At 63.8% G+C, this 227859-nt stretch carries 217 protein-coding genes, 5 tRNA genes and 1 riboswitch (2 of these 223 only partly in view); of the genes, 123 read left to right on the forward strand and 99 right to left on the reverse strand.

The annotated features are described in order from the left end of the window. On the reverse strand, positions 1-465 hold the 5' end (the start) of the coding sequence (locus NCS67_RS04120; protein ID WP_250434335.1) for an FUSC family protein. Its footprint begins 2079 nt before the window's first position; the window shows 465 of its 2544 coding nt (coding positions 1-465); its start codon is at positions 463-465; its stop codon lies off the left edge, out of view. Positions 466-668: 203 nt separating this feature from the next. Between NCS67_RS04120 and recC the strand changes: the two genes are divergently transcribed. From recC to arfB, 4 genes are read left to right on the forward strand one after another with little or no spacing between them, the layout of a single operon-like run. Continuing rightward, positions 669-4058: an exodeoxyribonuclease V subunit gamma gene (gene recC / locus NCS67_RS04125; protein WP_250434337.1), complete on the forward strand. Its 3390-nt coding sequence runs from the start codon at positions 669-671 to the stop codon at positions 4056-4058. Next, entirely contained in the window at positions 4055-7759 is a 3705-nt protein-coding gene (recB, locus tag NCS67_RS04130; protein WP_250434339.1) for an exodeoxyribonuclease V subunit beta, read from the forward strand. Before recC ends, recB begins: the two co-directional genes overlap by 4 nt. Next, a complete protein-coding gene (gene recD / locus NCS67_RS04135; RefSeq protein ID WP_250434341.1) occupies positions 7756-9708 on the forward strand; it encodes an exodeoxyribonuclease V subunit alpha in 1953 nt (650 codons plus the stop codon). The genes recB and recD overlap by 4 nt, the downstream gene beginning before the upstream one ends. Continuing rightward, positions 9705-10118, forward strand: coding sequence for an alternative ribosome rescue aminoacyl-tRNA hydrolase ArfB (arfB, locus tag NCS67_RS04140; protein WP_034474228.1), 414 nt, complete (start codon positions 9705-9707; stop codon positions 10116-10118). Before recD ends, arfB begins: the two co-directional genes overlap by 4 nt. 1 nt (position 10119) lies before the next feature. On the opposite strand, the gene NCS67_RS04145 is transcribed toward arfB, so the two are convergent. From NCS67_RS04145 to thiC, 7 genes are all read right to left on the reverse strand, one after another. After that, positions 10120-10644 carry a hypothetical protein gene (locus NCS67_RS04145; RefSeq protein ID WP_008350584.1) on the reverse strand — a complete coding sequence of 175 codons (525 nt, stop codon included), beginning with the start codon at positions 10642-10644 and terminating at the stop codon, positions 10120-10122. Between the two features lie 124 nt (positions 10645-10768). Continuing rightward, entirely contained in the window at positions 10769-11701 is a 933-nt protein-coding gene (locus NCS67_RS04150) for a DMT family transporter (RefSeq protein ID WP_175979897.1), read from the reverse strand. Between the two features lie 119 nt (positions 11702-11820). Continuing rightward, complete coding sequence (locus tag NCS67_RS04155) at positions 11821-13422, reverse strand: L-lactate permease (RefSeq protein ID WP_034474233.1); 1602 nt, start codon at positions 13420-13422, stop codon at positions 11821-11823. Positions 13423-13669: 247 nt separating this feature from the next. Next, on the reverse strand, positions 13670-13798 hold the full coding sequence (locus NCS67_RS31880; protein ID WP_268811669.1) for a hypothetical protein: 129 nt from the start codon (positions 13796-13798) through the stop codon (positions 13670-13672). A gap of 260 nt (positions 13799-14058) precedes the next feature. Continuing rightward, the gene (locus NCS67_RS04160) at positions 14059-14583 is read right to left on the reverse strand and encodes a hypothetical protein (RefSeq protein WP_250434350.1); all 525 of its coding nucleotides are present in this window, start codon (positions 14581-14583) and stop codon (positions 14059-14061) included. 205 nt (positions 14584-14788) lie between these two features. After that, positions 14789-14968, reverse strand: coding sequence for a YMGG-like glycine zipper-containing protein (locus NCS67_RS04165; protein ID WP_372492622.1), 180 nt, complete (start codon positions 14966-14968; stop codon positions 14789-14791). 240 nt (positions 14969-15208) lie between these two features. Then, the gene (thiC, locus tag NCS67_RS04170; protein WP_250434352.1) at positions 15209-17140 is read right to left on the reverse strand and encodes a phosphomethylpyrimidine synthase ThiC; all 1932 of its coding nucleotides are present in this window, start codon (positions 17138-17140) and stop codon (positions 15209-15211) included. 129 nt (positions 17141-17269) lie between these two features. Then, positions 17270-17410: riboswitch (TPP riboswitch) on the reverse strand. Positions 17411-17630: 220 nt separating this feature from the next. Here thiC and NCS67_RS04175 point away from each other — a divergent pair. After that, on the forward strand, positions 17631-18572 hold the full coding sequence (locus tag NCS67_RS04175) for an EamA family transporter (protein ID WP_250434361.1): 942 nt from the start codon (positions 17631-17633) through the stop codon (positions 18570-18572). A 350-nt stretch (positions 18573-18922) separates the two neighbouring features. Further along, entirely contained in the window at positions 18923-19705 is a 783-nt protein-coding gene (locus NCS67_RS04180) for a DUF4397 domain-containing protein (RefSeq protein WP_250434372.1), read from the forward strand. A 59-nt stretch (positions 19706-19764) separates the two neighbouring features. Here NCS67_RS04180 and NCS67_RS04185 read toward each other — a convergent pair whose 3' ends face one another. From NCS67_RS04185 to NCS67_RS04195, 3 genes are all read right to left on the reverse strand, one after another. Continuing rightward, on the reverse strand, positions 19765-20406 hold the full coding sequence (locus NCS67_RS04185) for a dihydrofolate reductase family protein (protein WP_250434586.1): 642 nt from the start codon (positions 20404-20406) through the stop codon (positions 19765-19767). 292 nt (positions 20407-20698) lie between these two features. Further along, positions 20699-20833, reverse strand: coding sequence for an entericidin A/B family lipoprotein (locus tag NCS67_RS04190; protein WP_008350566.1), 135 nt, complete (start codon positions 20831-20833; stop codon positions 20699-20701). A 188-nt stretch (positions 20834-21021) separates the two neighbouring features. Then, entirely contained in the window at positions 21022-22491 is a 1470-nt protein-coding gene (locus NCS67_RS04195; RefSeq protein WP_008350563.1) for a sensor histidine kinase, read from the reverse strand. A gap of 149 nt (positions 22492-22640) precedes the next feature. On the opposite strand from NCS67_RS04195, the gene NCS67_RS04200 reads away from it, so the two are divergent. The 5 genes from NCS67_RS04200 (at position 22641) to NCS67_RS04220 (ending at position 25021) form a co-directional block, all read left to right on the forward strand. Beyond that, a complete protein-coding gene (locus tag NCS67_RS04200) occupies positions 22641-22817 on the forward strand; it encodes a DUF1328 domain-containing protein (protein WP_008350561.1) in 177 nt (58 codons plus the stop codon). A 54-nt stretch (positions 22818-22871) separates the two neighbouring features. After that, the gene (locus tag NCS67_RS04205; protein WP_008350559.1) at positions 22872-23033 is read left to right on the forward strand and encodes a DUF1328 family protein; all 162 of its coding nucleotides are present in this window, start codon (positions 22872-22874) and stop codon (positions 23031-23033) included. A gap of 195 nt (positions 23034-23228) precedes the next feature. Continuing rightward, the gene (locus NCS67_RS04210; RefSeq protein ID WP_008350558.1) at positions 23229-23804 is read left to right on the forward strand and encodes a ferritin-like domain-containing protein; all 576 of its coding nucleotides are present in this window, start codon (positions 23229-23231) and stop codon (positions 23802-23804) included. 94 nt (positions 23805-23898) lie between these two features. Next, the gene (locus NCS67_RS04215; protein ID WP_008350556.1) at positions 23899-24531 is read left to right on the forward strand and encodes a response regulator; all 633 of its coding nucleotides are present in this window, start codon (positions 23899-23901) and stop codon (positions 24529-24531) included. 49 nt (positions 24532-24580) lie between these two features. After that, entirely contained in the window at positions 24581-25021 is a 441-nt protein-coding gene (locus NCS67_RS04220) for a response regulator (RefSeq protein WP_239295414.1), read from the forward strand. Positions 25022-25030: 9 nt separating this feature from the next. Here NCS67_RS04220 and NCS67_RS04225 read toward each other — a convergent pair whose 3' ends face one another. After that, positions 25031-25831, reverse strand: a complete 801-nt coding sequence (locus NCS67_RS04225) for a phosphodiesterase (RefSeq protein ID WP_250434374.1) — start codon at positions 25829-25831, stop codon at positions 25031-25033. A 59-nt stretch (positions 25832-25890) separates the two neighbouring features. After that, positions 25891-26247, reverse strand: coding sequence for a hypothetical protein (locus NCS67_RS04230; RefSeq protein ID WP_008350549.1), 357 nt, complete (start codon positions 26245-26247; stop codon positions 25891-25893). 199 nt (positions 26248-26446) lie between these two features. On the opposite strand from NCS67_RS04230, the gene NCS67_RS04235 reads away from it, so the two are divergent. Then, positions 26447-26731 (forward strand): hypothetical protein, encoded by a 285-nt coding sequence (locus tag NCS67_RS04235; protein WP_008350548.1) that lies wholly within the window; start codon positions 26447-26449, stop codon positions 26729-26731. Between the two features lie 111 nt (positions 26732-26842). Continuing rightward, positions 26843-27055 carry a hypothetical protein gene (locus NCS67_RS04240; protein ID WP_008350546.1) on the forward strand — a complete coding sequence of 71 codons (213 nt, stop codon included), beginning with the start codon at positions 26843-26845 and terminating at the stop codon, positions 27053-27055. A 29-nt stretch (positions 27056-27084) separates the two neighbouring features. Here NCS67_RS04240 and NCS67_RS04245 read toward each other — a convergent pair. After that, positions 27085-27169: transfer RNA gene (locus tag NCS67_RS04245), tRNA-Leu, on the reverse strand. A 203-nt stretch (positions 27170-27372) separates the two neighbouring features. Between NCS67_RS04245 and NCS67_RS04250 the strand changes: the two genes are divergently transcribed. Further along, complete coding sequence (locus tag NCS67_RS04250; protein WP_175979903.1) at positions 27373-27825, forward strand: metallophosphoesterase family protein; 453 nt, start codon at positions 27373-27375, stop codon at positions 27823-27825. A gap of 54 nt (positions 27826-27879) precedes the next feature. Here NCS67_RS04250 and proP read toward each other — a convergent pair whose 3' ends face one another. From proP to argA, 3 genes are all read right to left on the reverse strand, one after another. Continuing rightward, positions 27880-29355 carry a glycine betaine/L-proline transporter ProP gene (gene proP, locus NCS67_RS04255; protein ID WP_033536864.1) on the reverse strand — a complete coding sequence of 492 codons (1476 nt, stop codon included), beginning with the start codon at positions 29353-29355 and terminating at the stop codon, positions 27880-27882. 667 nt (positions 29356-30022) lie between these two features. Next, on the reverse strand, positions 30023-30295 hold the full coding sequence (locus NCS67_RS04260; protein ID WP_008350541.1) for an oxidative damage protection protein: 273 nt from the start codon (positions 30293-30295) through the stop codon (positions 30023-30025). Positions 30296-30353: 58 nt separating this feature from the next. Continuing rightward, positions 30354-31724 (reverse strand): amino-acid N-acetyltransferase, encoded by a 1371-nt coding sequence (gene argA / locus NCS67_RS04265; protein ID WP_033536863.1) that lies wholly within the window; start codon positions 31722-31724, stop codon positions 30354-30356. Positions 31725-31746: 22 nt separating this feature from the next. Between argA and hrpA the strand changes: the two genes are divergently transcribed. The 6 genes from hrpA to NCS67_RS04295 all read left to right on the forward strand — a co-directional run bounded on the left by hrpA (position 31747) and on the right by NCS67_RS04295 (position 40893). Next, a complete protein-coding gene (gene hrpA, locus NCS67_RS04270; RefSeq protein WP_250434377.1) occupies positions 31747-36198 on the forward strand; it encodes an ATP-dependent RNA helicase HrpA in 4452 nt (1483 codons plus the stop codon). 116 nt (positions 36199-36314) lie between these two features. Continuing rightward, positions 36315-37328 carry a YVTN family beta-propeller repeat protein gene (locus NCS67_RS04275; protein ID WP_250434379.1) on the forward strand — a complete coding sequence of 338 codons (1014 nt, stop codon included), beginning with the start codon at positions 36315-36317 and terminating at the stop codon, positions 37326-37328. Between the two features lie 81 nt (positions 37329-37409). Then, positions 37410-38429, forward strand: a complete 1020-nt coding sequence (locus NCS67_RS04280) for a sterol desaturase family protein (protein ID WP_250434382.1) — start codon at positions 37410-37412, stop codon at positions 38427-38429. A gap of 76 nt (positions 38430-38505) precedes the next feature. Continuing rightward, positions 38506-39357, forward strand: a complete 852-nt coding sequence (locus tag NCS67_RS04285; protein WP_008350531.1) for an EI24 domain-containing protein — start codon at positions 38506-38508, stop codon at positions 39355-39357. Between the two features lie 25 nt (positions 39358-39382). Further along, a complete protein-coding gene (locus tag NCS67_RS04290; RefSeq protein WP_250434384.1) occupies positions 39383-40201 on the forward strand; it encodes a competence/damage-inducible protein A in 819 nt (272 codons plus the stop codon). Beyond that, positions 40198-40893, forward strand: a complete 696-nt coding sequence (locus tag NCS67_RS04295) for a copper homeostasis protein CutC (RefSeq protein WP_250434386.1) — start codon at positions 40198-40200, stop codon at positions 40891-40893. The genes NCS67_RS04290 and NCS67_RS04295 overlap by 4 nt, the downstream gene beginning before the upstream one ends. Before the next feature lie 9 nt (positions 40894-40902). On the opposite strand, the gene NCS67_RS04300 is transcribed toward NCS67_RS04295, so the two are convergent. Next, entirely contained in the window at positions 40903-41367 is a 465-nt protein-coding gene (locus NCS67_RS04300; RefSeq protein ID WP_008350527.1) for a rhodanese-like domain-containing protein, read from the reverse strand. 346 nt (positions 41368-41713) lie between these two features. Here NCS67_RS04300 and glnA point away from each other — a divergent pair, with 346 nt between their 5' ends. The 3 genes from glnA (at position 41714) to ntrC (ending at position 46028) form a co-directional block, all read left to right on the forward strand. Then, positions 41714-43129 (forward strand): type I glutamate--ammonia ligase, encoded by a 1416-nt coding sequence (gene glnA, locus NCS67_RS04305; protein ID WP_008350526.1) that lies wholly within the window; start codon positions 41714-41716, stop codon positions 43127-43129. 165 nt (positions 43130-43294) lie between these two features. Next, positions 43295-44437 (forward strand): nitrogen regulation protein NR(II), encoded by a 1143-nt coding sequence (glnL, locus tag NCS67_RS04310; protein ID WP_008350525.1) that lies wholly within the window; start codon positions 43295-43297, stop codon positions 44435-44437. A 100-nt stretch (positions 44438-44537) separates the two neighbouring features. Further along, positions 44538-46028, forward strand: a complete 1491-nt coding sequence (gene ntrC / locus NCS67_RS04315; RefSeq protein ID WP_008350524.1) for a nitrogen regulation protein NR(I) — start codon at positions 44538-44540, stop codon at positions 46026-46028. Positions 46029-46045: 17 nt separating this feature from the next. On the opposite strand, the gene xth is transcribed toward ntrC, so the two are convergent. The 3 genes from xth to NCS67_RS04330 form a co-directional block, all read right to left on the reverse strand. Then, complete coding sequence (gene xth / locus NCS67_RS04320) at positions 46046-46828, reverse strand: exodeoxyribonuclease III (protein ID WP_008350523.1); 783 nt, start codon at positions 46826-46828, stop codon at positions 46046-46048. 87 nt (positions 46829-46915) lie between these two features. Beyond that, on the reverse strand, positions 46916-47845 hold the full coding sequence (locus NCS67_RS04325; RefSeq protein WP_008350522.1) for a phosphatidate cytidylyltransferase: 930 nt from the start codon (positions 47843-47845) through the stop codon (positions 46916-46918). A gap of 32 nt (positions 47846-47877) precedes the next feature. After that, on the reverse strand, positions 47878-48507 hold the full coding sequence (locus tag NCS67_RS04330; protein WP_250434388.1) for a lysophospholipid acyltransferase family protein: 630 nt from the start codon (positions 48505-48507) through the stop codon (positions 47878-47880). Positions 48508-48737: 230 nt separating this feature from the next. Between NCS67_RS04330 and NCS67_RS04335 the strand changes: the two genes are divergently transcribed. From NCS67_RS04335 to NCS67_RS04350, 4 genes are read left to right on the forward strand one after another with little or no spacing between them, the layout of a single operon-like run. Further along, positions 48738-49352, forward strand: coding sequence for a CDP-alcohol phosphatidyltransferase family protein (locus tag NCS67_RS04335; protein ID WP_008350520.1), 615 nt, complete (start codon positions 48738-48740; stop codon positions 49350-49352). 40 nt (positions 49353-49392) lie between these two features. Further along, the gene (locus tag NCS67_RS04340) at positions 49393-51168 is read left to right on the forward strand and encodes a bifunctional alpha/beta hydrolase/class I SAM-dependent methyltransferase (protein WP_250434390.1); all 1776 of its coding nucleotides are present in this window, start codon (positions 49393-49395) and stop codon (positions 51166-51168) included. Between the two features lie 56 nt (positions 51169-51224). Continuing rightward, a complete protein-coding gene (locus NCS67_RS04345; RefSeq protein ID WP_502801847.1) occupies positions 51225-52547 on the forward strand; it encodes a phosphatase PAP2/dual specificity phosphatase family protein in 1323 nt (440 codons plus the stop codon). Further along, positions 52544-52963: a hypothetical protein gene (locus NCS67_RS04350; protein ID WP_250434403.1), complete on the forward strand. Its 420-nt coding sequence runs from the start codon at positions 52544-52546 to the stop codon at positions 52961-52963. The genes NCS67_RS04345 and NCS67_RS04350 overlap by 4 nt, the downstream gene beginning before the upstream one ends. Before the next feature lie 52 nt (positions 52964-53015). Here NCS67_RS04350 and NCS67_RS04355 read toward each other — a convergent pair whose 3' ends face one another. Beyond that, positions 53016-53726, reverse strand: coding sequence for a DUF2628 domain-containing protein (locus NCS67_RS04355; protein ID WP_250434405.1), 711 nt, complete (start codon positions 53724-53726; stop codon positions 53016-53018). A gap of 338 nt (positions 53727-54064) precedes the next feature. Between NCS67_RS04355 and NCS67_RS04360 the strand changes: the two genes are divergently transcribed. From NCS67_RS04360 to NCS67_RS04400, 9 genes are all read left to right on the forward strand, one after another. Continuing rightward, positions 54065-54928, forward strand: a complete 864-nt coding sequence (locus NCS67_RS04360; RefSeq protein WP_250434407.1) for a YfaP family protein — start codon at positions 54065-54067, stop codon at positions 54926-54928. Between the two features lie 52 nt (positions 54929-54980). Further along, positions 54981-56126: a polysaccharide deacetylase family protein gene (locus NCS67_RS04365; protein ID WP_250434416.1), complete on the forward strand. Its 1146-nt coding sequence runs from the start codon at positions 54981-54983 to the stop codon at positions 56124-56126. Between the two features lie 55 nt (positions 56127-56181). Next, positions 56182-56826, forward strand: a complete 645-nt coding sequence (locus NCS67_RS04370) for a hypothetical protein (protein ID WP_250434418.1) — start codon at positions 56182-56184, stop codon at positions 56824-56826. A 298-nt stretch (positions 56827-57124) separates the two neighbouring features. Next, the gene (gene kdpF / locus NCS67_RS04375) at positions 57125-57220 is read left to right on the forward strand and encodes a K(+)-transporting ATPase subunit F (RefSeq protein ID WP_008350504.1); all 96 of its coding nucleotides are present in this window, start codon (positions 57125-57127) and stop codon (positions 57218-57220) included. After that, positions 57217-59001 carry a potassium-transporting ATPase subunit KdpA gene (gene kdpA / locus NCS67_RS04380; protein ID WP_250434421.1) on the forward strand — a complete coding sequence of 595 codons (1785 nt, stop codon included), beginning with the start codon at positions 57217-57219 and terminating at the stop codon, positions 58999-59001. Before kdpF ends, kdpA begins: the two co-directional genes overlap by 4 nt. A gap of 14 nt (positions 59002-59015) precedes the next feature. Further along, positions 59016-61145 carry a potassium-transporting ATPase subunit KdpB gene (kdpB, locus tag NCS67_RS04385; RefSeq protein ID WP_284504042.1) on the forward strand — a complete coding sequence of 710 codons (2130 nt, stop codon included), beginning with the start codon at positions 59016-59018 and terminating at the stop codon, positions 61143-61145. Positions 61146-61150: 5 nt separating this feature from the next. Beyond that, the gene (gene kdpC, locus NCS67_RS04390) at positions 61151-61720 is read left to right on the forward strand and encodes a potassium-transporting ATPase subunit KdpC (protein WP_250434423.1); all 570 of its coding nucleotides are present in this window, start codon (positions 61151-61153) and stop codon (positions 61718-61720) included. A 710-nt stretch (positions 61721-62430) separates the two neighbouring features. Further along, complete coding sequence (locus NCS67_RS04395) at positions 62431-65220, forward strand: DUF4118 domain-containing protein (RefSeq protein ID WP_250434425.1); 2790 nt, start codon at positions 62431-62433, stop codon at positions 65218-65220. A gap of 46 nt (positions 65221-65266) precedes the next feature. Next, positions 65267-65851 carry a GNAT family N-acetyltransferase gene (locus tag NCS67_RS04400; protein ID WP_250434427.1) on the forward strand — a complete coding sequence of 195 codons (585 nt, stop codon included), beginning with the start codon at positions 65267-65269 and terminating at the stop codon, positions 65849-65851. Here the strand turns inward: NCS67_RS04400 and NCS67_RS04405 are convergent. After that, complete coding sequence (locus NCS67_RS04405) at positions 65835-66734, reverse strand: LysR family transcriptional regulator (protein ID WP_250434429.1); 900 nt, start codon at positions 66732-66734, stop codon at positions 65835-65837. The genes NCS67_RS04400 and NCS67_RS04405 overlap by 17 nt on opposite strands. Positions 66735-66825: 91 nt before the next feature. Here NCS67_RS04405 and NCS67_RS04410 point away from each other — a divergent pair, with 91 nt between their 5' ends. Beyond that, positions 66826-67308 carry a carbon-nitrogen hydrolase family protein gene (locus NCS67_RS04410; protein WP_244807881.1) on the forward strand — a complete coding sequence of 161 codons (483 nt, stop codon included), beginning with the start codon at positions 66826-66828 and terminating at the stop codon, positions 67306-67308. Between the two features lie 69 nt (positions 67309-67377). Further along, entirely contained in the window at positions 67378-68655 is a 1278-nt protein-coding gene (locus NCS67_RS04415; RefSeq protein ID WP_008350489.1) for an amidohydrolase family protein, read from the forward strand. Between the two features lie 50 nt (positions 68656-68705). Here the strand turns inward: NCS67_RS04415 and NCS67_RS04420 are convergent, their stop codons facing one another. The 3 genes from NCS67_RS04420 to NCS67_RS04430 form a co-directional block, all read right to left on the reverse strand. Continuing rightward, entirely contained in the window at positions 68706-70829 is a 2124-nt protein-coding gene (locus NCS67_RS04420) for a M3 family metallopeptidase (protein WP_250434431.1), read from the reverse strand. Between the two features lie 167 nt (positions 70830-70996). Next, positions 70997-71851 carry a bifunctional methylenetetrahydrofolate dehydrogenase/methenyltetrahydrofolate cyclohydrolase FolD gene (folD, locus tag NCS67_RS04425; protein WP_008350485.1) on the reverse strand — a complete coding sequence of 285 codons (855 nt, stop codon included), beginning with the start codon at positions 71849-71851 and terminating at the stop codon, positions 70997-70999. A gap of 444 nt (positions 71852-72295) precedes the next feature. Continuing rightward, positions 72296-72523: a hypothetical protein gene (locus NCS67_RS04430; RefSeq protein WP_235366345.1), complete on the reverse strand. Its 228-nt coding sequence runs from the start codon at positions 72521-72523 to the stop codon at positions 72296-72298. Between the two features lie 55 nt (positions 72524-72578). Here NCS67_RS04430 and NCS67_RS04435 point away from each other — a divergent pair, with 55 nt between their 5' ends. Continuing rightward, entirely contained in the window at positions 72579-73124 is a 546-nt protein-coding gene (locus NCS67_RS04435) for a hypothetical protein (protein ID WP_239294958.1), read from the forward strand. A gap of 37 nt (positions 73125-73161) precedes the next feature. On the opposite strand, the gene NCS67_RS04440 is transcribed toward NCS67_RS04435, so the two are convergent. The 4 genes from NCS67_RS04440 to fixL form a co-directional block, all read right to left on the reverse strand. Beyond that, positions 73162-74064 carry a DUF2950 domain-containing protein gene (locus NCS67_RS04440; RefSeq protein WP_250434439.1) on the reverse strand — a complete coding sequence of 301 codons (903 nt, stop codon included), beginning with the start codon at positions 74062-74064 and terminating at the stop codon, positions 73162-73164. Positions 74065-74123: 59 nt separating this feature from the next. Then, positions 74124-75527: a DUF3300 domain-containing protein gene (locus NCS67_RS04445; RefSeq protein ID WP_250456458.1), complete on the reverse strand. Its 1404-nt coding sequence runs from the start codon at positions 75525-75527 to the stop codon at positions 74124-74126. Between the two features lie 233 nt (positions 75528-75760). Further along, on the reverse strand, positions 75761-76396 hold the full coding sequence (gene fixJ, locus NCS67_RS04450; protein ID WP_008350478.1) for an oxygen response regulator transcription factor FixJ: 636 nt from the start codon (positions 76394-76396) through the stop codon (positions 75761-75763). After that, entirely contained in the window at positions 76393-78927 is a 2535-nt protein-coding gene (gene fixL, locus NCS67_RS04455; RefSeq protein WP_034472179.1) for an oxygen sensor histidine kinase FixL, read from the reverse strand. Before fixL ends, fixJ begins: the two co-directional genes overlap by 4 nt. Before the next feature lie 292 nt (positions 78928-79219). On the opposite strand from fixL, the gene aceE reads away from it, so the two are divergent. The 3 genes from aceE (at position 79220) to lpdA (ending at position 85433) form a co-directional block, all read left to right on the forward strand. Then, the gene (gene aceE, locus NCS67_RS04460; RefSeq protein ID WP_034472145.1) at positions 79220-81913 is read left to right on the forward strand and encodes a pyruvate dehydrogenase (acetyl-transferring), homodimeric type; all 2694 of its coding nucleotides are present in this window, start codon (positions 79220-79222) and stop codon (positions 81911-81913) included. A gap of 80 nt (positions 81914-81993) precedes the next feature. Next, positions 81994-83310 (forward strand): dihydrolipoyllysine-residue acetyltransferase, encoded by a 1317-nt coding sequence (aceF, locus tag NCS67_RS04465; protein WP_250434441.1) that lies wholly within the window; start codon positions 81994-81996, stop codon positions 83308-83310. Between the two features lie 74 nt (positions 83311-83384). Then, positions 83385-85433: a dihydrolipoyl dehydrogenase gene (gene lpdA / locus NCS67_RS04470; RefSeq protein ID WP_008350470.1), complete on the forward strand. Its 2049-nt coding sequence runs from the start codon at positions 83385-83387 to the stop codon at positions 85431-85433. A gap of 155 nt (positions 85434-85588) precedes the next feature. Here the strand turns inward: lpdA and NCS67_RS04475 are convergent, their stop codons facing one another. Next, entirely contained in the window at positions 85589-86164 is a 576-nt protein-coding gene (locus NCS67_RS04475) for a phasin family protein (RefSeq protein WP_008350468.1), read from the reverse strand. A 773-nt stretch (positions 86165-86937) separates the two neighbouring features. Between NCS67_RS04475 and pbpG the strand changes: the two genes are divergently transcribed. Next, positions 86938-88122 carry a D-alanyl-D-alanine endopeptidase gene (gene pbpG, locus NCS67_RS04480; RefSeq protein WP_250434443.1) on the forward strand — a complete coding sequence of 395 codons (1185 nt, stop codon included), beginning with the start codon at positions 86938-86940 and terminating at the stop codon, positions 88120-88122. Positions 88123-88199: 77 nt separating this feature from the next. Here pbpG and NCS67_RS04485 read toward each other — a convergent pair whose 3' ends face one another. Then, entirely contained in the window at positions 88200-89009 is an 810-nt protein-coding gene (locus tag NCS67_RS04485; protein ID WP_008350464.1) for an IclR family transcriptional regulator, read from the reverse strand. Between the two features lie 190 nt (positions 89010-89199). Between NCS67_RS04485 and NCS67_RS04490 the strand changes: the two genes are divergently transcribed. Further along, positions 89200-89934 carry a (Fe-S)-binding protein gene (locus NCS67_RS04490; protein WP_250434445.1) on the forward strand — a complete coding sequence of 245 codons (735 nt, stop codon included), beginning with the start codon at positions 89200-89202 and terminating at the stop codon, positions 89932-89934. 13 nt (positions 89935-89947) lie between these two features. Continuing rightward, entirely contained in the window at positions 89948-91360 is a 1413-nt protein-coding gene (locus NCS67_RS04495; protein WP_250434447.1) for a lactate utilization protein B, read from the forward strand. Between the two features lie 55 nt (positions 91361-91415). Here NCS67_RS04495 and NCS67_RS04500 read toward each other — a convergent pair whose 3' ends face one another. Continuing rightward, on the reverse strand, positions 91416-91946 hold the full coding sequence (locus tag NCS67_RS04500; protein ID WP_008350459.1) for a hypothetical protein: 531 nt from the start codon (positions 91944-91946) through the stop codon (positions 91416-91418). Between the two features lie 272 nt (positions 91947-92218). Here NCS67_RS04500 and NCS67_RS04505 point away from each other — a divergent pair, with 272 nt between their 5' ends. Beyond that, complete coding sequence (locus NCS67_RS04505; RefSeq protein ID WP_175979928.1) at positions 92219-92437, forward strand: hypothetical protein; 219 nt, start codon at positions 92219-92221, stop codon at positions 92435-92437. Between the two features lie 75 nt (positions 92438-92512). Here the strand turns inward: NCS67_RS04505 and NCS67_RS04510 are convergent, their stop codons facing one another. Beyond that, complete coding sequence (locus NCS67_RS04510; RefSeq protein ID WP_008350454.1) at positions 92513-93712, reverse strand: amino acid aminotransferase; 1200 nt, start codon at positions 93710-93712, stop codon at positions 92513-92515. A 332-nt stretch (positions 93713-94044) separates the two neighbouring features. Between NCS67_RS04510 and uvrB the strand changes: the two genes are divergently transcribed. The 6 genes from uvrB to NCS67_RS04540 all read left to right on the forward strand — a co-directional run bounded on the left by uvrB (position 94045) and on the right by NCS67_RS04540 (position 100156). Then, positions 94045-96141, forward strand: a complete 2097-nt coding sequence (gene uvrB, locus NCS67_RS04515; RefSeq protein ID WP_008350451.1) for an excinuclease ABC subunit UvrB — start codon at positions 94045-94047, stop codon at positions 96139-96141. A gap of 302 nt (positions 96142-96443) precedes the next feature. Further along, positions 96444-96989, forward strand: a complete 546-nt coding sequence (locus NCS67_RS04520) for an iron transporter (RefSeq protein ID WP_008350449.1) — start codon at positions 96444-96446, stop codon at positions 96987-96989. An 88-nt stretch (positions 96990-97077) separates the two neighbouring features. After that, entirely contained in the window at positions 97078-97386 is a 309-nt protein-coding gene (locus NCS67_RS04525; protein ID WP_372492535.1) for a cupredoxin domain-containing protein, read from the forward strand. Between the two features lie 66 nt (positions 97387-97452). Continuing rightward, positions 97453-98304, forward strand: coding sequence for an FTR1 family iron permease (locus tag NCS67_RS04530; RefSeq protein WP_250434450.1), 852 nt, complete (start codon positions 97453-97455; stop codon positions 98302-98304). After that, positions 98301-99704 carry a 4Fe-4S binding protein gene (locus tag NCS67_RS04535; protein WP_250434461.1) on the forward strand — a complete coding sequence of 468 codons (1404 nt, stop codon included), beginning with the start codon at positions 98301-98303 and terminating at the stop codon, positions 99702-99704. The genes NCS67_RS04530 and NCS67_RS04535 overlap by 4 nt, the downstream gene beginning before the upstream one ends. A gap of 38 nt (positions 99705-99742) precedes the next feature. Further along, entirely contained in the window at positions 99743-100156 is a 414-nt protein-coding gene (locus NCS67_RS04540; RefSeq protein ID WP_008350442.1) for a GlcG/HbpS family heme-binding protein, read from the forward strand. 260 nt (positions 100157-100416) lie between these two features. Here NCS67_RS04540 and hemP read toward each other — a convergent pair whose 3' ends face one another. The 4 genes from hemP to NCS67_RS04560 form a co-directional block, all read right to left on the reverse strand. Beyond that, positions 100417-100665: a hemin uptake protein HemP gene (gene hemP / locus NCS67_RS04545; RefSeq protein WP_008350441.1), complete on the reverse strand. Its 249-nt coding sequence runs from the start codon at positions 100663-100665 to the stop codon at positions 100417-100419. Between the two features lie 148 nt (positions 100666-100813). After that, on the reverse strand, positions 100814-101302 hold the full coding sequence (locus NCS67_RS04550; RefSeq protein ID WP_008350440.1) for an SRPBCC family protein: 489 nt from the start codon (positions 101300-101302) through the stop codon (positions 100814-100816). Between the two features lie 40 nt (positions 101303-101342). Continuing rightward, the gene (locus NCS67_RS04555) at positions 101343-101741 is read right to left on the reverse strand and encodes an OsmC family protein (protein ID WP_250434463.1); all 399 of its coding nucleotides are present in this window, start codon (positions 101739-101741) and stop codon (positions 101343-101345) included. 128 nt (positions 101742-101869) lie between these two features. Further along, entirely contained in the window at positions 101870-102742 is an 873-nt protein-coding gene (locus tag NCS67_RS04560) for a pirin family protein (RefSeq protein WP_250434464.1), read from the reverse strand. Between the two features lie 172 nt (positions 102743-102914). On the opposite strand from NCS67_RS04560, the gene NCS67_RS04565 reads away from it, so the two are divergent. Then, a complete protein-coding gene (locus NCS67_RS04565; protein WP_008350437.1) occupies positions 102915-103877 on the forward strand; it encodes a LysR family transcriptional regulator in 963 nt (320 codons plus the stop codon). 338 nt (positions 103878-104215) lie between these two features. Here NCS67_RS04565 and NCS67_RS04570 read toward each other — a convergent pair whose 3' ends face one another. From NCS67_RS04570 to NCS67_RS04610, 9 genes are all read right to left on the reverse strand, one after another. Then, positions 104216-104638, reverse strand: coding sequence for an ExbD/TolR family protein (locus tag NCS67_RS04570; protein WP_008350436.1), 423 nt, complete (start codon positions 104636-104638; stop codon positions 104216-104218). A gap of 18 nt (positions 104639-104656) precedes the next feature. Continuing rightward, positions 104657-105403, reverse strand: coding sequence for a MotA/TolQ/ExbB proton channel family protein (locus NCS67_RS04575; protein ID WP_008350435.1), 747 nt, complete (start codon positions 105401-105403; stop codon positions 104657-104659). Between the two features lie 34 nt (positions 105404-105437). Further along, positions 105438-106169, reverse strand: a complete 732-nt coding sequence (locus NCS67_RS04580; RefSeq protein WP_034472124.1) for an energy transducer TonB — start codon at positions 106167-106169, stop codon at positions 105438-105440. A 319-nt stretch (positions 106170-106488) separates the two neighbouring features. Then, positions 106489-106725 (reverse strand): (2Fe-2S)-binding protein, encoded by a 237-nt coding sequence (locus NCS67_RS04585; RefSeq protein WP_008350432.1) that lies wholly within the window; start codon positions 106723-106725, stop codon positions 106489-106491. Between the two features lie 175 nt (positions 106726-106900). Then, complete coding sequence (gene murI, locus NCS67_RS04590; RefSeq protein WP_250434466.1) at positions 106901-107782, reverse strand: glutamate racemase; 882 nt, start codon at positions 107780-107782, stop codon at positions 106901-106903. A gap of 4 nt (positions 107783-107786) precedes the next feature. Beyond that, positions 107787-108263 (reverse strand): bacterioferritin, encoded by a 477-nt coding sequence (gene bfr / locus NCS67_RS04595; protein WP_008350427.1) that lies wholly within the window; start codon positions 108261-108263, stop codon positions 107787-107789. Positions 108264-108468: 205 nt separating this feature from the next. Continuing rightward, positions 108469-109992 (reverse strand): fumarate hydratase, encoded by a 1524-nt coding sequence (locus tag NCS67_RS04600; RefSeq protein WP_008350426.1) that lies wholly within the window; start codon positions 109990-109992, stop codon positions 108469-108471. A 54-nt stretch (positions 109993-110046) separates the two neighbouring features. Continuing rightward, positions 110047-110637 carry a TIGR00645 family protein gene (locus NCS67_RS04605; protein WP_033537207.1) on the reverse strand — a complete coding sequence of 197 codons (591 nt, stop codon included), beginning with the start codon at positions 110635-110637 and terminating at the stop codon, positions 110047-110049. A 203-nt stretch (positions 110638-110840) separates the two neighbouring features. After that, the gene (locus NCS67_RS04610; RefSeq protein ID WP_033537208.1) at positions 110841-111740 is read right to left on the reverse strand and encodes a DMT family transporter; all 900 of its coding nucleotides are present in this window, start codon (positions 111738-111740) and stop codon (positions 110841-110843) included. A gap of 333 nt (positions 111741-112073) precedes the next feature. Between NCS67_RS04610 and acs the strand changes: the two genes are divergently transcribed. From acs to NCS67_RS04630, 4 genes are all read left to right on the forward strand, one after another. Beyond that, complete coding sequence (acs, locus tag NCS67_RS04615; protein WP_008350420.1) at positions 112074-114056, forward strand: acetate--CoA ligase; 1983 nt, start codon at positions 112074-112076, stop codon at positions 114054-114056. A gap of 76 nt (positions 114057-114132) precedes the next feature. After that, positions 114133-114459, forward strand: coding sequence for a DUF4212 domain-containing protein (locus NCS67_RS04620; protein ID WP_008350418.1), 327 nt, complete (start codon positions 114133-114135; stop codon positions 114457-114459). Beyond that, positions 114456-116480, forward strand: coding sequence for a sodium:solute symporter family protein (locus NCS67_RS04625; protein WP_250434468.1), 2025 nt, complete (start codon positions 114456-114458; stop codon positions 116478-116480). The genes NCS67_RS04620 and NCS67_RS04625 overlap by 4 nt, the downstream gene beginning before the upstream one ends. 43 nt (positions 116481-116523) lie before the next feature. Beyond that, positions 116524-116613: transfer RNA gene (locus NCS67_RS04630), tRNA-Ser, on the forward strand. 635 nt (positions 116614-117248) lie between these two features. Here the strand turns inward: NCS67_RS04630 and NCS67_RS04635 are convergent. After that, a complete protein-coding gene (locus NCS67_RS04635; protein ID WP_144403848.1) occupies positions 117249-117623 on the reverse strand; it encodes a hypothetical protein in 375 nt (124 codons plus the stop codon). A gap of 121 nt (positions 117624-117744) precedes the next feature. Beyond that, positions 117745-117885, reverse strand: coding sequence for a hypothetical protein (locus NCS67_RS04640; RefSeq protein WP_160172896.1), 141 nt, complete (start codon positions 117883-117885; stop codon positions 117745-117747). Between the two features lie 262 nt (positions 117886-118147). On the opposite strand from NCS67_RS04640, the gene NCS67_RS04645 reads away from it, so the two are divergent. Next, positions 118148-119734 carry an inorganic phosphate transporter gene (locus NCS67_RS04645; RefSeq protein WP_250434478.1) on the forward strand — a complete coding sequence of 529 codons (1587 nt, stop codon included), beginning with the start codon at positions 118148-118150 and terminating at the stop codon, positions 119732-119734. A gap of 11 nt (positions 119735-119745) precedes the next feature. Here NCS67_RS04645 and NCS67_RS04650 read toward each other — a convergent pair whose 3' ends face one another. The 3 genes from NCS67_RS04650 to NCS67_RS04660 form a co-directional block, all read right to left on the reverse strand. Continuing rightward, positions 119746-120264: a hypothetical protein gene (locus tag NCS67_RS04650; protein ID WP_008350407.1), complete on the reverse strand. Its 519-nt coding sequence runs from the start codon at positions 120262-120264 to the stop codon at positions 119746-119748. A 172-nt stretch (positions 120265-120436) separates the two neighbouring features. Beyond that, positions 120437-121894: an esterase-like activity of phytase family protein gene (locus NCS67_RS04655; protein ID WP_250434480.1), complete on the reverse strand. Its 1458-nt coding sequence runs from the start codon at positions 121892-121894 to the stop codon at positions 120437-120439. Positions 121895-122063: 169 nt separating this feature from the next. Next, positions 122064-122339, reverse strand: a complete 276-nt coding sequence (locus NCS67_RS04660; protein WP_008350405.1) for a hypothetical protein — start codon at positions 122337-122339, stop codon at positions 122064-122066. Between the two features lie 237 nt (positions 122340-122576). On the opposite strand from NCS67_RS04660, the gene NCS67_RS04665 reads away from it, so the two are divergent. Both NCS67_RS04665 and NCS67_RS04670 read left to right on the forward strand, forming a co-directional pair. Next, on the forward strand, positions 122577-123152 hold the full coding sequence (locus NCS67_RS04665) for a hypothetical protein (RefSeq protein ID WP_175979936.1): 576 nt from the start codon (positions 122577-122579) through the stop codon (positions 123150-123152). Between the two features lie 298 nt (positions 123153-123450). After that, the gene (locus NCS67_RS04670) at positions 123451-124188 is read left to right on the forward strand and encodes a DUF2968 domain-containing protein (protein WP_034472174.1); all 738 of its coding nucleotides are present in this window, start codon (positions 123451-123453) and stop codon (positions 124186-124188) included. A 62-nt stretch (positions 124189-124250) separates the two neighbouring features. Here NCS67_RS04670 and NCS67_RS04675 read toward each other — a convergent pair whose 3' ends face one another. Beyond that, on the reverse strand, positions 124251-124562 hold the full coding sequence (locus NCS67_RS04675; RefSeq protein ID WP_372492530.1) for a hypothetical protein: 312 nt from the start codon (positions 124560-124562) through the stop codon (positions 124251-124253). Here NCS67_RS04675 and NCS67_RS04680 point away from each other — a divergent pair. Continuing rightward, positions 124561-124803 (forward strand): hypothetical protein, encoded by a 243-nt coding sequence (locus NCS67_RS04680; RefSeq protein WP_008350396.1) that lies wholly within the window; start codon positions 124561-124563, stop codon positions 124801-124803. The genes NCS67_RS04675 and NCS67_RS04680 overlap by 2 nt on opposite strands. A gap of 51 nt (positions 124804-124854) precedes the next feature. On the opposite strand, the gene NCS67_RS04685 is transcribed toward NCS67_RS04680, so the two are convergent. Continuing rightward, positions 124855-125361, reverse strand: a complete 507-nt coding sequence (locus tag NCS67_RS04685) for a PRC-barrel domain-containing protein (protein WP_008350394.1) — start codon at positions 125359-125361, stop codon at positions 124855-124857. A 110-nt stretch (positions 125362-125471) separates the two neighbouring features. Between NCS67_RS04685 and NCS67_RS04690 the strand changes: the two genes are divergently transcribed. Further along, positions 125472-126143 (forward strand): ribonuclease HI family protein, encoded by a 672-nt coding sequence (locus NCS67_RS04690; protein WP_250434483.1) that lies wholly within the window; start codon positions 125472-125474, stop codon positions 126141-126143. A 12-nt stretch (positions 126144-126155) separates the two neighbouring features. Here the strand turns inward: NCS67_RS04690 and NCS67_RS04695 are convergent, their stop codons facing one another. Then, positions 126156-126896 (reverse strand): SDR family oxidoreductase, encoded by a 741-nt coding sequence (locus NCS67_RS04695; protein WP_244807918.1) that lies wholly within the window; start codon positions 126894-126896, stop codon positions 126156-126158. Between the two features lie 217 nt (positions 126897-127113). Here NCS67_RS04695 and NCS67_RS04700 point away from each other — a divergent pair, with 217 nt between their 5' ends. The 4 genes from NCS67_RS04700 (at position 127114) to NCS67_RS04715 (ending at position 131062) form a co-directional block, all read left to right on the forward strand. Next, positions 127114-128283 carry a porin gene (locus tag NCS67_RS04700; protein ID WP_250434485.1) on the forward strand — a complete coding sequence of 390 codons (1170 nt, stop codon included), beginning with the start codon at positions 127114-127116 and terminating at the stop codon, positions 128281-128283. A 66-nt stretch (positions 128284-128349) separates the two neighbouring features. Next, positions 128350-128982, forward strand: coding sequence for a LysE family translocator (locus NCS67_RS04705; protein ID WP_008350388.1), 633 nt, complete (start codon positions 128350-128352; stop codon positions 128980-128982). A 419-nt stretch (positions 128983-129401) separates the two neighbouring features. Then, positions 129402-130946, forward strand: a complete 1545-nt coding sequence (locus tag NCS67_RS04710; RefSeq protein ID WP_008350387.1) for a peptide MFS transporter — start codon at positions 129402-129404, stop codon at positions 130944-130946. 39 nt (positions 130947-130985) lie between these two features. Continuing rightward, positions 130986-131062 (forward strand) — tRNA-Met (locus tag NCS67_RS04715). 329 nt (positions 131063-131391) lie between these two features. Here NCS67_RS04715 and rpsU read toward each other — a convergent pair. From rpsU to NCS67_RS04735, 4 genes are all read right to left on the reverse strand, one after another. Next, positions 131392-131604 (reverse strand): 30S ribosomal protein S21, encoded by a 213-nt coding sequence (gene rpsU / locus NCS67_RS04720; RefSeq protein ID WP_006999077.1) that lies wholly within the window; start codon positions 131602-131604, stop codon positions 131392-131394. Between the two features lie 164 nt (positions 131605-131768). Continuing rightward, positions 131769-132077 (reverse strand): 2Fe-2S iron-sulfur cluster-binding protein, encoded by a 309-nt coding sequence (locus NCS67_RS04725; RefSeq protein WP_033537218.1) that lies wholly within the window; start codon positions 132075-132077, stop codon positions 131769-131771. A gap of 26 nt (positions 132078-132103) precedes the next feature. After that, positions 132104-132697 (reverse strand): IMPACT family protein, encoded by a 594-nt coding sequence (locus tag NCS67_RS04730; protein ID WP_051996529.1) that lies wholly within the window; start codon positions 132695-132697, stop codon positions 132104-132106. Positions 132698-132751: 54 nt separating this feature from the next. Further along, positions 132752-133291, reverse strand: a complete 540-nt coding sequence (locus NCS67_RS04735; RefSeq protein WP_034472093.1) for a GNAT family N-acetyltransferase — start codon at positions 133289-133291, stop codon at positions 132752-132754. 270 nt (positions 133292-133561) lie between these two features. Here NCS67_RS04735 and NCS67_RS04740 point away from each other — a divergent pair, with 270 nt between their 5' ends. From NCS67_RS04740 to NCS67_RS04800, 13 genes are all read left to right on the forward strand, one after another. Beyond that, entirely contained in the window at positions 133562-135148 is a 1587-nt protein-coding gene (locus NCS67_RS04740; RefSeq protein ID WP_008350376.1) for an EAL domain-containing protein, read from the forward strand. A 61-nt stretch (positions 135149-135209) separates the two neighbouring features. Then, complete coding sequence (locus NCS67_RS04745; RefSeq protein WP_250434589.1) at positions 135210-135608, forward strand: hypothetical protein; 399 nt, start codon at positions 135210-135212, stop codon at positions 135606-135608. Between the two features lie 281 nt (positions 135609-135889). Continuing rightward, entirely contained in the window at positions 135890-136579 is a 690-nt protein-coding gene (locus NCS67_RS04750) for an ABC transporter permease (RefSeq protein WP_008350371.1), read from the forward strand. 23 nt (positions 136580-136602) lie between these two features. Beyond that, positions 136603-137334 carry an ABC transporter permease gene (locus NCS67_RS04755; protein WP_008350370.1) on the forward strand — a complete coding sequence of 244 codons (732 nt, stop codon included), beginning with the start codon at positions 136603-136605 and terminating at the stop codon, positions 137332-137334. A gap of 21 nt (positions 137335-137355) precedes the next feature. Next, positions 137356-138183, forward strand: a complete 828-nt coding sequence (locus NCS67_RS04760; RefSeq protein WP_051996525.1) for an ABC transporter ATP-binding protein — start codon at positions 137356-137358, stop codon at positions 138181-138183. A 43-nt stretch (positions 138184-138226) separates the two neighbouring features. Then, positions 138227-139198, forward strand: a complete 972-nt coding sequence (locus tag NCS67_RS04765) for a GlxA family transcriptional regulator (protein ID WP_250434590.1) — start codon at positions 138227-138229, stop codon at positions 139196-139198. A 110-nt stretch (positions 139199-139308) separates the two neighbouring features. Beyond that, entirely contained in the window at positions 139309-140535 is a 1227-nt protein-coding gene (locus NCS67_RS04770) for an aspartate aminotransferase family protein (RefSeq protein ID WP_250434487.1), read from the forward strand. A gap of 16 nt (positions 140536-140551) precedes the next feature. Continuing rightward, on the forward strand, positions 140552-141598 hold the full coding sequence (gene aruF / locus NCS67_RS04775; protein WP_033537219.1) for an arginine/ornithine succinyltransferase subunit alpha: 1047 nt from the start codon (positions 140552-140554) through the stop codon (positions 141596-141598). Further along, a complete protein-coding gene (gene astA, locus NCS67_RS04780; RefSeq protein WP_008350363.1) occupies positions 141595-142626 on the forward strand; it encodes an arginine N-succinyltransferase in 1032 nt (343 codons plus the stop codon). Before aruF ends, astA begins: the two co-directional genes overlap by 4 nt. A gap of 12 nt (positions 142627-142638) precedes the next feature. Further along, positions 142639-144111, forward strand: a complete 1473-nt coding sequence (gene astD / locus NCS67_RS04785; protein WP_008350362.1) for a succinylglutamate-semialdehyde dehydrogenase — start codon at positions 142639-142641, stop codon at positions 144109-144111. 15 nt (positions 144112-144126) lie between these two features. After that, on the forward strand, positions 144127-145467 hold the full coding sequence (gene astB / locus NCS67_RS04790; protein ID WP_008350361.1) for an N-succinylarginine dihydrolase: 1341 nt from the start codon (positions 144127-144129) through the stop codon (positions 145465-145467). Next, positions 145451-146467, forward strand: a complete 1017-nt coding sequence (gene astE / locus NCS67_RS04795) for a succinylglutamate desuccinylase (protein WP_250434498.1) — start codon at positions 145451-145453, stop codon at positions 146465-146467. The genes astB and astE overlap by 17 nt, the downstream gene beginning before the upstream one ends. 122 nt (positions 146468-146589) lie before the next feature. Beyond that, complete coding sequence (locus NCS67_RS04800; protein ID WP_008350359.1) at positions 146590-147393, forward strand: ABC transporter substrate-binding protein; 804 nt, start codon at positions 146590-146592, stop codon at positions 147391-147393. A 66-nt stretch (positions 147394-147459) separates the two neighbouring features. On the opposite strand, the gene NCS67_RS04805 is transcribed toward NCS67_RS04800, so the two are convergent. The 4 genes from NCS67_RS04805 to NCS67_RS04820 are packed head-to-tail and all read right to left on the reverse strand — an operon-like array spanning position 147460 to position 152270. After that, positions 147460-148323, reverse strand: a complete 864-nt coding sequence (locus NCS67_RS04805) for an efflux RND transporter periplasmic adaptor subunit (RefSeq protein WP_008350358.1) — start codon at positions 148321-148323, stop codon at positions 147460-147462. A 41-nt stretch (positions 148324-148364) separates the two neighbouring features. Next, positions 148365-148568 carry a DUF1656 domain-containing protein gene (locus NCS67_RS04810; protein ID WP_250434500.1) on the reverse strand — a complete coding sequence of 68 codons (204 nt, stop codon included), beginning with the start codon at positions 148566-148568 and terminating at the stop codon, positions 148365-148367. Beyond that, a complete protein-coding gene (locus tag NCS67_RS04815) occupies positions 148555-150756 on the reverse strand; it encodes an FUSC family protein (RefSeq protein ID WP_250434503.1) in 2202 nt (733 codons plus the stop codon). The genes NCS67_RS04810 and NCS67_RS04815 overlap by 14 nt, the downstream gene beginning before the upstream one ends. Positions 150757-150758: 2 nt before the next feature. Next, on the reverse strand, positions 150759-152270 hold the full coding sequence (locus tag NCS67_RS04820; protein WP_034472078.1) for an efflux transporter outer membrane subunit: 1512 nt from the start codon (positions 152268-152270) through the stop codon (positions 150759-150761). A gap of 167 nt (positions 152271-152437) precedes the next feature. Here NCS67_RS04820 and NCS67_RS04825 point away from each other — a divergent pair, with 167 nt between their 5' ends. Both NCS67_RS04825 and NCS67_RS04830 read left to right on the forward strand, forming a co-directional pair. Further along, positions 152438-153376 carry a LysR family transcriptional regulator gene (locus NCS67_RS04825; RefSeq protein WP_008350353.1) on the forward strand — a complete coding sequence of 313 codons (939 nt, stop codon included), beginning with the start codon at positions 152438-152440 and terminating at the stop codon, positions 153374-153376. 125 nt (positions 153377-153501) lie between these two features. Further along, positions 153502-153660 (forward strand): hypothetical protein, encoded by a 159-nt coding sequence (locus tag NCS67_RS04830; RefSeq protein WP_244807928.1) that lies wholly within the window; start codon positions 153502-153504, stop codon positions 153658-153660. A gap of 18 nt (positions 153661-153678) precedes the next feature. Here the strand turns inward: NCS67_RS04830 and NCS67_RS04835 are convergent, their stop codons facing one another. The 5 genes from NCS67_RS04835 to wrbA form a co-directional block, all read right to left on the reverse strand. Then, positions 153679-154389: an SOS response-associated peptidase gene (locus tag NCS67_RS04835; RefSeq protein ID WP_034472073.1), complete on the reverse strand. Its 711-nt coding sequence runs from the start codon at positions 154387-154389 to the stop codon at positions 153679-153681. Positions 154390-154417: 28 nt separating this feature from the next. Then, positions 154418-155221: a metallophosphoesterase gene (locus NCS67_RS04840; protein ID WP_008350349.1), complete on the reverse strand. Its 804-nt coding sequence runs from the start codon at positions 155219-155221 to the stop codon at positions 154418-154420. After that, positions 155218-156672 carry an FAD-binding oxidoreductase gene (locus tag NCS67_RS04845; protein ID WP_250434505.1) on the reverse strand — a complete coding sequence of 485 codons (1455 nt, stop codon included), beginning with the start codon at positions 156670-156672 and terminating at the stop codon, positions 155218-155220. The genes NCS67_RS04840 and NCS67_RS04845 overlap by 4 nt, the downstream gene beginning before the upstream one ends. A gap of 160 nt (positions 156673-156832) precedes the next feature. Next, positions 156833-157228, reverse strand: coding sequence for a DUF2069 domain-containing protein (locus tag NCS67_RS04850; protein ID WP_175979949.1), 396 nt, complete (start codon positions 157226-157228; stop codon positions 156833-156835). Beyond that, on the reverse strand, positions 157225-157845 hold the full coding sequence (gene wrbA / locus NCS67_RS04855) for an NAD(P)H:quinone oxidoreductase (RefSeq protein WP_250434507.1): 621 nt from the start codon (positions 157843-157845) through the stop codon (positions 157225-157227). The genes NCS67_RS04850 and wrbA overlap by 4 nt, the downstream gene beginning before the upstream one ends. Before the next feature lie 94 nt (positions 157846-157939). Between wrbA and NCS67_RS04860 the strand changes: the two genes are divergently transcribed. Beyond that, positions 157940-159247, forward strand: a complete 1308-nt coding sequence (locus NCS67_RS04860; RefSeq protein ID WP_175979951.1) for a YihY family inner membrane protein — start codon at positions 157940-157942, stop codon at positions 159245-159247. 18 nt (positions 159248-159265) lie between these two features. On the opposite strand, the gene NCS67_RS04865 is transcribed toward NCS67_RS04860, so the two are convergent. The 3 genes from NCS67_RS04865 to NCS67_RS04875 all read right to left on the reverse strand — a co-directional run bounded on the left by NCS67_RS04865 (position 159266) and on the right by NCS67_RS04875 (position 161886). Next, the gene (locus NCS67_RS04865; protein WP_008350338.1) at positions 159266-159586 is read right to left on the reverse strand and encodes an Mpo1-like protein; all 321 of its coding nucleotides are present in this window, start codon (positions 159584-159586) and stop codon (positions 159266-159268) included. 123 nt (positions 159587-159709) lie between these two features. Continuing rightward, positions 159710-160552, reverse strand: coding sequence for an alpha/beta fold hydrolase (locus NCS67_RS04870; RefSeq protein ID WP_175979952.1), 843 nt, complete (start codon positions 160550-160552; stop codon positions 159710-159712). After that, on the reverse strand, positions 160549-161886 hold the full coding sequence (locus tag NCS67_RS04875) for an O-acetylhomoserine aminocarboxypropyltransferase (protein WP_033537221.1): 1338 nt from the start codon (positions 161884-161886) through the stop codon (positions 160549-160551). The genes NCS67_RS04870 and NCS67_RS04875 overlap by 4 nt, the downstream gene beginning before the upstream one ends. A gap of 249 nt (positions 161887-162135) precedes the next feature. Here NCS67_RS04875 and NCS67_RS04880 point away from each other — a divergent pair, with 249 nt between their 5' ends. The 3 genes from NCS67_RS04880 to aroC all read left to right on the forward strand — a co-directional run bounded on the left by NCS67_RS04880 (position 162136) and on the right by aroC (position 165871). After that, complete coding sequence (locus NCS67_RS04880) at positions 162136-162588, forward strand: CBS domain-containing protein (protein WP_008350333.1); 453 nt, start codon at positions 162136-162138, stop codon at positions 162586-162588. Positions 162589-162771: 183 nt separating this feature from the next. After that, positions 162772-164712: an MFS transporter gene (locus NCS67_RS04885; RefSeq protein ID WP_250434510.1), complete on the forward strand. Its 1941-nt coding sequence runs from the start codon at positions 162772-162774 to the stop codon at positions 164710-164712. A gap of 52 nt (positions 164713-164764) precedes the next feature. Then, complete coding sequence (aroC, locus tag NCS67_RS04890) at positions 164765-165871, forward strand: chorismate synthase (RefSeq protein ID WP_034472056.1); 1107 nt, start codon at positions 164765-164767, stop codon at positions 165869-165871. A gap of 42 nt (positions 165872-165913) precedes the next feature. On the opposite strand, the gene NCS67_RS04895 is transcribed toward aroC, so the two are convergent. Next, positions 165914-167587 (reverse strand): electron transfer flavoprotein-ubiquinone oxidoreductase, encoded by a 1674-nt coding sequence (locus tag NCS67_RS04895; RefSeq protein WP_008350326.1) that lies wholly within the window; start codon positions 167585-167587, stop codon positions 165914-165916. Positions 167588-167790: 203 nt separating this feature from the next. On the opposite strand from NCS67_RS04895, the gene NCS67_RS04900 reads away from it, so the two are divergent. Together NCS67_RS04900 and NCS67_RS04905 are read left to right on the forward strand one after the other, a co-directional pair. Next, complete coding sequence (locus NCS67_RS04900; protein WP_008350325.1) at positions 167791-168570, forward strand: SDR family oxidoreductase; 780 nt, start codon at positions 167791-167793, stop codon at positions 168568-168570. 17 nt (positions 168571-168587) lie between these two features. Then, positions 168588-169025 (forward strand): acyl-CoA thioesterase, encoded by a 438-nt coding sequence (locus NCS67_RS04905; protein WP_008350323.1) that lies wholly within the window; start codon positions 168588-168590, stop codon positions 169023-169025. Positions 169026-169035: 10 nt separating this feature from the next. Here NCS67_RS04905 and NCS67_RS04910 read toward each other — a convergent pair whose 3' ends face one another. Then, positions 169036-169581: a LuxR C-terminal-related transcriptional regulator gene (locus NCS67_RS04910; RefSeq protein WP_008350321.1), complete on the reverse strand. Its 546-nt coding sequence runs from the start codon at positions 169579-169581 to the stop codon at positions 169036-169038. A 217-nt stretch (positions 169582-169798) separates the two neighbouring features. Here NCS67_RS04910 and NCS67_RS04915 point away from each other — a divergent pair, with 217 nt between their 5' ends. The 14 genes from NCS67_RS04915 to NCS67_RS04980 all read left to right on the forward strand — a co-directional run bounded on the left by NCS67_RS04915 (position 169799) and on the right by NCS67_RS04980 (position 183388). Continuing rightward, positions 169799-170503, forward strand: coding sequence for a CoA transferase subunit A (locus tag NCS67_RS04915; RefSeq protein ID WP_008350318.1), 705 nt, complete (start codon positions 169799-169801; stop codon positions 170501-170503). A gap of 2 nt (positions 170504-170505) precedes the next feature. After that, positions 170506-171147: a CoA transferase subunit B gene (locus NCS67_RS04920; protein WP_008350316.1), complete on the forward strand. Its 642-nt coding sequence runs from the start codon at positions 170506-170508 to the stop codon at positions 171145-171147. 202 nt (positions 171148-171349) lie between these two features. Next, positions 171350-172270: an alpha/beta fold hydrolase gene (locus tag NCS67_RS04925; protein WP_250434512.1), complete on the forward strand. Its 921-nt coding sequence runs from the start codon at positions 171350-171352 to the stop codon at positions 172268-172270. A 73-nt stretch (positions 172271-172343) separates the two neighbouring features. Further along, positions 172344-172697: a RidA family protein gene (locus NCS67_RS04930; RefSeq protein WP_008350311.1), complete on the forward strand. Its 354-nt coding sequence runs from the start codon at positions 172344-172346 to the stop codon at positions 172695-172697. Between the two features lie 32 nt (positions 172698-172729). Beyond that, on the forward strand, positions 172730-174952 hold the full coding sequence (locus NCS67_RS04935) for a RelA/SpoT family protein (protein WP_034472050.1): 2223 nt from the start codon (positions 172730-172732) through the stop codon (positions 174950-174952). 99 nt (positions 174953-175051) lie between these two features. Beyond that, positions 175052-175128 (forward strand) — tRNA-Val (locus NCS67_RS04940). 293 nt (positions 175129-175421) lie between these two features. Then, on the forward strand, positions 175422-177329 hold the full coding sequence (gene thrS, locus NCS67_RS04945; protein WP_250434515.1) for a threonine--tRNA ligase: 1908 nt from the start codon (positions 175422-175424) through the stop codon (positions 177327-177329). 47 nt (positions 177330-177376) lie between these two features. Then, a complete protein-coding gene (gene infC / locus NCS67_RS04950; protein ID WP_075583511.1) occupies positions 177377-177904 on the forward strand; it encodes a translation initiation factor IF-3 in 528 nt (175 codons plus the stop codon). Between the two features lie 234 nt (positions 177905-178138). Next, the gene (gene rpmI / locus NCS67_RS04955) at positions 178139-178336 is read left to right on the forward strand and encodes a 50S ribosomal protein L35 (protein WP_004191477.1); all 198 of its coding nucleotides are present in this window, start codon (positions 178139-178141) and stop codon (positions 178334-178336) included. A gap of 25 nt (positions 178337-178361) precedes the next feature. Continuing rightward, entirely contained in the window at positions 178362-178721 is a 360-nt protein-coding gene (gene rplT, locus NCS67_RS04960) for a 50S ribosomal protein L20 (RefSeq protein ID WP_008350196.1), read from the forward strand. A gap of 203 nt (positions 178722-178924) precedes the next feature. Continuing rightward, the gene (pheS, locus tag NCS67_RS04965) at positions 178925-179938 is read left to right on the forward strand and encodes a phenylalanine--tRNA ligase subunit alpha (RefSeq protein WP_033537244.1); all 1014 of its coding nucleotides are present in this window, start codon (positions 178925-178927) and stop codon (positions 179936-179938) included. A gap of 77 nt (positions 179939-180015) precedes the next feature. After that, the gene (pheT, locus tag NCS67_RS04970; protein WP_244807940.1) at positions 180016-182448 is read left to right on the forward strand and encodes a phenylalanine--tRNA ligase subunit beta; all 2433 of its coding nucleotides are present in this window, start codon (positions 180016-180018) and stop codon (positions 182446-182448) included. A 65-nt stretch (positions 182449-182513) separates the two neighbouring features. Then, positions 182514-182918, forward strand: a complete 405-nt coding sequence (locus NCS67_RS04975) for an integration host factor subunit alpha (RefSeq protein ID WP_008350190.1) — start codon at positions 182514-182516, stop codon at positions 182916-182918. A gap of 89 nt (positions 182919-183007) precedes the next feature. Then, positions 183008-183388 carry a MerR family transcriptional regulator gene (locus NCS67_RS04980; protein ID WP_250434517.1) on the forward strand — a complete coding sequence of 127 codons (381 nt, stop codon included), beginning with the start codon at positions 183008-183010 and terminating at the stop codon, positions 183386-183388. A 166-nt stretch (positions 183389-183554) separates the two neighbouring features. Here NCS67_RS04980 and NCS67_RS04985 read toward each other — a convergent pair whose 3' ends face one another. From NCS67_RS04985 to NCS67_RS05000, 4 genes are all read right to left on the reverse strand, one after another. Next, entirely contained in the window at positions 183555-183902 is a 348-nt protein-coding gene (locus NCS67_RS04985) for a hypothetical protein (protein WP_244807941.1), read from the reverse strand. A gap of 330 nt (positions 183903-184232) precedes the next feature. Continuing rightward, positions 184233-184309 (reverse strand) — tRNA-Pro (locus NCS67_RS04990). Positions 184310-184398: 89 nt separating this feature from the next. Beyond that, positions 184399-184809 (reverse strand): hypothetical protein, encoded by a 411-nt coding sequence (locus NCS67_RS04995; RefSeq protein ID WP_250434519.1) that lies wholly within the window; start codon positions 184807-184809, stop codon positions 184399-184401. 141 nt (positions 184810-184950) lie between these two features. Next, positions 184951-185841 (reverse strand): LysR family transcriptional regulator, encoded by an 891-nt coding sequence (locus NCS67_RS05000; RefSeq protein ID WP_250434526.1) that lies wholly within the window; start codon positions 185839-185841, stop codon positions 184951-184953. Between the two features lie 103 nt (positions 185842-185944). Here NCS67_RS05000 and NCS67_RS05005 point away from each other — a divergent pair, with 103 nt between their 5' ends. Then, positions 185945-186385, forward strand: coding sequence for a DoxX family protein (locus NCS67_RS05005; protein WP_034472040.1), 441 nt, complete (start codon positions 185945-185947; stop codon positions 186383-186385). Here NCS67_RS05005 and NCS67_RS05010 read toward each other — a convergent pair. Then, a complete protein-coding gene (locus tag NCS67_RS05010; RefSeq protein WP_008350178.1) occupies positions 186365-187288 on the reverse strand; it encodes a LysR family transcriptional regulator in 924 nt (307 codons plus the stop codon). The two genes, NCS67_RS05005 and NCS67_RS05010, sit on opposite strands and share 21 nt — an antisense overlap. Before the next feature lie 34 nt (positions 187289-187322). After that, complete coding sequence (locus tag NCS67_RS05015) at positions 187323-188141, reverse strand: IclR family transcriptional regulator (RefSeq protein WP_250434534.1); 819 nt, start codon at positions 188139-188141, stop codon at positions 187323-187325. 211 nt (positions 188142-188352) lie between these two features. Here NCS67_RS05015 and NCS67_RS05020 point away from each other — a divergent pair, with 211 nt between their 5' ends. From NCS67_RS05020 to pcaC, 6 genes are read left to right on the forward strand one after another with little or no spacing between them, the layout of a single operon-like run. Further along, positions 188353-189045 carry a 3-oxoacid CoA-transferase subunit A gene (locus tag NCS67_RS05020; protein ID WP_061134631.1) on the forward strand — a complete coding sequence of 231 codons (693 nt, stop codon included), beginning with the start codon at positions 188353-188355 and terminating at the stop codon, positions 189043-189045. A gap of 16 nt (positions 189046-189061) precedes the next feature. Then, entirely contained in the window at positions 189062-189718 is a 657-nt protein-coding gene (locus tag NCS67_RS05025; RefSeq protein WP_008350173.1) for a 3-oxoacid CoA-transferase subunit B, read from the forward strand. A 22-nt stretch (positions 189719-189740) separates the two neighbouring features. Beyond that, a complete protein-coding gene (gene pcaF / locus NCS67_RS05030) occupies positions 189741-190943 on the forward strand; it encodes a 3-oxoadipyl-CoA thiolase (protein ID WP_250434536.1) in 1203 nt (400 codons plus the stop codon). 4 nt (positions 190944-190947) lie between these two features. Continuing rightward, positions 190948-192303: a 3-carboxy-cis,cis-muconate cycloisomerase gene (locus tag NCS67_RS05035; RefSeq protein ID WP_244808010.1), complete on the forward strand. Its 1356-nt coding sequence runs from the start codon at positions 190948-190950 to the stop codon at positions 192301-192303. A 27-nt stretch (positions 192304-192330) separates the two neighbouring features. Next, on the forward strand, positions 192331-193119 hold the full coding sequence (pcaD, locus tag NCS67_RS05040) for a 3-oxoadipate enol-lactonase (RefSeq protein WP_175979964.1): 789 nt from the start codon (positions 192331-192333) through the stop codon (positions 193117-193119). Positions 193120-193121: 2 nt separating this feature from the next. Continuing rightward, the gene (pcaC, locus tag NCS67_RS05045) at positions 193122-193505 is read left to right on the forward strand and encodes a 4-carboxymuconolactone decarboxylase (RefSeq protein WP_008350165.1); all 384 of its coding nucleotides are present in this window, start codon (positions 193122-193124) and stop codon (positions 193503-193505) included. A 64-nt stretch (positions 193506-193569) separates the two neighbouring features. On the opposite strand, the gene NCS67_RS05050 is transcribed toward pcaC, so the two are convergent. Further along, positions 193570-194592: a DUF3443 domain-containing protein gene (locus NCS67_RS05050; RefSeq protein ID WP_250434545.1), complete on the reverse strand. Its 1023-nt coding sequence runs from the start codon at positions 194590-194592 to the stop codon at positions 193570-193572. On the opposite strand from NCS67_RS05050, the gene NCS67_RS05055 reads away from it, so the two are divergent. After that, positions 194591-194740 (forward strand): hypothetical protein, encoded by a 150-nt coding sequence (locus NCS67_RS05055; RefSeq protein WP_250434547.1) that lies wholly within the window; start codon positions 194591-194593, stop codon positions 194738-194740. The genes NCS67_RS05050 and NCS67_RS05055 overlap by 2 nt on opposite strands. Positions 194741-194866: 126 nt before the next feature. On the opposite strand, the gene NCS67_RS05060 is transcribed toward NCS67_RS05055, so the two are convergent. Beyond that, positions 194867-195328, reverse strand: coding sequence for a DUF2844 domain-containing protein (locus tag NCS67_RS05060; protein ID WP_008350161.1), 462 nt, complete (start codon positions 195326-195328; stop codon positions 194867-194869). A 416-nt stretch (positions 195329-195744) separates the two neighbouring features. Between NCS67_RS05060 and bamC the strand changes: the two genes are divergently transcribed. Then, entirely contained in the window at positions 195745-196953 is a 1209-nt protein-coding gene (gene bamC / locus NCS67_RS05065; RefSeq protein WP_034472024.1) for an NlpB/DapX family lipoprotein, read from the forward strand. A 460-nt stretch (positions 196954-197413) separates the two neighbouring features. Continuing rightward, on the forward strand, positions 197414-197704 hold the full coding sequence (locus NCS67_RS05070; RefSeq protein WP_008350158.1) for a putative quinol monooxygenase: 291 nt from the start codon (positions 197414-197416) through the stop codon (positions 197702-197704). A 17-nt stretch (positions 197705-197721) separates the two neighbouring features. Here the strand turns inward: NCS67_RS05070 and NCS67_RS05075 are convergent, their stop codons facing one another. From NCS67_RS05075 to NCS67_RS05085, 3 genes are all read right to left on the reverse strand, one after another. Then, positions 197722-197982 (reverse strand): hypothetical protein, encoded by a 261-nt coding sequence (locus NCS67_RS05075; RefSeq protein WP_008350156.1) that lies wholly within the window; start codon positions 197980-197982, stop codon positions 197722-197724. Positions 197983-198135: 153 nt separating this feature from the next. Continuing rightward, complete coding sequence (gene aceB, locus NCS67_RS05080) at positions 198136-199746, reverse strand: malate synthase A (RefSeq protein ID WP_175979967.1); 1611 nt, start codon at positions 199744-199746, stop codon at positions 198136-198138. 18 nt (positions 199747-199764) lie between these two features. Continuing rightward, positions 199765-200604, reverse strand: a complete 840-nt coding sequence (locus NCS67_RS05085) for a haloacid dehalogenase type II (RefSeq protein WP_250434549.1) — start codon at positions 200602-200604, stop codon at positions 199765-199767. A gap of 137 nt (positions 200605-200741) precedes the next feature. Here NCS67_RS05085 and NCS67_RS05090 point away from each other — a divergent pair, with 137 nt between their 5' ends. Together NCS67_RS05090 and NCS67_RS05095 are read left to right on the forward strand one after the other, a co-directional pair. Beyond that, positions 200742-201644 carry a LysR family transcriptional regulator gene (locus NCS67_RS05090; protein WP_034472020.1) on the forward strand — a complete coding sequence of 301 codons (903 nt, stop codon included), beginning with the start codon at positions 200742-200744 and terminating at the stop codon, positions 201642-201644. Positions 201645-201776: 132 nt separating this feature from the next. Beyond that, the gene (locus tag NCS67_RS05095; RefSeq protein WP_008350148.1) at positions 201777-202211 is read left to right on the forward strand and encodes a universal stress protein; all 435 of its coding nucleotides are present in this window, start codon (positions 201777-201779) and stop codon (positions 202209-202211) included. Positions 202212-202297: 86 nt separating this feature from the next. Here NCS67_RS05095 and aceA read toward each other — a convergent pair whose 3' ends face one another. From aceA to NCS67_RS05110, 3 genes are all read right to left on the reverse strand, one after another. Then, positions 202298-203605, reverse strand: a complete 1308-nt coding sequence (gene aceA, locus NCS67_RS05100; protein WP_034472017.1) for an isocitrate lyase — start codon at positions 203603-203605, stop codon at positions 202298-202300. A 373-nt stretch (positions 203606-203978) separates the two neighbouring features. Beyond that, on the reverse strand, positions 203979-205625 hold the full coding sequence (locus NCS67_RS05105; protein WP_008350144.1) for a DEAD/DEAH box helicase: 1647 nt from the start codon (positions 205623-205625) through the stop codon (positions 203979-203981). 474 nt (positions 205626-206099) lie between these two features. After that, positions 206100-206369, reverse strand: coding sequence for an acyl-CoA-binding protein (locus NCS67_RS05110; protein ID WP_008350142.1), 270 nt, complete (start codon positions 206367-206369; stop codon positions 206100-206102). Positions 206370-206547: 178 nt separating this feature from the next. On the opposite strand from NCS67_RS05110, the gene tsaB reads away from it, so the two are divergent. From tsaB to NCS67_RS05130, 4 genes are read left to right on the forward strand one after another with little or no spacing between them, the layout of a single operon-like run. After that, a complete protein-coding gene (gene tsaB, locus NCS67_RS05115; RefSeq protein WP_244808014.1) occupies positions 206548-207327 on the forward strand; it encodes a tRNA (adenosine(37)-N6)-threonylcarbamoyltransferase complex dimerization subunit type 1 TsaB in 780 nt (259 codons plus the stop codon). Next, positions 207324-207818 carry a ribosomal protein S18-alanine N-acetyltransferase gene (gene rimI, locus NCS67_RS05120; RefSeq protein ID WP_008350138.1) on the forward strand — a complete coding sequence of 165 codons (495 nt, stop codon included), beginning with the start codon at positions 207324-207326 and terminating at the stop codon, positions 207816-207818. The genes tsaB and rimI overlap by 4 nt, the downstream gene beginning before the upstream one ends. Then, entirely contained in the window at positions 207805-208698 is an 894-nt protein-coding gene (locus NCS67_RS05125) for a uracil-DNA glycosylase (protein WP_250434551.1), read from the forward strand. The genes rimI and NCS67_RS05125 overlap by 14 nt, the downstream gene beginning before the upstream one ends. Continuing rightward, positions 208698-209681, forward strand: a complete 984-nt coding sequence (locus NCS67_RS05130; RefSeq protein WP_250434554.1) for a DUF1853 family protein — start codon at positions 208698-208700, stop codon at positions 209679-209681. Before NCS67_RS05125 ends, NCS67_RS05130 begins: the two co-directional genes overlap by 1 nt. A gap of 11 nt (positions 209682-209692) precedes the next feature. Here the strand turns inward: NCS67_RS05130 and thiD are convergent, their stop codons facing one another. The 4 genes from thiD to lplT are packed head-to-tail and all read right to left on the reverse strand — an operon-like array spanning position 209693 to position 213295. Beyond that, on the reverse strand, positions 209693-210499 hold the full coding sequence (thiD, locus tag NCS67_RS05135; protein WP_350029127.1) for a bifunctional hydroxymethylpyrimidine kinase/phosphomethylpyrimidine kinase: 807 nt from the start codon (positions 210497-210499) through the stop codon (positions 209693-209695). 10 nt (positions 210500-210509) lie between these two features. Further along, positions 210510-211157 carry a thiamine phosphate synthase gene (gene thiE / locus NCS67_RS05140; RefSeq protein ID WP_008350131.1) on the reverse strand — a complete coding sequence of 216 codons (648 nt, stop codon included), beginning with the start codon at positions 211155-211157 and terminating at the stop codon, positions 210510-210512. A gap of 1 nt (position 211158) precedes the next feature. Continuing rightward, positions 211159-211974 carry a hydroxyethylthiazole kinase gene (thiM, locus tag NCS67_RS05145; protein WP_250434559.1) on the reverse strand — a complete coding sequence of 272 codons (816 nt, stop codon included), beginning with the start codon at positions 211972-211974 and terminating at the stop codon, positions 211159-211161. Positions 211975-211987: 13 nt separating this feature from the next. Continuing rightward, positions 211988-213295 (reverse strand): lysophospholipid transporter LplT, encoded by a 1308-nt coding sequence (gene lplT, locus NCS67_RS05150; RefSeq protein WP_008350127.1) that lies wholly within the window; start codon positions 213293-213295, stop codon positions 211988-211990. Between the two features lie 281 nt (positions 213296-213576). On the opposite strand from lplT, the gene alr reads away from it, so the two are divergent. From alr to NCS67_RS05165, 3 genes are all read left to right on the forward strand, one after another. After that, positions 213577-214647: an alanine racemase gene (gene alr, locus NCS67_RS05155; protein ID WP_250434561.1), complete on the forward strand. Its 1071-nt coding sequence runs from the start codon at positions 213577-213579 to the stop codon at positions 214645-214647. 40 nt (positions 214648-214687) lie between these two features. Next, positions 214688-216073 (forward strand): DNA repair protein RadA, encoded by a 1386-nt coding sequence (gene radA / locus NCS67_RS05160; RefSeq protein WP_175979974.1) that lies wholly within the window; start codon positions 214688-214690, stop codon positions 216071-216073. Positions 216074-216235: 162 nt separating this feature from the next. Then, positions 216236-216499, forward strand: coding sequence for a DUF2866 domain-containing protein (locus NCS67_RS05165; RefSeq protein WP_008350121.1), 264 nt, complete (start codon positions 216236-216238; stop codon positions 216497-216499). Here the strand turns inward: NCS67_RS05165 and NCS67_RS05170 are convergent. After that, positions 216496-217518 (reverse strand): CaiB/BaiF CoA transferase family protein, encoded by a 1023-nt coding sequence (locus NCS67_RS05170; protein ID WP_034471999.1) that lies wholly within the window; start codon positions 217516-217518, stop codon positions 216496-216498. The genes NCS67_RS05165 and NCS67_RS05170 overlap by 4 nt on opposite strands. A gap of 15 nt (positions 217519-217533) precedes the next feature. After that, positions 217534-219474, reverse strand: coding sequence for an ATP-binding cassette domain-containing protein (locus NCS67_RS05175; protein WP_250434562.1), 1941 nt, complete (start codon positions 219472-219474; stop codon positions 217534-217536). A gap of 155 nt (positions 219475-219629) precedes the next feature. Here NCS67_RS05175 and NCS67_RS05180 point away from each other — a divergent pair, with 155 nt between their 5' ends. Then, a complete protein-coding gene (locus NCS67_RS05180; protein WP_250434565.1) occupies positions 219630-220121 on the forward strand; it encodes a glutathione peroxidase in 492 nt (163 codons plus the stop codon). A 6-nt stretch (positions 220122-220127) separates the two neighbouring features. On the opposite strand, the gene cls is transcribed toward NCS67_RS05180, so the two are convergent. The 6 genes from cls to dapC form a co-directional block, all read right to left on the reverse strand. Further along, the gene (cls, locus tag NCS67_RS05185) at positions 220128-221618 is read right to left on the reverse strand and encodes a cardiolipin synthase (RefSeq protein WP_033537247.1); all 1491 of its coding nucleotides are present in this window, start codon (positions 221616-221618) and stop codon (positions 220128-220130) included. A 129-nt stretch (positions 221619-221747) separates the two neighbouring features. Further along, entirely contained in the window at positions 221748-222632 is an 885-nt protein-coding gene (gene prmB, locus NCS67_RS05190) for a 50S ribosomal protein L3 N(5)-glutamine methyltransferase (protein WP_008350110.1), read from the reverse strand. Between the two features lie 30 nt (positions 222633-222662). Beyond that, the gene (dapE, locus tag NCS67_RS05195) at positions 222663-223799 is read right to left on the reverse strand and encodes a succinyl-diaminopimelate desuccinylase (RefSeq protein ID WP_250434567.1); all 1137 of its coding nucleotides are present in this window, start codon (positions 223797-223799) and stop codon (positions 222663-222665) included. Between the two features lie 95 nt (positions 223800-223894). After that, positions 223895-224266 carry an ArsC family reductase gene (locus NCS67_RS05200; protein WP_008350107.1) on the reverse strand — a complete coding sequence of 124 codons (372 nt, stop codon included), beginning with the start codon at positions 224264-224266 and terminating at the stop codon, positions 223895-223897. 2 nt (positions 224267-224268) lie between these two features. After that, on the reverse strand, positions 224269-225108 hold the full coding sequence (gene dapD, locus NCS67_RS05205) for a 2,3,4,5-tetrahydropyridine-2,6-dicarboxylate N-succinyltransferase (RefSeq protein WP_175979978.1): 840 nt from the start codon (positions 225106-225108) through the stop codon (positions 224269-224271). 51 nt (positions 225109-225159) lie between these two features. Further along, on the reverse strand, positions 225160-226377 hold the full coding sequence (gene dapC / locus NCS67_RS05210; protein ID WP_250434570.1) for a succinyldiaminopimelate transaminase: 1218 nt from the start codon (positions 226375-226377) through the stop codon (positions 225160-225162). Positions 226378-226570: 193 nt separating this feature from the next. Here dapC and NCS67_RS05215 point away from each other — a divergent pair, with 193 nt between their 5' ends. Both NCS67_RS05215 and smc read left to right on the forward strand, forming a co-directional pair. Next, positions 226571-227545, forward strand: coding sequence for a DMT family transporter (locus NCS67_RS05215; protein WP_034472151.1), 975 nt, complete (start codon positions 226571-226573; stop codon positions 227543-227545). 124 nt (positions 227546-227669) lie between these two features. Beyond that, a protein-coding gene (gene smc, locus NCS67_RS05220; protein ID WP_250434573.1) for a chromosome segregation protein SMC crosses the window boundary here: on the forward strand, positions 227670-227859 show its beginning. Its footprint extends 3326 nt past the window's final position; the window shows 190 of its 3516 coding nt (coding positions 1-190); the start codon lies at positions 227670-227672; the stop codon falls past the right edge of the window.

The following is a 227859-nucleotide window of genomic DNA, read 5'->3' on the forward strand; positions in this document are numbered from 1 at the left end:
CCAATACGTGTACCAGAGGCCGCCCAGCAAAATCCACGATGCGTTGATGAGCGCCTGCATCGGCGTGAAATGCTCTTCCAGCGTGACGACCATCATGAAGAGCGTCGCGAAGCTGATCTGCGGCCAGCGATTGCCGTACACGACGATCAGCGACAGCACGAAGGTCAGCGGCACGATGGTCAGCCAGAGCGTGATCGGATTCGCGGTCGCGATGCCCGTTGCGAGCGCCGCAAGAAAGCCGATCACCGTGCACGCGAGCATCTCGTTGTGCTTGTGCCTGAGCGGGCCGGGCATGTCGACGACGCACGCACCGAGCGCGCCGGTCGCGATCGTGAAACCAAGCTCGCGATTGTGAAAGACGGTGAGCATCAGGACGGCGGGCAGCGATACGCCGAGCGCGATGCGCAACCCGCCAAAGAAATACTGGCTGTAAATGAACTTCCTGATTTCGAACGAATAGCGCATCGACTTCCTGTTTTACGCTCGTTGACGTCATGGAGACGAAGCGAGAATCGAGTCTAACCCAACTCACCCGGGCTTCGACCCTCGGCCATTCGGCCAGGTTCTCGGCGGCACGTCCGCTTTGTTATGCTGGCGCATTAGCTGACGAAGCTTTTCAAATCGCGCGCCGGTGAAGCTTTCACAGACCGCATAGCAAGCCGCTTTCCATGCTCGAACTCTTCTATTCGAATCGTCACGAGACGCTCGCCGCAGCGCTCTTCGAAGACCTCGACGCGTTTGCGATGCGCGAGGGCGATCCCTTCGCGCGCGAGTCCGTCATTGTGCCGAGCGCGGCGTTGCGGCGCCGGCTCGAACTGGATATGGCGGAGCGCTTCGGCATCTGCGCGAACGTCGACTTCTGTTATCTCGCGCAATGGCTGTGGGCGCAGATCGGGCGCGTGCTGCCGGTGCCCGCGCATTCGCCGTTTTCGCCGGACCGGCTCGCGTGGCGTTGCTATCGGCTCTTCGAAGATCCATCGTTCGGCGATTCGGCGCGGCTATCGACGTATCTGAACGCCGCCGACGATTCCATGCGCTACGAACTCGCGCGGCGCATCGCGACAGTCTTCGATCACTATCTGACGTATCGGCCCGAGTGGCTCACGCATTGGCAGGCGGGCGGCTCGATTCTCACGGGAAGCAATGCCGAAATCGACGCGCGCGGCCCGCGTCTTTCTGGCGCGAACGACATCCAGCGCGAGGACGAGCGCTGGCAACGAGCGCTCTGGCGCGCACTGCTCGAAGACCTGTGCCGCGATGAGAACGGCGACGAGAAAGACCCGACGCCGCCCGCATACCGCTTCCTCGCCGGTTCCCCCGGCTTCGATCTCGATACGGTGATGCGCGCGCAATGGCCGAGCCGCATCAGCGTGTTCGCCTTGCCGACGATGCCGCCGCTGCACATCGCGCTCTTGCGCGAGCTGTCGCGCTGGATCGACGTGCGCGTCTACGCGCAGAATCCTTGCCGCGAGTTCTGGTTCGACATCGTGAGCGAGGCGCGCGTCGAACAACTCGAATTGAAGGGCGAGGCGGACTATCAGGAAGTCGGCCATCCGCTGCTCGCGGAGTGGGGCCGGCAGACGCAGGCGCAACTGCACATGCTGCACGAATTGACCGAGAGCGCGGCGTCGAGCGAGCGGCAACTGTTCGAGAACAATCCCGCGCCTACGTGGCTCGCGCGTCTGCAAAACGGCATCCTCGCGCTCGATGAAGACAGCGCCGAGCCGCAGCTCGAGGACATCGTCGAGAACGGCATCGAAGTGCATGTTTGTCACAGCCTGTCGCGCCAGCTCGAAGTGCTGCACGACCGCTTGCTCGACTGGTTCGACGATATCGAAGGGCTGGAGCCTTCGGACGTGCTCGTCGCGTTTCCGGATCTCGCAGTCGCTGGGCCGCTCATCGACGGCATCTTCGGCACCGCGCCCGCGGGCGCGAGCAACGAGCGCCGGCGCATTCCGTATCGGATTACCGGCCTGCCGCCGTCGCAGGCGAATCCCGTCGCGCGCGCGCTCATCGACTGGCTCGCGCTCACCGAACGCAGCGTCGGCGCGCCCGAGCTCGTCGAATGGCTGCGCGTGGATGCGATCGCGGCGCGCTACGGCATCGACGCCGCCGCGCTCGAAACGGCGCAGGCGTGGCTCGCGGCGGCAGGCGCGCGGCGCGGCCTGCGTCCCGACGACGTGACGGCGGACGACGTGCCCGCCGCGCGTCACACATTCGCCGATGCGCTCACGCGGCTCTATCTCGGCTATGCGCTGCCGGGCGGCGGCGCGCCGGTCGCGGATTGGCTGCCGATCGAAGGGGCGAACGGGTCGGAGGCCGAATTGCTCGGCCGTCTCACGCGCTTCGTCGACGACATCGACGCGTTCGCCGAACGCATCGCGAGAGCGCGCACCGCGCGCGCCTGGGGCGATCTGCTGCTCGACGCGCTGGAGCGTTTTTTCGATGCGGGCGTCGCGTTCGCCGACGCCGTCGGCGACGTGCGCCGCGCGATCGATTCGCTGATCGCCGCAATGGACGAGGGCGCGGGCGTGACCGAAGTATCGGCCGCCGTGATCCGCACCGCGCTCACCGATACGCTCGACGATCCAGCGCGCGGCGGCGTGCCCTGGGGCGGCGTCACGTTCTCGTCGCTGACGAGCTTGCGCGGGCTGTCGTATCGCGTCGTGTGTCTGCTCGGCATGGACGACGGCATGCTGCCGAGCCTCGCGCGCGCCGACGAGTTCGATCTGATGGCGCGCTTCGGCAAGCTCGGCGACCGTCAGCGCCGCGACGACGAGCGCAATCTGTTTCTCGATCTCACGCTCGCGGCGCGCGACCGGCTGATGATCGCGTACACGGGCCGCAGCATCCGCGACAACGCCGTGCTGCCGCCCGCCGCGCTCATCGACGAACTGCTCGACTACCTCGCGCAGTCCGTCGCGGGCAAGCACGCGGCGCCGGACGAACTCGCGAACGCGCGCGCGCGCTTCGTGTTCGAGCATCCGCTGCAGCCGTATGCGCCCGAGTATTTTCGCGACGATGGCAGGCTCTTCACTTACGAACCCGAGCGCGCCGAACTCGCTCGCGCTTTGGAGTCGGGCAAGTCGCAGCCCGTCGCGCGATTCTTCAGCGCGCCGTTGCCGCCGGAAGACGACGCGCAGACCGTCGCGTTCGACGACTTCGTGCGCTTCTGGCGGCATCCGGCGCGCTCGCTGTTGCGCGACCGCCTGGGCATTGCGCTCGTCGATGCCGAGTCCGAACTCGACGACACCGAGCCGTTCGAGCTCGGCTTCGCGGGCCGCGATGCGCTCGCCGCGCGCGTGCTGCCGGCGCTGCTCGACGATGGCGAGCGCGCCGCGCGGGAACTCGCAAGACGCGTCGCGCGCGCGAGTCCCGAAATGCCGGGTGGCGCGACGGGCGGCGTGTGGCAGGCGCGCGAACTGCACGCGCTCGGGCAACTGGCGGAGCGCGTGCGGGCATCGACGTCGGCGGGCGTCGAACGTCTGCCGTTCTTGCTGGACGTGAGGCCACGCTGGCCCGACACCGCGGGCATCGCGCTATTCGGCGCGCACGACGATTCGCTCGTCGACGTCCGTCCGATGGCGCTCGTCGGCACGTTGAACGCGCTGACGCCGCAAGGCCAGGTGATCTATCGCTACGACGCACCGCGCGCACGCGATTATCTGTCCGCGTGGCTCGCGCATCTCGCGTACTGCGCGGCGCTGCCCGACGGACCGCGCCGCACGATCTGGCACGGGCGCGGCGCACAATCGGCGGATTTCGAACTGATGCCCGTCGCCGATCCGCTCGCGCATCTCGCCGCGCTCGCGTCGCTCTATCGCGCGGGACGCCGCATGCCGCTGCGCTTCTTTCCGAAGAGCGCGTGGCTCAAGGTGAAGGAGGGCGATTCGAAAGCGCAGGCCGCGTGGGAATCCGAGCGCACGCACGCCGAATCCGACGATCCGGTGTTTCGCATCGCCTTTCGCGGCGCGGACCTCGCACTCGACGACGCCTTCGCCGCGCTCGCGCGCATCGTGTTCGAACCGCTCGTGCAACATCTGCGGAGCGGCGCATGACCAACCTGACTTCATCTCTGGACAACATCGGCGTGCAGGAACTCGACGTCTTCTCTTGCGCGCTCGACGGCGTCAATCAGATCGAGGCTTCCGCCGGCACCGGCAAGACCTGGAACATCTGCGCGCTCTACGTGCGGCTGCTGCTCGAAAAGCGCCTGTCCGTCGAGCAGATTCTCGTCGTCACGTTCACGAAGGCGGCGACCGCCGAGCTGCACGAGCGCATCCGCTCGCGGCTCGCGGGCGTTGCCCATGCGATCGAAAACGGCGATGCGGCGGGCGATCCGTTCATCGAGCAACTGTTCGACACGACGCTCGCCGGCATCGACGCAGACGAAGCCGCGAAGCGCCTGCGCATCGCGGTGTCGACCTTCGATCAGGCCGCGATCCACACGATTCACGCGTTCTGCCAGCGCGCGCTGCAGGAAGCGCCGTTCGCCGCGGCGATGCCGTTCGCGTTCGAAATGGAAGCCGACGACAGCGCGTTGCGCTTCGAGCTCGCCGCCGACTTCTGGCGCGAGCGCGTCGAGCCGGTGGCGGCGCGCGTGCCGTCGTTCGCGTCGTGGCTCGTCGCGAAGGGCGCGGGTCCGGCATCGCTCGATGCGCAACTCGCGCGGCGTCTGAAGAAGCCGCTCGCGGCGCTGCGTTTCGGTGACTTCGGCGCCGCGCAAACCGCCGACATGCAGGCGCTCTTCGACCAAGCCTGCGCGTTGTGGCACGCCGAGCGCGACGGCATCGTGAAGCTGCTCTCCGACGCGAAGGATGCGCTGAAAGCGAACAGCTACAGCACGAAGATCGTCGGCGAGGCCATCGAGGCATGGAGCGCCTACTTCGCGGAAGGCGATTGCCACGCGCCGCCGCCCGAGCGGGCGCTCAAGCTCACGGCGACCGCGCTCGCCAAGGGCACCAAGGTCAAGAACACGCCGCCCGCGCACGCCTTCTTCGATCAGGCCGATGCGCTCGCCGCGTCCGCCGCCGCCGCCGAGGCATCGCAGCGCGCGATGTGGCTCGACATCGTGCGTGAATGGCTCGATCACGCGCCTTCGGAACTCGCCGCGCGCAAGCGCGCGCGCCGCGTCGTGTCGTTCGACGATCTGCTGTCGAACCTGCATCACGCGCTCGTGAAGCACGCGTGGCTCGCCGAGGCGTTGCGCGCGCGTTATCCAGCCGCGCTCATCGACGAATTTCAGGACACGGACCCGCTGCAGTTCGCGATCTTCGATCGCGTATTCGCGCCGCACGGGCCGCTCTTTCTCGTCGGCGACCCGAAGCAGGCGATCTACAGCTTCCGCGCCGCCGACCTGCACACGTATCTCGCCGCGCGCGACGGCGCGAGCGCGCGCTACACGCTCGCGGTCAACCAGCGCTCGACGCCGCCGATCATCGAGGCGTGCAACCGTTTGTTCGAGGCGAATCCGTCGGCGTTCATCCTAGATGGGCTCGACTATCAGCCGGTGCGCGCGGGCACGCGTCAGCGCGGACCGTTCGTCGACAACACGCCGGCCGCCGCGTATTCGGACATCGCGGATTTCTGCGTGTGGATGCTGCCGCACGGCGAATCGGTGCTTGTGAAAGCGAATGCGCAGCGCGATGCCGCAGAGGCCTGCGCCGCCGAGATCGCGCGGCTGTTGCGCGGTGCGCAGCGCGGCGAAGTGACCATCGGGAAAGCGCCGCTGTCGGCGGGCGATATCGCCGTGCTCGTGCGGACGCATCGGCAGGGCAGTCTCGTGAAGCGCGTGCTCGCGGCATGGGGCATCGGCAGCGTGGAGCTCGCGCAGGCGTCCGTGTTCGGCTCGCTCGATGCCGAGCAGATCGAGCGCGTGCTCGCCGCCATCGACACGCCGGGCGATCCGCGCCGCCTGCGCGCCGCGCTCGCTACCGACTGGTTCGGGCTCGACGCCGCCGCGCTCTGGCGGCTCGAACACGCGGACGCCGCCGATCCGCACGGCGAGCCGATCGATTCGACGAGCTGGGTCGAGCGCTTCTCGCGCTATCGCACGATCTGGCACGAGCGCGGCTTTGCGGTGATGTGGCGCACGCTCGCGCGCGAGCTGTCGATCGCGACGCGTCTCGTCGCACGGCCCGACGGCGAGCGCCGGCTCACGAACGTCAATCATCTGGCGGAGCTGCTGCAGGCGCGCTCGGCCGAACAGCCCGGCATCGCGCCGACGCTGCGCTGGCTCGCGGCGCAACGCGAGCAGCAGGGCGGCGGCGAGGAAGCGCAACTGCGTCTCGAATCGGACCGCAATCTCGTGCAGATCGTGACCGTGCACAAGTCGAAAGGGCTTGAGTATGCGGTCGTGTTCTGTCCGTTCCTGAACGACGGCGCGTCGCGCGAGGCGTCGAAATCCGGTTTGCCCGATGCGCGCGAGTATCACGACGACGCGGGCGTGGCGGTGCTGCATTACGGCATGGAAGGCGACGAAGACGATCTCGCGAGTGCGGCCATTGCGCGCGAGCAGGCGGCCGAGAGCGCGCGTCTCGTGTATGTCGCGCTGACGCGCGCGGTGTTCCGCTGCTATGTCGTCGCGGGTTCTTATCTGTCGAGCCGGTCGACGAAGGAGTCGCGCCGAAGCGTCCTCAACTGGCTCGTCGCGGGTGGCGGAAAAGACTTCGATGCGTTCTGCGATGCGCCGCCCGAGGAAGCGGAAATCGTCGCGGCGTGGCATGCGGTCGGGGCGCGGTCGCAGGGCGCGATCGGCGTCGCGCCGCTGCCGGTGATCGACACGCGCGAGCCGCTCGAAGCCGACGCGTCCCACGAACACGAGATCGCCGCGCGCACGAACCGGCGCATCCTGCGCGATCGCTGGCGCATGGCGAGCTTCAGTTCGCTGATCGCGGCGGGCGCGCGCGACGAGGCGAATCAGGCGCAGCCGGTGGAAGCGCGTCCGGATCACGACGAACTCGCCGCGCTCGATGACACCGCGCGCACGGACGCCGCTTCGAACGACGAATCGCCGCTCGATCCCGACGACATTCTCGCGTTTCCGCGCGGCGCGGCGGCGGGCGAATGCCTGCATCGCATGTTCGAGCTGGCGGATTTCACCGATGAGTCGAGCTGGCCGGCCGCCGTCGAGCGCGCGCTGCACGAGCATCCGACGCCCGCGCCGGAAGCGCTCGCGCCGCGTCTGCGTCCGATGATGCTGCGTCTCATCGGCGACACCGTGAGGAGCGAAATCGCGCCCGGCATGCGGCTCGCGACCATCCCGACGACGCGCCGCATGAACGAACTGGAGTTCCTGTTCCCGGCGGATTCGCTCGATTTCAGCGCGTTGCGGCGTCTGCTCGCGGCGCACGGTTTTCCCGACGTCGCGCTGGAGGCGGGCGCGTTGCGCGGATTCATCAAGGGTTTCATCGACATGATCGTCGAGCACGAAGGCCGTTTCTGGATCATCGACTGGAAGTCGAATCATCTGGGCGATGCCGCTTCCAACTACGCCGCCGCGCCGCTCGCCACGGCAATGGCGGAGCACGCGTATCACCTTCAGGCGCTCATTTACGTGGTCGCGCTGCATCGATATTTGCGCGCGCGGCTCGCGGGCTATGCGTACGACACGCATGTCGGCGGCTATCTGTATCTGTTCGTGCGCGGCGTGCGCCCGGACTGGCGCGACGGTGAAGAAGCGTGCGGCGTGCATCGCGGACGGCCGTCGCTGGAACTGGTCGAGGCGCTCGATCGTTTGATGTCGGGAGGCGCGGCATGAGCACGCTCGATGCAATGCAGGCGACGCGCCCCGTGCCCGCACCCGCCGATGAAAGCGCGGCGCTCGCCGAAGGTTTCGCGCGGCGCATGAGCGCGCTCGCGGCGCGCCTGAACGCAGACGAACGCAGCGTGCTGTGGGCCGAACGCGCCGCGCTCGCGATGAGCCGCGCGACCGCGCAAGGCCACGTGTGCCTGCCGCTCGCCGCGCTCGCGCGCCGTCACGACGCGCGTTTCGACGAGGCGCGCGACGCGCTGCTTGCAAGCGGTGTCGCGTGCCTCGTGCGCGGCGGCGCGCGCGCGGACGCGGCCGACCTGCTGCCGCTCGTCATCGACGAGGACGGGCGGCTTTATCTCGCGCGCTACTTCGACTACGAGCGCAGGCTCGCGTGCTCGCTCGTCGAACGTTCGCGCGATACGCGCATGACCGCTTCGCGAGAGGACATCGCGCGACAGGCCGAACGCATCGCGCGCTATTTCGGCCCGCGCGCGGATGACGACATCGACTGGCAGCGGGTCGCGGCGTTCGTCGCGCTGGCGGGACGGCTGACGATCGTGAGCGGCGGGCCGGGCACCGGCAAGACGACGACCGTCGTCGGCGTGCTCGCGTGTCTGCTCGACGCCGATCCGGACTTGCGGATCGCGCTCGCCGCGCCGACCGGCAAGGCGGCGCAGCGCATGCAGGAGGCGCTCATCGAACGCGCGGACAAGCTGCCGCCCGAACTCGCCGAACGCCTGCCGCGCACGTCGTTCACGTTGCAGCGATTGCTCGGCGTGCAGTCGGACGGGCGCTTCCGGCATCATCGCGACAATCCGTTGCCGTATGACGTGATCGTCGTCGACGAAGCCTCGATGATCGACGTCGCGCTCGCCGCCCATCTGCTCGAAGCCGTCGCGCCGGCGAGCCGTCTCGTGATGCTCGGCGACAAGGATCAACTGTCGGCGGTGGAAGCGGGCGCGGTGTTCGCGGAACTGAGCGCGGAGCCGTCGTTCAGCCATGCGGGCGTGGCGCGCATCGCGGCGGCGCTTTCGGTCGATGCGAAGCGCCTCGAAGCCGCATTGCCGAACGCCGCGCCCATCGACGATTCCGAGGGCTACGGCGATCTCTTCGACGCGAAGGCCGAGCCCGCGCTCACCGATTGCGTCGTGTGGCTGCAGAAGAACTATCGCTTCGGGCTCGATTCGGACATCGGGCGTCTGTCGATCGCAATCCGCAATGGCGACGAACGGGCCGCGCTCGATGCGCTCGATCCATCGGGCGAGCGCGCGGCCGTGCTCTTCGACGATGGCGACGCGACGCTGTCCGAGCGCACCCTCGCGCGTCTCGCGAAAGGCTTCGCGCCGTACGCGGACGCGCTCTCGGCCGTGCTCGACGGCGAGCAAGCGGATCACGCCCGACTCTTCGATGCGCTGAATCGCTTCCGCGTGCTGTGCGCGACGCGCAAGGGGCCGCGCGGCGTCGACGAAGTGAACGCGCGCATCGCGGCGAAAGTGCGCGAGCAAGCGGGCATTGCGCTTGCACTCGGTGCACAGTGGTTCGCCGGACGGCCGGTGATCGTCACGCGCAACGACTATGCGCTCGGGCTTTTCAACGGCGATATCGGCATCGCGCTGCCTGGCGCCGACGGCCTGTTGCGCGTCGCGTTCCGCCTGGCCGATGGCGCGCTGCGCTACGTGTCGCCCGCTGCGCTGCCGCCGCACGACACCGCGTTCGCGCTCACCGTGCACAAGTCGCAAGGCTCGGAGTTCGAGCACGCGGCGCTCGTGTTGCCCGGCGCGTTCGTGCGCGTGTTGTCGCGCGAGCTGGTGTACACGGCGATCACGCGGGCGAAGCGCAGAGTCGAAGTGATCGGCTCGGCGGCGATCTTCGCGCAAGCCGTCCGGGAGCCGACGCGCCGCGACTCCGGGCTGGCCGCGAGAATGCGGCGCCTATCCAGGGAATTCGACCGATGACCATCACCGACAGCCTCGCCGTGCCGCCCAACGAAATCGAGCTGACGGCCGTGCGCGCGCAAGGCGCGGGCGGTCAGAACGTCAACAAGGTGTCGAGCGCGATCCATCTGCGCTTCGACATCCGCGGGTCTTCGTTGCCGGAGCACATCAAGGCGCGTCTGCTCGCGCTTTCCGACAGCCGCGTCACGCGCGAGGGCGTGATCGTCATCAAGGCGCAGGAGCATCGCACGCAGGACATGAATCGCGCGGCGGCGCTCGCGCGTCTCGACGAACTCATCCGCAGCGTGTCAATCACGCGCCGCAAGCGAATCGCGACGAAGCCGACGCGCGCATCGCAGTTGCGGCGCGTCGAAGGCAAGGTGAAACGCGGCGCGATCAAGGCGGGGCGCGGGCCGGTGCGCGGCGAATGACTCAGCTTTGCCACTTCGGCGGCATGTCGACGCGCGGCCCGAAGAACCACGACTTGAGCACGTCGCGTCCGATCACGCGGCCCAGTTCGGCGAACGCACAGTAGTTGCCGATCATCAGCACGAGAAGGATCTGGACGGCCCAGAACTGCGGCCAGTTGATATGCGCGATGAGCGCCTGATTCGCGGCAGCAAGGCCGTGGGTCTCCTTCCAGAAGTCCAGCAGCCGCTCGAGATAGTGCAGGATGCCAGCGATGGCCGTGTAGATCAGCGTTTTCCAGGCGGCGTTCCAGACCAGCGGACGGTCCGGATAGCGGTTGATGAACGGCAGCATGTTGGCGATCAGCACGGACTTGCCGAGAATCAGCGAAGCGACGAGCACCGACATCGACGAGGTCAGCGAAATGCCGGTGCCCATTACCATCAACGCGCGCACGATGGCGACGGCATGCAGGAGGATGAAAAAGAAAACGGTCGGCGGGACCATTTTCATCATTTCATGTTTGAGCTTGGCGAACAGATCGTGCATGACGGCTCCCGGCAAAAGCGCGAAGGATGACGCGGCGCCGCACGGCGTGCAACGGCATCCAAACAATTTCACCCTTGCGGACGATGCCGCCCGCACACCGCCGCTTTTCCCGAAAGCAGTATAGTCAGCGCGCGAATTTTCGCCGTCCGACGAACGGCACGCGTTTCACCACGCCCGTCGCGAGCGCGGTGCCCGCGAGCACGATCGCGCAGCCCGCCATCATGACGAGCGAGACGTGCTCGCCGAGAAAGAGCGCGCCCCACAGAATGCCGAACAGCGGAATCACGAACGTGACGGTCATCGCGCGCGCCGGGCCCGCGACCGCGACCAGATGGAAGTAGATGAAATACGCGATCCCCGTGCAGCCGATGCCGAGCGCGAGCACCGCGCCCCATGCGTGCGCGGAAACCGGCGCGGCGGGCCAGGTAAAGAGCGCGATCGGTGCGAGCGTGAGCGTTGCGCCGATCATGCTGCCGGCCGCGTTGGTCATCGCGTCGACGTCCATCAGATACTTTTTCGCGAAGTTGCCCGCGACGCCGTAAAGCGCCGACGCCGCCAGCGCCGCCGCCGCCGCGAGCATGCCTTGCACCGGCAGCGCGGCGGCTTGCCCGGCATGCTCCGGCGCGATCTGGTTCCACACCAGCACGAGCACGCCCGCGAAGCCGATCGCCATGCCGATCGTGCGCGCGGTCGTCAGGCGATCCTTGAGCCACAGGAAAGCGACGAGCGCGCCGAACAGCGGCGTCGTCGCGTTGATGACGGACGTGGCCCCGGCCGAAAGCGTCAATTCGGCATACGCGAAGAGACAAAACGGCGCGGCCGAGTTGAGAATGCCGACGGCGAGCAATTGAAGCCAGCGTTTCTTCAGCGTCGCGGCGGTTTGGGCGAGCGGCCGCCGCGAAAGCAGCATCGCGATCAGGAACACGGCGCCGATGCCCACGCGCACGGCCATCAGCGGCGCGACGCCGAACTCGGCGACGCCCACGCGGATGAAGAGAAACGACGCGCCCCACAGGGCGGCGAGGACGATCAGTTGCAGCAGATTGGCGGGTGACATGGCGGGCGGACTTCGCAAGGCTCATCGAAAGTCCGCGCATGTTAGCACCGCGTTCGTCTCAGAAATGGTCCGCCGGACGAAAGCGCAAGAAGCGGGAGAAACAGGGGAAGCGCGAAAGCTCAATGCGGCGGGATCATCCACGTCAGCACGTTTTGCTGCAGCCACACGAGCACGCCGAGCAGGATCGTCAGCAAGATCGAATGCTTGAACGTGCGCGCGAACACGAGGCCTTCCTTGCCTTTGAGCTCGGTGGTCGCGACGCCGGTCGAGATGTTTTGCGGCGAGATCATCTTGCCCATCACGCCGCCCGACGAATTGGTCGCCGCCATCAGCACCGGATTGAGGTTGAGCTGGTTCGCCGCGACGACCTGCAGATTGCCGAAGAGCGCGTTGCCCGACGTGTCGCTGCCGGAGAGGAACACCGCGACCCACCCGAGGAACGCGGACACGAGCGGGAAGAACGGCCCGACCGACGCCACGCCCAGACCGAGCGTGTAGTTCATGCCCGAGTAGTTCATCAGATACGCGAGGCCGACGATCGTCGCGACCGTCAGAATGGCGATGCGCGTCTGCACCCACGTATCGCCGATCGCCGCGACGTATTCGCGCGCGGGCAGCTTCACCATCAACGCGGTGATGATCGACGCGACCAGGATCGCCGTGCCCGTCGCGAGTGGCTGGAAGTCCCAGATCGCGCCGTAAGGCTGCTTGTAGAGCGTGATGTAGACCGCCTTGTCGAGGCCCGGCCACGCGATTTTCACGTCGCCGATCATGAAGATCTTGAGCACCGTCCACACGATCACGACCACCGAGACCACGATCCACGGCACCCAGCCCTGGCCGCCCGGAATCGCCGAACGCGTCGCGCCGGCGCGCTCGACGTTCACCGCGAAGCGCTCGTCCGCGACGGGCTTCCACACGCGCAGGAACGCGATCGTCACGATCAGCGAGACGAGCGACGAAAGCACGTCGGTGAGCGCATAGCTGATGTAGTTCGACGTCACGAACTGCGTCAATGCGAACACGCCGCCCGAGACGAGCAGCACGGGCCAGATACGCATCATGTTGCGAAAGCCCGCGTAGATACCGATCACATAGAAGGGCAGAAAGAGCGCGAAGAACGGCAACTGGCGACCGACCATTTTGGCGAGCGCATCGGTGGGCAGGTGCGTGACTGCGCCGAGCACGGTGATCGGCACGCCGAGCGCGCCGAACGCGACCGGCGCCGTGTTGAAGATCAACGTGAAGGTCAGCGCTTCGAGCGTCGGGAAGCCGAGCAGGATCAAGAGCGAACTCGTGATTGCGATCGGCGTGCCGAAGCCCGAAATCCCTTCGAGCAGCGCGCCGAACGAGAAGCCGATCACGACGAGCACGATGCGCCGGTCGTTCGGCAGGTTATCGACCATCCACATGCGAAATGCTTCGAAGCGCCCCGAGCGTTGCGCGACGTTGTAGAGCAGGATCGCGGCGAAGACGATCCACATGACGGGCCACAGCGCGAACACGGCGCCGGCCGCGACCGAATCGAGCGCGAGCCCGACCGGAAAATGCCAGCCCGCGATGGCGATGACGAGCGCAAGGACCAGCCCCGCGAGCGACGCCTGCCACGCGGGACGGCGCGCCCAGCCGAGCAGCACGAGCACGAGGATGATCGGCAGCGCGGCGACGATGAAGGATGCGAACAGGGAATTGGCGATCGGGGTGAGTAGCTGGTGGAACATCGGGTCTCCTTCGTTCTGTCATGAACCGAAGCGGCGCCAACGCGAAGCCGCGATGCGCGTGGAGTTCGATGTCCGGCCGCCGGCTTAAGCAACCGCATAACGCGCACACTAAGAATAGGGCGCGAAGGGCATGCGTCAAGGCGTGAATGCCCGTCCATTCCGGCCACGGCGTGGCGCGCAGAGGTGAATGGACGTGAAGGGACGCGCCGCTTGCGGGCGCGTCATCGATGCGGACGGACGAGCGCGATCAGCCCTCGGCGACGGCGCTCGGCGCGCTCTCGTCGCGACCGGCCGATGGCGTCTGGCGGAAGACCCACACGGTCAGAAGGCCGAGCGAGGCGAAAATCCACAGCAGGAAAAACACGAAGGCCATCATGTCCGATCCCCCGATACGGAAAAGTGCGCGGAACAACGGTTATCGCCGTTGCGACTCGATGCAGGGAAGCTATGTAGCCAAAACCGTGCCAATCATCTGGCGAATAGTGGCGAAGCCTTGTCGGATAAGGAAAGTGCGCCGGCGCACGATGAAGCGCGTCGTGCGCGCGAGCCCGTGTCGAAAGGAAAATGTTGCAGCAGTGTTACGCGGCAAGGCGACAAACGGCTTTTTGTCTCACCTGGCGTATCGCGGCGCGTCGATCAGTGTCCGCGGCCGCCGCCTCCGCCGCCATGCCAACTGCCGCCGCCGCCGTGCCAGCCGCCGCCCCCATGCCACCCGCCGCCGCCGTGCCATCCGCCACCGTGGTAGCCGCCGCGATAGCCATGTCCCCAGCAGCATCCGCTGCCGCCCCAGTAGCCGAAGCTGAACGAAACCGCCGGATAACCGTAGCCGTAGCCGTAGTACGCCGGATAGCCGTAGTACGGGTAAGCCGCATACGGCGGGTAATACGGATAGGGATACGTCCGGTAGTAGTCGGAGTACGACGAGCCGACGGCGTATTCGTACTGTGGCGGCAAGGTCGCGGATGACGTCGGCGTGGCCGCCGTGCCGGACGCGGGCAACGCGAATTCCCGCTGCGTGTAGGTCGCGCCGACGACAGGCGCGGGCGGATAAGCTGGATAAGCCGGATAACCGTAAGGGTAATAACATCCGCCGAGAAGAAGCCCGGCGGCGAGCGCTGCGGCGGCCGTCCTGGGTCTGGACATGCTGCGGGCGGAAATCATGGCACTGCTCCTTGCGTTACGGCTTGCGGGACGTGGGATCGAATGAAATTGGCCCCTTAAGAAGCAGCTTAGTCGAACGACAACCGGGAGGCGCGCCGCGTGATGTGAAAAAGCATTGCGGCGCGCCTTTATGTAACAGAAATGAAACAGCGGGTCGTTGATGGCGGCGAAACGCTTCCGTTGCGTCGTTCAGACGATGTTCGCGCTACTTCCCGACCTGATTGCCGATAATCCCGCCGACCGCCGCGCCGCCGAGCGTCGAAAGCGCGCTGCCGCCGATCACCGCGCCGCCCGCCGCACCGACGCCGGCGCCGATAGCCGTATCCCGTTGACGCGTGGTCATGTCGCCGCAAGCGGTCAGTCCTCCCAGAAACCCAACGATCATTGCAGCGGCGCCGATCTGTTTGATGATTTTCATGTCGACTCTCCAATTCGAAGATGAGATGAATCGGCTGCGGCTCGGCCGCATTTGCGCCGGTTCACGCACTCGACCAGCAGAAAAGATGCCCGAATCGTCGGATGAACCGCTCATTCAGGCCCGACAAGGCTTTGCGCCCGGCGCACACATAAAAAACGGCCTGCCGCACGCGCTGTGCGACAGGCCGTTGTCAGCGAGTCAGAAGCTTCAGGTCGGCTGATAGATTTCCGAGCCCTTTTTCACGAACTCGATCGCCTTCGTCTCCATGCCCTTGGCGAGCGCCTCGCTTTCGCTGACACCTTGCTTCGCCGCGAAATCGCGCACGTCCTGCGTGATCTTCATCGAGCAGAAGTGCGGGCCGCACATCGAGCAGAAATGCGCGACCTTCGCGGAATCCTTCGGCAGCGTTTCGTCGTGGAATTCGCGCGCCTTGTCCGGATCGAGACCGAGATTGAACTGGTCTTCCCAGCGGAATTCGAAGCGTGCCTTCGACAGCGCGTTGTCCCGCACCTGCGCGCCCGGATGACCCTTCGCGAGATCGGCCGCGTGCGCCGCGAGCTTGTACGTGATGATGCCTTCCTTCACGTCGTCCTTGTTCGGCAGCCCCAGGTGTTCCTTGGGCGTGACGTAGCAGAGCATCGCGGTGCCGAACCAGCCGATCATCGCAGCGCCGATGCCCGACGTGATGTGGTCGTAACCCGGCGCGATGTCGGTCGTCAGCGGCCCGAGCGTGTAGAAGGGCGCTTCGTCGCACCATTCCAGTTGCAGGTCCACGTTTTCCTTGATGAGCTGCATCGGAACGTGGCCGGGGCCTTCGATCATCACCTGCACGTCGTGCTTCCACGCGATCTGCGTCAGTTCGCCGAGCGTCTTCAGTTCGCCGAGCTGGGCTTCGTCATTGGCGTCGTAGATCGAGCCGGGGCGCAGGCCGTCGCCGAGGGAGAACGAGACATCGTATTGCTTCATGATTTCGCAGATGTCTTCGAAGTGCTCGTAAATGAAGCTTTCCTTGTGATGCGCGAGGCACCACTTCGCCATGATCGAGCCGCCGCGCGACACGATGCCCGTCATGCGGTTCGCGGTCAGCGGCACGTATTGCAGGCGCACGCCGGCGTGAATCGTGAAGTAATCGACGCCTTGCTCCGCCTGCTCGATGAGCGTGTCGCGGAAGATTTCCCACGTCAGGTCTTCGGCCTTGCCGTTCACCTTTTCGAGCGCCTGATAGATCGGCACCGTGCCGATCGGCACCGGCGAATTGCGGATGATCCACTCGCGCGTTTCGTGGATGTGCTTGCCGGTCGACAGATCCATGACCGTGTCGCCGCCCCAGCGAATTGCCCACGTCATCTTGTCGACTTCCTCGCCGATCGACGACGTGACCGCCGAATTGCCGATGTTCGCGTTGATCTTCACGAGGAAGTTGCGGCCGATAATCATCGGCTCGCTTTCCGGGTGATTGATGTTCGCGGGGATGATCGCGCGGCCGCGCGCCACTTCCTCGCGCACGAATTCAGGCGTGATTTCCTTCGCCGCGTCCTTGCCGAACGCCGCCGCGCCGAAGGCTTGTCCGGCGTGCTGGCGGCCCATCATCTTCGCGAGCTTTTCGCCGTTGGGGCCGCTCGTGCGCAGGCTTTCGAGATACTCCGCGCGACGCTGGTTCTCGCGAATCGCGATGTACTCCATCTCCGGCGTGATGATGCCTTGGCGCGCGTAGTGCATCTGCGAGACGTTCTTGCCGGCGAGCGCGCGGCGCGGATGACGGTGCAAACCCGGAAAGCGCAGTTCGGCCGTTTTCGGATCGGCGGCGCGCTCGCGGCCGAACTCGCTCGACAGGCCGCTCAGTTCCTCGGTGTCGCCGCGCTTTTCGATCCACGCGCCGCGCAGCGCGGGCAGACCGCTGCGAATGTCGATCTGCGCGTCGGGATCGGTGTACGGGCCCGACGTGTCGTACACGTAGACGGGCGGATTCTTCTCGCCGCCGAAGCCGTCGGGCGTGTCGGATTGCGTGATCTCGCGCATCGGCACGCGGATGTCGGGCGTCGAACCTTCGACATAGACCTTGCGCGAGTTCGGCAGCGGCGCGATGGCGGCGGCATCGACGACGGCGTTTTCCGAGAGGAACTTCGGGTTGGCATTCATGTGCTTGATCTCCTAAGGGACGATTTTTTTCAGCACGAGCGATGTCGTAGCTCGTGGTGACTCAGGAGCTAAACAGGGAGGAACGAGATGGAAAGGTACGGGTTCGGTTGAAGTGGCGTGGACTGCGGCCTATGGAACCCGAACGCTTCCCTGCGCTGGCATTATCCAGATCAGGTTCAAAGGGTATTTCTCACCCACGCCACACGAAGCGCTTCGTCGATGAAACCGCACGAAACCGCGATGTGCAACGCAGGACCCCCGCGTTAGCAGCCGACACGTTACACCGCGGCGTGGCGTCTTGGCAACCATCCCGAAAATGAGCCGATGGATGCGAGCGCTTACTGCATAATGTCGGGCGCCGCGGATTTCCGGGTTTTCCCGAAGGTCGCGCGGTCCTTCCTCGCGCCATTCCCCTTTGCTTTACGCCATGTCGTTCTGTCTGGTTTTGCCCGTTTTTCTCCGGCGCGCAGCCGTCGCCGCGGAGTGATGCATGTCCGCTCTGCCTCCGCCGCGCCTGCCGTTCAGCTTCCCTGACCGTTTTCCGTTTCGCGCGCCGCGCTCTTTCAAGGGGCAGGTCGCGCTTGCGCTGACGGTCGTCTATCTCGTTTGGGGATCGACGTATCTCTGCATCCATCTCGCGCTCGAATCTTTTCCGCCGTTGATGCTCGGCGGGCTGCGCAATCTGTTCGCGGGCATCGGGCTATTCTTGATCGCGGTGCATCGCAAGTCGGTGTGGCCCAGCGCGCGGGAAGTGCGCAACGCGGCGATCGTCGGCACGTTGCTGGAAGGTCTGTCGAGCGGGATGATGGCTTACGGCATGCGGACCGTGGGGACCGGCACGGCCGCCGTGATGGTCGCGACGGTGCCGCTTTTCGCGACGATCTTCACCGCGCTCAGCGGACGCGGCGTCGCGAAAGGCGAGTGGTTCGCGGTGGCGCTGGGTCTGCTCGGGATCGTGCTGCTGAATCACGGCGATCCCTCGCCGAGTTCGACGGTCGGCACGCTGGCGATTCTGTGCGCCGCGATCTTCTGGGCGGGCGGCGCGCATCTGGCGACGCGCCTGCCGCAGCCTTCCGATCTGCTGATGTCGACGGCGCTGCAGATCGGTTTGGGCGGATTGATCGCGACGGCGATCGCGTTCGCATCGGGCGAGCGGTTGGCGAGCGTCGGCGTCGGCGCGGGGTTCTCGTTTTTGTATCTCGTCGTGATCGGTTCGATGGCCGCTTATGTCGCGTATAACTTTCTGATACGCAATACGAGCACGATCGTCGCGACGAGTTGTCTTTATGTGAATCCGGTGGTGGCGGTTGGTTTGGGCGCGCTGCTGCTCGGGGAAATCGTCACGCAATGGACCTTGATTGCGACCGTTGTGATTCTGCTTTCCGTTGGGCTTTCGTTCTGGTTTGATCAGCGGCGGCGGGGACTTCTCTGAACGCACCATCCTTGTAAAAACCGCTTCTCGTCACGCGGCGACGCTGCATTGATCGATGCAGCGCCGCGCGGGGTCTTCGCGCATCCCGAGCAATTCCTCTAATGAATCCGAAACCCTTTCCAGACGGGCCTCAGCGGCCGATACACGCCATCGTCGCACCGTCTCGGGGCATGCTCATTGCTCAACGCATGCGCCACTTCGACGGCAAATCTGATCGATCGAAATGGCAAGAGGGAAACCCGAATCGGGCCCGGCGAGCGAGCGCGCAAAGTCCTGCGGATGCCTAATCGTCCGGACCCGGATGACGATGTGGCCGATCAAATCAAATCAAAACAAAGGAAGGTGAAACCATGAAGCTCATCCGTACCGCTGCCGCGCTTGCCGCCGTCGCCGCTTTGCTCTCCGCTTGCGGCGGAAGCTCCGATGACGTCGGCAAGGAAATCGGCGTCACTCAGCCGCAAGTCCATTTCATCCACGCGATCCCGAGCGGCCCGAACGTCGACTTCTACGACAACGGCAAGATCCTGCAGCCGAATCTCGCGTACAAGGCGGTGACGAACTTCGCGAACATCGACACGGGCCAGCACAACTTTTCCTACGCCGCCGTCAACACGACGACGCAACTCGCCACCGACACGACCATCTCGAACGCGGCGAAAGGGCACGAATACACGGTGATCGCGCTGCCGGACGCGGGCTTCGTGCCGTCGATCGCGGTGATCGACGATCCGTTCGACAAGGGCCTGCTATCGAGCAGCGCACGCGTGCGCGCGTTCAACGCATCGACGAACGCGCCGAACCTCGACATCTATCTCGTCGCGCCGGGCACGAACATCTCGACCGTCAGCCCGACGATGGCGGGCGTGGCCTACAAGAACGCCGTACCGGCGACGACGCAAGACTCGATCTACGTCTCCGGCGGCACGTATCAACTGATCGCGACGCTGCCGGGCTCGAAGACGCCGGTCTATAAATCGGCGTCGTTCGATCTCGTCAACAACGCGGACTGGCTCGTGACGACGCTGCCTTCGGGAAATGCAGCCACGCAACTCGTGCCCGAGAAGATTCGCGTGCTCGTCGCGCAGGGCGGCAACACGCAGCAGCCGGCGCTCGAACTGCCCGACACGCAATAAGGCATGAACCGCACAGCCCGGCCGGAAGAATCGGCCGGGCTTTTTCGTATCGCGCGCAGCTACTTCGCAAGGACGATGTGCGTGGCCCGCTCCGTCGGAACGTGCTCGACCGTCCGATATCCCAAAGCGCGCAAATCCAGACCGTCGAAGAGCGATTCCCCTTGCCCGAGCGCCACCGGCGCGAAAGCGAGGTGGATTTCATCCACATGGCCGGCCTGAATGTATTGCTTGACCGTGGCCGCTCCGCCGCCGATCTTGATGTCCTTCGCGCCGGCCGCTTCGCGTGCCTTTTGCAGCGCGACCTCGATGCCGTCCGAGACGAAGTGAAACGTCGTCCCGCCTTGCATCCGAATCGGCGGACGCGGGTAATGGGTCAGCACGAAAGTCGGCGCATGATAGGGCGGATCCTCACCCCACCATCCTTTCCATTGTTCATCCGGCCATTCGCCGCGAATCGGCCCGAACATGTTGCGCCCGAGGATGAACGCGCCGAATCCGTCCATCGCGCGCCGGGCGAAGTCGTCATCGACACCGGTTTCGCCGTCGTCTTTTCCCTGCATCCGCCGAAACGTCTGCGTCGGGAAAAACCACTGAAAGAGCTCCGGGCCCCGCACCCCGAGCGGATGTTCCAGACTCTGACCGGTTCCCGCGGCGAAGCCATCGAGCGAAACGCCGAACCCGGCTACTTTTACTCTGGCCATTCGTGTCTCCGTTTGCGCTGTGAATCCCGATGTCTGAAGCCAGGCATCATCGCTCAGGAAGGCATCGAGATGAGCGAACTCTATCGCAGCGAAGGGGATCTGGGTCATCGGCGTCATTGTGCAGAGAATGACGCGTGACCCGTGGGACGCCGCGAGCGGCCTGGACGACACACGAACGGCTCCAAGACAAAAAAAATCCCGCCACGCGAAGGTGGCGGGAAGAGAGAGAACTACGTCAACGCTATGGAACGCCTGAGCGGGAACGCCGCAGCGAAGCGGCGCGCCTCGTGAATTACTTGTGCTGCTCCGCGGAGTTCGAGATGGCCTGGCCGCCCTTCGAGATGTCCTGACCGGCTCCCGAAACGGTGTTGCAGCCTGCGAGAGCCGCGCTGCCGGCGATGAGGAGTAGAGCGATGAGTCGAGTCATGTGTATTCCCCTTGGAGTTGAAATGCGTGACAGGAAAAACGGTTCGCGCATCGTGTGTGGTCGACGGGCGCCTGGCTGACGTCCTGTCTTACCGGTGTGAACAATCATAAAAAAGCGCATCGTTCGCGGATGTAGGCACGCATGCGATTCTGGTGTCGGCGTCGTCCGCATTTCGTGTCGGCGCCGTCCTACGTGGATGCCGCGACGACCGGCGCATCGGCGCTGCGCTCGCGCGGCATCGACACGCTGATCGCCGTGCCGCGCGGCGTCGCGCGCTCGATCTCGAAGCGTCCGCCGCGCGCCGACACGCGCTGCCGCATGCCGACGAGCCCATGCGTCTGCGTGCGCTTTAAATCCTGCGGCCGAATGCCGATGCCGTCGTCGGTGATCGAGAGCGACACGTTCGCTTCATCGACCGTCAGCGCCACGCGGATACGGCTCGCGTGCGCGTACTTCGCCGCGTTCGTGAGCGTCTCCTGCGCGACGCGGAAAAGCGCGATTTCGATCGCCTCGCCGAGCTTCACGTCCTCGCCCGGCAGATCGAATTCGACGTTCCAGCCGTTGCGCTGCGCGGCTTCATCGGCGAGCGAGCGCAGCGCCGTGACGAGACCGAAGTTGGCGAGCACCGTCGGGCGCATGTCCTCGATGATGCGGCGCTTCAACGCGATGCCCTGATCCAGATTGCCGAGCGCGCGCGCGAGTTTTTCGGCCATCGCGGGCTCGCTGTCCTTCAGCTTGCCGCGCACCCACGCGACATCCATCTTGCTCGCGGTGAGGATCGAGCCGAGTTCGTCGTGCAGTTCGCGCGCGAGCTCCGTCTTCTCGTTTTCGCTGACGGACTGCAAGTGCCACGCGAGCGCCTCGAGCTGACGCGTGCGCGCGAACACGAGCTGGTCGAGCTCTTCCTGCTGCGTGATGAGCGCCTTCTGCACGCGCGCCTGCTTGTCGAGCTGAATGCCGAGATTACGAAACAGCAGGATGAATAGAACGATGTTGAGGGCGCACAACGCGCCCACGCACAGCGTCGAGATGCGCTGGTCGGCGCGGCTCGCGTCGAGCGCGTGTTGCGCGCGCTGCTCTTCGTTCAGGCGCAACAGCGACAGCGCCGCATCGAGCGTGGCGCTCGCGTCGGGTGGCGGCAGGGCACGCGTGGCATCGGCGTCGGGCGAATCGGCGATGCGCGCGGTGCCTTGCGCGATTTCATCGTCGGCGGCGGCGCGGATCTGCGCGAAGCTCGCGAGCGCGGTGTCGTCACCGATGCGCCGGTAATACGCATCGAGCCACGCCAGCGTGCGCCGCACGCGTCCGGCCGCGTCGCGGAAATGCGCCTGATACGCGTCGTCGGCCTGTAGCGCGAAGCCGCGTTCGTCGGCGGTGAGCGCGGCGATATCGGCGGCGAGCATCGAAAGCTGCGCGGTCGCGCCTTTCGCTTCGAGCGCGGTCTCGTATTCCGACGCGATCCGCATGCGCCCCGATTCCAGAATGATCAGCCCGCCGACCGTGATGACGATCGCCACCGTCATCGCGACCGCCCAGCTATAGCGGCGCATCCAGTCGTTGAAGCGCGTGGCGCGGCGCGCGATGCCTTCCGGCGCGGGCGGCGGCGTGTCCTCGGGCAAGATCGTCGTCGGTATCGCGGTGGGCGGTACGTGGCTCATGGCGTGGGTCGTCCGGCGTTTCACTTAGAGCAGCCGATTTGAAAGCAAGTGTCGGTGGATTCCCACAGCAAAAAAGGAGCCTGCCCGAATGCGCGGCGCGCATCGCGTGGCTACGATAGTTCCGTCATCCACTCCTACGGGGAACGATCATGCTGAAGTGGGCCTTGTTTTTCGCGATCGTAGCCGTGATCGCCGGCGTGCTGGGGTTCACCGGCGTCGCTGCCGGAGCGGCCGCCATCGCCAAGTTCCTGTTCGTGCTGTTCCTGATCCTGTGCGTCGTGTTTCTCGTGCTCGGCTTCGTCGTCACGAAGAAAGCGATCGATTAGCGGCGTTCCGGACGTATCGACAAAACGTAATCAAAAACTCAGGAAGGAGGTCACATGCTTCATTACGCTGCAGTCTTCTTCGTCATCGCCCTCATCGCGGCCGTGTTCGGTTTCACGGGCATCGCGGCCGGCGCGGCGGAAATCGCGAAGATCCTTTTCTTCATTTTTCTCGTCGTGTTCGTGGTCACTTTGCTGCTCGGCGTGTTCCGAACGTGACGCCCGCTTAGCTAAAAGCCACGAGCCATCAAGCCGCGCGCGGGTTTCATCACCGTCGCGCGGTTTCTTCGACAGATCAGGCATGGTGTGTGCATCGGAGTATCGGATTGGATAGCAGGGCGCTATGGAAACCCTGGCGCCGAAGCCTGCTCCAGCGAACAACGTCAACTCACCTGTCAAAGAGGAGCGAACCAAATGTCCAAATCGTCTGCGGTAAACGCCGAGCCGAGCCAATCCACCGACGCCTTCGTTCTCGATGTCGAGAAGATCCGCGCCGATGCCCGGCAGCACATGGACGAAGGCGCGGTGACGACCGGCTACGGCGCCGATCGCGAGACCGTGCTGAAGCTGCTCAACGATTCGCTCGCCACGGAAATCGTCTGCACGCTGCGCTACAAGCGCCACTATTTCATGGCGAAGGGCATCCACTCGGAAGCCGTCGCACAGGAGTTTCTCGAGCACGCGAACGAGGAACAGCAGCACGCCGACACGCTCGCCGAGCGCATCGTGCAACTCGGCGGCGCGCCGAATTTCGCGCCCGACGGCCTCTCGTCGCGCTCGCATTCGCAGTACAGCGAAGGTAAGGATCTGATCGACATGATCCGCGAGAATCTGATCGCGGAGCGCATCGCGATCGACACGTATCGCGAGATCATCCGCTATCTCGGCGACAAGGACGTCACGACGCGTCGCATCTTCGAGGACATTCTCGCCGTCGAGGAAGAGCACGCCGACGACATGGCCGATCTGCTGGAAGGCCGCAACGGATGAGGACGAGGTCGCCGGGGACGCGTCGCGCGCCCGGCGCCCGCATGACATGGCCGATCCACTGGTAGCCGACCGTCCGGCAGCACGGACCACGCGAATGATTCGAGTCTTGATAGCCGACGACCACGCCATCGTGCGCAGCGGGTTCAGGCAGTTCGTCGCCGACGAACCCGACATGGAAGTCGGCGCGGAAGCCGCCACCGGCGACGAGGCCATCGCGCTCGTGCGCGCGCAGGCGTTCGATGTCGTGCTGCTCGACATCGCGATGCCCGACAAGAACGGCGTCGATACCTTGCGCGTCATCAAGCAGATCCGCCCGGAGCAGGGCGTGCTGATGCTTTCGGGGTTCCCCGAAAGCCAGTACGCAATCAACCTGCTGAAGGCGGGCGCGAACGGCTATCTGAACAAGGATGCCGCGCCCGACGAAATCGTGCGCGCGATCCGCACGGTGGCACGCGGGCATCGTTATCTGTCGGAGTTCATCGCGGATGCGCTCGCCGACAAGCTCGACAAGCCCGCCGCCGAGCGCCCGCACGAACTGCTGTCGGAACGCGAGTTTCAGATTTTCTGCAAGCTCGCGGGCGGCCAGTTGCCGACGGAAATCGCGCAGGAACTGCATCTGTCGGTGAAGACGGTGAGCACGTATCGCGCGCGCGTGCTCGAAAAAATGCGGCTTTCCAATAACGCCGACCTCACGTATTACGCGATCAAGAACGGCCTGATCGAATAGCGGCGCATCGTTCGAACATCCGCGAGAGCACTGCCGGAGGACGCCCGCCGTGGGCAATCACATCGACACTGACGACCGAATGGAGCAGCCGGGCGCGCGGCGGCCGCCGCTCGCGGCGTTGCTGATCGAGGATTCGCCGCTTATCCGCCGCAGCCTGACCGAGGCGATCGACGCGCTCGGGCCGTGGCGCGTGACCGCGTTCGCCGATGCGCCCGACGAGGCCATCGCGCTGCTGTCGTCGCGGACTTTCGATGCGATCATCGTCGATCTGCAACTGAAGCGCGGCTCGGGCATCGACGTGCTCGCCTGGCTCAAGGAGGGCGGCGCGCCGCGCTCGGAAACCGCGTTCATCGCGGTGCTCACGAATCACGCGCTGCCGACGTATCGCGAGCGTTGCCTGCAATACGGCGTGCGTCACTTCTTCGACAAATCGCTCGAGTTCGATCGCGTGCTCGACGCGCTCGACGACTACGCGCGCGAGCGCACCTGAAGGCGCGGCTCAGAAAGGCTGCGGCCCGCCACCTTGTTCGACGCTCATGCAATGCGTGACGAGGCCGACGCCGGCGCGCCACAGATGCAGCCCGAATGCGGGCGGCTCCATCACGAAGGCTTCTGGACCATCGGATTTCAATTGCAGCGCGACCTGATGCGCCGTCGACGGGGCGCACCACACGATCGTGCCGCCGAAGCGCGCGCTGATCGCGCGGTGCACGTGGCCGCATACGATGCGCTCGACGTTCGGATGACGCCGCACGAGTGCGTCGAGCGCGCGGCTGTCGTCGGGCGCGAGGCGGATGTCGTCCATGAAGCCGATGCCGCATTCGATCGGCGGATGATGCATGCCGATCAGCACCGGCCGGTCGCGCGAGGCGTCGAGCTGCGCTTCGAGCCAGGCAAGGCGCGTGGCGCACAGGCGTCCCGCGCCGGAGCCGGGATCGAGCGTGTCGAGCGCGATCACGCGGACTTCGCCGACGTCGAACGCGTACTGCAGGAAACCGTCGTGACCCGCGAGCTCGGGGAGATCGCCGAAGACGGCGCGCAGATTCGCGCGGTCGTCGTGATTGCCGGCGATGACGCGCCACGGAATGGCGAGCCGGTCGAGGAGCGTGCGCAGATGCCGGTATTCGTCGATGCCGCCCGCATCGACGAGATCGCCGGTAACAAGCACGGCGTCGGGGCGCGGATCGAGCGCGTTGAGGACGTCGATCGCGCGGGCGAGATACGCGGCGGTATCGACGCGGCCGTAGGCGAGCGTGCCCGGCGGCGTGATGTGCAGATCGCTGATCTGGGCGAGCAGCATGCGCGAATCTCCTCGTCGCGGACGGTTTCGGGCTGGGTCGTCGGATTCAGCCGTCGGATTCAGTCGTCGGATTCGGCGACCGGCGGCTTGGGCGCGAGCTTCGCGGGGACGAGCCACTGGAAGCCGGTCATCGACGTTTCGCTGAACGTGCATTCGGCGGCTGCGGGCACCGATGAAGACTTCGTGGCCGGCGGCTTCGGCGGATTCTGGATCGTGCCGTGCACGACGACCCGCGAGCCATGATAACTCGCGCCGGAACCGGTGATTTTGAGCGGCGCGCTCGCGGCGTCGGGATAGTCGGCCCGCACCTTCTCCTTGCAGGTCTCGACGTTCTTGTAATAGGACGTGCAGCCGCCGAGACAGGCGAGCGAAGTCGTGAGCAGGACGGGCAGCAGGTGACGGATGCGATGGTTCATCGATGAATTCGGTCGGTGCCCGATGCGGCGAGACGCGCCGGGGCGTGATGAGTGTCGGGCGGAGCTTTATAACATGCGTGCCGCAGTGCATCACTGTAGTGCATCGCGGCGCGTGACCGCTTGTTTTGTGCAGCGATGCGGTAGCACAATCGGCACTGACGTTCGACGAGCGCGTTCCTCACCGATGGAGACGACCGCCATGCAGAAGGACATCGAAGTAGGCGATTACCTGCTCGCCATGCAGGCCGTGCCGAAGCCGCTCGCGGCCGATGGCGACGAGGATGCGGCGCCGTCCGAAGGTTACGCGATCCGCGTGCGCGTGACGCGCCTCGACCAGAAGCCGCTGCACGGTTCGAAACTCGCCGACGACTCCGGCGAAATGACCGGCGACCGCGGCCCGTTCGAGACCGTCGCCGAGGCGATCGCGCACGGCGAGGCGTGGGGACGGCACTACGTCGCGCGTGTGCTGGGGCATGCGGTGTAGGCAGCGAAGGCAGCGAAAGAGGGGATCGGTTTCCCCGCGTGCGGCGGGTTCAGCGAGATGGTGCGTGCGGCTAGACTCGGGTTCATCGACCGGACCATCGCGGAGCCCGCCATGACGCCCGTTGCGCTCTACATCACCCCGAACTACATCGCTTCCGTGAAGAGCGGCAAGGCGCGCGACTGCTTCGGCGGTACGGTGCGCTTCGTCGGCGTGGATGCGTTGCCGTTCGATATCGAGCATGTGTGCCTGCTCGAACGCGATACGGCGATCGAAGCGCTGCTCGATGCAGTGAGGGATGCGGAGCGGTTGTTGAACGCGGTGTGAGGGTGCGGCGCGCTGCCCTTCATACTGCTTGGTGCCGGGGACCGGACTCGAACCGGCAAGCCGTGAGGCGGCGGATTTTAAGTCCGCTATGTTTACCAATTTCATCACCCCGGCAGGGCGGACGCGATTCTACCATTGCATGCGACCGCGCCAAAGCCGCGCCGCTCGTCGTATACAAGCCGTTCGACAAGGTTTCGGCCGTCCCGCATAATCGCCGGCACCGATTCAGTCGCGAGGACACGATGATGGTGCTGAAACCGAACGTGGCGCACGGCGAGGACTTCGGCGTGCGCGCGAACGAAGAAGCGTGACGCCTCATGCGTATTGCCCTTATCTCCGATACCCATAACCTCGTGCGCCCCGAAGCGCTCGACGCCTTGCGCGGCTCCGCGCACATCATCCACGCGGGCGATATCTGCAGACGCGACGTGCTCGATGCGCTCGCGTCGCTCGCGCCGCTCACCGTCGTGCGCGGCAACAACGATATCGCCGATGACCTCGCGCGGCTGCCCGAACACGCGCGCATCGAACTGGGCGGCGCGACGATTCACGTCGTCCACGATATCGCCGATGTGCCGAAGCAGCTCGACGGCATCGATGTCGTCGTGACCGGTCATTCGCACAAGCCGCTCATCGAGCGGCGCGGCGACGTGCTCTTCGTGAATCCCGGCAGCGCGGGGCCGCGTCGCTTCAGATTGCCGGTCACGCTCGCGCTGCTCGATATCGACGACGGCAAAGCGGAAGCGCGCATCGTTTCGCTGATCGAATGAAAAAAGGGCCGGCGCTTCACGCACCGGCCCTTCCATTCGATCACGCCAGAACGCTTACGCGCGCACCGTGCCTTCCGGGAACGCATCGTCCATTTCGGCGGCTTCGCGATGGCCGCGCAGAATCGCATGCGCTTCCGACTTCGACGCGACCGCCGGCGGCGAGCCCTTCAGCGGCTTCTTCGCCGTCTCGGAGAGCGCGAGCACCGACACGATGCCGATGATCGACGCGCCCATCAGATAGTACGCGGGCATCATCAGGTTGCCGGTCGTGTCGACGAGCCATGCGGTGACGAGCGGCGTCGTGCCGCCGAAGAGCGACACCGACACGTTGAAGCCGATCGCGAGCGCACCGTAGCGGATCTTCGTCGGGAAGAGCGCCGGCAGCGACGACGGCATCACGCCCGTGAACGTCGACAGCAGCGCGCCGAGAATCATCATGCCCGCGAAGATCGACGGAACGGTGCCCATGCGGATCAGCGAGAGCGAAGGAATCGACAGCACCAGCAGACCGATACAGCCGGCGAGCATCACCGGCTTGCGGCCGATCGTGTCCGACAGACGGCCGGCGAGGAGCGTGAGCGGCATCATCAGCACCATCACGACGAGCACGATGAAGAGGCCGTGCGTCTCGTTGAACTTGAGCGTCGCCGACAGATAGCTCGGCAGATACGACAGCGCCATGTAGTCGGTCACGTTGAAGATCAGCACGAGGCCCACGCATTGCAAGAGCGGCTTCCATTGCTGGATCAGCGTCTCGCGGAACTGCTCCTTGGTCGTCTCGTGCGACACGGCTTCGGCCTTTTCGGCTTCACGCTGGAATGCAGGCGTTTCTTCGAGCTTCATCCGGATGTAGAGACCGATCAGCCCGAGCGGACCCGCGATCATGAACGGAATGCGCCAGCCCCACGACAGCAGGTCTTTTTCCGACATTACCGCCGTCAGCACCGCGACCACGCCCGCGCCGAGCACGTAGCCGACGAGCGTGCCGAATTCGAGAAAGCTCGACATGAAGCCGCGCTTCTTGTCCGGCGAAAATTCGGCGATGAAGGTCGCCGCGCCGCCGTACTCGCCGCCCGTGGAGAAGCCCTGCACGAGACGCGCGATGAGCAGCAGCACCGGCGCCATCACGCCGATCGATTCGTAGCTCGGAATGATGCCGATACAGAAGGTGCCGACGGCCATCATGATCATCGTCATCGCGAGCACGCGCTTGCGGCCGATGCGGTCGCCGAGCGGGCCGAACACCATGCCGCCGATCGGGCGCACGAGGAAAGCGGCGGCGAACGTGCCGAAGGTCGCGAGCAACTGCGCGGTGGGGCTGCTCGACGGGAAGAACACACGGCCGAGCGTCACGGCGATGTAGCTGTACACGCCGAAATCGAACCACTCCATCGCGTTACCGATGGCCATGGCGCCGACGGCGCGCTTCAACAGGGATTGATCGACGATGGTGATGTCGTCGAGGGTGAGGTCGGACTTCTGACTGGATGAATCGCGTTTGCGCCAAAGGCCCTCGTTAAGAGAAGACATAGTTCGAAAAACTCCGTATTCGATCCCGACGCTCAAAGAACGTCGGGTGCGTCGCCGCGGAGGACGGACGCAAATTGCCGGGATAGTGCAGTTTCGAGACGGCGCCGCGAACGCTTGAAGACGAAAGCAAAGGCTTTCCGCGACCTCGGGCCGAGCGGCTCGAAGTCGATGAGCGAAAAGAAACACGGTGCCGGTGCCTCGCGCGGGTGTAGTCGCGAAATTGCACTCGGGTGAAACACACGAATTTGACGTGCGGACGGCGAACGCAGCGCTGAATGACTGAGTTGCCGCGGGTGGGCCGCGACGTCGGCGAAAAAACAACTTGAGACGAAAAAGGCCGGCGTTACTGCTTGGAAAACCGACGCGCCTCTTTGTATAAGAAACTGTCACTACCGCGCAACGCCCGAACTTGAAGTCGGAAACATTTGCACGTGAATGATGGTGAATTGCTGTTGATAACGAGCAAGATGATAACACGATGACAGACGATCTGCAAACCGGTCTGCCACCGCGCTCGAGCCCGACGGCCGCAAAGCCTTGTCGGACGTAGGATTGCGCCGATTGTCATCTCGTGGTCCGATGTACTAAGCGGAACAATTTTCCGCCGCGCGGACAACAAAAAACCGGCCGCTCGGGCCGGTTTTTGCGATGCGATGAACGCGCGATTTCAGCTTTGCGGCGGCACGTAGCCGGACGCCGTATCGGCGCCTTCGCCGAAGAAATACTTCTCCGTCTGCTTGATCAGATACTGGCGTGCGCGCGGATCGGCCATGTTCAGCCGATTCTCGTTGATGAGCATGGTCTGCTGCTTGAGCCAGCCTTGCCAGGCTTCCTTCGAGATCGTTTCGTAGATGCGCTTGCCGAGCTCGCCCGGCAGCGGCGGGAAATCGAGTCCTTCGGCTTCCTTGCCGAGCTTCGCGCATTGAACCATTCGGGCCATTGTGAGTTTCTCCTCTGTATCGGGGGCAAAGCGCCGTTCGACGCTTCTTGGATCATGTTCAAAGCTGTTTCATCAGGACGAGCGACTTGCGCTGCCAGTTATAGAGCCGCCGGCGATCTTCGGGCAGATCGTCCACGGTCACTTTCACGAAACCGCGTTTCAGGAACCAGTGTTCGGTGCGCGTCGTCAGCACGAAAATGCGCGTCAAGCCGCGTGCGCGGGCGCGCTGTTCAATGCGCTTCAACAGGCGTTCGCCGTCGCCCGAACCTTGCGCTTCCGGCGCGACCGTCAGGCAGGCCATTTCGCCGATGCGCTCCTGTGTGTACGGATAGAGCGCCGCGCAGCCGAACAGCACGCCATCGTGCTCGATGACCGAGAAATGGTCGATGTCGCGCTCGATCTGGTGCCGTCCGCGCCGTACGAGCGTGCCGTCGGATTCGAGCGGCTCGATCAGCGTGAGAATGCCGCCGACGTCGTCGGGCGTCGCTTCGCGCAGGCTTTCGAGATTCTCGTACGAGATCATCGTGCCGACGCCGTCGTGCAGGAACAGTTCGAGCAGCACGCTGCCGTCGAGCGAATACGGAATGATGTGGCCGCGCGCAACGCCGCCGCGGCACGCGCGCACCGTATGCTTCAGATAGAACGCCGTGTCGCCCTGCAATTCGCCGCTTTCCTGCAAGCGATAGGCGTCGTCGAGCGACATTTCGCGGATCAGCTCGTTTTCCGAGTCGCCGAGACCCGGAATTTCGGTCACGAAAATGATCTTGTCGGCGCGCAGCGCAATGGCCGCGGCGGACGCGACATCTTCCATCGACAGATTGAAGGCTTCGCCCGTCGGCGAAAAACCGAGCGACGACAGCAGCACGAGCTTGTTCGACGCGAGCGACTGGCGGATGGAATCGCCGTCGATCTTGCGCACGACGCCGGTGTGCTGGAAATCGACGCCATCGAGAATGCCGACCGGCCGCGCCGTCACGAAGTTGCCCGACACCACGCTGATGTGCGCGTGCGCCATCGGCGTGTTCGGCAAGCCCTGGCTGATCGCGGCCTCGATGTCGAGACGCACTTCGCCGGCGGCTTCTTTCGCGGATTCGAGCGCGCGGGCATCCGTTATGCGCAAGCCGTGAGAGAACGACGACTCGACGCCGTGCAGGCTCAGTTGCTCGTCGAGCTGCGGACGCGAGCCGTGCACGAGCACGACGTGGATGCCCATTGCGTGCAACAGGCCGACGTCCTGCACGAGCGCGTTGAGGCGACCTTCCTGCACGAGTTCCCCGCCGAACGCGACAACGAAAGTCTTGTTTCGAAACGCGTGAATGTAGGGCGCGACGGATCGCATCCAGTCGACGAACTGGGCGTGGGGATTCGGCGCTTCGGGCTCGACTGCCGGCTGCGTCGCGGTCATCGTGAGGTCGGTTTGGGAATTCATCCCGGGATTATAATGCGACGCTATGCCGAATGTTTCTCGTCCCTCACGCCCCGATCAGGCGGGCAAGTCTCAGTCCGCCGACAAATCCCTCGATACTCAGGAGCAGTTGCGACAACTGCGTGAAAGTCTGCTGCGCGAGACGCGGGAGGGCGCGGGCACGTCCGATTCCGGCGAAGCGGCGGGTTTGAGCAAGAAGGAACGCGCCGCGCAGCGGTTCGCGGGCGGCAAAGCGGCGGCGGAGGCTCCTTCGCAACCGAAGAAGGCGGCGCAATCGAAAGAGCGGCCCGCGAAAGCGGAGGTCACGGCGCAACGTCCGCCGAAGCCGCGCGACACGGCGCAAGCTGCCACGCAAGCGCCCCCGAAACGCGAAGACGCGAGGCGTGAACAAGGTGCGCGGCCGCAGCGTCCGGCGCGCGTTCAGCAGCCGAAGCCCGTCGAAGCGCGCCAGCCGCAGCCGCAACCTGCGCCGCGTGTCGAACCTTCGGCCGAAACGCGCCCGCCGCGCAAACAACGCCCGGTTGATGCACGTCCGCCGCGCGAACAACGCCCGGTTGAAGCACGTCCGTCGCACGTCGAACGCCCGGCCGAAACGCGCCCGCCTCGCGAGCAACGTCCGCCGCGCGCGCAGCGCGTCGTCACGCCGAATCCCATTCCGCCGATCACGTTTCCCGAAGCGCTGCCCGTTTCCGGCCGACGCGAGGAAATCGCGCGCGCGATCGCTGCGAATCAAGTCGTGATCGTCAGCGGCGAAACCGGCTCGGGCAAGACGACGCAATTGCCGAAGATCTGCCTCGCGCTCGGACGCGGTCTCGGCGCGGGCGGCAGCGGACTGATCGGGCATACGCAGCCGCGCCGCATCGCCGCTTCGGCGACCGGCCGGCGCATCGCGGAGGAACTCGGCACGCCGTTCGGCGAAGTCGTCGGCTACAAAGTGCGCTTCACGGACAATCTGGCGCCCGGCGCGTCCGTCAAGCTGATGACCGACGGCATTCTGCTCGCGGAAACGCAGACCGATCCGCTGCTGACCGCCTACGACACGATCATCATCGACGAAGCGCACGAACGCAGCCTCAACATCGACTTTCTGCTCGGTTATCTGAAGGAAATCCTGCCGAAACGCCCGGATCTGAAGCTGATCGTCACGTCCGCGACCATCGACGCAGAACGCTTCGCGCGCCATTTCGGCAGCGAGGACAAGCCCGCGCCGGTGATCGAGGTGAGCGGACGGCTGTATCCGGTGGAAGTACGCTATCGGCCGATCGAAGAGGAAAGCGAGGCGATCAGGAACGCGCAGGGCACGGCGCCCAAACGCAACGATCGCAAAGCCGATCGCGATCTGATGGAAGGCATCGTCGATGCCGTCGATGAACTGTGCCGCGTCGGTCCCGGCGACGTGCTCGTGTTCCTGCCCGGCGAGCGCGAAATCCGCGATGCCGCAGAAGCGTTGCGCAAGCATCATCCGCCGCATACGGAGATCTTGCCGCTCTTCGCGCGTCTTTCCGCGCAGGAGCAGGAGCGCGTGTTCAAGCCGTCGAACGCGCGGCGCATCGTGCTCGCGACGAACGTCGCGGAGACGTCGCTGACGGTGCCGGGCATCCGCTACGTGGTCGATACCGGCATGGCGCGCGTGAAGCGTTATTCGTATCGCAACAAGGTCGAGCAACTGCAGATCGAGCCGGTGTCGCAGGCGGCGGCGAATCAGCGCGCGGGCCGATGCGGGCGCGTCGCGGACGGCGTGTGCATCCGTCTGTACGACGAAGCCGATTTCGCCGCGCGGCCGCGCTTCACCGATCCCGAAATCCTGCGCTCGTCGCTCGCGGCCGTGATTCTGCGGATGAAGTCGCTGCATCTGACGGCGATCGAAACGTTTCCGTTCATCGAACCGCCGCCGGGCCGCGCGATCGCGGACGGCTATCAATTGCTGAACGAACTCGGCGCCGTCGATGACGACAACGCGCTGACGAGTCTCGGCCGCGAACTCGCGCGCCTGCCGCTGGATCCGCGCGTCGGCCGCATGATTCTCGCCGCGCGCGATCATCATGCGCTCGCGGAAGTGCTGATCATCGCGTCGGCGCTGTCGGTGCAGGACCCGCGCGACCGGCCGATCGAGGCGCAGGAGCAGGCGGATCAGGCGCATCGGCAGTTCGTCGACGAGCGCTCCGAATTTCTGCAGTGGACGCGCATCTGGAAGTGGTTCGAGGAAGCGGTCGCGCACAAGAAATCGAACAAGCAGCTCGCGGATGCGTGTCGCGCGAATTTCCTGTCGCATCTGCGTTTGCGCGAGTGGCGCGACGTGCATTCGCAACTGCTGACGGTCGTGCGCGAGCACGGCTGGCGTCTGAACGAATCGGATGCGACCTTCGAGCAGGTGCATCTGTCGCTCTTGACGGGCCTGCTCGGCAACGTCGGTCTCAAGGCCGACGACGAGCCGCATTATCTCGGCGCGCGCGGCATCAAGTTCTTTCTTTGGCCGGGCTCGGCGCTCTTGAAGAAAGCGGGGCGCTGGGTGATGGCGGGCGAACTCGTCGAGACGAGCCGCCTCTACGCGCGCACGATCGCGAAGATCGAGCCGGAATGGCTCGAAACGGTCGGCGCGCATCTGCTGAAGAAATCGCTATCGGACGCGCATTGGGAGAAGAAGGCCGCGCAGGTCGTCGCCTACGAACGCGCGACGCTGTACGGGCTGACGGTGTATGCGCGTCGGCGCGTGAGCTTCGGCAAGCAGGACGCGAAATACGCGCGCGAACTGTTCATTCGCGGGGCGCTCGTCGAAGGCGAATTCGATACGCGTCTGCCGTTCTTCGCGCACAACCGCAAGCTCGTCGCGGACATCGAGCAACTGGAACACAAGTCGCGCCGTCAGGACGTGCTCGTCGACGATGAACTCATCTACGGCTTCTACGATTCGCTGATCCCCGAAAACATCTGGACGGGCGCGGCGTTCGAGCGCTGGTATCGCGACGAGCAGAAGAAAGAGGGCAACGACAAGCTGCTGTTCCTGTCGCGCGACGACCTCATGCGTCACGAAGCTGCCGGCGTCACGACGGATCTGTTTCCGAAGCGCATGACGATGTCGGGCATCGAAATGGCGCTGACGTATCACTTCGAGCCGGGTTCGCCGCGCGACGGCGTCACGCTGCAAGTGCCGCTTTACGGGCTGAATCAGGTCGATGCGCGCCGCGTCGAATGGCTCGTGCCCGGCATGATCAAGGAGAAGGTGCAACTGCTGCTGAAGTCGCTGCCGCAGAAGCTGCGCCGTCACGTCGTGCCGTTGCCGGAATACGCCGCGGCTTTCGCCGGGCGTCATGGCGGGCCGAAGTTCGGCGCGGGCGCGCTCGTCGATTCGCTCATCGCCGATATTCGCGAGCAGACGCAAATCGCCGTGAAAAGCGCCGATTTCAAGCTGGAAACGCTGCCCGCGCACCTGTTCATGAACTTCAAGGTGATCGACGAACACGGCCGCCAGCTCGCGATGGGCCGCAATCTCGCGCAGTTGCGCGCGGAACTCGGCGGGCAGGCGCAGCAGCAGTTCCAGAAACTGACGTCGGCGGCGGCGTTCGATGCGCTTTCCGGGGACTCCGATACGCCGCCCGCACAGCAACCGGGAAGCGAAGGCACCGCGCTCTACGAAAACCTGACGACTTGGAACTTCGGCAAGCTGCCCGAGCTGCTGGAAATCCGCCGGCGCGGGCAGACGCTCTTCGGCTATCCGGCGCTCGTCGATCGCGGCACGCATTGCGACGTCGAAGTGTTCGATTCGCCCGAGGAAGCGGTGCGTATTCATCGCGCGGGATTGCGCCGGCTTTTCGCGCTGCAGTTGCGCGAGCCGATTCGCTATTTCGAGAAAAATCTGCCGGGCCTGCGGGAGATGTCGATGCAATACATGGCGCTCGGCACGGCGGACGAACTGCGCGATCAGATCGTGGAAACGGCGCTCGATCGCGCGTGCCTGCAAGACCCGCTGCCCGACGACGACGCCAGCTTCCACGCGCGCCGCGACGCCGCGAAAGGGCGTCTGACGCTGCTCGCGAACGAAATCGCGCGGCTCGTCGGCACGATCCTCAACGAATATGCGGCGCTCGCCAAAAAGCTGGCGTCGGTGAAATCGTTCGCTTCGGCCTATGCGGACATGCAGGCGCAATTGAGCGCGCTCATCGGCAAGCGTTTCGTCATCGATACGCCGTATGCGCAGCTTGCGCATTTTCCGCGCTATCTGAAGGCGATCGCGCAGCGCGTCGACAAGCTCAAGGCCGATCCGGCCCGCGACGCGCGTCTCGCCGCCGATCTGCAGCCGCTCGCGCAGAACTATCAGCGCGCGTTATCGCAGCGCGGCGGCGTCGCGGATGCGCGGCTTGCCGAATATCGCTGGCTGCTGGAGGAATTGCGCGTATCGCTGTTCGCGCAGGAACTGCGCACGCCGATGCCGGTCTCGGTAAAACGCCTCCACAAGGTGTGGGAATCGATGCAGCGTTAGGTTTCCGCTGGAAAGACGCAAAGAATCAACGTATTGCGCAAAATGACCTCGCTCGTCAACCCGCCGCGCGAGGCAAACGTTCTACAATGACGCCTGCCCTCCGAAGCCTACTTTTCATGCGCAATATTTTCCGTTCCGGCCGTGTGCGTGCCTTCGCCGCACGCGCAGCCATCGCAACCGGCTCCGCCTTGGTCGCTTCCGCAGCACTGGCCAACAATGTCATCGTGCTCAACTCGGCGGAAGCCACGCTGAGTCTCATCGACGAAAACACGCATCAGGTCGTCGGCACCGTGCCGACGGGCAAAGAGCCGCATCACCTGATGCCCACGCCCGACAGCTCATCGCTGATCGTTGCGAATTCGGTGTCGAACAACCTGATGTTCGTCGATCCGAAAACCGGCGCGTTCCAGCGCTGGGTGCAGGACATCGAAGATCCGTATCAGCTCGGTTTTTCGCCGGACAAGAAATGGTTCGTCTCGACGGGTCTGCGCCTCGATCGCCTCGATATCTATCATTTCGACGGCAAGAATTTGAGCGTCGCGAAGCGCCTGCCGCTCGCCACGATGCCGAGCCACATCGCGTTCACGAACGACAGCTCGACCGCGTTCATCTCGCTGCAGGTGTCCGGCGAAATCGCGGCGATCGACCTGCCGACGCAGACCGTCAAATGGAAGATGAAGGTCGGCAAGGTGCCCGCGGGCGTCTGGCTCACGCCGGGCGACAAATATCTGCTCGTCGGCATGACCGGCGCGGATTACGTGGCCGTGGTCGACTGGCGCAACCAGAAGGTCGTCAAGACCATCACGACCGGCAAGGGCGCGCACAACTTCCGCTCGATGGTCGACGGCAAGCACGTACTCGTTTCGAATCGCGTGGCGAACACGATCAGCATCATCGACGAGGACACGCTCACGAACGTCGGCGACATCACCGGTCTCTTGCCCGGCCCCGACGACATGGAACTTTCCGCCGACAAGAAGTATCTGTGGGTTACGTTCCGCTTCGCGAAGCACGTCGGCGTGATCGACCTGGCGAATCGTAAGCTGATCGAAACCATCAAGGTCGGCCGCTCGCCGCACGGCATCTACTTCTACAATCGCGCGCCAGTGACGGCGCCGAACGGGGCGTAAGCAAACAGGGCGCGCATTCGCGCCCTGTACTACGATTGAGGGATGGCCGGTCCCGGACGGCCGCACGCACCACGGAGCACCATGTTTCATTCCATTCTTTCGTCGCTGGACGGTCTCGTTTCCTGGCTTCAGACGCAGCTCTACGTCGATGTCGTGCAGCCGGTCCTGTTCAAGATCGGCATGATGGACTACGACGAAGACACCTACGACGCGCTGTACTGGGTGATCGTCGGCGTGCTCGAAGTGCTCGCGATGTACGCGATCCTGCGGCCGCTCGAAGCTTTCCGCCCGGCGGAGGAGTGGAAAGACCGCAAAGGCGTGCGCGTGGACGTGCTCTACACGTGGATCGTCAAGCTCGGCATCCTCAATCTGTTTTTCTTCTTCACGTTCCAGCCGCTCTTCGATTCGATGCAGAGCTGGCTGCGCCTCCATAACGTGCCGAATCTCGAGATCGACAACCTGTGGCCCGGCGTGACGACGCAGCCGCTCGTCACGTTCGTCATCTATCTGCTCATTCTCGATCTGGCGGGATACTGGTATCACCGGCTGGAGCATCGTTTCGGCATCTGGTGGGAATTGCACGCGGTGCATCACAGCCAGCAGAAGATGTCGCTCTGGACCGACGACCGCAACCATCTGCTCGACGACGTTCTTCAGGCGAGCTTTTTCGCGTGCGTCGCGCTCGTGATCGGCGTGGAGCCGTCGCAGTTCGTCGTGCTCGTCGCCATCACCAACTTCATGCAGAGCGTGCAGCACGCGAACATCCGCATGCACTTCGGCTGGCTCGGGGAGCGCATTGTCGTAAGTCCGGCGTTTCATCGCCGCCATCACGCGATCGGCTTCGGTCACGAAGGCACGACTTACGGTTGCAACTTCGGCGTGCTGTTCTCGTTCTGGGACATCATCTTCCGCTCGGCGTCGTTCGATCGCACCGTCGAGCCGACGGGCATTCGCGACCAGCTCGGTGCGCCGGGCGTTGCGCCCGTCCATTACGGCGACGGCTTCGTCGAACAGCACTGGCTCGCGTTCAAACGCATCGCCGCGCGCCTTTCCGCTCGCCGTGCGGGTACGTCCGCTTCCGACAACTCGGCGGCCGTCTGAACGTCTCCGGTTCGACCAGCGCCCGTGCGCGGCGCTGGTTTATCCTGTCGGTTCCTTCTTCTTTTAAGAAACACGCATGAGTGACTTGCTGCGTTCGTTCGTGCGCGCGCTTGCGAACGTCTTTCATCCGCGCATGCTCTGGCTGACGCTGATGCCCTTCGGCGTCGCCACCGTGGTCTGGGGCGCGGTGCTCTGGTTCTTCTGGCAGACGCTTACCGGCGCCGCCAACGACTGGCTCAGCGCGTGGGCGCTGACCTCGTGGATGTACCGTCTCTTCGATGCCGTCGGCTTTTCGTCGCTGCACGCGGTGATCGCGCCGTTTCTCGTCGTCATCATGACGGTGCCGCTGATCGTCGTGACGGTGCTGCTGCTCATCGCCACGTTGTCGATGCCGGGCGTCGTCAAGCTCCTCACACGTCGCCCGAAAGGTCATTACTCATCGCTCGAAGAGCGGCGCGGCGGCTCGTGGTACGGCAGTCTCGGACACTCGGTCGTGACCACGGTCGTCTGTCTCGTGCTGCTCGTCGTCACGCTGCCGCTGTGGCTCATTCCGCCGTTCTTCGCCTTGATTCCGCCGCTGTTGTGGGGCTGGCTCACGTATCGCGTGATGACTTACGACGCGCTCGCGCTTCACGCGAGCGCCGACGAGCGCCGCGCGATCGTGCGCGATGCACGCTGGCCCTTGCTTGCGATCGGCATCGTGAGCGGCCTGCTCAGTTCTGTCCCGACGATGCTCTGGGCATGGTCCGTCTGGCTCTTGCCGCTCTTTCCGGTCGTCGCCGCCGTGACGATCTGGGCGTATGCGTTCATCCTCGTGTTTTCGGCGCTCTGGTTCGCGCATTACTGCCTGCACGCGCTGGAGCGCTTGCGCGCGAGCGAGCCGCAATTCCCGGCGATCACGGTCGAATCCCGCGACGTTTCACTGTAAGCACGAAAAAAGCAAAGGGGCATTCATGGGCATTGGCGTCATCATCATCGGCGACGAAATCTTGTCCGGCCGCCGCACCGACAAGCATCTGCCGAAAATCATCGAACTGCTGGGCGCGCGCGGCCTGTCGCTCGACTGGGCCGAATACGTCGGCGACGATCCCGCGCGCATCACCGCGACGCTCGCGCGCACGTTCGCATCGGGCGATATCGTGTTTTCGACGGGCGGCATCGGCGCGACGCCCGACGACCACACGCGCCAGTGCGCCGCCAAGGCGCTCGGCGTGCCGCTGGAGCTGCATCCCGAAGCGGCGGAACTGATCCGCGCGCGCATCCGCGATACGGCGGCGCAGGCAGGCAAGCCGGTCGAGCTGGAGTCGCCGGAGAACTTGCATCGGCTGAACATGGGCACGTTTCCGCGCGGCGCAGAGATCATCCCGAACAGCTACAACAAGATTCCGGGCTTTTCGGTCGGCGATCATCATTTCGTGCCGGGCTTTCCGGTCATGGCCTGGCCGATGATCGAATGGGTGCTCGACACGAAGTACGCGCATCTGCATCACGCGACGCCGCATGTCGAGCGGTCGCTGCTCGTCTTCGGCCTGCCCGAGTCGCGCATCACGCCGCTGATGGTTTCGATCGAGCGCGACTTCGAGGGCGTGCGTGCGTTCAGCCTGCCGAGCGTCGGCGATGCTACGCGCGGGGCGCTTTACGAGCGCGCGCATATCGATCTGGGCGTGAAGGGCGATCCAGAGCAGGCGAACGCGGCGTTCGACGTGCTGCGCGAGGGCGTGATCGCGCTCGGCGGTGAAGTCGTGGAAGTGCCGTCGGAGGAAGCGAAGTGACGCTGCTGGAAGTGATCGCCACGACCGTCGCCGACGCGCGGGCAGCCGAGCGCGGCGGTGCGGACCGTCTCGAACTCATCACCGCGATGGGCGAGGGCGGACTGACGCCGAGCATCGGCCTGATCGAATCGGTGATCGAGGCGGTCGGGATTCCGGTGAACGTGATCGTGCGGCCGCACAGCCGCTCGTTCGTCTACGATGCCGACGACTACGCGGTCATGCTGCGCGATGTTCGCGCGATCGCGAAGACGCGCGCGAACGCGATCGTCGTGGGGATGCTGCGCGCCGATGGCTCCGTCGACACCGACGGCCTCGCGCGCGTGATCGAAGCAGCGGATGGCCTGCAGCTCACGTTTCACCGCGCATTCGACGAAACACGCGATCTGCTCGCTGCGTTCGATACGCTGCTGCAGTTCGGTGCCGTCACGAATGTGCTGACGTCGGGCGGCAAGCCTTCCGTGCTGGACGCTCAGGAAACGATTTCGAAGCTCGTCGAAAACGCGGTGGGAACGCGCTGCGCGATTCTGGCGGGCGCCGGATTGACCGTCGATGCGGTCGCGCCGTTCGTCGCATCGACGCGCGTGAAAGCGGTGCACTTTGGCTCGGGCGTGCGCGTCGATGGGAAGTCTCTGGCGCCCGTCGATGAAGCGAGGGTCAGGCGCGTGCGGACCTTGCTCGACGCGCGTGCTTGAGCAAAACCTTCAAGCCCCGATCCAGGGCAGCTTGCGGAAACACCATCCCGATACCGTTTTCCGATGCCCCTGTCCGTCCTTATCGCCTTCGAAGCCTTCGAGCAGGTCGTACGCCTGGGCGTAGCCTTCCTTCTGCGCCGCGACCGCAGCGAGCTTCGAGCGCGCGGCGCTGCGACACAAAAACACGACAGGCGTATCCGGGGTGGCGACCTGTCGCAATTGTTCGATAAACTCGGCGTTTGGCACGGAACCGGGGTAGCGAATCCATTCGATGTGCGCGTACTGAGCGCCATCGATGGCCGGGCGGCCGACCCAATCGAGTTCGGCGCGGGTGCGAACGTCGACGAGGCGTACGCGCGGGTCGAGTTGCAGTAATTCAAATGCTTCGGCGGGTGAGAACGCGCCCGCGTAGGTCAGATTGTTTTCGGCGGCGCGTTTGCCGGCCTGGGCATATAGCTGTTCGAGCGTGCTCATGACGTATCGGTCTCCGTAGGCGCAAAGAATCATTCTAGCGTGGCACGCAGTTTCGACGCCGCGCGCGAAATTGGTGCAAGAAGACTCGGATGCACTATAAAAGTGCTGAAGAAATATCAGACAAACCGTGCTGCACTGATTTGGTGCTCGACGCGGAGACGGCGACACGAACGCCGCCATCGAAAGCGAAGTGGTTTCACCCAAAACGCGCGCTGCTTCAAGCGCTTAGCGCGAAGATGGTGCGCTTGGCACGGAAGCTGCTTTTCCATCCTCGATTGAATCGATGTACAGGATTGGTCGGGGCGGCGAAGCGATTCGCCGACTTTTGTTAATCAGGAGATAGGTAATGAGTAAATCCGTGGCCGACGTCATGCAACTCGTCAAGGACGAGGACGTCAAGTTCGTCGACTTCCGCTTCACCGACACGCGCGGCAAAGAACAACACGTTTCCGTGCCGGTCTCGGCATTCGACGAAGACAAATTTGAAAGCGGCCACGCTTTCGACGGTTCGTCCATCGCAGGCTGGAAGGGCATCGAAGCGTCGGACATGCTGCTCGTGCCGGACGCGAACACCGCCTTCATCGACCCGTTCTTCGAAGAATCGACGCTGGTTCTCTCCTGCGACGTGGTCGAGCCGGCCGACGGCAAGGGCTACGAGCGCGACCCGCGTTCCCTCGCGAAGCGCGCGGAAGCCTATCTCAAGAGCTCGGGCCTCGGCGACACCGCCTACTTCGGTCCGGAGCCGGAATTCTTCATTTTCGACTCGGTGCAGTGGAACACGGACCAGTCGGGCACGTTCGTGAAGATCGGCTCGGAAGAAGCACCGTGGTCGTCGGCGAAGGAATTCGAAGGCGGCAACACCGGCCACCGTCCGGGCACGAAGGGCGGCTACTTCCCGGTCGCTCCCGTCGACACGTTCCAGGACATCCGCTCGGAAATGTGTCTGCTGCTCGAGCAGATCGGCATTCCGGTCGAAGTGCATCACCACGAAGTGGCGGGCCAGGGCCAAAACGAAATCGGCACCAAGTTCTCGACGCTGGTTCAGCGCGCGGACTGGCTGCAGCAGATGAAGTACATCATCCATAACGTGGCGCACACGTACGGCAAGACGGCGACGTTCATGCCGAAGCCGGTCGTCGGCGACAACGGTTCGGGCATGCACGTTCACCAGTCGATCTGGAAGGACGGTCAGAACCTGTTCGCGGGCAACGGCTACGCGGGTCTGTCGGAATTCGCGCTGTTCTACATCGGCGGCATCATCAAGCATGCGCGCGCGCTGAACGCGATCACGAACCCGGGCACGAACTCGTACAAGCGCCTCGTGCCGCACTTCGAAGCGCCGGTGAAGCTGGCTTACTCGGCTCGCAACCGTTCGGCATCGATCCGTATTCCGCACGTCTCGAACCCGAAGGGCCGCCGTATCGAAACGCGCTTCCCGGATCCGCTCGCGAACCCGTACCTGTGCTTCTCCGCGCTGATGATGGCGGGTCTCGACGGCGTGCAGAACAAGATTCACCCGGGCGAAGCCGCGGACAAGAATCTGTACGACCTGCCGCCGGAAGAAGACAAGAAGATCCCGACCGTTTGCGCGGGCCTCGACCAGGCGCTCGACGCACTCGACGCGGACCGCGAGTTCCTGACGCGCGGCGGCGTGTTCACGGATTCGATGCTCGACGCATACATCGAACTGAAGACGAACGAGCTGCAGCGTTATCGTCAGGCGGTGCATCCGATCGAGTTCGAGATGTACTACTCGCTGTAAAGCAGCATGATCGAAGCGCGTTTTGTCGTGAGCAGTCCGATGAGGCGCGCGACGTGTGCTGAACAGTGATCCAAAGGGACGGCGCGCCGTCCCTTTTTTAATCGCTGCTCAGTGTCATGAAACGATAAGAAGATCGGTGTCACGAACGACCTCATCGACTGCACGATGGTGCTCAAGAATCTGATCAAGGCGCGCAAAGGCCACGCCGATGCGCTCTCCGACAATACGCAGCTCGCGGCAAGCGGACTGCTGCCCGGCTTCGAGGCGCTGCCCACGAACGTGCTCGTTCTGGACGTGCGCAATCTGCGGATCGCGTATGCGAATCCATCGGCCGAAGCGATGCTGGAAATGTCGCGCAAGCAGTTGACGCAGACGAACTGGCCCGACCTCTTCGCGAACGCGGACGAGCTCGCGACCACGATCGCGTCGATCGCCGAGAACCGCTTCAATGCGACGCGGCTCGACGCGGTGCTCGAGAGGCAGAATCGCGAGCCGGTGCATGTGCATGCGATCGTCGGCTATCTCGAAGCCGCGCCGGAATACGTGCTGCTCGAACTCTTCGAGAACGAGCGACATCTGCGCACGGACCGCGAAGAGCGTATCCACGATCTCACCGCGGTCAACAAGCAGCTCATCCGCAATCTCGCGCATGAGATCAAGAATCCGCTCGGCGGCATTCGCGGTGCGGCGCAGTTGCTCGAATTCGAACTCGGCGCGCGCGAACGCGACGAACTGCGCGAATACACGCAGGTCATCATCAAGGAATCGGATCGGCTGCAGACACTCGTCGATCGCTTGCTGGAGCCGCACCGGCATCCGCATATCGTCGGCGACGTGAACATCCACGAAGTCTGCGAGCGGGTGCGCGCCGTGATCCTCGCGGAGTTTCCGCGCGGCCTCACGATCGAGCGCGACTACGACGTGAGCGTGCCCGATCTGCGCGGCGACAAGGAACAGTTGATTCAGGCGCTGCTGAACATCGTGCGCAACGCGGCCGAAGCGCTGAAGGAACGCATCTCACAAGGCGATGCGAAGATCGAGCTGCGCACGCGCATCGCGCGCAAGGTGACCATCGGCAAGAAGCTGCACAAACTGGCACTGGACTTGCATATCACTGACAACGGTCCCGGCATCCCCAGCGAAATCCGCGACCGGATCTTCTTTCCGCTCGTATCGGGCAGGGAAGACGGCAGCGGTCTCGGCCTCACGCTCGCGCAGTCGTTCGTGCATCAGCACGATGGGCTGATCGAAGTGGAAAGCCGGCCGGGCTGTACCGAGTTCGCCATCCTGTTGCCGTTCGAGAATTGACCAGCGACTTCACGCCAAGGAACGTAGTGCCGCATGCTTTGACGCCTGACCGTTTCGACGGGCTCACACCGAACCACACGAAGACTTCTCGCCGAACGATATGAAGCCGATCTGGATAGTAGACGACGACCAATCCATCCGCTGGGTGCTGGAAAAGGCGCTCGCACGAGAAAACTTCACGACGCGCAGCTTCTCCGGCGTGCGCGACGCGCTTGCCGCGCTCGAAGGAGAAAGCCCGCAAGTGCTCGTCTCGGACATCCGCATGCCGGGCGGGTCCGGGCTGGAACTGCTGCAGACCGTGCGCGACCGCTTGCCGGGCTTGCCTGTCATCATCATGACGGCGTTCTCGGATCTCGACAGCGCAGTGGCCGCGTTTCAGGGCGGCGCCTTCGAATATCTCGCCAAGCCATTCGATGTCGACAAGGCCGTCGAGCTGATCCGCCGCGCCGTGGATGAAAGCATGCGCGGCGAAGCGTCGGTCGACGAGCGCGTGACCGAGACGCCCGAGATGCTCGGTCAGGCGCCCGCGATGCAGGACATGTTCCGCGCGATCGGCCGTCTGTCGCATTCGGCGGCGACCGTGCTCATCACGGGCGAATCAGGCACCGGAAAGGAGCTTGTCGCGCGCGCCTTGCACCGACATAGCCCACGCGCAAACGGACCGTTCATCGCGCTGAACACGGCGGCGATTCCGAAGGATCTGCTGGAGTCCGAACTGTTCGGGCACGAGCGCGGCGCGTTCACCGGCGCGCAGGCGATGCGTCAGGGCCGCTTCGAACAAGCCGAGAACGGCACGCTCTTTCTCGATGAAATCGGCGACATGCCGTTCGACCTCCAGACGCGCCTGCTGCGCGTGCTGTCGGACGGGCAGTTCTATCGCGTGGGCGGGCACAATCCGCTGAAGGCGAACGTGCGCGTGATCGCGGCGACGCATCAGAATCTCGAATCGCGCGTGCGGCAGGGCTTGTTTCGCGAGGACTTGTATCACCGATTGAATGTGATTCGGCTGCGTCTGCCGGCGTTGCGCGAACGCAGCGAGGATATCCCGCTGCTCACGCGACACTTCCTGCAGAAGAGCGCGCGCGATCTGGGTGTCGAGCCCAAGCGCGTGTCGGACGATGCACTCGCGTATCTCGCGTCGCTGCCGTTTCCCGGCAACGTGCGTCAACTGGAGAACCTGTGCAACTGGCTCACGGTGATGGCGCCCGCGCAGGTGATCGAGCAGAAGGATCTGCCGCCCGATCTCACGTCGCGTCAGGAGGTGAGCGCCGAGAGTCTCGCCGTATCGACGGATGGCGCGGTCGCGCCGGTTCCCAATGCCGTGAACGGCGCCGGATCCGCGCCGATCGCGGCGGCGCCGGCGGGCGTCGCGGCGAGCGTGTGGGAGAACGGCTTGCGCACGGAAGTCGCGCGACTGTTGCGCGAGAATTCCGCCGATGTCATGGACGAACTCGCGCGCCGTTTCGAAGCGGCGGTGATCCGCGAGGCGCTCGACTTCACGCGCGGGCGCAAGGTGGAGGCGGCGGAGCGTCTGGGCATCGGCCGCAATACGATCACGCGCAAGATTCAGGAGTTGCATCTCGACGCGTGAACGTCGTTACGACGGGATCAGCCGATCGTCGCGATCACGGGCGCGTGGTCCGACGGCTGGTCCCACTTGCGCGGCACCTTGTCGACTTCGCATGACGTGCAGCGCGCGGCCAGTTCCGCCGACAGCAGGATGTGGTCGATGCGCAGCCCCGCGTTGCGGCGAAACGCCATCATCCGGTAATCCCACCACGTAAAGAGCTTCTCGGCCTGCTCGAACTTGCGGAAGGCATCGGTCAGGCCGAGCCCGACGAGTTGCGCGAAGTGCGCGCGCTCTTCGGGCGACACGAGGTTCTGGCCTTCCCATGCTTTCGGATCGTGCACGTCGCGGTCTTCCGGCGCGATGTTGTAATCGCCCAGCAACGCGAGCTGCGGATGACGCGCCATGTCTTCGCGCAACCATTCGCGCAGTGCGTCCAGCCAGCGCATCTTGTAGGCGAATTTCTCGGAGCCGGGCGCCTGTCCGTTCGGGAAATATGCGGAGATGATGCGCACGCCGTCGATCGTCGCGGCGATCACGCGTTGCTGCAGATCTTCGAATCCGGGAATGTTGCGCACGACGCTGATTTCATCGACTTCGAAGCCCGCATCGGCGCGCACCAGAATGCCGACGCCGTTGTACGTCTTCTGCCCGGCGAACCAGCTTTTGTAGCCGGCGGCTTCGAGTTCGGCGCGGGGAAATTTCTCGTCGGGGAGCTTCAGTTCCTGAAGGCACAGCACGTCGACGCCCGAGAGCGCGAGCCAGTCGATGACATGCTGCTGGCGGACTTTGAGGGAATTGACGTTCCAGGTGGCGATTTTCATGAGTGCCCGTTTTCTTCGTAGAGCGCGGCCGTTGCGCTGAAGGCTCGATTCTAGCGGAGCGGTGGGGCGGGGGCGGGCTCGCAGACGTCACACATAAACGAATCTGACCAGATGAAAAAACACAGGCGCGGCGAAGCAGATCGAATCGACACGATCGAGTATGCCGCCGTGTCCGGCGAGCATCGAGCCCCAGTCCTTCGCGCCGAGCGAACGCTTCACCGCTGAAAGAACCAGCCCGCCGATGAACCCCGCCAGAACGATGGCGAACGACATGCCGAGCGCCGCGCCGAAGCCGAATGGCGTGATCCGGCAAAGCGCCGCGCCGCAAAGGGTCGCCAGCGCGCCACCGCCGACGAAGCCTTCGACCGTTTTAGAAGGCGAAAGCACGGGTGCGATCTTGCGCTTGCCGAACAGTTTCCCCACGACGTACTGCAAGACATCGCTGATCTGCACGACGAGCAGGAAGTAGAAGAGCAATAACGCGTTCTGCCCGCGATAGCCGGGAACGTCGAGCGTCAGGAGCGCGGCGGCGTGGCTCAGGCCGTAGACGCAGACCATCAGCGCCCAGTTAATGCGTGCATTGCGACTCAGAAAGTCGCGCGTATCCTGCGTCAGCGCCGATACCAGTGACATCGCGAAGAAGAGATGCACCGGTACGAAGATGGAATACATGCCGTACCAGTTGATGCCAAGCAGAATGTACTGAACGGGAACCGCGACAAAGAACGCGAGGAACAGCGTCGAGTGATCGCTCGGCGTGGTCGGCGTGAGTGTTATGAACTCGCGCAACGTGAGGAATGACAGTAGCGCGAAGACCACATAAGTTGCAGTCTCGCCGAGTCCAATGGCGATCGCCATGACGGCGACCATGCCCCACCACGCGCGGATGCGTTCATTGAGGTTGACGATGGTCGCGCTCTTGCCATTCGGTCGGGCGGCGAGGATGGCGCCTGTCACGGTCGCGACGGCGAGAAAGCCCGCCACGCCCGCGATCAATTTCCAAAACAGTTCTGGCATGTTCGAGAATCGGAGATGTTGTTGCAGCAAGCTCAGTCTGAGCAAGCCGATGGCGCCAGCGCGACGATCGCATCGCGCATGCGTGTGAGAAAAGCAGATTTGTCATCGGTCGCCCGAAGCGCTTCGCCCGCGCCGAAATGGACTTTGCAGATCAACGGAATCGGCCAGATCGCGCCCTTGGGCATGATCCGCTGAAGATTCTCGAGATAGACCGGCGTGAGGGCGATGCCGGGAAACTCGCTTGCCAGATGAAAGAGTCCGCTCTTGAAGCCTTGCGGCAAAGCATCCGTGCCACGTGTGCCTTCGGGAAAGATAATCACCGAATGCCCCTTCGTGAGCGCATCGCGAACCGGATCGAGCGGATCGCCATCTCCTTCGCGTCGACGATCGATCAGCACGACGTTCAGCAGTTTCTGCGCGATATGTCGCTTGAGCGCGTTGGCGTTCCAGTAGTCGCGCGCAGCAACGGGCCGCACGGAATCGCGCAAACTGCGCGGCAACGCAGCGAGGATAGCGAGTGTGTCGATATGGCTCGTGTGATTCGAGAAGTAGATCTGTTGAGTTTCGCCTGCACGAGGGACATGACAGACTGTGTAGGCTCCAGCGACCAACCGAACGAGAGATAACAGTAAATCGCGTTGCCAGGCATATATCCGTTTCATGAGTCGGTAGTGGTGTGGATTGCTTATTTATATTCCGTTCACATGCGCATCGACGGAGCAAGTGGTCTTGACAAGATGTGTCAGATGTTTAGCAAGTGATAACAGAACTGCATAACAAAGAGGCTCTGCAATCCTAACGGTTGACGGGATGCAAAAGTGCCCTGATAGTAGCGGCTTTTTCGATCCATCGGGACGTCAGGCATGGTCGACGAACCGGCGAAAACATCGCAATGAGCCTCTACGCACTCAAGCCGCGCTTCCAAATTCTGCTTCGTCCATTCACAAATTGGCTCGCGCGGCGAGGCGTGACCGCAAACCAGGTCACGGTAGCCGCGATGCTTGGATCGATGGCAGTCGGTGCATCGGCGTGGCTCGGTTATCCCGAGCGCGGTCTGTTTCTGCTCATTCCGCTGTGGCTTTTCATCCGCATGGCGCTGAATGCCATCGACGGCATGCTTGCGCGCGAACACGGCCATAAGAGCGCATTGGGCGCTTACCTGAACGAACTAGGCGATGTGATCTCGGACACGGCGCTCGTGCTGCCGTTTCTGGCCGTGCCGGCTTTCGCGCCATCGGACGTGTGGCTCTTCGCCTGGACGGCGTGCGTAGTCGAGTGCGCGGGACTGATCGGACCACTGGCCGGCGCGGATCGTCGCTACGACGGGCCATTCGGCAAGAGCGACCGCGCGCTGGCGCTCGGGGCATTTGCGCTCTGGTTCGGAATGGGGCTGCCGGTCGGTTCGACGTTTGTCTGGCTGTGGCGTGCACTGATCGCACTCGCGGTATTGACTGCGATCAGACGCGTCGCGATGGGCGTTCGCTTATCGCGTGAAACGGGCCGTTAAGCGTTACCTGCAACATCGAAACAACGAAGGCAAAAATCACATGACTCAAGCGACTATTCGACGCGCACAAGAGGCGCGCTTCACGACTCACGACGGTGAAGCGCTTTTCTATCGGCACTGGCCCGCGGCGGGCGCGACACGCAGCGGCGCTGTGGTGCTGCTGCATCGGGGGCACGAGCATTCGGCGCGTGTCGCGCATCTGGTCGATGAACTCGACATGCCTGGCTACGATTTCTTTGCGTGGGACGCGCGTGGGCACGGACGTTCGCCCGGCGCGCGCGGATACAGTCCGAACGCAGCGGCTTGCGTGCGCGACCTCCAGTGCTTCGTCGAACACATCCGCGACGTTCATGGCGTCGCCATCGAAGACATGGCGGTCGTCGGTCAGAGCGTCGGCGCCGTGCTGGCCGCGGCCTGGGTGCACGATTATGCGCCGCCCGTGCGCTGTCTCGCGCTCGCATCGCCGGCGTTTCATATCAAGCTGTACGTGCCATTTGCACGTCCGGGATTGCGTCTGATGCACAAGCTTCGCGGTCTGTTCTATGTGAACAGCTATGTGAAGCCAAAATTTTTGACGCACGATCCGGAGCGCATCGCGAGCTATGCCGCGGATCCGCTGATCACGCGGCCGATCGCGGTCAATATGCTGCTGGACCTGCACGACACGGCGAGGCGCATCGTCGACGATGCGGCCGCCATCACCGTGCCGACGCAACTGCTGATCTCGGGTGCGGATTGGGTCGTGCATCGCGGACCGCAGGAACGCTTCTTCGAGCGGCTCGGGTCGGCGCGCAAGGAGCGCATCGTGCTGCCCGGTTTCTATCACGATACGCTCGGTGAACGCGACCGCGCGCAGGCGCTCGCGCCGCTGCGGGCGTTTCTGCTGCGTGAGTTCGAGGCGCCTTGCGCGCGAGTCTCGCTCGTGGATGCCGACACGCGCGGACCTTTTCATGCGGAATACGAAGCGTTGAAACAAGCTCCCGCCAGTCCGCTCGCGCGTTTGTACTGGATGGCTGCGCGCGCGGGGTTGCGGGTGGGCGGCGCATTCTCGGAAGGCATTGCACTTGGGCATCGGCTCAGGTTCGATTCCGGCTCGACGCTCGACTACGTGTACCGCAACGAAGCGAGGGGACGCGGATGTGTGGGGCGCCACATCGATCGCAACTACCTCGACTCTCCTGGCTGGGTGGGCATCCGTCAGCGCAAGATCAATATCGAGGCGTTGATCGCCGAGGCGATGACGCGAATCACGCGCTCGGGCGAGACGGTCCGGATCGTCGATATCGCGGCGGGACATGGCCGTTATGTCCTTGACGCCATCGCCGCGGTGACCCGTCGCGATGGCGTGTCGCCCGAGCACATTCTGTTGCGCGATTACAGCGCGCCGAACGTCGATGCTGGACGCGCTCTGATTGCGCAACGTGGTCTCGAAAGCGTTGCGCGTTTCGAGCAAGGCGATGCCTTCGACGAGGCCTCGCTCGCCGCGCTCGATCCCCGTCCGACGCTTGCGATCGTGTCAGGGCTGTATGAGCTTTTTGGCGACAACGCTTCGATAGAACAGTCGCTCCGTGGCCTCGCGCGCGCCGTGCAACCTGGCGGCTACCTCGTCTATACCGGACAGCCGTGGCATCCGCAGCTCGAATTCATTGCGCGCGTGCTTGGGAATCATCGTGGCGAGACAGCGTGGGTCATGCGTCGCCGTTCGCAGGCGGAAATGGACGAACTCGTCGCGCGCGCCGGCTTTCGCAAGATCACGCAGCGCATCGATGAAAAGGGGATCTTCACGGTGACGCTTGCCGAGCGCGTCGCGTCCTGATGAATAGCGCTGCCTTGTCCGTCGCCGGTGCGCGAAGCGAACGGGACGCCTCCCTGATGTTGCGATCCGGATGGCTCGCGATCATGGGCGCGTTGTTCTTTTCGACATACGCCTTCGCGAACTGGCTGGCGTCGACGCGCGCCTCGGTGCCCACCTTCGCATTCGCATGGGAACGGGCCATTCCGTTCATGCCGTGGAGCATCGTGCCGTATTGGTCCATCGATGTGTTCTACGCGCTCTCGTTCCTGTTGTGCGTCAGGCGCGCGGCGCTCCACGCGCACGTCCGCAGGCTTTTCACGGTGCAAATGATCTCCGTGGCATGTTTCATCGCGTGGCCGTTGAGCTTCGGCGCCGAGCGGCCAGTCTCGAGCGGTGTGACCGGCGTGCTATTCGACCTCCTGACGGGCATCGATAAGCCGTATAACCAGGCTCCATCGCTGCACATCGGATTGCTGATCGTGCTTTGGACGTTCTACGCGGGCGTTCTGCGGAACAAAGCTGCTCGTGCGGTCTTGGATCTCTGGTTCATGGCGATCGGTGTTTCCGTTCTGACCACATGGCAGCACCATGTGATCGACGTGCCGACCGGCGCGGCGGTGGGTGCCTTTGCGCTATTTCTCTTTCCTCTCGCAGACGATGTGACCGGCGCCGCGCTCCCTTGCGCGCGAAGCCGGCGGATAGCCGGCGTCTATGCGACCGTCGCGGTCGCGCTGACCGCGTTCACGTTGATCCTTGTGAGGCATGCCGTTGGTGCCGCGCTTGTCATGGGATGGGTTTCGCTGGCATTCGCTTGCGTTGCGTGGATTTATTGGCAAGGCTCGCCTGCCGCGTTTCAGAAGGACGAGCGGGGCCGCATTCCGTTGGCCGTCCGTCTGCTGCTCGCTCCGGCTATCGCTGGCGCATTCATCAACTCACGGTTATGGACGCGCAAGAGGCCATCGCCTGTTCGCGTTGCGACCGGCGTTTCCATCGGTCGCACGCCGACGCCTCGCGAATGGCGGCAGCATGGTTTCGATGCATTGCTCGATCTGACGGCCGAGATGCCGCGCTGGATCGCGCTCGATCAATCGCATGTGTACCTATGCGTGCCGCATCTGGATCTCGTGCCGCCGACTCTGCTGCGTCTGAACGCGGCTGTCGAGGCGCTCGGTGAGCTGCATCGCGACGGGCGCGATGTGCTGGTTTGCTGTGCGCTCGGTTATGGGCGCAGCGTGCTGTGCGCGGCGGCGTGGATCGCGAAGACGCAAGGTTTGCACGATGCACGCGCGGCACTTCTGGCTGTGCGGTCGGCGCAGCGTCGCGCGGTCTGGTCGAAGGACACCGTCGCGTTGCTGCAGGACTGGATCGACCATTGCACGGTTCATGGAAGACAAGGATGAACGCCTATTTCATCGCGGCGGCGCGTGGTGCGCTCGATGCTGGCTGCTGTGCGTGCGCGGTCGCCTTGGCAGCGGCAGGCGTGGGGTGCGGTGTCGCCATTCATTGCGAGCATTTGCATTACGTGCGAACGCTGATCGCGCTCATCAGCACATGTTCGGGCATAGGCGCTTCGTGGCTAATGGTGCGAATCGTCATCGACCGACAGTTGTTCGCCACGCTTGCCGCAATGGAATCTTCGACGCTCGATGATCTCGACCGCGTGCTGATCGAGCTCGGATGGACCGCTGCATCGCGTGCCGGCCGGCCGCTCGATGCACGGGTGCGCGGCGTGACTCGACTGCTCAGGGCGAGCGTGATGCTTGCGGTCGTGCAGTGGGTGTGCGTGGGTGTGGCGGTGGTGGTTGAGGGCGGGTGACATTGTTGCTTCAAACGCTTGGAGCAAAGCCACTCCCATCCCCGACACACCGTCAGCCGAAGAGGGCAATGCCCAGAACCACGATCATCAGAAGCGCGAGCATCCATGCCGCCGCGGCGTTCGTGCCGCCTTTGCGGCACAGCTCGTATTCCAGCGCGCTGCCGGATGAACCCTGGTTGCGAAGTTTGCCGATGCTCCTTAGCACATGTTCCCGGTAGAGAAGATTGCCGGAGAGTCCCAGCGCGAACGAAATCGCGTACGACACAAAGCCGCCAGCCCCATCTCCCAGCGAACCGACGGCGAACCGAAGCAGGACAGCAGCCGCGAACAACGCTCCAGCTTGCCAGTACATCTTTCGATAGACGAGCCAAATTGGACCGATCACGAACGAGGCTCCGTTCCATGTACATCTTGGCTGCCCGCGTTTGTTCAGAAAGGACCATTTGTACGCGTAGTACTTCGCGTTCTTTCCGACGAAGAGAGCGACGTCCGGTTCGAGCGTGGGCGACTGTATCTCGGTGTTGATTTGAGGCACGTCTAGTTGATGTTCGGTTGGTTCCATGATGCTTGCCTCGAGTGTGCGGTCCTTTCGTATGTCCGGTCGCGAGCATTGCAGCATGCTGCGCTGTTGTCCACGGTGCCGTATGGCTTTTGCGGAAATTTGAAGAAATTGCGCATCGGCTGCTAGATCGAGCGAATCGGCGATTGCTATGCTTTCATGATTCGGTATCCGAATAAATAGCGATGCGATGAATCGCTTCATCAATCAACCGTCTACTCCTCACAATATGTTTCGTTCCATCTGTAAGTTATCGATGATGCTCGCGCTGTTCTGCGCTGCAGGCGCTCAGGCGGCGACTGCGCCTATTCAGGTGCTCAGCGCTACGGTAAAGGACCGAAAGATATCCGGCGCGACTGTCATTCTTCAAAAGGACGGCGCCCAGTCGGTTCGTATCCAGAGTGATGCAACAAGGCGCTGCCCAGATTCCAGCCGATATGGCGAGTGACAGTAAGGTGCTTCTGATCATCAAGAAGGCTGGTTATTCCGACCTGGTCGCCAAGTGCCCATGCGCTGGACTGTCCTATGCGCTGAGTCCGGTGATGAAGAATCTGGATGGCATGCGCGTCGTGCTTACATGGGGACAGCGCCCGCGCGATCTCGATCTGCACGTGTCCTATCCGCAGAATCACGTCTACTTTCAACACCAAGCCGGGGACGACGCCAATCTGGATGTCGACCACACGGATAGCTACGGTCCGGAAACCATCACGCTCGATCACAAGCGTTCCGGCCAGACCTACGTCTTCGCCGTGCACGATTTCAGCAACGAGAGCAACCCCGCGGCGTCGGAGCTTGCGAACAGCGAGGCAAGGGTGTTCGTGTATGTCGGCCAGTCGCTGGTTCGAACGTTCAGCGTGCCGCGTCAGGCGGGCAATCTGTGGACCGTGTTCCGCGTCAACGGCGAGGGCGAGATTCAGGACATCAACACCATGCGCGGCGTGACGGTCAGAGCGAGCGAGGTGCTCGGCACCATCGACAACTACAACGACGAGCAGTTGAGAATCGTGCCGGCCAATCAGGACTATGTCGACGCGGCCCGCGCGAGCCTGATCAACAAGGACGGCGAGCGTGCCTATCACGCAGGCAACTTCGACGACGCTATCTGGCTGTACCGCGAGGCGATCAGCTTCAATCCGGAATTCGGCCAGGCGTACAGCAATCTCGGGCTCGCCTTCCAGAAGGCCGGACGTGCTGCCGAAGCCATCTGGGCCAATCGCAAGGCGATCGCGCTCGCGAATGGAGCGACGGCCGCGACGGTCCGCGCCAGTTCGTACTACAACATCGGCCGCATCTATGAGGACGCCGGCCAGTTCACCGACGCATTGAGCCACTACCGCGCAGCGCGACGCGAAAAGTCGAATCCGGTCTACGACGCCGCCATTACGCGCGTCAGCAATCGCTAAATCCGTTCAATCCAGGCCCCGGCATCGCGCCGGGGCCCGCATCGCTCATCACATGTACAAGAAAACTCTCGCGGCGATGCTCATGGCATTCGCCGCGATGTCGTCGCACGCGGCAGGTCCGGTTTCGGTCGCCATCGGCGATCGCGGGACGTGGCCGATATCCATCGATAGTACAGAGAACTTCGATCTCGCTTCGCGCGCCGAACTTCTCGCATTCGGCAAAGCGCTGGCCGATAGCGAACAACTGTCAGACGCCGAGTTGCAGAGCCGGCTGAAGGTGAAATCGTTCGATCGGGCATCGGTCGATCGTATCCGGGGCCGTTACTGGAAGCGTCTGACCGGAAACTATCTGACCGCTTCGGCGAATTGCACGCCGAGTGCTCCGTTTTGCGTAAAGGTGCATGGCGAGGCTGACTTCGTGAACGCGGCCAAAGCCTTCGCAGTCCCGGCGGATAGTCCGTATCGCGCGTGGTCATCGCAGGCTCGGACGTTTCACAACACGTATCTCGACGAACTGCTGAGACTGGCCGCGCTCTTTCCGAAGGTCAGCAGTGAGATCGACACGTATTCGTCGCGCGAGATCGACGGCAACGAGTTCGCCGACCGCACCTTCCTGCTCACCTTCGACGATGGCCCGACCACCGCCGGCGGCACAACCGACGCGTTGCTGCGGACGTTGCGAGACGCTCGCTTGAATGGCGTGTTCTTCACGCTCGGGACGCGGTTGCAAGCGCGCTTGCAGCAGGCGGGTGCGTCGTCGATGGCGTATGCCTATCGCGGCATGTGCGTCGGCGCGCATGGCTGGGAGCATCGTTCGCACGCAACCTGGCCGTCGTGGGAAGAGTCGGTGGCGCGGAGCATCGGGCTGGCGCAGGCGAATCTGCCGGACAGTTTCGTTCCGCTCTTCAGGCCGCCCTATGGTCAACGCCGAGCGGACAGCGGCGACTTCTTCGCATCGCAAGGCCTGCGTGTGGCGCTCTGGAATATCGATTCGCAAGACTGGAACGAGAAGGTGAGCGCGGATGAACTCAAACAGCGCGTGCTCACGCTCATGCTGCTGTGGCGACGCGGGATCATTCTCTTCCACGATATTCATCCGAAGGCGCAGGTTGCGGTGCCCTGGTTGCATGACCGGTTGACGGCATCGGGTGTGCAGTGGATGGATTGCAAGAGGTTGGTCGCGACGAACGCGATCTGATTGTGCTGACTATCTTGAACTAACGAGAGGCCGCGACGCGGTCAAACAAGATTAAATGAAAAGAAGAAGCTTCATATTGACAGCAGCGGCGATGCCGCTATTGCTGAGCGGGTGTTTCCCGCTTACCGAAGGTTTGCACGAGAACATAACCAAGGAAGAGTATCGCGATTACTCGGAATCCATCGACAGCGTGCTGATCACAGCCGATCGCACGATGCTGGTGTTTCTCGGCCGCGACTATCACTATATCTTCGATGCGCCAAAGGGTTTCATCGAACTTCTGGAGTCTCCGCTCGACAACGACGTGGAAGCGAGCGTTCTGGAATTCGTTGTGGATGGCAACACTGTGAGAGGAAGTATTCGAATCAAATTGACAAACGCCACCGCTGATCAAATGCGGCAGTCGAAGGAGTTGGGCTTCACCTTGAAAGGTTCTTCCGAAGCAATGAAGCTTTTCGAGTTGGCCGGAAAGCGGTATAGCGCGAAGGGGTTTGATTCGTCGAACGTCAACAAGAAGCTGCTTCGCAGATCGTACGAGGTCACGGTACGGGAGAAAAAATCCAGCGATGCGAAGAAGCTTCTGTATGTGTTGACGCCAATCACCGTTGCGGCCGACGGTCTGCTCTCGATCATGGCTATTCCGCTGGTTCCCGTGGTCATTCTTATCGCGGGGGGTGTACCTGGCCCGATGGGGCACTGAAAAGGCGATCGCGCCTGCGGGCATTCAAGGAGCGGTACGACCTTTGATGCCCGCGGCGTCCCCTGAATGCGCTCAGCGGCCTCGCGCCGCGTTTACACCATTTTTACACCCCGCCTCCCACTCTTTTCCCGCCCTTTACGTCCATTTTCTTAATCTCCACCTTGTCCTGAACCGCACAAGTGGAGAACACCAAAATGGACCTGATTTACCTCGCCGGCATCGTCCTGTTCTGGGGACTTTGCGTGGCGCTCACGCGCGGCTGCGAGCGACTCGGCCGCCGCGCGACGGGAGGGCGTCCATGAGCGCCTGGATGCTGTGGCTCGCGGCGGCTTCCACGCTGCTGCTCTTCGTGTATCTCGTGTACGCGCTTCTGCGTGCGGAGGATCTCGAATGAACGCCAACACCTTCATGCAGACGGCGCTCTTCATCGTCGTGCTGATTGCGCTGGCCATTCCGCTCGGCCGCTATATCTCGAACGTGCTCGACGGATCGTCCGTTATCGTGCGCAAGATCGGACGCCCGATCGAATCGATGCTCTATCGCATCGCCGGCGTCGATCCCGAATCCGAGATGTCATGGAAGCATTACGCGCTCGCCGTGATGTTCTTCAACGTGCTCGGCGCGCTCGTGCTGTATGCGCTGCTGCGCCTGCAGGGCACGCTGCCCGCCAATCCGCAAGGCATGGCCGGGATGACGCCCGATGCCGCGTTCAACACCGCCATCAGCTTCGTGACCAACACGAACTGGCAGGACTACGGCGGCGAAAGCACGCTCGGCTATCTCGCGCAGATGCTCGGCCTGACCGTGCAGAACTTTCTCTCGGCGGCGACGGGCATCGCGGTCGTCATCGCGCTGATTCGCGGCTTCAAGCGGCATAGCGCTCAGACCATCGGCAACTTCTGGGTCGACCTCACGCGCACGACGCTCTACATCCTTGCGCCGCTTGCCGTCGTGTTCGCGCTCGTCTTCGTGAGCCAGGGCGCGATCCAGAATTTCAAGGCGTATCAGGACGTATCGACGCTGCAGGTCACCACATATCAGACGCAATCCACCGACGCACAAGGCAAGCCCGTCACGCAGACGCTCAAGGCCGAGAAACAGACGCTGCCGATGGGCCCCGTCGCCTCGCAGGAAGCGATCAAGATGCTCGGCACGAATGGCGGCGGTTTCTTCAACACGAACTCCGCGCATCCGTACGAGAACCCGACGCCGTTCTCAAACTTCATGCAGATGCTCGCGATGCTGATCATCCCGGCTGCGCTGTGCGTCGTGTTCGGGCGCACGGTCGGCGACAGGCGTCAGGGCTATGCCGTGCTCGCGGCGATGACCATCGCGTTCGCCGTCGCGTGCTGGGGCGAGATTGCATCGGAGCAGGCCGGCAATCCGCTTTACGCGTCGCTCAAGGTCGATACGCAAGCGTCCACGCTACAGGCCGGCGGCAACATGGAAGGCAAGGAAACGCGCCTTGGCATCGCGCAATCGGGCATCTTCACGGTCGCGACGACGGCCGCATCGTGCGGCGCGGTCTCCAGCATGCACGATTCGCTGACGCCGCTCGGCGGCCTCGTGCCGATGCTGCTGATCCAGCTCGGCGAAGTGATCTTCGGCGGCGTCGGTTCCGGTCTCTACGGCATGCTCGCGTTCGCGTTGCTCGCGGTGTTCGTCGCGGGTCTGATGATCGGCCGCACGCCCGAGTATGTCGGCAAGAAGATCGAATCGTTCGAGATGAAGATGGTCTCCATCGTCATTCTGCTTACGCCGCTATTGGTGCTGCTGGGCACGTCGATAGCCGTGCTGAGCGCGGCGGGCACGGCGGGCATCGCGAATCCGGGCGCGCACGGCTTCTCCGAAGTGCTTTACGCGTTCAGCTCCGCCGCCAACAACAACGGCAGCGCGTTCGCGGGCCTTTCGGTGAACACGCCGTTCTATAACTCGATGCTCGCCATCGCGATGTGGTTCGGCCGCTTCGGTTCGCTCATTCCGATCCTCGCCATCGCTGGCTCGCTCGCCGCGAAGAAGCGTCTCGCCGTGACAGCGGGCACCTTGCCGACCCACGGACCGCTCTTCGTCGTGCTCCTGCTCGGCACGCTCCTTCTGGTCGGCGCGCTCACGTATGTGCCGGCGCTCGCGCTCGGGCCCATCGTCGAGCACGTCACGATGACCGCAAGCCATTGATTTCCGAGGACAGCATGAATCAAGAGAATCAAACGCCGCTGCATCGCCCGGAGAATCTCGGGCAGGCGCGCACAGCGGCACGTTCGATGTTCGATCCGGCGCTCGTGAAGCCGGCGATCGTCGATTCGTTCAGGAAGCTCGCGCCGCGCACGCAGTTGCGCAATCCGGTGATGTTCTGCGTCTACGTCGGCAGCATTCTGACGACGGTGCTCTGGCTCGCCGCGCTCGCCGGCCAGGCGGAAGCGCCCGCGGGCTTCATCCTCGCGATCGCGCTGTGGCTGTGGTTCACGGTGCTCTTCGCGAACTTCGCCGAAGCGCTCGCGGAAGGGCGCTCGAAGGCGCAGGCGGCATCGCTGCGCCAGGCGAAGCACAACGTGATGGCGAAGAAGCTCAACGAGCCGCATCCGAAGTCGCCGATCCGCATCACGACGTCCACGGAATTGCGCCGCGACGATGTCGTGCTCGTCGAAGCGGGCGACGTGATTCCCGCCGACGGCGACGTGATCGAGGGCGTCGCGTCGGTCGACGAATCCGCGATCACGGGCGAATCCGCGCCTGTGATCCGCGAGTCGGGCGGCGATTTCTCGTCGGTGACGGGCGGCACGCGCGTGCTCTCCGACTGGATCGTCGTGCGCGTATCGGTGAATCCGGGCGAGGCGTTTCTCGACCGCATGATCGCGATGGTCGAAGGCGCGAAGCGTCAGAAGACGCCGAACGAAATTGCGCTGACGATCTTGCTCGTCGCGCTGACGCTCGTGCTGCTCTTCGCGACCGCGACGCTGCTGCCGTTCTCGATGTTCTCCGTCGAGGCGGCGAAGCAGGGCCACGTCGTCACGATCACCGCGCTCGTCGCGCTGCTCGTGTGCCTGATTCCGACGACGATCGGCGGGCTGCTGTCCGCGATCGGCGTCGCGGGCATGAGCCGCATGATGCAGGCGAACGTGATCGCGACGTCGGGCCGCGCGGTCGAAGCGGCCGGCGACGTCGACGTGCTGCTGCTCGACAAGACCGGCACGATCACGCTCGGCAATCGCCAGGCGTCGACGTTCGTGTCGGCGCCCGGCGTGGCCGAGCGCGATCTCGCGGACGCGGCGCAACTCGCATCGCTCGCCGATGAAACGCCGGAAGGCCGCAGCATCGTCGTGCTGGCGAAGCAGCGCTTCAATATCCGCGAGCGCGACATGGCGACGTTGCACGCGACCTTTCTCGCGTTCAGCGCGCAGACGCGCATGAGCGGCGTGGATCTGCCGAATCGCGAGATCCGCAAGGGTTCCGCCGATGCGTTGAAGCGTTACGTCGAAGAACGCGGCGGACGGTTTCCGCAGGAAGTGCAGCATGCCGTCGATGAAGTCGCGCGGCGCGGCAGCACGCCGCTCGTGGTGGCCGAGCGCGTGAACGATACGACGCGCGCGCTGGGCGTGATCGAGCTGAAGGACATCGTGAAGGGCGGCATCAAGGAGCGCTTCGCGGAGCTGCGCAAGATGGGCATCAAGACGGTGATGGTGACGGGCGACAACCGGCTGACGGCTGCTGCCATCGCGGCGGAAGCGGGCGTCGACGACTTTCTCGCCGAAGCGACGCCGGAAGCGAAGCTGGCGACGATCCGCGCGCATCAGTCCGAGGGGCGTCTCGTCGCGATGACGGGCGACGGCACCAACGATGCGCCCGCGCTCGCGCAGGCCGACGTCGCGGTGGCGATGAACACGGGCACGCAGGCCGCGAAGGAAGCGGGCAACATGGTCGATCTCGATTCGAACCCGACGAAGCTCATCGAGATCGTGGAGATTGGCAAGCAGATGCTGATGACGCGCGGCTCGCTGACGACGTTTTCCATCGCCAACGACGTCGCCAAGTACTTCGCGATCATCCCGGCCGCGTTTGCGACGACGTATCCGCAGTTGCGCGTGCTGGACGTGATGCATCTGGCGTCGCCATCGTCGGCGATTCTGTCGGCGGTGATCTTCAATGCGCTCATCATCGTGTTTCTGATTCCGCTCGCGTTGAAGGGCGTGAAGTATCGCGCTTTGGGCGCCGCGTCGTTGTTGCGACGGAACCTGCTGATTTACGGGCTGGGCGGCATCGTGTTGCCGTTTCCGTTCATCAAGCTCATCGATATGGTCATTACCGCTCTTGGCTGGAGTTGAACATCATGAAGAATCTGTTGCGTCCCATGCTGGTGTTGTTCGTCGCGTTGACTGTCGTGACGGGCGTGGTGTATCCGGCGGTCGTCACCGCGATCGGACAGGCGGCGTTTTCGCATCAGGCGAATGGGAGTTTGATCGAGCGCGATGGGCGTCTCATGGGCTCGGAGATCATCGGGCAGCAGTTCGATGCGCCTCGGTATTTCTGGGGGCGTTTGTCGGCTACTGCGCCGAATCCTTATAACGCGGGGAGTTCTAGTGGCTCCAATTTCGGGCCGACCAATCCGGCGCTCGCCGATGAGATCAAAGCGCGCATTGCCGCCTTGCACGATGCCGATCCGGGGAATGAGGCGGCTGTTCCCGTCGATCTGGTGACTTCGTCCGGGAGCGGGCTCGATCCGGAAATCAGTCCGGCGGCTGCGGCGTATCAGGTTTCGCGGGTCGCGAAGGCGCGGGGGATGTCGGTGGCTCGCGTTGAAGCGCTTGTCGCTCAAGCTACTAGCGGGAGGCAGTTTGGAGTGCTCGGAGAGTCTCGGGTGAATGTGCTTAAATTGAATCTTGCGTTGGATGGGGAGTAGTTGGGGGCGCTTGGCTTGGTTTCGCCGGATCCCGTTTTGCTCTCGGTCTATTAGCACTGCCCCTGTGCGGGGCGGCAGTCACTTTCTTTGCTGCTGCAAAGAAAGTAACCAAAGAAAGCAGCTCGTCACGGCCCGCGGTCACACGCAATTTGGGTAGTTCTCTCGTCCAAGGTGGCACTCGCCTAAAGAGTGCCCTCAAAGGACTAACGGGGCTTGGATCGCGCGCGGTCTGACGAGCTAGTTTTCCAAAGACACTGGTTCAGCACGAAAGAGCTTCGGCACAGCGCTACGCGCTGCCGCCGGGTATGCAAGGGAAACCAACGTGCGGCACTTGCGGAGAGATGGAGACGTTAGTAGAGAAGCACGCGCAGACCCGATTGACCGGTCGGCCGCGAAGCGGGCTGAAGCTATTTGGTGCTGAACCAGTTTGTTGTGTGGTGCGATGTGACAGACCGTGCGCGAGCCAAGCCCGATTAGGTGTTTGAGGGCACTCTTTAGGCAGCCCACGATGGACGAGAGGACTACCCAAATTGCGTGTGACCGCGGGCGTATCGGGAGCTGCTTTCTTTGCTTACTTTCTTTGCAGCAGCAAAGAAAGTGAGTGCCGCCCCGCACAGGGGCAGTGCTAACAGACCGACACGAAAACGGGATCCAGCGAAATCGCAAGCGAACCACCACAACAAGCGCCAGCAAGAACCCCAAAAAAAACCATGCCCCGCCCAACCCCAGAAGAACTCCTCGACAAACTCCACCGCGAGGAAGAAAAACGCGAGCGCGGCAGACTGAAGATTTTCTTCGGCGCATCGGCGGGCGTAGGCAAGACCTTCGCGATGTTGCAGGCCGCACGCCGCCGCCGCGATGAAGGCGTGGAAGTAGTCGTCGGCCTGGTCGAAACGCATGGCCGCAAGGAAACCCTCGCACTGGTCGAAGGCCTCGAAACGCTCCCGCCCGCGCGCATCGGACACCGCGGCCGTCTGCTCGCCGAATTCGACCTCGACGCCGCGCTCGCCCGAAAACCGCAACTCATCCTCGTCGACGAACTCGCGCACTCGAACGTGCACGGCTCGCGCCACATGAAGCGCTGGCAAGACGTGCAAGAACTGCTCGACGCGGGCATCGACGTCTATACGACCGTCAACGTCCAGCACCTCGAAAGCCTCAACGACATCGTCGGGCGCATCACCGGCATTCGCGTCTGGGAGACCGTGCCCGATCGCATCTTCGACCTCGCCGATGAAGTCACGCTCGTCGACCTGCCGCCCGAAGAACTGCTCGACCGTCTGCGCGAAGGCAAGGTCTACCTGCCGGCGCAGGCCGAGCACGCCGTGCGCAACTTTTTTCGCAAGGGCAATCTGATCGCGCTGCGCGAACTCGCCTTGCGCCGCACGGCCGATCGCGTCGACGCGCAAATGCGCGAATACCGCGCCGATCAGTCGATCGAACGCATCTGGCGCGCGCGCGAACGGCTCATCGCGTGCATCGGCCCGGGACCGGAAAGCGCGACGCTCGTGCGCGCGGCCGCGCGGCTCGCCACGGCGCTCAAGGCGGACTGGCTCGCGGTGTACGTGGAAACGCCGAAGCTGCAGCGCCTCTCCGACGATCAGCGCCGCCGCACGCTCGACGCGCTCAAGCTCGCCTCCGAACTCGGCGCGGAAACCGTCACGCTCGATGGCGCCGATGCCGCCGCGACGCTCATCGACTACGCGCACATGCGCAACGTGTCGAAGCTCGTGGCGGGCGCGTCGGCGAGCGCGGGATGGCGGCGTCTCATCGCTCGGCCGGTGAGCGAGCGCATCATCCGGCAAGGATCCGATATCGACGTGACGCTCGTGTCGACCGGCACACGCGACGAGCCACGCCGCACGATCACGCAAGCGTTCGGCACCTGGCGCGACGGCGCGCACTCGCCGCCGCGCGCCTATCTTCATGCGCTCGCGATCGGCGGGGGCATCACGCTCGTCGCCGACATGCTCGCCGCCCGTCAGTTCGCAATCACGAATCTCGTGATGCTGTATCTGCTCGGCGTGATCTTCGCGGCCGTGCGGCTCGGGCGCGGTCCCGGCGTGATGCTGTCGTTTCTGTCGGTCGCCGCGTTCGACTTCTTCTTCGTGCCGCCCGAGCTGTCTTTCTCCGTGACGGACACGCAGTATCTGCTCACGTTCCTCGTCATGCTGCTGACCTCGCTCACGATCAGTCATCTGACGTCGAGCCTGCGGCGCGAGGCGCGCATCGCATCGCAACGCGAGCGGCGCACGGGCGCGATGTACGCGATGACCAAGGAACTCGGCGCCGCGTTGATGACCGAGCAGATCATCGAGATCGGCACGCGCCACGTCGCGGAAGTGTTTCAGGCGAAGGTCGCGATGCTCCTGCCCGACGCCGCCGAGAAAGTGCGGCAGAAAGTGGACGAACCGAATCCCGATGTGACGCTCGATGCCGCGCGTCTCGATCTCGACATCGCGCAATGGGTCTATGACCAGCAGAAACCGGCGGGACGCGGCACCGAGACCTTGCCCGCGAGCCAGGCGCTTTATCTCCCGCTCAAGGCGCCGATGCGCACGCGCGGCGTGCTCGCGCTCGTGACCGGGCGCGAAGCCGAACTCGCGGTGCCCGAGCAGCGCCGCATGATCGAAACGTTCGCGTCGCAGATCGCGCTTGCGCTGGAACGCGTGCATTACGTCGAAATCGCGCAGGACGCGCTCGTCAACATGGAATCGGAGCGCCTGCGCAACTCGCTTTTATCCGCGATATCGCACGATCTGCGCACGCCGCTCACGTCGATCGTCGGCTTCGCTTCGGTGCTGGAGGAAGAGGCGCGGGAAGCAGGCGGCCAGAGCGAGGCATCGCAGGAACTCGTGCACGCGATCCACGAAGAAGCGCTGCGCATGAGCGGCCTCGTGATCAATCTGCTCGACATGGCGCGTCTGCAGGCGGGCGCGATCCGGCTGAATCGTCAATGGTCGATGCTCGAAGAAACCGTGGGCGCCGCGCTCGCGAGTTCGCGCCGCGTGCTCGCCGGGCGTCCCGTACAGACGCGCGTGCCGGCGAACTTGCCGTTGCTGCAACTCGACGCCGTGCTGATGGAGCGTCTCTTCGCCAACCTGCTGGAAAACGCCGCGAAGTACACGCCGCCCGCGACGCCGATCCGCATCGGCGCCGCGCTCGCGCACGACGGCGATGCGCGCTTCGTGCGCGTGTGCATCGACGATGAAGGGCCGGGCGTGCCGGCCGGCATGCAGAACCGTCTCTTCGACAAGTTCACGCGCGGCGAGAAGGAATCGGCGCAACCGGGCATCGGGCTCGGTCTCGCCATCTGCCGCGCGATCGTCGAGGCGCATGGCGGGCACATCGGCGTCGAGAATCGCGCGGACGCGAACGGGCGCATTCTCGGCGCACGATTCTGGTTCACGCTGCCGGCCAACGATGCGCCGCCGGAAGAATTGCCGCCCGACGAGGATGTCGACTCGAAGGCGGCCGCGCCGGGAACGGACGATGTCTGACGCGGCGAATTATGATGTCGGCTCACGAGCAAACTGCAAACCAACGATGAGCCAACCGACTTTGAACGGCGAGCGCGTGCAGCTTCGTCCGCTGCAACGCGAGGATCGCGCCGCCTTGCTCGATGCAGCCGCCGACGGCGAACTCTGGAATCTGAGCGTGACGGTCGTGCCGAACGAAGACACCATCGATCGTTATATCGACACCGCGCTCGCGGGCCGCGATGCCGGCACCGTGATGCCGTTCGTGATCGTGCGCGCCAGCGATGCGCGCGTCGTCGGCAGCACGCGTTACTGGAAGATCGACCGCGTGAACCGCAAGCTCGAAATCGGACATACGTGGCTCGCGGCATCGACGCAGCGCACGGGCATCAACACGGAAGCGAAGTTTCTGCTGCTCGCGCACGCGTTCGAAGCAATGCGTTGCGTGCGCGTGCAGTTCACCACCGACGAGCTCAATGCGAAATCGCGCGCGGCGATACTCGGCGTCGGCGCGAAACAGGAAGGCATCGTGCGGCACGAGCGCATCATGCCCGATGGCCGCAAGCGCAATTCGGTGCGCTTTTCGATCATCGACGACGAATGGCCCGACGTCAAAGCGATGCTGCTCGCCAAGCTCACGCATCGAGCGTAGCGCGCGCCTTCAGCGCTTTCACGCGCGCCTTCATGAACGCGACGAAGCGGCGCGTGACGGTGTCGTCGCGTTCGTCTTGCCATGCAAGTCCGACGCGCCAGCGCGCCGCTCGATCGCGCAATGTCAGCACGCGCGCATCGCGCAGCAAGTACTGCGCGCGCGATGGCAGGAACGCCGCGCCCACGCCGCCCGCCACCGATGCGAGCACGGACTGGATATCGTCCGCTTCCTGAATCACGCGCGGCGCGAAATCGTGCTCCGCGCACCAGCGATCGATCTGCGCAGCAAGCCCCGGCCCGCGCCCACGCGACAGCGCGATGAATCCCGGTTCGTTCAGTTCGTTCAGATTCGCGGGCAGACGCTTGTAGCGCGTGTGCTCGGGCACGGCGAGCGCGAGCGTTTCATCGAGCACGGTGAAGCCGGAAAGCCCGGCGCTCGCGGGCATCCGCATGAATCCGACATCGAGCTTGTTCGCGAGGATGCGGCGCGTCTGTTCCTGCGACGAGAGATCGTGCAGCGTGATGCTCACGTCAGGATTCAGCGCGCCGAATTCGGCGATCAGCTTCGGCACATGCGTGAGCGTCGACAGGCACAAGCCGACGCGCAGAAATCCGCGCGCGCCGCTCGCGGCTTCGCGTGCGCGGGCCAGCACGGCGTCGGCGTCGCGCACGAGCGCTTGCGCATCGCCGATGAAGCCCGCGCCGAACGTCGTCAGATCCGCGCCGTGGCGTCCGCGTTCGAAGAGGCGCGCGCCGAGGCTTTCTTCGAGCGACGCAATCTGCTTGCTGAGCGCAGGCTGGCTCAAGTGCAGCGCTTCGGCGGCACGGCCGAAATGACGCAATTCGGCGATGGTGAGAAAGGAGCGCAGGAGTTTTAATTCCATTTGGCGATCGAACACGTCGAAACATTCATTTTACTTATCGATTGCCGAGCGCTTCAATGAGGATACTCACTCGTCACATCGGGAGTTCCACTTGGATGCCGCATCGTTTCGTGTCGCCGTCATCGCGCTCGAATCGCGGAAGGGCGATGCCGCGCTCGACTGTCGATTCATCGCCGCAAAGCTCGCCTATGCCGCGCGCCAAGGCGTGTGGCTCGCGCTGTTTTCCCCTTCGGGTATCGACGATTCGCGCGCCGATCCGTTCGACGATCCGTCGATTCACGCGATCGCCGCCGCCGTCGATGAAAGCGGCGTCGCGGCGGGCGTCGGCTGGATCGAGCGCACCGAAGACGGCGGGCGCTTCGACAGCTACGCGATATGTTTTCCCGGCGGCGCGCGCGTGCGTCATCGCATGCCGAGTGCGGCGCGGCGCGGTTCGCACAGCGGCAATCGCCTCGGCGTATTCGACGCGCATCCGCTTGCGCACGAGACGGAGCGCACGACGGAACGCACGATGCCGCGCGGTTCGCTGCCGCTCAGTTTCGCGATCGTCGGCCGTCATCGATTGACGGGTTGAATCGCGCCTCCGCACGGCTTTTATGTCCCGATACAATCGGACGAACAGCCCGGCACGGAGGTTTCGCACATGGATTTGATCATTCGCCGCGCGGCGCTCGCTCACTCGCGCGAACTCGTCGACATCGGCATGGAGGCGGGGCGCATCGCCGCGATCGAGCGGCATCTTGCGGCCACCGCGCGCGAGGAAATCGATGCGAACGGCTCGCTCGTCACCGCGCCTTTCGTCGACGCGCACTTCCATATGGACGCGACGCTTTCCTACGGCCTGCCGCGCGTGAATGCGTCCGGCACGCTGCTCGAAGGCATCGCGCTATGGGGTGAATTGAAGCCGGATCTCACGCAGGAAGCGCTCGTCGAGCGCGCGCTGCAGTACTGCGACTGGGCCGTCGCGCGCGGATTGCTCGCGATCCGTTCTCACGTCGATGTGTGCGATCCGCGGCTTCTGGCCGTCGAAGCGCTCGTCGAAGTGAAACGGCGCGTGAAGCCGTATCTCGATCTGCAACTTGTCGCGTTTCCGCAGGACGGCGTGTTGCGCAGCCCGGGCGCGTTCGACAATCTGAAGCGCGCGATCGCGATGGGCGTCGATGTCGTCGGCGGCATTCCGCACTTCGAGCGCACGATGGCGGACGGCGCGGCATCGGTGAAACTGCTGTGCGAATACGCGGCGGAGCAGGGCTTGCGCGTGGACATGCACTGCGACGAGTCCGACGATCCGATGTCGCGCCACATCGAAACGCTCGCTGCGGAGACGCATCGGCTCGGCTTGCATGGACGCGTCACCGGCTCGCATCTCACGTCGATGCATTCGATGGACAACTACTACGTCAGCAAGCTTATTCCGCTGATGCGCGAGGCGGGCGTGAATGCAATCGCGAATCCGCTCATCAACATCACGTTGCAGGGGCGCTCGGATACTTACCCGAAGCGGCGCGGCATGACGCGCGTGCCGGAACTGATGGCGGCGGGCATCACGGTCGCGTTCGGGCACGACTGCGTGATGGATCCGTGGTACAGCCTGGGTTCGGGCGACATGCTCGACGTCGCGCACATGGGCTTGCACGTCGCGCAGATGACGGGCGTCGACGCGATGCGCGCGTGCTTCGATGCGGTCACGAAAAATCCTGCGCGGATTCTCGGGCTCGAAGGGTATGGCATCGAAGTGGGCTGCAACGCGGATTGCGTGGTGCTGGATGCGCGCGATCCTGTCGAAGCTATTCGGCTGCGGGCGGCGCGAACGGTTGTTGTCAGGCGCGGAAAGGTGGTGAGCCGGAGTCCGGCCGTGCGCGCGACGCTGGCGCTGGAAGGAAGGCCGGGGGAGGTGGATTTCAGGATTGAGAGGCGATAAAAAAACCCGGTCCTCGCGGACCGGGTTTTCGCATCAATCGGCAGGAGGCGTCAATGCACCGTCGCGCCCGACATCCCGTTATGCCTCAACAACGCGTCGATATCCGGCTCGCGCCCACGGAACGCCTTGAACGATTCCATCGCCGGACGACTGCCGCCGACTTCCAGAATCTCGCGACGATAACGCGTACCCGTGGTCGCATCGAGCACCGAACCGCTTCCGGCCTTCGCGGCTTCCTCGAACGCGGCGTACGCATCGGCGGATAAAACTTCTGCCCACTTGTAGCTGTAATACCCCGCCGCATACCCGCCCGCGAAAATATGGCTGAACGTATTCGGCCAGCGCGAGAAGGGCGCCTGCGGGATCACATGGAACTTCTCGTTGATCGCGCGTGCGAGATCGTTGACGTTCTGCGTCGCGTTGGCCGGATCGTAGGACGTGTGCAGCACCATATCGAACATCGAAAAGACGATCTGGCGCAGCGTGCCCAAACCGCTCTGGAAGTTCTTCGCGGCGAGCATCTTGCCGAACAGTTCGCGCGGCAGCGGCGCGCCGGTTTCGACGTGCGCGGACATGTCGGTCAACACGTCCCATTCCCAGCAGAAATTCTCCATGAATTGCGACGGCAGTTCGACCGCATCCCACTCCACGCCGTTGATGCCCGACACGCCCAGTTCGTCGATGCGCGTCAGCATGTGATGCAGCCCATGCCCGAATTCGTGGAACAGCGTGATGACTTCATCGTGCGTGAAGCATGCGGGTTTGCCGCCCACCGGCGCCGAAAAGTTGCAGGTGAGATAAGCAACCGGCGTCTGCACGCCGCCTTCGCCGCGCTTGTGACGCGAGCGCGCGTCGTCCATCCATGCGCCGCCGCGCTTGCCTTCGCGCGCGTAGAGGTCGAGATAGAACTGCGCGACGAGCGTGCCGTCCTTGTTCTCGACGCGGAAAAAGCGCACGTCCGGATTCCACACGGCGGCTTCGTCGCGGCGGATCGACACGTTGAAGAGCGTCTCCGTCACCTTGAAGAGGCCCTTCAACACGGCTTCTTGCGGGAAGTACTGCTTCACTTCGTTTTCCGAGAACGAATAGCGCTTCTGACGCAGCTTCTCCGCCGCGTACGCGATGTCCCACGGCTGCAACTCGGGCATGCCGAGCTCGGTCGCGGCGAACGCGCGCAGTTCCATCCAGTCGTTTTCGGCGTAGGGGCGGGCGCGCTTCGCCAAGTCTTCGAGGAACGCGATGACCTGCGCGGGCGATTCCGCCATCTTCGGCGCGAGCGACACTTCCGCGAAGTTCTGATAACCGAGCGTCTTCGCTTCTTCCTCGCGCAGCTTCAGATGCTCGACGACGTTCGCCGTGTTGTCCCATTCGGCCTTGCCGTTGCCATAGGTCGCGCCGAGTTCGGACGCGCGCGTGACGTACGCGCGATACATCGCCTCGCGCATCGGACGATGCTCCGAATACTGCAGCACCGGGAAATACGACGGGAAATGCAGCGTGAACTTCCAGCCGTCCTTGCCGTCGCGTTGCGCGGCTTCGTGGGCGGCTTCGATCACGTCGTCGGGCAGACCGGCGAGATCGCTCTTCTGCGTGACGATGTACGCATAGGCGTTGGTCGAATCGAGCACGTGATCCGAAAACGCCTTCGACAGCGCCGCCTGTTCTTCCTGCAACTGCGCGAAACGCGGCTTGCGGTCTTCGGGTAATTCGGCGCCCGAGAGACGGAAATCGCGCAGCGAGTTTTCGAGGATTTTTTTGCGCTCGGCCGACAAGCCCGCGAATTCGGTACCGGCGGCGATCGCCTTGTACTTTTCGTAGAGCGCGAGATTCTGTCCGACGCTCGCCGAGAATTCGGTCACGCGCGGCAGGTTTTCAGCGTGGGCGGCGCGCAGTTCGGGCGTATCGGCGACGGCGTTCAGATGGCCGACGATGCCCCACGCGCGCGACAATTTTTCCGATTCCTGCTCGACGGCAGCGACGACGTCTTTCCACGTCGCAGGCGTCTCGGGCGCGCTTGCACGCTCGACGGCGGCCTTGGCATTGGCAAGGAGCACATCGAGCGCGGGCGTGACGTGCGCCGGCTGAATCTCGCCGAAACGCGGAAGATCGGAGAAGTCGAGCAGCGGATTGGCCGCTGCCGCTTCGGACGTGATGGCTGACGTGGTATCGCTCATGGCTCTCCCGTGCTGATATTGGATGACGCCGCACGGGTGTCGCGCCCCGCGCCGGCTCGTTCGGAGATTATTGGGGCGGGCGCGGCAAATTCCAATCGTTTGTTTTTAAGGGGCCGATTAAGGCAATGCCCGGCATTCCCCTACAACCCGCGGCCGCCCCACGCCGCTCAAGCCTGCGCCGCGCGCTCGGCCGCTTCGATCGTGTTGACGAGCAGCATCGTGATGGTCATCGGGCCGACGCCGCCGGGCACCGGCGTGATATAGCCCGCCACTTCCTTCACGCCCGCGAAATCGACGTCGCCGCACAGCTTGCCTTCGTCGTTGCGGTTCATGCCGACGTCGATGACCGTCGCGCCCGGCTTCACCATGTCGGCGGTGAGGATGTCGCGGCGGCCGACCGCGGCGACGATCACATCGGCGTCGCGCGTATGTTTGGCGAGGTCGCGCGTCTTGCTGTGGCAGATCGTGACGGTCGCGCCCGCTTCGAGCAGGAGCAGCGCCATCGGCTTGCCGACGATGTTCGAGCGCCCGATCACGACGGCGTTCGCGCCTTTCAGGTCGATGCCGTGCGCTTCGAACATCTTCATCACGCCGTAGGGCGTGCACGGGCGAAAGAGCGGCTTGCCGGTCAGAAGCGCGCCCGCATTGGCGACGTGAAAACCGTCGACGTCCTTTTCCGGCGCGATCGCCTCGATGACCTTGTGGCTGTCGATGTGGGCGGGCAGCGGCAGTTGCACGAGGATGCCGTGGATCGACGCATCGGCGTTGAGCTTTTCGATGTGCGCGAGCAGTTCGTTTTCGGCGAGCGTCGCGGGGAAACGGTCCATCACCGAGTGCAGGCCGTTGTCCTGGCAGGCCTTCACCTTGTTGCGCACGTAGACTTCGCTCGCCGGATTGTCGCCGACGAGCACGACGGCCAGGCCCGGCTTATGTCCACGGGCGGAGAGGGCGGCGGCGCGCCGGGCGACATCGGCGCGAAGGGTCTTGGATAGGGCGTTGCCGTCGATGAGTTGGGCGGTCATGGCGAATCGGATCGAGGATGGGCGAGGGCGCGCGAGGGCGTGAAGCCGACGCCGTGCCCGCCGCTCTGATCGGCGACGGTGCGCGGCGCTCGCGCAAGGTGCTGGGCGCTTGCTTGGCCGCTGTGCGACAAATGCGCCCTTGGGAAGGGCGAAATTATACCGCCGGGCGCGCTCGGGAGTCTCGGCGGGTCACCGACGTGAAACCAGAATCTCGGATCCGCTGCGTGCTGATGAGTCTTCGCCCAGCGCTTGTCAAATTACTTGCCGCTTACCAGTAAACCACCGTTCTTCCGGGATACTCCCTGCCGCGTTATTTACCGATGCTTGCAGGAGAAAATCAAGAATGTCTTTCGGAAAATGTGCAGTCATATCATTGACGTTTAGCAGTGTCGTTTTGCTTTCCGCCTGCGGTGGCGGAGGCTCCGGCGGCGCGGATGAGAACCGTCAGCCCGCCAGCGCGCCCGCCGCGGCCGCACCGGCCAGCGCGGCGTCGTCGACGGTCCCTTCGACAGATTTGCCGACCAGCGCCAGCGCGCCTGCTGCGGCGTCTTCGCCGGCAACGGTGGGGGAAGCACTGCCGAGCCTCGCGAATCCGCAAGCAGGATCGACGGCGCAAACAGGAACGAACGCCGAAGGAATCTGGACGACGAATTCGCTGACGAACCGCACCATCGCGCTAGTCGATCCGGACGGCAATATCTCGTCGCTCAATGCGATTGGGTCGATCGTGACCAGCGCACTCTATGGCGTCATCTCATACTCGCCGCAGGCCTGGACGCTGACGTCCGGTCTGTCTTTCAACAACATGCTGTTCGCGTATCCGACGAGCTCGGGAAGCGGAACCTACTCGCCGCGAAACACTTTCAGCGGGAGCTACGTCGCGAATGGAGCGACCACGGAGTTCTCGTCGAACTACGATGCAGCGAACGCATTGAGTGTCACGCAGCAGAGCGTCGCGGGCACCTGGACGCAATCGTCGACGTCGCTGACGATCGCCGACGACGGCTCTTTCACAGGCAAACTAAGCGGTTGCGACGTCAGCGGAAAAATGTTGCTGGCGACCCCCGGCAGCAATCGCAACATGTACGCCGTGACGATGAGCGTGGCGCCCGCCACTTCCTGCTCGGTGCCCGCCGGCACGACCTATACCGGCAACGCGGCCATTCTGTTCGTGCCGATCACCGGCAGCAATGGTTATCGCCGAACGGTTCTGTACAACGTGCATAACCTGAACGAACTTCGTTATGCCTACGGCCAGTTGACGAAACAATAGTCCTCTCGCCCTGAGCCGCGCGCCACCCCGCGCCCGCTCAGGGCGTCACCACCTTCCACGACGAATCCGGGTTGAACGACTTGATCGCCGCCGCCTTGCTTGCGGAAGCCGGGCCCAGATCCTTCTCGTAGATCTGTCCGTCCTGATTGACCATGAACGTCATCACGCCCGTCTGGCCGTAGCGCGCGGGCGTCGCGATGACGCCGAAACCCTGCGTCAGCCGTCCGTCCTGAAGATAGTTCTTCGCGCCGCCCGGTGCGTTCGAGCCTTGCGACGTCAGAATGCGGTAGTGATAGCCGTAGTAGCCGTCCTTGTCGGTCGGCTTGTTCGGCATCGTCTCGGCGAGCGGACCGAGCGGGCTTTCCGGCTCGCCCGGCGCCGTGTCCCAGTAAAGGCCGTCGTGCTTGCCGGGCGTGCTCACGAAGCGGTCGGCGTAGCGCCCCGCCGTCTTGCGATAGTCGTCCTGCGCGGCGACGACCGCGAGCGCGACCTGCATCGCCGATCGCTCGTTGCGCCCGATGCGCCTCGTCAGCAGCTCGTCGCGCGCGGCGCGCATGTCGAAGCGCCAGCCGTTCGCGACCTTGACGAGCGGAATCGGCAGCGTCCAGCCGTCCGTGCCCGCTTCGATGCGCGCTGAAGGATGTCCGTCGACCGTTTGCGCATCCTCGACGATGCGATGCTGCTGCGCCCACGCGCCGAGGTACGCGTAGATATCCTCCCGGCCGATGCTGCCTTCGGGCACATATCGGCGATGGTCCTTGCCGAGCACTTTGGCGAGCGCGGCTTCGTCGTTGGTGGCGATGGCGTCGGTGAACGCTTGCGCCGCCGCTTCGGGCGTCGGATAAACGGCCTGCGCGTGCGCGAGCGACGCGCCGAGCACGAGCGACGCGACCGCGAACGCGCGCAGGACGAGCTTCTTCGATGAGGCGAATGGTTTCATGTCGGGCTCCTGGATCTGGCGTTCGCCGCATTCGCGGCGTTTGACGATGGAATCGATCATCAACGGCGGAAGCCTCCGCCGCCGCCTCGATGGAACCCGCCGCCGCCTCCGCCACCGCCGTGGAATCCGCCACCGCCGCCGCCTTGAAATCCGCCGCCGCCACGTTGCACGCCGCCTCCGCCCGCGCCCAAACCACCGCCACCGCCACCGCCGCCGCCCGCCTGACGCTGAACACCGCCGCCACCCGCGCCGGCGCGCTCATGCGACTGATTGAACGACTGCCGGCTCGCCTGTCCGCGCTGCATGTCCTGGCGCGCGCCGTTGCCATCGCCCGCGCCGCGCAGCGCGTTGTCGCGATTTACGTCCTGCGAGCGCTGACGAAGATCGCTCGTCGTGCGCGCGTTCGGTCCGCCGCCCTCGCGGATGCTCTGCGCGCGCTGGCTCGCCGATTCGTTGAGGTTCTGGCCGGTGCGCTGCTGCAAGGTCTGCGCGGCTTGCGCGCGCGCATCCTCGCGGCCCCGGAACTGGTTGCCGTTCGCGCCGAGATTGGCGTTGTTCAGGTTCTGGCGGTTCGCGGCGACGTTCGTCCGGTTGAACTGCGGATCGTTGCGGTTCCAGCGCACGTTATTGCTGTTCGCATTGATGCGGTTGGCCGTGTTGATGTTGTTATAGCGATTCACGTTGACGTTGACATCGCCGTGACCCCAGTTGCAGTTGCCCCACAGCGAATTCACGACCGCGACGCCTGTTGCGAACGCCATGCCGGTCATGAACGCCGACCCGATCGCATATCCGGGCGGCGGCGGCACATAGACCGGCGGATACGCGGGATATGGCCACGTCCCGTACACGACCGTCGGGTTGTAGGTCGGCACGTAGACGACTTGCGGATTGGCGGGCTCGATCTGGATCACCGTAGTGCTGGTGGTCGTACTGCCCGCCGGCGCGGGCGCGCTCGTGACTTTCTGCTGCTCGTTCGTCTTCAGATTGCCCGCGCTTTGCGCCGCGCGCCGCAGACGCTGAACGGAGTCCATCACGTCGCTCGGCTGCGCGATGAACGCGTTGCCGAGCTGCGTCACCCAGTCGATCTTGGAGGCCATCGTCGCGAGCGCCTGCGGGAAAGCGACGAGCGACTGCACGCTCGGGTCCCACGGCTGCGTCTGCACGGCTTTCACGGCGTCGTCGCCCTTGACGTTCGGATTCGCCTTCGACCAGTCGGCCGCTTCGGTAATCTGCGACGGATACGTCGACGCCATCAGCACTTGCGCGAGCAGCGCATCCGGATAGAGCGCGACCGGCGCGGTCAGCGCGTCGAGTTGCTGGTTCGTGAGTTTCTGGCCGGCCGGCGCGGCGTTCTGCGCTTGCGCGTCGAGCGGATGCGCGGCGAAAAGCGGCATCGCGGCGAGCGTGACGGCGAACGCGATCGCTCTTGCCGTGCCGATTTGCGAACCAATGACACCCATTCGTTTCGACATCGAATCCCCCCGTGCGAGACGTTGCGAGATCGTTGCGCGTAGCCGGGATTGAAGCGAGGAAATCGGGTAGTGATCCGGCGTGATTCAGCCAATATCACTTTTCAGTTCGGCGTTCAACGAACTTTGGCGGGAAGGAGATTCGGGCGCATTCGCTCGCGAGCGCGCCGATAAACGCGCGGCCGGCCTGACGATGCCGGCCGCGAAGGGGAGAGCCGAAGCGCTTATTGCTGCGGCTTGTTCGACAGCGCGAGACGCAGCAGATCGGCCACCGTGTTCACGGAAAGCTTCTCCATGATGTTCGCGCGATGCGCTTCGACCGTCTTGATGCTGATGCCGAGATCGTCGGCGATCTGCTTGTTCAGCCGCCCGGCGATGATGCGTTCTAGCACCTGATGCTCGCGCGCCGTCAGCTTGCCCAAGCGCTCTGCGGCCGCGCGCTGCTGCTGCACGCTGGTGCTCTCGCTGCGCGCCTTTTCGAGCATGCGCTCGACGAGCTTGCGCAGTTCGGCTTCGTCGAACGGCTTCTCGATGAAGTCCATCGCGCCCTTCTTCATGGTCGAGACGGCCATCGGGACGTCGCCGTGCCCCGTCACGAAGATGATCGGCAAGAGCGAGTTCTCGGCGATGAGCTTCTCCTGCAGTTCGAGCCCCGTCATGCCGGCCATGCGCACGTCGAGGATCAGGCAGGAGATCGCGCCGGAATGGGCGATCGGCAGGTAGACGTCGAGGAACGATTCCGCGCTGGAGAAACACTGAACGCGATAGCCGTTTGCTTCGAGCAGCCAGCGCAAGGAATCACGTACGGCTTCGTCATCGTCGACGACGAAGACGGTTTCCTGAGTGGTGACTGTGCTCATAGTTCTCCCGTAACTGTTTGTTGTCTCGTATGTTCGTCCTGCGCATCCGTGCCGCCCGTGCCCGAGCCGCCTTCCACTTCGCCGATCGGCAGGCTGCAGTGGAAAGTCGCGCCGGTCACGTGGCCGTCCGCTTCGACGTTGTTGACCACCCAAAGGCGCCCGCGATGCGACTCGATGATCGAACGGCAGATGTTCAACCCCATGCCCATGCCGTCGGACTTGGTGCTGTAGAACGGCTCGAAGAGACGCTCGGCGGTTGCTTCGTCCACGCCCGGACCCTGATCGACCACGCTGATGCACACGAAGCCGCCGTCCATGCGCTGCACGACTACGCGTATCACCGGATCGACGGCGTGTGGTTTCGCATCATGCATCGCCTCGGCCGCGTTTTTCAACAGGTTGACCAACACTTGTTCGATCAAAACCGGGTCGACGTAAATGACGGGCATCCGCGAACGGATTTCGGTGACGATGCGGATCTTGCGTTTGCGCGCCTCGATCTCGGCGAGACCGACCGCGTCCGCGACGATATCCGCGACGCGCGCCGCCTGGCGCTTCGGTTCGCTGCGCTTCACGAACTCGCGGATGCGCTTGATGATCATGCCCGCGCGCACGGCCTGCTGCGCGGTTTTTTCGAGCACCGGAAGCAGCGTTTCCTGCGTCATGCGGCCGGATTTCACGAGCGCGACGCAGCCCGAGCAATAGTTGTTGATCGCGGCGAGCGGCTGATTCAGCTCGTGCGCGAGCGACGACGCCATTTCGCCCATCGTCATCAGGCGGCTCGTGAACTGGAGCTTTTCTTCCTGCTGATGCGCGAGTTCCTGCGCCTGCTTCCTCTGCGTGATGTCGGTGGCGATCTGCATCTGCGCGAGATGGCCGTCGACCCACTGAATGTACTGGCGGCGCACCTCGAACCACTTCTGAATGCCTTCGACGTAGACCTCCTGCGCGTCGGCCGAGCTTTCCGTGAGGGCGGTGGCGGGCAGGCCCGCGTAGGTATCGACCATGTCGATGGTGTCGGACGAGCTCTGCGAACCGCCGTCGAACGCCGCGCCCGCGAGTTCCAGATGGCCGTCCGGACGAATGCCGAACAGATGCCGGTAGTAGCGGTTCGCGAACAGCAGTTCGGCTTCGTCGGCGGCGAGCACGGAGACGGCGGCGTCGAGACTTTCGAGGACGGTGGTGAAGCGCTCGTGCGCGGCGGCGAGTTCCTCACGCGCGCGTTTCGGTTCGGTGATGTCCGTCATCGACGACATCCAGCCCGTCTGACGGCCGGAACTGTCGATGAGCGGCGAGACATAGAGTCGCGCGTGGAAAAATGACCCGTCTTTTCGGCGCACACGCAGTTCGAAACCGGAAGAGGGCGCTTTGCCGCGCAGCGTCATGTCGAGCTGGCGCTGCATCTCCGGATACGCGTCGCGCGGCCAGTACGGGAACGGCGCGTTCTTGCCGACGAGATCGCTTTCGTCCCAGCCCGTCATCCGGCAGAACGCCGGATTCACGTGCGTGATGCGGCCGTGCATGTCGAGCACGCGCATGCCGATCAGCACGGAGTTTTCCATCGCGCGACGGAAGAACGCCTCGGCGTAGAGCGCCTGCTGCGCCTCGAAGCGCTGGCGCGTGTGCTTCCACAGACTCCAGAGACTCCACAGCACGAAGCACGACAAACCGGCGACGAGCCAGACGAGCGTGTTGTTGGTGAAGTTCGTGAGCTGCGGATACGAGTACACGCGCACCGACAGGCCTTGTCCGGGCGGGTCGAGCGGCAGGTCGTAGAACATGTCGCGCGGCAGGCGCGGGCGGCTCGATGTGGTCGCGAGCTCGCGGTTGTTCAGATCGGTGATGGAAATCTTGTATTTCGCCGACAATTCGCTCGGAATGTCGTGCTTCAGTATGCCTTCGATCGAAAACACGGCCGCGATCGAGCCGAGGAATTCGCGGTCGCGGAAAACCGGCGTCTGCAGCGTGATGTAGCCGTTGCCGAGATCGTCGTACAGCAACGGCGAGTAGACTTGGCGGCGGGTGGTGCGCGCTTCGTCGAAGGCGGCCTGCACGGCCTCGTCCATCTGCGTGTCGTTCGGCTTGGCGAGGCGCGATCCGAGCACGGGCAGCGGCGTATTCGGCCAGCGCGGCTTATGCTCGCTCGTGTACCAGTTCATGTAGAGGATCTCGGGATGCCCCTGCATGATGTCGGTGGACGATGTCTGGAAGGTTTGCGGATCGCCGTGCCCGGTCGCGATGTCGCGCGCGAGCGCCTGGATCTGCTCCTGCGCACCGGTCATCGACAGGCGAATTTGTTGCTGAGCCCACGCGACGTTGCGATAAAGCGTGTCTTCCTGCTGCTGTTGCTCGCGCCGGTTCAGGCTCCAGAGAATCAGACTCATCACGATCAGAAACACCAGGATCGAAATGAGCGGCGTGAGTAAATAGGAGTTCGACCACCACGGTCCGTGGTGCCAGCGGGAGGGCGAGGCGTCGGTCGGCTTGCGCGCGGACCTCGCCGAGCGTTTGATCAGCCGTTCGGTCAACATGGAGCGATTGTAACGCACCACCTGATTGTTAAATGGCGTAAAAAGACGGTAAAGCGTGCTCAGTTGCAGGAAAAGGAGGGGAAACATCTGAACAAAAAAGTCTTATCGGACGGTGCGTTGCAGCAATTTTTCGCATGGTGAGATTAGCTCTCATGATTTGAAAAATTCCTTGCGTCATGGTCTGGACCCTCTTTAGAATTGCCGGCACGCGGCCAGTGCCCGCTTTTCCGCGTGTGTTCGCGGGCGTGCGCCGGCGGTTCTCATCGAGTGTTCCTCACATCAGGAGACGAGCATGTCCGCTGTACCCGACGAAGTTCTCAAATATGTCGCCAACGCCAAGGACGACGATCCTCAGGAAACCGCCGAGTGGCTCGATGCGCTCGACGGCGTGATTTCCGCGGTCGGTCCTGATCGCGCGCACTACCTGATCGAGAAACAGATCGAATTCGCTCGCGTGCATGGCGAGCACCTGCCGTTTTCGGCGAACACGCCGTACATCAACACGATCCCCGTCGCTTCGCAGGCGAAGATTCCGGGCGATCAGGACATCGAACACCGCATCCGCTCGTACACCCGCTGGAACGCCATCGCGATGGTGCTGCGCGCGGGCAAGGACACGAACGTCGGCGGTCACATCGCTTCGTTCGCATCGGCCGCGACGCTCTACGACGTCGGCTTCAATCACTTCTGGCACGCGCCTTCGAAAGATCACGGCGGCGACCTCGTCTTCGTGCAGGGCCACTCGTCGCCGGGCGTCTATTCGCGCGCGTTCCTGCTCGGCCGCCTGACCGAAAAGCAACTGAACAACTTCCGCCAGGAAGTGGGCGGCGAGGGCATCTCGTCGTATCCGCATCCGTGGCTGATGCCGGATTTCTGGCAATTCCCGACCGTGTCGATGGGCCTCGGCCCGATCATGGCGATCTATCAGGCGCGCTTCATGAAGTACATGGCCGCGCGCGGCATGGCGAAGACCGAAGGCCGCAAGGTCTGGGCGTTCCTCGGCGACGGCGAAACGGACGAGCCGGAATCGCTCGGCGCGATCGGCATGGCCGGCCGCGAGCGTCTGGACAACCTCGTGTTCGTCATCAACTGCAATCTGCAGCGACTGGACGGCCCGGTGCGCGGCAACGGCAAGATCATTCAGGAACTCGAAAGCGAATTCCGCGGCGCCGGCTGGAACGTCATCAAGGTCATCTGGGGCAGCCGCTGGGACGCGCTCTTCGCACGCGACAAGACCGGCGCGCTGATGCGCCGCATGATGGAAGTCGTCGACGGCGAATATCAGACGTACAAGTCGGAGTCGGGCGCGTTCGTGCGCGAGCACTTCTTCAACACGCCGGAACTCAAGGCGCTCGTCGCCGACTGGTCCGATGACGACATCTGGAACCTGAACCGCGGCGGCCACGATCCGCACAAGATCTACGCGGCCTTCGACGCAGCGACCAAGACGAAGGGCGCGCCGACCGTCATCCTCGCCAAGACCATCAAGGGCTATGGCATGGGCGAGCATGGTCAGGCGATGAACATCACGCACCAGCAGAAGAAGCTGCCGATCGACACGCTGAAGAAATTCCGCGACCAATTCCGTCTGCCGCTTACCGACGAGCAGATCGCCGACGTGCCGTATCTCACGTTCGAGGAAGGCTCGAAGGAACTCGAATACATGCGCCAGAAGCGCATGGACCTGGGCGGCTATCTGCCGACGCGCCGCGAAAAGGCCGAATCGCTGCCGGTGCCGGCGCTGTCCGCGTTCGAGCCGCTCTTGAAGGGCACGGGCGAAGGCCGCGAAATCTCCACGACGATGGCGTTCGTGCGGATCCTCAACATCCTGCTGAAGGACAAGGCGCTCGGCAAGCGCATCGTGCCGATCGTCCCGGACGAGTCGCGCACGTTCGGCATGGAAGGCCTCTTCCGCCAGATCGGCATCTGGAATCAGGACGGCCAGAAGTACATCCCGGAAGACTCCGACCAGCTGATGTTCTACAAGGAATCGGAGACGGGGCAGATCCTGCAGGAAGGCATCAACGAAGCGGGTGGCATGTGTGACTGGATCGCGGCCGCGACGTCGTACTCGACGCACGGCGAGATCATGATCCCGTTCTACATCTTCTACTCGATGTTCGGCTTCCAGCGCATCGGCGATCTGGCGTGGGCCGCGGGCGACATGCGTTCGCGCGGATTCCTGCTGGGCGGCACCGCTGGCCGCACGACGCTGAACGGCGAAGGGCTGCAGCACGAAGACGGCCACTCGCTGCTGTGGGCGGCATCGATTCCGAACTGCGTGAGCTATGACCCGACGTTCGGTTACGAACTCGCCGTCATCATGCAGGACGGCCTGCGCCGCATGGTCGCGGACCAGGAAGACGTGTACTACTACATCACCGTGATGAACGAGAACTACGAGCATCCGGCGATCCCGCAAGGCGATGCCGTGGCTTCGGACATCATCAAGGGCATGTACGCCTTCAAGAAGGCCGATGCGCCGGCCAAGGCGCACGTTCAGTTGATGGGCGCGGGCACGATCTTCAACGAAGTCATCGCCGCGGCTCAACTGTTGAAGGACGACTGGGGCGTCAGCGCCGATCTGTGGAGCGTGCCGAGCTTCACCGAACTGGCCCGCGACGGTCAGGCGTGCGAGCGCTGGAACCTGCTGCATCCGACCGAAGAGAAGAAGCTGCCGCACGTCACGGCGCTGCTGAAGGACGCGAAGGGCCCGGTGATCGCATCGACGGATTACATCCGCGCGCTCGTCGACCAGATTCGCGGCTATGTCCCGCAGAAGTTCGTGGTGCTCGGCACCGACGGCTATGGCCGCTCGGATACGCGCGAAGCGCTGCGCCACTTCTTCGAAGTCGACCGCTACTGGGTGACGCTGGCTGCGCTCAACGCGCTGGCCGACGAAGGCACGATCGAGCGCAAGGTCGTCGCCGAGGCGATCAAGAAGTACAACCTCGACCCGTCCAAACCCAACCCGATGACCGTCTAAAGGCATCGCCCCCGTGCGTTGTGACGCGGCCTCTTTCCGAAGCGGAAGGAGGCCCGCGTGCGACCCAGGAGACACTAATAATGAGTCAAGCGATCGAAGTGAAAGTGCCGGACATCGGCGACTTCAAGGACATCCCCGTGATCGAGGTGCTGGTCAAGGTGGGTGATACGGTCGAACCCGAGCAGTCGCTCGTCACGCTCGAATCCGACAAGGCCACGATGGACGTGCCGAGCTCGGCAGCGGGCGTCGTGAAGGAAGTGAAGGTCAAGGTCGGCGATAACGTGTCGGAAGGCTCGCTCATCGTCGTGCTGGAAGGCGGCGCAGGCGGCGCGGCCGCACCGGCGCCCGCGCCCGCGCCGGCGGCACCGAAGGAAGTGCCCTCGGATGCGCCCGCGAAGCCCGCGCCCGCGCCGAAGGAAGCGCCGTCCGCGCTCGCGCAGGCGCCTGTCATTCCCGCCGGCGACGGCTCGCGCACGTCGAGCCACGCGTCGCCGTCGGTGCGCAAGTTCGCGCGCGAACTGGGCGTCGATGTGTCGCGCGTGCGCGGCACCGGGCCGAAGAACCGCATCACGCAGCAGGACATCACCGCGTTCGTGAAGGGCGTGATGTCGGGACAGGGCGCGGCGCCTGCGGCTGCGGCGCCGGCTGGCGGTGGCGGCGGCGAACTCGGCCTGTTGCCGTGGCCGAAGATCGACTTCACGAAGTTCGGTCCGGTCGAGCCGAAGCCGCTCTCGCGCATCAAGAAGATCTCGGGCGCGAACCTGCATCGCAACTGGGTGATGATCCCGCACGTCACGAACAACGACGAAGCCGACATCACCGAGCTCGAAGAATTGCGCGTGAAGCTCAACAAGGAGCACGAGAAAGCGGGCGTGAAGTTCACGATGCTCGCGTTCGTCATCAAGGCCGTGGTCTCGGCGCTGAAGAAGTTCCCGGACTTCAACGCGAGCCTCGACGGCGACAACCTCGTCTTCAAGCAGTACTACCACATCGGTTTCGCGGCCGATACGCCGAACGGCCTCGTCGTTCCGGTGATCCGCGACGCGGACAAGAAGGGCCTCGTCGATATCGCCAAGGAAATGGCGGAACTGTCGAAGCTCGCGCGCGACGGCAAGCTGAAGCCCGATCAGATGCAGGGCGGCTGCTTCTCGATCTCGTCGCTGGGCGGCATCGGCGGGACGCACTTCACGCCGATCATCAACGCGCCCGAAGTCGCGATCCTCGGTCTGTCGCGCGGCTATCAGAAGCCCGTGTGGGACGGCAAGCAGTTCGTGCCGCGCCTCACGCTGCCGATGTCGCTGTCGTATGACCATCGCGTCATCGACGGCGCGGCCGCGGCGCGCTTCAACGCTTATCTGTCGGCGATTCTGGGCGATTTCCGTCGCGTCATTCTCTGATCTGCTGATCTGGCCGACGGCGGAACCTCGGACGTTCGTCCGAGGTTCCATCCGCATATCTCTTAGGGGACAACATGAGTCTCGTCGAACTAAAAGTACCCGACATCGGCGACTTCTCCGATGTCGATGTCATCGAAGTCAATATCAAAGCCGGCGACGTCATCGAAAAGGAACAGGGCGTCATCACGCTCGAAACCGACAAGGCCACGATGGAAGTGCCCGCGGATGTCGCGGGGACTATCAAGGAAGTGAAGGTCAAGCAGGGCGACAAGGTGAGCCAGGGCTCGGTCATCGCGATGATCGAAACCGCCGGCGCTGCGGCCGCGCCATCGCCGGCTCCGGCTCCCGCCGCTGCGCCCGCACCGGCTGCGGCTTCGGGCGGCGGCGTGCAGGACGTGAAGGTGCCGGATATCGGCGACTTCAAGGACATTCCCGTCATCGAAGTGCATGTGAAGCCGGGCGATACGGTCGAGAAGGAGCAGTCGCTCATCACGCTCGAATCCGACAAGGCGACGATGGACGTGCCGTCGCCTGCCGCCGGCACGGTCAAGGAAGTGAAGGTGAAGGTCGGCGACAACGTGTCGGAAGGCACGCTGGTTCTGACGCTCGAAGGCGGCGCGTCCGCTGCGGCGCCTGCTCCCGCGCCCCAGAAAGCGGCGCCGGCAGCCGCGCCGACGCCCGCGCCGCAAGCAGGCAGCTACGCCGGCGCGGCCGATGTCGAATGCGACATGCTCGTGCTCGGCGCCGGTCCCGGCGGTTATTCGGCGGCATTCCGTTCCGCCGATCTCGGGATGAAGACCGTGCTCGTCGAGCGTTATTCGACGCTCGGCGGCGTGTGTCTGAACGTCGGCTGCATTCCGTCGAAGGCGTTGCTGCACACGGCGCTCGTCATCGACGAAGCGGCCGAGCTCGCGGCGCACGGCATCAGCTTCGGCGAGCCGAAGGTCGATCTCGACAAACTTCGCGGCTTCAAGGAAGGCGTCGTCAAGAAGCTGACCGGCGGTCTCGCGGGCATGGCGAAGGCGCGAAAGGTCCAGGTCGTGACGGGCGTCGGCGCGTTCGTCGATCCGAATCACATGGAAGTGAACGGCGCGGACGGCAAGAAGGTCGTCAAGTTCAAGCAGGCGATCATCGCGGCGGGTTCGCAGGCGGTGAAGCTGCCGTTCTTCCCGGACGATCCGCGTGTCGTCGATTCGACCGGCGCGCTCGAACTGCGCCAGCTTCCGAAGCGCATGCTGGTGGTGGGCGGCGGCATCATCGGGCTGGAAATGGCGACGGTGTATTCGACGCTCGGCGCGGACATCGACGTCGTCGAAATGCTCGACGGCCTGATGCTCGGCGCGGACCGCGATCTCGTGAAAGTCTGGGAGAAGTTCAATTCCAAGCGCTTCACGAACGTGATGCTCAAGACCAAGACGACCAAGGCGGAAGCCAAGGAAGACGGCATCTATGTGACGTTCGAAGGCGAGAAGGCGCCGGCCGAGCCGCAGCGCTACGACCTCGTGCTGCTCGCGGTCGGCCGCAGCCCGAACGGCGGCAAGATCGGCGCGGACAAGGCGGGCGTCGCGGTGACGGATCGCGGCTTCATCAACGTCGACAAGCAGATGCGTACCAACGTGCCGCACATCTTCGCGATCGGCGATCTCGTCGGCCAGCCGATGCTCGCGCACAAGGCCGTGCACGAAGGCCACGTCGCGGCGGAAGCGGCGCACGGCGAGAAGGCGTATTTCGACGCGCTGCAGATTCCGTCCGTCGCTTATACGGATCCGGAAGTGGCGTGGGCCGGCAAGACGGAAGAGCAGTGCAAGGCCGAAGGCATCAAGTTCGGCAAGGCGGTGTTCCCGTGGGCCGCGTCGGGCCGCGCGATCGCCAACGGCCGCGACGAAGGTTTCACCAAGCTCATCTTCGATGAAGAGACGCATCGGGTGATCGGCGGCGGCATCGTCGGTCTGAATGCGGGCGATCTCATCAGCGAAGTGTGTCTCGCGATCGAGATGGGCGCGGATGCGACCGACATCGGCAAGACGATCCACCCGCACCCGACGCTCGGCGAATCGGTCGGCATGGCCGCCGAGTTGTACGAAGGCGTGTGCACGGACTTGCCGCCGCAGCGCAAGAAGTAAGCGTCCGCGGTTACAGAAGAAAGGCGCGCTCCTTGACCGGAGCGCGCCTTTTTGTTTGTGGGATTCACGAGCAATAGACGACAAAAAACCCGGCGCGATGGCCGGGTTCTTCGTGATTCTTGCTGCATCGGCCGGGCAGGGGCCCGGCGGCAAACTTACGCAACCGACTTCTTGGTGGCGCGGGCAGCTTGCTCGGTCGCTTGCGTAGCGGCCTTCGTCGCAGCCGTAGCGGCAGCGTTGAAGTTGCTTTCAGCAATTTCGACAGCTTGCTTCGTTGCCTTGTGAACCGTTTCGTACGTCGTGTTGGCGGCGGTGATGGCCGACTTCATGACGGCGACGGCGGTTTCCGAACCGGCCGGTGCGTTCTTCGCGACGTTGTCGACGAGCGTTTGGACCTTGCGGTTCTGCTCTTCGTACTGCGCTTCCGCGACGCGGGCGAATTCGGCTTGCGTGGCCGACGCGATTTCATACAGGTGACGGCCGTACGACAGCACCTTTTCCGCGACCGGCTGGGTCAGGCTGGCTTGCAGGGCGAGCAGTTCCTGCGCGTCCTTCACCGACAGCGCGCGCTGTGCGTTTTCCTGGCTTTCGGCCAGCGTGGACTTCACAACTTGCAGGTTCAGTTCGACGAGCTTCTCAACGCCTTCGAACGCCTTGTTCGTGAGGCCGAACAGCGTGTCGAAGTTGGCTTTCTGTGCAGCGGCGATTTGCTCGGGGGTCAACAGCGTCATCTCAGGCTCCTGATGGCAGACCCATCAACGCGGGTCGTGGTTTGGGTAGATCCGGCGCGATATACCTGCCGGCTAGGTGCAACTGCGATTGGTGCGTCGCAACATGAGACCCATTTTAGAGATATTCCGATGGATGTCAAGCACTTTTTGTGCGCCGCACAATAGGCAGAAACCGTATGTTAAACAACAACTTACATGCCGATTGCGTGGTCGAAATAAACGTCCGTGGAAACCCTATGCACTCAAGCTGGGCATGGCTTCCGACACGCATCGGGCCGCATGTTCAACACGATCAAAGCACGGCTCGATGAAACTTTGATGTTCCGGCGACGCGGACAGCGCGGGTTCTGCGGCGATGCGGAAGCGAGATATTTCTGAAGCTCGTCTTATTTTTAGGATGTCGCCGTACACCAAATTGTTGAAGAAACGTTAACATTTCGGCTGTCCGAGCTGTCTCGTGATCGTCTGTGCCCTCCGTTGGTGCTGACTCCCGTTCGTATCTCTGCGTTTTGTCTGATCCGATCCTCACGTTTCACTAAAGTCGTGGAAAGTTTTGCCGATAGTGCGTTTGTCGCGGTGTAGCAAAGCGCATTTTGGGCAGCACTATTTCGCCGGGCCGATCGTTTTTTCCGATCGAGGCGGTTTTTTGTTCAGCAATACGCAATCACGGCTTACAACTCGGTTTAACGAGTGCCGATAAGTGCTTAATATTGCTTAAATTTCGTAGCTTCACTACACTTGGCGGTACCCTCCAGCCGCCCAACAGAACACTAATGAAAACCGAAATGTTTTCGTCGTTGAAGGTGGTGCATGGCGTGGCAGTGCGCTCGGCATTGTCCATCGCCGTCTCCATCGCAGTAGCGACGTCCTTCGCAGCGGCTCCGGCTGAAGCCCTCGCGAAGACCGCCACCCAAACCAAAACCGCAAAGAAATCCACCGCCAAGGCTGAAAAGCCCGCGCGCGTCGCCAAGACCACGCTGAAAGCGCCGAAGCCCGCGAAAGCGGCGAAAGTCGCCGCGGCCAATGACGACGATGACGCGCCGCGCGCATCGCGTAAGCGTCGCGCGTCGTATCGCATGGAAGCGCATTCGCGACGCGCCGCGGTGCACGCGGTTGCGTTCCAGCCGCGCGCGACGTCGGTTGGTCAGGCGTTCGGGCTGCACGATACCCCCGACAGCCTCGCGCTGCGTTCGAGCGTGGCTTACGTCGTCGACCAGAACACGTCCGAGACGCTCTTCGACAAGAACTCGCGCGCCGTTGTGCCGATCGCATCGATCACGAAGCTGATGACCGCGATGGTCGTGCTCGATTCGCACATGCCGCTGACCGATGAAATCACCGTCACCGACGAAGACCGCGACTACGAGAAGTTCACGGGTTCGCGCCTCGCGGTCGGATCTCAACTGAATCGCGAAGACATGCTGCACATCGCGCTGATGGCGTCGGAAAATCGCGCGGCGGCGGCACTCTCGCGCTATTACCCGGGCGGCCGTCCGGCGTTCATCGCCGCGATGAACGCGAAGGCCAAGTCGCTCGGCATGGTCGACACGCACTTCGAGAATTCCACGGGACTCACGAGCCAGAACGTGTCGAGCGCGCGCGACCTCGTGAAGATGGTCAACGCGGCGTATCAATATCCGCTGATCCGCAAGTTCTCGACCGACCGCAGCTACGACGTCTTCACCGGCAAGCGCAATCTCGCCTACAACAGCACGAACGCGCTGATCCGCAATGCGTCGTGGGACATCGGCTTGCAGAAGACGGGCTTCATCAACGAAGCGGGCGAGTGCCTCGTGATGCAGGCAACCGTCAACGGCCGTCCGGTCGTCATCGTGCTGCTCGATTCGTACGGCAAGTATTCGCGCTTCGCCGACGCGGGCCGTCTGCGTTCGTATCTCGACACGCTCGGCGAGCCGCATATCATGAGCGCGGACATGGGCAGCGGCGCAAATCCTTGAGCGCCTGATCTTCGCTGATGCAAAAGCAAACGGGATTCGTCGAAAGACGAATCCCGTTTTGACATGCGGCGAAGAAATCAGCGATGCGCGTGTTGTTGCGCGTCGGAAGCTGCCTCTTCCGGGTGATATCCCAGCGATTGCGAGATCTCGAGCGCCGTGTGGCTCAATTGTTTCAGCCAGGCGTCCTGCAGACGATCGGCGGGCGCGGACAGCGACAAGCCGGCGACGAGGCGTCCCGTATCGTCGTAAATGCCCGCCGCGATACAGCGCACGCCGAGTTCGAGTTCCTCGTTGTCGCGCGCGCACGCCTGCTGGCGCACCAGCGACAGTTCGCGCTCGAGTTTCGAGAGATCGGTGATGCTGTTCTGCGTGTGGCCGGAGAGACCGGTTCGCATCGCATACGCGCGTACGCGCGCGGCTTCGTCGGCGGCGAGAAACAGCTTTCCGACCGACGTCAGATGCAACGGCGCGCGGCCGCCGATCGCACGCACGACCTGCATGCCCGAGCGCTCCGAGTACGCGCGCTCGATATAGACGATCTCGTCGCCTTGCCGCACGGAAAGATTGACGGTCTGCCCGGTCTGCCGATGCAACTCGCGCATCGGCGGCATCGCGGCTTCACGCACCGAAAGACGCGCCTTGACGAGATTGCCGAGCTCCAGCAAGCGCATGCCGAGGCGATACGTGCCGGGGTCCGACCGGTCCACGAGCCGGCATAGCACCATGTCGTTCAGAATGCGATGCGCCGTGGATGGGTGCAGATCGGTGCTCTGGGCGAGTTCTTTCAGGCTGACGGGGTCAGTGTGATCGGCGAGGGCGTCGAGAAGACGCATCATGCGCTCGATCACCTGAATGGAGGTTTTGGATTCCGGGTTCGTATCGCTCATCGTGAAAAATCGGTTGATGCGTCAAACAGCGGAATGGGGATTGTATCTCATAATGTGAAAAAAGCGAACGCTTCGCCAAAACAATGCGCTCGTCGATGACATCGATGGCCAGCGAGAAGCCCGTCGCGCGGGACTTATCAAGGATAATCGGCGCTGCGTTCACATCACTCCACAAACAGGAAACGCCCCAATGCGAGTCGGATTATTCGTGACATGTCTCATCGACATGATGCGCCCGGAAATCGGCTTCTCGGTCGTCAAGCTGATCGAGCAGGCGGGTTTCGAAGTCGTCGTGCCGCCGTCGCAGACCTGTTGCGGCCAGCCTGCCTACAACTCGGGCGATCGGCCGCTCGCCCGCGATCTCGCCGAAAAAACGCTGCGTGAATTCGAGCAGTTCGACTATGTCGTGGTGCCGTCCGGTTCGTGCGGCGGCATGATCCGCGCGCACTACGGCGATCTCTTTCGCGACGATCCGCAATTGATGAGCCGCTTCGCGCGCCTTCAGCCTCGCGTGTTCGAACTGACCGATTTTCTCGTGAACGTCGCGAAGGCGCGCATGGAGCCGGGCGTGTTCGACGGCATGGTGACGTATCACGATTCCTGCTCGGGTCTTCGCGAACTCGGCGTGAAATCGCAGCCGCGCGAGCTGCTCGCCCAGGCAGGCGTGCCCGTGACCGAGATGGCCGGATGCGAGCATTGCTGCGGCTTCGGCGGCACCTTCGCGGTGAAGTACGGCGACATTTCGACGGCGATCGTCGATGAGAAATGCGCGAACATCAAGGCGAGCGGCGCGGATACCGTCGTGCTCGGCGACCTCGGCTGCATGCTGAACATCGAAGGGCGCCTGCGCCGCACCGGCGATACCTCGACGCGCGTGCTGCATATCGCGCAAGTGCTCGCGGGCGACGCGGCGCGTCGCGCCTGAAGGAGACAAACGGATGCAAGTCCAGACGATGCACTTTAAGGCGCGCGCGGGAAGCAAGCTCGCCGACGAGCGCCTGCAGCAGAATCTCACCAAGCTCTCGACCAAGTTCGTCAGCGCGCGTGCGAGCGCGGTGCGCGACATCGACTTCGAGGCAACGCGCGCCGCGTTGAAGGAGCGCCGCAATCGCGCGCTCGAGAATCTCGACGTGTGGCTCGAAACCTTCGAGCGCGAGGCGACGCGTCGCGGCGCGACCGTGCTTTACGCCGAAACGACGCAGGACGCGGCGAAGCTCGTCGCGGACATCGCGCGCAAACACGATGTGAAGAAGGTCATCAAGACCAAGTCGATGGTCTCGGAAGAGATGCAGCTGAATCGCGTGCTCGGCGAGATGGGCGTGCAGTCGATCGAGACCGATCTCGGCGAATACATTCTGCAGATCAACGACAACGAGCCGCCGAGCCATATCATCGCGCCGGTCGTGCATAAGGATAAGGAGCAGATCGCGGATCTCTTCGCGAAGACGCACAACAAGCCACGCCTCACCGACATCCCGGAGATGACGCGCGAGGCGCGGGAAGTGTTGCGGCCGCATTTCATGTCGGCGGACATGGGCGTGACGGGCGGTAATTTCCTGATCGCGGAGACGGGGTCGGTGGCGGTCGTCACGAACGAGGGCAACGAAGGCATGTGCACCGTGATGCCCCGCGTGCATGTCGCGGTGACGGGCATCGAAAAAGTGCTGCCGACGCTCGAAGATCTCGCGACCGCGATGCGCCTCCTGCCGCGCTCGGCGACCGGCCAGACGATCTCGAATTACTTTTCGCTCTTGACCGGACCGCGCTCGGCCGACGAGACGGACGGGCCCGATCATATGTACTTCGTGCTCGTCGATGGCGGCCGCACCGGGCTTATCGGCGGCGAGTTTCAGGAGATGCTGCGCTGTATCCGCTGCGGCGCGTGCATGAATCATTGCCCGGTCTATCAGAAGATCGGCGGACATGCGTATGGATGGGTGTATCCGGGACCGATGGGCTCGGTGCTGACGCCGGCTTATGTCGGCATCGACAAGGCGCTCGATCTGCCGCAAGCCGCAACGCTTTGCGGCGAGTGCAACAGTGTTTGTCCGGTCGGCATTCCGTTGTCGGATCTGCTGCGCAAGCTGCGCGAGAAGCAGATGGAGCGTCGGCTGCGTCCGTGGAACGAGCGCGCCGCGCTCGCGGCGTGGGGCTATCTCGCGAAGCGGCCGCTCGCCTATGCCCTTTTCACGAAGCTCGCGGTGCGCGTGCTCGAACGCATCGGCGGCAACAAGAAGACGATTTCACGACTGCCGTTCGGCGCCGGATGGACCGACACGCGTGACATGCCCGCGCCAGTCGGGCGCACATTCCGGGAGCTGTACAAGGCGCAGCATTCGCATCTCGGATAAAACAAGGCCGCGCCGGATCTTTCGATCGGGCGCGGCCTTTGTCGTCGAAGCGCTTTTATCCGCCGTACCGTCCCAGGAAGCCGCGCGAATTGCCGCCCTGCGAATTGCCCCCACCGCCATTCGCGGATGGTGGCGGGGCGCGATTCGGTCCCGGCGGCCGACCGCCCACGGACTGAGGCGCCGGCGAGTTGCCTGCTTGCGGGGGCTGCGCTGCCGGAGGACGGCCGCCGCCTGCTTGCGGTGGCGGACCGTTCGGATGTCCGCCGCCCGCCTGCGGAGGCGGGCCGCCCGGACCCCGGTCGCGCGGCGGATGCCCGCCGCGCCATCCGCCCGGCGGCGGACGACGCCAGCCGGGACCATCGTCCCAATATCGGTTAGGCGGACCGTAGTAAATCGGGCCCGGCCCGGAGTAGTAACCGCCGCCTACGACGACGCCCGGCGGCGGGCCACCGTAGTATCCGTAGCCCGGGTCGTCGTAGACAGCAGGGTAGCCGCCGCCATAGGCCGACGCATCGGGATACGCCGCGCAACCACCGAGAAGTGCGGCAGACGAAGCAAGCAAGACACCAGCGACTGCGGATTTCATGATCGTGGGAAATTCTGTAGAACCATTACTGAATAAGACATCATCGGCGCGTGGATGTCGCGAACAACTTTGTAAGCCTTTATGACGGCAAGCTGTCATAAAGGCGCGAGCGGGCGCGACGTTCATCAAAACGGCTTGTTGTCCCGGGCGCAACAATCCTTTGCTTTTCAACGGCTTTTTAAGGTCGGGACAAGTCCGTAAAATTCGAAATGTCCATCAGTGGGTTCCCTTGATCCGATGCCCACTGCGACACATCGACCAAAGGCAGTCCCATGAGAAAGACAATATCGACCTACTGGCCCGTCGCCATCCTGTTTCCGATCGCGCTCGCGTTCTGCATGCACGCCGGCGAGGGCAGCGACGCGGCAATGCGCCATGAAGAAACCAGCGTCGCGGGCGTGAGCGCAGAACTGGCGCGCGCGATTTCGCTCGGCTTCGTCGACGACGAAGACGCACAACCCGCTGCCGTCTCGGCGGAAAAGACGCTCTGATCCGCCGGTTTTCGACGCACACAAAAAATGGCGCCCGCAAAGGGCGCCATTTTCATTTGGACGCGGCCGAACTGCTTACTTGAGCACGGCGGCGACCGCGTTCGCGACGGCGTCGAGGTTGCGCGTGTTCAGCGCGGCCACGCAGATGCGGCCCGTGCTCACGGCGTAGATGCCGAATTCTTCACGCAGACGATCGACTTGCGCAGCCGTCAGACCCGAGTACGAGAACATGCCGCGCTGCTTGTTGACGAACGAGAAGTCCCGATCGACGCCGCTCGCCTTCAGTCGCTCGACGAGACCGTTGCGCATTGCGCGGATACGATCGCGCATTTCGCCCAGCTCCTGCTCCCAGGTCGCGCGCAGTTCCGGCGACGCCAGCACGGCCGCGACGATCGAGCCGCCGTGCGTCGGCGGGTTCGAATAGTTCGTGCGGATCACGCGCTTCAGTTGCGAGAGCACGCGTGCCGATTCTTCCTTGCTCGTCGTGATGATCGACAGTGCGCCGACGCGCTCGCCGTACAGCGAGAACGACTTCGAGAACGACGACGACACGAACACGTTCAGTTCCGATGCCGCGAAGAGACGCACGGCGGCGGAGTCCGCGTCGATGTTCTCCGCGAAGCCTTGATACGCCATATCGAGGAACGGCACGAGGTTCTTCGCCTTCACGACTTCGACGATCTGCTTCCACTGCTCGTCCGACAGATCGACGCCCGTCGGGTTATGGCAGCACGCGTGCAGCACGACGACGGTGCCCGCCGCGTAGCTGTTCAGCGCGGCGAGCATGCCGTCGAAGTTCACGCCGTGCGTGGAGGCTTCGTAGTACGGGTAGTGGACCACTTCGAAACCGGCGCCTTCGAAGAGCGCGCGATGGTTTTCCCAGCTCGGATCGCTGATCGCGACGACTGCGTTCGGGTTCAGGCGCTTCAAAAAGTCCGCGCCGATCTTGAGCGCGCCCGTGCCGCCAAGCGCCTGCGCCGTCACGACGCGGCCCGCGGCGATCAGCGGCGAATCGTTGCCGAGAAGCAGCTTCTGCACGGCGGCGTCGTAGGCGGCGATGCCGTCGATCGGCAGATAACCGCGCGGCAGCGCGGCATCGACGCGCGCTTTCTCGGCTTCGCGCACGGCGCGCAGGAGCGGAATCTTGCCTTCTTCGTTCGTGTACACACCGACGCCCAGATTGACTTTGGTCGTGCGCGTATCGGCGTTGAAGGCTTCGTTGAGGCCCAGGATCGGGTCGCGGGGAGCGAGTTCGACGGCAGAGAAAAGAGACATGATCTATCGGCAGTGGAGGAAAGACGTGCGGCGGGGAAGCGTGGCGACGACGGCATCATGCCGTCGAGCCCAGTCGCACATTGTAGCGAATCCGGCGCGGCTTTTCGGCCGAATATGGCGCGAATGCGCGCGCTTTTTGGCCCTTAATTCCGCGAACACGCCAAAAGCGCGCGATAAAAAAGGGCGTGAGCCGGTGCGCTTGAGATCGGCGAACCATGCCCAATCTGATGGAGACTACGCTTCCACATCCCGGTCACGTCCAGGCGAGCGCGCGCATTGCGTACGACGCTAGAATGATTGTTTGCCTCAGGCGCTGACTTTCTCGATTTCTCATGTCCGACACTCTCATCGCATCCCCGGAAGAACTGGACGAATCGAAGTTCGTCACGTTCGAAGGCTCGCCGTTTCAGTTGTATCAGCCGTATCCGCCCGCGGGCGATCAGCCCGACGCCATCGCGAAGCTCGTCGAAGGCGTCGAGGACGGTCTCTCGTTTCAGACGCTGCTCGGCGTGACCGGCTCGGGCAAGACCTTCACGATGGCGAACGTCATCGCGCGGCTCGGCCGTCCGGCGATCGTCTTCGCGCCGAACAAGACGCTCGCCGCGCAGCTCTACGCGGAATTCCGCGAGTTCTTTCCGCGCAACGCCGTCGAGTATTTCGTCTCGTACTACGACTATTACCAGCCGGAAGCGTACGTCCCGCAGCGCGATCTCTTCATCGAGAAGGACTCGTCGATCAACGAGCACATCGAGCAGATGCGGCTTTCGGCCACGAAAAGCCTGCTCGAACGGCGCGACGTGGTGATCGTCGCGACGGTGTCCGCGATTTACGGTATCGGCAATCCGTCCGAATATCACAAGATGATTCTCACGCTGCGCACGGGTGACAAGCTCGGCCAGCGCGACGTCATCGCGCGCCTGATCGCGATGCAGTACACGCGCAACGAAGCCGATTTCCAGCGCGGTTCGTTTCGCGTGCGCGGCGACACCATCGATATCTTTCCGGCCGAGCACGCGGAAATGGCGGTGCGCGTCGAGCTCTTCGACGACGAAATCGAATCGATGATGCTCTTCGATCCGCTCACCGGACGCGTGCGCAACAAGATTCCGCGCTTCACCGTGTACCCGTCGTCGCATTACGTGACGCCGCGCGACACCGTCATGCGCGCGATCGAAACCATCAAGCTCGAATTGCGCGAGCGGCTCGAATTCTTCCACAGCGAGGGCAAGCTCGTCGAAGCACAGCGGCTGGAGCAGCGCACGCGCTTCGATCTGGAAATGCTGCAGGAGCTCGGTTTCTGCAAGGGCATCGAGAACTACTCGCGGCACTTCTCGGGCGCGGCGCCTGGCGAGCCGCCGCCGACGCTCGTCGACTATCTGCCGCCCGATGCGCTGATGTTGCTCGACGAGTCGCACGTATTGATCGGCCAGTTGAACGGCATGTACAACGGCGACCGCGCGCGCAAGGAAAATCTCGTCGACTACGGTTTCCGGATGCCGTCCGCGCTCGATAACCGGCCGCTCAAGTTCAACGAGTTCGAGCGCAAGATGCGCCAGGCGATCTTCGTTTCCGCGACGCCCGCCGACTACGAGCAGCAGAAGGCAGGGCAGGTGGCCGAGCAGCTCGTGCGGCCGACGGGTCTCGTCGATCCGGAAATCGAAGTGCGTCCGGCGCGCTCGCAGGTCGACGACGTGCTCTCGGAAATCAACGCGCGCGTGGCGGTGCAGGAGCGCGTGCTCGTCACGACGCTGACCAAGCGCATGGCCGAGCAGCTGACCGAGTTTCTCGCCGATCACGGCGTGAAGGTGCGTTATCTGCACAGCGATATCGACACGGTCGAGCGCGTGGAAATCATCCGCGATCTGCGGCTCGGCACATTCGACGTGCTCGTCGGCATCAACTTGCTGCGCGAGGGTCTCGATATTCCCGAAGTCTCGCTCGTCGCGATTCTCGACGCCGACAAGGAAGGCTTCCTGCGCGCCGAGCGCTCGCTGATCCAGACCATCGGGCGCGCGGCGCGTAATGTGAACGGCAAGGCGATTCTCTACGCCGACAACATGACCGATTCGATGAAGCGCGCCATCGGCGAAACCGAGCGGCGCCGCGCCAAGCAGATGGCGCACAACGAGAAGATGGGCATCACGCCGCGCGGGGTGGAGAAGCGCATCAAGGACATCATCGATGGCGTCTACAACGCCGACGACGCCCGCGCCGAGCTGAAGGAAGCGCAGGCGCGCGCGAAGTTCGAAGACATGTCCGAGAAGCAGATCGCGAAGGAAATCAAGCGCCTCGAGAAGCAGATGATGGATCACGCCAAGAATCTCGAATTCGAAAAAGCGGCGCAGACCCGCGACCAATTGGCGCTCCTGCGGCAGCGCGTGTTCGGGGCGAACGTGGGCGATCACGTGAGCGGAATCGGCGGTAAGTAAGCAATATGTAAGTGATTTTCAAGGCTTAATTCGAAAGGCGCGGCGAATCGGACGGTTCGCCGCGCCTTTTTTATGCCCGCCGCGATCGTGCGAGTCGGCGAAAAGCCTTACTGCGCCTAGGTCTGTAAGCTCGCTCAAATTGTTGCGGGAATCGAACGATGCTAAACTGACGAACATTGAGAATGGTTCGTATTAACGTTCACAGAGTTGTGCTAACGCCGCCGACCGAGCGGCGCTCCGGTATCTCAGTGGCAAGGCTCGCGTGGCACGCGTGCCAATCGATAACAACAAGGAGTTTTCTGATGGGTTCAACGTTGATGCGCGGCCTTGTCGCCGCCGCAGGTCTCACGGCGATGATGGCAGCGTCGGCAGCCGAATATCCGATCGGCAAGCAGCACATCGAGGCGGGCATGGAAACGGGCGCCGTGTATCTGCAGCCGATCACGATGTCGCCGGAAGGCATGATGCGCAAGGCGTCGGATTCGGATATCCACCTGGAGGCGGATATCCACGCGGTCAAGAACAACCCGACCGGTTTCGCCGAAGGCGACTGGATGCCGTATCTGCAAGTCACGTATGAACTCACGAAGGTCGGCACGACGCAGACCATCAAGGGCGACCTGATGCCGATGGTCGCGAGCGACGGCCCGCACTACGGCGACAACGTCAAGCTCTTCGGGCCGGGCAAGTATCACCTGAAGCTGCATATTTCGCCGCCGTCGCAGGAAGGCCACATGGCGTTCGGCCGTCACACCGACAAGGAAACGGGCGTCGGTCCGTGGTTCAAGCCGTTCACGATCGAGTACGACTTCCCGTTCGCGGGCATCGGAAAGAAGGGCGGTTACTGATCGTCCGTGGCGCCCGGCATCCCGGACCGGGCGCATTCACTCTCAGGAAGTACGCATGAAGCTGAAAAATCAGGTGGCCGCGCTCGCGATGTCCGCGTTTGCCTTTGCCGGGATGAACATGGCGCACGCCGCCGACCTGCCGACGTTCAAGCTCGAAATGAACGACGGCAAGCTCAATCCGGCGCGCATCGAAGTGCCGGCGGGGCAGCGCATCAAGATCGAAGTGCATAACGTCGGCAAGGGCGCCGCCGAGTTCGAAAGCGTGCAGTTGCGCAAGGAAAAAGTGCTCGCGCCGGGGGCGGATTCGTTCGTGGTGATCGCACCGCTGGATCCGGGTGAATACAAGTTCTTCGACGATTTTCATCAGTCCGCGCAAGGCGTGATCGTCGCGAAGTAACGGAATGTGCCGCGCGATGTTCGCACCGCGCGCGGCCGCTTGAAGTGAAATTGCTGGAGGTCGGGTATGGGGCAGGTACTTTTCATCGTGTGGCGAGAGAGCGTCGAGGCGTTGCTCGTCGTCGGCATTCTCTACGCGTGGCTGAAGAACGGCGATCATCAGGCGCGCCGGGGCCTGCCTTATCTGTGGGCCGGCGTTGTCATCGGCCTGCTCGCGGCGGTGGCGCTGGGCGCCGCGCTCATCGGCTTCACCGAAGTGCTGTCGGGCGATGCACAGGATTACTTCCAGACCGCGATGGTGCTGATCGCCTGCGTGCTGATCGTGCAGATGGTCCTGTGGATGAAGCGCCACGGACGCACGCTCAAGCGCGACATGGAAACATCGCTGCAAAAGAGCACGCAGGACGGGCACTGGTGGGGCATCGCGGTGCTCGTCGCGCTGGCGATCGCGCGCGAAGGCAGCGAGACGGCCGTGTTTCTCTACGGCGTCGGCTTCGGTCAGTCGGGGCACGTCGACGCGTCGCAGTACATCGCGATCATTCTCGGCTTCGGTCTCGCGCTGCTGACGTTCTATATCCTGCAACTCGGCGGCAAGATCTTCTCGTGGCGCTCGTTCTTTCGCGTCACCGAAATCATGCTGCTGTTCCTGGCGGCCGGCCTCTTCGAAACGGGCGTCGACAAGCTGATCGACATGGAAGTGCTGCCGGTCATCGTCAATCAGGTGTGGAACACGTCGTGGCTGCTCGATGATTCGAGTACGTTCGGATCGCTCGTTACTACGCTCACCGGTTATCGCGCGCATCCCGCGGGCATGAATCTCGTCGCGTATGCGGTGTACTGGGTCGTCATCTATCTTCTGCTGCGCCGTTCGAACACCCAGATGGCGCAAAAACAAAAGGCGGCAAGCCGTCCAGCATGAGTTCCGTAATGCGTAGACCGGGCCGGCTTCAACAAGCCGGCCACTGGATGCAACGTCACGGCAGCACGATCCGCATGATTCAGTGGGTCGTCGTTGCCGTGTATGCATTTCTGATCATCGTTCCCGCCGTGATGCCGCTGCCGGACGGCGCCGCGCATCTGTGGAGCAATCTCACGCTCGCCGCGCAGTTCGTGTTCTGGGGCATCTGGTGGCCGTTCGTGCTGCTGTCGATGGTCATGCTCGGGCGCGTCTGGTGCGGCGTGTTGTGTCCCGAAGGCGCGCTGTCGGAGTTCGCGAGCAAGTTCGGCCGCGGCTGGGCGATTCCGCGCTGGATGCGCTGGGGCGGCTGGCCGTTCGTCGCATTCGGGCTCACGACGATCTACGGGCAGATGGTCAGCGTCTATCAGTATCCGAAGGCGGTGCTGCTCGTGCTCGGCGGCTCGACCGTCGGCGCGATGATCATCGGCGTGCTGTATGGCCGCGAGAAGCGCGTGTGGTGCAAGTATCTGTGCCCGGTCAACGGCGTGTTCTCGCTGCTCGCGCGCCTCGCGCCGTTTCACTACAAGGTCGACGAAGAAGCGTGGCGCCGTTCGTACACGAAGGGCGAGCACGGCCATCGCGTGATTCCGATCAACTGCGCGCCGCTCGTCCCGCTGCGCAACATGAAGGGCGCACAGGACTGCCACATGTGTGGCCGATGCAGCGGCCATCGCGACGCCATCGCGCTCACGTGGCGCTCGCCGTCCGAGGAAGTCGTGAAGCTCGGCGACAAGGCCGCGAATCCGTGGGACACCGCGCTCATTCTGTACGGCCTGCTCGGCATCGCGATCGGCGCGTTCCACTGGACCGTGAGCACCTGGTTCGTCGATCTGAAGCAATTTCTCGCCGCCTGGCTGATCGATCACGACATCCTCTGGCCGCTCGACACCAACGCGCCGTGGTTCCTGTTCACGCATTACCCGGAACAGAACGACGTCTTCTCGTGGCTCGACGGCACCATGGTCATCGGCTATATCGTCGCCACTGGGTTCGTGTACGGCACGGCGCTGCTCGGGCTGCTCGCCATCGGCACGCGCATGCTCGGCAAGATGAACGCGACGCGCCTGCATCACCTGACGCTCGCCCTGATCCCGATTGCGGGCGTCGGCGTGTTCCTGGGCCTGTCCGCGACGACGGTATCGCTGCTGCGCGCCGAGCATCTGCCGTTGTGGTGGGTGCCGGGTCTGCGGCTCGGCTTGCTCGCGGCCGCGAATCTCTGGAGCGCGTGGCTTGCGTGGCGCGTGACGGGGCGCCATGCATCGTCACTTGTTCCGCGCCTTCTTGCGATGGTATGGTTTGTCGCTGCGCTGGCCGTTGCGGACAGCGCGTGGTACCTGATGTTCTGGGGCTTCAGCCGATAAACCGTCCACGCCGTCAAGCGCGGCAACGAGAGCGAGAAGTGAGAACCAAACCCGTACTGACCGACGAAGACGTCAAGGCGATGGCCGCGGCCGCCGAGACGCATGCGAGAGAACACAACTGGAACGTGACGATTGCGATCGTCGACGATGGCGGACATCTGCTGCATCTGCATCGTCTCGACGGCGCAGGCGCGAGCACCGCCGAAATGGCGACGGGCAAGGCGCGCACCGCCGTGCTCGGCCGTCGCGAAACCAAGGTCTACGAAGACACCATCAAGCAGGGCCGCACGGCGTTCCTCTCCGCGCCGATGACCGCAATGCTCGAAGGCGGCGTGCCGATCTTCGTGGGCACGGACATCGTCGGTGCCGTCGGCGTGTCGGGCGTGAAATCGGATCAGGATGCGCAGATCGCGAAGGCGGGCATCGCGGCGCTCGGCATCGAGAACGTCTGAAGCATTCGCGCAATAAAAATGGCACGTCCTCGTAACGAAGACGTGCCATTCTGTTTTCGGATGCAGCGCTCGTCGGCGCGCATCGTGACCCAAGCAGGAACCAAAAAAAAGCGGCTTCGCTTGCTATCGACGACTGGCTGGTGTTTGCACGAAGGGGTCTAATTTCTCGCGTGCAAGTCGTCCTCGCTGGCTAAGGCCAAACACCTCTTGGCGAGGTGGTCCCCACAATACCCGGTACTACGGCTGTTCTTGCCTGCGCGTCATTTCGTCAGGATCAGTTTGCCCAAACGCGTCGCACGCAACTGGTACGTCTCTCCGTTATGCACGATGCTCACGTGACTGCGTCCCTGCAGCAGCGCGTCGCTTTTCAGCGATCGCTCGCCGGTGCTGTCCCCCGCGTGCGCGACATGAACCGTTGTCACGGTCGTCGCCTTCGGGCGGGTGATCGCGGCGTCGCGGACAGCCGGGCGGCGCAGCCTGAGCGTGGAGGATCGCGGCGTATCGGTCATGTCGGAAAATGTGCGTTCGTTGATTCGATGGGTCTATAGTAAATGATAACTATTCCTATTTGCAACTAGACTTTCCGATTGAAGCGCCTCTTTCGATAGCCAGTCTCGATGCGGCCGCGAAACATTCGCCACCGCATCCGTCAGAGGCTCAATGCAGCGGACTCTCGTCCCTGCGGCCGTGCGCGAACTGGCGAATGAGCCGCACGGTGTCGATGTCCGACTCGCGGTACGCCGACTTCACGATTTCCTGCGTCTGACGCTCATCGGGCGTGGCGTTTTCGTTCTCGGGCAGCGTCGTGGCGTAAGTGAAGCGCAGGAAGAGCTGGACCGCATCGGGCTGCTCGATCGCCATCGTGAGCGAGCCGCCGACGTAATCGGCGGTCGGCAGAATGTCGTAGCGCACGCTGGTGCCGGGCGTGAGCGTCACGCGGTCGCGCACGGTCGCCTGGCCGTAGTGGAGTTCGCGTTCCATCGTGTCGCCATCGCGCGCGAGGATGTCGCAGCTATCCAGGCCGATCACGAATAGTTGCGGCTGCTCGGCGCGCAGCACGAGGCCTTCCCAGAGCTGCTCGCGCGTCAGCGATTCGAGAAGCGGATTGAGCGGATCGTTGATCTGGATCAGGTGTTCGAAATTCAAGACGACGTTTCCCTTGGACGTTCGTGGTGCCCGCGATGCGTCACTGCGGCGCGAGTCCGGATTCGATGTGAATCGCGCCGGACAGGACCTTGTGCATCGGGCACGCATTGGCAATTTGCAAGAGCCGTTCCCGCTGGTCATCGGACAGCGCGCCCGTGAGCGCGATGCGCCGGTCGATGTTCGTGCCGTCGGCGGTGCTTGTCATCGACAACTCGACGTGTACGCCTTCGAGCGGCCACTCCTTGCGCTTCGCGTACATCTTCAACGTGATCGACGTGCATGCGCCGAGGCTCGCGAGCAGCAGCGACGCGGGTTCCGGTCCGGTATCGCCGCCGCCGATGCCCGCCGGCTCGTCCGCGACCCACGAATGCGTCCCGTCGCCGAGACGGACCTGATAGTCGATGTTGCCGATGCTGGCGGTCACGGAAGGTCCGGCCATGCGTGCTCCTGGTTGAAGTTGAGACTGCAAGATTGACGACAAAGCCGAAACGGCGCGGCAAGAACGGTCATTGTGACGCAATGTGTCCGTTCGTGCCGCACCGTTTCGCGGTTTTCGCTGTGACCAGATCAATGCGCGATGGCGCCCATCCGGCCCGCCTGATAGTCGATCACGGCCTGGCGGATCTCGTCCTCGGTGTTCATCACGAACGGGCCGTAGCGCACGACCGGCTCCTTCAGCGGCACGCCGCCGATCAGCAGCAGCTCGACGGGCTCATCGCCGGCGGCGAGCGCGATCGTATCGCTGTCGTCGCGGAAAATCACCATCTGCTGCGCGCGCACCGGCTGGCTTTGCGGACCGTACAGCGCGGTGCCCGACAGCGGATAGGCGAACACGCGGTAATCGCGCGGCACCGCGAGTTCGATCTTCGCGCCCGGCTTGAGCGAAAAGTGCTGATACAGAATCGGCGTGCGCGTCTCGATCGCGGCCTTCGCGCCGAGCGCCTCGCCCGCGATGACCTTCACGCTGACCTTGCCGTCCTCGCTCGTCGCGACGGGAATCTGCGCCGACGGAATCTCCTGATAGTGCGGCGCGATCATCTTGTCGCGCTGCGGCAGGTTGACCCAAAGCTGCAGGCCGTGCACGCGGCCGCCGCGTTGCGTGAATTCCTCGGCGGGCATCTCGCTATGCACGACGCCCGCGCCCGCGGTCATCCATTGCACGTCGCCGGGACGCAGCGTGCCGGAATGCCCGGCCGAATCCTTGTGACCGAACTCGCCTTCGAGCATGTACGTGACGGTTTCGAAGCCGCGATGCGGATGGTCCGGCGCGCCTTTAGCCTCGCCGGGTGCGTAGTCGGCTGGGCCCATCTCGTCGAGAAGGAGGAACGGATCGAAATCCATCAGAAGACGGGTCGGGAAAGGGCGATGCACGACGAATCCGCCGCCTTCGACAGTGCGGGTCGCCGGAATGATGCGTTCGATGCTGCGGCTGGTGGACATTATTGCCTCGCGTCGGGAATACGGAAAAGAGGGGAATAGCGATAAATTTGAAACACAGAGCTATTATATGGGCCGCATTTCGCGGTAAAAGCCGTCGCGGCGCAATGGATTGTCCCGCTGGGGATAACGAACCGCGTCGATGTTCATCTCTTCCAGTCCCACCGGGCGACTCATGAAAGCCGACTCGCATGACCTGAACGATCTGATGTACTTCTCGCACGTCGTCGAGCACGGCGGGTTTTCCGCCGCCGAGCGCGTGCTCGGCATCTCGAAGTCGCGGCTGTCGCGGCGCGTGTCGGAGCTGGAAGCGTCGCTCGGCGTGCGTCTGTTGCAGCGCTCGACGCGCAAGCTCGCGCTGACCGAGGCCGGGCAGCTTTTCTATCAGCATTGTCAGGCGATGCTCGCCGAGGCACAGGCGGCCGTCAACGTCGTGCAAAGCCTGCGCGATTCGCCGCGCGGCACGGTGCGCGTGAGCGTTCCGGTCACGATCGCGCAGACGTTCCTGTCCGCCGTGATGCCGGATTTCATGCACCGCTATCCGGAAGTGCGCGTCGTCATGCGCGTGACGAACCGTGTCGTCGATCTGTTCGAAGATGCCGTCGATGTCGCGCTGCGCGTGCGCTCGGAGCCGCCCGCGAGCTCGAACGTCGTCGCGCGCCCGCTGTGGCGCACGGAGCAGATGCTGGTCGCGGCGCCATCGCTGCTGAAGTCGAATGCGCCGCCGATGACACCCGCCGAACTCGCCCAGTACGACACGATCGACACGCCGTCGGCGGACGGCCGCCACGTCTACCGTCTGATCGCGCCGGACGGCACGCGCCATGAGTTCGAGCACGAGCCGCGCCTCGTCACGGCCGATCTGTCGATGATCCGCGAGGCCGTCATGCGCGGCGTCGGCATCGCGGCGCTGCCCGAGATGATGTACGGCGCGCCGCTGCGCTCCGGGCAGCTATCGCCGGTGATGCCCGGCTGGACGTTTCCGTCGCCGCAACTCTACGCGGTGTTTTTGTCGCGTCAGGGCATGGTCCCGGCCGTCCGCGCATTCGTCGATTTTCTCGTCGAGTCGATCGGTAGCGGCCAGCGCTTTCCGGGAGAATGTCCTGTTCACGAACAGCCGGAACGGGAAACAGTTTGACCGCATCGGCGTTTGTCATTGGTTTATGGCATTGAAGCGCGCGCTTGCGATGGACAGATTCAATTGATCGTCACAATTTGTGGCGGTATATTGAAGCCTCCTTCGCTAAGGAGCTCCTTATGCGAAAACTGACGGCTGCTCTGATAGTTAGCCTGATAGGGTTGATTGCACTGTCCGTGTCGACCACGGCTGCTGCATGCGACGGAACTTCCGGTTCTGGCTATTCGAACCCAAAGTGACCGCCTCACCCGAATGCGCCGAGCGCGCACGAAAAAAGGCCTTCATCCGACGATGAAGGCCTTTTACTTTGTGCGCCCGGAAGAGGGCGCGTCGGGCTGTTACTTGCCGCTCTTCGGCTCGGTGACGAAACCGATCTTCGTCAATCCGCCTGCCTGCGCCGCCGACATCAGATCGGCGACCTTTTCGTACGCCACCTGACGATCGGCGCGCAGATGAATCTCCGGCTGCGGGTTCTGCTGCGCCGCCTGCGCGATGCGCGCGTTGAGCGCCGCTTCGTCGATCGGCTGATCGTCCCAGAGCGTGGTGCCGTCAGCCTTGATCGCGATGTTCACGTGCGCGGGCTTTTCGTCCTGCGGCTGGCTGCTCGCGTGCGGCAGGTCGATCTTGACCGCGTGATGCATGGCCGGAATCGTGACGAGGAAGATGATCAGCAGAACCAGCATGACGTCGACGAGCGGCGTCATGTTGATCTCGCTCATCATGCCGTCGTCTTCGTCTCCGGCGAAAGGGCTCATGGCCATGATGCGGACCTCCCCGGCTTACGACGCGCGCGTCGCGAGACGCAGGTTGTCCGACGCGGCGTTCGTCGCGCGCTTGGTCGACGAGAGCTTCGAGCCCGTGACGAAGAACGCGTGCAGGCCGTGCGCGAAGCGGTTCAGCTTCGTGACGATGCCCTTGTTCGCGCGGGTCAGCGCGTTATAGCCGAGCACGGCGGGAATCGCGACGAACAGGCCGAACGCGGTCATGATGAGCGATTCGCCGACCGGACCGGCGACCTGATCGATCGACGTCTGTCCCGTCGCGCCGATGGTCAAGAGCGCGTGATAGATGCCCCAGACCGTACCGAAGAGGCCGACGAACGGCGACGTGGAACCGATCGACGCGAGGATCGCGAGGCCCGCCTGCATGCGGCCGACGCCTTCGTCCATGACGTCTTTCAGGCAGCGCGTGATCCAGTCGGACACGTCCATGCGGTCGTGCAGATGCGGCTGCGTCTGGTGATGATGGTCGGCGGCTTCCTGGCCGGCGAGCGCGAGCGCGAGAAACGGGTTGTCCGCCGGGCTCGACGACTGGCTGCCGAGCTTCTTGATGCCGTCGTTGAAGTCGTCGGAGTGCCAGAACGCCTGTTCGGCGTTCTTGGTGAGGCGCTTCAGGCGCACGACGTTCCACGCCTTCACGACGATCACCGTCCACGAAAGCACCGACATGATGACGAGCGCGAGCGCGATGCCCCGCGTCACGAAGTCGCCTTGCGCCCAGACGTGCGCAATCCCGTAGTTTTCCATTCCTGTTTCCTTCCTTGTATCTAAAAATAAACGATCAGTCGTTCAGACTGAAAACGAATGGCACCGTGGCGCTAGCACGAATCGCTTCGCCATTTTCCTTGTAAGGGCTGCACGCGCTGCCGCGCACCGCGTCGAGCGCCGCGTCATCGAGGCGCGACGAGCCGCTGCTCTTTTGCAGCGTGACATTTTCGATCTTGCCCGACAGGCCTACCGTCAGACGGATGACGGCCGTGCCCGTTTCGCCGCGGCGCTTGGACATCGCCGGATAGTCGGGCTGCGCGATGTTGCAACTCAGGTGCGCGACGTTCTTCGGCGCGGCGAGATCCATGCTCGGCTTGCCGATCGCGGGCGCGGCCGGCGGCGGCGCAGGCTGAGCCGGAGCGGGCGGCGTGGGTTCCGGCGCGGGCGCGGCGATCTGCGAAGGCGCTTCCGTGACCGGCATCGGCGTCGGCTTCGGCTCGACTTTCGGTTTCACCTTCGGCTTGGGCTGCGGCTTCGGAACGGGCTGCGGCACCGGCTTGGGCGGCGGCGGCGTTTCGACGGCGACCGGCTGCGGCGCGGGCTGCGGTGTCTCGCTGATCAGTTGCGCGGTGATGGATTTGGCTTCGATCGGGCGGGGCGGCGGCTCGTTCTTCATCGTCAGCGCGACGCCCAGCAACGCAGCGTGAATGGCGACGACGGCGACGCACGCCGCGATCACGCGCGGATTCGCATTTGCTGTCGGCGCGGTCTGGAATGCGGCGGGAGAAGTGGTCGGGGACTGCATCGTTATTGGCTGCTTGTGATGCTGCGTGAATGCTTGCTGATGACGCTGCCCTCGAGTTCGCTGTCCAACGAGCGCACAGGCACGGTGCGGAAGAAACCAGACGACGTCATTTTCGGAAAATCAGCAGGGAGATGAACAGGGTAGTCACGAAACCAATCAGCAATTCCATCTTTCCCTCCAGGGGTAAGGGTTGCGCGGCTGGCTGAAAGTGACCGGAAATACGAAGGTAACCTGGCTTGCTGGGGGCGATAAAACGACTGGCGGCGCATCCGGAGCATCGGCGTCGCCGGTTGAGCGCGGCGACGCCGCGCGAATTGCTTCAGGCAGCCTGGCGCTCGTAGAACGTCAGCGGCGCAACGTGCTCGCGCTGCTGAACGCCGCATCGCGACGCGCAGACGCCGCTTTGTGCCATTACGTCGCGAACGCTTTCTTCACACTTGCCGCAGCACAGCGCGACGCCGAGTTCGAACTGCAGTTCATCAAAGGAGTCCACCCCTTCGGCGATGGCGCTTCGAATCTTTCGGTCGGACACTGATTTGCAGACGCAGACAATCATGATCGTTCGCAATAGTTAGCGTTAATGCGAATTATTATCATTCGGTATTGCCGCCTTTGCAAGCGCAGGACCGTGTTTTTTGTAACAGAGGGCGAAAGTTAGCGGGTTTATTGCTAGGAGCCTTGTCTGACGGGGCGAAGCGCGCGATGGAACTGCCAACCCGCGTGAGAAACCCTCAGACGATGTCGGGTTCGGCGAGGCGCGTTCGGCGCGAGGGGATGTCGACGTGCTCGACTTTGGCATCGAGCTGAAGGAGCGCGGCGGCGAGTTGACGCTGCGATTCGCCGTCGGCGGTGGAGCAGAAGTGCGGCATATCGTCGGACGGCGCGGCGAGGTTTTTGAGCGCGTGCGCGTCGAGCAGACGATCGAGCTGCCGCGCGATGGCGACGCTCGTGTCGACGATCTGCAGCCGCTCGCCCGCGATGTCGCGGATTGCGCGATCGAGAAAAGGGTAGTGCGTGCAGCCGAGCACGAGCGTGTCGGCGCCGGCATCGAGCATCGGTGCGATATAGCTTTCGAGCAGCGCCATCAGCGTGGGCGACGAGGTGTCGCAGCGCTCGACAGCCTGCACCAGCCCATGTCCCGCCTGACAAATGAAGCGGCAGTCGCCGGCGTAGCGGTCGAGCAGCGACTGAAAGCGCGCGGAGCGCAGCGTGACGGCGGTCGCCAGCACCCCGACCACGCGCGACTTCGAGACCGCCGCCGCCGGCTTCACGCCCGGTTCCACGCCGACGAGCGGAATCGGCAGACGCTCGCGCACGAGCGCGATCGACTGCGCGGTGGCCGTGTTGCACGCGACGACGAGCGCCTTCGCGCCCTGACCGACGAGCCACTCGCCGATTGCCATCGTGCGGTCGACGATGAAATCGTCGTCGCGTTCGCCGTAGGGCGCATGCAGTGAATCGGCGACGTAGATCAGACGCTCGTGCGGCAGAATCGCGCGCACGGCGCGCAGCACCGACAATCCGCCGAGGCCGGAATCGAAAATGCCGACCGGCGCGCTCGCGTCAGACGCGGCACGCTCGTTCGGCATCGGGGAGGGCGCTACGCGGGACATCCGATTATTCGTGATCGCCCATCATGGTCTGCTGGTAATTCTGGATGCCGACCTTGTCGATCAGATCCAGCTGCGTTTCCAGCCAGTCGATGTGCTCTTCGGTGTCGTGCAGGATCTTTTCGAAGATTTCGCGCGAGACGAAATCACGCACCGACTCGCAATACGCGATGGCTTCCTTGCAGGTCGACTGGGAAATCTGCTCGAGCTTCAGGTCACATTCGAGGATTTCCTTGGTCTCTTCGCCGATCAGCAGCTTGTGCAGGTCTTGCAGGTTCGGCAGGCCGTCGAGCATGAACACGCGCTGAATGAGCCAGTCGGCGTGCTTCATCTCACCGATGGATTCGTCGTATTCGTGCTTGTTGAGCTTTTCGAGGCCCCAGTGCTGGTACATCCGCGCGTGCAGGAAGTATTGGTTGATCGCGGTCAGTTCGTTTTTCAACTGCGCGTTTAGATATTCGATGACTTTCGCGTCGCCTTGCATGATTTTGTTTCCTGTTCGTAACGTGGGGCTGTTGGAAAGATAAACCTTGAGTGTGCCGATGCCAAGGCTAGGTAGAAATTTTTTGTTTCAGACGAAACTGAGAATGAAAACGCTTCTCGACTGGCGGCGGTTCAAAGAAAAGAGCCGGGCGCATCGCCCGGCTCTCGTCGTTCGGTCACGGTGATAAACCGCCATTAAGCGGCGATCAAGCCGTCGCGACCGGAATCTTGCCGATTTTCGCCTGCCATTCGGCCGGGCCCGTCTTGTGAACCGACGTGCCGCTCGAATCGACTGCCACCGTCACGGGCATGTCCTGCACGTCGAACTCGTAGATCGCTTCCATGCCGAGGTCTTCGAACGCGAGCACCTTCGCCTCGCGGATCGCCTTCGACACGAGATACGCCGCGCCGCCGACCGCCATCAGATACGCCGCCTTGTGGTTCTTGATCGCCTCGATCGCGACGGGGCCGCGCTCGGCCTTGCCGATCATCGAGATGAGGCCGGTTTGCGCGAGCATCATCTCGGTGAACTTGTCCATGCGCGTGGCCGTGGTCGGGCCAGCCGGACCGACCGCTTCGTCGCGAACCGGATCGACCGGGCCGACGTAATAGATCACGCGATTGGTGAAATCGACCGGCAGCTTCTCGCCCTTCGCCAGCATGTCGGCGATGCGCTTGTGCGCGGCGTCGCGGCCCGTCAGCATCTTGCCCGACAAGAGCAGCGTCTGGCCCGGCTTCCACGATGCGACTTCTTCCGGCGTCAACGTGTTCAGGTCGACGCGCTTGCTCGTCTCCGTGTTCGGCTGCCATGTGACCTTCGGCCATGCGTCGAGCGGCGGGGCTTCGAGCTTCGCCGCGCCCGAGCCGTCGAGCGTGAAGTGCGCGTGGCGCGTCGCCGCGCAATTCGGGATGATCGCGACCGGCTTCGATGCCGCGTGCGTCGGCGCGGCCATGATTTTCACGTCGAGCACGGTCGAGAGACCGCCGAGACCTTGCGCGCCGATGCCGAGCGCGTTCACCTTCTCGTGCAGTTCCACGCGCAGTTCTTCGATCCAGTCCTGCGGGCCGCGCGCGATGACATCCTGAATGTCGATCGGGTCCATCAGCGATTCCTTCGCCATGACCATCGCCTTTTCGGCCGTGCCGCCGATGCCGATGCCGAGCATGCCCGGCGGACACCAGCCCGCGCCCATCGTCGGGACGGTCTTGAGAATCCAGTCGACGATCGAATCGGACGGATTCAGCATCGCGAACTTCGACTTGTTTTCCGAGCCGCCGCCCTTGGCCGCGACCTGAACGTCGACCTTGTCGCCCGGCACGATCTCGTAGTGGATCACGGCCGGCGTGTTGTCCTTCGTGTTCTTGCGGCCGCCTTCGGGCGGGCTCACGATCGATGCGCGTAATACGTTGTCCGGGTTCAGATAACCGCGGCGCACGCCTTCGTTGATCATGTCGGTGACCGACATCGTCGCGCCGTCCCAGCGCACGTCCATGCCGACCTTCACGAACACCGTGACGATGCCCGTGTCCTGGCAGATCGGACGCTTGCCTTCCGCGCACATGCGGCTGTTGGTCAGGATCTGCGCGATCGCGTCCTTCGCGGCCGGGCTTTCTTCCAGCTCGTAGGCGCGGCCGAGCGCCTGGATATAGTCGAGCGGATGGTAGTAGCTGATGTACTGCAGCGAATCAGCGATGCTCTGAATCAGGTCTTCCTGCTTGATGACTGTCATGGCTTTGGGCTCTGGGGGACTGAATTTTTTCCTGCGGGCGTTCTGAAGGACGCTTCACTCGACTGCGTTTTTCGGCGGCGCAAAGGACTCGTCGTGGAAATGGCGCGGATGCGTATGCGTGGTCAGCCGGTCGACATACGCCATGATGAGCGCGGAAACGAGGAACGCGACGTGGATGATCACCTGCCACAACACGGTGTGAAACGTGTGCTGGTCGGGGTTGATGAAGGTTTTCAGCAGATGGATCGACGAGATGCTGATGAGCGCCATCGACAGCTTCACCTTCAGCACGCCCGCGTTGACGTGATCGAGCCACTCGGGCTCGTCGGGATGGCCTTCCACGCCGAGCTTCGACACGAACGTCTCGTATCCGCCGACGATCACCATGATGAGCAGATTCGAGATCATCACCACGTCGATCAGGCCGAGCACGACGAGCATGATATTGGTTTCGTCGAGCGTCATCGCGTGCGTGACGAGATGCCAGACTTCCTTCAGAAACAGGACGACGTACACGGCTTGCGCGACGATCAGGCCCAGATAGAGCGGCACCTGGAGCCAGCGGCTCATGAAGATGACTTTCGGCAGCAGTTTCATCGAGCCGGGCTGCTTGGGCGAGGCGGGAGAATGCTTGGGAGCGGACATGGGCGGCTTTTCAGTCGGGGCGGGTCGAACCGGAATGATGACTGGCGAATATGACGAACCGGAACGTGCAAAGTGCGTGCGGAGCGTTGGCAATCCGCCGGCGAGCGGCGGGTATTGGCGCATTCGCGGTGTCGGGAAGCCCGCTATTGTAGCGTGTCGTCGCGCGGACTTCCCAAATGCTTTCAGAATCCGCTGAATCCGTTCTAGGCGCCGGTTTCGCCCGAAACGGAAGCCCGGGCGCGCGCCTTCAAGCTTGCGAGCGCGATGCCCGTCACGACGCACGCGAGCGCGATGCCGTGCGCGAGCGTCGGACGTTCGTCGAGAAAGGCGATGCCGTAGAGCGCCGCCGCGACCGGCAGCACGGCGCAGAAGACGCCGGCGAGACTGCCGTCCACGTGACGGATGCCCTTCATCCACAGCCAGAACGAGAAGATGCTCGCCGAAAGCCCGTACCACAGGACGAGCGCCCACGTGTTCCAGGCGACGCTCGTCCAGTCGAAGTGCGCGAGCGATGTTGCGCCGAGCGGGAGCATGAGCAACAGGCCGATCGCGTGCGTGTACGCGCAGATGTCGATGGCGGGCAGCGTCTGCGTGAGACGGCGCGAGAGGATCACATAGAGCGATTCGCAGCACACGGCGCCGAGCACCATCAGATTGCCGGGCAGGGAGCTCGCGCCCGCATCCCCGGCCTGCGCGACGTTGATGACGAGCACGCCCGCGATCGCCAGTCCGATCGACGCGAGCGCGCGCGGACCCGGCTTCTCCTTGAGCAAGATCCACGCGAAGAGCGCGACCACGGCCGGAATGGTGCTCGTGATGACGCCCGCCGCGACGGCGCTCGTGCGCGCGACGCCGTTCAACATCAGCAAGGTGAAGCCGAACGTGCCGAAGAATGCCTGCAGGAAAAGGTTGAGCCATTCACCGCGCGCGACGCGCTTCATCTTCGACCAGCGCAGAAGCGGCCAGAGCACCGCGAGCGCGATCACGAAGCGCAGCAGCGCGAAGAGCGGAACGGGAACGAATGCGACGATCGATTTGCCGATGCCGACGTTGCTTCCGACGAGCAGCATCGCTGCAATCAAAAGAAGGGCGTAGCGATTCAAGCTGGATACCGCGCTGGGAGTTCAGTTACGATTGTGGGGACGCATTGTAGAAGCCGCGCGGACTCCGTGTATACCCCGTGCCTGTTGGCCCGGCCACGTAAGAAGCGGGTAAGTTGAGCGGCTTATCTTGAATTCAATGCAGGATGTCGCCGGCATGCGAATGTGCCGTGACATTGTTCCGTGCCGCTCCGGTACGGTAGAAAGGAGACAAGGTCGAAGCCGGGAACGCCGCGCGTTCGCCGCTTTCGAACCTCATAAACATGCGGCGCGCGCAACCCATTCAGCGATGCGCGCGCCGCCGGATTTCGGAAACACCATCAGGAGAGGTTGTCGATGTCTGCGATCGAATCGGTTCTTCAGGAAAAACGTGTGTTCCCGCCGTCAGCCAAGGCAAGCGCGGGTGCGGCAATCTCCGGCATGGACGCCTACAAGGCGCTTGTAGCGGAAGCGGAACGTGACTACGAAGGCTTCTGGGCGCGCATTGCGCGCGAGACGCTCACGTGGCACAAGCCCTTCACGCAGGTGCTGGACGAATCGAAGGCGCCTTTCTACAAGTGGTTCGAGGACGGCGAGCTCAACGCGTCGTACAACTGTCTCGACCGTCATGTGGAAGCGGGCCGCGGCAACGACAACGCGATCATCTTCGAAGCCGACGACGGCACCGTCACCAACGTCACCTATCAGGATCTGCTGGACCGCGTCTCGCGTCTCGCCAATGCGCTCAAGAAGCGCGGCGTGAAAAAGGGCGACCGCGTCGTGATCTATCTGCCGATGTCGGTGGAAGGCGTCGTCGCGATGCAGGCGTGCGTGCGTATCGGCGCGACGCATTCGGTCGTGTTCGGCGGCTTCTCGTCGAAGTCGCTCAACGAACGTCTCGTCGATGTCGGCGCGGTCGCGCTCATCACCGCCGACGAACAGATGCGCGGCGGCAAGGCGCTGCCGCTGAAAAGCATCGCCGATGAAGCGCTCGCCGCGGGCGGCTGCGAGAAGGTGAAGGACGTCATCGTGTATCGGCGCACGGGCGGCAAGGTCGCATGGACCGAAGGCCGCGACGCGTGGCTGCATGAAATCGTCGAGAACGAATCGGCGAAGTGCGAGCCGGAATGGGTGAGCGCGGAGCATCCGCTTTTCATCCTTTACACGTCCGGCTCGACGGGCAAGCCGAAGGGCGTGCAGCACAGCACGGCCGGCACGCTGCTGTGGGCCGCGCAGACCATGAAGTGGACCTTCGACATGAAGCCGGGCGACATCTTCTGGTGCACGGCGGATATCGGCTGGATCACGGGGCATAGCTATATCGCGTACGGGCCGCTCGCCATCGGCGCGACGCAGGTCATGTTCGAAGGCGTGCCGACGTATCCGCACGCGGGCCGCTTCTGGGAGATGATCGCGCGCCACAAGGTCACGATCTTCTACACGGCGCCCACGGCGATCCGCTCGCTCATCAAGGCATCGGAAGCGGACGCGAAGGTTCATCCGAAGAGCTTCGATCTGTCGACGCTGCGCATCCTCGGCACGGTCGGCGAACCGATCAATCCGGAAGCGTGGATGTGGTATCACGAGAACGTCGGCCGTGGGCAATGTCCGATCGTCGATACGTGGTGGCAGACCGAAACCGGCGGCCACATGATCACGCCGCTGCCGGGCGCGACGCCGCTCGTGCCGGGTTCCTGCACGCTGCCGCTGCCGGGCATCATGGCCGCGATCGTCGATGAAACCGGCCAGGACGTGCCGAACGGGCAGGGCGGCATTCTGGTCGTGAAGCGCCCGTGGCCGTCGATGCTGCGCAACGTCTGGGGCGACCCCAAGCGCTATCAGACGAGCTATTTCCCGGAAGAACTCGGCGGCAAGCTGTATCTCGCCGGCGACGGCGCGGTGCGCGACAAGGAAACCGGCTACTTCACGATCATGGGCCGCATCGACGACGTGCTGAATGTCTCCGGCCACCGCCTCGGCACGATGGAAATCGAGTCGGCGCTGGTCGCGAATCCGATCGTCGCGGAAGCCGCGGTCGTCGGCCGTCCGGACGATACGACGGGTGAAGCCGTGGTCGCGTTCGTCGTGCTGAAGCGCGCGCGCCCGGAAGGCGACGAAGCGAAGCAGATCGCCACCGAACTGCGCAACTGGGTCGGCAAGGAGATCGGTCCGATCGCGAAGCCGAAGGACATCCGTTTCGGCGAGAACCTGCCGAAGACGCGCTCCGGCAAGATCATGCGGCGGCTCTTGCGCTCGCTCGCGAAGGGCGAGGAGATCACGCAGGACGTCTCCACGCTGGAAAATCCCGCGATTCTGGATCAGCTCGGCGAAGCGCGCTGATCGTCCGCGACCGCTGCCTCGCGCGGCAGCGGTCGATCCTTATTGCCGATGACATGCGGTTTTGTTAAAAAACCGCATGTCCGATTCTTCCAACCCGACGCCTGCCTCGCCGCCGCCCGTATCGGCGGCGATGGCGCGCGCGCATCGGCGCTACTGGCGCTTCAATATCGCGCTGATCGGCGTGCTGATGACCATCGGCTTCGTCGTCTCCTTCGGCCTGCCGCTCTTCGCGCAACGCTTCCAGCATGCCCGCGTCGCCGGCTTTCCGCTGCCGTTCTACTTCGGCGCGCAGGGCGCGATTCTCGTCTACATCGCGCTGATCCTCATCTATATCGTGCTGATGCAGATGGCCGATGCGCGTCTTGCCCGCGCCGCCCGCGCCGAACAGGGCGACGCCGCATGAAGCTCACGAACCGGCTGATCCTCTCCTACGCGCTCTATACGGCCGGCTTCCTGCTGTTCATCTTTCTGATGGAGCGCATCGAGCGCACGACGGGGCCGGGAACGTGGATCGGCTATGTGTTCCTGTTCGTGCCCATCGCGGTGTACGCGGTGATCGGTCTTTTGTCGCGCACGTCGGATCTCGTCGAATACTACGTGGCAGGACGGCGCGTGCCGTCCGCGTTCAACGGCATGGCGACGGCCGCCGACTGGCTTTCGGCGGCATCGTTCATCGGGCTTGCCGGGTCGATCTACGCAAGTGGTTACGACGGCCTCGCGTACGTGATGGGTTGGACCGGCGGCTATTGCCTCGTCGCGTTCCTGCTCGCGCCGTACGTGCGCAAACTCGCGCGCTACACGATTCCGGATTTTCTCGGCACGCGCTTCTCCAGCAACCTCGTGCGCGGGCTCGCGGCGTTCGCGGCGATTCTCTGTTCGTTCGTCTATCTCGTCGCGCAGATCCAGGGCATCGGGCTGATCGCGTCGAGGTTCATCGGCATCGAGTTTTCGATCGGCATCTTCTGCGGTCTCGCGGGCATTCTCGTGTGCTCGTTTCTCGGCGGCATGCGCGCGGTGACGTGGACGCAGGTCGCGCAATACATCATCCTCATCAGCGCGATGCTGATTCCCGTGTCGATGATCGCGCATCGCGAAGGGCTCGGGTGGTTCCCGCAATTCAACTACGGGCGCGTGATGGAGCGCGTCGAATCGCTCGAACGCGCGGTCGCCGTGTCGCCCGACGAAGCGCGCGTGCGCGCCGATTATCAGCGGCAGGCCGCGCTGATTCAGCAACGCATCGACGCGCTGCCGCAGTCGTTCCATGCCGAGCACGCGCGCCTCGCCGCGGAGATCGCGGAACTGCGCCGGCACAACGGGCCGCTGCGCGAGATCAACGAGCGCGAGCGCGAACTCGCGGCTTTTCCACGCGATGCCGCCGATGCGCACGCCAAATGGTCGCGCGAACGCGATGCGTTGATCGAGCGCGTCGCCGCGCCCGTGCCGATGGCCGAGGCGTTCGCGCCCGGCTCGGCCGGTGACGAGAGCCCGCGCGTGCATCAGATCAACTTTCTGTCGCTGCTCCTGTGCCTGTCGATCGGCACGGCGAGCCTGCCGCACATCCTCACGCGCTACAACACGACGACGTCGGTGTCGTCGGCGCGGCGCTCGGTCGGCTGGACGCTGTTCTTCGTCGCGTTGTTCTATTTGACGGTGCCGGTGCTCGCGGTGCTCATCAAGCATGAAATATTGGCGGGGCTCGTCGGGCATCGCTTTGCCGATCTGCCGCAGTGGGTCACGCAATGGCGGCGCGTGGAGCCGTATCTGATCCGCATCGGCGATGTGAACGGCGACGGCATCGTGCGCTGGGCCGGCATTCAGATGCAGCCGGACATGGTCGTGCTGGCGGCGCCTGAAATCGCGGGATTGCCGTATGTGATTTCCGGGCTGATTGCCGCCGGCGCGCTCGCGGCGGCTTTGTCGACGGCGGACGGACTCCTGCTGACGATCGCGAATGCGCTCTCGCACGACGTGTATTACTGCATGGTCGATCGCCGCGCGACGAGCCAGCGGCGCGTGACGATCTCGAAGATTCTGTTGCTCGGCGTGGCGCTGCTCGCGTCGTATGTGGCGTCGCTGAATGCGGGCAACATTCTGTTTCTGGTCGGCGCGGCGTTTTCGCTTGCAGCGTCGAGTCTCTTTCCGGCGCTCGTACTCGGCGTGTTCTGGAAGCGCACGACGCAGCGCGGCGTCGTCGCGGGCATGATCGCGGGGCTCGTCGTGTGCGTGTATTACATCGTGTCGACGTATCCGTTCTTCGTGCAGTTGACGGGTTTCGCCGGGCCGCGCTGGTTCGGCATCGAGCCGATCAGCTCGGGCGTGTTCGGGGTGCCGGCCGGATTCGCGGTGGCGATCGTTGTGAGTCTGTTCGATCGGAAGCCGGATGCGTACACGCGCGCGCTCGTCGATTACATTCGCCATCCGTAGGGGCTGGCGCAGGCGCGGGAACTTGGTATAATCGCGGTCTTCCGGAGAGATGGATGAGTGGTTTAAGTCGCACGCCTGGAAAGCGTGTATAGGGTAAAACCTATCGGGGGTTCGAATCCCCCTCTCTCCGCCAGAACCTCAAGCCCTTGATCTTCAAGGGCTTTTCTTTTTTGTTCTCAGAATTGACGCGGGCGCTGTAAAAGGCCCGTATGCCGAAAAAATCCGAAACGCGGCCCGTCGTTGTTTCGAATCTCAAGTGGTTCAAATCGAAAATGAGGAAGCTTCGTCCTTTTCCTCGCGCTTCGACATCATAGATTCGGATAACTGATTGAGCATGGCCGCGCGCAATCGATCGAGCGTCGAGCATGCGGACAACAAGTGGAGGGGAGCGAGAAGAGTTGTCGTAAGAGTCATGAGCGCTGGTACGGTTGCGCCTCTAATAATGCTCGATGAACTCTCGCACATGGCAGGGCGCAGCGGCCCATGCAGCCCATCTCTTACGACATTCAGAAGGATAGACGATGCGGCCAGGAAAGAAATCGGATTAATCGCGTTATGTAAGCGGCAATCGTTCAACGATGCGCCGGCTTGCCGGCAAACGCTGCAATTCGATCCGTTTCCGTCGTGGTGACTGCGGATTGTGCCGCCGCTTCGCGCGTCGCCTTCTTGCTTTGCGGCGGTGCAACGGACTTTGGACGGTTGCGCGCGGCGGCCGATCCGCCGAGAAAGAAACGCCCCGCGTAAGACACGGGGCATCGCATTGCAAGCTCAGTGCGTGAGAATCATCTGAGCGGCGTGATTCTCGGCGTCGTAGTGCAGCGCGGAGTTCGCCGCCTGCTGTTCCTGAATGAGCACTTCGCGCGCCGCCTGAGCACCTCGCTCATAACCGGCCTTCGTCGCGTGCTCCTCGAGTGCGGCGATAAGCGGCAGTTGCTCCTCTGCCACCGAGCGCAGCAAATTCAGGATGTCGCGCCGCATCGCTTCGGGATAAGCGCAGAAGTGCTCGAAGCCACCCGGCGCAGCGACGATGTTCACGAGCGACGTAAGCAGTCGCGCGCGATTGTTGCAATGTTCGCTGATCTGCACCGACTGCGAGAGCGTCGCGTGGCCGTTCGGATCGACGGAAATATGCAGGTCATTCATCTTGAAAAGCCTCTTGTAATAACGGAAGGCCTGCATTTAAGCCGCTCCGGCGCTTGGAAACGCTCGGACGAATCCTATTACCTCGGGTGCGCGACGATCCTTTACTTTCGGATGTTTCCGCTCACGCGAAGCATCGTGCGAGCCAGCGCCAGAACGCGCGGCAACGGCCGGCCGTGACGACGCGCGATGCATCCATGTCGCGCTGCCAGGTCGCATTTTCCTGATCGTCGCGCGACCGAGCGACGAGTGTCCCGAAGTACATGGCAGCCCCCTTTGCGGATATCGATGGCGAACGGCGTCACGTGAGCGACTCCGATGCGTTCAGGATGCCGATGCTTCCGCGAGCGCAAAACCCGCATGACGCGGGGAGCGCGCTTTGCATGCGGACATGGGCGAAAGGAGGGGTACGCGCGTCAGCATGCGCGCAGCGAAAGTTTTACATGAACTGTTGACACAAAAGATTCACAGTCGGAAAGGTCGACGGACCGTATCCTTTGCTCCGCTACGGTGAACGCGGGGCAACCATGCCGGACATCGCATTTCCTCAGCAGGGCGGCGTGAGCGAACGCACGCGCCGGACCGGTCTCATCGTTTTCGGTCTTATACTTCTCGGCGGTATCGGTTATGTCGGATTGCATCTGGCTAACGATCTCGAATCCGTCCGGCTGAGTTCCGCACTGCCTTATTTCCTGCTCGCCGTCGCGCTGCTGATCGCACTCGGATTCGAGTTCGTCAACGGCTTCCACGACACCGCCAACGCGGTCGCGACCGTCATCTACACGCACTCGCTGACGCCGAACCTCGCGGTGGTCTGGTCCGGGACGTGGAATTTCATCGGCGTGCTGGTTTCGAGCGGCGCGGTCGCGTTCGGCATCCTGCAACTGCTGCCCGTCGAGCTGATACTTCAGGTCGGCAGCAGCGCAGGCTTCGCGATGGTCTTCGCGTTGCTCATCGCCGCGATCATCTGGAACCTCGCGACATGGTATTTCGGCCTGCCGTCGTCGAGCTCGCATACGCTGATCGGCTCGATCATCGGCGTCGGTCTCATGAATCAGCTATTGCGCGGGCCGAACGGCACGAGCGGCGTCGACTGGTCGCAGGCGGCGGGCGTCGGCAAGTCGCTGCTGTTCTCGCCGATCGTCGGCTTCATCTGCGCGGGACTCCTCTTGCTTTTGCTGAAGGCGCTCGTGCGCGTGCCGGCGCTCTATAAGGAACCGAAGAAAAATCATCCGCCACCATTCTGGATTCGCGCACTGCTGATTCTGACGTGCACCGGCGTATCTTTCGTGCACGGCTCGAACGACGGGCAGAAAGGCATGGGTCTCATCATGCTGATTCTGATCGGCACGGTGCCGACTGCCTACGCGCTCAACAAGGCGGTGAACCCCGCCGAAACGCAGAACTTCGTAGCCGTGGCGCACGAGGCATCGGCGAGCTTCGCGAAATATCCGAACGATGCGCCACCATCCGCCGATGCACGCGAAGACGTTCAATCCTACGTGCGTACGCGCCAGCTTTCGCCCGCGACGCTGCCCGCGCTGAAGCAACTGACCGACATCATCGCGAACCAGGTCGGCGCGTCGGGATCGCTCGCGGCGGTGCCACAGAACCTTGTCGATAACGTGCGCAACAACATGTATCTCGCGTCCGAAGCGATCCGCCTGATGGAGAAGGCGAACGCGCCCGCGTTCGCGCCCGCGGACCGCGCCGTGATCGACAACTACAAGAAGCAGCTCGATCACGCGACGAAGTTTATCCCGACGTGGGTGAAGGTCGCGGTGGCGATCGCGCTCGGGCTCGGCACGATGGTCGGCTGGAAGCGCATCGTCGTGACCGTGGGCGAGAAGATCGGCAAGCAGCATCTGACGTACGGGCAGGGCGCGTCGGCGGAGTTGATCGCGATGCTGACCATCGGTGCGGCGGATGCCTACGGCCTGCCGGTCTCGACGACGCACGTGCTGTCTTCGGGCGTCGCCGGAACGATGGCCGCCAACGGCTCGGGGCTGCAATGGAACACCGTGCGCAGCCTCGTGCTCGCGTGGGTGCTGACGTTGCCGGCGTCGATCGCGCTCGCCGCCGGTCTCTACTGGGCGTTCAGAAATCTCTTCTGAGTGCGTGACGTTCAGGCGTTCGCCGGGCGGCCGGTCTTGACCGTTTCGAGCGCCTTGATCGCTTCGACGAGGCGTTTCTCGGGCGCGGCGTCGAGCATCGCGAGCGCGGCCCGCAGCAGTTCGCTCTTCTTCACGCGCACGCCGTTCTTCTGGCACTTCTCCTTGAGCGCGGCGATCTTCGCGTAGTCGGACTTGGGCATCGTGAAGCTGTCGCGCACGACTTTTTCCTTCTTCACGCGGCGGGCTTTCGCGTCGGCGTTCGGCTGGCTCGCGACGGTCTTCTCCGTTTTCTTCGCGGCAGCGGCTTCGACTGTCGGCGTCTTCCCGGCTTTCTTTGCGACGGGCGCTTTCGCGGCCGGCTTCTTCGCGGTCTTCGGCGTCGTGGCCGCGGCCTTGGTCTGCTCTGCGGGTTTAGCCGTCTTCTTGCTGGCCTTGGCCCCGCGCTTCGCGGGAGCGGGCGCGGCTTCCGTTGCGCCCTTGGGGAAATGAAACGCCTTCTTCGTCGGCGCCTTGACTTGCGGTGTGCTCATCCCGTTCTCTCCCGTCGTATGTGGAGAAAACAGTATATACGGTTTAAGGAGGCGCGCGTTCGCCGGACGCATCCGCGAAACGCGTGTCGCATCAACGGGATAGACGCGCGGCCCTCGACTTATCTACACGCTTGTCCACCGAAACTGTGGATAAGCGCGCGAAGGGGCCGCGTCAATCGTCATGACCGCGATGGCCGTGATCGTCGTCGTGGCGGGAGCGGCAAGCCTTGTCGTCGAGACGTTGCGCGACATAGCCCGGCAGATCGGCATCGTCGATCGCGAAGACGAAGAACTGGTTCGGATTATCGATGCCGTCCGGATGGTTCGTGTCCGTCACGGTGCCGACGAAGTCGTTGTCGTTCGCGATGAACAAGGTGTGCTTGAGCGCGCCGCCGACGCGCACGTCCGGCCCGAACGCGAGGCTTTCGAGCTTCGCCGGAATGTCGGTCGACGCGATGCCGTGCGCGTTCAGCGCCTTGACGACATCGAGGAACAGCGTCTTCTGCAGCGCGAAAGGCGCGAGGCCGCTCGCGCCGCTCGTCTGGCTCACGTCCTGCGCGCCCGAAATATCGACGTGATACACGCGCTTGACGGCCGCGCTCGAATCGTCGCCGAGGCCCTTGCCGTCGCGCTCGTCGAGCAGAAGCTCGTGGTCGTTCACGGCGACGATATCGCTGATCGTCGGATAGTTCGGTTTGTCGGCCGTGCCCATGTTGGTGAGCGGATAGGCGAACTGCGTCGACTTGCCGGTGCGCAGATCGATGCGCAGGATGCGCGTGTACGCGCCATTGGTGCCGCCGTCCTGCAGCAGCGGACTTTGCATCGCGCCGAAGAGCGCGTCGCCGTCCGGCGAGATCGCGAGGCCTTCCATGCCTTTGTTCGCGACGCGGCCCGACGCGTTCGCGCCGATCTCGTCGCTGCCGACGGGCGAGAGCGCCGTCACCGCGAACGACGCCGGCACCGCGTACGCCGCGATGCGCTCGCCGCTCTGCCTGTCGAAGCGATAGATGTACGGGCCGTATTCGTCGGAGATGAAGACGCTCGCGCCGTCGCGCGCCACGCGGATGCTTTCCGGATCGAAGCGCGCGTCGCGCGGATACGTCGACGGCCGCGTCGGCGCGAAGTTGTCGGAGCGGCCGGTGAAGTAGTGCGTGTGCTTCTTCGCGTTGAACGCGGGCGCGCCGTTGCCGACGTTTGCCGCGGCGCCGTCGCCGTACACGAGCGGCTCGCGCGTATGGAGGAGCGTCGTGTCGACGAGTGTCGGATCGAGCGTGTAGGGCAACGTGCCGCCTTTCGCGCCGGCATGGAGGCGCAGGATCAGCGTCTGGAAACGGTTGATGTACGACGCGGTGTCGTCGATGGCCTTGTTGTACGAGATCGCGTTCGGGCCGCGATCGGGCACGGCGAGAAGCGTGTCGCAGCCGGCATACGCGAGTCCGGAGCCGAGCCCGCCGAGCAGATTGCCCGGCGCGCCGTTTTCGAGCGGCGCGGCCGTCGCCTTCGAGCGATCGACGGCATTGCCGCTCAACTGACCGATCGCGATGAGATCGACGCTCGCCCAAGCGGACGAACCCGCGACGGTCAACGCTAAAAAACCGAACGACAAGGCACATGCACGCGCTCGAACCATGAACGTCTCCTTTCGATGGAATTGCCCGCGCATTATTACGAGCGGCAAGTGACGTTCATATGACTAAGGAAGCGATCCTTTACTTCGAGCCATATCCGACCGATGCGAGCGCGCGATCCCGAAACGACAACGCCGGCGCAAGGCCGGCGTCGTGGACGAAAGTGCGCGGCTACTGCTTGATCGTCCCGGTCGATTTGGAGTCACCCGGCTGAGCCGGCGACATCCCTTGCTCGCGCTGCTGCATCAGCGTGCCGCCGCCGGAGGTGCCGGACTGCACGCCGCCTTGCGACGAGTCGCCCGTGCGCGGGGCGGGCATCGGTTCATTCTTGCCCGGCTGCATCTGCTGCTGACGCTGCATCAACTGATCGCGCGACATTTCCTCCGAAAGCGCGCTGGTGCTGGCGAGCGCGAGGAGCGCGCCAGCGATCGCGGTAGTGGTTTTCATATCTGTCTCCTTGAGCCGGCGCCAGGCGCGCCGCTTACAGAACCGTCAGCATCGAACGTGCCGCGTGCGCCGCGATTAGGACTGTCCTTATTTATGTCTTAAGCGACGCTAAATGGCCGATAAACGGATAGGATATTTGACAGGTGATCCAGGGCGCGGGTCTATTACAATTCGCGATCCAAACAATATCGAATTGCCTGTTTCCCGTTCGAAAGTCTGCACGCCACGGAGTACTTCATGTCGATCATCGCACTGAGCGAATTATTGAAATGGCGCGATCAATTGCCCGAGGAGTCGGGCGAGGAAGCGCACATGCTGAACGCATTGATTGCGCGTCGCGAAGCGGAAATGCGCGCGCGTATCGCGGATTCGATCGCGGCAGTCAGTCAGCGCGAAAACTGGAAACTGCAACGCTGCGCGGCGATTGCACGGCGTGTCGAAGAAACGCCGGTTCGTTATTTGGAATCGATTGACGAATTTTTTCAGAATCGAAACGAAGGCGCGCCTCATGTCGAAACGCCAGAGGTTCTGTCAGATTTCTTCGCGGACGATCGGCGCGAAGCCGCACTGACGCACGCGCCGCTGCACAGGCCCGCGACGCAGATCGGCATGCCCGACTTGCCGACGCCTGTCGTCAATCTGCATGGCGTCATGGGTTCGCTCGAGTCGCGCGTCGCTGAGACGCCGGGCATTGCGTGCGGTCTTCAGGGCATCAGGATCATGCGTATGGTCGCCTTGATGTCGAAAGCGCGCTCCGCTCAAATCGCCAGGATGAGGATGAACGGGACGCAAGCGTTTTATCGCCACTCTTGATTTTCGATCGTTGCATTCGGCGCATTCCGATTTTTTCATCGCGTTACATTTTTATCCTCTTTCTCACGGAATCCGCGCACTGCGTCGGCGGCATTTTCTGCATCGTTTGAATCGCCGGACGTCTCGCCTATACTTGATCCGATAGCTTATTCGAGCGAAAGAAAGCAGATTCCGTTCGTCATGCAGAATGGTTGCGCCGGTATTCATTCGAATCGAATAACGCGTGTCGCGGTACCGAATTTAAACCAACCTCAATGCATGACGGCCAGTGCTGGAAAAGACTGGCCAGGGAGCCATCGTGAAAAGCCTGCTGAGCAGAAGAGGGAGCTTGCTCGACAACGCACCATCGTTTCTCGTGCGTCAAAAAGCCAACATTCCACGCGGCTTCACCGCGCCGGAGATCCACGCCGAAGACCTGTCCGGGGAGGAGTCCGTCCCGGTTCAGCTTTCGACGCGCGTCACGCCGCTGCGGCCCGGGGTCGTTCCCGCCACCCAGCAATCCGGCAAGGAAGCCGTGCAGGCCGCGCATCTCGCGGAAGTCGAATGGCTCGTTCAGCAAGGCGCGCTCTCGACGTTTCGCACGTTTCAGAGCTTCGCCTATTCCGCGAGCCTGCTGTTTTATCCGCGCGATCTGATCTATTACGCCGTGCTCCATCACGAGGATGCGGTCTGGCGCGTGCTCAAGGCCGGCGACCTCGGCGCGGCGGAATCGGCGTTCCGTCATTTCGTCGAACAGGCGATGCGGCTTGCCGACGCCGAAATGCGGCGCGCGCATCTCGAAGCGCAGAACGAGCAGATCGAACGTCTCACCGCGGAATCGGACGCGCAGATCGAGCGCGTGCGCGTCGATCTGCAGCGAGGCGGGCGGCACGATCAGGAGGTTGCGCTCAAGCAGCAGGAAATTCGCAAGGAGCTGGCGCAACTCGAAGGACGGCGCGCCGCGGCGCAGGCGCAACTCAACAAACTGCAGCGCCAGCTTCACCAACTCAACACGGCGGTCAACGAGAACGTGCCGAATCTGCCTGTCGTTCGATGACGCCACATTCAATCGTCCGAAGAAAACTTCCCGATCTCGCGTAGAATCGCCCCTTCGGGCAGCTAGTCGATTCTTTCGGCATACTCCCCACCGAACTTCGCAATGTATGTGCTGAGCCCGCGTCCGGCGCGGGCCAGTTGCTTCATTTCCTCGACGCGCGCGCGACCGGGCACGCGATAGTCATACAGGTATGTCCCGCCGTTGACGAAGCGCACTTTGATGCCGTCGTGCAGGATGTCGAATGCTTCGACGCCCGAATTGCCGGCAATATTTCGATAAGGCTGCATGGTGTCTTCAAACTCGAACGTACGCAAACGATTGCGCGCTCGTAGCAGGCCTAAAGTTTCGTCGGCGGGGACCGTTAAGGATGTCATGGATAAAGACCAATTCCCGTTCCTCGACTCGGACGATCCGCACTTTCAGCACGCTCGCGCGCTGAGCCTCTCGGTCGGTGCGATTCGCCGTGCACAAGGCAAGTGCAGCCCCAACGACTTCCCGGTCGGCTCGCTCGAATGGCACTTCGCCATCGAGGATTTCGCAGGCGATGTCCTGCGCGCGCTGATGGGCGAAACCGAAGGCGTCAACATTCAGGTCGGAGAGCGGCCGCTCGACTGACCGCGCGCCGCGCGTCTTAAACGCCGCCCATCGGCGGCGATTTCCCCTTTGCTATAGCTTCACGCCGCCCGCTTCGGGCGCATCCACGCCGCCGGGCGGGATCGCGCCGCCCGGGCCGACGTCGCTCGTCCGGTCGCTCGACCAGTACGGCTCGCGTCCGTAGTGCTGATGCACGGTGCTCGCCCAGACGCGATCCGCCATCGAAGGCCAGGAATCCTTGTCGAAGCCCGGCGAGTTGCGCACCTGCTCGGCCGTCGCGTCGATCCGGAAGCAGTGGTTGTCCGTATCGAGCGTGAGTGCGCTCCACGGCACAGCGAGCAGTTTGTCGCCGATGCCCAGAAAGCCGCCGCTCGACAGCACCGCATAAGCGATCCGTCCGCTCGTCACGTCGAGCATGATTTCCTTCAGCGATCCGACATCCTGGCCGTCGCTGCTTCTGACCGAATTGCCGTCGAGCGTGCTCGCCGCCATGACATCGGGTCCGGGGCCGGCGGCCGTCGCCGCGCCCTTGCCGACGATCTTCGCGCCCGCGGAAGCCGGTTCCATCGATTGACTCATGATCCGCTCCTTTGACCATCGTGAGACACGTTATGGTGAGCAACGGCCGTACCCATGGCGTGTCATCGCGCTCTGCTAAGCTCGGAATTCGTTCATTCCGTCCGCTGCCCATGATCGCTTTCGAGGAATTGCTGGCCGTCGCCTACAAGAAGGAGCGCATGCAGAGCCGCCGTCTCGCCAAAGGCGCGGCGCTCACCGAGCACGCGGCGCTCGTCAGGACGTTGCAGAAGGCGGCGGGCGAGCAATCCTTGCGAGATTTCGTCGATGCGCGCCGCGCCGAGCAAATCCGAAACGCCGATGCGCTGCGCTCACGCGACGCCCGGCGCGCCGAACGGAGCAGGCCGCGTAGGACCGAGCCCGAAGCGACAGGATGGCGCGGCTGGTTCGACGGCTCCGCGCTGCCGAATCCCGGGCGGCTGGGAATGGGAGGGGTGCTCGTCGGTCCGCTCGGGGAGACGGTCGAGATCAGCATCGCCGCGGGCATCGGCGACAGCAGCGCGGCGGAATATCTCGCGCTGATCGCGCTTCTCGAAGCGGCGCTGCGCGAAGGTGCAGCGGAAGTGGTGATCTACGGCGACAGCCGCGTCGTCATCGAGGACGTCAGCGCATCGGAGAACGCCGGCATCCGCTCGCTCGCGCATCACGCCGCGCGCGTGCGCTCGCTCATCGCGCAGATCGGCGATGTGCGTCTGCAGTGGATTCCGCGTGCGCGCAACGCCCGCGCCGATGCGCTGTCGCGTCAGGCGCTCGACGCGGCGCGCGCGTCGGTCGAAGCGGCCTGACTTGCGGAATCGTTACAAATCGCGGACGTCCGCCGTCGGGGTGTCGCCGAATGCGTCGCTCAGGAGATAATCGACGACCTTGCGCGCCGACGCCTCGGGCGTTGCGAGCTGACCGTCGCGCTTGAGCGCGTCGAAGCGCTCGCGCATCGGGAAGCGTTCGAGCGCGGTGCCGCGGATTTCGGCCTGCATGTCGGTGTCGACGACGCCCGGCGCGACGCTGCAGATGCGCAGCGCGCGATTGCCGTCGAGCGCGACCGCGCGCGCGTGATGATCGAGCGCCGCCTTGGTCGCGCAGTAGATGCTCCAGCCGGGGTAAGCGTTGCGCGCCGCGCCGCTCGAAATATGCACGATGCGCGTGTCGATCGATGGCCCGGCCGCCTGCGCCACCGCCGACGCAAGCATCAGCGGTGCGGCGACGTTCACACTGACCGCGCGCGCGACGTCGGCCGGCTTCTGATCCGCGAGACTGCCGACCGGCGCGAGCAGGCCCGCGTTGTTGACGAGCACCACGCGTTGCGCGCCGGACACGAAGCGGGACAGGGCGTCGCCCGACAGCCATTCGGTGAGCTTCGGGAGATCGGCGAGATCGAGCTCGACTTCGTGCAACTGACCGGGATGGCGCGCGGCGAGTTCGTCGTTGCGCTTTCGGGAAATCGCGAGCACTTGCGCGCCTTGCTCGAGCAGCAGCGAAGCGAGCGCGGCGCCGAGTCCGCGGGTGTGGCCGGTGAGGATGACGCGAATCGGTTCGGACATGAGCGTGGTCGGGTTGGCTGAAGTCGTCCGATTTTATCGACAAGCGCGGCGGGGCGCCGGCTACGCCAAAACGCGTCATCCCCGCAACAGGAGCGAGCGGGGAATACGGTCGTTCGTTGGTTCCTGGACACAGATGCGATCCGGCATCTTCTTTTGACTGACAAGCTTCTTCACAAAATTGACAATCGATCTCAAACAAGAATCATCGGAGCCTGCCATGCCGAATCGCCGCAAAGCATCCCGAGCTGCGTCGTCGATCTCCGAGTCCGATCACCTTGCCGCGCGCAACAATCGCTCGCTGACTTGCTGCATCGCGGCTTGCGCGACCTTCATCGGCTTGCCTGCGGCGTCGTGGGCTCAGAGCTCGGTGCAGCTCTACGGTGAACTCGACGAGGGCATCGCTTATACGAACAACGTCGGCGGCCACTCGCAATATCGCCTGACGAGCGGCACCATCGACGGAAGTTACTGGGGACTGCAAGGCACCGAGGATCTCGGTGGCGGCGCGCGCGCGATCTTCCGGCTCGAGCGCGGCTTGTCCGTCGCGACGGGCGAGGGGCTGAACGATCATCCGATGTATGTCGGCATCGGCACCGATACGCTCGGCACGCTCACCTTCGGCCATCAATACGACTCGATCCACGATTACTTCCAGACCTTCACGCTGACCGGCAACACGGGCGGCACGGCGTTCGCGCATCTGCTCGACAACGACAACGCGAACAACTCGTTCCTCGCGGCGAACTCCGTCAAATACACCAGTGGAAACTATGGCGGCCTGAGTTTCGGCGGTCTCTACGCGTTCTCGAATCAAGCGGGCGGATTTTCGGACAATCGCGCGTACAGCGTCGGGGCCAACTATTCGGCGGGCTCCTTCAACGCGGGCGCCGCCTATCTGCACAACAACGGGCGCGGCAACACGACGAGCGGCGCATACGATTCGCTCGCGCTGCCCGGCCCGGGCAACACGATATTCAACGCCAACGTGCAGCGGCAGAACACGTTCGGCGTCGGCATGAGCTACGAGATCGGCGAATTCACGTTGGGCGGCGCATTTTCCCGCGCGATCAATTCCGGCGTCACCGATGCCGACACCGGCGAGCTGATGCCATCGCTCGCGCTCAACAATTACGAGATCAACGGCATCTACAAGCTGACGCCGGCGATTCAGATCTCCGGAATGTACGTGTACACCAACGGCGGCGGCGCGCACTGGCACGAGGGCGCGCTGCAGGTGGACTATCTGCTCTCCAAGCGCACGGACGTGTATCTGGAGTCGATCTATCAGCGCGCTTCGTCGGGCGCGCCGGCGGTGATCAACACCAACGATCCGTCGAGCGGCCGCAATCAGCTGATGTTGAGCACGGGCATCCGTCATCGTTTCTGACCATTCTGCGGGCGTCGCGCGCGTGCTAATTTTGCGGTTTGTTTTGCGCCGATCCGCAGGTGTCCCATGTCGCTCCAGACTTTCTCGCTGTTCCTGCCCGCGTGCTTCGCCATCAACATGGCCTTCGGGCCGAACAACGTGCTGTCGCTGTCGAACGGCGCGCGCGATGGCGTTCGCGCGTCGGTGCTGGCGTCGTTCGGGCGGATCGTCGCTTTCGCGATCATGATCGCCATCGCCGGGCTCGGGCTCGGCGCGCTTTTGCTCGCATCGCAGACGCTCTTCACGGCGATCAAGTTCGCCGGCGCGGCGTACCTCGTGTGGATCGGCGTGAAGCTGATCCGCTCCGGACCTTCGCTCGTCGTCAAGGAAGAGGGCGCGGCGCGCGGTCCGATGAATCTCGCGCGGCTCATCAAACAGGAATTCTGGGTCGCGGCGGGCAATCCGAAGGCGATCCTCGTCTTCACGGCCTTCTTCCCGCAATTCGTCGATCGCAGCGCGTACGCGACGAGCTTCGCCATTCTCGGCGCGACGTTCCTGCTGCTCGAACTGGTGGCGATCTTTATTTACGCCGCGCTGGGCGCGCGCCTTGGCTCGCTTTCGCGCGGCGCGCGCGGTTTCACGTGGTTCAATCGCGTGAGCGGGGCGCTGATGATCGGCTTCGGCGTGATGCTCGCGTTCGTGCGGCGGCCCGCGACCTGATTCAGCGACTTTCGGGATCGATTTAATCGCGCGAATTATTACATTGAGTCATAGTCGATAACCGCGCACTAATTCTCGCGACAAATTACGCCAATCGCAGAATCCGAGAACTTTGCGTTTCGCTTGATTTACCCGCCATGCGAGAAAGCGGCGACGAAACGTCGCGCGCCCGCATTTTGCCGATTACCCGATACTTCCTTGCCTCGCGCGTCGAGGAAAGCGAACGCCGCGCGTGCGCCGCTGATTCAGGATTCGATAGCAATCGAATGTCTCCGATTTGCGATAATCGCGTGTTTGCCGCGGATAATCGCCCCTATTCATCTGATCATTTCGCGGACTATTCGCTCGTTTCGTCATTACGTGCAATCGGTATCTCGAAATGCGCCGATTCGCTCACGCCGTTTGAAGGATTTTTTCCGATGCTAACTCACTCGTCCCGCGCCTCGCAGACGCGCTCGTTCACGACCGTCTTTCTGATCGAAATGTGGGAGCGCTTCGGCTATTACGGCATGGCTGCGCTGCTCGTGCTGTTCATGGTCGACAAGATCGGTTTCGCCGATGAGCAGGCCAATCTCACTTGGGGCGCGTTCACCGCGCTCGTGTTTTCGGCGCCGTCGATCGGCGGCTGGATCGGCGACAAGATACTCGGCGCGCGCCGCACCATGACCGCGGGCGCTTTCGTGCTGGCGCTCGGCTATCTGATGCTCGCGCTTCCGGTCGACACGCTCGGCTTCATGTATGCGTCCCTCGGCGTGATCGTCGTCGGCAACGGGCTCTTCAAGTCCAACGCGGCGAATCTCGTGCGCCGCATCTACGAGGGCGATGACGCGCGCATCGATAGCGCGTTCACGATCTATTACATGGCCGTCAATATCGGCTCGACGTTTTCGATGCTCGCGACGCCGTGGATCAAGGATCATTGGGGCTGGCACGCGGCGTTCGCCGTGTGCTGCGGCGGCATGGTGCTCGGCCTGCTGAATTTCGCGGTGATGCGCCGCACGCTCGCGCACATCGGTTCCGCTCCGGACGACCAGCCGATTCGCTGGAAGCACGCGTTCGCGGTGGCGGCGGGGAGCATCGCGCTGGCAGCATCGACCGTATTCATCCTGCAGCACAAAACCGTGGCGGTCGCGTGTGTCTACGCGGCGGGCGTGGCCATTCTGGCGATCTTCGGCTACATGTTGATCAAGTGCGACCGCAGCGAGCGCGCGGGCCTCGTCGCCGCGCTGATCCTCACGCTGCAGGTCATTCTCTTCTTCGTGTTCTACCAGCAGATGTCGACATCGCTCACGCTGTTCGCGCTGCGCAACGTCGATCCGTCGTTCTCGATCGGCAACGCAGAGCTGTTCACGTGGAGCGCGGCGCAGTTTCAGGCGCTCAACCCGATCTGGATCATGCTCCTGAGCCCGATTCTCGCGTTCCTTTACACGCGACAGGCACAGCGCGGCCGCGGCATGTCGGTGGCCTTGAAGTACGCGCTCGGCTTCGTCGTCGTGGCGATCGGATTCTTCGTGTTCGGTCTGAGCGGGCGTTACGCGGTGGATGGGCGTGTGTCGTCGTGGTTCATGGTGGCGGGCTACGGTCTCTATTCGCTCGGCGAACTGCTCGTGTCGGGCCTCGGCCTCGCGATGATCGCGCGCTACGTCCCGGCGCGCATGAGCGGCTTCATGATGGGCGCGTATTTCGTCGCGACGGGCGTGTCGCAGTATCTCGGCAGCGTCGTCGCCAATTTTGCGCGCATGCCGTCCGGCAACCTCGAACCGGTGCAATCGCTGCCGCTTTATACGCATCTCTTTTTCGGGCTCGGCTGGCTGGCCGCGGGCGGCGCGGCGGTCGCCATGGCGCTCCTGCCGGTGCTCGGCAGACTGTCGCGGGCGCATCAGCAGGCGGTGGAGCAGGCCGTCAACGCCGCCGCGAACGAACGCGCGACGCCGGCAGCAACGTTGAGTACAAACAACGTTTGACTTCGGGGAATGCTTCGGTCTATAATTGAATTCTTCAGACGCGGGGTGGAGCAGTCTGGCAGCTCGTCGGGCTCATAACCCGAAGGTCGTAGGTTCAAATCCTACCCCCGCAACCAGTTTCAAAAAGCGAAGAGCCCGGTTCAGCCGGGCTCTTCGCTTTTGTGCGTTCGTTTCTTCTTCGTTCTCAATGGCGCAGGTCCGGCAGCGAAAAAGCGCGACCGCTCATCCGACCGAAAATTTCCTTCCCAAGCACGAAAAGCCTGCATGAGCTGTGTGCTCATGCAGGCTTTGTGCGATCTTGCCAGCTTTAATCGATTGGGGCGCTACGATAGTGCGCGAATCCGCGAGCTTTCACGCGACCTGCGCGTGAAACCGCGACCCGATCGATCTCAGGTTGCGATGCCGATCTTGCCTAAGCAGACGAGGGCGCGATGCCCTGCGTCGATCAATAGAACTTCTTCGGCAGTTGCGCGCGACGGATCTGCTTGCGCAGACGAGCGACAGCAGCAGCTTTCTTGCGCTTGCGCTCGGTGGTGGGCTTTTCATAAGCCATGCGCGACTTGAGCTCTTGAATCAGGCCCGTGCGTTCGACGGTACGGCGAAAACGACGCATGGCGACGTCGAAAGGCTCGTTCTCTTTCAACAGTACTTTAGTCATTGAAATCTCGGTTGATCTGGCCCTGCCAGAATTTAGGGCAAAACGCAATTGTACACTTTTTGAGCGTGACCCTGCACGCACTTTGTACGAAAGCATGCATATGCGGACTCGGGAATCACATCGTAGGTCGTTGAATCGAGACGACAATCCCGGAATACCCGCGCTCAGAATCCGCGCGAGCGAGGAGGCCTTCGATCGGGCTCGGCTCGGCGCGCGTCCGGCTGCTCGATCGTCACGTCGGACAGGGCGAGCGCGACGCACGGCAGAATCCAGCGTTCGGCTTTTTCCTCCGCGGTGAGTCCCGGCCATTCCACGCGATACGCGATCTCGCCTTCGACGATCCGGCAGATGCACGCACGGCAGGTGCCGTTGCGGCACGATCGCGGCAGCGACAGATTCGCCCGCAGCGCGGCTTCGAGCAGCGTCTCGCCGCCTTTCACCGCGACGAAGTGTCCGGCAGGCTCGATGACCATCGCGAAGGCGCGCGGCTCGTCGTCATTCACGCCTGTACCTCGACGTTCGCGCGGCCGTTGGTGAGATCGCGCAATTCGGCGACGGCCGGCTCGCGCGCGATCGCGGCCATCCGCACGACGAGGCGCACGGTCATCCCATATTCGCTTTGCACGAGTTCGGCGTCGTGCTGCTCGATCCATCGGCGCACGCGCGCTTCGTCGGCATAGTCGATGTCGATGCCGATTAGCCCGCGCTCGATGCGCTCGACGCGCTCGGCCGACTGCATCGCGCTTGCGATCGCATCGGTGTAGGCGCGCACGAGGCCGCCCGCGCCGAGCTTGATGCCGCCGTAATAGCGCACGACCGCGGCCAGCACGCCATCGACTTCGTGATGCCGCAGCACTTCGAGAATCGGCCGTCCGGCGGTGCCGGAAGGCTCGCCGTCGTCGGACATGCCCGACTGGCCGCCCGCGAGCAGCGCCCAGCAGACATGCGTCGCGCCCGGATGCTCGGCGCGCAGACGCTCGAGCTCGCGCATGGCTTCGTCGCGATCCGCGACGGGTATCGCGAGCGCGATGAAGCGGCTCTTGCGGATGTCGATTTCAGCGCTGACGGAAGCGGCGAGAGTGTACGTTGGCAAAGCGGAAAACGCGCGGGAGGCAAATATCGAATCATAGCCGCTCGACGCGGCCGGTCATGCCGCCACGTCCGAGCCGTCTTTCAGCGCGCGCTGCATGAGCACTGTATCGACCCATCGCCGGTGCTTGAAGCCGACGTCGCGCAGCACGCCGACATGTTCGAACCCGAGCCGCGCATGCAGCGCGATCGAGCCGGCGTTGCCGCTGTTGCCGATCACCGCGATCATCTGCCGCCACGGTCCGCGCTCGCATCGTTCGATGAGCGCCGTGAGCAGCGCGAGGCCGACGCCGCGGCGACCGAAACCATCGGCGACGTAGACCGAATCTTCGATCGTATGCCGGTAAGCCGAGCGCGGCCGGTATGCCGACGCATACGCATAGCCCGCCAGCCGTCCGTCCAGCTCCGCGACGAGATACGGCAAGCCCGCCGCCGCGATGGCCGCGTGACGCGCGCGCATGTCGTCGACCGACGGCGCGATCTCTTCGAAAGTCGCGAGCGCGTTTTCGACGTAGTGCGAGTAAATGCGCGCGATGGCGTCGAAGTCGCCTTGCGCGGCGTCGCGCACGAGCGGTCGGGAGGAAACGTCGGAGGCCATGTCTGTCGTTCGATGCAAGGAAAACGCGGTTTCTGGTCTGGCCATTTTCGCACGGTGCATCGGCGGCAAAAAAAGCTTGCGCGGGCCGTGCGGAAGACCACCAAAAGGCAGCGTTTTCGGGCAAAGAAAACGTTGAATCGAGCGATGCGCGACCCCTACACTAAGTCGTTTGTCCGAGACTCGGGCGCGGCGCAACGCACGCCGGCCACGTCGGGCAGGAAATACACAACGCGCGCGCGACAGTCTTTGCGCCGCGGTCCATAAGACGCAATGAACAAAATTCAACGTGGGGCGCTGGCGGCGCTTCTGATCGTCATCGTGGGAATCGCGGCGCTGGCGCCGGCGGGGATCGGCTTTTTGTTCGCGCAGCGCAGTCAACGGCATGACGAGACCGCGCGCCTGAACACGGTCGCGGCCGCCGCGCTCTTTCGCGCCGAAGATGTCACGCGGCGGCTGTCGGGCGCGCTCGGGGAAATCGGCAAAGTGGCGGCCGTGCCGTGTTCGACGCCGTATCTGCAGGAGTTGCGACGCATCGCGCTCACGCACGAGCAGGTGCGCGACGCCGGCGCTTACGATCGCGACGGCCGCTGGCAATGTTCGTCGCTCCTGGGCGCAGTGTCGGCGGGCGTGCTCGACGGCCTCACGCTGCCGCCGCCCGACTGGCGCTCGCGCGACGGCGTGATGGCGTGGTACGGGCTGTCGCGTCTGCCGGGCGGCAAGTCTTCGCTCGTGATGGGGCGCAACGGCTTCTACGTCGCCGCCGATCCATCGCTTTACGTCGACACGCTCGACGCGAACGACGAGGTCGCGAGCGGCGTCGCCGTCATCAACACGGAAGTGAGCCGCGTGATCGCGACCACGCCCGCCACCGACGCCAACGCGATCCTCGCCGTCTATCGCACCGAGCCGCCCGTGCGCGACGACTCGCCGTACGTCGTGCGCCGTTCCGTGTCGATGCCGCTCGCGGTCGTCGTGAGCGCGCCGCATCAGACGCTGCGCCAGCGCCTGCGCACGCTGCCGTGGGGCTGGCTGCTCGGCGGCGTCGTGGTCGGGCTCGCGCTCGCGAGCTGGGCGGCGTTCTTCTTCGTGCGACGGCTCTCGCCGCGCGGCCAGTTGAGCGATGCGGTGCGGCGGCACCAGTTCATCGTCGCGTATCAGCCGATCGTCGATCTCGCCACGCGGCGCTGCGTCGGCGCGGAGGCGCTCGTGCGCTGGAAGTATCACGATCGCATCGTGCGGCCCGATCATTTCATCCCGCTCGCGGAGCATCAGGGGCTGATCCAGGCGATCACCGATCAGGTGCTCGACACGATCCTGCTCGAACTCGGCGACTTTCTTAAGCGCTACCCGGAGTACTACGTGTCGGTGAATCTGTCCGCGCCGGATCTCACCACGCATCGCTTTCTCGACGTGCTCGGCCCCGCGATCGCGCAGCAGGGCGTGCGGCCGGAGCAGATTCACATCGAGGCCACCGAGCGCAGCTTTCTCGACGCCGATGCCGCCAAGGAAGTCATCGGCGCGTTTCGCGAAGCGGGCCATGCCGTCTATCTCGACGATTTCGGCACCGGTTATTCGAGCCTCTCGCACTTGCAAAACTTTCGCATCGACGGCCTGAAGATCGACAAGTCGTTCGTCGATACCGTCGGGCAGGACGCGGCGTCGAGCAGCGTCGCGTCGCACATCATCGACATGGCCGCGACGCTCGACGTGCAGGTGATCGCCGAAGGCATCGAGCGTGAGGAACAGGCTGCGTATCTGCTCGCGCGCGGCGCGCGGTTCGGGCAGGGCTGGCTGTTTTCGGCGCCGCTCACGGCCGCGGAATTCATCCGCTACGCGGGCAAGACGCGCGCCGCTTGATCGGCCTCGATTCGTCCTTATCTACGATGTTTCCTGACGAGGCCCGATCATGACCACTCCGATGAACGACCCGACCGCCACCGCTTTCCTGCGCGACGTGCGGCATCCGCTGCTCGTGCTTCATCGCAGCGTGCTTGCGCATTTGCGCGCGCGCCACGAGGCCGAGTTCGGGCCGACGTCGCCGGGCGAATTCCTGCAGATCGTGATCAACGGATCGGCGTATCGCTGGCTTACGCCGTTCTCGACGCTCATCGCCGCCATCGACGACGTCCTCGACGACGAGGAAGCCACCGCCGACGCGCGCATCGCGCACGCGCAAGCCGTCATCGACATGTTCAGCGCCGGCACGCGCGACCCGGCATTCGCCGAGCAATTCCTGCCTTTGCTGCAGGACAGCCCGGAGATCGCCGTGGCGAACGGGCAGGTCGCGCAACGCGTGCGGGACGTCGCGCGCGCGTAAATGGCGTGATCGACGGGCGCGCGGTCTATCGAAAATGCGACCTGAAAACCGCAATTTCCGGATTCCGCGCGCATCGGGGTTTTCCTGTCTGTCGCGTGCGAACAGCGTTGCGCGGCGGGCCCGTGGCCGCGTGACGGCTCACCGCGTCGTCGTGCTGCATCGCAGCAAAGACGTTTCATCACAATTGAGCGATTAATTTTCGCTTGCGAGTATCGCCGCCAATCGCCGGAGCGCTCGTAGTCGCGCTCCGCTTCTTTCAACGAAGACGATGGAGGCGACTCTTGATCCTGTACGGCTTCGGCCCGCTCCTCTGGGCGGGCGCCAAAGAGACGCTCGCGCTCGCGGTGCTGTCTCTCGCGGTATCGGTGCTGCTCGGCTTGGCCGGCGCATCCGCGAAACTTTCGCGTCACGCGCCTTTGCGCGCCGTCGCGACCGCATACACGACGCTCATCCGCTCGGTTCCCGACCTCGTGTTGATGCTGCTGCTCTTCTACAGCATTCAGATCGCGATCAACAATGTCACCGATGCCTTCGGCTGGAGTCAGTTCGACATCGATCCGTTCACGGCCGGCGTGCTCACGCTCGGCTTCATCTACGGCGCGTATTTCACCGAGACGTTTCGCGGCGCGTTTCTGGCGGTGCCGCGCGGGCAACTCGAAGCGGGCAGTGCGTACGGCATGAGCGGCATGCGCGTGTTCGGCCGCATTCTCTTTCCGCAGATGATGCGTTTCGCGCTGCCGGGCATCGGCAACAACTGGCAGGTGCTCGTGAAGGCGACGGCGCTCGTGTCGATCATCGGTCTCGCGGATGTCGTCAAGGCGGCGCAGGACGCGGGCAAGAGCACGTTCAACATGTTCTTCTTCATCCTCATCGCGGCGCTGATCTATCTCGCGATCACGAGCGCATCGAACCTCGTGTTGATGGCGCTCGAGCGCCGCTATTCGATCGGCGTGCGGCACGCCGAACTCTGACTCCTGCCAGCGAGCAAAAAGCCATGATCCAGATCTTCGCCGAATGGTGGCGTCCGTTCCTGTATTCCGACGGCATGCGGGCGTCGGGCCTCGTCGTCACGTTGTGGCTGCTCGCGGCGTCGATCGCGCTCGGCTTCTGCGCGGCGGTGCCGCTCGCCTGCGCGCGCGTATCGCGCAACCGCTGGCTTTCGACGCCCGTGCGCCTCTACACGTACGTGTTTCGCGGCACGCCGCTTTACGTGCAACTGCTGCTGCTCTACACCGGCATGTACAGCCTGGAATTCGTGCGTACGCAGTCCTTGCTCGAAGCGTTTTTCAAAAGCGGCTTCAATTGCGCGATCCTCGCGTTCGCGCTCAACACCTGCGCCTATACCACCGAAATCTTCGCCGGCGCGATTCGCGGCATCGCGCACGGCGAAGTGGAAGCGGCGCGCGCTTACGGCATGAGCACCTTCACGATGTATCGCCGCATCATCCTGCCGTCCGCGCTGCGGCGCGCCTTGCCTTTGTACAGCAACGAAGTGATCCTGATGCTGCACGCGACGACCGTCGCCTTCACCGCGACCGTGCCGGACATCCTGAAGGTCGCGCGCGATGCGAATTCGGCGACCTATCAGTCGTTCGAATCGTTCGGCATCGCGGCGCTGCTGTATGTCGCGATCTCGTTCGCGCTCGTCGCGGCATTCCGGCGCGCCGAGCGGCGCTGGCTCGCGTATCTGCGGCCGGCGGGCGCGGTGCGCGCTGTGCGTCATTAAAGAGCGGTAAAATTCGAAGCCATGCGTCACACCCTGTCATCACCCGAGGAGAAAGCGTTGCAGCCAACCGCCAAAGACGTCGCGACCAAGCTCGTCGCCGAGGACATTCACAAGCGCTACGGCGACAACGAAGTGCTGAAGGGCGTCTCGCTCGCGGCCAAAGCGGGCGATGTGATCAGCATCATCGGCGCGAGCGGCTCGGGCAAGAGCACGTTTCTGCGCTGCATCAACTTCCTGGAGCGGCCGAACGCGGGGCAGATCATCGTCGATGGCGAAGCCGTTCGCACCAAGACCGATAAATCCGGCAATCTCGAAGTCGCGGATCACAAGCAGTTGCAGCGCGTACGCACGAAGCTCGCGATGGTCTTCCAGCACTTCAACCTGTGGTCGCACATGACGGCCATCGAGAACGTGATGGAAGCGCCGCTGCATGTGCTCGGCATATCGAAGAAGGAAGCCGAGGATCGTGCGCGCGAATATCTCGAGAAAGTGGGCCTGCCGCCGCGCGTCGAGAAGCAGTATCCGTCGCATCTGTCGGGCGGTCAGCAGCAGCGCGTCGCGATTGCGCGCGCGCTCGCGATGCATCCGGATGTCATGCTCTTCGACGAACCCACGTCCGCGCTCGATCCCGAGCTCGTCGGCGAAGTGCTGAAGGTGATGCAGCGTCTCGCCGAAGAAGGCCGCACGATGATCGTCGTCACGCATGAAATGGGCTTCGCGCGCAACGTGTCGAATCACGTCATGTTCCTGCATCAGGGACGCACGGAAGAAGAGGGTGCGCCGTCCGAAGTGCTGAGCGCGCCGAAGAGCGAGCGTCTGCGCCAGTTCCTGTCGGGCAGCCTCAAGTAACGTGACGCTGCAAGTTGCGATCGTCGCGCTGCCGCCGGTGTCGATGAGCGGCATTGGGCCGATCATCGACAGTCTTTCGCTCGCCAATGAAATCGACGGGCATCGTCTCTACGAATGGCGCATCTGTTCGTGGGACGGCCGTCCGGTGCCGCTTTCGGGCGGCGCACAGCTTCCCGCCGATTGCGCGTTCAACGACGCCGTGCGTTGCGACTGGCTCATCGTCGTGTCGGAGCGCTATCAGCAGTTCGCCGATTACCGGCTCTTTCTCGCGAGCCTCGCGCGCGTCGCGCCGCGTACGCCGCTCGTTTCCGGCATTCATCACGGCGTATGGTGGCTCGCGATGGCCGGGCAGCTTTCGCAATATCGCGTCGCGGTGAACTGGGAAACGTATCAGCAGTTCACCGAGCAGTTCGAGCGCGCGATCGTCAGCCAGCAGATTTTCGAAATCGACCGCGATCGCGCTACTTGTTCCGGCGGGCAAGCGGCCATCGATTTCATGCTCGCGATGATCGCGCGCGAACACGGCCCGGACCTCGCGGAGCGCATCGCGGATTCGCTCGGCATCGGCACCTTGCGCGCGGGCACGGAGCGTCAGCGCATTCCGTTCGTCACGGCGCCGGGCGAGCGGCATCCGCGCCTGAACGACGCGCTTCAACTGATGGAAGCGAATATCGAAGACCCGCTCGCCACCGATGAAATCGCGAATCTCGTCGGCATTTCGCGCCGGCAGCTGGAGCGGCTCTTTCGTCAGTATCTCGGCGCGATGCCGTCGAAGTATTACCTCAATCTGCGTCTCACGAAGGCGCGCACGCAACTGCAGCGCACGAGCAAATCGGTGGTGCAGATCAGTCTCGCGTGCGGGTTTTCATCGGCGGCGCATTTTTCCAATGCGTATCGCGACCGATTCGGCGTGACGCCGCGCGAGGAGCGCCGTAACTGGATCGAAAAGCAGCGCGGCGGCGCGATCGACGAACCGCGCGGCGGCGCGCTGATCGAGCCGCCCGGCGCGGCATAGAAGCTGCACGGTATCTGCGGAAAAGCTCATCGAAGCATGTCGCGAACGCGCAAGACGGAACGCGGGCGATTGCCTAATATCGACGTAATGCTCAAACCGAGGAGTGGCTCATGACCGACATCAATGTGAATCGCGGTACGTTCGACGAAGTAATGGTTCCGGTGTTCGCGCCGGCCAATTTCGTGCCCGACCGGGGTCGCGGCTCGCGCGTCTGGGACACCGAAGGCCGCGATTATGTCGATTTCGCCGGCGGTATCGCGGTGACGGCGCTGGGCCACGGTCATCCGGAACTGCTGAAAGTGCTGCACGAGCAGGGCGAGAAGCTCTGGCACATCGGCAACGGTTACACGAACGCGCCGGTGTTGCGCCTCGCGAAACGCCTGACCGATCTCACCTTCGCCGACCGCGCGTTCTTCGCGAATTCGGGGGCGGAAGCCAACGAAGCGGCGCTGAAGCTCGCGCGCCGTTACGCAATCGACAATCACGGCGACGACAAGATCGAAATCATCTCGTTCACGCAGTCGTTCCACGGGCGCACGTTCTTCACGGTGAGCGTCGGCGGACAGCCGAAGTATGCGGAAGGCTTCGGTCCGCAGCCGGCGGGCATCCGTCATCTGCCGTACAACGATTTGCCGAAGGCGCTGGAAGCCATCGGGCCGAAGACGTGCGCGGTCATCGTCGAGCCGGTGCAAGGCGAAGGCGGCGTGCTGCCCGCCGATCCCGCGTTTTTGAAGGGCTTGCGCGAAGCCTGCGACAAGCACGGCGCGCTGCTGATTTTCGATGAAGTGCAGACCGGCGTCGGCCGCACCGGCACGTTTTACGCGTACATGCAGTACGGCGTGACGCCGGACATCCTGACGAGCGCGAAGGCGCTGGGCAACGGCTTTCCGATCGGCGTGATGCTGACCACGAACGACATCGCCGCGCACTTCAAGGTCGGCGTGCACGGCACGACTTACGGCGGCAATCCGCTCGGCGCGTCGATCGCGGAGAAAGTCGTCGAACTCATCAGCGATCCGAAGCTGCTCGAAGGTGTCGCCGAACGCAGCAAAGCGATCAAGGCGCATCTGGCGCGCATCAACGAGCGCTTCGGCATGTTCAGCGAGATACGCGGACGCGGCCTGCTGATCGGCGCGGAACTGAACGACAGCTACAAAGACCGCGCGAAGGACGTGCTCAACGCGGCGGCCGCGAACGGTGTCATCATGCTGATCGCGGGGCCGAACGTGCTGCGCTTCGCGCCGTCGCTCATCATGCCGATGGCCGATCTCGACGAAGGCTTCGCGCGCATCGAAAAGGCGATCGAGCAGGTCGTCGGCACGGTTGCGGTCAAGTGACCAACGGAATCCGATGATGCTCTTCGTCCGCCCCGCAAGACTCTCCGATCTCGACGAGCTCGAACGCATGGCGCGCGCCGCGCTGCCCGTGCTGCACTCGTTGCCGCGCGACCGGCGCGCGCTCGAAACGCGCGTCGCGCTCTCGGAAGACTCGTTTCGCGCCGAAGTGGAATTTCCCGGCGAGGAGTTCTATCTCTTCGTGCTCGAAGACTCGCAGACAGGCAAGTTGCTCGGCACGTCGAGCATCGTCGCGTCGGCGGGGTATTCCGAGCCGTTCTACGCGTTTCGCAACGATGCGCTGATTCACGCCTCGCGCGAACTCAAGGTGAACCGAAAAATCCACGCGCTCACGATGTCGCACGAACTGACGGGCAAGAGCCGTCTGACGGGCTTTTATATCGATCCGTCGTTGCGCGACGAAGCGAACGAAGCGGCCGCGCATCTCTTGTCGCGCGCACGCATGATCTACATCGCGGCGAACCGCAAGCGCTTCTCCAGCGAAGTCTTCTCGCTGATGCTGGGCGTCACCGACGAATCAGGCGCGTCGCCGTTCTGGGACGCGGTCGGACGCAAGTTCTTCGGCCGCGACTTCGAACAGGTCGAATCGGAATCGGGCGGACGCAGCCGCACGTTCATCGCGGAAGTGATGCCGAGCTATCCGCTCTATGTGCCGCTGCTGCCCGGCGATGCGCAGCGCGTGCTCGGCGAGCCGAACGAAAGCACGCTGCTCGCCTACGACATTCATCTCGAGGAAGGCTTCGAGCCGGATCGTTACGTCGATATTTTCGATGCCGGTCCGGTGCTGACGATCGCCGTCGACAAAAGCGCGTCGGCGAGTTCGGGCGAATTGCGCGCCGTGCGCGATGCCGCCGTCGAAAGCGGCGCGCCGTATCTCGTCGCGGCGGGCGGCGCGCATGCGTTCCGTTGCATCGTCGCGGGACTCGCGGGCACGCGCGCGGACGGCGCCGAATTGACCGCACAGGCGCGCGATGCGCTCGGCGTCGAAGACAAAGACACGGTGCGTTGCGTGCCGTTGCATCAGGCATCGGGAGAATTGCAATGATCGTCGTGCGATGCACGCAGCCGGGCGATGTCGACGCGCTCGTCGCGCTCGCCCAGGAAACGGGCCCGGGCCTCACCACGTTCAAGCCGGATCGCGGCGCGCTCGCGGCACGCGTCGAACGCGCGCGCCGCACGCTGACCGGTGAAGCGCAAGCCTTCGAAGCAGGCTATTTCTTCGTGATGGAAGACACCGCGACCGGCGATGTCGCGGGCGTGTGCGGCATCGAAACGGAAGTCGGGCTGGAGCAGCCGTTCTACAACTATCGCGTATCGACGGTCGTGCACGCGAGCCAGGACATGCGCGTGTGGACACGCATGTCGCTGCTCAATATCTCGCACGATCTGACGGGTTATGCGGAAGTCTGTTCGCTCTTTCTCAGCCCGCGCTATCGCACGGCGGGCGTGGGCGGCCTGTTGTCGCGCTCGCGCTTCATGTTCATCGCGCAGTTCGCGGATCGCTTTCCGCAGCGTTTGTGCGCGGAATTGCGCGGCCACTTCGACGAAAACGGCGAGTCGCCGTTCTGGAACGCGGTCGGCTCGCATTTCTATCAGATCGATTTCAACGAAGCGGATTACCTGAGCTCGCACGGCAAGAAGTCGTTCGTCGCCGAACTGATGCCGCGCTATCCGGTGTATCTGGACTTGCTGCCGGAGACCGCGCAACAGGCGGTCGGCGTCACGCACAGGGACACCGCGCCCGCACGCAAGATGCTCGAGGCGGAAGGGCTGCGTTACGAGAATCACGTCGATATCTTCGATGCCGGTCCGGTGCTCGAATGCCACATCGCGGACTTGCGCACGGTGCGCGAGAGCGTGATCGCGCGCGTGCGTATCGGCGATCGAAGCGACACGGGCAGCGATGCCAGAAGCCTCGTATCGAACACCTTGCTCGAAGATTTCCGCTGCGGCGCGACGACGGGCGCGGTCGAGGACGGCGCGTTCCTGCTGACGGCGGAAGAAGCCGCGGCGTTGCGCGTCAAGGAAGGCGATCAGGTGCGCGTGCTGACTTCTCATCCGCGCGCCAAGTAAATGAGACACGACATGGATATTTCGAACCAGTTGTATATCGGCGGTGAGTGGCAGGACGGCAAGGGCGCGGCGTTTGCATCGCGCAATCCCGGCACCGATGAAACCGTGTGGCAGGGCAAGAGCGCATCCGCGCAAGACGTGGATCGCGCGGTGTCGTCGGCGCGGCGCGCGTTCGCGTCGTGGTCGGCGCTGTCGTTCGACGAGCGCGTCGCGGTCGCCAAACGCTTCGCCGCCTTGCTCAACGAGAACAAGGAAGCGCTCGCAAACGCGATCGGCCGCGAAACCGGCAAGCCGCTGTGGGAAGCGCGCACGGAAGTGGCGTCGATGGCCGCGAAGGTCGATATCTCCGTGCAGGCGTATCACGAGCGCACCGGCGAAAAGCGCGCGCCGATGGCCGATGGCGTCGCGGTGCTGCGGCATCGTCCGCATGGCGTCGTCGCCGTGTTCGGGCCGTACAACTTTCCGGGGCATCTGCCGAACGGACATATCGTGCCGGCGCTCATCGCGGGCAATACGGTCGTGTTCAAGCCGTCCGAACTCGCGCCCGGCGTCGCGGCCGCAACCGTCGCGCTGTGGATTCAGGCTGGCTTGCCCGAAGGCGTGCTCAATCTCGTGCAAGGCGAAAAGGACACGGGCGTCGCGCTTGCGAATCATCGGCAGATCGACGGGCTTTTCTTCACCGGCAGCTCGGATACCGGCACGCTCTTGCACAAGCAGTTCGGCGGACGTCCCGAAATCGTGCTCGCACTGGAGATGGGCGGCAACAATCCGCTCGTCGTCGCGAACGTCGAGGATGTCGATGCCGCCGTGCATCACGCGATTCAATCGGCGTTTCTGTCGGCGGGCCAGCGCTGCACCTGCGCACGCCGTCTCTTCGTCCCCGACGATGCCGTCGGCGAGCGCTTCATGCAGCGCTTCATCGAAGTGAGCGCGAACATTCGCGTCGGGAAATACGACGATGAGCCGCAGCCGTACATGGGCGCCGTGATCTCGGCGCGCGCGGCGGCGCGTCTCGTCGATGCGCAGACGCGTCTGATCGAAGCCGGCGCGAAGCCCGCGCTCGAAATGAAGCAGCGCGCGGCGCATCTCGGCTTTGTCTCGCCAGCGATTCTCGACGTGACGAACGCGCGCGACGTCCCCGACGAAGAGCACTTCGGCCCGATGGTGCAGGTCACGCGCTACAAGACGTTCGACGAAGCCATCGAGCGCGCGAACGACACCGCTTACGGCTTGTCCGCGGGCCTGCTCGCCGACGACGAATCCGCGTGGAAGCATTTCCAGCGCACGATCCGCGCGGGCATCGTCAACTGGAACCGGCCGACCAACGGCGCATCGTCGGCGGCGCCGTTCGGCGGCATCGGACGTTCGGGCAATCAGCGGCCGAGCGCGTACTACGCGGCGGACTATTGCTCGTATCCGATGGCGTCGGTGGAAAGCGCGCAATTGCAGATGCCGGCGAGCGTATCGCCGGGACTCACGTTCTAAGCGGCGGAAATGAACATGCTTGCAACCGAAGCGAATTTCGACGGGCTCGTCGGCCCGACGCACAACTACGCGGGACTCTCGTTCGGCAACGTCGCGTCGCGCAACAACGAGAAGTCGGTGGCCAATCCGAAGGCCGCCGCGAAGCAGGGCTTGCGCAAGATGAAGCGGCTCGCCGATCTCGGCTTTCGGCAGGGCGTGTTGCCGCCGCTCGAACGCCCGTCGATCAGGCTGTTGCGCGCCGTCGGCTTTTCCGGCGACGACGCCAGCGTGATCGCCCGCGCCGCGCGTGAAGCGCCGGAATTGCTGGCGGCGGCGAGCTCCGCATCGGCGATGTGGACCGCGAATGCGGCGACCGTGAGTCCGTCCGCGGATACGGAAGACGGGCGCGTCCACTTCACGCCGGCGAATCTCGCGGCCAAGCTGCATCGCGCGATCGAGCATGGCGAAACGCGCCGCTCGCTTGGCGCGATCTTCGCCGACGAAGCGCGCTTTCGCATTCATCACGCGCTGCCCGGCACGCCCGCGCTCGGCGACGAAGGCGCGGCGAACCATACGCGTTTTGCGCGCGAGTACGGCGAGAAGGGCGTCGAGTTCTTCGTGTACGGGCGCAGCGAGTACGGCCAGGGTTCGCAGCCGCAGCGCTATCCCGCGCGTCAGACGCTCGAAGCGAGCCGCGCGGTCGCGCGCCTGCACGGTTTATCCGCCGATGCGACCGTGTTCGCGCAGCAATCGCCCGATGTGATCGATGCGGGCGTGTTCCACAACGACGTCATCGCGGTCGGCAATCGCACGACGCTCTTTTGCCATGAGCGCGCGTTCGTCGATCAGCACAAGGTCTACGACGAGCTACGCGAGAAGCTCGGCGCGCAAGGCACGCCGTTTCACGCGCTCGAAGTGCCGGACAGCGAAGTCAGTGTCGAGGATGCGGTTTCGTCGTATCTCTTCAATAGCCAGTTGTTGTCGCGCGAGGACGGCAGGCAAGTGCTCGTCGTGCCGCAGGAATGCCGCGAGAACGCGCGCGTGGCGGCGTATCTCGATTCCCTCGGCGGCCGCAAGACGCCGATCGACGAAGTGCTCGTCTTCGATCTGCGCGAAAGCATGAAGAACGGCGGCGGGCCGGCTTGTTTGCGTCTGCGCGTCGTGCTGAACGACGCCGAGCGCGCCGCGGTGAACCCGCGCGTGTGGATGAACGACGCGCTTTTCACGCAACTCGACGCGTGGATCGACAGGCATTACCGCGATCGCCTCGCGCCCGCCGATCTCGCCGATCCGAAACTGCTCGCCGAATCGCGCGGCGCGCTCGACGAACTGACGACCATCCTCGGACTCGGTGCCGTCTATGACTTTCAGCGCTGATTCGTCCTTGCTCGAAGACTTCCTCGCCTTCACGCTCAACGGCGGGCGCCCTTCCGTCGCACAGGGCGTCGCGCCTTCGGGCGTGCGCTGGACCTGGCAGGGCGAGGGCGTGTTGCTGCTGGAACCCGCGACAGAACCGACGCATAGCGTGCTCGCGTCGGCGGGCATTCACGGCGACGAAACCGCGCCGATCGAAATGCTGTGCTCGCTTGTCGCGGATATCGCGAACGGCCGCGCGCCGCTCGTCGCGCGCATGCTGGTGATCCTCGGCAACATCGACGCGATGCGTGCCGCCGACCGCTATCTCGACGACGACCTGAATCGCCTGTTCAGCGGCCGTCATGCGGATTTGCGCGACAGCCGCGAAGCACCGCGCGCCGCTGAACTGGAAGACGCCGCGTTGAAGTTCTTCGATGGCGTCACGCATCGGAAATGGCACATCGACATGCATACGGCGATTCGCGCGTCGGTGTTCGAGCAGTTCGCGTTACTGCCGCACACCGGCGCGCCGCTCGCCCGCGCGATGTTCGACTGGCTGCGCGATGCGCGTCTGCAGGCGGTGCTCCTGCATCGCGAGAAGGGCAACACGTTCACGCACTTCACGGCGCAGCACGCGGGCGCGCTCGCCTGCACGCTCGAACTCGGCAAGGTGCGCCCGTTCGGTCAGAACGATCTCGCGCGTTTTGCCGCATCGGATGCGGCGTTGCGTCGCCTGATTGCGGGCGAGGCGGCGAAGGAAAGCGCGCCGCTGCGCGTGTTCACGGTCGTCGCGCAAATCGACAAGCAGAGCGAGCGATTCGTGCTGAACGTGGCGAGCGACGTGCCCAACTTCACCGCGTTCGCCGCCGGCACCGAGCTCGCGCGCGACGGCGATTATCGTTATCGCGTGTCGCACGACGAAGAGCGCATCGTGTTTCCGAATCCGAAGGTCAAGCCGGGCCTGCGCGCCGGCTTGATGGTCGTCGATACGACCGATTCGACGCTCGCCTCTCTCGATTGACCGGCAACGGTTCATCGATTCACTTCCCGCTGTTATCCGACGCACCGCGGGTGCGCGCTACAATCGCGCCCCGGTGTCGGATCATCACACCTGTATCGAACCGCAATGGAAGGAGATGGAAGTTGAAGAAATCGCATCTGATCGGTCGCAAGCTCGCCGCGCTGGCGGTGCTGGGCGCCGCCGTCGTCGCGTCGAACGCGCAAGCGGCCGATGACATGAAGCAACTGCGCTTCGGCGTCGAAGCGTCTTACGCCCCGTTCGAATCGAAGTCGCCGAGCGGCGAGCTGCAGGGCTTCGATATCGACATCGGCAACGCGGTGTGCGCGAAGCTGAAGATGAAGTGCGTGTGGGTCGAGAATTCGTTCGACGGTCTCATTCCCGCGTTGCAGGCGCGCAAGTTCGACGGCATCAACTCGGACATGACGATCACCGACAAGCGCAAGCTCGCCATCGACTTCACCGATCCGATCTACACGATCCCGAATCAGCTGATCGCGAAGAAGGGCAGCGCGATTCAGCCCACGGTCGAGGGTTTGAAGGGCAAACGCGTCGGCGTGCTGCAGGGCTCGATCCAGGAAACCTACGCGAAGGCGAAGTGGGCGACGGCGGGCATCGATGTCGAGTCGTATCAGGCGCAGGACCAGATTTATGCCGATCTGGCGTCGGGCCGTCTCGATGCGGCGTTCCAGGATGCCGAAGCGGCGTCGAAGGGCTTTCTGAAGCAGCCGCAGGGCGCGGGCTTTGCGTTCGCTGGCCCGGCCGTGGCGGATGACAAGCTGCTGGGTTCGGGCGTCGGCTTCGGCGTGCGCAAGAACGACAAGGCGCTCAAAGATGCGCTCAATCGCGCGCTGAAGGAGCTGAAGGACGACGGGACGATCGATCGCTTCGCGCAGAAGTATTTCGATGTAAAGGTGGTGTTGAAGTAAGGCTTCGGTTTGCCGGATGTGAGAAGCCCGCTTCGGGAGTGGTCCCGGGAGCGGGCTTTTTTTACGTCACATCGACGGCGTGACGATCACCGTCGCCGTCGTCCCCGCACTCAGCAGCACCCCATCCGGCACTTCATCGATATGCACGCGCACCGGCACGCGCTGCGCGAGCCGCACCCAGTTGAACGTCGGGTTCACGTCGGCGAGCAGCTCGCGGCTTTGCGGATTGTCGCGATCATAGATGCCGCGCGAAATGCTCTCGACGTGCCCCTTCAGCTCGCCGCCGCTCATCAGGCGAATCGATGCCTTGTCGCCGATACGCACATGCGGCAGCTTCGTTTCCTCGAAGTATCCATAGACCCAGAATGAATGACTGTCGACGATCGCGAGCTTGGCGGCGCCCGCCGTCGCGTAGTCGCCGCGAAACACGTTCAGGTTGGTGACGTAGCCGTCGACCGGCGAGAACACTTTGGTGCGTTCGAGATTGAGCTTCGCGGCATCGAGCGCGGCCTGCGCCTGCTGCAACTGCGCTTCGGCGGTCGATGCGGTCTGCATCGCGTTTTCGCGCGCTTCCTTCGATACGACGAGGCTGTCCATGTCGGCGCGGCGCGCGGCGTCCGCACGGCGCATGCGCAATTCGGCCGCGCGCGCGGTGACGTTCGCCTGCGCCTGCTCGACCGCGATCCGGTAATGCGACGGATCGATCTCCATCAGCAGATCGCCCTTCTTCACGAACTGATTGTCACGAACCGGCAACTGCACGACCGCGCCCGACACGTCCGGCGCCACGTTGACGACATCCGCGCGCACGCGGCCATCGCGCGTCCACGGCTCGTCCATGTAATGCACCCACAGCACGCGCCCGATGACGAGCGCGACCGCGAAAATGGCGATCGTCAAAACCAGCCCGATGATTTTCCTGAGAATCATGATGCGAACTCTTTTTCAGCTTGTATGAAGGTGATGTCGATTCAGCGATACGCGATGAGCCCGAGCGTCCCGCAAATGCAGACGAGCATGCTCGCGCGAAACAGCGCCGGATGCCAGACCACGCGATAAAGGCCCGTCAGCGCGAGCGCGCGGTCAACGACCCACGTGATCATCGCGCCGGCGATGAAGAGCAGCAGGATCGTCGGCACATAGGCTTCGAGGATCGCGACGTTACGCGGGAACATGGTCCGCTCCTTCTGGCGTGTGTTTCCGAACCGGCGCACCGTGCACGAAGGGCGCGAACGGCGATTCGTGATCGAGCAGCGCGGTCCGGACAAAATGAAGATGACTGGCGATGCGCTGCAGCCGATGCTTTTCCTCGCGCGGCAGATCGAACCGCGCGAGCACATCCCGCGTATCGTCGATCGCGCGTTCGGTCGCGGCGAGCGTGGCGTCGAAGCGCTGCGCATTCGGGCGATCGAAAAGGCGCGCGATGGCGTCGAGCGTCGCGTCGATCGAGCGGCGCCACGGCATCGACGCCGCGTACTGCGGCGCGTTCGACAGCCCTGCGATCTCGCGTCGCAGATCGATCACCGCGTTGCCGAATTCGAGCACGGCGAAGAGCCATTGCAACGCATCGCGCTGCAAGTCGGGACGTCCGGTCGCGAGCGCGTTGATTTGCGCGAGCAGATCGCGCGTGCGGCTTTCGAAGTGCGTCGTGAGACGCGTGAGACGTCCATGGCGCGCGCTCACGACTTCGCGCCGCAGATCGCCGAGCAGGAGACGCCGCAGCCACGGCGCATCGGTCGGCAGCAGGACGGCGAAGGCGACCGCCGCGACGATCATCGACAGCACGAGCGCGAGGGCATCGTTCATATAGCCGGTCGGATCGTAGTGCACGAGATTGTCCGGCCCCGCGAGAAAGCAGAAGAAGATGCAATAGCCGATGCCCACGCCGGCGAGCGCGCGCCGCGTGCTCAGATAGGCGCCGAGCAAAAGCGCGGGCGCGAGCGCGGCGCACATCATCGCGAAGCCCTCGATATGCGGAAACACGCCGAACACGACGATCATCCCGGCGACGGCCGCGAGCATCGTGCCGAGCGCCATTTGCGCGGACATGAGCGTCGGACGCGGCGACGACGACGCGAGCGCGCACACGGCCGCCGCGTTGAGCACCATCGTGCCGCCGCTCGGCCACGCCGTCGCTATCCAGAACGCGGACAGGACGAACATCACGATCGCGCCGCGCAGGCCCGAAATCGCCGCGGCGAGCAGGTTCGTCTTCGGCACGTAGCGCGCGATCCAGCGCTCGCGTTCGTGCGACGGCGAGCTCAGCGACGCATACGTTTCGGCATAGGCGAGCATGTCGTCGACGAAGCGATACAGCAGTTCCGTCGCGGTATCGAACTCCAGTTGCGCGAAGTCCGGATCCGCTTCGAGCGCGGCACGCGTCGCGCGCACGCGCCGGGGCAATGCGGCCTTGTAGTCGCGCAGTTGCGCGGCGGCGTGCGCGGCATCGGCGGCGTTTTTCACCGGTTCGCCCGATACCGAGAAGAGCGGCGGCACTTCGCGAAAGAATGGCTCCAGCGCGGCGATCGTCGTTGCCGATGCGTTCTCGCGCAGCCGGTTCATCAACTGATGCAGCGCGTGAAAGCGCGTCGACGCGCTCATGAACTCGCTGTTGAGACGCGCGAGCCGCCCGCCGCGCATCCGCGATTCGGGATTCTCGAACACGGCGACGCTGCGCGCGGCCTCGAAGCCGACGATATCCGACACGAACGCGAGATTGGTTCGCTCGATCTGCGCGCGTTCCATGTTGCCCGACAGCGCGCGGCACACGTAATCGACGAACTGCGCGAAGCGGCGGCGCACCGTCGTGCGAACCTGCTCGCCCGCGTGCTGCGGAAAGACGAGCGCGCTCACCGCGCCGGAACACACGATGCCGAGCGTCACTTCGCCGACGCGCGTGAGCGCCGACAGATACGCGGCCTCCGGATGCTGCGCCGCCGGAATGCCGATCAGCGCGGCCGTGTAACCGGCGAGCACGAAGCCGTACGAGCGGAAGTTGTGATTGCGCGCCGCGCCCGCCGTGCAGACGCCGACCCACAGCGCCGTCGCCGAGAGGAACAGCACCGGCTGCTGAGAGAACAGGCTGATGAGGATCATCATCACGACGAGACCGACCATCGTTCCGCAGAAACGATAGAAGCTCTTTGCGAGCACCATGCCGCTTTGCGGCTGCATCACGACGAACACGGTGGTCATCGCGGTGCGCGGCTGCGCCATGTCGAGGCGCATCGCGATCCACAGCGACAGCAGCGCAGCGAGCACCGCCTTGAAGATGTAGATCCACGCGAGGCCGTCGGTGCGCGCCCAGTCGAGCACGACCTCCTTGAGCGGCTGTCGTCCGATGAGAGAAGCGGGCGTCGACATGCTCAATCCCGTGCCTTGCTGAACGGCCCGATATGCTTCGACGGCGCGAGCGCGGTCTGCTGCGGCCCGTTCGACGGATCGTCGATGCCGCCGCCGAGCGCCGACGTCAACGTCGCGTAGGACGCGAGGCGTTGCGCGCGCACGCGCGCCTCGCCGTCCTGCGCCTTGAGCAATTGCGTCTGCGCGATCAGCACGTTCAGATAATCGGTGAGGCCGCGCTTGTAGCCTTCGTTCGCGAGATCGTAGTTCTTGCGCGCGGCGGCGACGGAGCGGCCCGACGCTTCGAGCTGCGTATCGAGCGAATGCACGCGCACGACCTGATCGGCGATGTCCTTGAGCGCGGCGACGAGCGTCGCGTTGTAATGATCGACGGCCTGATCGTATTGCGCCGATGCCGCGCCGAGCTGCGCGCGCAGGCGTCCGCCTTCGAAGATCGGCAGCGAGATCGCGGGGCCGAAGCTGTAGCCGGATGCGTCGCGCGTCAGGAACGAGAGCAGCGCGCCGCCCGCGAACGCCTGCGTCAGCGACGCAGCGAGATTGATGTTCGGATAGAACCCGGCCTTCGCGACATCGATGCCACGCGCTTGCGCGGCCACCATCCAGCGCGCCGCGACGATATCCGGCCGATGTCCGACGAGTTCCGCCGGCAGCGCGGAGGGCAGGGGGAGCGGCGTGGCGAGCGACAGGTCGGGACGCGTGAGCGCTTCGCCCGCGCCGGGGCCGTCGCCGGCGAGCGCCGCCAACTGGTTGCGCGCCAGTTGGATCTCTTCCTTGTAGACATCGACCTGACGTTCGTACTCGGGCAAGGGCGCTTCGGCCTGGCTGACTTCGAGCTGCGTGCCGAGCCCGCCTTTCAAACGTCGCCGCGCGAGATCCGCGATGCGCTCCTGCTGCGCGAGCGTCTGCTCCGCGATATCGAGCAGCGCGAACGACTGCGAAAAGCCGATATACGCGCGCACGACGTTCGTTTCGAGTTCGAGTTGCGCGGCGCGGGCATCGGCGGCGCGAACGTGTGCGACGTCCAGTGCGCGCTCGGCGTTGTTGTCGTCGCGATGCCAGAGATCGAGGTTGTACGACAGCGACAGGCCCGCGGTGTTGTCCCAGGTGGTCGTGTCGGCGTACGTGCCCGGGCCGTAGAAATCGTTGTTGGGCCAGTTCTTGCGAGCGATGCTCATCGAGCCGTCGACGTGCGGCAGCAACTCGGAGTGCGCGACGCCCGCCTGTTGCTGCGCTTCGCGCACGCGCGCCGCGGCCATCGCGAGCGTGGGGCTGCCGGCGGTCGCGCGTGCGATCCACGCGTCGAGTTGCGGGTCGCGATAGGCGCGCCACCATTGCTCGGCGGGCCATTGGGCGTCTGCGTTGGCGGCGCGAATGGCGCTGCCGGCATCGAGCGTCGCCGCGTCCGTGAGGGAATCCTGCGGCGCGATTTTGCCCCTGCTTGCGCATCCACCGATTGTTAATAGTGCTGCAAGAACGGCCGCGCCTGCAGCGCTTCTGGACAGTCGTCCCCGCACGATTCACTCCTAAAATGAATTAGATGCCAAGAAGCGATTATATTTTTGCGCAGATTGTCGAATAACCCGTAAGGATGCAAAGCATTTTTACGAGGGATGTGATAATCGTTGTTGTTACGCGTGTAACAATCCGAGTCACGAACGATTTTTAAGACGGAATTAGCGGCATGGACACGCTCCAGAACATGCGCGTATTTGTGCGGGTCGTGGAAGCGGGCAGCTTCACCGCGGCCGCGCAGCATCTGAACACGACGACGGCTTACGCATCGCGCGCCGTATCCGACCTCGAGGCGCACTTGCGCGCGCGCTTGCTGAACCGGACAACGCGGCGCATCGCGCTCACCGAAGCGGGCGAGCGCTATCTGCAACGCTGCGAGCAAATCCTCGCCTATGTCGATCAGGCGGAAGCCGAGGCCGGCGATGCGCACGCGCGTCCGTCCGGCAAGCTCAAGGTCCATTCGATGACGAGCTTCGGCCAGCACTACGTCGTGCCGATGATTTCGCGCTATCAGCAGCGGCATCCTTCGGTGCAGGTCGATCTGACGCTCGCGCAGCGCGTGCCCGATCTGCTCGACGAAGGCTACGACGTGTCGATCGTGCTCGCTTCCGATCTGCCGGATTCGGGTCTCGTGTCGGCGCGTCTCGGCTCGGTGTACAGCATCGCGTGCGCGTCGCCGGCGTACATCGAGAAGAACGGCGCGCCGCACGTGCTCTCCGATCTCGTGCGCCATACCTGCCTGCATCTGATGACGCCGGTGTTTCCGGCCGACCGCTGGGTTTTCGACGGCCCGAACGGTCAGGAGACGGTGAGTCTCGGGCCGTCCACGTTCACGGTCAACGTCGCCGAGGCGATGGTCGCCGCGATCCGCGAAAGCATGGGCATTGGCGTGCTGCCGACGTCGTCCGCGCTGCCGGGCTTGCGCGCGGGCACGCTCGTGCGCGTGCTGCCGCAATACACGATGCAGGAGTTGAACGTGTACGCGCTCTATCCGTCGCGGCAGTATCTCGATGCCAAGATCCGCACGTGGGTCGAGTTCCTGCGCGAGGCGCTGCCCGACACGCTCGCGGCCGACGCGGAATCGCTCAAGGAATTCGTCGTCGCCTGAACACCGGATGAAGCTGCGTTCAGTTACGAAAAAAGCCGCGGCGCAACACTTGCTTACTCACGATTTGTCCGCAGCTTGATACTTTCTGCACTGGTTCTCACGCATCTTTGACCGGGATAAGTCACATGAGTACGCCTCTTTTGCTCGCACTCGCCGCGCTTCTCGTCCTGATCGCCGTTCCGGCGTCGCGCGATCTGTTCAACGCCATGCGCGCGCAGTCGGAGCGCGAGGCGAAGCGGCGCCTGGTGCCGATCCGTATCGACGACGATCGGCCGCGGCGCTAAACGAACTTCACACAGCCTTCACAGCGAGGCTTCGAGCGGCTCGATGAGTCGCGGCTCATCATTGGTCGCGCGATTCACATCGGCCGATACGCGGTGCCAGACGAAGTGCGACGCCGGCACGCCGTCCGACTCGACGAGCGCCGCGAGATCGTCGGGCGACGCGTCCGGATCGAGCCAGCGGCGCGCGTTTGCCGGCGCGAACACGAGCGGACGCCGGTCATGCACGTCGACGAGTCCTTCGTCCGCCGCCGCCGTCACGATGACGAAGCCCGCGCCGGGCGCGGCAGCGTCGTCGTCGCGCATGATGCTCGTCAGCGCGGCGAGGTACATCGGCTCGCCGTCCGCGCGCTGAATGAAGTAGGGCTGCTTGAAAGGCTTCGCGGCGGGGTCTCCCGGGCGTGGCTCGATACGCCATTCGAACCAGCCATCGGCCGGCACGAGAATGCGCGCCTTCTTCCATAGATGCTTGAAATACGCGCTCGTCGCCGCCGTCTCGACGCGCGCGTTGATGGTCTGCGGCAGCTTCTTCTGAATCGCCCACGGCGGGCAATAGCCCCAATGCACCGCGCGGATGGTTTCGTCGGGATAGACGGCGAGCGGATGCGTGCCGGGCGACAGGTTATAGCCGGGACGCCTGTCGGCGGCATCGACCAGCACGAACGGATTTCTCAGATGCAGACGCTGCGCGTAATGCATCGGCAGTCGGTACTGGCTGATTCGGCCGCACATGGCGTTCCTCCGCAAAGTCCGCGACGTTTCAAATTTCGACGACCTTGTCCCACGCGAAATCCGGATTCTCCCACCGTTGCTCGCGGCGGCTGAAGTAGCCGCGCGGATTGCACACGACGCGCGTGCCGTCCACTTCGTAATCGAACGACGTATGCGTGTGGCCGTGAATCCACAACGACGCGGGCGCGCGCGCGAGCGACGGCAGATGATTAACGAAGCCCGCGGACACGAGATCTTCCGCGTAACGCGGCGCGAGGCTCTGGCGCATCGGCGCGTGGTGCGTGACGACGATCGTTTGCCCTGCGAACGGCTTCGCGAGTTCGCTCTCGAGCCATGCGCGCGACTGTTCGTGCAGCGCGAGGGAATCGTCCGGTGCGAATTCGCGCGGTTCGCCGTCCGGCTCGGGCCACGCGAGTTGAATGAGGCCCTTATAGTCGAGCATCACTTTCGTGCACGCGGCCTTGGCGTTTTCGATTTGCGCATCGCCGGAGCCGAACAGCGCGAAGTCGGTCCACAGCGTCGTGCCAAGCACGCGCCACGCGCCGCGCCGATCCACCAGCGACGCGTTGTTCAGATAGTGCACGTTGTCGACGCTGCGCGCGGCGTCCTGCATTGCCGCTTCCATCGCGCCGAACTCGGCGTCGTAGTATTCGTGATTGCCGGGCACGTAGACGACGGGCACGTCGGAATCGAAATTTTCCGCGGCCCAGCGCAAACCTTCGGCGTGGTTGTGAATGTCGCCAGCCAGCACGACGAGATCGGCCTCTGCATACGGAATCGCCAGCGGCTCGTCGCATTCGAGATGCAGGTCCGACAGCACGCGAATCTTCATGCGATGTTCTCCTTCGCGAGCGTCGCGTTCCAGCGCACGACCTTGCCGGGATTCATCAGGTTGTCCGGATCGAGCGCGGCCTTGATCGTCTGCATGAGACGGACTTCGACCGGCGACTTGTAGTGCATCGCTTCATCCACCTTCAACTGGCCGATGCCGTGCTCCGCGCTGATGCTGCCGCGGTGCCGGTGCACCTGGTCATACACGAGCGCGTTGATCGGCGTCTGGAATTCGCCGAGGAAGCGCTTTGGGTCGACGCCTTCGGGCGCCTGCACGTTGTAGTGCAGGTTGCCGTCGCCGAGATGGCCGAACGTCACCATGCGCACGCCGGGCACTGTCTTCGCGATGATCGCATCGGTTTCCTCGATGAACCGCCCGATGCTCGAAATGGGCACGGCGATGTCATGTTTGATGTTCAGACCTTCCTCGGCCTGCGCGAGCGGAATATGCTCGCGCAGATCCCAGAAAGCCTGCGACTGCGCGAGGTTTTCCGCGACGACGGCATCTTCCACGATGCCCTTCTCGAGCGCTTCTTCCATCAGCCGCTCGAAGAGGGCGCGGGCGTGCTCGTCGCTTTCGCTGTCGGAAAGTTCGAGCAGCACGGTTTGCGCGTGCGGTTCGCCGAACGGATAGCGCAGTTGCGGGAAATGCTTGCCGACGAGCCGCATCGAGAAATCGGACATCAGCTCGAAGCCGGTCAGAAGCGCGCCCGCGTGATGCTGCGCCAGCGAGAGAAAGTCGAGCGCGGCATGCGGCGAAGCGAGCCCGGCCAGCGCCGTGACCTTCGCGACCGGCGCGGGATGCAGCTTCATGACCGCCGCCGTGATGATGCCTAGCGTGCCTTCCGCCCCGATGAAGAGATCGCGCAGATCGTAGCCGGTGTTGTCCTTGCGCAGCCCGCGCAGGCCGTCCCAGATTTCGCCCTGCGGCGTCACGACTTCGAGGCCGAGACACAGCTCGCGCGTGTTGCCATAGCGCAGCACGCCGGTGCCGCCCGCGTTCGTCGAGAGATTGCCGCCGATGGTGCAGCTGCCTTCGGCGGCGAGACTCAACGGGAACAGCCGTTGCGCTTCTTCGGCGCGCGCCTGGATTTCGGCGAGCACGACGCCCGCTTCGACGGTGATCGTGTTGTTATGCGGATCGACGCCGCGCACGCGATTGAGCCGCTTCAGGCTGATGACGGCTTGCGCCCCGCTCGAATCTGGCGTTGCGCCGCCTGCGAGACCGGTGTTGCCGCCCTGCGGCACGATCGCGACGCGATGCTCGCGAGCGATCCGGACCACGGCCGCGACCTGCGCGGTATCGGCGGGCAGCAGCACGGCGCACGCAGTGCCGCGATAGCGCTTGCGCCAGTCGACGAGGTACGGCTCGGTATCGTAGGCGTCGGTCAGGACATGCGATGCACCGAGAGCGTCGGCGCACGCGGCGATGAAAGCTTGAGTGGCGGTCATGGGCAGATGGGCAAAGGATCCGGTAGAGCGTAGTGCACAGTATCGCGCAGGCGAGCGGCGCGCGACCCTCGTCCGAATGGCATAGGCACGCGCGCAGGGCGAGGTTTCATGCTACAAAGCATCACGTCCGGGCAGAACGCGGGCGAAAAAAGCGAACGTTTCAGCTTTTTTCCGCACGAGCGTTCAACCGGGCCGCGCGTTTGAAGGGTGCGACGTACGCGAGCGCGCAGACGAAGAACGCGAGGGCGAGCGCTGCTTCCAGCCAGGCGAGCGACGCGGGGAGGCGCGCATCGGTCATGCCGCGCACGATGCCTTCGGCGAAATACAGCAGCACGAGCATCGACGCCCATTGCAGCGTGTAGAGATTTTTGCGCGCGACGCCCGGCAGCGCGCACGCGAGCGGCAGCGCCTTCAGCGCGAGCGCCCATGCGCCCGGACGCAGCGGCGCGAGCCAGAGCTCCCAGACGAGCGCGAGCACGACGAGCGCCACGAGGCTCGCAAGCGCGCCCGATGCGAGCGCGCCGTTGGGACGTGCTGTGGAGATCGGCGTGGTCATGCGGAACGGGCGCCGCGCACGAGATTGAGCGCGGTGCGTGAGAGCCGTGCGCCGAGCGCGATTGCGAGCGCCTTCTCGTCGGCGGAAATGCCGTGCCGCTGATTTTCGTCGCCGCCCGCGCGGGCGTGATGAGACGCGCCGTAGGGCGTGCCGCCGCTTTGCGTCGTGGTGAGCCGCGATTCGGTGTACGGGATGCCGACGATCATCATGCCGTGGTGCAGCAGCGGCAGCATCATCGAAAGAAGCGTGCTTTCCTGGCCGCCGTGCAGGCTGCCGGTGGACGTGAACACGCTGGCAGGCTTGCCCGAAAGCGCGCCGGACAGCCATTGCGGCGTGGTGCCGTCGAGGAAGTACTTGAGCGGCGCGGCCATGTTGCCGAAGCGCGTAGGCGAGCCGAGCGCGAGGCCGGCGCATTCTTCGAGATCGCGCAATTCGGCGTAGGGCGGTCCGTCGGCGGGAATGTCGGGCTGGGTCGCTTCGCAGACCGCGGAAACCGGCGGCACGGTTCGCACACGCGACTGCATGCCGGCCACGCTATCGACGCCCTGGGCGATTGCGAGTGCGAGCTCGCGCGTCGCGCCGTGGCGGCTGTAGTAAAGCACGAGGATGTCGTTCATAAGGCTTTTTTAGTGAACGGCTATTATAGGTATTGGGTGATTTTCGTGGCGAGAAGCGGCTTTGCACGCGGGACGCCATGACGGGAGAACGCGTTTGCAGCACGTTTTTATCGATCTCGCGGCGGTCAGGCGTCTCGCCAGTTTTGTCGCGCGGCGCATCGGCGAAGACCGCGTCGCGCAAGTGGCGGGCAGCCTCACGTTCACGAGCGTGTTGTCGCTCGTGCCACTCGCCACGGTCGCGTTCGCGCTCTTCACCGCGTTCCCGATCTTTGGCTCCTTCCAGGCGTCGCTTCAGGACTTCCTCGCGGTGCACCTGATGCCGCCGCAGATCAACGATCAGATCTTCAAGTATCTGAACCAGTTCGCGTCGAAGGCGAAGGGGCTGACGACCGTCGGCATGATCATTCTGTTCGTGACCTCCGTCATGACGATGATGACGGTCGAGTCCGCGTTCAACGTGATCTGGCGCGTGAAGAAGGCGCGCCCGATCGCGCAGCGCGTGCTCGTCTACTGGTCGATCATCACGCTCGGGCCGATTCTCTTCGGCTGCAGCCTGTCGATCTCCTCGTACGTGTTCGCGCATTCGGTCGCGTTCGCGGGCTCGCACAACCTGATGCCGCCGATCGTCGAATGGGCGCTCACAGGCGTCTCGCTGCCGCTGACGGCGCTCGCCTTCACGTTCATCTACGTCTATATGCCGAACTGCAAGGTCGAATGGCGCGATGCGATCGTCGGCGGGCTGATCGCGGCCGTCGCGTTCGAACTCGGCAAGCGCGGCTTCGGCTATTACGTACGGCGCATTCCGACCTACACCGCCGTCTACGGCGCGTTCGCGGCGCTGCCGGTCTTTCTGCTGTGGGTGTATCTGTGCTGGATGTTCGCGCTCATCGGCGCGATGGTCACATCCGCGCTGCCTGCGATTCGCACGGGGCAATATCATCGGCGCGATTTTCCGGGTAGCGATCTGCTCGATGCACTCGAGATCCTCGCGCGGCTCGTCGAGGCGCGGGACGAGGGCAAGCCCGGCTACACGTCCTTGCAGCTTTCGACCCTGGCGCGCTGCGATCTCGATACGTCGACGAGGCTGATCGCGCGGCTCGACGCGCTCGGCTGGATCGGCAGGCTGGAGGATTCGCGCATGCCGCGTTATGTGCTGATCGCCAATCCGAATCAGATCACGGTGACGATGCTCTTCGAGCAGTTCGTGATCGATCGCGCGGAACTCGAATATCAACTGAAGCTGGATGCGGCGCAGGTCGACTGCGGCGCGCTGATGAACGCGCTGGATAACGAGAAGCTGGAAATCACGCTCGGCTCGCTGATCGCGGCACGCGCGTCTGCGCTGACGAGCGCGCGTCTGCGCGAGGTGCCGCGCTCGTCCATGCCGGAGCAGCCGGCCTGAGCCTTCGTTCGACGCATATCAAAGCGAGATTCTGCCGACGCAGATGTCCTTGAACATCACCCAGTCGCCCATCAGGCTGTAGATCGGGTGGCGAAACGTCGCGGGGCGGTTCTTCTCGAAAAAGAAATGGCCGATCCACGCGAAGCCGTAACCGCAGACGACGGCCGCGGGCAGCCAGAGCCAGTCGCCGGTTGCGATCGCCATCGCGAGGCAGCCGATCACGCCCAGCGATCCGATGAAGTGCAGCCTGCGCGACACCAGGTTGCGATGCTCTTCGAGGTAATAGGGATAAAACTCGGCGAAATTCGCGAAATGTTCACCATGTGCGGTGTGCGCCATGACGGCCTCCCTGATGATGCGTGCCGGTGTCTGAAGATTAGCCAGCAAGAATCATTCTGCGACTGCCAGTCGCGCCATGCAAGCAGCCACGGCGGGCTTGCGCGGCCCGCCGCACGCGCGTTTTCAGGCCGACGGCGCTTTCGCGCTGGCGCACGCGAGCGCGAAAGCGAACAGCGCATCGAGCGTCGCGTCGGGCTGCTCGGTCATGATCGCGTGGCCCGCATCGAGTTCCACGGTCTTCAAGGACGCGCCGGCTTTCCTGAAGGCATCGACGAGCGGACGGGCAGCGCGCGGCGGCGTCATCAGGTCGCGCTTGCCGCTCACGATGCACACCGGGCAACGCACGGCGGCCGCGCGTTCGAGCGCGTCGGCGTAGGTGTTGCAGGCGCTGAAATCGGTGTGAAAAAGCAGCGCTTCGCCGCGCAGGCTCACGCGTTCCATGAGCCGCTGATTCACGCCTTGCAGCCAGAAGCCCGGCGCGGGACTCGACGGCTTCGCGGCGATCGTCGAATGCGACCATTGGTTGACCATCGCGATGGCTTCGGGCTCGTGCTCGCGTGCGGCGTCGAGCAGCGTATCGGAGACGGCCATCGGCGCGGCCGTCGCGAGCAGGGCGAGACCCGCCGCGCGGTCGGGATAGCGGCCAGCGGCATCGAGTGCGATCAGCGAGCCCATGCTGTGGCCGACGAAGAGCGCTTGCTGCACGCCGGCCGCGTCGAGCACGGCGATGACCCAGTCGGCGAACTCGCCGATGGTCGAAAGCGCGGGACCGGCGCTTCTTCCGTGACTTGGCAGATCGAGCGCCAGCACGCCGAAACCGTGATGCGCGAAATAGCGCGTCTGCAAGGCCCAGACGCTGTGATCGTGTTCCGCGCCGTGAATGAACACCACGGCGGGGCGCGTCGCGTCGAAAGGCTTGCCGCCGGTGTAGGCATAGGCCGCGCGGCCGTGGACGTCGAGGATCATGCGCGGCTCCCGAGCGGCGCGGCGGCGCTCGCGTCCGGAGCGCTTTCTGCCGCTTTCTGCGCGGCTTTCAGCGCGCGCTTGAGATCGTCGATGAGATCGTCGGGATCTTCCAGTCCGATCGACAGACGGATGCGCCCCGGCCCGATGCCCGCAGCTTCGAGCGCGGCGGCATCCATGCGGAAGTGCGTCGTCGATGCTGGATGAATCACGAGCGAGCGCGCATCGCCGACGTTCGCGAGATGCGAAAACAGCGTGAGCGTTTCGATGAACTTGCGCGCCGCCGGCACGCCGCCCTTCAGATCGAAGCTGAAGACCGCGCCGGCGCCGCGCGGCAAGAGACGTCCGGCGAGCGCGTGATCGCGATGCGTCGGCAGTTCGGGATAGGCCACGCCTTCCACTGCCGGCGAACTCAGCAGGAACTCGATCACCTTGCGCGTGTTCGCGACATGCCGATCCATGCGTAGCGGCAAGGTTTCGATGCCTTGTAGCAGTTGCCACGCCGCCTGCGGATGCAGACACGCGCCGAAATCGCGCAAGCCTTCGCGCCGCGCGCGCAACAGGAACGGCGCGACGGTGCTCTCTTCGGCGAACACCATGCCGTGAAAGCCGTCGTAAGGCTCGGTGAACTCGGGGAAGCGTCCGCTCGCGGTGAAATCGAACGTGCCGCCGTCGACGAGCACGCCGCCGATCGTCGTCCCATGTCCGCCGAGAAACTTGGTCGCGGAGTGATAGACGAGATCCGCGCCGTGCTCGAACGGACGCAGCAGATACGGCGTCGTGAACGTGGAATCGACGAGCAGCGGCACGGCGTGCTCGTGCGCGATTTCCGCGACGCCCGCAATGTCGAGCACGTCGAGCCCCGGATTGCCGAGCGTTTCGCCGAAGAAAAGCCGCGTGTTCGGCCGTGCCGCCGCGCGCCATGCATCGAGATCGTGCGGCTTCACGAATGTCGTCTCGATGCCGAAGCGCCGCAGCGTGTAATGCAGCAGATTGTGCGAGCCGCCGTAGAGCGCGCTGGACGCGACGATGTGCGAGCCCGCGCCCATCAGCGTCGCGATCGCGAGATGCAGCGCGGCCTGGCCGCTCGCCGTGCCGATGGCGCCGACGCCGCCTTCGAGCGCCGCGACGCGCTCCTCGAACACCGCGACGGTCGGATTCGAGATGCGCGAGTACACGTGCCCCGAGCGCTCCATGTTGAAGAGCGCGGCGGCGTGATCGCTGTCGCGAAAGGTGAACGACGTCGTCTGATAAATCGGCGTCGCGCGCGCGCCGGTGACGGGATCGGGCGCGGCGCCCGCGTGCAGCGCGAGCGTGTCGAAACGGTTGGCTGGCATCATAGGCGGCCGGCGCGCGAGACGGCCGGCGTGCGGCGAAAATGAGGGTCAATCATCCTAACATCGGATGCGCGCGCCCAAACCTAGGGCGAACGCGCGGCCTTCGATCGCGCAAAGCCTTGTCCGTTCGGCCAATGCGGGCGAACCGTCGTCCCGTTCGCTTTCCTTTTGCGGGCCTTTCCGATAGCATCGGCCTATGGTTTCATCATCGTTCGGCCAATCGAACAGGCATTTCGCTAGGAGACAGTCATGCGAGTCAGCGACATTCTGAAAGTTAAGGGCAACACGCTGTTCACCGTGACACCGGACACGCCGCTCTCCGACGCAATCGACACGATGGCCGCGCACGATATCGGCTCGCTCGTCGTCATGGAGTACGGCGATCTGGTCGGCATGCTGACTTTCCGCGAAATCATCCTGACGTTGCACAACAATGGCGGCTCGGTCGGCGCGACGACCATCCGCAAGGTCATGGACGACCATCCGCTCACCTGCACGCCCGAAACGGACGTAAACGAAGTGCGCCGCATGATGCTCGAACATCACGTGCGCTATCTGCCGGTCATGGAAAAGCGTCAGTTGATGGGCGTCATCTCGTTTTATGACGTCGCCAAGGCGGTCGTCGAAGAGCAGGGTTTCGAAAATCGCATGCTGAAGGCGTATATCCGCGACTGGCCGGAGCAGCAGGAAGAAGCACGCTGAGCATGTCGATGTCGCGAGGCGTCGCGCTTCGCGTGCATCGGACCCACCGAAGCGCGCCCTCATGGCGCGCTTTTTTACGTCTGGCCCAAGTGGGAGGGTTAGCATTTCGCCCGGTTTCCCTTCCATTCGGATTCGACCGCGGACATTGCGCGATCAACGCCGAACTCAACTATTGCGCAAGACATGAGTGACAAACCGCTGCGCGCCTCGCCGCGCGCTTCCCGACGTTCCCAAGCCGAAGGCGACGGGCAGTTTCGCCTGTTGCGCGAGCGCCGTTTCGCGCCGTTCTTCTGGACGCAGTTCCTCGGCGCAATGAACGACAACGTCTTCAAGGTCGGCTTCACGTCGCTCGTGACGTTTCAGGCCGCGCGCTTCTCCGGCGTCGATCCGAAGACCGCCGCGTTTCTCATTTCCGCGATTTTCATCGTGCCGTTCTTGCTGTTCTCCGCGACGTCCGGCCAGATCGCCGACAAGTACGACAAGGCCGTGCTCGCGCGGCTCGTGAAGAGCTTCGAGATCGTCGTGATGCTGATCGGCGGCGCGGGTTTTCTGCTGCACAGCGCGCCGCTGCTTTACGCGTGCACGTTTTTGATGGGCGTGCATTCGACCGTCTTCGGCCCCGTCAAATACGCGTATCTGCCGCAGCATCTCGATTCGCATGAACTCGTCGGCGGCAACGGACTCGTCGAGATGGGCACCTTCGTCGCGATCCTGATCGGCACGATCATCGGCGGGGCGGCGGCGGGCGCGTCGGAACACGGCGCGATGCTCCTCGCGATCGCGTGCATCGCGTTCGCGATCGTCGGGCGCGTAGCGTCGGCGTTCGTGCCGAAGTCGGATGCATCGCAGCCGGACTTGCGCATCAACTGGAATCCGGTCTCGGAGACATGGCGCAATCTGAAGCTCGCGAAGCAGGACCGCACGGTGTTTCTGAGCCTGCTCGGCATTTCGTGGCTGTGGTTCGTCGGCGCAACCTTTCTCACATCGTTCTTCAATTTCGCGAAGGACGTGCTTTCCGCCGATCCCGACGTCGTGACCATCCTTCTCGCGACGTTTTCCATCGGCATCGGCACGGGATCGCTACTGTGCGAGCGGCTTTCGAAGCGGCGCGTCGAGATCGGGCTCGTGCCGCTCGGCTCGATCGGCATCAGCGTGTTCGCGATCGATTTGTTCTTCGCGAGCCATCGCATCGCGCCGGCCGGGCATCTGCTCAACGTCGGCGAATTCCTGATGACGCTGTCGCACTGGCGCATTCTCGCGGATCTCTTTCTGCTCGCCATGTTCGGCGGCTTCTACAGCGTGCCGCTCTACGCGCTGATCCAGGCGCGCAGTCAGCCGACTCATCGCGCGCGCATCATCGCGGCGAACAACATCCTCAATTCGTTTTTCATGATCGTGTCGGCGCTGATGGCGCTTGCGCTTACGTCGTTGGGCGTCGGCATTCCGGGACTCTTTCTGACGACCGCGCTGCTCAATGTCGTCGTCGCGGTCTATATCTATTCGCTGGTGCCGGAGTTCTTGCTGCGCTTCATCGCGTGGATTCTGGTGCACACGTTCTATCGGATCCGTCTCGTCGACGCCGAGCGCATCCCGGCGCATGGCGCGGCCGTGCTCGTGTGCAATCACGTGAGCTTCGTCGATGCGGTCGTCATCATGGCCGAAAGTCCGCGGCCGATTCGCTTCGTGATGGATCACCGCATCTTTCGCACGCCGTTCGTCGGCTGGATGTTCCGGCATGTGAAGGCGATTCCGATCGCGCCCGCACACGAGGACGCCGACATGCTCGAACGCGCGTACGCCGCCTGCACGCGGGCTTTGGATGACGGCGATCTCGTCTGCATCTTTCCCGAAGGCAAGCTGACGCGCACGGGGGATATCAATCCGTTCCGGCACGGCATCTCGGAGATTCTGCGGCGCCATCCGGCGCCCGTCGTGCCGATGGCGCTGCGCGGTCTGTGGGGCAGCGTGTTCTCGCGCCACGAAGATGCGCAATGGCCGCGTCCGATCCAGCGTGGGGCGATGACGCGGCTGACGCTCGCGGTCGGCGAACCGATCGCGCCAGAGGACGCGACGCCCGCGCATCTGCAGGAAGCCGTGTCGGTCTTGCGCGGCGCGCGGCGGTAGACGGCGCTGGCATAATAGCGGTTTCCCCGACACTTTTCTCAGGTCGACGCTCATGTCCGGCAATACCCTTGGCACGCTCTTCACCGTCACGAATTTCGGCGAGTCGCACGGTCCGGCGATCGGCTGCGTGATCGATGGTTGCCCGCCGGGCATGGCGCTCAGCGAAGCCGATATTCAGATCGAACTCGACCGGCGCCGCCCCGGCACGTCGCGTCACGTCACGCAGCGGCAGGAAGCGGATCAGGTCGAGATTCTTTCCGGCGTGTTCGAGGGCGTGACGACCGGCACGCCGATCGCGCTCCTGATCCGCAATACCGATCAGCGCAGCAAGGACTACGGCAACATCGCGCAGACCTTCCGTCCTGGTCACGCGGACTACACCTATTGGCAGAAGTACGGCGTGCGCGACTATCGCGGCGGTGGCCGGTCATCGGCGCGTCTGACCGCGCCGACCGTCGCCGCCGGCGCGGTTGCGAAGAAGTGGTTGCGTGAGAAGTTCGGTCTCGAAACGCACGGCCGCATGAGCGCGCTCGGGGAAATCGACATTCCGTTCGTCGACTGGCGCCACGTGCCCGAGAATCCGTTTTTCTCGGCGAACGAAGCAATCGTGCCGCAGCTCGAGGAATACATGGACAACCTGCGTCGCGACGGCGATTCGGTCGGTGCGCGCATCGAAGTCGTCGCGACGGGCGTGCCGGTCGGTCTCGGCGAGCCGCTTTACGATCGCCTGGACGCCGATATCGCCCACGCGATGATGGGCCTGAACGCCGTGAAGGCCGTCGAGATCGGCGCGGGCTTCGCGAGCGTCGCGCAACGCGGCTCGCAGCACGGCGACGAAATGACGCCCGAAGGCTTCGCGACGAACAATGCGGGCGGCATCCTCGGCGGCATTTCGAGCGGGCAGGACATCACGGTGTCGATCGCCATCAAGCCGACGTCGAGCATCCGCACGCCGCGTCAGTCGATCGACAAGGACGGCGCCAGTGCGACGGTCGAGACCTTCGGCCGTCACGATCCGTGCGTCGGCATCCGCGCGACGCCGATCGCCGAAGCGCTGCTCGCGCTGGTGCTGATGGATCACGCGCTGCGGCATCGTGCGCAATGCGGCGATGTGGTCGTCGGAACGCCGAAGATCGCGGCTCAAGCGCCGTCGAAATAAAAGAAAAGGGCGCCGATTTGGCGCCCTTTGTCGTTTCAGACCTCACATGTTCGGATAGTTCGGCCCGCCGCCGCCTTCCGGCGTAACCCAGACGATGTTCTGCGTCGGATCCTTGATGTCGCAGGTCTTGCAATGCACGCAGTTCTGCGCGTTGATCTGCAGGCGCTCGTTGCCGTCGTCCGACTTGACGAACTCGTACACGGCGGCGGGGCAGTAGCGGCTTTCAGGACCGGCATACGTGCGCAGGTTCACGTTGACCGGCACGCTCGGATCCTTGAGCGTCAGATGCGGGGGCTGATTCTCTTCGTGGTTCGTGTTCGAGATGAACACCGACGAGAGACGGTCGAATGTGAGCTTGCCGTCCGGCTTCGGATAGACGATCGGCTTGCATTGCGACGCCGGCTTCAGCATCTCGTGATCCCAGTGCTGATGATGCAGCGTCCACGGCACGTTGCCGCCCATCACCTTTTGCTCCAGACCGACCATGAACGTGCCGAGGTACAGACCCTTGCTCATCCACTGCTTGAAGTTGCGCGCGCGGTAGAGTTCGGTCTTGAGCCACGAGCTGTCGAACGCTTCGGGATAGGCCGTGAGTTCGTCGTTCTGGCGGCCCGCCTGAACGGCTTCGAACGCGGCTTCGGCGGCCATCTTGCCGGACTTGATCGCCGCGTGGCTGCCCTTGATGCGCGATGCGTTGAGGAAACCCGCGTCGTCGCCGGCAAGCGCGCCGCCCGGAAACGCGAGCTTCGGCAGCGACATCAGGCCGCCGGCTGTGATCGCGCGCGCGCCGTAGGAAATGCGCTTGCCGCCTTCGAGGAACGCGCGGATCGACGGATGCGTCTTGTAGCGCTGGAATTCCTCGAATGGCGACAGATACGGATTCGAATACCCGAGCCCGACGACGAAGCCGACCACCACCTGATTGTTGTCCATGTGGTAGAGGAACGAACCGCCGTAGGTGTCGGGTTCCAGCGGCCAGCCGGCCGTGTGGATCACGAGACCGGGCTTGTGCTTGACCGGGTCGATTTCCCACAATTCCTTGATGCCGATGCCGTACACCTGCGGATCGGCATTCTTGTTGAGCTTGAATTTCTCGATGAGCTGACGGCCCAGATGCCCGCGCGCGCCTTCGCAGAAAAGCGTGTATTTCGCGTGCAGTTCCATGCCGAGCTGAAAATTCTCCGTCGGCTCGCCGTCCTTGCCGACACCCATGTTGCCGGTGACGACGCCGCGCACCGAGCCGTCGTCCGCATACAAGACTTCGGCGGCCGGAAAGCCCGGGAAGATCTCGACGCCCACGGCCTCGGCCTGCTGGCCGAGCCAGCGCGTGACGTTGGCGAGCGATATGACGTAATTGCCGTGATTCTTGAAATTGTCGGGGAGAAGCCAGTTCGGCACCTGCTTCGCGTCGTTTTGCGACAGGAACAGGAACCGGTCTTCGGTCACTTCGACGTCGAGCGGCGCGCCTTTTTCCTTCCAGTCGGGAATGAGCTCGGACAGGCCGCGCGGATCCATGACCGCGCCGGACAGGATGTGCGCGCCGATCTCGGAGCCTTTCTCCAGGACGCACACGCCGATCTCGACGCCTTTTTCTTCCGCCAGTTGCTTCAACCGGATGGCCGCCGACAAACCGGCTGGTCCGCCGCCGACGATCACGACGTCGTATTCCATCGATTCGCGGGGACCGTATTGCTCGATGAGGCTCGCCGGGGTCATCAATGCTCCTATGTGCCGTTAGAATGCCCTTTCGGGATCGCGTATTTTCAGGGAAGGTGAAGCGGGCCGCAACCAAAGCTCGCTAATTTAGCACGATCGTACTATTATTCACGACACCCGCGCTATCGGTGTTGACGCTTATTGCCCGCATCGGCGCGCCGCGTGCCTGCCCGGGCTGAGCCAACCATAAAAAGGGAAGCACAATGGGCCGTTCGATCAACCTGGAAGGCAAGGTCGCGCTGATTACCGGCGCGTCCAGCGGTTTGGGCAAGCGTTTCGCGCAAGTGCTGTCGCAGGCGGGCGCCAAAGTGGTGCTCGCCAGCCGGCGCACGGAGCGCCTGAAGGAGCTGCGCGCCGAAATCGAGGCGTCGGGCGGCGCCGCGCACGTCGTTTCGCTCGACGTCACCGATTACCAGAGCATCAAAGCGGCGATCGCGCATGCGGAGACCGAAGCGGGTACCATCGACATCCTCGTGAATAACTCGGGCGTGTCGACCACGCAAAAGCTGACGGAGGTCACGCCCGCGGACTACGAATTCGTGTTCGGCACGAACGTGCGCGGCGCGTTTTTCGTCGCGCAAGAGGTCGCCAAGCGCATGATCATGCGCGGCAATAGCAACAGCGCGGCCAAGCCGGCCTATCGCATCATCAACGTGGCGTCGGTGGCAGGCTTGCGGGTGTTTCCGCAGATCGGCCTCTACTCGATGAGCAAGGCCGCCGTCGTGCAGATGACAAAGGCGATGGCGCTCGAATGGGGCCGACACGGCATCAACGTCAACGCGATCTGCCCGGGTTATATCGATACCGAGATCAACCACCACCACTGGAAGACCGAGCAGGGGCAAAAGCTCATTTCGTTGCTGCCGCGCCGCCGCGTGGGCTCGCCAAACGATCTCGACGGTCTTTTGCTGCTGCTCGCCGCCGACGAATCGCAGTTCATGAACGGCTCGGTCATCTCGGCGGACGACGGTTTTTCGCTTTGAACTTTTTAGCGCACGCAATGACCACGCATAACGATTTCCACACCGTCTTCGAACTTTCCATGCCGATCCGCTGGGGCGACATGGACGCCTTCGGGCATGTCAATAACACCGTCTATTTCCGCTACATGGAGCAGGTGCGTATCTCGTGGTTCGAAGAGATCGGTCTCGTCGGCGGCAATGGCGACGGGCAAGGGCCGGTGATCGTAAACGCGTCGATGGAGTTTCTGAAGCAGCTTCAGTATCCCGGCGACGTGATCGGGCGCATGTCCGTCGGCAAGCCGGGGCGCAGCAGTCTCGATACGCGCTTCGAGCTGTATCGCGCCGATGAACCCGCCGCACTGTATGCGCGCGGCGCGGCGAAAATCGTCTGGATCGACTACGCGGCGGGCAAGTCCGTGCCGCTGCCGGACATGTTGCGGCAGATCATCGAGACCGCCGCGCCCGTCGCGCCGTAAAGCGCGCAGGTCAGGTGCCGAGCAGCCGTTGCAGCAGTTCGGTCGCATTGCCCGTGTCGTACTTTCTCATGAGCCGCGCGCGGTAGATATCAACCGTCCGCGGGCTGATATCGAGCACGCGGCCGATCTGCTTGCTCGTCTTGCCCGTCACGAGCTGCGCGGCGATCTCGCGCTCGCGCGGCGTCAATTCGATCGCGACCCGCCGCGTCGCGCTCAAGTCCTCGAATGTCCAGACGCCCGCCGCGTGAGGCGCGGTCCGGTCGAGCGCGCGGCCGGTGACGTGACACCAGAACAGTTCGCCGTTCTTGCGCTTCATGATGCGGTCGTCGCTGTACGTGCCTTCCTTGCTGATATGCGCGGCGATGCGCTCGCCGATGCGCGCGAACTCGTCCGGCGAGGGATACAGCACCTCGAACGACTTGCCGATGAGCGCCTCGCGCGTGGAACCGAAGATCGCGCAAAGCTGCTCGTTGCAGTCTTCGATGGTGCGCTCGCGCGAAAGCACGAGCCCGACGGGCGCAAGTTGAAACGCGGTTTGATAATCCAGTGCACGCATGTGAGATCGGGCGCGCGGCGCCTTGCGTATCGCGGCGAAAAGCGCCGGGAACCAACGCGCGCGGGCAAAGACTTATGTATTTTTGCGTATTGTGCCGGATCATCGGCACAAAGTACGCTTGTGCCACGTCAAAAGGCCGCGCGATGCGCTCGAACAGTGCATCGGCGGCATCAAAAAACCGATTTTCAGTTGGTTTCAACATGGAAGGGACACACAGATGAACAAGGTCTATCCCAGCGCGAAAGCCGCGCTCGAGGACATCGTCAAGGACGGGCAGACGTTCGCCGTCGGCGGTTTCGGGCTGTGCGGCATTCCCGAAGCGCTCATCGCCGCGCTGCGCGATACGGGCGTCAAGGGCATCACCTGCATCAGCAATAACGCGGGCGTCGACGGCTTTGGCCTCGGTCTCTTGCTCGAGACGCGCCAGATCAAGAAGATGATTTCGTCGTACGTCGGCGAAAACAAGGAGTTCGAGCGCCAATACCTCGCCGGCGAACTCGAGCTCGAATTTACGCCGCAGGGCACGCTCGCCGAGAAGCTGCGCGCGGGCGGCGCGGGCATTCCGGCGTTCTTCACGAACACCGGTTTCGGCACGGTGATCGCGGAAGGCAAGGAAACGCGCCAGTTCGGCGAGAACCATTACGTGCTCGAGCATTCGCTCACGGCAGACGTCGGTCTCGTCAAGGCATGGAAGGCCGATAAATCCGGCAACCTGATCTTCCGGCGCACCGCGCGCAACTTCAACCCGATGTGCGCGATGGCCGGCAAGATCACCGTGGCCGAAGTGGAAGAAATCGTCGAGACGGGCGAACTCGATCCGGACGCGATCCATCTGCCCGGCATCTACGTGCAGCGCCTCGTGCTGAATGCGCAGCCGGAAAAGCGCATCGAACAGCGCATCGTCCGCGCGAAAGGAGAGTAATCATGGCTTGGACTCGTGACCAGATGGCCGCGCGCGCGGCGCAGGAACTGCAGGACGGCTTCTACGTGAACCTGGGTATCGGCTTGCCGACGCTCGTCGCCAATCACGTTCCGGACGGCATGGAAGTGTGGCTGCAGTCGGAAAACGGTCTGCTCGGCATCGGGCCGTCGCCGTATGAAGACGAAGTCGACGCCGATCTCATCAACGCCGGCAAGCAGACCGTGACGACGCTGCCGGGCTCGTCGATCTTTTCGTCGGCGGATTCGTTCGCGATGATCCGCGGCGGCCACATCAACCTGGCGATCCTCGGCGCAATGCAGATCAGCAAGAAGGGCGATCTGGCCAACTGGATGATCCCCGGCAAGATGATCAAGGGCATGGGCGGCGCGATGGACCTCGTCGCCGGCGTGAAGAAAGTCGTCGTGCTGATGGAACACGTCGCGAAGGGCGACCAGCACAAGATCCTCGAAGAGTGCTCGCTGCCGCTGACGGGCGTGGGCGTCGTGGATCGCATCATCACCGATCTCGGCGTGATCGACGTCACCGACAATGGCCTCAAGCTCGTCGAGCTGGCCGACGGCGTGACGGTCGAGGAAATTCAGAAGAAGACGGGCGCGCCGCTCGATGTCACGAGCGTGAAGTGATAGCGGCGTGACACGACCGCCGGTTCTCTCGGCGTGAGCGCGAACACGGGCGGGCGAAGCTTTCGGAGCTTCGCCCGCTTTGCTTTTGCGGGTTTCGCCCGCATCTGTGCACGCGGGAAGGGGTCGTCCGTTCGGCATAGGCCCGCTCGATCCGGTGAGATGCGCTTTACAATCGTTTCGACACTTCCACGAGGACCTCTCCATGACCGCATCCATCGTCGCCGAAGCCGTGCATTCCGATCTGAGCGAGCCGCGCCAGCGCTTCGTGCAATGCGCGAGCCCGGCGGGTCTGCATCGCGTCGCCTATACGGAGTGGGGCGATCCGGCCAATCCGCGCGTGCTGCTGTGCGTGCACGGCCTGACGCGCTCGGGACGCGACTTCGACAAGCTCGCGCAAGCGTTCGCGCGGGACTATCGCGTGGTGTGTCCGGACGTGGTCGGGCGAGGACTGTCCGACTGGCTCGCGGATCCGCGTTACTACGGCGTGCCGCAGTATGTCGCGGACGTGGTCACGCTGATCGCGCGGTTGAACGTCGAGACGGTGGACTGGTTCGGCACGTCGATGGGCGGTCTCATCGGCATGGCGCTCGGCGGCTTGCCGAACACGCCGATCCGAAAGATGCTGCTCAACGATGTCGGGCCGCATATCGAACCGGTCGCGCTGCAGCGTATCGGCGAGTATCTCGGCAAGCCGGCGCGTTTCGCATCGCTCGACGAAGGCGTGCGGCACGCGGCGGCGCTCGCGTCGTCGTTCGGGCCGCTGACCGACGAGGAGTGGGCGGGCATCAACACGCCGCTCCTGCACGAGCGCGACGGTGCGTGGGGCTTTCGCTACGACCCGGGCATCGCGACGCCGTTCACGTCGGCCACCGATGAGCAGAATGCGGCCGGCGAGGCGTTTCTTTGGCGCTCGCTCGCGTCGATCAGGACGCCGGTGCTCGTCGTGCGCGGCGAGAGCTCGGATTTGCTGTCGCGCGAGACGGTCGCGCAAATGGTCGAGAAAGGTCAGGCCGTGACGAGCGCCGAGATCCCGGGCGCGGGTCACGCGCCGGCGTTTCTTGTCGAAGATCAAATCGCCATCGCCAGGGGGTTCTTTCTCGGCGATGACGCGAGCGGGGCATAATATTGGGCTGAACATAAGGTGCTTGCGCGCCGCTTGCGCTTCTTTTCTCACCATCACCGATCAGGAACAAACAATGGCAGTCATTCGTCATCACGTCGGGCCGCGCCTTTCCGAAACCGCGATCCACAACGGCACGGTGTATCTCGCCGGCCAGATCGCCGAGGACACGGACCAGGACATCACCGGTCAGACGCGCGAAGTGCTCGGTCACATCGACCGCCTGCTCGAAGAGGCGAACAGCGACAAGTCGCACTTGCTGTCGGTGCAGATCTATATCTCGGACATGATCCATTTCCCCGGCATGAACGCCGTGTGGGACTCGTGGGTCGCGGAAGGCAACACGCCGCCCCGCGCCACCGTCGAGGCGAAGCTCGCCAATCCGGCGTGCCTCGTGGAAATCGTCGTGATCGCCGCACAGCGCAACTGAATCGAGTCGTCTGAAGTATTGGCATCGCCCGAATGACCGAGACCGCCGTCCCCACCGAAACGTTGCCCGAGCCGTCCATCGACGACGCGCTCGCGTTCGTGCGCGAGCACGCGAAGGACGCGCGCGTCTCGACGGGCGAACTGCTCGCGGACCACGCTGCCGGCACCGCGCGCATCATGCAGACGCTCAACGTCGATTCGCACGCGGTCGCCGCCGCGGCGCTCTTCGTGCTGGCGCCGCATCTCGACGATCCGGAGAAGGTGATCGCGGAGCGCTTCGGCCCGGAAGTGCAGCGGCTCGTCGGCGATGTGCGCAAGCTGTTGCGGCTTGGTTCGGTCAGCTCGCGCGCGACGCTCGCGGAACTGCCTGAAAACACGCGCGACGCGCAGGCCGCGCGCCGTGCGCAGGTCGAAGCGTTGCGCAAGATGTTGCTTGCGTTCGCGCAGGACATTCGCGTGGTGCTGATCCGGCTCGCCTCGCGCGTGCAGACGCTGCGCTACTACGCCGCGCACAAGATCGAACCGTCGCCCGACGTGCCGCGCGAGACGCTGGAGATTTACGCGCCGCTCGCCAACCGGCTCGGCATCTGGCAACTGAAGTGGGAACTCGAAGACCTGTCGTTTCGCTTCGAAGATCCGGTCACGTACAAACGCATCGCGAAGCTGCTCGACGAGAAGCGCGTCGAGCGCGAGACCTATGTGACCGAGGCCATCGCTCGTCTGCAGAAGGAACTGGAAACCGCGCACATCAAGGCGGACGTCAGCGGACGGCCGAAGCACATCTACAGCATTTGGAAGAAGATGCGCGGCAAGCAGCTGGATTTCGCCGAACTGAACGACGTGCGCGCATTTCGCGTGATCGTCGGCGACATCAAGGATTGCTACACCGTGCTCGGCATCGTGCACAACCTGTGGCAGCCGGTGCCGCGTGAGTTCGACGATTACATCTCGCGTCCCAAGCCCAACGGCTACAAGTCGCTGCATACGGTCGTGATCGGCGACGACGGGCGCGCATTCGAAGTCCAGATTCGCACGTACGAGATGCATCAGTTCGCCGAGTACGGCGTGGCCGCGCACTGGCGGTACAAGGAAGCGGGTGCGCGTGGCTATGCGGGGCAGGTGACCGCGAGCGAGAAATACGACGAGAAGATCGCATGGTTGCGTCAGCTTCTCGCGTGGAAGGACGACGTCGAAGGCGAGCATCCCGGCTGGCAGCATCTGCGCGACGCGACGCTCGACGACGACCATATCTACGTGCTGACGCCGCAGGCGCGCGTGATCGCGTTGCCGCAAGGCGCGACAGCCGTCGATTTCGCATATCACCTGCACAGCGAGCTCGGACATCGTTGTCGGGGCGCTCGCGTCGATGGCGCGATGGTGCCGCTCAACACGCCGCTGCAAAACGGACAGACGGTCGAGATCGTCGCGGTGAAGGAGGGCGGTCCGTCGCGCGACTGGCTCAATCCGCAGCTCGGCTATCTGCATAGCGCCCGCGCGCGGCAGAAAGTGCGCTCGTGGTTCCTCGCGGCGGATGCGGCGGAGAACATCGCGGCCGGACGGAGCATCGTCGAGAAGACCTTGCAGCGCGAGGGAAAGACGTCGGTCAGTCTCGAACAACTCGCGGCCAAACTCGGCTTCAAGGCGCCCGAGGAGCTTTACGCACTCGTCGCGAAGGACGAGTTCAGTCTGCGCAACATCGAGCAGGCGCTCTCCGATGCGCCGCCGCCCGAGCCCGAACCCGAAGCGCCCGAGCAGTTCGAGAAGCGCAGCAGCGGGCAAAGCGTGGCGCACGGAGCGTCGACGGGCGTGCTCGTCGTCGGTGTCGATGCGCTGCTCACGCAACTCGCGCGTTGCTGCCGCCCGGCGCCACCCGATCCGATCGCGGGATTCGTCACGCGCGGCAAAGGCATGTCGGTCCACCGCACCGATTGCGAAACGTTCAAGCGCATGGCCGAGCGCTCGCCCGAACGCGTGCTGCACACGACTTGGTCCGCCGAGGTGATGAACGGTCGTGGCTCGTCCGTTTATCCGGTGGACCTTTCGGTTGAATCGGCGGATCGCCAGGGCTTGCTGCGCGACATCTCCGAAGTGTTCGCGCGCGAGAAGATCAACGTGATCGGCGTGAAGAGCCAGAGCCGCAGGAATGTCGCGTATATGCAGTTCACCGTGGAAGTGTCGAGTGCAGCGCAGATTCAACGCGCATGCACGCTGCTCGGCGAAGTGCAGGGCGTGATTCGCGCTTCGCGTCGCGCGTAGCATTTAGAAGGGATTGAACGGATTGGCGAATATTTTCGATTTTTCTGAAGATAAGCACTTGCCAACATCTGAAACACTCCATATAATCTCACTTCTTTCAGGCTCGTAGCTCAGCTGGTTAGAGCACCACCTTGACATGGTGGGGGTCGTTGGTTCGAGTCCAATCGAGCCTACCAACGAAAACGAAATCCAGCGGACTTCGGTTCGCGGGGTTTCAAACCGCAAGAAGCGCGCAGCGCAAAAGGCGAAAAAACATGGCACGTCGAACGTTGACCGAAACAACTTCGGAGCGACGCTAGTCGAGGACCATATTCGCCTTCTGCCAAATTGTTTCGCGGTATGTGTGAAAAGTGAATGCGGCCCCTCGATAGCGGGGCCGCATTTTTTTTGTCTTGCGATTTTCAAAACGAAATCGCGTGGCAATGCTTAATCGAATCGCCCGGCATGTGCCGGCGTCTTGGAGAACGATATGGTTTCGGTACGTTTGCCTGATGGGTCGGTCCGACAATACGACCACCCGGTGACCGTCGCGGAAGTTGCGGCATCGATCGGCGCGGGCCTCGCCAAGGCGGCGCTCGCCGGCAAGCTCAACGGCGAACTCGTCGACACTTCGTTTCTGATCGACAAGGATTCGTCGCTCGCGATCGTCACCGACAAAGACCCGGAAGGCGTCGATGTCGTGCGTCACTCGACCGCGCACTTGCTGGCCTATGCCGTGAAGGATCTGTTCCCCGAGGCGCAAGTAACCATCGGGCCGGTCATCGACAACGGCTTCTACTACGATTTCTCGTACAGCCGTCCGTTCACGCCCGAAGATCTCGAAAAGATCGAGAAGCGCATGCAGGAGCTCGCGAAGAAGGACGAGCCGGTGTCGCGCCGCGTCGTCTCGCGCAACGAGGCCGTCGAGTACTTCAAGAGCATCGGCGAGGCGTACAAGGCCGAGATCATCGAATCGATTCCGGAAAGCGACGAGATCCGGCTTTACGCGCACGGCAATTTCATCGACCTGTGCCGAGGCCCGCACGTGCCGTCCACCGGCAAGCTCAAGGTTTTCAAGCTGATGAAAGTCGCGGGCGCGTACTGGCGCGGCGATTCGAAGAACGAGCAACTGCAGCGCATCTACGGCACCGCGTGGACCAAGAAGGAAGACCAGGAGCAGTACCTCCACATGCTGGAAGAAGCCGAGAAGCGCGATCACCGAAAGCTCGGCAAGCAGCTCGACCTGTTCCATCTGCAGGACGAAGCGCCGGGCATGGTGTTCTGGCATCCGAAGGGCTGGTCGCTATGGCAGCAGGTCGAGCAGTACATGCGTCGCCGCGTGAACGAAGCCGGCTATCTCGAAATCAAGACTCCCATGGTGATGGACCGTTCGCTGTGGGAAGCATCGGGGCACTGGCAGAACTATCGTGAAAACATGTTCACGACCGAGTCGGAAAAGCGCGACTACGCGATCAAGCCGATGAACTGCCCGGGCCACGTCCAGGTGTTCAATCACGGCTTGCGCTCGTACCGCGACTTGCCGCTGCGTTACGCGGAGTTCGGTTCGTGCCATCGCAACGAGCCGTCGGGCGCGCTGCACGGTCTGATGCGCGTGCGGGGCTTCGTTCAGGACGATGCACATATCTTCTGTACCGAAGATCAGTTCATCGCGGAATCGATCGCGTTCAACACGCTCGCGATGAGCGTGTATAAGGATTTCGGCTTCGATCACATCGACATCAAGCTGTCGCTGCGTCCGGAACAGCGCGCCGGCACCGATGAAACCTGGGATCGCGCGGAGCAGGGCCTGCGCGAAGCGCTGATCGCGTGCGGCCTGCAGTGGGAAGAGCTCGCGGGCGAGGGCGCGTTTTACGGTCCGAAGATCGAGTATCACATCAAGGATGCGCTCGGCCGCTCGTGGCAATGCGGCACGCTGCAGCTCGACATGGTGCTGCCGGAGCGTCTCGGCGCGGAGTACGTGGCGGAAGACAACAGCCGCCGCCGTCCGGTGATGCTTCATCGCGCAATCGTCGGATCAATGGAGCGTTTCCTCGGCATTCTGATCGAGCATCATGCCGGCGCAATGCCGCCGTGGCTCGCGCCGATCCAGGCCGTTGTGCTGAATATTGCTGAAAGTCAGGCCGAATATGCCGGAAATCTGGCTCAATCGTTGCAAAAACAAGGGCTTAGAGTAGAGTCCGATTTGCGCAATGAGAAGATTAGCTATAAAATACGCGAGCACACGCTGCAAAAGGTGCCGTATTTGCTGGTCGTCGGCGACAAGGAGCGTGATGCACAAACCGTAGCCGTGCGTGCTCGTGGCGGTGTCGATCTGGGCGTGATGCCGGTCGACGCATTCCTCGAACGTCTGCAGCAGGAAGTGCGGGCGTTCAAGTAAGTCACTCGCAGCGCGGCTTGTTTTTTCATTTTTAGAGGAAACGTAACATCGCTACTGATAAGTCGTCACATCGCATCAATGGTGAGATTACCGCGCCGGAAGTGCGTTTGGTCGGAGTGGACAACGAGCCGCTCGGAATCGTGAAACTGGCCGAGGCGTTCCGTCAATCGGAGCAACTCGACGTGGATCTCGTCGAAATCGCGCCGCAGGCTTCGCCGCCTGTCTGCCGTTTGATGGATTACGGCAAGTTCAAGTATTCGGAAGCGAAGAAGCAGCACGAAGCGAAGTTGAAGCAGAAGATCGTGCAGGTGAAGGAAGTCAAATTCCGCCCCGGCACGGATGACGGTGACTACAACGTCAAGCTGCGCAACCTCACGCGCTTCCTCGAAGACGGCGACAAGACGAAAATCACGTTGCGTTTCCGCGGTCGCGAAATGGCGCACCAGGAAATCGGCATGCGTATGCTCGAGCGCCTGAAGTCCGATCTGGACGAATATGGCCAGGTCGAGCAGATGCCGAAGATGGAAGGGCGTCAGATGATCATGGTGCTTGCCCCGAAGAAGAAGGGCAAGTAACCGAACAGCAGTAGGGCGATGGATCGCGCGCCGTCGAAAGGCGGTCGGCGCGGCATTGCCGGCGGTTTCAGGCCGGCGTCATTTCGGTGACGCCGGTCATGAAAAGCGGCGGTTCTTCACCGAACCGTTCGCACACAAGTGGAGCGTGGGTTTCGAAGGGCGGGAAGGGGTTCGCGGGCAGTATCGGCGGATCATCCGCACACCCATGACCATCTAATAAACTGGAGTTGTTTCATGCCGAAGATGAAGACCAAGAAGAGTGCTGCAAAGCGCTTCGTGGTGCGTCCGGGCGGTACCGTCAAGCGCGGTCAGGCCTTCAAGCGCCACATTCTTACCAAGAAAACCACCAAGAACAAACGCCATCTGCGTGGCGCCACGGCCGTTCATGATTCCGATCTGAACTCCGTCCGCGCAATGCTGCCGTTCGCCTAACCTCATCTAACTTAAGGAGAGCAACATGCCTCGAGTAAAACGTGGGGTTACCGCACGGGCCCGTCACAAGAAGATCATCCGTCTGGCCAAGGGTTACCGCGGCCGTCGCAATAACGTCTATCGCATCGCCAAGCAGGCGGTCATGCGCGCAGGCCAGTACGCCTACCGCGATCGCCGCAACAAGAAGCGTGTGTTCCGCGCACTGTGGATCACGCGTATCAACGCGGCGGTGCGTCAGCACGACATGACCTACAGCGTGTTCATCAACGGCCTGAAGAAGGCTTCGATCGAACTCGACCGCAAGGTTCTGGCTGACATGGCTGTGTTCGACAAGGCTGCTTTTGCTGCGATCGTGAAGCAGGTGAAAGCCGCCGTTGCAGCCTAATTGCGAAATTAGTACTGCGTGGTTCGCCTCCTCGTCGCCGCATCGTAGAAATACGTTGACGGCGGCGCGAAGGCAGAAAACGGGGCTCTCACCGAGCCCCGTTTTTGTTGGTCGGACGGTTTTGCGCATCTCATGCCCATCGTGGAGCGTGGATGAGCAAAACCGAACCTCAGATTGAATTTCGACGCTAAAAGATGGGATCAATGGATCTGGACCAGATTGTCGCCGACGCGAAAAGCGCCTTTGAACACGCCGCCGATACCACCACGCTCGAAAACGAGAAGGCACGGTTCCTGGGCAAGTCCGGCGCGCTGACCGAATTGCTGAAGGGATTGGGCAAGCTCGATCCGGAAGCGAAGAAGACAGAAGGCGCGCGCATCAATCAGGCAAAGCAGCAGGTTGAAGCCGCGCTGAACGCGCGCCGTCAGGCGCTGGCCGACGCGCTGCTGAATCAGCGTCTCGCGTCGGAAGCCATCGACGTCACGCTACCGGGACGCGGCGCGGGTGCGGGCACGCTGCATCCGGTGATGCGTACGTGGGAGCGCGTCGAACAAATCTTCCGCACGATCGGTTTCGATGTCGCCGACGGTCCGGAAATCGAGACCGACTGGTACAACTTCACGGCGCTGAACAGCCCGGAGAACCATCCGGCGCGCTCGATGCAGGACACGTTCTACGTCGACGGCAAGGACGCGGATGGCCGTCCGCTTTTGCTTCGCACGCATACGAGCCCGATGCAGGTGCGCTACGCGCGCATGAACAAGCCGCCGATCAAGGTGATCGTGCCGGGCCGCACGTATCGCGTGGACAGCGACGCCACTCATTCGCCGATGTTCAACCAGGTCGAAGGCCTGTGGATCGAAGAGAACATCAGCTTTGCGGATCTGAAGGGCGTCTACACCGATTTTCTGAAGAAGTTCTTCGAGCGCGACGACATTCTCGTGCGCTTCCGTCCGTCGTATTTTCCGTTCACGGAGCCGTCCGCCGAGATCGACATGATGTTCGAACACGGCAAGAACGCGGGCAAATGGCTGGAAATCTCAGGCTCGGGGCAGGTGCATCCGACCGTCATCCGCAACATGGGCCTCGATCCGGAGCGCTATATCGGCTTCGCGTTCGGCAGCGGCCTCGAGCGCCTGACGATGCTGCGCTACGGCGTGCAGGATCTGCGTCTGTTCTTCGAGAACGATCTGCGTTTCCTGCGTCAGTTCGCGTAAAGCACTTAGCGCCCGCGGCGATCGCTTCTCGATAAGCGGCGATCGTGAGACTCCAAACATTTCGAACGTAGACACACATGCAATTCCCAGAATCCTGGCTCCGCAGTTTCGTCGATCCCAAGCTCTCCACCGACGAACTCGCGCACGCGCTGACGATGGCCGGCCTCGAAGTCGAAGACCTGCGCCCGGTCGCGCCGCCGACCACGAAGATCGTCGTGGGCCAAGTGCTCGAAGTCGCCAAGCATCCGAACGCCGACAAGCTCAACGTCTGTCAGGTCGATGCGGGCACGGGCGAGACGCTCAATATCGTGTGCGGCGCGCCGAACGTGTCGCCGGGCATCAAGGTGCCGGTCGCGCTGATCGGCGCCGTGCTGCCGCCGGCCGAAGCGGGCGGCGAGCCCTTCGCGATCAAGCCGACGAAGCTGCGCGGCGTCGACAGTCAAGGCATGCTGTGCTCCGCACGTGAGCTCAAGCTGTCGGAAGATCACAGCGGTCTCTTGATCCTGCCGACCGATGCGAAGGTCGGCCAGGACATCCGCGAGGCGCTCAATCTCGACGACACCGTCTTCGAAATCAAGCTCACGCCGAACAAGGCAGACTGCCTGTCGGTGTTCGGCGTTGCGCGCGAGACGGCCGCGATCACCGGCGCGCCGCTCAAGCAACCGGACATGCCGGCCGTCGAAACGAAGCTCGACGAAAAGCTGCCGGTCAAGGTGCTCGCGCCCGATCTGTGCGGGCGCTTCTCGGGCCGCGTGATTCGCGGCGTGAACGCCCGCGCGAAGACGCCGCAATGGATGGTCGAGCGTCTGGAACGTGCGGGCCAGCGCAGCATCTCCGCGCTCGTCGACATCTCCAATTACGTGATGCTCGAACTCGGCCGTCCGACGCACGTGTTCGATCTCGACAAGATTCACGGCGGGATCGAAGTGCGCTGGGGCAAGAAGGGTGAGTCGCTGAAGCTCCTGAACGGCAACACCGTCGAGCTCGATGAAACCGTCGGCGTGATCGCCGACGATCGCCACGTCGAAAGTCTCGCGGGCATCATGGGCGGCGACAGCACGGCCGTCTCGCTCGACACCACCAACATCTATCTCGAAGCCGCGTTCTGGTGGCCGGACGCGATCCGCGGCCGCGCGCGCAAGTACAACTTCTCGACCGATGCGGCGCATCGCTTCGAGCGCGGCGTCGATTATTCGACGACCGTCGAGCATATCGAACGCATCTCGCGCCTGATCCTCGACATCTGCGGCGGCGAAGCGGGTCCGGTCGACGATCAGATCGTCAACGTGCCGGATCGCAATCCGGTGTCGATGCGCGTGTCGCGCGCGCATCGGATCATCGGCGTCGAGATCGGCGCGGAAGAGATCGCGCAGATCTTCACGCGTCTGAACCTCGCGTTCGAGCGCGACGGCGACACCTTCAAGGTCACGCCGCCGCCGTATCGCTTCGATATCGAGATCGAGGAAGACCTGATCGAGGAAGTCGCGCGCATCTACGGTTTCGAGAAGATTCCGGCGCGCCCGCCGGTCGCGCGCAGCGAGATGCGCATCACGAACGAAACGAAGCGCTCGATCCATACGCTGCGCCACGAAGTCGCCGCGCGCGACTACTCGGAGACGGTGAACTTCAGCTTCGTCGACGCCGAGTGGGAGAAGGACTTCGCCGGCAACGATAATCCGATCAAGCTGCTGAACCCGATCGCGAGCCAGCTCTCGGTCATGCGTTCGACCATGTTCGGCAGCCTGATCGAAGTGCTGCGTCATAACCTGAATCGCCGCGCAGACCGCGTGCGCGTGTTCGAAGCGGGGCGCGTGTTCCATCGCGACGCAACGGTTAAAGCGGGCGAACTGACGGTCGAAGGCTTCGCGCAACCTAAGATGATCGGCGGGCTCGCGTATGGTCCGGTGGTCGAGGAACAGTGGGGCGTGGCCACGCGCAACGTCGACTTCTTCGACGTGAAGGGCGATGTCGAAGCGCTCTTCGCGCCCGTCGTGCCGCGCTTCGTTAAGGCGGAGCATCCGGCGTTGCATCCGGGACGCAGCGCGCGCATCGAGGTGGCGGGGCGCGCGGTCGGCTGGATCGGCGAACTGCATCCGCGCTGGCTGCAAAAGTACGACCTGCCGAACGCGCCGATCCTCTTCGAAATCGACGCCGACGCGTTGATGGATCGCGCATTGCCGGCGCCGTCCGAAGTGTCGAAATTTCCGCCGGTGCGTCGCGATATCGCGATTGTCGTGGATCAAAACGTGGCGGTTCAGGCGCTGCTCGACGAGCTCGAAAGCGCGCGCGCGGAAGCGGCGTGCAGGTACGTCACGAAGGTTGCCCTTTTCGATGAATTTCGTCCAAAATCAAATACTTCCGGTGGCTTGGGAGCGCATGAGAAAAGTCTTGCCTTCCGTGTAACGTTGCAAGATACTGGCGGCACGCTTCAGGACGAAACGGTCGATACGGCTATCAAAACGCTGGTGGATCGCCTGGCTCGAGTACACGGCGCGCGGTTGCGCGGATAGCCTTCAGTTGGCCCTTTCCGTCTTAATCGCCAAGTCTTAAATATGGCAAGCGCCGTTTTACCGATATGAACCAAATGAACTCGAGTGATTTCGAAGCCCTTCTTTCGGCGCAGCGTAGCGCCATGACCCGAGATATTCCGACCTCGAGCGCGCCCGGCGATACGCCGACGCTCACCAAAGCCGAGTTGGCGGAGATGCTGTTCGACCATGTCGGTCTGAACAAGCGCGAAGCCAAGGACATGGTCGAAGCCTTCTTCGAGGTCATCCGCGATGCGCTGGAGAGCGGCGAGAGCGTCAAGCTTTCCGGCTTCGGCAATTTCCAGTTGCGCGACAAGCCTCAGCGTCCCGGCCGCAATCCGAAGACGGGCGAGGCCATTCCTATCGCCGCGCGGCGGGTCGTCACGTTTCATGCAAGTCAGAAGCTGAAGGCGCTGGTCGAAACGGGAGCGGAGACCGATCTCACTCGCTGATTTCCCGGTGGCGCGCGAATGACTCGCGCGTCGCGTTGCTTGGCCACCGCGCTTCAATCGACATCACTTATAACGATGGTTGATCGACGATGGAAAAAGTCGTCTTGCCTCCGATCCCCGCCAAGCGATACTTCACGATTGGCGAAGTCAGCGAGTTGTGCGGCGTCAAGCCTCACGTGCTGCGCTATTGGGAGCAGGAGTTCACGCAGCTGAGGCCGGTGAAGCGGCGTGGCAATCGCCGCTACTATCAGCATCACGAAGTCTTGTTGATTCGGCGCATCCGCGAGTTGCTGTACGAGCAGGGCTTCACGATCAACGGGGCGCGTAACCGGCTCGATTCGCAGGGACGTGCAATCGACGACGATGCGGACATGGCCGAGACGCAAGTATCGACGCAGGCTCAACCGGGCGTCGATGTCGAGCAGTTGCGCAAGGATATTCTTCAGGTGATCGATCTTCTCGGCGGATGAACGCCGTCCGATTCAAAGTCCCGATGCCGCGAATTCTCGCGGCATTTTTTTTGTCCGTCCCACACTGTAATTACCGGATGCGTCGCAAGGCATCGTGGCCGCCGATGTAGCGAAGGTGTACCAGCCGCCGTCGAGGAGTCGGTGACCGGACAGGCCCTGCCCGCGGTTAAGGCTTGACGCCTACGCGGAAGCGTTTTTTCGGACCGGCTGCTTGCGTGGCCGGCAACTTGGTCTTGACCGACCAATAGACGATGCTCGGTCCGACGCCCCATGGCGGATAGATGCGCCAGTCATCGACGCCATGGTGGAAGAAGTAAAGCGCGAAGCATCGGCCTGGTCTCGACGCGCGAACGGAGACATAGCGGCTGCCGCCGGGATAGATGCGCCCGAAGCGCGTGACGCGCGCGCCGCTTCCCGGACCGAACCATCTCGCGACTTCCGCGCGCAGGGCGGAGCAGGTTTGGCCGCATCGGCTGCGCCGCGCTCTGGCGGACGCTGGGACAGACAAAGGCATGGGGCGCCGTTCCTTATGTGTCACCTTAAGATTAGGGCTTAAATTACTGACACACAAGTGTTTTTTAGGCTTTTACGTCTGAATATTGGCGGACGGCGCCGCGTTTTTGCGCGCGTGTCGTCCATGACGAACGGCTTCAGACGGTCATGCCCATCGCCGCGGCCGTTCTGGTCAGCGCTTCTTCATCGGCGCCGACTTTAAGCATTGCATCGGCGAGGTGGTAGTCGAGCTGCGCACGCCCTTGGAGAAACGCGGGCGATGCGTCATCGATGACCCGCGAGGGGCCAAGAAAAAAGGCTCTCCGGCAGAAGCCGGAGAGCCTTCAATTTCTGGTCGGGGCGAGAGGATTTGAACCTCCGACCACCTGCACCCCATGCAGGTACGCTACCAGGCTGCGCTACGCCCCGAAAGAGCGAAAGTATATCAGAGAGAAACGAATAGTAGAACTGCTTCCAACAATTTCGCTGTTGCACTCACAAAATTCACTCGCAATGCGTCAGAGCGTCAGTTCCGACTGCGTGTACGGCGACGTCTGGATCTTCACCGAATCCTCGCGCTCGGCCGACGCCCGCTCAGGCGAGACTTCCAGCGGGAAGCGCTGACGCCTGCGGAACCTCAAAGCCAGAAGCAACGAAATCGCGCATGGAATCAGATAGGTGGCGATGCGCTCCGTCCACGCGATGCGCGATCCGAAACTGTCGTACGGCGTGCGCTCATCGAAGCCGGCGGACGCAAAGATCATCGTCAACGTGAAGTCCAGCACCATGGCCGCGCCGCACAGACACAGAAAGATCAAGGCGCCGTTCCACTTCAGAGCGCGTTCGCTCGCGTTCAACGTGCGGCAGACGAAGAGCGTCACGCCCAGCAAACTCAGGATAAAAATCAAGGGAAGCCACGGAAAATGCATGTCGCGCGCCTCGCGTATGGGTAGAAGGGACGATCCCGGCGGCGCGCAAGATGGATTTATGTTGCGTCTGGAGCGCCCGCTTCCGGAAGCGAGCGCGATGATTACACGCAAGTCTCGACGCAAAAATAAGAGTAATCCTAATCAGATTGGCCGATCGGCCAGCGACTCCGACAGGAAATCGATGAACGTCCGCACCTTCGTCGTCATGTATTTGCGGCTCGTGTACACCGCATACACGGACGGCGCGAACGCCGAATAGCTCGGCAGCACGCGCACGAGCGAGCCCGACGCCAATTCCGGCTCGACGATCCACGCCGGAAAGTATGCGAGCCCGAGTCCGGCGCGCACGAGCTGTAGCGCCATCGACGTATCGTTGGTCTTGAGCACCGCCTGGTTCTTCACGGTAAACGCGCCGTCCGGACCGGTCAACGTGACGGAATCGATATTCGTGTAGGTCGGCAACACGAAGCGATGACGCGCGACATCATCCGGATGACGCAGCTTGCCGTGCTGTTCGAGATACGCGCGCGAACCCGCGAGCACGAACGGCATCTTGCACAGCGGCCTGACGATCAGCGAGGGCGAAGGCTCCGACGTGGCGCGAATCGCCATGTCGTAGCCTTCCTCGACGAGATCGACGAAGCGATTCTCCAGCCGCAGATCGACGAGCACGCCCGGATAGCGCGCCTGATACGCGACAAGCAGATCCGCGAAGGTGCGATTGGCGAACCAGCCTGGCGCCGTGACCTTGAGCACGCCTTGCGGCTCCGCCGTCTGCACGCCGACGGCAGCTTGCGCGGCCTGCAGGATGTCGAGCGCCTCGCTGCATTGCTCGTAGTAGACGTTGCCGGCTTCCGTGAGACTCAGGTGACGCGTCGTGCGGTTCAGGAGACGCACGCCGAGCTGGCGCTCCAGATTGGCGACGTGCTTGCTCGTCATCGCGGTCGAAATGTCGAGCCGTTCAGCAGCCTTCACGAAGCTGCCGGCCTCGACGACTTCGCGGAACACGCGCAAGCTGGTGAGAGCATCCATCGATCATTTCCTGCCGGGAAACAAAACGCTAATGTTAGCCGGATTTATCGACCGACGATGTCTGCCTAAACTGCAGGCAACCTACCTTCACTGGAGTTTTGCGATGTCTGCGACACACACTCGACCATCCGCGGCCAACGCGTCGGCGCTCGCCGGCTACGCTCACGCGCTGCTGCGCATCGTCGCTTCGTATCTGCTGCTCACGCATGCGAGCGCGAAGCTGTTCCATGTTCCGCACATCGCGATGTTCGACGGTCTGCCGCTCGTCTCGCTGCTCGGCGTGGCGGGCGTCATCGAATTGATCGGCGGCGTGCTCGTGCTGATCGGCCTGTTCACGCGGGCGGCGGCGTTCGTGTTGTCGGGCGAACTGGCGTTCGCGTACTTCATCGGGCACGCGCCGAAAGGAAACTTCCTGCTGCCGCTATTGAATCAGGGCGAGCCGGCCGTGCTGCTGTCGTTCATCTATTTGTTCATCGCGGCGGCGGGGCCGGGCGCGTGGAGCATCGACCGGCGACGTCGAGCATTACTTCGGCCACTCGTCTAGCTCGTCGTTGAAGAGCGAAGCGACGATGCCGCGCAGCCACATCGTGCGCGCATCGTTGTGAAACTTGCGATGCCAGTGCTGCTTCAGATCGAAGCGGGGCAACGCGAGCGGCGGCTCGGCGAGCGTGATCGACGCATGCTCGGCGACATACGCGAAGCCGATCGCATGCGGCACCGTCGCGATCAGATCGGTGCGCGACAGGATGAACGGCAGGCTCATGAAGTGCGGCGTTTCGAGCACCGCGCGCCGGCGCACGCGTTCCTTGTCGAGATAATTCTCCAGCACTTCCTGGCTGCGGCCTTCCGCGCGCACGACCGCGTGGCCGCATTCCATGAAGCGTTCGAGCGTGAGCGGCTGGTTCGCGAACGGATGATCGCGCCGCATCAGACAGATGAACCGGTGCGAGAAAAGCCGCTGCTGAAAGAAGTTGTTGCCGCGCAAGTCCGGAAAGTAGCCGACCGCCAGATCGATATCGCCGGCTTCGAGCCCGCGCTCCACATCGCCATGCGACGCCGACACCGATCGCAGATTCGCGTTCGGCGCTTCCTTCGCGAAGGCCTGCAAGAGGCGCGGCAGAAAGACGATCTCGCCGACATCGGAAAGCGCGATCGAAAACGTCTCCGCGCTCGTCGAAGGATCGAAGTGCTGCCGGTCGAGCAGGCCGCGTTCGATGCGCGCCAGCGCCTCGCGCGCCGCGGGCACGAGCGCGATGGTGCGCGGCGTCGGCTCCATGCCGCGCGAGGTGCGCACGAAGAGCGGATCGTTGAAGTACTCGCGCAGACGTGCGAGCGCGGTCGACACGCGCGGCTGACTCACCCCGAGCCGCTCGGCGGCGCGGCTCACGTTGCGCGTCTCCTCGATGGCGACGAGGTACGGAATCAGGTTGAGATCGAGATCGTTCATTTCGGAACCGCCGTCTCCTCGCGTCGATACGGCGTCATCCGCGCCGCGCGACCATGTCCGACACGCGCTGCGCCGCTTCCTGCAGCGGTTCGAGAAACGCCTTCACCATCTGCTTTGCGTTCTTGCGCTGCGCGTTGCCGCTGATGTTCAGCGCCGCGATCACGCGGCCTTGCCGGTCGCGGATCGGCGCGGACATCGAAATCAGTCCTTCCTCCAGTTCCTGATCGACGATTGCCCAGCCCTGGCGGCGCACCGCGGCGATGGCTTCCTTGAGCGCGCCCTTGTCGACGATCGTGCGCGGCGTGCGCGCGACGAGCGAACTCGCATCGAGCGCTTCGTCGAGGCGCACTTCGTCGAGCGCGGCGAGCAGGACGCGGCCCATCGACGTGCAGAACGCAGGCAGACGGCTGCCGATCGACAGATTCTGCGTGATGATCTTGTGCGTCGGCACGCGCAGCACATAGACGATTTCCGCGCCGTTCAGCACGGCCGCCGAGCAGCTTTCGTGCACTTGTTCGACGAGGCCTTCCATTACCGGTTCGGCCAGGTTCCAGAAGGGCATCGACGTCAGATAGGCGAAGCCGAGGTCGAGAATCTTCGGCGTCAACTGAAAGAGACGCCCGTCGGCCTCGACATACCCGAGCGCCTGCAGCGTCAGAAGGATGCGGCGCGCGCCGGCGCGCGTAAGGCCGGTGGCCGCCGCGACATCCGTCAGCGTCTGCGCGGGGCGGTTCGCATCGAACGAGCGGATGACAGCGAGCCCGCGCGCGAACGACTGCACGTAGGCATCGCCGGGGCGCGCCTGCGCGTCTTGCGGCTCGGCATCCGGATTGAGCGTGGCTGAATTCTTCATAAGGCCTGTGATGAAAGCGCGAACGGGCGGTCGAGGCGAAGTTCGAGCTCGGTGAAAACCCCCACTTCGCGCATGCTTCGTTGACACGACAACGAATGCGGGACTAACATGCCGATGTTCGCTAAACGAATCCATGTTCGCATGACGAACATTTCAGCGCAAGTGTGCTGACGAGCAGGTAAACCCCAGTTCGAGACAGACAGGAACGGCAATGATCAACAAGATTTTCGATTCGCTCGCCTCGGCCGTCGCCGACGTCCACGACGGCGCGACCATCATGATCGGCGGTTTCGGCACGGCGGGCATGCCGTCCGAGCTGATCGACGCGCTCATCGAGCAGGGCGCGCGCGAGCTCACGATCGTCAATAACAACGCCGGCAACGGCGACACGGGACTGGCCGCGCTGCTGAAGGCGAAGCGCGTGCGCAAGATCATCTGCTCGTTCCCGCGTCAGACGGACTCGCATGTGTTCGACGCGCTCTATCGCGCGGGCGAAATCGAGCTGGAACTCGTGCCGCAGGGCAATCTGGCGGAACGCATCCGCGCGGCGGGCGCGGGCATCGGCGGATTTTTCACGCCGACGGGCTACGGCACGAAGCTCGCCGAAGGCAAGGAAACGCGCGTGATCGACGGCCGGCACTACGTGCTCGAAGCGCCGCTGCACGCGGATTTCGCGCTCGTGAAGGCATATAAGGGCGATCGCTGGGGCAATCTGGTCTATCGTAAAACTGCGCGCAACTTCGGTCCGATCATGGCGAGCGCCGCGAAAACGGCCATCGTGCAGGTCTCGAAGGTCGTCGCGCTCGGCGAGCTGGACCCCGAAAACATCGTGACGCCGGGCATTTTCGTGCAGCGCGTCGTCGAAGTACCGCAAGCCGTGCATCAAGCCGAACTCGCCGCTTAAGGAAGGACGAAAAGCCATGAAGAAACTCACTCGTGACGAAATGGCCAAGCGCGTGGCCGCGGACATTCCCGAAGGCGCGTACGTGAACCTGGGCATCGGCGTGCCGACGCTCGTCGCCAATCATCTCGCGGCGGACCGCGAGATCTTCCTGCACAGCGAAAACGGCCTGCTCGGCATGGGCCCGGCGCCCGCCAAAGGCGAGGAAGACGACGAACTCATCAACGCAGGCAAGCAGCACGTCACGTTGCTGACCGGCGGCGCGTTTTTCCATCACGCCGATTCGTTCGCGATGATGCGCGGCGGCCATCTCGACTTCTGCGTGCTCGGCGCCTTCCAGGTTTCCGCGACGGGCGATCTCGCGAACTGGCACACCGGCGCGCCCGACGCGATTCCGGCTGTCGGCGGCGCGATGGATCTCGCGATCGGCGCGAAGCAGGTCTACGTGATGATGGAACTGCTCACCAAGCAGGGCGAGAGCAAGCTGGTCGACGCCTGCACGTATCCGGTGACGGGCGTCGCATGCGTGAATCGCGTGTACACGGATCTCGCCGTGTTCGACGTGACGCCGGAAGGCTTCGTCGTGCGCGAAATCGTCGACGGACTGGCGTTCGAAGAGTTGCAGAAGCTGGCCCAGGTGCCACTGCAATACGCGCCGCTGACCGAAGCAGCCTGAGAGAATTCTGGAGACATTGAAGATGAAACAAGCTTTCGTATGTGATGCCATCCGCACGCCGATCGGCCGTTACGGCGGTTCGCTGTCCTCCGTGCGCGCCGACGATCTCGGCGCCGTGCCGCTGCGCGCGCTGGTCGAGCGCAACAAGGAAGTGGACTGGGAAGCCATCGACGAAGTGATCTACGGCTGCGCGAATCAGGCGGGCGAAGACAACCGCAACGTCGCGCGCATGTCGGCGCTGCTGGCCGGTTTGCCGGTCGGCACGCCGGGCTCGACGATCAATCGCCTGTGCGGCTCGGGCATGGACGCGATCGGCGTCGCGGCCCGCGCGATCAAGGCGGGCGAGACGAGCCTGATGATCGCGGGCGGCGTCGAAAGCATGAGCCGCGCGCCGTTCGTGATGGGCAAGGCGACGAGCGCGTTCTCGCGTTCCGCAGAAATCCACGATACGACCATCGGCTGGCGCTTCATCAATCCGCTGATGAAGAAGCAGTACGGCGTCGATTCGATGCCGGAAACCGCCGAAAACGTCGCGGACGACTACAAGATCAGCCGCGCCGATCAGGACGCGTTCGCGCTGCGCTCGCAGCAGAAGGCGGCGCGCGCGCAAAAGGACGGCACGCTGGCGCAGGAAATCGTCGCGGTGACGATTCCGCAGAAAAAGGGCGATGCGCTCGTCGTCGACAAGGACGAGCATCCGCGCGAAACGAGCCTCGAAGCGCTCGCGAAACTGAAGGGCGTCGTGCGTCCGGACGGCTCGGTGACGGCGGGCAACGCGTCGGGCGTGAACGACGGCGCGGTCGCGATGCTGATAGCCGACGAGGAAAGCGCGAAGCGCAACGGCCTCACGCCGCGCGCGCGCATTCTGGGCTTGGCCACGGCCGGCGTGCCGCCGCGCGTGATGGGCATCGGTCCAGGTCCGGCCTCGCAGAAGCTGCTTGCGCGTCTCGGCATGACCATCGACCAGATGGACGTGATCGAGCTGAACGAAGCGTTCGCGTCCCAAGGTTTGGCGACGCTGCGCATGCTCGGCGTCGCCGATGACGATCCCCGCGTCAATCCGAACGGCGGTGCGATCGCGCTCGGCCATCCGCTGGGCGCGTCCGGCGCGCGGCTCGTCACGACCGCGAGCTACCAGTTGCATCGCACGGGCGGACGTTACGCGCTTTGCACGATGTGCATTGGCGTCGGCCAAGGCATCGCGATGATCATCGAGCGCGTCTGATCACATGTTTTCATCGACCGGACGTTTGACCGATCTCATTTGCGGCAACGCCGCCGCGAACGAGATCTGGTCGCCGCGCGCGACCGTGCAGGCCATGCTCGATGTCGAAGCCGCGCTCGCGCGCGCATCCGCGCTGCATGGCGTGATTCCGTCGGGCGCGGTGGATGCGATCGTCGCCGCCTGCGATGCCGATAACATCGACGCCGATGCGCTGATGACCGGCGCCGCGGCGGGCGGCAATCTCGCGATTCCGCTCGTCAAGCAACTGACGGCCGTCGTGAAGGCGCGCGACGCCGAAGCAGCCAAGTACGTGCATTGGGGCGCGACGAGTCAGGACATCATCGATACGGGCGTCGTGCTGCAATTGCGCGCGTTTCTCGATCTGATCGATGCGGATCTGCGCTCGCTCTCCGATGCGCTCGCCACGCAGGCGCAAGCCCACAAAAACACGCCGATGATCGGCCGCACCTGGCTTCAGCAGGCCCTGCCGATCACGCTCGGCCTGAAGTTCGCGCAATGGCTCGATGCAGTGACGCGTCATCGCGAGCGCCTCGGCGAACTGAGGTCGCGCGCGCTCGTGCTGCAATTCGGCGGCGCGGCGGGCACGCTCGCGAGTCTGCGCGACAAGGCCTTGCCGGTCGCGGCATCGCTTGCGCAGGACCTGAAGCTGGCGCTTCCCGCGTTGCCGTGGCACACGCAGCGCGATCGCATCGCGGAAACCGCGTCGTTTCTCGGCATGCTGACGGGCACGCTGGGCAAGATCGCGCGCGATGTCTCGCTGATGATGCAGACCGAGCTCGGAGAAGTCGCCGAACCGGCGGCCGCAGGCAAGGGCGGATCGTCGACGATGCCGCACAAGCGCAATCCAGTCGGCTGCGCGGCCGTTCTGACCGCCGCGACGCGCGCGCCGAATCTCGTCGCGACGATCTTCGCGGGCATGGTCCAGGAGCACGAGCGCGCGCTCGGCGGCTGGCAGGCCGAATGGGAAGCGTTGCCCGATCTCGCGCGTCTGACGGCGGGCGCGTTGTCGAACATCGTGGGCATCGTTCCGTCGATGGAAGTCAATGTCGAACGGCTCGCACGCAATCTCGACGTGACCAACGGACTGATTCTCGGCGAAGCGGTGATGCTCGCGCTCGGCGACGCAATCGGCAGGCTCGACGCGCACAAGCTCGTCGAAGGCGCGTCGAAGGCGTCGGTGGCGAACGGCACGTCGCTCTTCGACGAACTCTTCTCGAACGAAACCGTCACGCGTCATGTTTCGCAGGATCAACTGAAATCGCTGCTCGATCCGGCGAATTACGTCGGGCAGGCGCAGGCGTTCGTCGATGCCGCCATCGCGAACGCTCACTCGAAATAAGCAGGAACACACAGGAGCGGTAAAAACATGCCTCTTGCCGAAGTCAACGGAACACGGATTCACTATCGCATCGACGCGACGGCGGGCGACAACGCGCCGTGGCTCGTGCTGTCGAATTCGCTCGGCGCCGATGTCTCGATGTGGACGCCGAACATCGAGGCGTTCGCCGCGCGCTATCGCGTCGTGCGCTACGACACGCGCGGCCACGGTCATTCGGACGTGCCGCCGGGCCCGTACACGATCGATCAGCTGATCGGCGACGTGATCGGCCTGATGGATCATCTGAAAATCGAGCGCGCGAACTACTGCGGCCTGTCGATGGGCGGGCTGACCGGCATCGGGCTGGCGGCGCGTCATCCGGAGCGCTTCTCGCGCGTGGTGTTGTCGAACACCGCCGCGCTGATCGGCTCGGACGCCGTGTGGACGCCGCGCGCCGCGAAAGCGCGCGAGCCGGGCGGCATGCCCGCGCTGACCGACGCCGTGATCGCGCGCTGGTTTACCGCGCCCTTCATCGAGCGTGAGCAGCTCGAACTCGCGAATATCCGCGACGTGTTCCGCCACACCAACGGCGACGGCTACGCGTCGAACTGCGAGGCGATCCGCGACGCCGACCTGCGCGACGAAGCGAAGACCATCGCATTGCCCGTGCTTGTGATTGCGGGCACGCACGATCTGTCGACGACGGCCGAGCAGGGCCGCGAGCTCGCGGGTTATATCGGCGGCTCGCGCTACGTCGAACTGGACGCGGCGCATCTGTCGAACATCGAAAAGCGCGACGACTACACGCGCGCCGTCCTCGACTTCCTCGGAGAATAAAGATGACCGACGACGAACGTTACGAAGCCGGAATGAAAGTGCGCCGCGCGGTGCTGTCCGACGCGCACGTCGACCGCTCGCTTGCAAACCGCACCGAGCTGACGACCGAATTCCAGAACTTCATCACGCGCTATGCGTGGGGCGAAATCTGGACGCGCGACGGCCTGCCGCGTCACACGCGCAGCCTCATCACGATCGCGATGATGGTCGCGCTCAATCGCAGCGAAGAACTCGCACTGCACTTGCGCGCCGCGAAGAACAACGGCGTCACGCAAGACGAGATCAAGGAAGTGCTGTTGCAAACGGCGGTCTACTGCGGCGTGCCGGCGGCGAATTCGGCGTTCCACCTCGCGCAGAAAATCTTCGACGAAGAGAGCAAGGCGTAGTCGCGACGCGGAACCGATAAAAACCGTCTCCGGGAGACCGGAGACGGTTTTTTCGTTTGCGGACTCAGAACGCGTAGAACGGTCCCGGTCCTGCGGGCGTCGGGCGTCCTGCGAGCGCCGTGAACACGCGCCGTCCGTAGAAGAAAGGCAAGCCCCAGTCGAAGAAGCCGCTCGCGGAGCCGGCGAGATTGTCGAAGGCGAAGTGGCCGGTGCCGAACAAGGTCGTCGATTGCGCGATGGTGAAGCTCACCGCGCTCTGCGCGCCGCTCGACGAACGGATCGTCGCGGCGATCGTCGTCGGCGTCGACGGGCAATACCACGCGCCGCACTTCGCGAGCGTCGCCGACGGGAAGAAGACGCCGTTCGATCCGCTGTCGATGAAGCTCGAACCGTACTGGCTGCCGCCGAAATCCGTCGTGACGTAGCCGGACAGCGAACTCGCCTTGAGCACCGTGGCCGAGCCGAGCAGATTGTTCGACTGCGAGCCGATGCCGAAGGTCATCGTCCCCGTGACCGCCGATGCGCCGCTATCCGGCACGTCGGGCAGCTCGATCAGCACACCGTTGTTGTCCGACGCGAAGTTCGCGATCGGATTGGTCACCTGCTGCGCGACCGCCAGCTTGCTCGCGGTGCAGTTGCCCGAGATGCAGCTGTAGTACCAGCGCGGCATCGCCGAGGTCGCGCATCCCGCGCCGCAGTCGGCGGTGAACGGTCCGACGCCGAGGATGCCGTTGCCGCGCAGGCTCGACGCGGAGAGCATCGGCAGGCCGGACTGGCCGCAGTCCTGCGCCGCGTTGCCTGCGGCGGAGTCGGCGATCAGTTGCACGGAAGTCGAGCGCGCGACCTGGCTCGCGAGCCGGATATCGGCCGTGCGGACCGCGCCCCACGTATAGCCTGAGCCGAACACGGCGCATTCCGCGATGATCGCGCTCTGGCTGCCGCCCGCGACGAGCGGCAACGCGATCGACGGACTGAGTGCGGACGCCAGCACTCTCAAGCCGTGCGAGCCGGTATCGACCTGAATGTCGTCGATGGTCTGGCATGTGTCCGTGCCCGGCACGCAGATCGTCACGCTGGTTTGCAGCATGTTGCGCGTGTTGGTCGGCGTGCTGGAAACATGGATGATCTGGACGTTGGGCGTCGTCGATTGCGCGACGGTCGTGCCGGTGGATGGGGACGACGCCGCGCTCGCGGGCGTCGCGGCGCTGGCCGTCTGGGGCGCGCTGGCCTGGTGAGGCGACGCGGCGGCGCTGCCGTTTGAGCCGCCGTCCGAACCTCCGCCGCCGCCGCAGGCGTGAAGCAGAACGCAAGTGCCGAGTGCGGCGATCGAGAGAAGGGCGCGTGGGTTCATGGCGGGCCTCTTACTGAATGTCCGTTGCGCTGACGCCCGGCGGCAGGGCGCTCGCAAGCCATGCGCGGCCGATGAATTCGCGCAGCCGCATACGATTTTCGACGACGAGATCGCCCGCGGCGACGTGCGCCGCATGCAGGCCCGCATCGCCGACCGACGCGCTCGCGCCTTGCCTGAACGTCTCGAAATGGCTGCCGAGCAGCGTGCGGACGTCCGGCATCGCCGGGCCGCGCCAGGACACCGCGTACACCGTGCCGCTCGAATCGACATACTCACGCACGACGATGCCGTCGGCATCGGTCGTTTCGTGGAATTTCACGAGGCCGCTCTGCGCCTGATGCACGACATCGCCCTGCGATGCGCTCGACGCGCGCCCGGCGGCACCGAGCTGCGCGTGGGCATTAGCCGACGCGCCGATCGCCAGAATGGTCAGGCACGCGGTCGCGTAGTGAGGAATTCTGATTTTTCTCATGACGTTCTCTCCGTTAATTAGGACTCTTCTTATTTTCGAGATGCGATTTTAGGAGGAAGTCAGAAAAAACTGATACACGTCGATGTTTTCCGCGCGAAACGGGCGGATGCGCGCAGGAGAAAAAGAAGTCTCTATGAATCAAAAGGTTACGCAGATCGAAAAGCCGAATTGCCGTTTTTCGCGATTGTCATAAATTGTCAATTCGATGCGGAGCGGCTTAAATGGAAGTTTGAGGCGCGCCTTTTGGCTGCGCGTAGTCTGCTTTCGTCATTGAAAGGCAACGTTTAATGGGCGCGCTGCGCAGCCTTGCCGGAAGCCGTCGTGACCTCTTTTTTGTCACGGCGCACGGCGGACCGGTAAAATAACGGGTTGATCCACGGAAGAACGCCCGTGGCGTAGCGGAAGGACTTCTCCAAATGACAGATTTTCGTGTAACGAAGCGGATGGCTGCGCTTTTCGCGGTGGCCGGAATCGTGGCGGGATGTGGCTCGTCCAATCCCAACGCGTTCAACTACAAGAGCGATCAGCGTTCGAAACAGGTGTCTCTCGCCGTGCCGCCGAACCTGCTCGACGAAGCGGCCGATCAGCGTTCATTGCCGCCGCAGGGCGGGCAGGCATCGCTGTCCGATCTGCAGCAGATTCAGAAAGTCGCACCGAACGCGCCCACGGTGGTTCCGCCGGTGTCGGGCATGCGCGTTCAGCGCGACGGCACCGAGCGCTGGCTCGTCGTCGATGGCAAGACGCCCGATCAGGTGTGGCCGCAGGTCCGCCGTTTCTGGCAGGAGCAGGGCTTTCTGCTCGTCGTCGATCAGCGCGACAAGGGCGTGATGGAAACGGACTGGAACGAAACCCATCCGCAGATTTCCGACGGCCTGATCCGCGACACGCTCGCCAAGGCAACGGGCAACTCGTATGTCACGGCCGAGCGCAACAAGTACCGCACGCGTCTCGAAGCGGCGCCGAACGGCGGCACGTATGTGTTCATCAGCCAGAAGGGCATGCGCGAGGCGCTGACCGGCGTGAACAATGACACGAGCCAGTGGCAGGCCCGCCCGAACGATCCCGCGCTCGAGAACGAATACCTCAAGCGCCTGATGTCCTCGCTCTCGCTGGCCGACCAGCGGGCGGCTTCCGGCGGCGCAACGCCGCTCGACGCCCCGGCCGCCGGTGCTGCGGGCGCGCAAGCCGCGAAGGGCGGCGATGCGAAGGCGGCGTCGGTCGCGGCGCAGAACGCCGCGTACGCGGGCAATTCGCCGATCCGCAACGAAGTCGTGCCCGAGGCCGCATCGTCGCAACTGACCTTGCCGGAAGCGTACGACCGCGCGTGGTTGCGCGTGGGCATCGCGCTCGATCGCGCCAACTTCACGGTGGACGACCGCGACCGCAGCAAGGGCGTCTATTACGTGCGCTACGTCGATCCGACGGACAAGTCGTCGGCGGAACAAGGCTTCTGGAGCCAGGTGTTCCACGGCCGCAAGGAAATGAAGGCGAAGCAGTATCAGGTCAACGTGCGCGCCGTCACCGAGCAGCAAACGCGCGTGGCGATCGTCGACGACAAGGGCGAAGTCGATTCGTCGCCGCAAGCTCGCCAGATCATGGCGCTGCTCGCCGACCAGATCAGCTGATCGTTTTCCGCACCGATCCGCAGAAACCGCCTCCTTCGCGAGGCGGTTTTTTTACGCCGTCGATGCCGCCGCCGGGCGCGCAAACGATTTTTTCAGCGCGCACGGAAATGCGAGCGACGCGTAAATATTGCGCAGACAATTCTTTCTATCGGGAAATGTGCGCAAAAGCTTATAGAAATGAACGCCCGGACAGTACATTGCATCAGTGGCGTAAATCACCCGCCGGAAGTTCCACGAAGCGCGCGTATCACGCACGTTGTACCTGACAAACAGACGATTGGTTCGCGCTGCGCGAACCCCGATGGCCCCGTCGCCTATCCTCGTAGGGCGACGGTTTTTGCCCGCGTTTCTCTTGGAACGCGGGCTTTTTCTTTGGCTTGCAGATCGGGCGTTTTCGGCGACATGCGCGATGCGCGGTTATGCTCGTGCTTCCATCGTTCAAGTAAGAAAGGAGAAGCTCATGTCGGAAGTTGCCGTCGTCGCGATCTTTGTTGCCAAACCGGGCAAGGAAGAGGAACTGAGGGAAGTGCTGGAAGCGAACGTCGAGCCGACGCGCAAGGAGGCGGGTGCGCTGCAATACGACTTGCACCGCGACCTGAAGGAGCCGCGGCGCTTTATCTTCGTCGAGCGCTGGGAGAGCGAGGCCGCGCTCGCGAAGCACGGCGAAACGGCGCACATCCAGACGTTCCGCGCCAAATCGCCGGACTTGTGCGAGCACGGCGAAGTCCGTGTCGCGAGCAAGATTCTCTGACGGACCGGACAGCGCTTTTAATGCGTTTCTTGTGGGACGTCGAGGATCAGGATGATGGTCCAGTCGGCGTCGCCGTCGTGATGATACTGGCGCTCCGCGACGATGAACGGCTGCTGCTTGCCGGACGGTCCGAGGAACAGCACGTCGCCTTCCATCGGCAGGCATTCGACGGGCGGCAGCGCCAGATACGAGTCCTTGTTCGCGTTGCGCGGCATCAGTTTTTCGATCTTGCGCGATGCCGCTTCGGTCCATTCGATATCGAGCTGGATATTGCTCATGCTGTCGTTCGCACGATGAGTGCGCTCCACGGTTGAATCGTTGAAAAGACGATGCGCAATGTAGCACACGCCGTGCGCGATCCATGCGGCGTGCCAGACGAAAAAACGGCCCGAAGGCCGTTTTCCGTTCGTGCGCGAGACGGCACGAAATGCTCAAATTTCCTCGTACAGCGGCAGCGTCAGAAACTCGGTGAAGTGCGCCGAAGTCGACATTTCCTCGAAGATTTTCGCCGCGCGTTCGTAGGGCTTCGTGTCCGCGCCCGACGCGCTGACCGCCTGCTTCACCTTCTCCAGTTCGTCGATGGTGATCTCGCGCACCATCGATGCCGTGACCTTGCGGCCGTCGTCGAGCTTGCCCTTCGGCGAGCGGATCCATTGCCACACCTGCGAGCGCGAGATTTCGGCGGTCGCGGCGTCTTCCATCAGATTGTGGATCGGCACGCAGCCATTGCCCGCGAGCCACGAACCGAGATAGTGGACGCCGACGTTCACGTTGTTGCGCAAGCCCGCTTCGGTGATCGGCTCTTCCGGACGGAAGTCGAGCAGATCGTGCGCCGTCACCTGCACGTCGGTGCGCTGCTTATCGATCTGGTTGGGCTTGTCGCCGAGCACCTTCACGAACTCTTCCATCGCGACCGGCACAAGGCCCGGATGCGCGACCCAGCCACCGTCGTAGCCGTCGGAGGCGTCGCGCGCCTTGTCGGAGCGCACGCCGCCCATCGCTTTGTCGTTCGCGGCCGGATCGTTCTTGATCGGAATCAGCGCCGACATGCCGCCGATCGCCGGCGCATTGCGTTTGTGGCATGTCTTCAAAAGTTCGAGCGCATAGGCGCGCATGAAGGGCGACGTCATCGTGATCTTCGCGCGGTCGGCGAGGCAGAAGTCCGTGTCGTTCTTGAACTTCTTGATCGCCGAGAAGATGTAATCCCAGCGGCCCGCGTTGAGCCCCGAGCTATGCTCGCGCAGCTCGTACAGGATTTCGTCCATCTCGAACGCGGCGAGAATCGTTTCGACGAGCACCGTCGCGCGAATCGTGCCGCGCGGGATGCCGATGGCCTCCTGCGCCGCGACGAAAATGTCGTTCCACAGACGCGCTTCGAGATGGCTTTCCATCTTCGGCAGATAGAAGTACGGACCGCTGCCGCGCGCGATCAACTCCTTCGCGTTGTGAAACAGGAAGAGCGCGAAATCGAAGATGCCGCCCGACACGCGCTCGCCATCGACGGTGACGTGCTTTTCGTCGAGATGCCAGCCGCGCGGACGCACGATCAGCGTCGCGATCTTGTCGTTGAGCTTGTACGACTTGCCGTTCTGTTCGAGCGAAATCGTACGGCGCACGGCTTCCTTCAGATTGACCTGGCCGACGATCTGGTTGTCCCAGTTCGGCGCATTCGAATCCTCGAAGTCGGTCATGTAGGAATCCGCGCCGGAGTTGAGCGCGTTGATGATCATCTTGCGCTCGACCGGACCGGTGATCTCGACGCGACGGCATTGAAGATCTGCCGGCAGCGGCGCGACCTTCCAGTCGCCTTCGCGGATCGATTTCGTTTCTTCGAGGAAGCTCGGGCGCTCGCCCGCATCGAGACGCTTCGTGCGCTCGACGCGCGCCGCGAGCAATTGCTGGCGGCGCGGCTCGAACTGGCGATGCAGCGACGCGACGAACGCGAGCGCTTCGGGCGTCAGGATGGTCTCGTAGCCGGGCTTGATATCGGCTGAGATGGCCATGCCTTTCGGAAGCGAAAGCGGATTCGATGGATGCGTCATGGTTTTCTCCTTGGTCGGTCAGACGGTTTTGCTAGTGGTTGTGCGTGAAGCGTTGCGCTGCCTGCTTTTCGGCTGCGTGATCCGGCGAGAGTTGGCGACGGCGCGCACCGCGCCGCCTTCGATGAAAGCGATGAGATCGGCCATGCCGCGGCCGCTGCCGTGCGGCGCGACGCCCAGTTCCTCGGGCGGCAGCGCGGCGCGGTTGATCCAGAAAGTCGTGTAGCCGAACCATGTTGCGCCGGCGACATTCCAGCCGTTGCTCGACGCGAATACGATGTCGCGCGCGCTGGCGTCGAAGGCTCGGGTGCCGAGCGCGTAGGCGGCGGGCGCGGGCTGGTAGGCGCGCGCTGCATCGACCGACAGAACGTAATCGAAGAGGCCGCTCATGCCGGCGCTTTTCACGGCGATGTCGAGCATCGGCGGATTGCCGTTCGACAAAATCGCGAGCGGAATGGCGAGGCCGTCGCGCAACGATCTGAGCGCGGGCAGCGTGTCGGGGAACGCGGAAAGGCACGCGTATTCGTCCATCAGGCGCTTTTCGGCGGCGCTCGTGAGCGCATCGGCGAGGTTCAGGCGTGCAGCCGCGTGGCGCAGCGCATCGATCGTGATTGTCCAGAACGGCTCGTAGTGCGCGCCCGACGGATCGGCGAGCGTGCGCAGTTGCGTGTACTCGATCTGCTTGCGGCGCCAGAGCTTCGAGAGTGCGTCGCCGTGGCCGGGAAAGAGCTGCTCGGCCGCCGCGACGACCGAGTGGACGTCGAAAAGCGTGCCGTAAGCGTCGAAGATGACTGCGCGGGGGAGCTTGGACAACTCGCGGGAAAATTCGCTGGACGATGCGTGTGTCGTTATGGCCGACATAGCCTTGCGCTCCGTTTAGAGTCGGAATCGATTGTATTCGTGATCTAAGTGATGGAAAAAGCACCGCAGCATCACTTGATCTTTTACTTTTACTTACCTAATCTGTGGTTCAACACCGATATTGACGACGAACGCGCATGGATCGATTCAAGCAGATAGAAACCTTCGCTTCGGTCGCGGCGAAGGGCAGCCTGTCGGCGGCGGCACAGGCGGAGGGCATCGCGCCGGCCGTCATCGGACGCAGGCTGGATGCGCTCGAAGAGCGGCTCGGCGTGAAGCTGCTCGTGCGTACGACGCGCCGAATCACGCTGACCTTCGAAGGCTCCGCGTTTCTCGAGGACTGCCAGCGCATCATCAACGACATGCAGAACGCGGAGGCGAGCGTGTCGGCGGGCGGCGTGAAGGCGAGCGGGCATTTGCGCGTCTCGGCGCCGGCGGGCTTCGGACGGCGTCACGTCGCGCCGCTCGTGCCGAAGTTCACGACCTTGCATCCGGACGTTTCCGTGAGTCTCGATCTGACCGACCGCATGGTCGATCTCGTCAACGAAGGCTTCGATTGCGCCGTGCGTCTCGGCGAGTTGCCGGATTCGTCGCTGGTCTCCTTGAAGCTCGGGGAGAACCGGCGCGTGTGCGTCGCGTCGCCGGAGTATCTGGAAAAACGTGGCGAGCCCGCCGATCTCGCCGCGCTCGCGCATCACAATTGCCTGGCACTCGGCGCGTCGGCGAATCAGCAGCGTGGCTGGGTGTTCGAGCAGGACGGCAAGGTTGTCACGATCAAGGTTTCCGGCACGATGGAATGCTCCGACGGCGCCGTGCTGCACGAATGGTGTCTCGAAGGCCGCGGTCTCGCGTGGCGCTCGTGGTGGGAAGTCGGCGATGACATCGACGCTGGCCGCCTCGTCAGCGTGCTCGATGCGTACGCCGCGCCGCCGATCGGCATTCACGCGGTGTTTCCGCAGAGGCGGCATCTGCCGTTGCGCGTGCGATTGTTTCTCGATTTGCTCAAACATACCTATAACGCGACGGGATATTGGGGTTGACTGCGAGCCGGTGAAAGCTTCGGAATCCTATGCGCGGCGTCGCATCGCCGCGCGGGTACATCGAAATTGCTCTGCGCCGGCGCCCGTTACTACAATGGAATCACGCACCATCAACTGACGGGGGAGGACGCCATGTTCAAACACATCCTCGTGCCGACCGACGGCTCGGAGCTATCGCAAAAGGCCATCGACGGCGCGATCGATCTTGCGCAATCCGTCGGTGCGCGCATCACGGCTTACGCGTGCCTGCCTCAGTATCCGTATTCGCCATTCGCCGATGTCGCCGTCGAGCCGCCCGACGATTTTCACGCCCGCGCCGAGAACGAAGCCCGCGAACATCTGCGCGCGGTCGAGCGCGCCGCGGAAAGCGCCGGCGTGCCCTGCACGAGCGTGACGAGCATCGATGCCGCGCCGTATATCGGCATCATCGAGGCGGCGGAGCAAAACGGTTGCGACGTGATCCTGATGGCGTCGCACGGACGGCGCGGTCTCGGCAGTCTGCTGATCGGCAGCGAAACGCAGCGCGTCCTGACGCATACGAAGATTCCGGTGATCGTGTATCGCTAGCGAGCGGCGTTCCCCGGCGCGTGGCTGCGCGCGCCGGGACCGCCGCTTCTTTCACCACTCTCCCTGATTCGCCTGCTGAAGCCGTATTACGCGACCTTCTTGTCGAAGAACTGCTCGTCTTCGGTCGAGCCGTGCAGAGCGGTCGTCGATGCTTCCTTCTCGACCGTCTGCGTGACCGCGTCGAAGTAGCCGGTGCCCACTTCGCGCTGGTGCTTGACGGCCGTGAAGCCCTTGTCGGCGGCGGCGAATTCGGCCTGCTGCAATTCGACGAACGCGCTCATCTGCGAACGGGCGTAGCCGTGCGCGAGGTTGAACATCGAATAGTTCAGCGCGTGGAAGCCCGCCAGCGTGATGAACTGGAACTTGTAGCCCATCGCGCCGAGTTCACGCTGAAACTTGGCGATGGTCGCGTCGTCCAGATTCTTCTTCCAGTTGAACGACGGCGAGCAGTTGTACGACAGCATCTTGCCGGGGAATGCCTTGTGGATCGCCTCGGCGAACTTCTTCGCGTATTCGAGATCCGGCTTGCCCGTTTCGCACCAGACGAGATCGGCGTAGGGCGCGTAGGCGAGGCCGCGCGAAACTGCCTGCGCGAGACCCGGCTTCGTGCGGAAGAAGCCTTCCACCGTGCGCTCGCCGGTGAGGAACGGCTTGTCGTTGTCGTCGATGTCGGACGTGACGAGATCGGCGGCTTCGGCGTCCGTGCGGGCGATGAGCACCGTCGGCACGCCGCACACGTCCGCGGCCAGCCGCGCGGCCGACAGTTTCGCCACATTCTCGCGCGTCGGCACGAGCACCTTGCCGCCCATGTGACCGCATTTCTTGACCGACGCCAGTTGGTCCTCGAAGTGCACGCCCGCGGCGCCGGCTTCGATCATCGCCTTCATGAGTTCAAACGCGTTCAGCACGCCGCCGAAACCCGCTTCGGCATCGGCGACGATCGGCGCGAAGTAATCGATATAGCCTTCATCGCCTGGATTCTTGCCTTCCGACCATTGAATCTGATCGGCGCGGGTGAGCGTGTTGTTGATGCGCTTCACGACGAGCGGCACCGAATTCGCCGGATACAGCGATTGGTCGGGATACATTTCACCCGCGACGTTGGCATCTCCCGCCACTTGCCAGCCCGACAGATAGATCGCCTTGAGGCCGGCCTTGACCTGCTGCATCGCCTGATTGCCGGTCAGCGCGCCGAGCGCGTTGACGAACGGCTCGTCGTTGATCGATGCCCACAGCCGTTCGGCGCCGCGTCGCGCGAGCGTGTGCTCCGGCTGCACCGAGCCGCGCAGACGCACGACGTCATCCGCCGAGTAGCCGCGCTTGATGCCCTTCCAGCGCGGATCGGTTTCCCATTGCTGCTGGAGTTGCTGGGCTTGTTGTTGACGTGAGGTCATGGCGAATCTCCCTGAGACTGGACTGATGTTCCTGAATCGCATGCGCGGCGCCGAATCGGCGTCTGCGTTTGCTCAACTCTTATATAAGAGTCTAGGCTAATGCGATTTTCCGAAACACCTCTCTGACAGAGATTTCGGGTTTATTTTTCCTTGTTAAAAATCAACGAGATACGATCGCAATATCGTATTGCGGAACGGCGTTTTCTATCTTGCAACCGCCGGTTTTGTGCCGCGCAGCACCGCTTTTGCGACGCAAAAGAGCATTGCGCATGGTGAAATATGGCGACGGGGCGAAAAAAAACCGATGCACGAGGCAACGGTTTTTCTTTTCGCAACGGGGAAGCGGTATCAGGAACCGCTTCCCGCAAGCAGCTTAGCTGCCGCGGCGCGGGGCGCGCGGGCCGTCGTTACGGCGTGCGCTGTAGCCGTCGCGCGAGCCGTAGCCGCCTTCGCGATTGCCACCGCGATAGCCGCCGTCGCTGTTGCCGCCACGGTAGCCGCCATCGCTGTTGCCGCCGCGATAACCGCCGCCATCGCGATAACCGCCTTCGCGAGAACCTGCATTCGACTTGTTGCCATAACCGCCGGCGTTGCCCGGACCGTAACCACGGCCACTGCTGCTGCCGCCGCCATTGCCACCGAAGCGACGGCCACCGCCGTTACCGCCCGGACGGCCACGGCCGCCGCCGAAACCACCCTTCGGCGGCGCCTTGCGCGGTTCGAAGCCTGCGACGACGTTCACCGGCAGCGGCGCGCGCACGAAACGCTCGATGCGCTTCAACGCGCCCATTTCGGCGTAGTGCACGAGGCTCACCGCCGTGCCGCTGCGGCCAGCACGGCCGGTACGGCCGATACGGTGCACGTAGTCTTCCGCGAACTTCGGCAGGTCATAGTTGAAGACGTGCGTGATACCCGGAATGTCGATGCCGCGCGCGGCGACGTCGGTCGCGACCAGCACGCGCACGCGGCGCTCGCGCAGCGCGCGGATCGTCCGGTTGCGCGCGCCTTGCGGCAGATCGCCGTGCAGCGCGGCGGACTCGAAGCCCGCGTCGGCGAGACGGTTGGCGATGAGATCCGCGTCGCTCTTCGTCGCCGTGAATACGATCGCCTGATCCAGGCCTTCGCCGCGCAGCAGATGATCGAGCAAGCGGTCCTTGTGATCGCGGTCATCGACGTAATGCACGGTCTGCGCGATGTTGCTCTTCGCTTCGAGCTTCTGGACGATCTCGATGCGCTCCGGATCCTTCAGCAGCCGGCCGGTCAGCGACGTGATCTTGCTATCGATGGTCGCCGAGAAGAGCAGCGTCTGACGCGAGGCGGGCGTCGCGTCGACGATCGTCTCGATGTCTTCGATGAAGCCCATGTCGAGCATGCGATCGGCTTCGTCGAGCACGAGCATGTTGAGTTCCGACAGGTCGATGCGGCCGCGTTCCAGATGGTCGATCAGGCGGCCCGGCGTCGCGACGAGAATCTCAGGGTTCTTCGCGAGGAGCATGAGCTGCTGGCCGTACGCGACACCGCCCAGAATGCTGACGGTGCGCAGGCGGCGCAGATGCTTGCCGTACGTGGTCGCGGCGGTGGAAACCTGCATCGCGAGTTCGCGCGTCGGCGTGAGCACGAGCAGCTTCGGGCGCGCGATCGGCTGCGGACGGCGGCCACGCGCTGCGTTCGGGTCGCGCGGCGCGCGCGGCTGTTGCGCTTCCAGCTTTTGCAGTTGCGCGAATTTTTCGATGGCGGGCAGCATGAACGCGGCCGTCTTGCCCGAACCGGTCGGGCTGGAGACGAGCAGATCGCGGCCGGCGAGCGCGGCGGGAATCGCGCGCTGCTGCACGGGCGTCGGGGATTCGTAGCCCGCAGCGGTCAGCGCGGACACGATATCGGCGGAAAGGCCGAGCGATTCGAAAGTGGGGCCGGCGGGCTTGTCGGCGGGTGCGTCGGTGGTCGGGGTATCGGCCGAGGGGGTGATGCCAATGTTTGCTGCGAGATTGTCCAACGGGCTAGCGGTGAAGCTCGAAGTCATGTCGATCCTTGAAACGAGGAATAAGGCGTCGGCGCCAATCGGCATACCCAGGTCGTTGGATTCAGCGAGCGAAGAAACAGCGAGCAAATCGAAAAACGTAGGCTACTCGCGCGAACGTGCGGCGAGTATCTTTGTTAGAAGCTGTATCGGATACGGCAGGCTCGATCGTTCCGAAGAGAACGACGGGCGCTGACGTCAGCCTGATGCATGACGGGCCGAGAAACGTGCTGCGCGCAAATGCGACGCAAAGGCCTGGCAGGAAGGGGACAGTTTCTAAACTGGATTGGAGCGAAACGCTACGAAGCGCCTTGCTGCGTGGGACTTGCCGGAAGGCTCGCCACCCGCAATCGAGCGCTGACCGCTAGTATATCGGAATTTGCTGCACTGCGCCACATTTTGACGCATCGCCGCGCCATCTTCGGGCATCGGACGGCGCGGCCGGTCCGCTGGAACTGGCCGACGCCGGCCGGAACTTCAGGCCGCCTCGCCCCGCTTGAGCGATTCGACGAGTTCGACGTAGCGTGCCTTGGCGTCGTCGGCGGGCGTGCCTTGCAGCGCGGCCCACGCTTCGTATTTGTATTTGCCGGCGATATCCGTGAAGCCCGGCTTTTCGCCTTGCACGTCGCCGATGCTCGCCTGCTTGAAAAGCGCATAAAGGCGCAACAGCGTGAGATTGCCGGGACGCTCGGGCAGTTGAGTCACGTCGGACTGCGCTTGGGCGAATTGCTGATCGATGTCGGTCATGCGTTCTCCGTTGTTATCGAGATGGACCGGACGATCTTAGCAAGCGAGACGCGCGAGCCCGGTCGAGGCTTTCCTCCAACCGAGGACGCCTTCCAGACGCCTTGCGGACGCGAATTGGGTCGACCGCGTATCGCCGATCACGCGAATCCGGCGCATGTCCCGCATTACAATACCGGCTATGACACGCACCGTTTTGCTCGCCCTCGACACCTCGACGGAATTTTGCTCCGTCGCGCTCCTGCTCGCCGACAGCGCTTTCGCCGCCACTCCGAACTCCGCCGCGCCTCAATACGTGAACGGCGACACGCGCGTGTGGTTTCGCCACGAGGCGACCGGCGCCGTGTCGAGCACGCGCCTTTTGCCGGCCGTGCGCGAGCTTTTCGCCGACGCCGGGCTCGCGCTCGCCGACTGCGCGGCGATCGCATTCGGCGCGGGCCCGGGCTCCTTCACCGGCTTGCGCACGGCGACAGGCGTGGCGCAAGGCCTGGCGTTCGGTTTGAACGTGCCGGTCGTGCCGGTGGGCACGCTGCTCGCCTGCGCGGAGCACGCGCGCCTGAACGATCCGTCGATCCCGGCGCGCGTGCTAGCGGCGCTGGACGCCCGCATGGATGAAGCGTACTGGGCCGATTTCGAATTCGATGCCGCCGCCGGCGACTGGCGCACGCTGCATCCGGCCGCGCTCGATGCGCCCGGCGCGCTGCCTCTGCCCGACGTGCCGTTCGCGCTCGCGGGCAACGCCGCGTCCGCATTCGGCGATCGTCTGCCGGCGCTCGCCGCCGCCGCGCGTGTCGATCGCGAGGCGCTGCCGCACGCGTTGCCGGTCGCGCTCATCGGGTTGCGGGACTGGCGGGCTGGGCGCGCGGTCGCACCCGAACACGCCGCGCCCGAATATGTGCGCGACAAGGTCGCCCAGACGACGGCCGAACGCATGCAGGCTCGCGAGGAGGCGCTTCGGTGAGCGGCGTGCTGCTGGCCGATCGGTATCTCACACCGATGACGGAAGCGGACCTCGACGAAGTCGCCGCGGTCGAAAAGCTCGCCTACGAGTTTCCGTGGAGCCGCGGCAATTTTCAGGATTCGCTGCGCAATGGCTATTTCGGCGTGTGTCTGCGCCATGTGACCGGCACGCTGATCGGCTATTGCGTGCTGATGCCCGTCGTCGACGAGATGCATCTGCTCAATCTGTGCGTCGCACCGTCTGCGCAGCGGGCGGGGGCGGGTCTGACGCTTCTGCGCGAAGCGGTCCGCATCACGCGCGCGGAGAAGCTCGAAGGCGTGCTGCTCGAAGTGCGGCCGTCCAATCCGCGCGCGATCCAGCTCTACGAGCGTTTCGGCTTCGCGGCCATCGGACGCCGCAAGAACTATTACCCCGCGCGGCATCGCTCGCGCGAGGACGCAATCGTCATGCGTCTGTCGTTTACGGAGGAGACTGCGCATGGCGCTCGATGAAATGCTGATCGAAGAGTTGGGAATCGGGCCGGTCTGGGTACGGCGTGGGCTTGCGCCCGCGCCGAAGGTCGAGGAAGAGCGCACGCCTGAAGCGATCGCCACGATGGCGGAAGCACCCGCGCCCGTCGTCGTCGACATGCGGCCGGAGCCGAAGCCGCTCCAGTCCGCACAGCCCGAATCCGACGCGCCGCCGCTCGACGCCTACGACGATCTCCCCTGGACCGACGAAACGCCGCTCCATGTCGAGCCCGCCACCGCGGAAGCCCCGAGCGACATCCACACGCTCGGCTGGGATGCGCTCGCCGAACGCGTCGCGACCTGCGAGCGCTGCCGTCTGTGCGAGCGCCGCACGAACACGGTCTTCGGCGTCGGCGATCGCGAAGCCGACTGGATGCTGATCGGCGAAGCGCCGGGCGAGAACGAGGACAAGCAAGGCGAGCCGTTCGTCGGCCAGGCGGGCAAGCTGCTCGACAACATGCTGCGCGCGCTCACGCTGTCGCGGCAGACGAACGTCTATATCGCGAATGTCATCAAGTGCCGGCCGCCCGGCAACCGCAATCCCGAGCTCGACGAAGTCGCGCGCTGCGAGCCGTATCTGCAACGGCAGGTCGAACTCGTGAAGCCGAAGGTCATCGTCGCGATGGGACGCTTCGCCGCGCAGAGTCTGCTGAAGAACGAGGCGAGCATCGCATCGATGCGCGGACGCGTGCACGAGTATCGTGGCGTGCCGGTGGTCGTCACGTATCACCCGGCTTATCTGCTGCGCAGCCTGCAGGACAAGTCGAAGGCGTGGGCCGATCTCTGCCTCGCGCGCAATACGTATCGCGAGGCGCTCGCCGCGCTCGGCGTCGAGCAAGGAGCAGAGAAGGGCGGCGTCTGATGACGGCCCGGGCGAGCGATCTCACGCGTCTCGTCGATCGTTTCGGCGACGTCACGGTTCGCGATCTCGCCTGGCTTCTGTTCGCTCCCGATCTGCTGCGCGAAGGCGACGCCGCGCTCGCGCATCCGTTCGCGTCGACAGCGGAGCGCGACGCGACGCTCGTGTGGCTGAAGGCGCTCGATGCCGCGCCGCAGCCGCTGCACGATCACGCGCGCGATCCGAAGTTCACGCGCCTCGGCATCTACGCCGAGAGCCTCATCCGCTTTTTTCTCGCGCACGGTCCGGCGGCGCGCCTCATCGCGGCGAACGTGCCGTTGCGGCAACAGCGGCGCACCATCGGCGAATGCGATTTCCTGCTCGAATCGGCGGATGGCGCGCGGCTGCACTGGGAGCTGGCGGTGAAGTTCTACCTGCATATCGACGATAGCGACGGCGATGCGGCGCGCGCGGCGCGTCTGTCGAACTACGTCGGGCCGAATCTGCAGGATCGCTTCGATATCAAGCACGAGCGGCTTCTCACGCATCAACTGGCGCTGACGCGGCGCGCCGAGTTCGCGTTGCTCGGCTTCGACGGTCCGTGGCAGGCGCAGTTGTTCATCAAAGGCCGGCTTTTCTATCACGGGCTCGGCGGCGACGAGGTCGTGCCCGCGCGCGAAATAGGGGAGCACCATCTGCGCGGATGGTGGCTGACGGCGTCGGAATGGCGCGACGCGCGCTCGAATGCGTCGGACGATGAGCGCGCGTGGGTCGTGCAGCCGCGCATGGCGTGGCTCGCGTCGCGGCGGCTCGATGCGGATTCCGCCGAAACGCTGATGGCGGAATCGGATGCGATTCGCGCGCGTCTCGAAGGCACGATCGCGCCGACGATGGTTGCCGCCTACGCGCGCGACGAAGCGGGAAATTTCGTGGAGGAATCGCGAGGCTTCATCGTGCCGGACGACTGGCCGGAGCGCGCGCGGGCGTTCGCCGCGTCGGCGGACTGATCACCGGCTGATCACCACCAGCGGAAAAAATGATGCACCGGACCGACGCCATGACCGACGTCGAGCCGCACGCTCGCTTCGATCGCGCCGGTCAGATAGCGCTTCGCCTCGGCGGTCGCGCTCGCAAGATCCTCGGTTTGCGCAATCAGCGCCGCGATCGCCGACGACAGCGTGCAGCCCGTGCCGTGCGTGTTCTTGAGCGGCACGCGCGCGCCGCCGAGCCTCAGTGCGCCCGCCGCCTCGATCAGCCAGTCGGGACTGTCGTTCGATGCAAGGTGGCCGCCTTTCATCAGCACGGCCCGCGCGCCGAGCGCGCGCAAGGCTTCGCCCTGACGGACCATCGCGTCTTCGTCGGCGGCGCTTTCGTCGCCTAACAGCGCCGCCGCTTCCGGCAGATTCGGCGTGACGAGCGTCGCGAGCGGCAGCAATTCGTCGCGCAACGCGGCAACGGCTTCCGGCGCGAGCAGCGCGTGATTGCTCTTCGAGATCATCACGGTGTCGAGCACAACATGTTTCGGCCGATGGCGCTTGAGCGCCTCGGCGACCGCGCGCACGATGCCCGCGTTCGCCAGCATGCCGATCTTCACGGCATCGATGCGGATGTCGTCGAACACGGCGTCGAGCTGCGCCGCGATGAACGCGGGCTCCGGCGCGTGAACGGCTGTCACGCCGCGCGTGTTTTGCGCGGTGAGCGCCGTGATGACGCTCGCGCCGTACGCGCCGAGCGCGGAGAACGCCTTCAGATCAGCCTGAATGCCCGCGCCGCCGCCCGAGTCGGAGCCGGCGATCGTGAGGACGTTCGGAATGGTTTTCGTGATTGCCATGAGCTTAGATGCGTGACTGTGCGATGGTCGCGGCAAGCGCCGAGGCCGCCGTGCGCGGATCGGCCGCCTTGCAGATCGCCGACACCACCGCGAGACCGGCCGGCTTCGCGCGCATGACGTCTGCGGCGTTATGCGCCTGAATGCCGCCGATCGCGACGGTCGGCACATGCGCGGCCGCGCAGATTTCAGCGAGACCCTCGATGCCGCAGGGCGTGGAGGCGTCGGTCTTGGTCGGCGTCGCGTACACCGGACCCGCGCCGAGATAATCGACGACGTCCGCGCGTTTCGCCGCGTCGGCGGTTTCATCGAGATTCGATACCGACAGGCCGATCAGCGCGTCCGGCCCGAGCAGTCGGCGCGCGACATCGGCGGGCAGATCGCGCTGGCCGATATGCACGCCATCCGCGCCGACAGCCAGCGCGACATCGACATGATCGTTGACGACGAACGGCACGCCGTGCGCGCGCGTGATCGGCAGCAGATCGCGCGCGAGTTCGAACCACGCGCGCTTGTGCCACTCGGGCGCGCGCAGTTGCACGATGGTCGCGCCGCCTTCGAGCGCGGCGCGCGCGACACGAACCGCCGCGTCATGACCGCCGCACTGCACGGGATCGAGCACGAGATAAAGCGAGAGATCGAACGAAGCGCGCATGTCAGCCGGCAACGATGTCGCGCTGCACGAGCGTCTTGCCGAACGCGGCTTCATCGAGCGATGCGAGCCGGTCCAGATACGCGACGGCGAAGCTGCCGGGCAGCGCGGCGTCGCGCGCGGCGAGTTCCCCCGCGATGGTCGAATAGGCGATGGCGGCGACGGTCGCGGACCAGAACGCGTCGCGATCCGGCGCCGCGCCGACGAACGCGGCCACCGTCGCGGACAACGCGCAGCCGACGCCCGTCACGCGCGTCATCAAGGGCGAGCCGTTCGACATCGCGATGACGCGGCGGCCATCGGTCACGTAATCGGTCTCGCCCGTGACCGCGACGACGGCCTGCGTCTTCAGCGCGAGCACCTGCGCGGCGTCGAGCGCGGCATCGGTGGCGGCGGTGCTGTCGACGCCGCGTCCGCTTGATGCGCCCCCCGACAAGCTGATGATCTCCGACGCGTTGCCGCGGATCACCGCAGGCTTCGCATCGAGCAGATCGAACGCAAATTCCGTGCGAAACGCGAGCGGCCCGACCGCGACCGGATCGAGCACCCACGGCGTGCCCGCGCTGTTGGCGGCCTCGACGGCGGCGCGGATCGCGCGGCTCTGCGGCACGTCGAGCGTGCCGAGATTGACCGACAGCGCATTGGCGACGGCCGCGAATTCGCCGACTTCCTCGCGCGCGACGACCATCGCGGGCGCGGCGCCGATCGCGAGCAGCACGTTCGCGGTGAAGTTGGTGACGACGAGATTCGTGAGGCAATGCACGAGCGGCGCGCGTTCGCGCACGCGGGTGACGAAGGAAAAGAGATCGGCGGCAAGCATGATGCGAAGAGGGTCAGTGCCGCGCTTCGCCGATCAGCGCGACCGAATCGAACGCGCGCTGATTGGCCTGATGCCGTCGCATCACGAAGTACATCATGAGACACACGAACGAGCCGAACAGCACGATGACGAACTGGATCGGCACGTCGAGCCACACGAGCACGGCGTAGAGGCACAGCATGACGAGCACCGACAGGTTCTCGTTGAAATTCTGCACGGCGATGGAATGCCCGGCGGAAAGCAGAACGTGCCCGCGATGCTGGAGCAGCGCGTTCATCGGCACGACGAAGAAGCCCGACAGTCCGCCGACGATCATCAGGAACACATATGCGATCAGCAGGTAGCCGGGGAAGTGCATCTTGCCGAAGTAGATGCCCCAGTGCGCGGGAAAGAGATGGCGCGTGTAGAAGGCCATCAGCATGACGGCGAGTCCCATGACGATGCCTACCGGCAGCACGCTGAGCGAGCGCTTGAGCGGCACGCGCGCGGCCGCGAGCACCGCGCCCGCCGCGACGCCGACCGCGATCACCGCCTGCAGGATCGCTGCCTGCGAGAGCGTCATGCCGAGCGACACTTCGGCCCATTTCAGCACGATGAACTGCAGCGTCGCGCCTGCGCCCCAGAAGAGCGTCGTGACGGCGAGCGAGATCTGGCCGAGCTTGTCGCGCCAGAGCACGAGAAAGCAGTCGGCGAAATCGGTGATGAGCTTGAGCGGCCGCGTCTCCTGCTTCGGATAGCGCGCGCCGGTGTCGGGAATGCGCAGATTGAAGATCGCGGCGATCACGTACATCAGCATGATGACGAGCATTGCGGCTTCGGCGGGCGTGTTGATGCGCGGAATGTGCAGCGACAGCAGATGACTGGCGATATGCGGACTGATGAGCGCGCCGCCCATGACCGTGCCGAGGATGATCGAGCCGACCGTCGTGCCTTCGATCCAGCCGTTCGCGGCGACGAGCCGATCGGCTGGCAGGAGCTCGGTCAGAATGCCGTATTTCGCGGGCGAATAGGCCGCCGCGCCGAACCCGACGATGCCATACGCGAGCAACGGATGCGCGCCGAAGAGCATCGTCACGCAGCCCACGACCTTGATCGAATTGGTCACGAACATGACGTGGCCCTTGGGCCGGGAATCCGCGAAAGCGCCGACGAAAGCCGCGAGAATCACATACGACAGGACGAAGAACAGCTTGAGCAGCGGCGTCATCCAGTTCGGGGCGTGAAGGTCTTTCAGCAGTGCAATGGCAGCGATCAGTAGAGCGTTATCGGCCAGCGATGAGAAAAACTGCGCGGCCATGATGGTGTAAAAACCTTTTTTCATCTGATCCGAAGCTTTCCTCACTGCGGGTGATCCGCCCCGGGCACCGGTCGTGCACTCGGGCTTATGCCTTTCGAAATGGGTTGTGTGCACGGCTTTATAACACGAAAATAGGCGCATTCTGACTAGCAGTAATCTCGATCGCGCCAGAAATGACGCGCCTGTGTTCGTGATTCCTCATAACATACTGATTCGCAAGGCGTCCCGGTCGGCGCAGCAGGACGCGTCCCGCTCGCGTATGCTGGCCTTTTAGACCGCACTCGTTGCAATTCCACCAAACGCTCATGCCGCGCCCCCTTTCAGCAACAATTCACACCGCCGCGCTCGCCAACAACCTGGCCGTTGCACGCAAGTACGCCCCGAAATCCAAGATCTGGGCCGTCGTCAAGGCCAATGCATATGGCCACGGTCTCGCCCGGGCGTTCCCCGGTTTGCGCGCAACGGACGGCTTTGGCCTTCTCGACCTCGAAGAAGCCGCGAAGTTGCGTGAATTGGGGTGGGCCGGGCCAATTCTTTTGCTCGAGGGCTTTTTCCGGCCGACCGACATCGACGTGATCGACCGCTATAGCCTCACCACGGCCGTGCACTGCGACGAGCAGTTGCGGATGCTGGAAATGGCGCGGCTGTCGAAACCGGTCAACATTCAGTTGAAGATGAACAGCGGCATGAACCGGCTCGGCTATACGCCCGAGAAGTTCCGCGCCGCGTGGGAGCGCGCGCGCGCCGTGCAGGGCGTCGGCCAGATCACGCTCATGACCCATTTTTCCGATGCCGATGGCCCGCGCGGCATCGCGCATCAACTGGAAGCGTTCGAACGCGGCGCGGAAGGCATCGCGGGCGCGCGCAGTCTCGCAAACTCGGCGGCGCTCTTGTGGCACCCGGGCGCGCACTTCGACTGGGTGCGGCCCGGCATCATGCTGTACGGCGCATCGCCGTCGGGCGTGACCGCGGATATCGCCGATACCGGCCTCAAGCCCGCGATGACGCTCCAGTCCGAGCTGATCGCCGTGCAGACGGTCGACGCGGGGAGCAGCATCGGTTATGGCTCGACGTATACAGCGGGAACGCCGATGCGCATCGGCGTGGTCGCGTGCGGCTACGCGGACGGCTATCCGCGCGTGGCGCCCGAAGGCACGCCCGTGATCGTCGACGGCGTGAGAACGCGGCTCGTCGGCCGCGTGTCGATGGACATGCTGACCGTCGATCTGACGCCGTGCCCGAACGCCGGCATCGGTTCGCGCGTGGAACTGTGGGGCGCGAATCTGCCGATCGACGATGTCGCGAGCTCGGCCGGCACGATCGGCTACGAACTCATGTGCGCGATCGCGCAACGCGTGCCGGTGCGCGCGGAATAACAACACGAAATCAACAACAAGAAATCAGGCAAGGCTTCGAGTGGCAAAAGTAGCGAAGGCAAAAACGCTGTATGTGTGCAGCGAATGCGGCGGGGAATCGCCGAAGTGGACCGGCCAGTGCGCCGCATGCAACGCGTGGAACACGCTGACCGAATCGGTGGCGCAGACGGCGTCGAACCATCGCTTCCAGGCGCTCGCGAAGAGTTCGCCGGTGCGCAAGCTCGCGGAAATCGAGGCGTCGGACGTGCCGCGCTTCACGACGGGCGTCGGCGAATTCGATCGCGTGCTGGGCGGCGGGCTCGTGCCGGGCGGCGTCGTGCTGATCGGCGGCGATCCGGGCATCGGCAAATCGACATTGCTACTGCAATCGCTCGCCGAAATCGCGCGCGAGCGGCCGGCGCTCTACGTGAGCGGTGAGGAATCCGGCGCGCAGATCGCGCTGCGCGCGCAGCGGCTCGGACTGATCGGCGGCGCGAGCGCCGCGGGCGATCTCGCGCTGCTCGCGGAAATTCAGCTCGAAAAGATCCAGGCGACCATCGATGAGCAACGGCCTGAAGTCGCCGTCATCGACTCGATTCAGACGATCTACTCGGAAGCGCTGACGTCCGCGCCCGGCTCCGTCGCGCAAGTGCGCGAGTGCGCGGCGCAACTCACGCGCATCGCGAAGCAGACGGGCACGTCGATCATCATGGTCGGCCACGTGACAAAAGAGGGCAGCCTCGCGGGACCGCGCGTGCTGGAGCACATCGTCGATACCGTGCTGTATTTCGAAGGCGACACGCACTCGTCGTTCAGGCTCGTGCGCGCGTTCAAGAATCGCTTCGGCGCCGTCAACGAGCTCGGCGTCTTCGCCATGACGGAAAAGGGCTTGCGCGGCGTCGCCAATCCGTCGGCGCTATTTTTGTCGCAGCACGAGCAGAGCGTCGCGGGTTCGTGCGTGCTCGTGACGCAGGAAGGTTCGCGGCCGCTGCTCGTCGAAGTGCAGGCGCTCGTCGATACCGCGCACGTGCCCAATCCGCGCCGGCTCGCGGTCGGGCTGGAACAAAACCGGCTGGCGCTGTTGCTGGCGGTGCTGCATCGGCACGCGGGAATTGCGTGTTTCGATCAGGACGTGTTCCTGAACGCGGTCGGCGGCGTGAAGATCACCGAGCCCGCCGCCGATCTCGCCGTGCTGCTCGCGATCCACTCGTCGATGCGCAACAAGCCGCTGCCGAAGGGTCTCATTACGTTCGGTGAGGTGGGCTTGGCGGGTGAAATCCGGCCGTCTCCGCGCGGGCAGGATCGCCTGAAGGAAGCGGCGAAGCTAGGCTTTTCCGTCGCGCTGATTCCGAAGGCGAACGCGCCCAAGCAGGCCATCGACGGTCTGAAGGTGATCGCCGTGGACCGCATCGAGGAAGCGATCGACCGCGTTCGCGACCTCGAATGATTTCGCGATCGGACCCTTCGTAACGGCGTGTAAAAATCCCGTTGCGCAATGTAACCCAACGGACGCGCGGTTTTCCTATCCTTACAGGGCTACGGACCCGGCCAACTTCGCCAAGGGCATTTCAACACGCGAAGTGACCGGAAGGATCGAGAGGACCACGCATTGAAACACGCTAATTCAGCCCGGCCGAAGCCCGCTTTCCACCTGCGCGGATGCCGCGTCTCCGCGCCGCTTCAGCAGCCTTGGGGCAGCGGCTGCCGGATCGTCGAATGGATCGACGAGCAAGGCCAGATCTCGCGTCGCGTCGTCGCGGCCGATGTCACCGAGGATCAAGTCGTCGCGACCATTCGCGAGCATGTGACGGGCCGCAAGCATGTGCTCGTCGACGACGAACGTCAGCCGCGTCAGGTCTTGCCGCGGCGTTAGGCGCTTCTGAAAAGCGGGTGTGCCGCCGCTTCGGCAGGCGTCAGCACGGGCGCGACGCAGCAATCGAGCGGCTCCAGCAACGTCATCCATTCGTCGCGCGTGCGTTCGCGGAAAATCGCGGCAAGCTGCGCGGACAAGTCTGCCGCGTCCGCACCGCCGATCGCCTGTCCGAGGCTCCAGTGCCGCGTCGCCCAATCGGGACGGCCGAGCGCTTCGCACAAGGTCTGCCAGAACTTCAGCTCCAGCGCGCCGACCGCGACGAAACGGTCATCGCGCGTGCGATACACGTCATAGCAGGGCGCGCCGCCGTTCAGCAGGCCAGCGCCCGCGCGCGTCGTGGCTTCGTCGGCATTGGCGAGCGCGATATGCGCCATCACGTTGTGCGCGTGCGCCGCGTGCGTCATCGACACATTCAGGCAACGTCCTTCGCCGCCGCGCGCGACGTGCCACGCCGCCGCCAGTATTTCCATGACCGCCGAAAGCGCGCCGCCGAGCAGATCCGCCAACTGGAAATTCGGCGCGATGGGGGTGCCGTCGCGCGCCGCGAGCTGATCCAGCACGCCCGCATACGCGATGTAGTTCAGATCGTGTCCGGCCTTCTGCGCGAACGGTCCCTCGCTGCCGAAACCGGTGATCGCGCAATAGACGAGCTTCGGATTTGCCTCGCGCAGCACGTCGTAGCCGACGCCCAGCCGCGCCATCACCGAAGGTCGAAAGCTCTCGACGAGCACGTCTGCATCGCGCGCAAGTTCGATCAATTTCGCGCGGCCTTCGTCCGTTTTGAGATCGAGCGTGAGCTGCCGCTTTCCGCGATTGACGATGCGATAAAACGCGCTCGGCGTGCCGCTTTGCCGATCGGCTTCGCTTTGCAGCATCGTGCGCGTGTAGTCGCCTTCGCCCGGCGGCTCGATCTTGAGCACATCGGCGCCGAGTTCCGCGAGCCGTAGCGTGGCGATGGGGCCGGGTAGAAGCCGCGTCAGATCCAGCACGCGCAGGCCGGTGAGGGAAGGCGTCGTCAAGTTGTCGATCTCCGGTTATGAGCCGATCTGCTCCAGTTCCTCGTGCGCTTCGAGCCACTCCATTTCGAGCGTTTCGAGGCGCGCATTCACTTCGCCCTGGCGTCGGATCGTCTCAGTGAGTTTCGCTTTCATCGGCGCTTCGTAGCTCGCCGGATCGGCGACGAACGCATCGAGTGCCGATTTTTCCGCGTTGAGCTTTTCCATCTCTTTCTCGATCTTGGCGATGCGCGACTTGAGCGGCTTCGTCAGATGCGCAAGCTTTTGCCGTTCCTGAGCTTCCTGCCGGCGCTGTTCCTTGCGATTAAGCGCGCTGTCGGACGCCTCGCCCGAGGCCGCGGCGCTCGCTTCCTTCGCCGCCGCGCGCGTTTCGGCGGCGTGCTGCAGAAGCCAGTCGCGGTAGTCGTCGAGATCGCCGTCGAACGGACTCAGGCGATGCTTCGCGACGAGCATGAACGTGTCGGTCGTCGCGCGCAGCAAGTGCCGGTCGTGCGACACGAGTATGAGCGTGCCTTCGAACTGCGCGAGCGCCATGGTCAGCGCGTGGCGCGTTTCGAGGTCGAGGTGGTTGGTCGGCTCGTCGAGCAGCAGCAGATTCGGCTTTTGCCAGATGATGAGCGCCAGCGCGAGCCGCGCCTTCTCGCCGCCGGAAAAGGGCGCGATCTTCGCGGTCGCCATGTCGCCGGAGAAGTTGAAGCTGCCGAGAAAGTCGCGCAGTTCCTGCTCGCGCGTGTCGGGTGCGAGGCGCGCGAGATGCTGGAGCGGGGAATCGTCCGGGCGCAGCGTTTCCAGTTGATGCTGCGCGAAATAGCCGATCTGCAAGCCTTTGCCCTGCCGGACGTCGCCGGAAAGCGGTTCGAGCGTCTGCGCGAGCGTCTTGATGAGCGTCGATTTCCCCTGACCGTTCGCGCCGAGCAAGCCGATGCGCTGGCCGTTCTGGATCGACAGCGTCACGCCTTCGACGATTGGAATCTCGCCGCCCGCGTCGTTGAGATAGCCGCAACGCACGCTCTCCATGACCATCATCGGATTCGGCGCGGCGTCGGGCTCGCGGAATTCGAACGTGAAGGGCGAGGTTGCGTGCGCGGGCGCGATCAGCTCCATCTTCTCCAGCGCCTTCACGCGGCTTTGCGCCTGCTTGGCTTTGGTCGCCTTGGCCTTGAATCGGTCGATGAAACTCTGCAGATGCGCGACTGTCCTTTGCTGCTTCTCGTACGCGCTTTGTTGCAGCGCGATCTGCTGCGCGCGCAGCACTTCGAACTGGCTGTAGTTGCCGCCGTAGCGCTTCACCTGACGATTTTCCAGATGCAGCGTGACGTTGCAGACCGAATCGAGGAACTCACGGTCGTGCGAGATCACGACGAGCGTGCCCGCATAGCGCCCGAGCCAGTCTTCCAGCCAGACGATGGCGTCGAGGTCCAGGTGGTTGGTCGGTTCGTCGAGCAGCAGCAGATCGGACGGACACATCAGCGCCTGCGCGAGATTCAGGCGCATGCGCCAGCCGCCCGAGAAGCTCGACACCGGCTCGCGCGTCTGCTCGAGCGTGAAGCCGAGACCGAGCAGCAGCGTTTCGGCGCGCGCGGGCGCCGTGTAGCCGTCGGCATCGGCGAAGGCGGCGTGGGCTTCCGCTTCGGCCGCGCCGTCATGCGCGGCGGACGCGGCCACGATGCGCGCCTCGATCGCACGCAGATGCGTGTCGCCGTCGAGCGTGTAGTCGAGTGCGCTGCGATCCACGGCGGGCGTTTCCTGCGCGACGTGCGCGATGCGCCACGACGGCGGCATCGAGAAATCGCCGCCGTCCGCGTGCAATTCGCCGCGCAGCACGGAAAAGAGCGTCGACTTGCCCGCGCCGTTTGCGCCGACGAGACCGGCCTTCTCGCCCGGATTGAGCGTGAAGCTCGTGTCTTCGAAAAGCGGCTTGGTGCCGCGGGAGAGGCTGAACTGGTTGAAGCGGATCACGTCGGAATGGCGGCGAAAAGGGCGCGGCTTTGAGGGAAAGCGCTATTTTAGACCGGACCGATTGCGCGGCAGGGGTCGGCCGTTCGGCTAATGGCGGGCGAACGCGCGACGGGTTAGCATCGCGTGACTTTCATCGAATTTTTCCGGAGCACGCCATGAGCACAGCCAGCGAAGGCATCTACGGCTTCTCGGCCGAAACACTCGACGGCGCGACCGTCAGCCTCGACAAGTACCGCGGCAAGGTTCTGCTCATCGTGAATACGGCGAGCGAATGCGGATTCACACCGCAGTACAAGGGTTTGCAGGAGGTTTATCAACAGTACGCGGCGCGCGGTTTCGAGGTGCTCGGCTTTCCGTGCAACCAGTTCGGCAAGCAGGAACCGGGCGATGCCGGGCAAATCGGCGCTTTCTGCGAGCAAAACTACGGCGTCACGTTTCCGATGTTCGCGAAGATCGAGGTGAACGGCTCCAACGCGCATCCGCTCTACAAGTATCTGAAGGACAAGGAACCGGGCCTGCTCGGCATCGAAGCGATCAAGTGGAATTTCACGAAGTTTCTCGTCGATCGCAGTGGCAAGGTCATCAAGCGCTATGCGCCGCAGACCAAGCCGGAATCGATCACCGACGACATCGAAAAGCTGCTCTGACGCCGCTCAGAGAATCGGCGAGAAAAGCCGCGCGACGTGCATCGCCATGCGCCGCCAGAAGGCCTTGCCGCGATAGTCATTGGCGTCGATCTCGAACGAATGCGCGAAGTCGGCGAGCAGCATGGTTTCCACTTCGCTCGCGAACGCGCGATCGACGGTCAGCACCGTGATCTCGAAGTTCAGGCGAAACGAGCGATTGTCGAGATTCGCGCTGCCGATCGACGCGGCGATGCCGTCGACGAGCACGACCTTCTGATGCAGAAATCCCGGCTTGTAGCGGAAGATGCGAACGCCCGCCTGCACGAGGTCGTACGCATAAAGCCGCGACGCCGCGAACACCACGCGATGATCGCGCCGGCTCGGAATCAGGATGCGTACGTCGACGCCACGCATCACGGCGAGCCGCAGCGCCGAGAACACGGCTTCGTCGGGAATCAGATAGGGCGATGTGATCCAGATGCGCTCGCGCGCCGCGTTGATCGCCTCGACAAAGAAAAGCGAACAGGTTTCCTGTTTGTCCGCCGGGCCGCTCGACAGCACCATGCAGTGCATGTTCTCGCCGGAATGCGGCGCGGGGCCGAGTTCCGGCAGGCGTTGCGTCGCCCAGTACCAGTCTTCGGTGAACACGAACTGAATGCTCGCGACCGCCGGGCCGCGCACTTCGATATGCGTGTCGCGCCACGGCGAAAGCCGCGGATTGCCGCCGAGATATTCGACGCCCACGTTGTGCCCGCCGACGAACGCGCATTTGCCGTCCACCACGACGATCTTCCGATGATTGCGGAAGTTGATCTGGAAACGGTGCACGAACTTGCGGGTGGCCGCGAACGGATGCGCCTCGACGCCGCCCGCCCGCAGCGCATTGACGTAGCGATGCGGCAGGTCGAAGCTGCCGATGCTGTCATAGAGGAAGTACACGCGCACGCCGGCCTGAGCTTTCTTGATGAGCGCGTCCTTGAGCATTTCGCCGAGCGCATCGGCGCGCACGATGAAGAATTGCACGACCACATAGCGTTCGGCGCCGGCGATCGCTTCGAGAATCGCGGCGAACGTCGCGTCGCCGTTGATGAGCACGCGGGCCGAGTTGCCGCGCAAGAACGGCATGCCGGACAGGCGCTGCAGCGTGCGGATCGTCGGATTGCCGAGATAAGCGGCAGGCCCCGGCGCGATTTCGCCGCGCGCGCCGGTGGAATCGACGAGCGGAGCGGCTTCGGGCGCATCGCTGCGGGCGCCGGAATCCCATTCGGCAGGCTTCGAACGGCTGCGCAGGATCTCGATTTCCAGCCGCCGTTCGTCGATATAGCCGGCGAACTTGCTGCGGCCGAGGAAGAGATACGGGATCAGCGTGAAGTAGGGCATCGCGACGAGCGACACGGCCCACGCGACCGCGCCTTGCGACGTGCGTGTGTTGATGACGGCATGGATCGCGGCGATCACGCCGAGCACATGCGCGGCCATCACCAGCGTGCCGAGGTGAAGCCAGTCGGATGCTTGCATAGACGCGGGAAGGAGCTAAGGGCTTGGCTAATGGCGATTTGCCATATTACCCAACCCTTCCACGCGAAGTGTCAGCGATCGTTGCAGCGCTTGCGCCGCCGCAACGACCGCTCACGGAGAAGCGGACGCTCAGGCCGGAAGGTCGGCGGCCTGGATGAGGAACACGTTGTCGTCGCCGGCGCTCGTCGAGAGCCAGACGAGATCGAGGCCGCCGAGCGCGGCTTCGACATTCGGGCGCTCATTGCCGATCTCGACGACGAGCACGCCGTCCTCGGTCAGCCACTTGCCCGCGTCGCGCACGATGCGCCGTACCACGTCCATGCCGTCCGCGCCGCCCGCGAGCGCGAGCTCGGGTTCGTGGCGGTACTCTGCCGGCAGCGCCTGCATCGCGTCCGCGTTGACGTACGGCGGATTCGTGATGATGACCTCGTAGCGCGCCTCGGGAAGCGGCGCGTACAGGTCGCCTTCGTAGAGGCTCACGCGCTCTTCCAGACCGTAATCGTCGACGTTGCGGCGCGCGACCGCGAGCGCATCGGCGGAAATGTCGACGGCGTCGACATCGGCGTTTTCGAAGGCCTGCGCCGCGAGAATCGCGAGGCAGCCCGAGCCGGTGCACAGTTCGAGCACGCGCGTGACCTGATCCGGATCGGCCACATACGGCTGCAAGCCGTCCTGCAGCAACTCGCCGATGAACGAGCGCGGCACGATCACGCGTTCATCGACGTAAAAGCGGCGGCCGTGCATCCACGCTTCCTGCGTGATGTACGCGGCGGGAATGCGTTCCTTCGCGCGGCGCTCGATGACTTTCATGACCGCGTCGATCTCGTGGTCGAGCAGGCGCGCGTCGAGGAACGGATCGAGCGTGTCGAGCGGCAGATGCAGCGTATGCAGGATCAGATACGCGGCTTCGTCGTAGGCATTGGACGAGCCGTGGCCGAAGGACAAGCCCGCTTCGGTGAAACGCGAGACGCCGAAGCGCAGCAGGTCGCGCACGGTGGTGAAGGGCAGCGCCATCGAAGGCTCCTTTTTATTGTCGGATTTGAATTAGGCGATCAGTGCTTCGAGCACGCGGCGGTACACGTTCTTCAACGGTTCGATGAAGCGCACTTCGACATGCTCGTCGATCTTGTGGATCGTGCCGTTCGGCGGGCCGAATTCGACGACCTGATCGCAGATTTGCGCGATGAAGCGTCCGTCGGACGTGCCGCCCGTGGTAGACAGCTCGGTGCGCACGCCGGTTTCATCGGCGATGGCTTTTTCGAGCGCGTCGGACAGCGCACCGCGCGGGGTGAGAAACGGCAGGCCGCTCACGATCCACTGCAGGTCGTATTCGAGGCCGTGCTTGTCAAGGATCGCGTGGACGCGGCTTTGCAGGCTCTCGACCGTGCTCGCGGTCGAGAAGCGGAAGTTGAACATCAGGTCGGCATGACCGGGAATGATGTTGGTCGCGCCGGTGCCCGAATGCAGGTTCGACACTTGCCAGGTTGTCGGCGGGAAATATTCGTTGCCGTCGTCCCATTTTTCGGCGACGAGCTCGGCGAGCGCGGGCGCGAGCAGATGCACCGGATTCTTCGCGAGATGCGGATACGCGATATGCCCCTGCACGCCCTTGACGACGAGCTTGCCCGTCATCGAGCCGCGCCGGCCGTTCTTGACCATGTCGCCGAGCGTGGCGTTCGAAGTCGGCTCGCCGACGATGCAGTAATCGAGCCGCGTGCCGCGCGCCTTCAGCGCTTCAACGACCTTGATCGTGCCGTCGGTCGCGGGGCCTTCTTCATCGCTCGTGATGAGAAACGCGAGCGTGCCGCGATGTTCCGGATGCTGCGCGACGAATTCCTCGCTCGACACGACGAACGCCGCGAGCGACGCCTTCATGTCCGCCGCGCCGCGACCGTACAGCTTGCCGTCGCGATGCGTCGGGGTGAAGGGCGGCGAGCTCCACTGTTCGAGCGGGCCGGTCGGCACGACGTCGGTATGGCCGGCGAAGGCGAGCAGCTTGCCGCTTGCGTCCGTGCCGCGCCTGACGGCCCACAGGTTCGTGACGCCGCCCGATTCGATCGTTTCGCATTCGAAGCCGATCGCCGCGAGCCGCTCGATTATGAGCGCCTGGCAAGCCTTGTCGTCGGGCGTGACGGATGCGCGTTCGATCAGCGCTTCGGTAAGGGAAAGGGTGCCGGACATGGTTCTTTTTCCACAGCGATAAAAAATGCCGGCGCGCGGGCCGGCACTCGTAGCAAGCTCGCGATGACCGTCGGATTCACAGTCATCGCATCGGCTCAGGCAAAGAGCGTTTCGTACTGCTCGGCGGAAAATCCGAGCGTCTTCACGCGTCCGTTCACCACCACGACCGGCCGCTTGATGATCGACGGCTTGTGGATCATCAGCGCGATCGCGCCGTTGGTCGTGTCGGCTTCGGCCTTGTGCACGTCCGACAGGCCGCGCCACGTCGTGCCGCGCTTGTTGATGAGCTGATCGAGCGATACGTCCTTCAGCCAGTCCTGAACCAGCTTCTCGTTCACGCCGGCTTTCTTGAAGTCGTGAAACTCGAACGGCACGCCGTGCTCTTCCAGCCACACGCGCGCCTTCTTCACCGTGTCGCAGTTCGGAATGCCGTAGACGACAGTCGTCGGGGTGGATCCGCGTGCCAAAATCAGTCGCCTCGCAGCAGTTCGTTCAGGCCGACTTTCGCGCGCGTCTTGGCGTCGACCTTCTTCACGATGACCGCGCAGTACAGGCTGTGCGAGCCGTCCTTCGACGGCAGGTTGCCCGCGACGACGACCGAGCCCGCCGGAATGCGGCCGTACGTGACTTCGCCGGTTTCGCGATCGTAGATCTTCGTCGACTGGCCGAGATACACGCCCATCGAGATGACGGAATTCTCTTCGACGATCACGCCTTCCACGACTTCCGAACGCGCGCCGATGAAGCAGTTGTCCTCGATGATGACCGGGTTCGCCTGCAGCGGCTCCAGCACGCCGCCGATGCCCACGCCGCCCGACAGGTGCACGTTCTTGCCGATCTGCGCGCACGAGCCGACGGTCGCCCACGTATCGACCATCGTGCCTTCGTCGACATATGCGCCGATGTTGGTGTAAGACGGCATCAGCACGACGTTCTTCGCGATGAACGAGCCGCGGCGCGCGATGGCCGGCGGCACGACGCGGAAACCGCCCGCCGCGAAGTCTTCGGCCGTGTAGTTCGCGAACTTCGAGGGCACCTTGTCGTAGAACTGCGTGTAGTTGTAAGACCCGCCACCGGCAGGCATCGGCGCGTTGTCTTCCAGTCGGAACGACAGCAGCACGGCCTTCTTGAGCCACTGATTCACGACCCAGTCGCCATCGCGCTTTTCGGCGACGCGCATCTGGCCTTTGTCGAGCTGCTCGATCGCATGCGCGACGGCTTCGCGGACTTCGGCGGGCGCGGCCTTGGGCGACAGCTCGGCGCGGTTTTCCCAGGCGGTATCGATGATGCTCTGAAGTTGTTGCGACATAGTTGGTATCAAGGATGGGTAGTTGGGCCGGCTACGTTTCAGAACCGTTTGTCAGGAACTGAGCGTGCGGCAGAATTCGACGATGCGGCGAGCGCCTTCGACACATTCCCCGGTTTCAGCGACGAGCGCGATGCGCACGAAACCTTCGCCGGGATTCGCGCCGTGCGCCGTGCGAGCGAGAAAGGAGCCCGGCAGAACCGTCACATTATAGTCGGCGTAAAGGCGTGCAGCGAACTGGGTATCGGTGAGCCCGGTGCCCGAAACGTTCGCCCAGAGGTAGAACGCGGCGTCGGGCAAACGCACGTCGAGGACGTCCGCGAGCATCGGCGTGACCGTCTGGAATTTTTTCAGATACTGCGCGCGGTTGTCGCGCACGTGCGTTTCATCCTGCCACGCGACGATGCTCGCGCGCTGAAACACCGTCGACAGCGCCGCGCCGTGATACGTGCGATAGAGCAGGAAGTCCTTCAGGATCGACGCATCGCCCGCGACGAAGCCCGAACGCATGCCCGGCACGTTCGAGCGCTTGGACAGGCTCGACAGCATCACGAGACGGTCGAAGTTGCGATTGAGCAGCCGCGCGGCTTCGAGGCCGCCGAGCGGCGGATTGCTCTCGTCGAAATAGATCTCCGAATAACACTCGTCCGATGCGATCACGAAGCCGTGCCTGTCCGACAGCGCGAAGAGTTCGCGCCAGTTTTCGAGCGTGAGCACGGCGCCCGTCGGGTTGCCCGGCGAGCAGACGTAGAGCAGTTGCGTGCGCGCCCAGATCTCTTCGGGCACCGCCGAGTAATCGCACGCGAAGTTGCGCGCCGGATCGCTGTTGACGAAGTACGGCTCGGCGCCCGCGAGCAGGGCCGCGCCTTCGTAGATTTGATAGAACGGGTTCGGACAGAGTACGATGGGCGGTTCTGCGGCCTTGTTCGTGCGGCTGTCGATCACGGTCTGCGCGAGCGCGAAAAGCGCCTCGCGCGAGCCGGAGACAGGCAGCACTTCGGTTGCCGGATCGATCGATTCGAGGCCGTAACGCTGCATCACCCATGCCGCGATCGCACGGCGCAACGGCTCGCTGCCGAGCGTCGCCGGGTAGCTCGCGAGGCCGTCGAGCGAATCGATCACCGCATCGCGGATCAGCGCGGGCGTCGGATGCTTCGGCTCGCCGATGCCGAAGCTGATCGGCGTGAATCCCGCGCGCGGCTCGATGCCCTTGAAGAGCAGACGAAGCTTTTCGAATGGATAAGACTGAAGTTTCTCGAGAAGTGGATTCACGGCGTGACCGGTAAGCAGTGAGCGATGCGCGCGAGGCGAGAAGCGCCTGCGAGCGCGGCAATCGGAAGAATCGAACGGACGTGAAACGAACTCACGATTATAGCGCGTGGCGTCGCGCCGGAAACGGCGGGCGGCGCGCGCCACGAAGGACGAAAACACGAGTGATGCCGGACGCAATGCAAGGACCATCTCGATGACGAGCAGCGTGCGCAATGCATGGCCGACGCTCGCAATCATGCTCGGCGCGTCGGTGTGGGGCCTTGTCTGGTATCCAATGCGGATGCTTGCCGCCATGGGCCTCTCCGGCACGGCCGCGAGCGCGACGACGAGCGCCGCCGCGTGCGTCTTCGTGCTCGTCGCGAAACGCCGCTCGATCAGTACGCTGTCGTGGCACTGGCTGCTCGTCGGGCTCGGCGTGGCCGCAGGCGTGACTAATATCGGTTTCGTGTGGGGCGCGATCCACGGTCAGGTGATGCGCGTGCTGCTGCTCTTCTATCTGACGCCCGCGTGGACCGCGATCTTCGCGCACTTCATCCTGAAAGAGCGTCTCACGCGCGCCGACGCCGCGCTCTCGCTCCTCTCGCTCGCGGGCGCGGTCACCATGCTCTGGTCGCCCGAACTCGGCATGCCGCTGCCGGCCGATCTCGCCGAATGGTCGGGTCTGATGGGCGGCATGGGCTTCGCGATGAGCAACGTGCTCGTCGTGAAAGTCACCCGTACGCTGCCCGCGATGAAGCCCGAGATGCGCACGGCGGTGATCTTCGGCGGCGCGGCGCTCATCGCGTCCATCGTCACGCTGTTCGAGCCGATGCCCGCGCCGCCCGCAGCCGCTCTCTTGCCGACCGTGAGCCTGATCGTGATCGGGCTGGGCGTCGTGCTCGCCGGCAACAACATGATCGTGCAACTCGGCCTCGCGCGCGTGCCGGCCAATCGTGCGTCGATCATCATGCTGTTCGAACTCGTCGTCACGGCGCTGTCGGCGTGGCTCTTCGCAGGCGAAGTCCCCGGCGCGCGAGAATGGGCGGGCGGCGCGTGCATCGTCGTTGCATGCGTGCTGTCGGCGTGGGTGCATCGGCCGCGGGCAGCGCGCTCGCCTTCGTCCGCAGCGTCCGACATCGCGATAGAAGTGCCGGAAAGCAAAAAGAAATCGACTCGCGCGATGGTATGATGGAGTCCGCTTTCGCCGGGCCAGTTGATGGTGCTTCACTGCCGCGCGGCCGGGAAACGACGGGCCGTGCTGCGGCCTGTCCGCCATATATCCTCCGTCACTCATTCAAAACAGCGATATCGCCGTGCGTCTGACCTCGATAAAACTCGCTGGCTTCAAGTCCTTCGTCGATCCCACGCATTTCCAGGTCCCCGGCCAACTGGTCGGCGTCGTCGGGCCGAACGGCTGTGGCAAGTCCAATATCATCGATGCCGTGCGCTGGGTGCTCGGCGAATCGCGCGCCTCCGAGTTGCGCGGCGAATCGATGCAGGACG

It is taken from the genome of Caballeronia sp. ATUFL_F2_KS9A (assembly GCF_023630765.1).
Taxonomy (GTDB): domain Bacteria; phylum Pseudomonadota; class Gammaproteobacteria; order Burkholderiales; family Burkholderiaceae; genus Caballeronia; species Caballeronia zhejiangensis.

Coding starts and splice junctions, on each gene's coding strand:
- NCS67_RS04300 (WP_008350527.1), bottom strand. CDS start 41,367: ATGAGCACGCTCGAACAGCTATATGCCCAGGCCGGCAAACGCGCCGCC.
- kdpB (WP_284504042.1), top strand. CDS start 59,016: ATGAATCAAGAGAATCAAACGCCGCTGCATCGCCCGGAGAATCTCGGG.
- NCS67_RS04815 (WP_250434503.1), bottom strand. CDS start 150,756: ATGTCGACGCCCGCTTCTCTCATCGGACGACAGCCGCTCAAGGAGGTC.
- NCS67_RS04605 (WP_033537207.1), bottom strand. CDS start 110,637: ATGTCCGCTCCCAAGCATTCTCCCGCCTCGCCCAAGCAGCCCGGCTCG.
- murI (WP_250434466.1), bottom strand. CDS start 107,782: ATGTCCCGCGTAGCGCCCTCCCCGATGCCGAACGAGCGTGCCGCGTCT.
- NCS67_RS04760 (WP_051996525.1), top strand. CDS start 137,356: ATGCGTCACACCCTGTCATCACCCGAGGAGAAAGCGTTGCAGCCAACC.
- uvrB (WP_008350451.1), top strand. CDS start 94,045: ATGTCCGACACTCTCATCGCATCCCCGGAAGAACTGGACGAATCGAAG.
- NCS67_RS04335 (WP_008350520.1), top strand. CDS start 48,738: ATGAGCCTCTACGCACTCAAGCCGCGCTTCCAAATTCTGCTTCGTCCA.
- NCS67_RS04235 (WP_008350548.1), top strand. CDS start 26,447: ATGCAGAAGGACATCGAAGTAGGCGATTACCTGCTCGCCATGCAGGCC.
- NCS67_RS04650 (WP_008350407.1), bottom strand. CDS start 120,264: ATGAGCACACCGCAAGTCAAGGCGCCGACGAAGAAGGCGTTTCATTTC.
- NCS67_RS04865 (WP_008350338.1), bottom strand. CDS start 159,586: ATGGCGCACACCGCACATGGTGAACATTTCGCGAATTTCGCCGAGTTT.
- NCS67_RS04825 (WP_008350353.1), top strand. CDS start 152,438: ATGGACACGCTCCAGAACATGCGCGTATTTGTGCGGGTCGTGGAAGCG.
- NCS67_RS04530 (WP_250434450.1), top strand. CDS start 97,453: ATGGGGCAGGTACTTTTCATCGTGTGGCGAGAGAGCGTCGAGGCGTTG.
- NCS67_RS04655 (WP_250434480.1), bottom strand. CDS start 121,894: ATGGTTCGAGCGCGTGCATGTGCCTTGTCGTTCGGTTTTTTAGCGTTG.
- NCS67_RS04570 (WP_008350436.1), bottom strand. CDS start 104,638: ATGGCCATGAGCCCTTTCGCCGGAGACGAAGACGACGGCATGATGAGC.
- NCS67_RS04490 (WP_250434445.1), top strand. CDS start 89,200: ATGCGAGTCGGATTATTCGTGACATGTCTCATCGACATGATGCGCCCG.
- NCS67_RS04745 (WP_250434589.1), top strand. CDS start 135,210: ATGAACGACCCGACCGCCACCGCTTTCCTGCGCGACGTGCGGCATCCG.
- kdpC (WP_250434423.1), top strand. CDS start 61,151: ATGAAGAATCTGTTGCGTCCCATGCTGGTGTTGTTCGTCGCGTTGACT.
- NCS67_RS04810 (WP_250434500.1), bottom strand. CDS start 148,568: ATGTTCCCGCGTAACGTCGCGATCCTCGAAGCCTATGTGCCGACGATC.
- aceB (WP_175979967.1), bottom strand. CDS start 199,746: ATGACGCATCCATCGAATCCGCTTTCGCTTCCGAAAGGCATGGCCATC.
- NCS67_RS04420 (WP_250434431.1), bottom strand. CDS start 70,829: ATGAGCGATACCACGTCAGCCATCACGTCCGAAGCGGCAGCGGCCAAT.
- rpsU (WP_006999077.1), bottom strand. CDS start 131,604: ATGACTAAAGTACTGTTGAAAGAGAACGAGCCTTTCGACGTCGCCATG.
- pcaF (WP_250434536.1), top strand. CDS start 189,741: ATGAAACAAGCTTTCGTATGTGATGCCATCCGCACGCCGATCGGCCGT.
- NCS67_RS04980 (WP_250434517.1), top strand. CDS start 183,008: ATGGAAAAAGTCGTCTTGCCTCCGATCCCCGCCAAGCGATACTTCACG.
- hrpA (WP_250434377.1), top strand. CDS start 31,747: ATGCCGAATGTTTCTCGTCCCTCACGCCCCGATCAGGCGGGCAAGTCT.
- NCS67_RS04565 (WP_008350437.1), top strand. CDS start 102,915: ATGAAAGCCGACTCGCATGACCTGAACGATCTGATGTACTTCTCGCAC.
- NCS67_RS04505 (WP_175979928.1), top strand. CDS start 92,219: ATGAGAAAGACAATATCGACCTACTGGCCCGTCGCCATCCTGTTTCCG.
- NCS67_RS04905 (WP_008350323.1), top strand. CDS start 168,588: ATGACCACGCATAACGATTTCCACACCGTCTTCGAACTTTCCATGCCG.
- lpdA (WP_008350470.1), top strand. CDS start 83,385: ATGAGTCTCGTCGAACTAAAAGTACCCGACATCGGCGACTTCTCCGAT.
- wrbA (WP_250434507.1), bottom strand. CDS start 157,845: ATGAACGACATCCTCGTGCTTTACTACAGCCGCCACGGCGCGACGCGC.
- NCS67_RS04735 (WP_034472093.1), bottom strand. CDS start 133,291: ATGGCCTCCGACGTTTCCTCCCGACCGCTCGTGCGCGACGCCGCGCAA.
- NCS67_RS04880 (WP_008350333.1), top strand. CDS start 162,136: ATGCGAGTCAGCGACATTCTGAAAGTTAAGGGCAACACGCTGTTCACC.
- proP (WP_033536864.1), bottom strand. CDS start 29,355: ATGTCTTCTCTTAACGAGGGCCTTTGGCGCAAACGCGATTCATCCAGT.
- NCS67_RS04685 (WP_008350394.1), bottom strand. CDS start 125,361: ATGAGTCAATCGATGGAACCGGCTTCCGCGGGCGCGAAGATCGTCGGC.
- NCS67_RS04830 (WP_244807928.1), top strand. CDS start 153,502: ATGAGTACGCCTCTTTTGCTCGCACTCGCCGCGCTTCTCGTCCTGATC.
- NCS67_RS04925 (WP_250434512.1), top strand. CDS start 171,350: ATGACCGCATCCATCGTCGCCGAAGCCGTGCATTCCGATCTGAGCGAG.
- NCS67_RS04580 (WP_034472124.1), bottom strand. CDS start 106,169: ATGCAGTCCCCGACCACTTCTCCCGCCGCATTCCAGACCGCGCCGACA.
- NCS67_RS04770 (WP_250434487.1), top strand. CDS start 139,309: ATGACCGACATCAATGTGAATCGCGGTACGTTCGACGAAGTAATGGTT.
- NCS67_RS05125 (WP_250434551.1), top strand. CDS start 207,805: ATGGCGCTCGATGAAATGCTGATCGAAGAGTTGGGAATCGGGCCGGTC.
- bfr (WP_008350427.1), bottom strand. CDS start 108,263: ATGCAAGGCGACGCGAAAGTCATCGAATATCTAAACGCGCAGTTGAAA.
- NCS67_RS04635 (WP_144403848.1), bottom strand. CDS start 117,623: ATGAATGACCTGCATATTTCCGTCGATCCGAACGGCCACGCGACGCTC.
- NCS67_RS04915 (WP_008350318.1), top strand. CDS start 169,799: ATGAACAAGGTCTATCCCAGCGCGAAAGCCGCGCTCGAGGACATCGTC.
- NCS67_RS04765 (WP_250434590.1), top strand. CDS start 138,227: ATGAGCGGCATTGGGCCGATCATCGACAGTCTTTCGCTCGCCAATGAA.
- NCS67_RS04485 (WP_008350464.1), bottom strand. CDS start 89,009: ATGAGCGATACGAACCCGGAATCCAAAACCTCCATTCAGGTGATCGAG.
- NCS67_RS04225 (WP_250434374.1), bottom strand. CDS start 25,831: ATGCTGCTCGCCCAGATCAGCGATCTGCACATCACGCCGCCGGGCACG.
- NCS67_RS05050 (WP_250434545.1), bottom strand. CDS start 194,592: ATGCTGCAAACCAGCGTGACGATCTGCGTGCCGGGCACGGACACATGC.
- thiC (WP_250434352.1), bottom strand. CDS start 17,140: ATGAATGCCAACCCGAAGTTCCTCTCGGAAAACGCCGTCGTCGATGCC.
- NCS67_RS04710 (WP_008350387.1), top strand. CDS start 129,402: ATGCTAACTCACTCGTCCCGCGCCTCGCAGACGCGCTCGTTCACGACC.
- NCS67_RS04680 (WP_008350396.1), top strand. CDS start 124,561: ATGGATAAAGACCAATTCCCGTTCCTCGACTCGGACGATCCGCACTTT.
- NCS67_RS04415 (WP_008350489.1), top strand. CDS start 67,378: ATGGATTTGATCATTCGCCGCGCGGCGCTCGCTCACTCGCGCGAACTC.
- fixL (WP_034472179.1), bottom strand. CDS start 78,927: ATGTTGACCGAACGGCTGATCAAACGCTCGGCGAGGTCCGCGCGCAAG.
- NCS67_RS04675 (WP_372492530.1), bottom strand. CDS start 124,562: ATGACATCCTTAACGGTCCCCGCCGACGAAACTTTAGGCCTGCTACGA.
- NCS67_RS04180 (WP_250434372.1), top strand. CDS start 18,923: ATGAAGCTCATCCGTACCGCTGCCGCGCTTGCCGCCGTCGCCGCTTTG.
- NCS67_RS04340 (WP_250434390.1), top strand. CDS start 49,393: ATGACTCAAGCGACTATTCGACGCGCACAAGAGGCGCGCTTCACGACT.
- NCS67_RS04360 (WP_250434407.1), top strand. CDS start 54,065: ATGAAGAATCTGGATGGCATGCGCGTCGTGCTTACATGGGGACAGCGC.
- fixJ (WP_008350478.1), bottom strand. CDS start 76,396: ATGAGCACAGTCACCACTCAGGAAACCGTCTTCGTCGTCGACGATGAC.
- NCS67_RS04325 (WP_008350522.1), bottom strand. CDS start 47,845: ATGCCAGAACTGTTTTGGAAATTGATCGCGGGCGTGGCGGGCTTTCTC.
- NCS67_RS04895 (WP_008350326.1), bottom strand. CDS start 167,587: ATGACCCCGGCGAGCCTCATCGAGCAATACGGTCCCCGCGAATCGATG.
- NCS67_RS04870 (WP_175979952.1), bottom strand. CDS start 160,552: ATGATCCTCGACGTCCACGGCCGCGCGGCCTATGCCTACACCGGCGGC.
- NCS67_RS04495 (WP_250434447.1), top strand. CDS start 89,948: ATGCAAGTCCAGACGATGCACTTTAAGGCGCGCGCGGGAAGCAAGCTC.
- NCS67_RS04160 (WP_250434350.1), bottom strand. CDS start 14,583: ATGATTTCCGCCCGCAGCATGTCCAGACCCAGGACGGCCGCCGCAGCG.
- NCS67_RS04620 (WP_008350418.1), top strand. CDS start 114,133: ATGTCCGATTCTTCCAACCCGACGCCTGCCTCGCCGCCGCCCGTATCG.
- recD (WP_250434341.1), top strand. CDS start 7,756: ATGAGCACGCTCGATGCAATGCAGGCGACGCGCCCCGTGCCCGCACCC.
- NCS67_RS05025 (WP_008350173.1), top strand. CDS start 189,062: ATGAAGAAACTCACTCGTGACGAAATGGCCAAGCGCGTGGCCGCGGAC.
- NCS67_RS04740 (WP_008350376.1), top strand. CDS start 133,562: ATGAACAAAATTCAACGTGGGGCGCTGGCGGCGCTTCTGATCGTCATC.
- NCS67_RS04725 (WP_033537218.1), bottom strand. CDS start 132,077: ATGGTCATCGAGCCTGCCGGACACTTCGTCGCGGTGAAAGGCGGCGAG.
- NCS67_RS04440 (WP_250434439.1), bottom strand. CDS start 74,064: ATGAAACCATTCGCCTCATCGAAGAAGCTCGTCCTGCGCGCGTTCGCG.
- NCS67_RS04405 (WP_250434429.1), bottom strand. CDS start 66,734: ATGGAATTAAAACTCCTGCGCTCCTTTCTCACCATCGCCGAATTGCGT.
- NCS67_RS04345 (WP_502801847.1), top strand. CDS start 51,225: ATGTTGCGATCCGGATGGCTCGCGATCATGGGCGCGTTGTTCTTTTCG.
- NCS67_RS04195 (WP_008350563.1), bottom strand. CDS start 22,491: ATGAGCCACGTACCGCCCACCGCGATACCGACGACGATCTTGCCCGAG.
- NCS67_RS05090 (WP_034472020.1), top strand. CDS start 200,742: ATGGATCGATTCAAGCAGATAGAAACCTTCGCTTCGGTCGCGGCGAAG.
- NCS67_RS04155 (WP_034474233.1), bottom strand. CDS start 13,422: ATGTTCCACCAGCTACTCACCCCGATCGCCAATTCCCTGTTCGCATCC.
- NCS67_RS04200 (WP_008350561.1), top strand. CDS start 22,641: ATGCTGAAGTGGGCCTTGTTTTTCGCGATCGTAGCCGTGATCGCCGGC.
- NCS67_RS04690 (WP_250434483.1), top strand. CDS start 125,472: ATGATCGCTTTCGAGGAATTGCTGGCCGTCGCCTACAAGAAGGAGCGC.
- aceE (WP_034472145.1), top strand. CDS start 79,220: ATGTCCGCTGTACCCGACGAAGTTCTCAAATATGTCGCCAACGCCAAG.
- NCS67_RS05095 (WP_008350148.1), top strand. CDS start 201,777: ATGTTCAAACACATCCTCGTGCCGACCGACGGCTCGGAGCTATCGCAA.
- NCS67_RS04150 (WP_175979897.1), bottom strand. CDS start 11,701: ATGTCACCCGCCAATCTGCTGCAACTGATCGTCCTCGCCGCCCTGTGG.
- NCS67_RS05110 (WP_008350142.1), bottom strand. CDS start 206,369: ATGACCGACATCGATCAGCAATTCGCCCAAGCGCAGTCCGACGTGACT.
- NCS67_RS04920 (WP_008350316.1), top strand. CDS start 170,506: ATGGCTTGGACTCGTGACCAGATGGCCGCGCGCGCGGCGCAGGAACTG.
- NCS67_RS04445 (WP_250456458.1), bottom strand. CDS start 75,527: ATGGGTGTCATTGGTTCGCAAATCGGCACGGCAAGAGCGATCGCGTTC.
- NCS67_RS04240 (WP_008350546.1), top strand. CDS start 26,843: ATGACGCCCGTTGCGCTCTACATCACCCCGAACTACATCGCTTCCGTG.
- NCS67_RS04665 (WP_175979936.1), top strand. CDS start 122,577: ATGTCGATCATCGCACTGAGCGAATTATTGAAATGGCGCGATCAATTG.
- thiM (WP_250434559.1), bottom strand. CDS start 211,974: ATGCTTGCCGCCGATCTCTTTTCCTTCGTCACCCGCGTGCGCGAACGC.
- NCS67_RS04205 (WP_008350559.1), top strand. CDS start 22,872: ATGCTTCATTACGCTGCAGTCTTCTTCGTCATCGCCCTCATCGCGGCC.
- kdpA (WP_250434421.1), top strand. CDS start 57,217: ATGAACGCCAACACCTTCATGCAGACGGCGCTCTTCATCGTCGTGCTG.
- NCS67_RS04230 (WP_008350549.1), bottom strand. CDS start 26,247: ATGAACCATCGCATCCGTCACCTGCTGCCCGTCCTGCTCACGACTTCG.
- NCS67_RS05020 (WP_061134631.1), top strand. CDS start 188,353: ATGATCAACAAGATTTTCGATTCGCTCGCCTCGGCCGTCGCCGACGTC.
- arfB (WP_034474228.1), top strand. CDS start 9,705: ATGACCATCACCGACAGCCTCGCCGTGCCGCCCAACGAAATCGAGCTG.
- aroC (WP_034472056.1), top strand. CDS start 164,765: ATGTCCGGCAATACCCTTGGCACGCTCTTCACCGTCACGAATTTCGGC.
- NCS67_RS05015 (WP_250434534.1), bottom strand. CDS start 188,141: ATGAAGAATTCAGCCACGCTCAATCCGGATGCCGAGCCGCAAGACGCG.
- pcaC (WP_008350165.1), top strand. CDS start 193,122: ATGACCGACGACGAACGTTACGAAGCCGGAATGAAAGTGCGCCGCGCG.
- NCS67_RS04185 (WP_250434586.1), bottom strand. CDS start 20,406: ATGGCCAGAGTAAAAGTAGCCGGGTTCGGCGTTTCGCTCGATGGCTTC.
- NCS67_RS04190 (WP_008350566.1), bottom strand. CDS start 20,833: ATGACTCGACTCATCGCTCTACTCCTCATCGCCGGCAGCGCGGCTCTC.
- NCS67_RS04475 (WP_008350468.1), bottom strand. CDS start 86,164: ATGACGCTGTTGACCCCCGAGCAAATCGCCGCTGCACAGAAAGCCAAC.
- astA (WP_008350363.1), top strand. CDS start 141,595: ATGATCGTCGTGCGATGCACGCAGCCGGGCGATGTCGACGCGCTCGTC.
- NCS67_RS04875 (WP_033537221.1), bottom strand. CDS start 161,886: ATGCCAGCCAACCGTTTCGACACGCTCGCGCTGCACGCGGGCGCCGCG.
- astB (WP_008350361.1), top strand. CDS start 144,127: ATGCTTGCAACCGAAGCGAATTTCGACGGGCTCGTCGGCCCGACGCAC.
- lplT (WP_008350127.1), bottom strand. CDS start 213,295: ATGAAAAAAGGTTTTTACACCATCATGGCCGCGCAGTTTTTCTCATCG.
- NCS67_RS04805 (WP_008350358.1), bottom strand. CDS start 148,323: ATGATTCTCAGGAAAATCATCGGGCTGGTTTTGACGATCGCCATTTTC.
- NCS67_RS04510 (WP_008350454.1), bottom strand. CDS start 93,712: ATGTCTCTTTTCTCTGCCGTCGAACTCGCTCCCCGCGACCCGATCCTG.
- NCS67_RS04560 (WP_250434464.1), bottom strand. CDS start 102,742: ATGTCCACCAGCCGCAGCATCGAACGCATCATTCCGGCGACCCGCACT.
- NCS67_RS04350 (WP_250434403.1), top strand. CDS start 52,544: ATGAACGCCTATTTCATCGCGGCGGCGCGTGGTGCGCTCGATGCTGGC.
- rpmI (WP_004191477.1), top strand. CDS start 178,139: ATGCCGAAGATGAAGACCAAGAAGAGTGCTGCAAAGCGCTTCGTGGTG.
- thiE (WP_008350131.1), bottom strand. CDS start 211,157: ATGCGCGCTTCGTTCGATCTCTCGCTTTATCTCGTGCTCGATCCCGTG.
- aceA (WP_034472017.1), bottom strand. CDS start 203,605: ATGACCTCACGTCAACAACAAGCCCAGCAACTCCAGCAGCAATGGGAA.
- NCS67_RS04275 (WP_250434379.1), top strand. CDS start 36,315: ATGCGCAATATTTTCCGTTCCGGCCGTGTGCGTGCCTTCGCCGCACGC.
- thrS (WP_250434515.1), top strand. CDS start 175,422: ATGGTTTCGGTACGTTTGCCTGATGGGTCGGTCCGACAATACGACCAC.
- NCS67_RS04355 (WP_250434405.1), bottom strand. CDS start 53,726: ATGAAGCGATTCATCGCATCGCTATTTATTCGGATACCGAATCATGAA.
- hemP (WP_008350441.1), bottom strand. CDS start 100,665: ATGACCGATACGCCGCGATCCTCCACGCTCAGGCTGCGCCGCCCGGCT.
- pcaD (WP_175979964.1), top strand. CDS start 192,331: ATGCCTCTTGCCGAAGTCAACGGAACACGGATTCACTATCGCATCGAC.
- recC (WP_250434337.1), top strand. CDS start 669: ATGCTCGAACTCTTCTATTCGAATCGTCACGAGACGCTCGCCGCAGCG.
- pbpG (WP_250434443.1), top strand. CDS start 86,938: ATGAAAACCGAAATGTTTTCGTCGTTGAAGGTGGTGCATGGCGTGGCA.
- NCS67_RS05070 (WP_008350158.1), top strand. CDS start 197,414: ATGTCGGAAGTTGCCGTCGTCGCGATCTTTGTTGCCAAACCGGGCAAG.
- xth (WP_008350523.1), bottom strand. CDS start 46,828: ATGAAAATCGCCACCTGGAACGTCAATTCCCTCAAAGTCCGCCAGCAG.
- NCS67_RS04845 (WP_250434505.1), bottom strand. CDS start 156,672: ATGACCGCCACTCAAGCTTTCATCGCCGCGTGCGCCGACGCTCTCGGT.
- folD (WP_008350485.1), bottom strand. CDS start 71,851: ATGACCGCCCAACTCATCGACGGCAACGCCCTATCCAAGACCCTTCGC.
- NCS67_RS04145 (WP_008350584.1), bottom strand. CDS start 10,644: ATGCACGATCTGTTCGCCAAGCTCAAACATGAAATGATGAAAATGGTC.
- NCS67_RS04755 (WP_008350370.1), top strand. CDS start 136,603: ATGATCCAGATCTTCGCCGAATGGTGGCGTCCGTTCCTGTATTCCGAC.
- NCS67_RS04850 (WP_175979949.1), bottom strand. CDS start 157,228: ATGACCACGCCGATCTCCACAGCACGTCCCAACGGCGCGCTCGCATCG.
- NCS67_RS04290 (WP_250434384.1), top strand. CDS start 39,383: ATGGGCATTGGCGTCATCATCATCGGCGACGAAATCTTGTCCGGCCGC.
- NCS67_RS04555 (WP_250434463.1), bottom strand. CDS start 101,741: ATGGCCGGACCTTCCGTGACCGCCAGCATCGGCAACATCGACTATCAG.
- NCS67_RS04250 (WP_175979903.1), top strand. CDS start 27,373: ATGCGTATTGCCCTTATCTCCGATACCCATAACCTCGTGCGCCCCGAA.
- bamC (WP_034472024.1), top strand. CDS start 195,745: ATGACAGATTTTCGTGTAACGAAGCGGATGGCTGCGCTTTTCGCGGTG.
- NCS67_RS05055 (WP_250434547.1), top strand. CDS start 194,591: ATGTTGCGCGTGTTGGTCGGCGTGCTGGAAACATGGATGATCTGGACG.
- NCS67_RS04600 (WP_008350426.1), bottom strand. CDS start 109,992: ATGACAGTCATCAAGCAGGAAGACCTGATTCAGAGCATCGCTGATTCG.
- NCS67_RS04215 (WP_008350556.1), top strand. CDS start 23,899: ATGATTCGAGTCTTGATAGCCGACGACCACGCCATCGTGCGCAGCGGG.
- NCS67_RS05130 (WP_250434554.1), top strand. CDS start 208,698: ATGACGGCCCGGGCGAGCGATCTCACGCGTCTCGTCGATCGTTTCGGC.
- NCS67_RS04910 (WP_008350321.1), bottom strand. CDS start 169,581: ATGCGTGCACTGGATTATCAAACCGCGTTTCAACTTGCGCCCGTCGGG.
- kdpF (WP_008350504.1), top strand. CDS start 57,125: ATGAGCGCCTGGATGCTGTGGCTCGCGGCGGCTTCCACGCTGCTGCTC.
- NCS67_RS04985 (WP_244807941.1), bottom strand. CDS start 183,902: ATGCCTTTGTCTGTCCCAGCGTCCGCCAGAGCGCGGCGCAGCCGATGC.
- astE (WP_250434498.1), top strand. CDS start 145,451: ATGACTTTCAGCGCTGATTCGTCCTTGCTCGAAGACTTCCTCGCCTTC.
- dapD (WP_175979978.1), bottom strand. CDS start 225,108: ATGTCGCAACAACTTCAGAGCATCATCGATACCGCCTGGGAAAACCGC.
- NCS67_RS04365 (WP_250434416.1), top strand. CDS start 54,981: ATGTACAAGAAAACTCTCGCGGCGATGCTCATGGCATTCGCCGCGATG.
- NCS67_RS04165 (WP_372492622.1), bottom strand. CDS start 14,968: ATGATCGTTGGGTTTCTGGGAGGACTGACCGCTTGCGGCGACATGACC.
- NCS67_RS04900 (WP_008350325.1), top strand. CDS start 167,791: ATGGGCCGTTCGATCAACCTGGAAGGCAAGGTCGCGCTGATTACCGGC.
- NCS67_RS05085 (WP_250434549.1), bottom strand. CDS start 200,604: ATGTCGGCCATAACGACACACGCATCGTCCAGCGAATTTTCCCGCGAG.
- NCS67_RS04535 (WP_250434461.1), top strand. CDS start 98,301: ATGAGTTCCGTAATGCGTAGACCGGGCCGGCTTCAACAAGCCGGCCAC.
- NCS67_RS05180 (WP_250434565.1), top strand. CDS start 219,630: ATGAGCACAGCCAGCGAAGGCATCTACGGCTTCTCGGCCGAAACACTC.
- NCS67_RS05000 (WP_250434526.1), bottom strand. CDS start 185,841: ATGGATGCTCTCACCAGCTTGCGCGTGTTCCGCGAAGTCGTCGAGGCC.
- NCS67_RS04660 (WP_008350405.1), bottom strand. CDS start 122,339: ATGAAAACCACTACCGCGATCGCTGGCGCGCTCCTCGCGCTCGCCAGC.
- NCS67_RS04430 (WP_235366345.1), bottom strand. CDS start 72,523: ATGGTGCGGTTCGTCAGCGAATTCGTCGTCCAGATTCCTTCGGCGTTC.
- pheS (WP_033537244.1), top strand. CDS start 178,925: ATGGATCTGGACCAGATTGTCGCCGACGCGAAAAGCGCCTTTGAACAC.
- NCS67_RS04575 (WP_008350435.1), bottom strand. CDS start 105,403: ATGGAAAACTACGGGATTGCGCACGTCTGGGCGCAAGGCGACTTCGTG.
- NCS67_RS04260 (WP_008350541.1), bottom strand. CDS start 30,295: ATGGCCCGAATGGTTCAATGCGCGAAGCTCGGCAAGGAAGCCGAAGGA.
- NCS67_RS04995 (WP_250434519.1), bottom strand. CDS start 184,809: ATGCATTTTCCGTGGCTTCCCTTGATTTTTATCCTGAGTTTGCTGGGC.
- NCS67_RS04585 (WP_008350432.1), bottom strand. CDS start 106,725: ATGATTGTCTGCGTCTGCAAATCAGTGTCCGACCGAAAGATTCGAAGC.
- rplT (WP_008350196.1), top strand. CDS start 178,362: ATGCCTCGAGTAAAACGTGGGGTTACCGCACGGGCCCGTCACAAGAAG.
- NCS67_RS04520 (WP_008350449.1), top strand. CDS start 96,444: ATGGGTTCAACGTTGATGCGCGGCCTTGTCGCCGCCGCAGGTCTCACG.
- NCS67_RS05215 (WP_034472151.1), top strand. CDS start 226,571: ATGACGAGCAGCGTGCGCAATGCATGGCCGACGCTCGCAATCATGCTC.
- NCS67_RS04640 (WP_160172896.1), bottom strand. CDS start 117,885: ATGTACTTCGGGACACTCGTCGCTCGGTCGCGCGACGATCAGGAAAAT.
- NCS67_RS04400 (WP_250434427.1), top strand. CDS start 65,267: ATGAGCCAACCGACTTTGAACGGCGAGCGCGTGCAGCTTCGTCCGCTG.
- ntrC (WP_008350524.1), top strand. CDS start 44,538: ATGAAGCCGATCTGGATAGTAGACGACGACCAATCCATCCGCTGGGTG.
- NCS67_RS04280 (WP_250434382.1), top strand. CDS start 37,410: ATGTTTCATTCCATTCTTTCGTCGCTGGACGGTCTCGTTTCCTGGCTT.
- cls (WP_033537247.1), bottom strand. CDS start 221,618: ATGCAAGCATCCGACTGGCTTCACCTCGGCACGCTGGTGATGGCCGCG.
- NCS67_RS04285 (WP_008350531.1), top strand. CDS start 38,506: ATGAGTGACTTGCTGCGTTCGTTCGTGCGCGCGCTTGCGAACGTCTTT.
- prmB (WP_008350110.1), bottom strand. CDS start 222,632: ATGGCGCTGCCCTTCACCACCGTGCGCGACCTGCTGCGCTTCGGCGTC.
- NCS67_RS04835 (WP_034472073.1), bottom strand. CDS start 154,389: ATGTGCGGCCGAATCAGCCAGTACCGACTGCCGATGCATTACGCGCAG.
- NCS67_RS04370 (WP_250434418.1), top strand. CDS start 56,182: ATGAAAAGAAGAAGCTTCATATTGACAGCAGCGGCGATGCCGCTATTG.
- astD (WP_008350362.1), top strand. CDS start 142,639: ATGGATATTTCGAACCAGTTGTATATCGGCGGTGAGTGGCAGGACGGC.
- NCS67_RS05060 (WP_008350161.1), bottom strand. CDS start 195,328: ATGAGAAAAATCAGAATTCCTCACTACGCGACCGCGTGCCTGACCATT.
- NCS67_RS04705 (WP_008350388.1), top strand. CDS start 128,350: ATGTCGCTCCAGACTTTCTCGCTGTTCCTGCCCGCGTGCTTCGCCATC.
- aceF (WP_250434441.1), top strand. CDS start 81,994: ATGAGTCAAGCGATCGAAGTGAAAGTGCCGGACATCGGCGACTTCAAG.
- NCS67_RS04840 (WP_008350349.1), bottom strand. CDS start 155,221: ATGAAGATTCGCGTGCTGTCGGACCTGCATCTCGAATGCGACGAGCCG.
- NCS67_RS04695 (WP_244807918.1), bottom strand. CDS start 126,896: ATGTCCGAACCGATTCGCGTCATCCTCACCGGCCACACCCGCGGACTC.
- NCS67_RS04975 (WP_008350190.1), top strand. CDS start 182,514: ATGAACCAAATGAACTCGAGTGATTTCGAAGCCCTTCTTTCGGCGCAG.
- dapE (WP_250434567.1), bottom strand. CDS start 223,799: ATGTCCGGCACCCTTTCCCTTACCGAAGCGCTGATCGAACGCGCATCC.
- NCS67_RS31880 (WP_268811669.1), bottom strand. CDS start 13,798: ATGATGGCCTTCGTGTTTTTCCTGCTGTGGATTTTCGCCTCGCTCGGC.
- alr (WP_250434561.1), top strand. CDS start 213,577: ATGCCGCGCCCCCTTTCAGCAACAATTCACACCGCCGCGCTCGCCAAC.
- NCS67_RS04935 (WP_034472050.1), top strand. CDS start 172,730: ATGACCGAGACCGCCGTCCCCACCGAAACGTTGCCCGAGCCGTCCATC.
- NCS67_RS04885 (WP_250434510.1), top strand. CDS start 162,772: ATGAGTGACAAACCGCTGCGCGCCTCGCCGCGCGCTTCCCGACGTTCC.
- NCS67_RS04930 (WP_008350311.1), top strand. CDS start 172,344: ATGGCAGTCATTCGTCATCACGTCGGGCCGCGCCTTTCCGAAACCGCG.
- NCS67_RS04210 (WP_008350558.1), top strand. CDS start 23,229: ATGTCCAAATCGTCTGCGGTAAACGCCGAGCCGAGCCAATCCACCGAC.
- NCS67_RS04645 (WP_250434478.1), top strand. CDS start 118,148: ATGCCGGACATCGCATTTCCTCAGCAGGGCGGCGTGAGCGAACGCACG.
- NCS67_RS05005 (WP_034472040.1), top strand. CDS start 185,945: ATGTCTGCGACACACACTCGACCATCCGCGGCCAACGCGTCGGCGCTC.
- NCS67_RS05010 (WP_008350178.1), bottom strand. CDS start 187,288: ATGAACGATCTCGATCTCAACCTGATTCCGTACCTCGTCGCCATCGAG.
- NCS67_RS05075 (WP_008350156.1), bottom strand. CDS start 197,982: ATGAGCAATATCCAGCTCGATATCGAATGGACCGAAGCGGCATCGCGC.
- aruF (WP_033537219.1), top strand. CDS start 140,552: ATGCTCTTCGTCCGCCCCGCAAGACTCTCCGATCTCGACGAGCTCGAA.
- pheT (WP_244807940.1), top strand. CDS start 180,016: ATGCAATTCCCAGAATCCTGGCTCCGCAGTTTCGTCGATCCCAAGCTC.
- acs (WP_008350420.1), top strand. CDS start 112,074: ATGTCTGCGATCGAATCGGTTCTTCAGGAAAAACGTGTGTTCCCGCCG.
- glnA (WP_008350526.1), top strand. CDS start 41,714: ATGAGTAAATCCGTGGCCGACGTCATGCAACTCGTCAAGGACGAGGAC.
- glnL (WP_008350525.1), top strand. CDS start 43,295: ATGGTGCTCAAGAATCTGATCAAGGCGCGCAAAGGCCACGCCGATGCG.
- tsaB (WP_244808014.1), top strand. CDS start 206,548: ATGACACGCACCGTTTTGCTCGCCCTCGACACCTCGACGGAATTTTGC.
- argA (WP_033536863.1), bottom strand. CDS start 31,724: ATGAATTCCCAAACCGACCTCACGATGACCGCGACGCAGCCGGCAGTC.
- NCS67_RS04395 (WP_250434425.1), top strand. CDS start 62,431: ATGCCCCGCCCAACCCCAGAAGAACTCCTCGACAAACTCCACCGCGAG.
- NCS67_RS04500 (WP_008350459.1), bottom strand. CDS start 91,946: ATGAAATCCGCAGTCGCTGGTGTCTTGCTTGCTTCGTCTGCCGCACTT.
- NCS67_RS04330 (WP_250434388.1), bottom strand. CDS start 48,507: ATGAAACGGATATATGCCTGGCAACGCGATTTACTGTTATCTCTCGTT.
- NCS67_RS04700 (WP_250434485.1), top strand. CDS start 127,114: ATGCCGAATCGCCGCAAAGCATCCCGAGCTGCGTCGTCGATCTCCGAG.
- NCS67_RS04625 (WP_250434468.1), top strand. CDS start 114,456: ATGAAGCTCACGAACCGGCTGATCCTCTCCTACGCGCTCTATACGGCC.
- NCS67_RS04525 (WP_372492535.1), top strand. CDS start 97,078: ATGTCCGCGTTTGCCTTTGCCGGGATGAACATGGCGCACGCCGCCGAC.
- recB (WP_250434339.1), top strand. CDS start 4,055: ATGACCAACCTGACTTCATCTCTGGACAACATCGGCGTGCAGGAACTC.
- NCS67_RS05105 (WP_008350144.1), bottom strand. CDS start 205,625: ATGACTTCGAGCTTCACCGCTAGCCCGTTGGACAATCTCGCAGCAAAC.
- NCS67_RS04175 (WP_250434361.1), top strand. CDS start 17,631: ATGTCCGCTCTGCCTCCGCCGCGCCTGCCGTTCAGCTTCCCTGACCGT.
- NCS67_RS05035 (WP_244808010.1), top strand. CDS start 190,948: ATGTTTTCATCGACCGGACGTTTGACCGATCTCATTTGCGGCAACGCC.